This is a genomic window from Ruminococcus sp. 1001136sp1, assembly GCF_039841815.1.
GTDB lineage: Bacteria > Bacillota > Clostridia > Lachnospirales > Lachnospiraceae > Blautia_A > Blautia_A faecis.
Genome location: NZ_JBDPGY010000007.1, coordinates 1 through 213214 on the forward strand (window position 1 = coordinate 1; position 213214 = coordinate 213214).

Sequence of the window (213214 nt, forward strand, 5' to 3'; positions counted from 1 at the left end):
TCCTAAATAACCTCAGTTCCAGCCGACACACAGCATTTGGGCAATGTGTATTACTCCAGCGAGCCATTTCAGGCGCGTTCTTAGCGCAGATGAAATCCAGCGCTTACGAAGACTTATGCGTGAGGGCTCTCCCGAACGCATTAGTCGCAGTTAGCGATTAGTTCATCGGAGCGTTGCGCCGGCGAGTGAGTAATACACATTGTCCAAATGCGTCCGCCTTGAAGAACTTTTAATCCACTAAATAGCAATTCTCAATATACCTAATATTAGCAAATGTGCCGGATAAAAAATGTAGAAGAACCACTTAGAAAAGGTTCGATGTTTTTTTGAGCGCTTTCCGTTGTAGAGATAGATGATGCAAAGTGCTGAGAGCGGAATTCCGGCGGTGGCGCCGAGGGACTGGATAACAGCCCTGGCAGGAGTGGTCTGCTCCATGTTTTCTACAAGGTTTAACAGACCAAAGAACAGCATTGCCTTTCTGAAAACCTTCCATAAAAGTTTTTTTCGTTCAGAATTCTGGCCGCCAGCCAGATGGCTTTTCTGATCAGCATTCCGGCCGCCGGCTGGCAACATTTTCCCCTGTGCATCCCGGAGGCCACAGCTTGCGAACCAATAGGTGAAGATAGGGGCAAGAAAGGCCCAGTCGCTGTAGGCGGAGGCAAATACCAGGCCCAAGATGCAGAGTGTCTGCCGGGTTCCTGAAGGGATTTTTTCCATTGCATAGAGAATTAGGAAGCACAGGAAAAGAGTGAATAGCATGTTCATGCTTACGAAACTGATGGTTCCTTCTTCTGTAAACGCAAGACAGAAGGGGATTTCGGAAATCAGGGCAAACAGCAGAAGCCGTTTGCCGTATTTCTCTTTGGAGCGGGTGTAGCCGTAACCTTCTACCAGGAAGTAGCACATGGTGATAGCGGTAAAATACCCCACGTCCACCATCACCTCAAAAAGGAAGGTACCTGGTTCCAGGAAAACGTTTGCAATATGGTTTAATAGCATGGTAAACATGGCTACGTATTTGATCTGATCCCGGTTCATGCCTCAAAAATCCTCACCAACATATCTGCCATACCCACGGAGTATCCAGCTGCTGCAAAGATACCCTGGCATTGGCCCTCGGTAATGGTCATAAGCGGCAGCTTCCCGGAATCTACGTACATGCGGCGGGCGGTCATTTCCTTGTCCTTGCCGAAATCGTGGAAGTACACCTGAATTTCAGGGAGCAGTTCCAGACATTTCACCAGAGTAGCATTCTTTAAAGATTCTTCGCTGCGAAGGATAAATATAATCTGTTTTTGTATTTTTTCATATTTTTCTTTCAATTCCATTATTTCATTAAGAATGTGCACAGTAGGCTCACGGTCTTCTTCCAGCCAGAAGAGGATGCCTCGTTCAGCTATGCCATTCTCACATTTGGCAGCGTCTCCGCTTATTTTTCCCGTCAATTTGGACACCAGCACCTGATTTCCAGCCCGATCGGTCAGCTTGGAATCCGGAATGGAATGACGGTTGAACATTTCCTCCAGACAATACTCCCGAAGCTCCAGTTCCACCCGCTTCGTCTCATCTTTTTCAATATGAAAATCGTATCTTTTTCCCAGAATGTTTCCATTTGGCAGACGGTTTCCAGTCAGGATCCGGTAATCTCCCGGCATAATATCCAATTCCAGTTTTCCAGCTTCCCACTTGCGGTCGCTGAAATCCAGGGTAAGGTATCCTCTTCCGTCTGTCACCGCAATGGTCCAGTTCTGGAAATAATTCCAGTCCCCTTTTTCCCCGGCGAAGACTGTAAGATGGGATTCCTTCCGGCTCTCTTCCAATACTGCTACAAACCTCATTCCATCCCAATATTCAATAGCTCCATCAGCAGGATTCAGACGTGCCGGGATTCCCAGAGTTCTGGCGATTGCCACGAAAAGCACCTTGTGGGATTTCTCTCCGGCAATTCCAAGCTCCAGTGCTGCACCAGGAGTGGTGTATGCAGTCAGGCGCTCTTTGTCATTGCGGACTGAAATGTTCTCTTCGATCCAGGTCCAGATGCTCTTGGGATCTGCTTCAAAGGCATCCCTCTGCCCCTTGTCAAAATAGCCCAGGATCTTCTTTCTCCACCTGGTAAGAACCTCATTTTCCACGCGGGGATTCCATACATATGGAATGTAAATCTCATCTGGATTAAATTCGCGATAAACCGAGGCCTCCTGATAATGGCCCTCCAGCACTTCTGGAAAAGCATCCCTTCTGTCTTTCTCAGACAAAACAGCCATCATAGGCTCCACTTCCTTCATGGTATGTCCAAAAAGGCAGCGCTTCCACAGCGGCTGGAATTTCTCAATCTTACGTCGACAGTGTTCTGCCTCAGCGGCAATCCGGCGATTATTCTCTTCTTCCTGTTCTTGGGTAATATTCCAGCTTATTCTGCCGGTATCCTCCGGTGCATTCATGTCAAAATCCACCCAAAGCTCATCTTCATATTCCTCACCAAGAGTACAGGTAAAATGGTCGTCCTCTCTTGTGTCGATTACCTTTTCCCCGTAAGCACCATCATAAACAGCACAGATCAGCAGGCTTCCAAAACCGGTTTCAAAAGAAATACAGCCATTTTTGTCTGCTTCCATTATTGCAATCGGGGAAAATTCCCCATAGTTCATTACCTCAGCCCGTACTTTTGCCCCAGCTGCCGGAGTTCCATCCAGATCTTCCACTGTAATAGTGATCCACCTGGTTTTGGCATATTTACCAAGAAGATTAATGATCCGGTTCATTCCGTCTTTTCCGATCACTTCTTCATCTGGCATAGCGCGGTCATACCATCTGGAGCCGATCATCATGGCCCTGGATGCTGCATTGGTAAACCAGCTCTTGTCCAGAACAGCTTCTGGCTCGCAAGCTCCCAGATAATGCCAGTCGCCATCGCACCAGACCTCTACCCAGGCGTGGTTGTCATCACAATGGGACCATCTTGGCACATACACCGGTCTTGCAGGGATTCCGGCGCTTCGCATTACATTTACCACAAAGACGGCTTCCTCACCACAGCGGCCTACACCGCTTCTGTAAATTTCCAGTGCGGAGCCGGTACGCATGTCCGTTCCCTGGTACATCACTTCTCCCGCACACCAGTGATTGATTTCCAGTGCAGCTTCCACCATGGTCTTCCCCTGGACCTTATCCTTTATTTTTTCCCAGAAATAGGTACGGCATGGTTTGATTTCTTCATCATTTGTCCGATGAAAAAGCACGTAATTCAGGAAATAAAGCTCTGGATAATTCTTTACATAAGGGGAATTTTCCCAGAGATAGATTCCCTGCTGCACATAATCCAGATAAGTGTCAAAGGTATAGTTTCCCACATCGCTGTAGGGCATATTGCTGTACAGATATTTCATTCCGATCACAATATCAGGACTTAGTGCTTCCATTCTCTTCTTTATTTCTTCCGCTTTTCCTGGCAGTTCCCTGGAAAAATCTTCAAAGTCTTTTTCTATCCGGTCTCTGTTTTTTTCAAGAAACATCTTATAATCTCCTCATCATTTTAAGCGTGATCACAATTTCACTCTAAACGGACATGCCGCCTGTCGGCGACATCTCCATATAGGAAAGTCAGCTGTTCCACGCCTATGGCGCTCCCACTTGGCAAAAATACTTTTGGGAGCAGACTTAATAAAATCGCAGTATTTCATATATCACAAGAGATTCTATTTTATATCAAGCATATTTATAATATTTCCATATCCTGCATCTTCTGCCAGCTGCTGGATCCCATCCCTTATTTCCTCCAGGGAATAGTTGTGCGCTTCCAGAAATTCATCCCCTTTGGATGCAGCATATTCGTAGAAAAACATAGCTTCTGCCAGAGCTTCTTTGTCAGCGTAATCGATCCGGTCAAGAAGTTCGTTCTCTGCCTCGTTGATCTCGCCTCTGTCCACCATGGTTTTCATATGGTAAAGCTTGTCTCCGGAAATCTGGTATTTGGATTCTACCGGCAATTCCACCTGGACATATTTTTTCCCAAGCATGACACTGGCAAGGACACGGGCAATCTCTTTGATCATACGCATAATGTAGTCTTTTTCGTCATCAGTGAACATAAATTTTCCTCCTGGATAAATGAGAGTTCGTGGCTTTAGGGTAGCACCTTCCCAACATCAGAACTATTTCTGACTACTCTTACTGACTACGGTCACAAAAACCACAAAGGTTCCGCCCTGACACCTGTATGCGTCCTGGCAGAACCTTTTGTCATTAAGCTTATTATTTCATTTTTGATATCCTTTTGTCAATATAGGATGAAAGAAATTCAACGCTTCCCTCCACGCCAAGAGTGCTGCTGTTCAGACTCAGATCATAGACGTGCGGCTCAGACCATTTGGTCTTGCAGTGGCTGTCATGATATTTCTTTCTCTTTCTGTCTTTCTCTTTGATGAAACGCTCAGCTTCTTTATCGGTTTTTCCGTAAAGACGGGCTACACGGGCAATTTTCTGATCCATATCTCCAATAATGAAGATGGAAATCAGGCCCTCATAATCCTTCAGGATTGTCTCAGAGCAACGTCCTACGACTACAAAGGATTCTCCTTTTTCAGCCTTTTCCCGAAGAAAATTGAACTGCATCATAGCTACGTTGTCTGCCGGAGAACTGCTCATTCCTTTCACTGTACGGTAAAGAAATTTGTTGTGCTTCATCTCATCAAAGATTTCCAGTTCTTCTGGATTTACGTTATGGCTGTCTGCCACCTCGCGTAAAAGATTGTGATCGTATAAAGAAAGTCCATAGCGCTTGGCGATTCGCTCTGCAATTTCATGGCCTGCGCTTCCGAACTCTCGTCCGATGGAAATGATCACCTGTTTTTGTGTTTTCATGGTATCCTCCCTTCTAACCAGAGAAATCCGCCCTTGTTTCACGGATTTTTCCGGATAAAATGCCGTTAAAAGCGGGCAAGACCAACTGTCATTTATTCATAGCATGCCAGATCCCTGGCACTACCTTCTCTCCGATAATTGACAGTTCTGCATTTCCCTCTTATGGCATTATAAATATCTTGCATAAATCATCAGCATGGAAACGAGGACAACCAGGATCGTGGCAGGTGCCATTGCCTTGCAGTATTTTCCCCATTTGATCATGTGACCGCTCTTGGCTGCTGTTGCGATACCGACTACGTTTGCAGAAGCTCCGATCGGGGTTGCGCTTCCACCGATGTCAGTACCCATTGCAAGAGCCCATGCCAGAATGGAAATATCAATTCCCTGTGCGGCTGCCAGACTGTCAATAACCGGGATCATGGTAGCTGCAAACGGAATATTATCAATAAATGCACTTGCGACAGCAGATACCCAGATAATAATGGCGATCATTACCTTCAGGTTGCCACCGCTGACCTTGCCAATAAATCCGGCCAGGATGGTAAGGATTCCAGTCTGCTCCAGACCACCAACAACTACGAAAAGTCCTACGAAGAACAGCAGTGTCTTGTAATCAACCTTTTTCAGAAGATCCAAAGCATCTTTTCCGGAAGTGATCAGTGTCACTGCTGCGATAAATACACCGATACAGGATACGGTAAGTCCTGTCTGGGAATGTGTTACCAGAAGGACAACAGCGCAGAGGAAGATCACACAGCTGATGGTGAAGCCCTTCTTGCTTACAATTGCTTCTTCCGGATCCGGCAAAGTAGACGGATCAATTTTTCCCGCATTTTCAGTAAGCTCTTTGCGGAAAATAAAGTAGAAATAGATCACAACCAGTACCAGTGCGACCACTGCGATCAGGCCTGTGTTTGTCACGAAATCCGCAAAGGAAAATCCAAGTGATGTTCCAATGATAATGTTCGGCGGATCTCCGCACATGGTTGCAGATCCACCAAGGTTGGCGCAGAAAATCTCTGCAAGGATCATTGGTACCGGATTAAATTTCAGCAGCTGTGACAGTTCTACGGTAACCGCTGCAAGGAACAGGATTACGGTGATACTATCGATAAACATAGCAAGTACAAAGGACAGGAGCATAAATGTGATAAAGATCGGGATGATCTGGTATTTAACCAATTTCGCGATCTTCATGCATAACCAGCGGAAAAATCCGGAGTTTGCCATGCCTTCTACCATGATCATCATACCAGCGATGAACACGATAGTTTCCCAGTTGATTCCAGCAGAAGCTTCGCTTGCTTCACCTGCTGTGTGCCAGAATCCCGGTGAAAAAATACTATGTATGTTCAGTGTTTCAATAATTGCTGAGGGGCTGTGCATACAGATTCCAAATACAAGAATCAATGTAAGGAGCGCACATCCCAGCGTAACAATATGTCTTTCCCATACTTCTGTGATGATCAGAATGAACATCGCCAGGAAAATTACTACTGCAAAAATCTGTGCTATCATTTCTTTCCTCCATGACTGTCAAACCATGCCATCCAGATACCGACAGCAATGGCTGCAACAATCATTACTCCTATAAAAATATTAAGTAACATATAGTGCAATACCTCCAATCATATACGTTTGTTTACATGGAAAATAATTGCTCTCCACTGCAATGCTTTACTCATAATGAAAACAATTGCAGCAATCAGCAATATGAAACAATGGTATATGATCTTCAGTGCTTCTGTCCGTCCTGATGATGGATGTAACAGATGATAAACCGTCTGCCGTCAGCATCATTTCTGGTCAGCAGATGTTTCTTTGCTTTATAAAATACGGTATTCGCCAGCAGAACTGCCAGCATGATGAGCACCTGGGTTTCCACGCCTGACCTGTGGCGAAGGCGCTGGTCCGCCTCCAGCCTTACAGACACCTGCCGAAGTCCTGTCAATTCTTCTGCACTTGTCTGGGTGCTTCTGGAAAGCTCTGGTGAAATCAAAGAAGCTGAGGCCGGTTTCAGATCGTAAACATGCATAATGCTCTTCGCTTCCATGCCTGCAAAAAGCACACACAAAACCGCAACTGCCACACTGAAAAACAGGCAGACAAACCGGTTCGCACATTCGTTTTTTTTCACTTGGCCTCACCTCGATACCTAAAAAATTCGTTTTTATAATAGCAGATTTTATAAGGTTTTTCAACTGTTTTTGCAGAGGGCTGCAGGTCACCCTTTTCCATAATTATGTGCTGTTCTATATATTGGACACTTCTTTTTTTACAGGCAAAAATCGGACTGAAATGTATCTTTTCCAATGCATTTCAATCCGATTTATAATCACTCTCTTAATAAAATCCTGTTTAATTTTTACAGATTATTCAGCGTCTGTCTCCTCAGCTGCCTCGTCTGCTGTGTCAGCTTCTGCATCTGCGCTCTCGTCAGCATCTGCTGCTTCTGTGTCCTCAGCCTCTGCGTCATCGCTATCCTCGAATGGGATAACGGCTCCGTCATATTTCTCGTTGATGAAGTCTTTGATCTCGTCAGATTTTAATACATCTACAAGAGCTTTGATCTTGTCGCTGTTCTCGTTTCCTTCTTTTACTGCGATTACGTTTACATATGTTTTGGCAGCTTCGGAATCAGAGGTCTCATATGCAAGTGCATCTTTGGATACAGAATAACCAGCCTGAAGTGCATAGTTTCCGTTAAGGACAATGTAAGAAGTCTCTTCTGCAACACGTGCTACCTGCTCAGCTGCAAGCTCAACGATTTCTACGTTGTATGGGTTCTCCTCAATATCGTTTACAGTTGCCTCAAGGCCAGCACCGTCTTTCAGTTTGATAATTCCGTTGTCCTGGAGAAGAAGAAGTGCTCTTGCCTCGTTTGTGGTATCGTTCGGTACTGCGATTGTGTCGCCATCTGCGATATCATCAAGGCTGGATTTTGTTCCAGGATAAATTCCAAAGGGCTCGTAGTGGATTCCGCCTGCATTTACAAGGTGAGTTCCTTTTTCCTCGTTGAAGCTGTTCAGATATGGAATGTGCTGGAAGTAGTTTGCATCGAAATCGCCGCTCTCTACAACTTCGTTTGGCTGTACATAATCATCAAATACCGTTACCTCAAGGTCGTATCCCTCTTCCTCAAGGATCGGTTTTGCTGCTTCAAGGATCTCGGAATGTGGTGTCTCGGATGCTGCTACTGTAATGGTTTTGTCATCATCTGCTGCGAAAACAACGGATGTTCCAACGGTTCCAAGTACTAATGCTCCTGTGAGTGCTGCTGCGATTAATTTTTTCATAATAAAGTTCCTCCTCTTTTTTTAAAAATATATTTAGTTTCTACATTACAATCATTTTTTGATTTATTTTCTTTTATCCAGCTTGTTGGCGATCAACATACCAATAGTCTGGAAAATCTGTACCAGTACTACCAGAAGGATAACTGTCACCAGCATAATGTCTGTCTGCCAGCGGTTGTATCCGTAACGGACTGCAATGTCTCCAAGTCCGCCTCCTCCTACAGTTCCTGCCATTGCGGAGTAACCAAGGATAGTTCCTGTTACAATGGTAGCTCCTGAGATCAGGGATGTTCTTGCTTCTACCAGCATTACCCTAAATACGATCTGAAGGTTGCTTGCTCCCATGGATCTTGCAGCCTCGATAACTCCCGGGTCTACCTCATTTAAGGAAGACTCTACCATTCGTCCGATAAAAGGGATTGCCGCAATGGTAAGGGGTACGATGGTGGCTGTGGTTCCATAGCTTTTTCCTACCAGAAATCTGGTGAATGGAATGAGCAGGATCAACAGGATCAGGAATGGGATGCTTCGGAAAATATTTGCGATCACATCCAGAATCTTATATAGTACTGCATTTGGCCGCAAGCCTTCTTTGTCGGATACTTTCAGCAGGATTCCAAGGGGCATTCCAAATACATATCCGAAGAAGGTGGAAAACAGGGTCATGTATAATGTTTCCCCTACACCTGCGATTATCATATCGGTTACTTGTTTCGTCCACATAATCAGTTCGCCTCCCCTATCTCAAGTCCACGTTCTGTAAGGAATTTCTTCATCTCCGGTACATTGGTGCTGTCACTCATGAACTGGAGGATCATTTCTCCTTTGGCTACACCGCCTACGTTTTTGGTGTTTGCCTTCAGAATGTTTACAGGTTCGTGGAAGGTTAATATAAGGTTTGCGATTACTGGTTCGAATGCGGAGTTCTCAGAGAATACGATTCGAACGATTTCGCCGTCCTGGATTTCGGACTGGGTAAGCTTTTTGCTTTCTACGTCGTTTCCAGAGTCCTTGCTGATCAGTTCTTTGGCAACCTGTGATTTCGGGTGGCTGAAGATTTCTTCTACAAGGCCTTGTTCTTTTACTTCACCGTCTTTCATAATTGCCACATGAGTACAAATCTCACGGACAACTGACATCTGGTGGGTAATGATCACGATGGTGATTCCAAATTTCTGGTTGATGTCCTGCAAAAGTTCAAGTATGGAGGATGTGGTCTGGGGATCCAGGGCGCTTGTGGCTTCGTCGCAAAGTAAGATCTGCGGATCGGAGGCCAGGGCTCTGGCGATTGCCACTCTTTGTTTCTGTCCACCGGAGAGCTGTGCGGGATAGGCTTTCGCTCTGTCTGCCAGTCCTACGATTTCCAGAAGCTCCAGGGCTTTTGCTCTTGCTTCGGCTTTTTTCTTCCCCTGAATGTACAGTGGGAAGCAGACGTTTTCCAGTACGTTTTTCTGCATGAGCAGGTTGAAATGCTGGAAAATCATTCCTATTTTCTCTCGCTCTTTGCGGAGTTCTTTGGGGGAAAATTCGCTGAGGGATTTTCCGTCTATCAAAACTTTTCCTTCGGATGGTACTTCAAGAAAGTTCATACATCGTACCAGGGTACTTTTTCCTGCACCGGACATTCCGATGATTCCGTAGATATCTCCGGTTTCAATGGAGAGACTTACGTGGTTCAGGGCTTGTACGGAACCGTCTTTGGTTTCGAAGGTTTTGCTCACATCTTGGATTAATATTGAAGACATGTCTTTCCTCTTTCCTTTAAGTGGTGTTTCATCGTCGATATGGTTACTATAACACAATTGGAGTAAAAGTGTTAATTCATAAAAGTTAGGGCTAGTTATAGGGTAAAGCTATAGCTGAAGTGGACGCCAGCGGGGGAGGGATAAATCACGCTCGCCGTCGCAACGTTCTGGTGAGCTAATGACTAACTGCGACTAATGCGCTCGGGAGAGCCCTCTCGCATAAGTCTCCGTAAGTCATGGATCTCACCGCCACTAAGGGCGCTCCTTAAATGGCTCGCTTAGATTTATCCCTCCCCCACTGGCTGTGTACTGGGTGTTGGGCAGTTGAGCGCAGCGGACGTTTGGGCGGGAAGGCGCTGCGCTGTTTCCGTCCAAACTGAAAGTGGGGGGTGTAGTGGGTGGTTAGGTTCAGCTTTAGTTCCAAATGGAAGTTTATGTAAGTGTGTGGATTATCGTAATGCTTTGTCTTTGTATTTGGCAATTTCTTCCAGGTACTTCTGTCCTAACTTACTGATCGTGGTGCCTTTTCTTGCAAGGTAGCCGATGGTCATGACCTCGTCGGAGTCTAGCTTCACGGCGCAGTAGTCGGAGCCGTTTAGTTCTTCGCAGATGATTCCGGAGCAGAGGGTGTAGCCGTTGAGGCCTACCATCAGGTTCAGGAGGGTGGCGCGGTCGTTGGCTTTGATAAGGCGTTTGTATTCGTAGGTGCTCAGGACTTCTTCGGCGAAGTAGAAGGAGTTGTAGGTGCCTTGCTCGAAGGAGAGGCAGGGGTACTCGCGAAGGTCTTCCAGGGTGATCAGGTCGCGGTCGGCAAGGGGATGGCCTTTCCACATGTAGACATAGATGCTGCATTCCAGAATTGGGTGGAATTCCAAATTGAACTCGTGGAAAAGTTTCTCAAGGACTTTGTGGTTAAAGTCGTTCAGGTAAAGGATGCCGATCTCGCTTTTGAAGTCTTTTACGTCGGTGATGATGTCGTAGGTGCGGGTTTCGTGGACGGCGAATTCGTATTCGTCCATTCCGAACTGCTTCACCATTTCCACGAAAGCATTTACTGCGAAGGTGTAGTGCTGCATGGAAACACTGAATTTCTTCTTGGTATGTTCCTTGGAAACGTATTTGGATTCGATCAGCTCGTACTGCTCTACCACCTGGCGGGCGTAGCCTAAGAATTCCTCGCCTTCAGGGGTTACGGAAATTCCACGGTTGGTCCTGCGAAAAAGCTCCACTCCGATTTCCTCCTCCAGTTCACGGATTGCTGAGGACAAACTGGGCTGTGATATAAAAAGATTCCGGGCAGCTTCATTCATAGAATTGGAATTCGCCACCGTAATCGCGTAACGAAGTTGTGCCAGAGTCATATGGATTCCTCTTTTCTGTATTGTTCTATTTTACAGGTATGCACCTGTGTTTTCTTATCATAATTAATTCCGACTAACAGCAAGTTTCCCTTGTATTCTTCCAGACTGCGACAGTATTCTTTCTCCTTAATTTGCTGGATTGCACCTTCTGCGTTTTTATCCCATTTTAATTCAACTACCAATGCTGGTTTATCTAAGAAGCGCTTTCTTGGAACATAAACAATATCTGCAAAGCCTTTTCCCCCTGAGAGTTCCCGGTGTACTGTGTAAAAATTACGTGCTGCATAAAGTGCAAGCGAAATGGTATAGCTAAGCGCATTTTCGTCATTATATTGGAGATGAGATGTTTCAAAGTGCGCCTGCCTAATGCCCTCTGCGACCTGCTCTTCTCTTCCCTGCCATATGGCTTGCAATGTATCTGCTGAATTTTTTAATGCTTTAGAAACTTCACCCCAATCAGACACAGCAATAGCGCTTACATATTCGGAACGAATCTCCTCATTTGGAATAAAAACTGTTTTATCTGCATAACGATACCCCAGATAGCCCAAGTGAATCAACAGTGTAAGTACATCATCCTCTGTTCTGAAAGTTGTCATATCATTTGTAAAGCTTCTGGTGTTCACTGGTACTGTTTCTCCGGCAATCATACTTAATATATCATCCCGGAGTCCTTCAAAATTCATATCAATATAAATCTGCAATGCCTCAAAAGTCTCTGTCTGATTCCAATAATTTCCCAGTTTTCCAAGGCGCATGCAGCTCACAACCGACTTCGGGCTGTATACAGATTCTACTTCTTCAAAAGAATAACCATCATACCAGTTTTTGATCTCATTAATATCCATCTGATACTTCTGGCAAAGTGCTTCTACTTCTTTTTCTGTAAAACCTACATATTCAGCCAAGGGGCCCGGATCAATCATTGAAAATTCATCGAACATATTCAGTGCACTGTGGGTTCCGTATTTCTTTATTGGCAAAATTCCCGTCATATAGGCAAGATAAATGTATTCTTTATCCTTAAGCAGATCACGCAGAAAATCAAGGTAAATCTCCTGCGCAGCCTTATCATGTTTGAACTCCCGGAAAATACAATCCCACTCGTCAATAATAACTATAAAAGGGCACTCACTTTCTGCAAAAATATCCTGCATAGTTTCCGCCAGATCATTTTCGTCATATAATTCCACATCAGGGTACTGTTTCTTCAATTCGCGGATTACTTTGCCTTCTACTCTCTCCAACAATTCCTTCACATTTGAACTTCTGCTCAAAAATTCCTGCATGTTCAGAAAAATGGTATCGTATTTATTCAAATGTTCCTCAAAGCTTTCATCCTTGGCAATTTCCAAACCGGAAAAGAGTTCTCTGGAATCACAGCCCTTACTGTAATAAGCCGTAAGCATATCTGCTGCCATAGACTTTCCAAAACGCCTTGGTCTGCTGACACATACACAGGACTGCAGCGTATCGACAATACTATTTGTATATTTTATTAATCCTGTTTTATCCACGTAAATATCCGAATTCACCGCTCTTTTGAATTTATTATTCCCCGGATTCAGGTAGATTCCCATAAGACAGCCGTCCTTTCTGCGATTTTGCGTTACCAATAAACAATAACAATTTTCTTCTATATTAACACAGCACTGCGATTTATTCCACTGAGGATTTTTGCCAGTCTTTAATACGAAAAAAGGGTGTATGACTAAAAAAGCCAAACACCACATTTCCATAGCCCGAGAATGGTACACAGCCTGACACCTTTTTGAAAAAGCTTTCAGCCGCATCCCTCCTCTTATTCTGTATAACTATTCCCATTCTCATCCGTCCAGGTTCCGTCGCCGTTGTCAATATAACCAGTACCATTATCATCCATATAGTAATAATCTCCATTAGTTGTTTCTGTAACTGTCACACCGTTTCCATTGGCATCTTGTAATACATGCTGCTCTAACTCGGCACCAAAATAATGGGTACTGTCATTTAAGGACTGGTAGGTCTTTCCATTTTCATCTGTAAAATAAACATCGTCATCGGTGCTGTATTCCATACCGTCAGCATCTACATATTCGCAGTCATAATTTTTGTAAATTGTTCTTTCTACAGAAACTGTATTTCCATCACTATCATACAGGGTGATTGTTGTGGTGGAAAGAATATCGGATGTAGCATCTGTTGTGGCAGTTGTGGTATTACTTGTCGTACCAGCTGTGGCATTACCTGCTGTACTGGCTGTGGTATTCCCTGCCGCACCACCTGTGGTATTACCTGCTGTGCCAGCTGTGGTATTACCTGCTGTACTGGCTATGGTATTCCCTGCCGCGCCACCTGTAGTATTACCTGCTGTGCTATTTGCAGTATTACCTGCTGCACCACTTGCAGTATTACCTGCCGTACCAATGGAACTTACAGTATTTGATCCCTTCGTGGATGAAGAAGCCTTTTTATTTGAAGATACTATATTTGCAGCAGAATCAGAGGCAGAATTTCCGGTATTTTCTAAAGTTCCAGCTGAACAACCACTTAATGTCACCGCCGCCATAAGTGCTATCATTTTAACCAGTTTCATTTTCATAGTAAAATCCCCTTTCATTTTCTACTTTTGTAGAAGTTGGTTATATACTACATCTGTAGAAATTAAATGTCAATCACTTTTTCTACAATCGTAGAATTATTTAGGTTTTACTTCTGATATTCTTAATTCCAGATTACGCCCCAAAATCATTCCCACAATTTGCATGCCCCCATTATGAAACCCTCATCCAGGCAAAAACAGGAAGGATGCAACTCGCCAAGAATTGCATCCTTCCTGTTTTAAAACTATTTGTTTTACAACTATTTCTTTTACAACAAGCCTTTTATATTTCATATTCGGCAAAAAAATTTTATCACAACCAAGAATATTACTCAAACTCTTCCTCGGATTCCTCACTGCTCTCCCCGCCCATCCGCACACGGATTCCGTTGATCTCTACGTCTTCCATAGGAATCACCAGACACTTGCGGCCGTCAATGATCCTGGTCTCCACCAGTTCCACTTTATCTGGTTCAACATGGATCACTACATCCGGAGTTTTGATCTCGAATTTACGGGTATTGGTAATATTAGAGGCTACCATGGTGGCTTTTTCACCGGCTACAGCCTCATACTGGTTATCAAAAGTTTCCAGTTTCTCGTCTTCTACACCGCAGTCCTCAAAGAGACGTTTCACCTCAGACTGAGTGAGCACAACCGGGTCTGGGGAATCTTTCTGTGCTTCAATGATCTCGTTCAATTTCTCATGGATTCCAATAACGGTGTCATACTGACAGTCGTCACCAAGGGTTTCCTCAACCAGCATGTTGAAAGAATCACGCTGTCCGCCTGCAGAAAGCGGAGCAGTACAGCCAAACACTTCATCCACAAAAATATCGTGAAGCTGCTCTGCATTCTTAGAATAGTAGAGCATGCCGTGGATGTCTGTGCTTCTGTCATTAAATAACGGGAAAAGGAAGCCGTTCTCTGGCATTTCCACGATCCAGTCACGGATACGGTCCTGGATCAAATTTGCCTCCGCATTGTAGCAAAGACCTGCCTTAGACAGCTTCACTGGACAGATACTGCAAAGAAGGTGCTCATAAATCTCTTCAGAAGCATCATCCATATCGATTCCATCTGAAGTTCTTCCCGGGATATCGTACACAGCGTGTACCAGGATTATGTAGTAATTTTCCGGATAATCGTAATTTTCAATAATTTTGTCATAAAAGCTCTCGATTAAAGCGTCATCCTTCAGTTTACTGGCGCGGAGCTTCATGAGAAATTCGTGTTTGCCGCCCTCTTTTTCCTCTGCCAGTGGGAATTCCATATTCATCAGGTTCTTTCCAAGAGTACCAGAAAGGGTTTTCTTGAATATTTCAAAATATTTGAACATTTCTTCCTCCGAAAGGGAAAGGAATGCTTCTTTCAGTTCTGTTTTTTTATTCTTTTCAGCATCCACATAGCATCCACAAATTCTGGTAATGTTGCAGTTGGCTGGTGTCAGCTGTTTCTTGATTTCAGAAATTTCTTTTTTGTTCATTTATATATGTCCTCCAGTATTCCAGAAAATATGTTTTCAAAACCGATATCCCATCTCTGATATGAATTTGAGTCTGTTGCCTTGCTCTCCATTCATAAAGATTCTCTGAAAGTATTATCAGCTCTATGATTTCAGCTTTTTTATTTTAGCTTAACACTCCAGAAAATTTCAAGACTTACTTACAGAAACAATAAATCATGATTAATGGTCGTATAAAATAACTCCTTAAACTTCTCCATATCCCGTGTCTGTCCCAGCGCCCACATCATTTTCGTCACAGACGCCTCCAGCGTCATATCATAAGACTCCAGCACCGGGAACCGTTCCTTGATGACTTTTCCAACCTGGTAAACTTCCATGTCACTTCCCTCATGGGTAACCTGGGTCGCCATACACACAGGCTTGCCAGCTTCAATCCAATGCGCGATCGCATCTATAAAATTATCATTTTCGTAATGAGGCAGACCGCCTACACCGAAGGATTCAATGATCAGTCCGGAATAAGATGGAAAAAGAGCATCCAATACTTTCCCGTCAATCCCTGGAATCAGTTTGAGCAGAAAAATCTTCTGATTCATCTCATGATAAAACACCAGTGGCTTGGTGGACTGGTCTTTGTCATCAATATAAAAAATGATCTTCTGATCGTGAATGGATGCAATATCCGGATAATTAATGCTGGAAAATGCATTGTAGCTTTTGGAAAATTCCTTCTTTGCTCTGGTTCCTGCGATCACTTTTCCCCCAAACACAATGGAAATTCCATGAGCGCGGTCGTGAGAGGCAAAGCGGAGACTGTCCAGAAGATTGGAACGTGCATCTGTAATTGCCAGGTCAATAGGTTTCTGTGCACCGGTAATCACGATAGGTCTGCGGTTATTCTGGATCAGATAAGACAAAGCAGCAGCCGTATATGCCATAGTGTCCGTTCCATGGCAAAGCACAAAGCCATCATAAAATTCATATTTGGATTCGATCAGTCTGGCCAGCTTCAGCCAATGGTCTGCGCACACATTGGTACTGTCCAGGGCAAAAGGCTGAACGGTATCAATGGTGCAGAATTCCCGGGCTTCAGGAATATATTCCAACAGCTCATCTGCAGAAATCTGCGGTGCCAGCCCCTCTGCTGTATATTTGGAAGCAATGGTCCCCCCGGTTGCAATAAGAAGTATCTTTTTCATGTTGTCCCCCTGTGTAATTGTTATCCACATGTTCAATCTGCTGTACCTGCATTTTCTCAAACCTTACTTTGTAGCGAAAAGCTTTTTTTCATAAGTATTTTACTTTGTATAGACAAAGGGCCCGCCCGAATCACCCCAGGCAGGCTCTTTTATCATTTTCTCCACTTTATATAATCTCAATTCTTTCAGAAAACATTTTGCAATACATACGATATAACAAGTTTCGGTCTTTATCTCACTTTTAGTTCTCCTCAGTTGTCTCTTCTGCAGTATCCTCTGCGTTCTCCTCAGAATCAGCGCTCTCGCTGCTGTCCTCGGCCTTGCTGTCTGCACTGTTCGCTTCTGCAGTCTCGTCTGTACTGTCAGCGCTGTCTGTAGTATCAGCTTCCTCTGCGCTGTCGCTCTTTGCAGCATCTGTCTCAGCAGTATCAGCATCATCGCTCTCATCTGCTGCCTCGACATCCTCAGAAGCAGTATCCTCAGTAGCATCTGTTGTATCTGCTGCATCTTCACTTGTATCCGCTGTAGTCTCTTTAATTGTGAAACTGTGCTCATCTGTAATTGTCAAAGTAGAAAGCACCTTATCATTTACAGTAATATCAGCATCATCCAGCCATTTCTGAGTTGTCTCGGAATAGTATTCGCTGCGCTTGGTGTTCTCAAGGGACTCTTTCTTGGAAGCGGTTGCATCCTCGTCATTTACTTTGTCCATCCGAAGCACGTATACGCTGCTATCAGTCTCAACCAGCTCGCCGTAAACTTCGCCGTCCTTCAGAGTTCTCAGCGCTTCTACAACAGCGTCATCATAAGAATTGGAAATATCCTCATCATCACTGTCATTTGTGAAAATAGTTCCGGTCAGTCCGCTGTAAGTATCATCAACAGCCTTGGCTGTCTCGCCCATGTCTGCTGTCGGATCCTCTTTCATCTTATCCAGGATCTCCTGTGCCTGCTCCTTGCGGGTAGCAATATCATCATCGGTAAGGTCATCTCCACTGATGGAAATACTTACATAGCTGAAAGAAGACTGCTGTGCCTCCTCATCCGTTATGTTAACCTCAGCCTCATTGCGGATCGGATCGTAAATTCTCTGACGATAAGTCTCAAGCTCCAGAAGAGTCTTAACTTGGTCTTCGGAAACAGCAAGCTCCTTCAGAGTGTCCTCGTCATTGTCCTGCATAAACTGTGCTGCTGCATCTGCAATAGCAGTCTCATCATCAGAAGTAACCTCAACACCGTAATCAGCTGCCTTCTCCTTCATGATGTACATCAGCTCAACCTGCTCCAGGAACTGTCCTACAGCCTGCTCACCGTATGTAGTACCAGCATCCTCATCTACTACCTGGCTCCAGATATTTCCTGCACTTCCCATAAAGCTCTTATACATAGCAACCGTCTGTGCCTGTGACTCACGTGCATACAGACTTACAACACCCATAGGAATGTCTGTGCCATCTACAGTTGCAACAGTCTTCTCTCCATCTATAGACTTACTTCCACATCCGGAAAGCATTCCAATTGCCATTACGCCACTTAATGCCACTACGGTTGTGTTCTTCACGATTTTCTTCATATTGATCACCAATTACCCTTTCACTGATGTGCCGCTTAGTCACCACGCACAGCCAGCATGATTTCCCAATGCGGACACGCTAATAAGAGTATAAAACTTTTTTCCCATGAGGGCAAGTAGAAAGGGGAAAATCTGATAGAATTCACACAATTTTCGCGAATTTCCATCGGATCTTTCCCACCCAGAGACTACTTTAAATCAAAATATCCGAAAGCATTCAACAGCCCAGCCGTCTACTACTTTTCGCTCTTTCCTTCCTCTTCCACCAATTCCATCAGTTCCTTTGCAAACACCGTCAGCGCCTGCACAATATCCCCCACTGGTGCAAACAGGAACTTCGGCTCTTTATCCGGTTTAAACTGCAGCTGTCTGCGGTACTTGGCAACCAGCGGCGGAATTCCTTCCGGGTTCAGATGTGCATTTTCGTAAAGGGTGATCCTGATCTCACGCTGCATCTGCTTGATTTCCGTAATGTAGCCCTGATGTGCCAGTGCTTTCAGTCTTGCAATAGCTAGCAGATTCAGCACTGCTTTCGGCGGCTCCCCAAACCGGTCGATCAGTTCTTCCAGCATATCATCATACTCCTGCTGGGACTCAATCCCTGCAATGCGCTTATAAATATCCAGCTTCTGGAATTCATTGCTGATGTAGGTGTCCGGAATAAAAGCATCCATATTCAGATCAATGGTAGTCTCGAAGTCTTCCATAGTATGAATACCCTTTGCCTCTTTGACCGCCTCGCTAAGCATTTTACAGTAAAGATCATAGCCCACTGCGTTCATATGCCCATGCTGCTGTGCTCCCAGCAGATTTCCCGCGCCACGAAGCTCCAGGTCACGCATGGCGATCTTGAATCCACTTCCCAAATCTGTAAACTCACGGATAGCAGAAAGTCGTTTTTCCGCCACCTCCCGAAGCATGGTGTTCCTTCGGTACATCAGAAACGCATACGCCGTCCTGTTGGAACGTCCGATCCTGCCTCGCAGCTGATAAAGCTGGGAAAGTCCGTACTTGTCAGAATCATGGATGATCATGGTATTCACATTGGAAATATCCAGTCCTGTCTCGATAATAGTAGTGGAAACCAGCACATCAATGTCCCCATTGATAAAATCGTACATAACCCGTTCCAGTTCTCTCTCGCTCATCTGTCCATGGGCAAAATCCACTCTTGCGTCCGGCACCAGTTTGGAAATCCGCAGGGCAACCTCATCAATATCTGTAACCCGGTTATAAACATAATAAACCTGGCCGCCTCTTCGCAGCTCTCTTCCGATAGCTTCCCTGACAGTCTCCTCATCATACTCCATTACATAAGTCTGGATCGGCATACGATCCATAGGCGGCTCCTCCAGCACACTCATGTCACGGATTCCGATCATACTCATATGAAGGGTTCGTGGAATGGGAGTCGCAGTCAGAGTCAGAACATCAATATCCTTTTTCAGCTGCTTGATTTTCTCCTTGTGGGTAACACCGAAACGCTGTTCCTCGTCAACGATCAGAAGCCCCAGATTCTTATACTCCACATCCTTAGAAAGAACTCTGTGAGTACCGATCACAACGTCTACCTGTCCTTTTTTCAGATCCTGCAAAGTCTTTTTCTGCTGGGCAGGTGTACGGAATCGGCAAAGCAGATCCACGCGCACCGGAAACTCCTTCATTCTCTGGACAAAGGTGTTGTACACCTGCTGCGCCAGAATGGTAGTTGGTGCAAGGTAAACAACCTGCCGGCTCTCTTGCACCTCTTTAAACGCTGCGCGAAGAGCAACCTCCGTCTTACCATATCCAACATCTCCGCACACCAGACGATCCATGATCTTGGTGCTCTCCATATCCCGCTTGGTATCCTCAATGGCGTTCAGCTGATCCTCTGTCTCCTCATATGGGAACATTTCCTCAAATTCCTTTTGCCACACTGTATCCGGGCCGCACACATAACCTTCTTTTTCCTGACGCACAGCGTAAAGCTCCACCAGCTCTTTGGCGATATTTTTGACAGCGCCCTTTACCTTGGACTTCGTGCGATTCCACTCCTGGGTTCCCAGCTTGTTTAGCTTCGGCGCCTTGGCTGTATCTGCGCCAGAATATTTCTGCAGCGCATCCAGCTGCGTCGCCAGAATATACAGATTGCTTCCGTCACGGTATTCAATCTTGATATAGTCTTTTAAGACCTTATCTACTTCAACTTTCTCAATTCCACGGTAAATTCCCAGTCCATGCTTTTCATGAACCACATAATCCCCGATAGACAGCTCTGCAAAATCCTGGATCCGCTTGCCGTTGTAGACTTTTTTCTTTTTCTTTTTTTTCTGCTCCTGTCCGAAAATATCAGACTCTGTGATCACCGCAAATTTGATCAACGGATACTCAAAGCCTTTCCGGGCGTGTCCATAGAGGACCATAATTTCCCCTGGATTGATCACGCGGTCATAATCAGAACCGTAAAAAGCATTCAGCTCATGCTCCTGCAGATCCTTCGCCAGACGCTCCGCCCTTGTCCTGGAACCGGAAAGCAAGGCAATCTGGTAGCCTTTTTTCTTATACTTTTTCAGATCCTCCACCAGAAGCTCAAAGCTGCTGTTATAAGAAGTTACACTCTGCACCGTCAGATTGTATTTCTCCGAGGCAAAATTCCACTCCACGCCTCTTGGCTCCAATGCCGACAACGACACTGCACGAAGTTTATTCAGTTCTTTCTGAACCTTGGAAAATTCACAAAGCCACTGAACCGGAAGGTTCTTTTCCCCTTTTTCTTCGCGATGTGTGCGGCTGGCGGCATACTCTTCCTCCACGCCCAGTCCGTTTTCCAGAATACGGTTGGGTTCATCCAGAAACAGAAGCATTTTTTCTTTGGGAAAATAATCCACAAAAGATACCATCTTTTTGCCGTCATTCCACTCCACAGCTGGATAAATGGCAATCTCATCCAGATTTTCCAGAGAGCGCTGACTCTCTGCGTCAAAGCTTCGGATAGAATCCACTTCATCTCCCCACAGCTCAATTCTCCATGGATTCTCTTCTGTAAGGGAATAAATATCTACTATACCACCACGCACAGAAAACTGTCCCGGCATTTCCACCTGTCCTACGCGTTCATATCCAAGCTGCACAAGGGTATTTTTCAGCACATCCATGTTGATCACGCTGTCAGAATAGAAATGAAGCACCTTTTTCCCAATTTCTTCCAGAGGCATCAAATAATCCATACAGCCGTCAATGCTGGTAACCACCGTCAGTTCTTTCTGCTCCAGAAGTGCCTTTATCACACACATTCTCTGGCGGATCAACAGATTTCCCTGAATATCTGCCTGGAAAAAGAGAAGATCCTTCGCCGGGTAAAACATGGTATTTTTGTCATAAAAGCGCAAGTCCTCGAAGATTTCCTTAGCCTGGCGCTCATCTCCTGCGATCACAAGGCGCATAGGTGTTTTGCCGGAAAGCCCATGGATCAGATGTGCCTTCTGGGATTCCAGGCAGCCTGTGATCTGCACAATGCCCTGATTTTTCTCAAGGCTTTTCTCTATTTCTTCAAATTCTGCCATCCCCTTCAGGGGCTGGGTAAATGAAAGCATGGCTTTCCTCCTTTTCTCAAAAGCCGCACCTCAGGGCCCACCCAAAACATGAAACCATTCCTGCAAGCTATCTGCACGTCATAATTTTCACAAAGCTTTTGGGGGACGCTCCAGGGGCAAAAGAAGCCCAGCTTGTTGCTGGACTTCCTTTGTTACTCAGTAACCCTCTTTCGGTTGTATTCATTCATCGCCGCATCCGGACCATCTGTTATGATTTTTTCTACAGCGTCTGCTGCAAACTCAATTGCTTCATCCACGAGCTTGCGGTCCCCGGATGAAAAACGGCCAAGCACATGGTCTGCCAGATCCCATCCTTTTGGTTTGGCTCCTACACCAATTTTTACACGCATGAATTTCTGTGTGCCAAGTCTGCCAATAATGTCCTTCAGACCATTATGGCCGCCTGCACTGCCCTGCTTCCGGATACGAAGCTGTCCCGGCTCCAGATCAATATCGTCCTGAATAATGATCAACTCACTCTCCGGATCGATTTTGAAATAAGCAGCCATCTCCTGTACCGGACCACCGCTTAAATTCATAAAGGACAAAGGTTTCATAAAGATTACCTTCTCTCCTCCGATGAATCCGGAACCGTACATAGCATTAAATTTTACGCCGCCCTGCGGAATCTTATGACGTTCCACAAGCACATCGATCGTATCAAAACCCATATTGTGGCGGGTCGCCTCATACTGCTTCCCGGGGTTTCCCAGTCCAACAACTAAATACATAATCTTATTTTCCTTATTCTACTACGAAAGTCCTCCACAGCAATTCCAAAGCTCTGGTCAGCCACAGCCCCGTAATCACTGCCGCAACCGGCTTAACCAATAGCATAAAACAGATGACTTTCATTTATTATCGAATGATATGAGTGTCAAAAGGTCTTTTGACACTCATTTGATACCCGGATTGCTACGCAGCTACGCTGCTCCCGCAATCCTCCAAATATTCGAAATCCGCTGATTTACTGCGTAAATCGCTACTTTCTCATATTTGGCGTGTCCCAAGTTCAAAAGCCTTATCGTGCAAGCACGAACAGCTTTTTGACCTTTTGACACTGGTATCATCAAATTAGTTGAAATAAACCATCTCATCAGCCAGAGGTTCGCACGGGGTCACATTCTCTGCATAAAGAACAATTCCCTCGCCCTGGTACTCAGAACGGTTTTCAAAGGCAACCTTGGCAGTCACCTCAACCCACTCGCCGGGCTTCAGCTTCGGTGCATATGCACTTTTACAGATATATCCCAGGAATGAAGTATCATCTGCACAGCAGGTCATGGCAGTACGTCCCGGAATGAAGAACTTGCTGCCCATACCTCTCGGACGTCTTGCACGAGCCTTAAAGCGAAGAGTTTTTCCCACATAGCGATCCGGATGATCCATAGCATCTACAAACCAGATTCCGTAATCTTCAGGCGGAATATCTACAATCTCTGCATCCAGGTCAAATGGCATCTGATCTGCGAAAATATCCGTCATCTCGCCTTCTTCGTCCTCAAAAATAACCTCTGCACTTGGGTTTACAACCTTAATGCTTCTGCGGAAGTTTGCAAGAGGATATTCTTTCTTGCTGCGGTTAAACACAACCATATCCGCATTACGAACCATATCCATAAAAATGGATTTCATATTCTGCATATATACCTGGAATGTGCTTGCATCTACACAGGTAATGTGCTGTTCAATTCCCCAGCCTGCCGGGAGCTTCATCTCCTCAAATTTGCTTACCAGCCACATTCCATTATATTCCATAACCACACGCTCCGGCTGATGGATAATATCCAGTGCCTGAAGGCGCTCCGGTGTAAAATCTTCTTCTTTCTCAATAACCTCAACTACAACATTATCTTTTGCAAGAGCCTCTTCATCGTACTCTTCCTCTCCCTCTTCGCAGAGAATGAGAAGTGTCTTTCCCTCTGTACGGAAGTAATCCTGCTGGAGGGTAAAGCTAAGGAAAGAGGTCTTGCCGCTTTCCAGGAAGCCGGTTATGAGATAAATCGGTACTGTAATTTCATCCATTTACAGAAACCTCCCTGTATTTTTCTTAATTAAAAGCAGTACGTTCGCATATATCGCTTATAAACAGCAACAAATAAGCTTACCAAAAGTCTTTTATCCCGTTTATATGTCAATCATTAAGCTACGCCGAACAGCTTGACCAGTTTCTCTTCATTTAACTTGGAACCAATTACGCAAAGACGTCCGGTGTACTCCGGTGAACCTTCACGGATCTCAGTTTCTTCTGGAACCATATCGAAGTAGATCCATGTTCCGTCCTCTGCCGGAAGCATTCCCTTAGCACGAAGGATCACGCCATACTCTTCAGAAGCGGAAAGGCTCTCCAGCATTTTCTCAAGCCCTTCTCTTGTAAACTTCTTAATAGTCTCACGTCCCCAGCTGGTAAATACTTCGTCTGCGTGATGATGGTGATGATCATGATGATGTCCGCAGCCACATTCGTCATCATGGTCGTGATGATGATGCTCATGATCGTGGTCATGTCCGCAGCCACACTCGTCATGGTCGTGATGATGATGCTCATGATCGTGGTCATGTCCGCAGCTGCACTCCTCATCATGGTCGTGATGATGATGCTCATGATCGTGGTCATGTCCGCAGTTGCACTCCTCATCATGGTCGTGATGATGATGCTCGTGATCGTGGTCATGTCCACAGTCACACTCGTCGTCATGATCGTGATGGTGATGATGCTCATGCTCCTCTTTCAGCAGCTCATCCGCCAGAGATACCGGATGCTCCATAACCTCCAGGATTTTCTTTCCATCCAGCTTCTCAATCGGAGTGGTAATAATAGCTGCCTTCTCATTGATAGAACGAAGAAGCTCCATAGACTCCATTGCTTTCTTCTCGTCTACAATATCGGTACGGCTCATGATAATCGCGCCTGCATACTGAACCTGATTGTCAAAGAACTCGCCGAAGTTTCTCATATACATTTTGCATTTCTTGGCATCAACAACTGTAGTGTAGCTGTTCAGCTGAATATCAACATCCTCTTCCACACCCTGTACAGCCTTGATAACGTCGGAAAGCTTACCAACACCTGATGGCTCGATCAGGATACGGTCCGGATGATACTTCTCTACAACTTCCTTCAGGGAAGCACCAAAATCTCCAACCAGAGAACAGCAGATACATCCGGAGTTCATCTCACGGATCTCGATTCCGGCATCTTTCAGGAATCCCCCGTCAATACCAATCTCACCGAACTCATTCTCGATCAAAACTACCTGCTCACCTTCAAATGCTTCTTTCAGCAGTTTCTTAATAAGAGTTGTCTTACCAGCTCCAAGGAAACCGGAGATAATGTCAATCTTTACCATTTTGTATTCCCCTTTCTATTATGCCAGAAAAAGGGGACATGACCAAGTCACATCCCCTAATATATTTATCCCAATTTCACAGTTTTATGCAAATCAGCCGTTGATCATGAAGTGCATAAGCTTATCAATGTCTTCTTTCTCATATGCAACGATCTCAAGCTCCGGAATCTCACCGTTAGAGAAGATGTTTGCAAGAGATACATACTGTGATAATTTAGATTTCAGGTTCAGTCTGTCACCTTCGCCAGTTACAAGCTCTACTTTACCAGCGCAGCTGTCTACTACATCAAAAAATTTCTGAATGTCTTTAATATTAGATACCTTCATGTCAATATTCTCCTTTCAACATGTACAACTTTTTCCATTTCTTTTTGTTCGGGCTCATTATATCTCAACTTTTTCCAAATAGCAACAGGTTTTTCACCTTCTGGGAAAAAATCCCCAACAGTCACAAACAAAACCCGAATTTGCCCCATTCTTTGGGTATTTTTAATACTAAATTATCACAGCAATCTGAAAATTGTCTGTGAGAATTGTTCCTTGCGGAATTTGGCAGCTTCTAATACTGGAACACAGCAACCCCGTAAGCTGGCAGCGGATAAGCAAAGGAGAACGGACGATTGTCACAATCCTGCTTTTCTGCCTTAAATACCTTCTTCGCAGTCTGTCCGTTTTCATCCAGAACCAGTGTGTATTGTTTCTTCTTCGGCACACCAACACGGTAATCCGGACGTTCTACAGGAGTGAAATTGCATACTACCAGAAGGTTATTTCTTTTTGTAGGGGATTTCCTTACGAAGCTGTAAATACTTCTGTCCCCGTCATCTGCATTGATCCACTCAAAGCCAGACGGATCCGTATCCGTTCCATAGAGCGCAGGATATTTGCGATACATCTTCAGCAATGTCTGCACAAAATCCTTCAAATCCCGATGCTTCTCTTCCCCAAGAAGGAACCAGTCAAGTTCTCTCTCCTCGCTCCACTCTCGAAGTTGACCGAATTCCTGCCCCATAAACAAAAGCTTCTTGCCCGGATGGCAGAACATAAATGTATAAGCAGCCTTCAGATTCTTAAACTTATCATCTAGCTCACCTGGCATTTTCTCCAGCATAGACTTCTTCAGATGAACCACCTCATCATGGGAGATTACCAACACATATTTCTCACTGTAAGCATATGTCATGGAGAAAGTCATCTTATTATGGTTAAACTTACGGAAATAGGGGTCCAGCTTCATATATTCCAGGAAGTCATTCATCCAGCCCATGTTCCATTTCAGGGAAAATCCAAGGCCGTCATCCTCTGCCTTACCTGTAACCTTCGGCCATGCGGTAGACTCCTCTGCAATCATCACAGTACCATGGTTTCTTCCAAGAACCACTGTATTCAGATGCTTAAAAAACTCAATTGCTTCCAGATTCTGATTTCCGCCATATTTATTGGCTACCCACTGACCATCATTCTTTCCATAATCCAGATACAGCATGGATGCAACGGCATCCACACGAAGACCGTCCACATGACACTCCTCGATCCAGAACAGGGCATTTGCGATCAGGAAGTTCTTTACCTCCGGTCTGCCATAATTGTAGATCTTGGTTCCCCAGTCCGGATGCTCTCCCTGTCTGGGATCTGCATGCTCATAAACTGCAGTTCCGTCAAAATTCGCCAGTCCATGGGCATCCTTGGGAAAATGTGCCGGCACCCAGTCCAGAATAACCCCGATTTTCTGTCTGTGAAGATAATCTACCAGATATTTGAAATCCTGGGGTGTTCCATAGCGGGAAGTAGGCGCATAATAACCGGTGACCTGATATCCCCAGGAACCGTCAAAGGGATGCTCTGCAATCCCCATCAGCTCCACATGTGTATAGCCCATATCCTTCACATACTGGGCAAGCTTCACCGCCAGTTCCCTGTAATTGAAAAAGCCTTTCTCATTCTCCTCTGTAGCCGGATGCTTCATCCAGGAGCCAGGATGTACCTCATAGATCGCCATGGCATCCTTAGTCTCGTCAAATTTCTGACGATTCTTCATCCAGGTGGTATCTTTCCATTTGTAATCCCCGATATCCGTGATTCTGGATGCCGTTCCCGGTCTTAATTCTGCCTCATTTGCATAAGGGTCAGCTTTATAAATATGCTCCCCGTTCATTCCTACAATAAAAAACTTATACAGCTGTCCAATCTTCGCTCCAGGGACAAATGTCTCAAATACACCGATCGGACCTGCCTTTTTCATTGGAGCAGCCTGTTCATTCCAGTCATTAAACTCTCCAATTACAGAAACAGCTTGCGCATTAGGTGCCCATACTGCAAAATAAACACCTTCTTTTTTCCCTTGTTTCACAGGATGTGCGCCAAGCTTTCTGTAAACATCATAATGGGTTCCCTGACCAAAGAGATACTGGTCAAGCTCTGTAAACTGTAATTTCTCTCCCATCAGAAAGTTACCTCCCTAAACTTTCAAATTCTTATGCACATTATAGCATACTCTTTTCCTCCATGCCACCAAAAACTTGTCTATTATTCATAAAAAATCTACATCAAAATTCATTTTTACTGTAAAAAAATACGCCTGTACTTTGACATTTTTCTCATAAGTACAAGCGTATACTATCATTCACACTATACAGCATCTGCGATTTCCGGAAGTCCCGAAGCTTAACACATATGCCAGACAGGCTCTAGAGCCTCTTATTTTCTCCGTTATTCGCCTGAGTCGCTGCTAAAATCCCCTTCGCTATTCTCACTGCCGTCTGTGTATCCGTCACTTTCACTGCCGTCTGTGTATCCGTCACTTTCACTGCCGTCGCTTCCATCACCGGAACCATCACTGAAGTCGCTCTCATCTCCATTACTGCTGTCATCTGAACTGCCATCAGAAGTTCCATCTGTGGAAGAGTCCTCAGAAGAGCCATTTCCATTATATCCAGGCACATAACCTGCATCAAGGGCGCTCTGCCAGAACTCTGCATATTTTGCTGGCTGAAGGGTAACATTCTTCGCCGCTGCCATCTCACTTACCGTTACCAGTTTATATCCCTGTGCAATAAGATCTGGAATCAGTCTGAGTGCCGCATCAACTGAAGGACCATGAATATCATGCATCAGAATAACGGCTCCGTCTCCCAGATTGCTGTCATTCATAATGCCATTGTAATCCAGATCTGCATCCAGATATTTCCAGTCCAGACTGTCAATAGACCACAAAATAAAAGGTTTCCCAACTGCCGAAATAATTTCATCATTGCAGTCTCCATAAGGCGGACGAATTACCGTGGACTCCTGTCCACAGGCATCGATCAATGCCTGATCGGTATCGCCGAATTCCTTTATAACATCATCAATACTCAGATTCAGCATATCCTGATGATCCCAGGAATGGTTTCCGATCTCACAGCCAAGTTCCACCATTCTCTTCACTTCGTCCGGATACTGTCCAACCAGCTGTCCCAACATAAAGAAGGTAGCATGTGCATTGTTCTCCTCCAGACAGTCCAGAAGCTTGTCTGTATACTGTCCCGGACCATCATCAAAGGTAAGTGCGATCAAAGGGCGTTTCTTCTCAGCATTGTAAGAACCATCCTCATTAAAATAATAATCGTTTACCCCCTTGGTCACCCAGCCGGTCTGCATGTATCCATTGGAATCAAATGCATATTTCACTCCGTCAATCTCTGCAAAACCATTGGTATAATATGTACCATCTGCATTCTGATACCAGCGTCCGCTGGAATCCTCATGCCAGCCTGGAGTCAGTGAAGAAACCTTGGTCACATCGCTCTGTCCTTTCAGAGGCTGTCTCAGAGCATCTGTAGAATTGGAATCCGCATTCGAAGCAGCTCCGTCACCTGCATCCGCCTGCACGCTCTGTGATTTTCCAGTACTCTTTCCTCCCACACGACTTACGATTGGAAAAATCACTCCTCTTATTACAAAAATCACAGCCAGCACCATTGCCACAACATAGGTAACCAGCTTAATGATCTTCCTTCGTCTTATCTGGCGCTGTTTCCTGCGCATTCTTTCGCGCAAAACCCTTCTATCCATTCATATTCCCTCTTTATCTCTCGTTACATAGTGGAAAAAATTTTCCGCAAAAAAGTTCTGTCATAGCACTTCTCTCAGCTCCAGATCATCTGTTACAAGAAGAATATCCGCTTTCTTTCCAACAGAAAGGGAACCAACTTCATCATAAATACCAATACTCTTTGCCGGATTTCGTGTTGCTGCAAAAATCGCTTCTTCAAGGGGAACACCAAAAGAAACAGCCTTGCGCATACAATCATACAGGTTCGTAGCAGAACCGGCAATCGTACCGTCCTTCAAAGTTGCCTTACAGTCCTTCATCGTTACTTCCTGTCCACCCAGCTGGTAGGTTCCGTTCTCCATTCCAGTAGCCATCATAGAGTCACTGATCAGTACAATCCTCTCTGGTCCAAACATCTTAAATGTAGCGCGGATCACAGCGGGATGAATGTGAATGCCATCACAGATCATCTCTGCCATACACTGCCCATCATCACAGGCAGCTCCGATCAGTCCTGGTTCTCTGTGCGCCAGTGGCTGCATGGCATTATAAAGATGTGTCACATGGTGTGCACCTCTTCTCATGGCCTCCGCTGCTGTATCGTAATCAGCTGCTGTATGACCAAGGGAAATGCACACCTCATTATGTACCTCATCAATGAATTCCATAGCACCATCCACATTCGGTGCCAGAGTTACCAGCTTCACCATATTTCCGGAATATTCATTCAGTTCACGGAAAAATCCGGCATCTGGTTTGCGGATATAGCCCTCCACATGGGCGCCTTTTTTCTTCGCATCCAGAAATGGGCCTTCCATATTGATTCCCCGGACAGCAGCTCCGTCTTTCATTTCTCCCACAGTCTTAATAGTAGCAAAAATTTCCTTCAGTTCTTCTGCCGGCAATGTCATGGAAGTAGGACAATAGGAAGTAATTCCGTGACTCTTTTCGTATTTCAGAATAATCTTAAGTCCTTCCGGATCAGCATCAGAAAAATCATGTCCAAATGCACCGTGACTGTGAATATCCACCAGCCCCGGAAGCACCCTGAGCCCAGCCGCGTCTACAATCGTCTTGTCCGTAACCTCATCCTCTGAAGCCACGATTCTATGATTCTCCACATACAGATCCTGTAATCTGAAGCTTCCATCCTCCTGAAAAACTTCTCCATTTTTAATAATCATAACTCCATTCCCTCCTGAGATTCATTGGCTGCTGTTTCTGTTATAAGCGGCAACCGTCAATTCTCCGTACTGTCATCCTGTGTATCTGTTGAAGCATCCGCTGCTGTGCCTGTATCTGCGGTTGCACCAGCTTCCTGCTCTTCTGCTGTATCCCCGCCATCAGTGCTCTGTCCGTCAGTCGTACTGCCATCTGCATGATCTGCTGCTTCTGTTCCCTCAGCAGCCTGTGTATCCTCACCTTCAGCAGATGTATCCGCTGCTGTCTGATCATAATTAGCATTTGCAATAATGAAATCCTGAACTCTCATAAGTCCGATACTCTCATCCACTGCAACCTGACCGTAAGTATCGATAAGAACTGCAAGATCGCCAGAAGCATACTGCTCTACCAGCTGATTCTGGATTGCAAGACTTTCCTCATCCTCCAGAGTCATTCCCTCTGCGTCCATGATTCCCTGAATAAGCAGATTCTGTTTTACCTTGGCCTGGGCATACTGCTGGCACTGGGCTTCGAAATCATCCATGGAAACGCCCTGAGACTCTACAAATTCTTCAAGCTCCATATTTCCCTGCTTCGCGTATGCTTCTGCCTGTTTCTTAAATGTCTTCACTGCCTCTTCTACGTCTTTCTCTGGATATTCCACAACCTCAGAATTGGTGTAAACAGTATTCCATGCAGTGCTGCGCAGACTGCTGTCGGCCTGATCCTGTGCTTCCTGCTCCAGCTGTGCGCGAACAGAAGCCTTATATTCATCAATTGTCTTGTAATCGGTATTCGCTGCAACCCAATCATCGGTCAGTTCCGGTGGTCTCTTAAAGCTCTGCACGGTAATCTGGAATACTGCATCCTGTCCAGCCAGTTCACTGTTGCGGTAGCTCTCCGGGAAGGTTACCGATACGTCTTTCGTCTCACCCTTCTTCATTCCCACGATTCCTTCTTCAAATCCGGGAATCATTGTGCCGCTTCCGATCACAAGGTCATAATTATTACCAGTTCCACCTTCAAAAGCTTCCCCGTCTTTTGTACCTACGAAATTAATAGTAGCGGTATCACCATTCTGGATGACAGCGTTCTCATCTGTCACTTCCACTGAATTATCTTTCAAATTCTCTGCGATACGATTCTCAATATCCTCATCTGTCACTTCTGGTACAGAATTATCAAGAGTTATCCCCTTATAGTCTGCAATTGTAACGTATTTCTCCACATTATCCACTGAAACCAGGCGTGTCGCACCGGTAGAATCTGTATAAGGTTCCTGTACCTCTTCTTCCTCTGCCGAATCCTCTGCCTGCTGCTCTGTGGCAGTGCTCTCACTCTCTGTACTGGTAGTTTCTTTATCACTTCCGCAGCCATTTACAGCAAGTGCCATACACATTACTAACGCTGCCAAATATAGTTTTCTTTTCATTTCATACTCCCTTCAGTTACTCTTTTATAAAATTATCACATTTTCTATTAAAAAGGAAGCCCACTGAGGCAATCATTTTTATTTTATCTCCGCCGCGTTACTGTTCACTGGTAACGTTCCGCGAGGTGTTTTATGTGAACAAAGTTCACATAAAACCCGAGAATCTCAGCGCAAAATCATGCGAATCCATGCCCTCTTTGCAGCTGGTCTTATCAGCCCCCATTCATAGGCGGTACAGGAGTGGGTCTGGATGGGTCAAATACCTGGCTTACGTCAAACAGATCTGCCAGCATGTCCGGATTGTAATACATTCGGTATCCATCCACGTTTCTTCTTCCCATCCGGAAATATTCATCTGTCATCTGTACAAAATATTGATTAGAATCCACGTTGCAATAATAATCATATCCCTGGGATTTCAGATATTCAAATTTCTCATTGCCAGTATACTCTCCGCCGTTATTAATATCTGCTCCGAAAGCAAAGATAATAATATCTGTTCCGCCAATAAGAGGGTCAATGTTCTCTTTGAAATTCTGTGTATCTGTTTCAAGGCGTTCCATGGAAACTGTGGACATGTTTTTATGTCCCCATGTATGGCTGGCAAAAGTCCAGCCCTCCGCCTTCATAGCATCTGCAACCTTTTTCGCTTCTGCCCGCTCTATATCCAGATCAAAATCAGGATGCGCGTCAAGCCACGCCTTTTTATCATCATTCAGATCATCTGGTCTTGTCTGATAGCTGATATCTGTGCGGTAACCCAGGATTCCATTATAGCCTGTAAGCGCTACAATTCCCTTATGTCCATGATATGCAAAATCAGGATGTTCCTCCACAAACCGGTCGATCAGCGGTACAACATCATAGTCACCTACAACTGTGCTTCCATCATCCTGTACATATTCGTTGCGAACCTTCCCCTCTTCGTCTATAACAAGCTTAGTGGCAATTCCATCTCCATCCTGGGAATGGTAATAACATACATCGTCCTGCGAAAGGATAAACGGTGTTTTTCCCTTAGGAAGATAAACCTGCTTTGCCTGCATTTTCCCATTTTCATCAATGTCTGCCAGATCATAAAGGTTTACCATTACATATCCCTCGTCATACATGATCTGGGTTATCTTATTAAACTCATCCATAGTGGTCATAACCTGATTATAACCATCTGTCTTGTAATCTCCATCAAACGCCTTGGAAGTATCCACGATCAGGGAATGGTAAAAAATGTGAGTTACCTGTTCTGGAGACCAGGCTACACATTTATCTTTTTTCTTCTGGAACTTCTCTGCAGCATTCTGAAAATGGACATTTCTCACATATGCATTGTCCTTCTGCAAAAGGCTGATTGCACCGTCATAATCATACTGGGCTGCTTTCTCCTTAGCTGTGGTCAGTACTTTCTTCTCGTGACGGATCTGCCTCCTGATGATACCTGTGCCGGCAGCTGCTGCCTGTGGCATAACCCCATTTAAATTTATGGCTGCTGTCTGGGCTGCTTCCTGCTCTGGCTGATTTGCAGAATCTGAAGAATTATCTTCTGTTTTCTCTTTATCGGACATATTCCCGGATTTATCCTGTGCAGTATCCTCTGAATTGTCATCTGTATTTCCAGTTGTCTCATCACTGTCATCTGCCGTGCCTTCACCAGATTCCGGTTGTATATCTGTACTGTCTGAGCTGTCAGCAGCTTCCTCTGTATTAATATCGGGGTTTTCGGTACTTTCGGGGTTTTCGATGCTTTCGGTGCTTTGGTCAGCCTTTGCCAGTTCTTCTGCTGCCTTGCTCTCTTTACCGGAATTCTTATCAGGAACCAAATCCCTTACCTTGGCTACCAGCGTTTCCATGCCGTCTTTTAACCCTGTCTGCTCTCTATAAAAGTATCCCACACCGCCCAACACTGCCAGAGCAGTAATAATAAGAGCCAGATTACGATTCCGTATCTGCCTCTTCTTTCTCTTCAGATTGCGCTCATGTCTCTCGCGCCGTCGTTCTTCGTAATATATCTCTTCCTGGTGTTCCTTCTCTGCCAGTTCCTGTAATTCTCTGTCAAGCTCCCGCTTGGACTGGCTGTCGGGAACTTTATTCTCTTCCAGACCAGGCTGTTCCTGTTCTGTATCCGATTTCTTCATAATGTATAACTCCTAACTATACTGTAAGCCCCCCTCAAAACACCTTCTTCCCGCAAGACCAGTTAATAAAGAAAACCTACAAAGCTTCCTATTAATCCTGAACGGAATCTGTAATCTGGCATTTATTATAACCATACCAGATAAATCTATCCATTCTGTAACCAGTAGATTTCTATTATACATGATATTCAAAATAATTACCACCTCTTCTCAGTAAATATCCTTGCATTCTATTGCCATATATTGTTAAAATAAAAAACACATGATAAAATATGTTTTAACCTCAAATATCAAAAATATTAAGCTCTATATCATTCACTCTAAAGGAGGAAAATATGAACAGATCAGATATTATGCGCATCAGCGCACTATTTGAAATAGCCCTGGGTTCTGCTTCTTTGATCGCAGCCCGCTTCTGGATCGGAACCACTAATATTGTGGGCAGACATGTAAGCCATGGTGATACTACAGAGGCTTTTGCACTTACTTATGCATTTACACTTCTTCAGATTGCAATTGGAATTATAGGCGTGATGAATGCAGAAAAAGGAAGAATGAGCACCGTTATCTTTGGAATTTTGGCCTTTATTCCCCAGATTGCCCACTTCTTTCATATTAAGGGAAGTATTATACTGATTCTTATGAATCTTGCAGCATTTGCGGTACCGGTTTTATATACTTTCACGGCGTATAAGCTTTTTAAAGGAGATAACAAAACAATTGCCTTTTCCAAAAAATGATGTTAAAATATAGTTTATGTGAAACAAGAATGTAACTGTTCAGTTTCTTCACGGTCACACGCTTTGCGGAACCGTGCAGGCTGAATAGTTATTAAGAAACTTTATAATATAGTAGGAGGATAAGTATGCATCCAGTAACAATCGTCCTTCTGGTGATTCTTGTAATCCTCATCGGATTACTGGTTGGTTTATATTTCTTTGGCAAGAAGACCCAGAAGAAGCAGGAAGAACAGCAGGCACAGATCGAGGCAAGTAAACAGACCGTTTCCATGCTCGTTATTGATAAGAAGAGAATGCCACTTAAGGAATCAGGTCTCCCACAGATGGTCATCGACCAGACTCCGAAGCTTCTCCGCCGCTCCAAGATGCCGATCGTTAAGGCTAAAGTCGGACCGAAGATTTCCATTCTTATCGCAGACGAGAAAGTATTCGACCTTATCCCTGTGAAGAAAGAGATCAAAGCTGAAGTAAGTGGACTTTACATAGTAGGTGTAAAAGGCATCCGCGGTAACCTGGACGCTCCGGTTAAGAAGAAAAAAGGATTTTTCGCACGTTTTAAGAAATCTGCTGAGGAAGCTCAGGCAGCCCAGAATGAGACTAAGAAATCCAAAAAGAATAAAAAGAAATGATTATTTTAGCCCTGCCATTATGATGGCAGGGCTATTTTAATGCTCCTTTCCCCATATTGTAATGCCAGACATTATTTCCTGCGTGTTGCATTTTATCAAGAATCTTTCTCTCATTTCAAAAAGGATCCTGCATTTCTGCAAGATCCTCATTCTCAATCTTATTTCTCATTATCCATATAAAATTTTCTAAGAAAATACGTCGGCGTACAGCTCCATGCGTGACAGTAGCTGTTAACCATGCTGGAGCCATAAGGGGATTCTTCCCGGTTGTATGGATTGTACAGTTCCCAGAAGGTGTCGGCGCCGTCGCGGATCATCTCGCCCCAGTAACGCTTCATTTCTTCCAGTGCAAGCTCTTTCTCATCACAGCGGATAAGCGCATCAATATAGTGATGATACATATATGGAGTTACCATGCGGATTCTTGGATTCACTTCCATTACATGATGGATCAATTTACAGTTTGTCTCTTTGTCAAAGACACGTGCCAGGATCATCCAGATCTGGGTTGCCCAGGAAGCCTGACGGTCCGGACCGCTTACGAACATTCCAAGCGCTTCATCCCAGAACTCTTTCACTGCTGCCTCTTTCAGCATGGCCTGCTTCTCTTCCAGCCAGCTGATATCCTCCTGTTTATCCAGAATCTTTGCAAGGCGGATTCCATAACGGATACAGTAAATCAGAACTGCTGTAGCTCCGGCCTGCTTATTCAGACCATCTCCCCAGTCCAGGAAGCACCAGAATGCATCACCTAAATCCTCCACAACATTTTTCTCATTTAACTGCGTCATAGCAATGCGGATCTGATCAATTGCCACATCATAAAGATCCCTGAGTGTTTCCAGATCACCGGTTGCCTCATAATAATCCAGAAGCACAGATGAGAAAAACAATGCATAGTCCAGAAGGTAAGTATCATCTGGCTCCATCTCCGGTTCTGTGAATACACAGGCGCTTAGCTTTCCCTCATTAAAAAGCAGTCCTGCAAAAATATACATACAGCGTTTGGCAAGATCATAATTCTTAAAGGTGTAATAATTGGCTCTCGCCTGAAGTCTCAGATCTCCCAGCCACATTCTGCGGTCACGCTTCGGTCCATCCTCAAAAACATCCTGCATGCATTCTTTCAGGGTTTTTCGGCTTACCAGATCAATCTGATTCAGAAGCGGATCTCCGAAATCCACCGGCTTTACAGACTCCATGTCTACAGCAGAAACCGTATCACAGGAAATACCATCGATTTTCAGCTGGAACTTGGCAGAAGTATCAATTACACGAAGCTCCATATAACGGAAAGAATATCTTCTTGGCAGCTTCACCTTCGCCGGAAGTACGTCCACATGAATATACTCCTCCTGAATCCAGCCACGGCTGAGCCAGCCGTCATAATCAGCAGTTTTGTCCGTCATTTCCTCCAGACGCTCACCGAATTTCAGGTAAAAATAAACCGGTGCATCCTGATGGCTTCCTGTTTTACTAAGCTCCAAAGTCACATAACCTACAGCATGATCCCCGAAATCCACAAATACTGTATCATCTCTTTTTAAATATTTTGCATACAGATTTTCAATCGGGTGCTCTTCTGTAATAACCGTTCTCATCTGGCGGTCTTTTCCCACCATAATTTCCTTTTCAGCCTTAATTTCTTTATGCAAAAGCTCCGGCTTCAGGGCCTCTGCAATTTCCAGAAAACGATTATTTTTATGTACTTCGAAATTCTCAATTATACTATATGATGGCATTATTTTTCCTCCTAAAAATCGTCTAATGTTTCATCGGAATCAGTATCTTCAGCTCAAACCAGTTATTCGCCTTGCCCGCCATAACTGAACCGCCATACTTCTCTACAATTTTTTTCATACTCTTCATTCCATATCCATGGAACCGTTTGTCTTTCTTGGTGGTGATCGGGATTCCATCCTGGAACTGAACGTTCTCCTCGCAGTAATTCTCTGTGCGAATACGAATAAACTGTTTATCCTGAATCACATGCAGGGAAATCAGACGTTTCTGACGGTCTTTGATCTTCACCACACTTTCAATAGCATTATCCAGCATATTTCCGAAAAGAGCACTGATATCCATATCCTCCATAAAATTCAGCAGCTGCCCCTCACCCATAAATTTCAGCTCAATACCATGTCTCTGACAATGCATGCTTTTACTGGTAAGAATGGTATCAAGGACCTTATTTCCCGTTTTATTCTGTGTCTCATAAATCTTGATCTCACGCTCCATCTGTTCCAGGTATTCCCCTGCTTTTTCAGAATCTGCGCCGCTTTTTAAAAGATTGATCTGATGCTTCAGATCATGGTATTTCTGATTTACAATGTCGATACTCTCCTTGGAAAGCTTGTAATTTTTGTACTGCATATCCATAATATTCCGAAGCGTATCCTTCTCAAAACGCATCTGGATCTCTTTTACCTGAATGTGATAAGCATAAAGCACCGCCATACCGCTAAGATCCGCCAGTGTGCGGATAATAAACACATCCATAGCTGTTCCTGCACTGAAAATACTTTTTACATCCACATAGCTTACATTGCTGATACAATACACCATAATCAGCACAAAATATACAACCAGTAATTCTCTGCGGGTGATCTGCAATTCTTCAATATCCTTTTTCAGATAACGTTCGATCAGATAAATCAGAATGTATAATACTGCATAAATAACTACCATATGCAGCACTCTCCATAACATCTGCTCTGGTGTCCCCTTCTCCTGACCGCTGAAATCACCTGTATAAAAATAATGAATCTGCCAGCACAAAGAGGCTGCAAATTCTGCGTTGATAAATGCCTTCGCACAGAAAAATCCGGTTTCACGCCATGGAAGCTCTCCTGCCATCCTGATGTACAAAAGCATCAGCAAAAACACACAAACCATAAGAGGCATGAAAAACATCTGCTTTATTCCATCTGTAAAAAACATAACGGTAAAAATACTGATAAAGCTCAACACCCCATACACATATTTCCACACATCTTTTTTCCCGCATCCATGCACAAGAATCATTACCAGTGCAGAAAGCCAGTAGGAAATGGCATAATAATATCCGGGAGTGTTGACTACTGTGCCTCTCATTTTTCCACCTCATTCATATATTCATTCAGGGCATCCAGGAAGGGCTTCCGCCTGCTTCTGCTCACCTGGATCGTATCGCCGTTTACCATAATATCACTGCCCTGATAAGTCTCTACAAATTCCAGATTTACCAGATAACAGCGGTTACACCGAAAATATTTCTTCGGATCAAACTGATTATCTGTATCCCTCATAGTGCCCTTTGTCTCAAAATCCCCATCCAGAGTGTGGTAGATCAGCACATGGTCCTGAACCTCCACGTAACAAATCCGCGCCACATCCAGCTTCTTTTTACCTCCCTTCAGAACAATGGTAATGTACTCCTTCTCCGGTGTCTTCACCTTTGCCAGAGCCCTTACCATACTCTCTGAAAATGAAAAATAGGAAATTGGCTTCAAAATATAATCCAGCGCATTTACTTTATATCCCTGAATGGCATACTGAGGCATATTTGTAATAAAAATAATAATTACATTTGTATCAAGCTCGCGGATTTTTTCTGCTGCTTTCATTCCATTGAGAAAAGCCATCTCAATATCCAGAATAATAAGGTCATAGCTGGCTGTATAATCGGTTACAATGTCCTCTCCGTCCTGAAATTCTGTTACGGAAAATTTCATCTGGTTCTCTTTTTCATAACGATTCAGGCATTTCTTCAACGCCTCCCGGTCATGCCTGTCATCCTCTACAATTGCAATTCTTATCATAATTATTTCTCACCTATCCTATTCAATCAAACGGATACTCCAATCCGCTTTGCTGCCTTCTCATAATCGAATAGCTTCTTCGCAGCTTATTCGGCTAAAACGGCTCCCTGGCACAGTGACACTGCACCAGGGAGCCGGAATCACTTGTGTTAACTAAGAATAGTATAACAGGAAACAGGTTCTGAAACAATTAATTATTAGCTGCTTTCTTCTGATTTTCTTTTATCTTTTTCTGATCCTCTTCAATGTGTTTTTCCACATCCAGACGGCTCATGAGAATGATAACAACTGCATAGGTGATCACATCTGCCGCCAGAAATGCAAATGCAAGCACCTGCTCCACGCCGCCCATCTGACGGTAAACGATCTGCCCTGTATAGTTTGCCACATTTTCAATGATTTCCAGAGTCTGCGGATTGCAGGCAATGCCGGTATTGCTGTAGCCTGCAAAGGTAAGAAGACTGTTCAGCACACCGATACAGAGTCCGCTAAGACCTACCATAATGGAGCTATAAACAGACATTGTAAATCCATCGCTTCGGAAACCATTTTTCGCTTCCAGGTGATCCAGCACATCAGAAAGAAGCGCCATCGTCACATACATTGCCGGAATACTTCCGATTCCTTTCAGTACCATACTTGCAGCAACCATTCCGAAGCTGTGTACATTCAGGAAACAGACAAGGCCGCCTACAACGGAGAAGCAAAGTCCTGTAACAACAGCTCTCTTTTTGCCCAGCTTACGGGCAATTGGCCATGCCACTACCATACCAACGGCAGTAGGAATTCCACCAACCAAACCAAGTGTTGACATTAATGCACCGGAAGTCTGCTCCGGATTTGCAGAATTAATTACACTGTCAAACATCCATCTTACATAGAAGCTCATGGAACTGTTTTTGATCAGCTGGCCAAACTGGAAAATCAGGAAATAGAGAATGATGATCCACCAGTATTTGTTGTGGATACAGCCTTCCAGCTGTTTTTTCAGAGGAAGCTTCTCTTCCTTCACATTCAGATTGATGGTTTCCTCTGTAATACGCTCTCTGGTAAAATAATATTCCAGCATACAGCCAAATGCACTTACCAGGCAAAGCACGATGGAAATAATTCTCCAGTGTGAATAGCTTGCATCCACATCAATTCCGCCGTCCTTTGTCACAAACAGAAAACTCTGCAAAAGAATCGGCACTACAATGCTGGCTCCAACTCCTGCGGAAGCAACCATTGCTGCATTTGACAGTGTTGCAAGAAGCCCGCGGCTCTCAGAATTTCTGGTAGAAAGAGAAACCATGGAGCTATGTGCACAGTAAAAACATGGATATGCAAGTGCATAGTACAGGTTATAGGACACTGCGATCCAGATCATCTGCACTGCATTATTGCCCTTAGTTGGTGTCATAAACATAAGAATAATGGCTATGATCAGCATTGGTGCTGCAATGATCATATAAGGTCTTGCTTTTCCCTGTGTACTTCTGGTGTTGTCGATCCACTGCCCGATCATCAGATTTCCGAGAACTACGAAAATCACAGATACGATTGGCAGAAGTGTGGCAAATGCTCCGAATTTCGTCCAGCCAAGTACATCCACATAATAACGGTTCAGATAGGCACCGAAAATGGCATTGGCAAACATGGCGCAAAAGGGCGCCAGAAAATATCCAATGGCAATTTCCGGAAGCTTCACCTGATCGGATTTGATTCTTGTTTTAAAAACCGGCTTTTCTGCAAGTTTTTTTGCAAAATTAGTAATGTTCAAATATTTCGCCTCCTGGGTTTATTTGACTCTTAAGATAAACTCTTTTTCCCTTTATTTAAGCTCTGTCTTCCATTTGCAGGCAGAATATTTCCTGCACATTTAATGGAATCTTACTTCAGATCAAAAGACATAAAATTAAATGCGCCAGTTCCCTTGTAACTGAAGTACAGTGCCTCTTTCTCACCGAGTCCGTTTACATCAGCTGCAAAACCGTGCTGTTCCTTGCAAGGTTTTACCTGAATCTTTGCCACTGGCTTGCCGCCTTCCTCTGTGGATACATAAACAACTCCAGTTGCTTTTCCCTTAATATTAATACGAACCTTAGAAGTCTCACGCAGGTCAAAATATTTGAAACCTGCAACTGCTCCGTCACACATATTGGCAATATACTGATCTGACCCCTGCTCACGATCCTTTCCTTCCTGAGTCAGATATGGATGACCGGACTTTGGATGTTTGATCATACTTAAGAAACGGGTTCCTTTTTTGCCATATACGTTGCAGGCAATGTAGGAAGGATAGTTTCCTTTTCCCTTAAGCGGTCCGTCATTCAGACCACAGGAGGTCATCTCTGCCTGATAGAATTTGCCATTCTCGAAGCGGATGCGCTCTGCACAGGCCTGACGGGAAGACTGCTTACGGTTACTGTGTCTGTGATAGAAAACATAATAGCTTCCATTAATCTCGATCAGGCTTCCGTGAGTGTTTCCGGTGCAGTTTCTTGCATTTTTTACATCTGTGATTCCAGGAAGGCCGATGTCCCCGTTGCTGACCAGAACACCGCCAAACTCAAAGCCCTCTGTAGGGTTATCGCTTGTTGCATAGCAAAGCTCATGGCTGTTCAGGGAACTGTAGATGAAGTAATAGGTTCCATTGAATTTACGCATGGAGCTTGCCTCCAGGAAGGGATGTCCCTCATAAGAACTTCCCGGTGCTTCTTTCTCACTGGCAATTCCAATGTATTTCGGTCCCATTTTTACAGTAAGCATATCTGCCGGGTCCAGCTCGAAGCACATTGCACCGTGCTCAGTCGGCTTGGATCCATCAAGCAGAAGGGGATTTCCCTGAAGGGCAAAGCCTGTATAAAGATACAGCTTTCCATCATCATCCATAAAAACGCCCGGGTCAAACTGCAGCGGCTCCTCTTTCTTTCCAATAGGAGTGCCGTCTGCATATTTTACATAACCATAGAATTCATATTTGCCTGCCGGCTTGTCACAGACAGCCACAGAGATCATCTTGGTGCCGCCCATGAAATAATAAAGATAAAATCTTCCGTCCGGTCCCTGGATCATATCCGGTGCTGCCAGACCATTTGTAAGACGGATCTTCGGTGCTGCCGGATCCTGCTCTCTTTTGAAAATAACACCCTCATAACGCCAGTTGCCCAGATCGTCTACCGGCGCTGACCAGCATACATAATCTCCCAGACAGAAATTCAAGCCGTTAAAAAGATCATGAGAACCATATATGTATACACGTCCATCTACAATATGCGGCTCCGCATCCGGCACATATTCCCAGCTTGGCAGGTACGGATTTACAGCCTGCTTTGTTTTCATACCTTCATCCTCCATCGATTATTTTACATAATTCATAATATGGATTTATTATAACACCCTGCAATTTCTGTACCTGTTTTTTACGTAAAGTGTAAGAAATCCATCGCAAATAGCACATCTTCAAAATCCAGAAGTTGAATCTCAATGAAAAAAAGCCGTCTAGTCACAGACAGCTTTCTTCCTTTGCACCATTTCCTTACCTGATTCACTTTATTCCAAGACATCTGCCATTGGAAGCACTCCTAGGGAGATTCGAACTCTCGACACCGCGCTTCGTAGACGCGTGCTCTATCCAGCTGAGCTACAGGAGTATACTCGGCCATGAGGGAATCGAACCCACTCGTGTTATGATAACAGCGGATTTACAGTCCGCTCCGCCTCCTTAGCGGGATAATGACCGATATGATTTCTTGCATGTTTTATATTACCAGAAGAACTACATATTCTGCAATAAACCACTAGTTTAATATAACCAAGGAACATAAGTAAAGTTACTGTTCACTCCGTTCACAGTAACTAAGTAAAACTGCATTCTGACTTATAAAAAATTCCCATTACCATTTCTTAGTCCATCTTATATATCGATTTTCTTATTGCATTTTCCAATTTATCTGGTATAATAATCATTCGGTAAACAATTTAATAACAAATCAGCTCTGGTATAAAATTGGAAACGACACAAGTGCATGCTTGATAACGAACAACACATGTGTCTTTTTTGTACCCATTTTTAGAAAAAGGAGAACAATTTTATGCCAAAAACAAAATTCCAAAACGTTATTTTTACCCTGATGATGTCCTTTCTTATGGTTTACGCCATGATCTGCTACAATATTTCCCTGAATATCGGCGGAATGAGTAACCAGGTATTCTTAATGGCTTTCGGTGAAATGAGAATCATGTGGCCGGTTGCATTTATCCTTGAATTCTTCCTTGTAGATAGCCTTGCTCACAAGCTTGCATTCCGCATGGTTACACCACAGGACAGACCGATCGTTATCACACTTGCGATTTCCATTATGATCATCTGCATCATGTGCCCGATCATGAGCCTGATTGCTACAATTTTATTTAAAAATGCAGGTTCCCAGTTCGTTGCTGTATGGTTCCAGACCACTTTCATGAACTTCCCGGTTGCTTTCTTTTGGCAGCTCATGTACTGTGGACCGCTGATTCGTTTTATCTTTGGAAAGATGTTTCCGGAGAAAGAGAACGCATAAATAGTTTCATTAGTGGAATATAATATAAATATTTTAAAAGGCATTGCAAGATATAGCCTCTCCCTAGAGCGTGTTTGACTCCAAAATCAAAACCTTTACAGACGCCATATGATTTCTTGCAATGCCTTTTCTCGTTAAACTTTCTCAGCTACTATTCTGTAATTTCTAATCCAAATCAAGAAGTATGTACTGGCATTGTTGTATTCTCGATAAACCCTTCACACATTTTCTGTACTTTTTTAAGCGGCAGCTCGGAAATTGCCGCAATTTCTTTCTGTGAATACCCCCGAGAAAACATGTTAAAAACGGTCCTGCGATCTTTTTCTCTGGCCTGTCTTCTCATTTCTTTTTTCATCTCTTTCTTCATTTCTTTCCGCGTTGCTGCTCTCGCTTCATCTGCATACATTTGCATTGCGCCATCCCATGCCTTACACATATCCTTCACCTCCACAACCTCTTCATCAACAAATTCATATTGCTCCAGTAATATCGCCAGAAGCCATCTGGTTTCTTGACTTAGCTTTCGTATTTCTTCGGTACTCTCTTCTACGTATTTTCTCAATTCGTCTTTTTTACGGCTGTGCTTCATAAGCTGGAAAATATCTTTCCATTCCGTGTGAAACAACTCAGGATTCTGTTCATGAATATCTATCATACAAATATCATAATCAGGAAGCCTGTCTGAAAAACTCATCACATTTTCCGGGATGTCCATCATTTCCTGTAATTTTAACTTACTCTTCCACCTTTTCTCTCCCAGGTATAATACCTGATGAAATACCGGAAGCAATGGACGACGGATTCGGCGCCGTTTTTTCCCACGTTTTCCTCTTCCCCAAAACATTTGCTGGGATTTTCTTTTCCACTCTTTTAGCTGATCTGTATATTCTATGCTGTCATATGTAAAACATCTCACAGGCATCTCATAATTTGCCCCAGATTCAACTTCACATGCCAACAAAAATCTACAGCCTGGCTTATCGTGGAGACGAAGGAAATCGCGCTCTCTTTCCAGATACATGAGCTTCGCGCTGTCATCCCCGAATTCTCCCTCTTCAAAAACACCTTTTTCCCTGGCAATTTCCTCTTCGCCGTATTTTTCAGAACTGTTTTTCTTTTGTATATTTTTTGCCATAATCGACTGTTTATATGATACTCTCTTCTTCCTTTGTACTTCCTTAAGATAACATGGATCCACAATCTGCTTTCCTGCAAATAAGGTACCATTCACAAAATCTGCAAAGCGTTCGTTATCTTTCAGATACTCCTGTAGTCCCTGGTCTTTTACACCCAAGTTTCACCACCTTCTTTATTACGCTTATTTCACAGGAATACTTCACCGAATGGCAATGAATAGACTGCTGTTCATGAGCTGAACCGCCTACGAATAGTACATAGAGTTCCTGAGATGTGAATTCAGCGTAACATAAAATATAATGTACTGCAAGGAGTTTATATTTTTTTAAGAATCATTCCTCGTTAATATTATACCATTTGTATTTATTTTATACAATATTATTTTTATAAAATATATACTTAAATAAAAAAAGGCATTGTAGAACATGCCGCCCAAAAGTCAGACATTAAAATCTAACTTTTAGTACGCGGTATAATATCCTTGCAATGCCTTTAATTCATAACGATCTATAAATACGCCCTACATGTTTTTTCACTTTTTGGTTTCCTAAACCTTTATTCTTCCTCTTTCAAATGCACATCAAAAAATTCCAATCCAACTGTCTCCGCATAGTCTCTTCCCTCTTCAAAGTTCATCTCGAAACCATGGGTAGATTTTTTTCCATAAATGGGAATCAGAACAGAACCTTCCCCTGTATACGCTTCCTCAATTGCCTTTTCAGAATAGCTGTATGGCACCAGGCTGTCATTGATTCCGTGAATGATCATCACGTCTCCGTCATATGCGCTGATAGTGCCATAAACATCCAGATCATAAACTGTTTTCACATACTCAGAACCCACAGTTCCTACCGGCATCTCAGCTCTGTCTTCCGGAATATCATATGCGGAATCATACATTTCCCGGGCATTATCCGCAATACAAAACGCCGGATAAATCAGGATCATAGCAGCCACATCATCTTTTCTGTCTGCAGCAGTCAGAGCACTTACAAGTCCTCCCTGGCTCTGTCCCAGAAGGAAAAGATGATCCTGATCCACATAATCCTTTGTTTTCACAAAGTCCATAACAGCACTTAAATCTTCTTTCTCAGTCATCACTGTCATATCCATGAAATCTACGTCACTGTTTCCGTTAAGGGAACCGCCGCAGAAGTCAAATGTATAAACCACATATCCATCCTGAGCCGCCTTTTCCGGCCATTTTGCACGCTCTACCATCTGGGAAGTAGAACCGATTCCGTGGCTCATAATGATTACTGGATAAGTCTTTGTTTCGTCAAAATCTTCCGGATAATAGAACTGTCCGTAAATATTATTGTCTCCATTTTTGCACCAGGAAACCACCTTTGTGCAGCCTTCTAGTTCTGTAGTGTATCCCTCTTCAATCTCCGGATTGTCAGACTCTTCTAAATCAGCATCTTCCTCTCCTTCAGAATTAGAACTGTCCTCTGCTTCCTCTGTCTGCTCTTCTGCGTTTTCCTCAGCCCAGACAGTCACACTTACACAGCTCACACTCAATACTGCTGCCACCCCTAAAGCAATTAACATCTTTTTCTTTAACATCTTTATTGCTCCACTTACTTTTTTCTCAATCAATCACATCATTCTGAAATCTGGACAAATGCTCATAAGGCAGAATCAATCTGCCTCGGAACAATCCACAGCCATCGTTGATCAGACTGTTATTTACCGCAGAAAACATATTCACGTCAAGATCTGCTAATTCCAGGGAAAGCAGCTTCATCCCCCGCTCATAAGCCTCATCAAAGTAAACACATTCCCCTTCCGGGATCACATCTCTTCTGGCTCGCTCGTCCTGCTGGCGTTTCTCATAGCCCAGATGATTGGCCGGTCCGATTTCCGCAGTATCATCCATTTTCTGGGTGCGGAGCTGTACCTCCATGTAGGATCTGGAGCTGTTATCATAGAACGTAATATGTAAAGACTGATACCCATATTCACTGGTACCACAAATATAATCTCTGTAATAAGGCTTTACATCATCATTTAGTTGATCAGAAGTACTCAATTTCACTCCCTGAGCCGATTCTGCTGTAAAGCCTCTCTCTTCCAGAAATCCTGGCAGCACATTTGCAATCTCATAAAGATAGCGGATAGACGCCTGCTCCTGGTCTTCCCCTGGCTTCAAATGACATCTTGGCATACAGACCACGATCCTGTAAGCAATAAAATCACGGAAGCAGCTCAGCTTGTTTTTCAACTCTGCAACCGACGGATAGGTACCATTTTCCCTGTAATAATCATAAATATATTCCACTACATATCCATTAAATTTCTCTTCTGCCCGGATCAGGGACTTGATCCTGCCTTTAAATGTAAAGGCAAGAAACGGATATTCATGGGCCATATATTTGTAAAATTCCCGGATCTTCTGGGACTGGGCCGTAAGGAAATCATTATGCTCCAGAAGTTCCGTGATCTGGAGCAGAAAGTTGCTGTGCACCAAATCGACTTCGTTATGGTTCTTCTTCGCTTCCTTACGCAGATCCTCTGTATATTTCTGTAAAATTTTTAAAACCGTATCTCCGGAATATAAATAATCATTCAGTGTAATCATAGCGGTCACCTCGTTTGTGAACGTTCTTTCTGACTGTGTTTGTTACAACTATTCTAGCAAACTTTTACGATTTAGCAAGAAAAAGTTTTATTAACATTTTCCCATTTTAAAAGGGACCTCCGAAGAAGTCCCTTTATTGTATTCCTATTCTTTTGAATATTTTATATTAATAGCTTTATTTCTTTTTCTTCCGGCATTACTCTGAGCGCACCTTTTCTTGTTGTAATAATTGAGGCAGCTGCATTGGCAAATGTTAACATTTCAGCCAGATTTTCCTCTTTTAGTCCATTAATTCCATGTTCACAGACATAGTGCAATACACAGCCGCAGAAGGTATCTCCTGCTCCGGTTGTCTCGATGGTATTATCCTGTAAAAACGGCTTTACTTCCACCATCATTTCATTATAATAAGCACGACTTCCTTCTCTTCCCATAGACACAAGAATCAGCGGAATCTGATAACGTTCTCTAATCCAGTTTACGCCATCACTATAATCTTCTTCTCCTGTCAGCCACTGAATTTCATTATCTGAAATTTTCAGTATCTGACAATGACCAAGACCATATAATACCTGCTTTCTCGCCTCTTCCATAGACTCCCAGAGCGGTGGACGTAAGTTGGGATCAAATGAAATAATAGCGCCAGCTTCTTCTGCAATATGAATTGCTTCTTTCGTTGCCTCCCGCACCCCTTCATGTGTCATAGACAATGTACCAAAATGAAAAATTTTCGTATTTTTGAGAATATCTTCACAAATTTCAGCTTTATTCAGCATCATGTCTGCACCTGGATTACGGTAAAAAGAGAAATCCCTGTCTCCATCGGGATATGTATGTACCATAGCAAGGGTTGTATGGATCTTTTCGTCTGTACATAATCCAGTGTCATCAATTCCAACTTCTTTTATTGCAGCCCTCAACTGTTCTCCGAAGAAATCATTTCCTACCTTTCCGATAAATGCCGTGTTATGCCCTAACTTTGCTAACATTGCAAGCACATTACAAGGTGCTCCTCCGGGATTTGCTTCAAAAAGTGGATTTCCCTGACTGCTTTTTCCGTTTTCAGTAAAATCAATCAATAATTCGCCTAGTGCCGTTACATCATATTTCTTCATACGTCGCTCCCAATTCTTGTATTTTTACTTTACTCATTCATTACAAGCGTCTGGAACTTTCATACCAAATCATATTTCACTACATCGATCTTAGCCGCACCGTCAACAAAGAAAGAAATTCCTTTTGCATCCTGCTCTGTAAGAATAACAGCAGACATAACCTGCTCGCCGTCATTGATAAATATTTCCGCGCTGAATCTGTCCAGAATTACTCGTAATTTCAATTCATTACAGTCACCATTTACCAGACATTCTCTCTGATGAACCACTGCACGTTCGCTTCCGGAGAAGCTTCTGTCGATTTTCAAAACTGATTCATCTGGACGGAATCGTAAAGTGGAATGATATTTTTCATTCTCTGCAAAACAGAGTTCGAATTTTTTATAAAGCTTATCTTTATCTACCGGTCGTATTACAAGCTCCAGATCTACGGTACGTCCTTCAATCTGGTCAAGTGTGATTCTGGTGTCTTTAATCACAACATCCCTGTACTCGACTTTATTTGCACGCATGGAATCCAGTTCTCTGACCGGAACCTGATACAATCTTCCGTTTTTCACAGACACTTCTCTCGGAAGGCTCATTTGTGCAAACCATTTAGATTCATTTCTGCGATAAGCAAGAGTATCCCAGTTCTGCATCCAGGCAATCATAATTCTTCTTCCATCTGGAGCAAGCAATGTCTGCATTGCATAACAGTCAATTCCATAATCCACACTCTGATAAGACTGTTCCTTCAAAGTATGTGTCTCAGAATCCAGATCTCCTATGATACATAATGTTCCATTTCCATTATGATATTCCATTCCTTCCGGAATCATGTCCTGTGGGCTTGTCAGAAGCACATATTTGCCGTCCAGTTCAAAGAAATCCGGACATTCCCACATCTTTCCATAGCGGTTTTTATTCTCTGCCAAAGTACTTACAAATTCCCATTCAAAACCATTTTTACTTCTGTAAAGAAGAATTTGTCCGCTTCCATCAGCAGGACGACTTCCTATAACACAATAAAAGTTTCCATCTTTTTCTTTCCAGATTTTTGGGTCACGGAAATCAACTCTGCTTGCACCTTCCGGCAGATCTTTAAAGGTCAGGACCGGATTTTTGTCATACTTCACGTAATCTTTTCCATCTCCCACAGCCACCGCCTGTGTCTGAACATCCCTTGCGGTTCCGTCCTCCAGTATTTCCCGGTCCACAGCAGTATACATAAGCAGCTGTCTGCCGTCCTCCAGCTCTATGGCACTTCCGGAAAAGCAGCCCACTTTATCGTAATCCTGGTCTGGTGCCAATGCTGCCGGGAGATAGTCCCAATGCAGCAGATCCTTACTTACCACATGCCCCCAGTGCATGCTGTCCCAATGTGTGTTATATGGATTGTACTGATAAAACAAATGGTATTCTCCCTTATAGCAGGAAAATCCATTGGGATCATTCATCCATCCAACATAAGGAGTTATATGAAAAGCCGGTCTGTCTTCCGCTTTAATCTGCTGTCCCTGTGTAAATTCATATTTTCTTGCCTTTTCTAACATTTCGCTCATGAAAAATCTCCTGTCAAAGTCGTTGTTCAGTTCTTACATCTTTTGTTACTTTTCCGCGCTTAAGGATTCCTGATACTGGTCAAAATATTTCTGCTTAATTGAAAGATAATCTGAAAGCCCGTACTTCTCCATCTTTTCCAGATAGGAATCCCACTCTTCCTCAATTCCTCCGTTCAGGATCCAGTCTGCCTTCTTCTGCTCTGCGTATTTCTTAATATCGGTATCATACTGTGATACTTTATTCGTATCATCAATACTCATAAATACATTCGGATAAACATATTTGCTGTTCATATCCTGTAAATATGTCTCATGCATATTATCCAGACGCCATTTCGCATCTTCCGGCTGTGTCACATATACATCATAATATTCATTCAGCACAGCCAGAGGGCCATTTACAGATTGCGCCTCACGCACTTCCACTGGAGACTGCTCTCCCAAATCCATATGTTTTAACATTTCGCCGCCGTCTTTGTTTGTAGACAGTTCAAAAATGTTAAAGGAATCCTCTTCGCCATAAGTACCCCAGTTATTCTGCGGAGACTGGAGGGGTGCATACATCTGATCAATCCATGCAGCAGCAAGTGCTGTATTACGACAACTGGATGTAAGAACACATCTTCCACGGTCAAATCCACTGGTTTCACTGTTGTTCTGTCTGGTAATATTTCTCATGCCATCTGGCCCGGTCAGTGCCGGAAGCATCACATAATCTGTATTGTTATCTATATTCGCAATATCCCATGTGAAGCAGAGTCCATAACGGTGATTCTTTCCTTTTGCAACATAAGTAGACCACTCCTGTGTAAAGGCTTCCGGATCTACAAGGTCTTCTGTCACCAGTTTATGAAGCCATTCAATTCCTTCCTTGTAGCCTTCCTGAACAGTTGTATAAATTACTTTTCCTTCATCCGTTACCGCGAAATGATCTCCTGTGTCTCCGTAACCCTCTCCAAATCCGTTTATTAAAATCGCCGGATCCTGATCTCCGTTATTGATAATAAAGGACATTGGAATTACATCACCTTCAATGGAAAATTCTTTCTCCAGTTCTTCTGCATGATCGCGGAACTGAATCAGTACCTGTTCCAGTTCGTCTGTTGTTGTAGGAATCTCAAGTCCAAGGTAGTCAAGCCATTTTTTATTAATATATGGAATATCTCCAATCGCCTGAATTGCTTCTTTTCCTGCACCAAGCTGTTCAATCCACGGGAAAGAATAGATATGTCCATCCGGTGCTGTGCACATAGTCCTGTACTCTGGGTATTTTTCAAACACAGCCTGAAGATTCGGCATATATTTGTCAATCAGATTTTCCAGTGGAATGATAATTCCCTGCTTGGCATAACGCAGCAGGTCATAATCACTCATACCTGCATTAAACAGACCATCCGGCAGATTTCCAAACTGAGCCAATGCCAGATTCTTTTTATCTGAAAACTGATCTGATACAAAACAGGTCCAGTCAATATGAACATTTGTCTGTTCTTCCAGTCGCTGGAAAATCACTCTTTCATTGGGATCCTGTGTGGAAGTAGCCGGTGCACTTGTAATAAAAGAAAGCTCCTCTGTTTCCTTTAATGGAAACTGTACCTCAGATACTGGTGTGTCCGGGTTGATCTCCGCATTAAGCTGCTGCTCTTTTCCACACCCTGCCGTACTTATCATCATCGTCAAAGAAAGTCCAAGTGCAAGTAAACCTTTTACTCTGTTTTTCTTCATATCTGTATCGTTCCTTTCTTATCAGCCTTTTACTGATCCGACCATAATTCCCTGATCAAAATACTTCTGGAAGAATGGGTACATTACTAAAAGCGGTAAGCTTGATACTACAATGGTTGCATATTTCAGCTGTTCCGCTACCTTTGCCATTTCAGCAGTACTCTGAATATCTGCAATCATACCTGGCTGCGGAGTATTCTGTACCAGAATGGAACGAAGTACTAACTGCAGGGGCTGAAGATTTGCATCATTCAGATAAATCATTGCATCAAAATAGCTGTTCCACATTCCTACGAATGACCACAGTGCAAGTACTGCAATGATCGGCTTACATACCGGCATCATGATTTTGAAGAAATGCTGGATCTCATTGGCTCCATCAATTGCAGAGGCTTCTCTTAATTCTGCCGGGATCGACTGGTAGTATGTTCTTGCAAGGATCATATTCCAGACATTAAATGCTCCAGGAATTAAAACTGCCCAGACTGTATTTACCATATGCAGCTGATTGATTAAAATAAAAGTCGGGATCATTCCACCGCCAAAGAACATTGTGATCAGAAAAATGAGATTGAAAAATTTTCTTCCCACAAATTCCTTCTTGGACAATGGATACGCTGCCAGCAATGTTATAAAAACAGAAATAGCTGTAAATGCAAGTGAATACAGAAAAGAATTCAGGAATCCACGCCAGATCATCTCATTTTCCAGTACTCTGCGATATGCATCCAAAGTCCAGTCCTTAATATGAAAACTCAGTCCCTGATTATTCAAAACTGTAGGATCCATAAAAGAGGCCAGCACTACATACACGATTGGAATTGCAATAGAAAGTACAAACAGTCCAAGAATCAGGAATCCAATTCCAAGGATCAGACAGTCTGTCTTCGAATATTTTTTCTTTATTTTCTCCATCTTCGCTTCCTCCTATAATCCTTCTCCGTCGTTCAGCTTCTTTACCACCCAGTTTACAAAAACTAACAGAATTACATTTACTACTGAATTAAACAGACCAACAGCCGTCGAATAACCATAATCGCCGTTCAAAAGACCAATACGGTATACATATGTTGATAAAATTTCTGATGCCGGCAGGTTCATATCTGTCTGTAATGCATAGGCTTTCTCAAATCCAATACTCATAATATTTCCAGCCTGCAGAATAAACTGAATTACAATAATATTCTTGATTGCAGGAAGCTCCACATACCAGATCTGCTGCAGAAGATTTGCGCCATCCATAATAGCTGCTTCTTCCAGTTCTTTGCTTGCATTGGATAAAGCAGCCGTATACATAATAGAGGCCCAGCCTGCTGTCTGCCAGATTCCACTTGCTATGTAAATGGTGCGGAAAGCAGATGGCATTGTCATCCAGTTTGTACTGATTCCTAACAGTTTATTCAGAGGTCCGACTGGAGAAAGCAGCATTCGTACCATACCGCAAAGTACAATTACAGATATAAAGTTCGGCATATAGACCAGAAGCTGTACTTTCTTCTTAACTCCGGTTCTGCGGATACGATTTAAAAGCAATGCCAGAATGATCGGAACCGGAAAGCCCCACAACAGTCCATAAATACTCAGTTTTAACGTATTCAACAGGTAGTTCATAAAATCCGGTGAAGATAAAAACCGCCTGAAATATTCAAGTCCAACCCATGGACTTCCAAGCACTCCCTTGATTACGTTGTAATCCTCAAATGCAATCAGAAGTCCCCCCATAGGAAGATACTTAAAAATGATTGTCAGTAAAAGTCCTGGCATTAAGAAAAAAAGATATAACTGCCAGTTTTTCTTCACATATGTAGCCTTATCTCTCCACGTTTGCTTTTTCACGGGCATTGTTTGGTTCTGCATTCTTTTCATGCACTTCTCCTCCATTCCTTTCCCTTTTCGTTCTCGGAACCGGTTAAGTAACCGGTTACTTTATAGTTCGATGTTACTACATCCAAGTTCATATGTCAACACTTTTTCAAGCTAAAATAACCGGTTACGTAATCGGTTATTTTAGCATTGCCTTTTTTTTAAATAATTGCTATACTAAAAAAATAATATAATCCCAGTAATTAAAAGATTCCCCAATATTATTCTCATTTATTTATAAGGAGATTAAATTTTTATGGCAAAAAAACAGGTGACATTTGCAGATATTGCAGAATATACTCATTTTTCAAAAACTACAATATCACGGTATTTCAATCATCCCGATTCTCTTACGCTTGAAAATCAGGAAAAGATTTCACAGGCCCTTGATACCCTTGGCTATAAAAAAAATAAACTTGCAAAAGTTCTGGCAAATGGTAAAAGTGAGTTTATCGGAATTATTGTTCCAAATCTCTACTTGCATTACTACTCTGAAATGCTGACACAGCTTCTTTCAAGCTATAGTAACTACCATTACAAATTTCTTGTTTTTTCCAGTGAACACGGTGCCGAAGAGGAACAACAGTATATTGAAGAGCTTCTTTCCTATCAGATTGAGGGGCTTATTGTTTTAAGCCATACACTGTCATCCCAAAAACTGGCTTCCTATCAGATTCCTGTCATTGCCATTGAGCGAGAGGCAGAATATATCAGCAGCATTACCACTGACAATTATATGGGTTCCCTTCAGGCTACCTCCCTGTTAATTCGTGATAAATGTGATATATTGATTCATATCAATGTCAATGTTGAAAAAACAGTCCCGGCTTATGATCGTATACGTGCATTTGAGGAAACATGTAAAGAATATCAGGTTCCTTATGACATTGATCTAAGCGTAAGCGGCAATTCTTATCAAGAGATTTTAAATGTGATAAGACGTATCTTTACAAGAATTGAAGAAAAGTATCCGAATCAAAAAAAAGGTATCTTTCTTGCGAATGATACCTATGCCAATATGTTTCTCAATTTAATTTTCCAGAAATATGGTAAATTACCACCTACTTACGAAATTATAGGTTTTGATAATTCTCCAATTGCCAGTGAATCAATCCTTCCGATCACAACTGTCGGTCAGCAAATTGACGTTATTGCACAGACTGCCATGGAGCTTCTGGTGCAGCAGATGGAAGAGCAAAAAAAGCGAGCGCCTAAACCACTGGAAAAGCCAATTCACAAACAGATCGCTCCGGTGCTGATTCGCCGGAATACTACCAGTTAACTTATTGCTGTCGTATATTAGTAAAGCGGACATTCCAGGTCCGCTTCGCTACTTGCTCATGAACGCAGTCGCTTCGTGATCTGTCAGTAGGAGCTGAAGGCTCCCACTGACAGAAGCATCCCCCCTCACCTGCCGCTTAGTGCTCCGCGCACTTGAAGCGGGAGAATACTTATCTGCGTTCAAAAAAAGGCACCTCCCCAGTTTGAAAAAGGCTCTAATCTAGAACTGGAAAAATAATATCTACACTAAAAATCTTTTCTTCCAAATTCGCCACAAGATTTCCGCCATATTTTTCCACCACATATTGAATACTTTTCATGCCAAATCCATGATAATTATCATCTCCTTTGGTACTCACTGGAAGCCCATTACGAAATTCCAGTTCATCCTCGCAATAATTCTCAATATGAATCCCCATCACATCCTGTCTCGCATATCCGATGAGGCTGATAATTCTCTTTTCAACTGGCAGCTCCGCTGCACATTCAATAGCGTTATCTAAAGCATTTCCAAATATGGCAGCGATATCTCCCGATTTAATACCAGTAAGCTTCTCTCCATCAATCATATATGAAAACTTAATTTGATATTTTTCACAAAGAAGATTCTTTTCTGAAAGAATAATATCCAATGGCTGGCAGCCTGTTTTCGCAAGCCCGTCATAAATATCTACTGCTTTACGTATTTCTTCCAGCTGGCCATGATCTGCATTTCCGGCTTGTTCCAATTCCAGAATCCGGTGCTTAAGATCATGACATTTCATGTTAATGATTTCAACTGTTTTCTTTGACAACTCATACTGTTTTGCATTTTCCTTTATTAACTGCTCAAGAGCCAGATTTTCTTCATTGAGCCGGGACTGCTCCAGAAGCCCAAACTGCATAAAAAGAGATAAAATACAGCAGAATGCAAATGGAACACGGCACACCATAACCATATCCAACTTTTCACTGATCAGCCAGCTTTGAAGGAGCCAGCAGACACATAAGGAAATAATGGCTACCCAAAGTACACGGACTCTGTTCTGGCTGATATTCGGAAAATTTTTTATTTTTGCTGCACAAGTGAGATAGCAAATAATATATACAATGGTAAATCCAATGACCATTTCCGTGGAAAGCATCTTGAAAGAAGTTTTGGTCACGATACAAATCAGCACCTGAATATTGCTTCCAAGATTCTGTACAGTAAAAGCTCCAATTGTACAAAATAAAATATCCAAAAAAGAACGCCTGAAGCAAAACCACATGTAAAGCTGCATAAAAACAAGCACAATAAAGGTTCGAATTCCGCTTATATATTGACCAATTATAATTGGAAGGGTAACTCCCAAAAGCAGACAGGCAGTTCCCCCTACAAGCAGGCGTAACCAGAAGCGTTTCCTTTTTTTTAGATGGAAAAAGAACATAGCTTCCGCTATAAAAAGCTGGATGATAAAACAGGTAATTCCCTGTATTTCACTTGTAGATGAAGCTAATATTTCATAAATTGCCACGTCAGTTTCCTCCCCGGTTAATGTACATTGTCATTTGATCTATAAAAGTTTTTTTATAAGAACGGGAAATCGATAATTCCTTTCCATTTACAAACACGCTGTTTCCCTGATAGCGGGAAATCCATTCCAGATTTACACAAAAGGATTTACTGCAACAGGAGAAGCGACCTGTCGGAAGCTGTGCTATAAAATCTCCCATTGTGCTTCGCAGGCGAAAGGTCTCTTTCGAAGTATGAAGATAAAGATAATGCTTTGCACTTTCAATATAAATCAGATCTGCAATATCAATTTTAACAGTTCCCTGTTCAGAAGGAACATATATCTGATAACCATGAAGCTTTTTACAGATTCGGATCGCTTTGTCCAGTTTCAGCGAAAAGTTGAAATATTCAATAGGCTTTACCATAAAATCAAGAGCCTGCACTTCATATCCGTTAATGGCATATTGCGCCATATTGGTAATAAAAATAAGAGGAATCTGGCTATCAAATTCCCGCAGTTTTCTGGCGGTGTCAAGACCATTCATATGAGGCATTTCAATATCCATAAGAGCAATGTCGCAGCTGGCTTTATAATCGCTGATAAAATTTAATCCGTTTTCAAAGCATTCTACAGCTAACGGTTCCTGTTTTTCTTCTGAATAGCGTAATATATAGTCTTGAAGAATTTTTGCACTTTTCTTATCATCTTCCACAATAGCAATGGTAATCATAGTTATCCTCCATGGTATACAGCAAAAGCCGGAGTCCTTTTGGGCATTCCGGCTTTTTCATTATACCATGTAAATATTAATTTGTGCCATATTTTACAGCAGATAAATCAAGCTTTTGTCTCATCCTTACAAGTGCATTTCTGAAATCCAGAATAAGAGGAAACAATATATGCAATCATGGAAAGTGCCATAAGTACGGCTGAAATTATGAATTTCTTTATGGTTGCAAACTCATAAAGTCCTGATACCACATATCCAATAAAATCAACTTGTGTATAAAAACTGTTAACAAGTGCTGCTGCAGTCAGAATTGCATTTGCAGTAAGCAGAAGGCTTGTCCACTTAAAATCAGGTGCCACCTTCAAAACGATCATCGCAAGAATCTGCAGAACCACTGTTACAAGCAGCAGAACCTCAATATAAGATTCTGTATGTCCTGACTGGCGGTACATTACAAAGCCGATCAGCGCAAGGATTGCAGCCACAAAGCTTAAGTAAAAACCAAATGTTTTATTTTTCAGATATCCCATATTACTTGTCCTCCTTCACGTAAACTGTCTTTTTGCGAAGTGAATTTCGAAGGTACATAACTGCAAACAAAAGTGTCAGAAGTCCAAATACCACCTCTGCTGCCATAAAGGCAATCTGCCACCATGTAAGAACGTGAATATATTTAGTGGAGGTTGTAATTGTATTCATATCATTACTTGCAACTGTATTATATACGAAATATTTAATTGTTTCTTTCATCTTTTTCTGGAAAGCAGAGTCCTTTGCAATCAGCTTCAGGTTCTCGGTTGAAGTCATGGAACCAATATTAGCGCTTTCATATGCAGAAGTTGTAAGACATCCGCCACCGCCGCCAAATACAATATCTCTCCAGTTCATGTAATCAGCACCGTTGATCATATCTGTTACGATCCAGCCTTCAAAGCCCCACTCGTTACGTGCAACCTGCACCTGTGAAGCTTTGGAAGCTCCTGAATATACAGTTCCAAGACGGTTGAAGCCTGTCATGATTCCCTGCGCATAGTTATTTTCCATAGCTCCCTGGAATGCGCGGAGTTCATTTTCCCTTGCAGCCTGCTCTGTGAAGAATGTGGAAACACCGGAACGGTTTAACTCCTGATGATTCATGATATAGTGTTTCGGCATCATCATAAGACCTTTGGATTTTCCGCCTTTGCAGACAGCCTGTCCCAACAGGTTGGTAAGCATGGCATCTTCTGAATAATATTCATGATTTCTGGAGCAGTAAGGTGCACGGTGAATGTTAAGACCAGGTGCTGCAATGGAGTTGGCATTGGACCACAATCCATCTTCACCAAAGAGCTCTCCTTCTCTCTCTACAAGTTCTTTATTGAACGTTGCTGCAACTACAGGTTCTGTAGGCATGGAGCTCATAGAGTAGGAAGCATATTCGTTGTCTGAAGAAACATAAGTCGGCTCGGAAGAGTTGGATTCATTCCAGCGGGTTGCATATCCTGCAATCTGGTCGTAGCTGTAACCGATTGGTCCGTCATACCAGATTGCTTCTGGCAGGAAAATAGAATCCAGCTTCTCAAAGTTTTTATCTCCTGCTTTTTCAATAAAGTTGGCAGCCTCTTCCAAAGTCAGCTGATCCATAAGCTGATCCCATTTTTCATCAGACAGAGGAAGTGCACCTGCGAAAGTTCCATCCTCATTAAACTGGAGGAAATCAACGGTGCTTAATCCGTTGTCAGCTCCCCAGACAACTTCTTCGTCATTGTTCTCAGTAAGTTCATAAGCGGAGTTTGTAAGACCTTTCATCATTTCCTCTATTGGAGTAATGCTTTCCACTTCTTTCCAGCCCTTGCTCCAGTCAGAACGTGTAGTGTATTCAGCAGTATCCGGGATCAGATTGTTAATATCGCAATCTTGGAATGCATTCTCTACGTTTTCAGAATAAGTCTCTTTATCTTCACCAAGAGAAACTGTCACTACATTTTCCGGCTCAATTGTTTCATCGTCTGTAATTGTGATCAGATCGTCTGTGGAATCTGTTTTTACCGCCAAGACATTGTTTAATGCTTCATGCGCACCGTTTCCGATTGTGAAATAATAATCACCGGAATCCAGCACCCATGCGCCCTCTGTTCCATCTTCTTTTACAGCTTTTTCATCATAACTTGCCATATATTCCGGAGCGAACTCAATTTCCAGAGTCTGTGATTCGCCAGGCTCAAGAACCTCTGTTTTTCCAAAATCAAGAAGCTGAATAGAAGCTTTCTCCAGTCCGCCCTCTATATATGGTGTCTGTACATAAAGCTGGACAACATCTTTTCCGGCAACGTCACCGGTATTGGTTACCTTCACTTTTGCAAGTCCCTTTTCCCCAGATATTACATCTACACTTTCCAGCTCCTGAGTAAAGGTTGTATAAGATAAACCATATCCAAACGGATAAGTTACTTCATCTACATAGTTCCATGCTTTGCCAGTAGAAGAGCCTTCTGTGGTGGTTGCATTTCCCTGATCCAGAACAGTATCCTCGTAACGGGTTTCATAATATTTATAACCAATATAGATACCTTCTGTTTCTACTACATACCAGTCACCCTTGTCTGCTTCTGTAAGTTCTGCACCAGATTCTGCATTGGAAGCATTAGTATAAGTATAAAGACCAAAGTTGGTCATTGCCGGAGCAGAAACAGAACTTGTGGCATAAGTATCAGAAATATGACCGGATGGATTCACATCGCCAGAAAGTACATCACATACTCCAAGGAATCCATTCATTCCCGGAAGTCCAGTCCAAAGAATTGCTCCAATCTCCGGATCATCCTTCAGTTCCTGGATTTCCATAGGAACGTCAGAATTGATCAAAACGATCACCTTGCCATTGCTATTTTCCTTTGCAAGCTGGATCATCTCTTTTTCGTAAGCTGAGATAGACATCGGGGTGTCGAAGCTGTCCCCATTAGGATCCTTCATATTTGTGCTGTAGTCAGACGCCTCTGAACTGTCTCTGGAAAGAACAACAATTGCTGTTGTATCCTTAGCAGATTCCAGAATATCATCTGTGTAAAGTTCAGCAGGTGCCTCACCTACTGTATATGTATCTGCTTCATTATAAGAAGCGGAAAAAGCAGGTACAAGGCTATGGCCCGGAACTTCATTTCCAAAGAAAGAAGCTTTTCTGTAATATGGCGCGCAGGTTTCACTTGCATAAAAGCCTTTCATGGTTTCATTTACTGTGAAGCCTCTTTCATCCATAGCTTCTTCAATACCATAAGCGATCTGACCATCCTCTGAATCAGCCACAACAGAGGAACCAATTAATCCGCCGGTTCCCGGAAGATGGCTGTTTAAGCCCCAGAGGGTAACAGCTTCTTTGGATTTGTCAAGTGGAAGAGTCTGATCTGTATTTTTGAATAAAACGGAACCTTCTGAAGAAATTTCAGCAGCCAGCTGTTCTTTAGCCTTTACCAGATCCTCTACATTGTCAAATTCAGATTCATAATAAATGCCATCAGAGTCAGAATCTCCCTGCTCGATTTTGTAGCTTGAGGTTCCAAGTGTCGCATTAATGAAATCCACTCTTGCATTTGCAATTGAGCTTCCGCCCAGTGTGATTGTGAGAAGTGAGGCTGTAGTTGTTGCCAAACCACGCCAGATTTTCCCGGTATGCTTTTTCATATTTCCTTTCCTCCTAGTAAATTTCCTTTGACAGATAAACACATACTTTTCAGATAGTTACTCTGTCCTTTCAGTTCTGTTTGAACCGCTGGATTTACTATAGCAAAAGGAATGGGATTTGTGAAAAATTCGGCAAATTTGGAACCGTTTCTGGCAAAACTGGTAAGCATATGAAATTTAAATCAATCTAATATTTCAATCTCTGTCTCTGCATTTCCAAGCTCAGATTCAGCTTTCACAACTACTTTACCAGCTCCAGCCTGTGGACGGATAATCGCCAGTGCTTCTCCATAATAAGTATCTGTCTCATTGCTCTGGTAGCTTTCCGGATAGTATGGGCAGGCACTTCCAAATGCCAGAAGCTCGCCACCTTTTACAGCAAGCTTGATTCTGCCTCTTGCCAACGGTTTTGTCTGGCCGTTTTCGTCTGTGTAGCGCATTCTTACGTAGCAAAGATCGGTGTTTGCATTCACACAGGTAAGCTCTGGTTCTGCCTGGAGGATTGTTTCTTTTCCCGCGGTTGTCAAGGTTTTCTCTTCAATTATATTGTCATCTGCATCATAGGCAACAGCCTTGATTTCTCCATTCTGATAGGTTGTATCAAAGAATACCTTGCAGTCGTTTTTCGGCTTCTTAGTGCCTACACACTTGCCGTTTATATACAACTTCACATGATCTGCACGAGTGTAAACTTCCACTTTTGCTGCATTCCCATCACAGCCATTCCATGACCAGCTTTCCATTGCATTTGTCATTTTCCATGCAGAAGGAGAATGGGCATCCTTTGTGTGATCAACCGGCATAACTGCAATTGCCAGATCCTCCAGTTCAAAGGCAACTCTGGTATATGCCATCTCGCCAAGAGGCTTTCCTGTGAGATCAATTCGGCCTGAACCGGCACTTACCCAGCCACAGCCGCCATCAAAACGAGGTGCATAATCCTTATATTCCCATGCGCCGATTCCAACCTCACCCAGATAATCCTGAGCTGCCCAGACGAAGTCACCAATGATACGCTTATCACGTTTTGCTTCCTGCATAAATCTGTAAGCATCTGCACAGAATGTTTCACTTCCAAGAATAATTCGCTTGGAATACTTCTTTAAGTCATGACGGTAACGCTTGATTCCATAGTTATATCCTGCTACATCCATATTGGCATATGCATCCCTTGTTTTCACATCACATGGATAAAGAGTTGCTCCTGTTTTCATAAATTCGGCACCAAAAATTCCGGCTACTGTGTTATAAAATTCACTTCCCACAGCCTTTTTCTTCTTGGCATTCTCAGCAGCTTCATCTGCTTTTTTATCGCTGTAAACACCAAATCCCATAGAGCTTAAGAAGTTAAAGAAGATGTTGATTCCGCAGCTTACAGGGCGGGTGGAATCCATCTCATGAAGTCTGTCTGTAAGGGATTTTGTAAGGGCAATTCCCTTTTTCTGCGCAGTCTCAGATACTTCATTTCCTGTAGAATACATGATCACAGATGGATGATTATAGTCCTTATCCACCATATCTTTTAAGTCTTTTCTGTAATTTTCCAGAATCTCATCTGCATAGTCATACTTTGTTTTATGGATATACCAGCCATCAATATATTCGTCCATTACAAGCATTCCCATCTCGTCACAGGCGCGAAGAAGTGCTTTGGAGCATGGGTTATGTGCAGAACGGATTGCATTATAGCCAGCGTCCAGAAGGATGCGGATTTTACGGCGTTCTGCAAATTCATACGCACAGGCACCAAGAAGGCCGTTATCGTGATGGATACAGCCACCTTTTAACAGGACACGTTTTCCATTGATACAGAAGCCCTCTTCCGGAGTACAGCTTACTACACGGATTCCAAAGGTTTCTTCCTGAATATCCTCGCCGAAGGTTACGCGACAGGTGTAAAGATTCGGTGCTTCCGGACTCCAAAGGTTTGCTCCCGGAAGAGCAATTTCTCTAGAAAATTTACCATCTGCCTGGAGAATTTCCAAGGCGATGATCTTATCTGATGCTTTGTCAGAATTTTGAACGGTTGGTTGTACTGCATTTTCGTCAATACACTGCTCTATGGTCTCGTCTGTCTGGTCTGCACTTTCGCCAGCCACAGCTTTTCTGGTAACAATCTGTTTCTCCATAATTTCCACTTTCACCTCACCGGCAGCATTCGGCCATGCCTCCACGCGGATTTTCGGCTCCTTATAATCCAGTGTAGTGATCTTCACGCTGTCAAATCTTAAATGTTTCTTCGGCACGATATACAGCCACACCGGACGGTAAATTCCGGTACCGGAATACCAGCGGCTATTAGGCTGATCGTGATTGATCACTTCCACCCGGATCACATTTTCTTCCCCGAATTTTACATATTTTGTTGCATCTACATAGAAACCAAGATAGCCATAAGAATGATATGCAACTTTTTCGCCGTTGAGATATACAGTTGCCTTACGGTAAACGCCCTCAAATTCCAGGATCACTTTCTCGTCTTTCGCTTTCTCTGGAAGGATAAATGTTTTCTCGTAAGTGTAATCCTGTGCCTCATACCATCCTGTATTCACACCGCCGGCACTTGTCTCGCTTCTCTCATCCAGCTGCATGGCATCATGCGGAAGAGTTACTGCAAATGCATTTTCTTTATCTCCTGTTTTGTAGCAAATCCAGTTTTCGTTAAATGACTGCTTCATGATTTCCTCCTGAAATTTTCTATAATTTTCTTTTAATGTCAAGCGGATATTCCAGGTCCGCTTCGCTACTTACTCATAACCGAATGCTGCTTCTCAGCTTAATTCTACCAAATAAAAAGCAGGCTGCGCTATTCCAAACGCAACCTGCCAAAAAACACGCGCCAACTGTGCAAAAAGCGCATTGCTGTTCTCCTGTTCGCAGCAACAGGCTCTAAAGCCTGTTTGAAAAATCATTCCCGCAATCTGCACGCCCCACTTTGCGGTATATTTCACCCGAATTCGGTTGCCGTAGTCCGCTACGGTGCCCTCATCCGAGCGAAATCTCCCACAAATTGTGACGCACATCTTGCAGAAAGCCTTTTTCAAACACGCTCTAGAAAATCTTCTGTAAAAAATTATACAGCGCCAGATGCCAGTTTCCCATAGAATGATACCGCATTGGAAATACATCAAAACAGGTATTTACACCAGACCGCAATCTGGGTTCTATATCCAGCAGTGCCTGGTAATCCTGTACCTGTCCCGGCAGGGCAAAATCAAAGTTGCCGCTTGCCACATACAGATAATGAATTGGCAGTTCTGCAAAATCGCCTGTCTGAATGGTATCTTCAAATGCAGTCCTGTCTGTCCTGCTTCCGCTGAATGCCCCGAACCAGGAAAAATAATCCAGTCTCTGACACAACGCAGAATGATACATCGTTACCGCCCCTCTTGACAAACCGGCAAAGGCTCTGTGATCCCGGCTCTTGGAAAATCCCGCATCATCTGTCGATTTTGCATATGTAGAATAAGAGGATTCAATCTCAGGCATCAGATCATTTCGCAGCTCTTTTGCAAAAGAATAGGTCAGCTGATCCAGATCATCTGCACAGTCATCTTCCACATAAAAAGTCGGTGTCACCACAATCAAAGGCTCAATATCTCCATCTGCAATCATATTATCCAGCATGGTTTTGTTATACGGATTTGTTTTCAGCCAGTATTTTTCATCATCACCTGTACCATGCATCAGATACAGAATATTATACTCTTTTTCCTTACTGTAACCATATGGAAGATATACATAAGCTGACTTTTTCACGCTTCTTCCATCAGTGGCATAAGCCCTGGTATCGTATACAACTTCTTCCACGGTTCCAGCCTGTTCTGGTTCTTCCCCATCATATTTTGCAGGGACTGCCCACAGTTCATCTCTTGCCAGTCCCTGCGCTTCATGTCCTGCATCATACCTTACTTTCCAAAATCCCAGAAATCCTGCCAGTATCAGAACTGCTGCCGCAAGCGGTAAAACTGCCACACGCCCCATAGGGATTTTTTTCCAGATCATCACCGTTGTCCCCAGGCTTCCTCCCAGCGTGGCTACAATAGCCTCTGCCAGAAATAACCAGTTAAAATAATATGTACTGGTAGAAAAATTGGTATTAAAATACAGAATGAAAGCTGCCGCTGCAATCAGCAGATATAAAAATGGCATTCTGCTTTTCCATGCCATATACGCCACCAGCATAAAAACCACCGCGATCATACTGAATGTAATAAATGCTGTCTTATCTCCCAAAATTGCAAACCGGACAATATCGATTCCGGAAAGCAGCACCAGAACAACTGCGGGAATCTGGCTGATCCGGTTCCACATTTTTTCATCTGCTGTCATCTCAATTTTATGCCTCATTATTTTCCCACTCCTACATTTTCTCCAGATACTTTACCACATTTCATGGATCATTTCCTGAAAAATCCGCAATTTGCAGCTCAGAAACCGCAGACTGCATACAATAAAATTCTTCACAGATAAAGATAACAGATTTCTTCTTATTTTTCAGCATTCTGGCAAATGTAGGCACCTTTTAGGCAAAAAAATACCGGAAACAGCTCTCCAAATCCTAACATTCAAAGAACCATTCCCGGTTTAGAAGGAATTTCAATTATAATTTGCAGCCTCGCTGCGCGCCCCAGATCATTCTTTCACCGCACCGGAAGTCATACCGCCCACAATATATTTCTGTCCGATCATATACACGATTACAACCGGAATACAGGTAAGTACAATATCAGCAAAAATGTAATTCCAGTAGCTTTTATTTTTTCCAAAGAACTGATAAACAGCCATAGTCATCGGGAACATTTTACTCTTGCTTGACAGATACAATGGAGTCAGGAAATCGCTCCACACACCCATGAACTGCAGGATAAAACAGGTCACCATAGTTGGCTTCAGAAGAGGCATGATAATCTTAAAAAACAGGCTGATAGGACCTGCGCCATCAATGACTGCTGCCTCATCCAGTTCCACCGGAACAGAAACCACAAAGTTGCGGATAGTAAACACACAGAACGGAATCATGGCGCTTGTAAACACCATAATAATTCCCTGTCGCGTATCGTTCAGATGAAGAGTGCTTAATACTCTCACCAATGTTACATAGTTAACCGGGAAAAACAGTCCGCAAAGTACGAAATAATATAAAAATACATTTAATCTGGTACGCTTGCGGCACATTACAAAGGCAGCCATTGCACAGAGCACAACCCCAAAAGTAGTTGCAACCAGTGCGTAAAGCAAACTGTTTGAAAATCCCTGGATCAGGTTTCCTTTGTCAATAACCTCGGTATAATTGGAAAACAGCCATTCTTTCGGCAGGGCAAGACTCATTCGGGAAGCCTCGCCTTTACTCTTGAAAGAGTTTATAACTACCATATAAAAAGGCAGGATAACGGTCAGGCACAGCAGGATGCAGACCAGATGCTTCAGCAGATTCTGAACTTTTTTCTTTGTCATTGCTGTACCTCCTGTTTTCCTAACGTTTTAACAATTACAACACCAGCAATTGCTGTGATCAGAAGCAGAATACTGTTCAAAGCAGAAGACATACCGTACTGACCTCTGGAATAAAGCTGGAATGCATAGGTGGTAAGAACCTCTGTTGCATGTCCAGGGCCGCCGTTTGTGAGAACATAAACAATATCAAATACCTTCAGACCATAGGTAATACCAAATACCAGGTTGATCATAATGGCGCCGCTGAGCATTGGAAGTGTCACATAGCGAAGCCTCTGCCAGAAGTTTGCCCCATCGATCTCAGCTGCCTCATAGTAGGATCTCGGAATGGTATTAAGACCGGCAAGGAAAATCGTCATTACATAACCAATACCTCTCCATGCATCCACACCATAAATGGATTTCCACACAACGCCAAGATCCGAAAGCCATTTCTGTTTCAGGATTCCAAGATGCAGACCATCCAGAATTGCATTTAAAAGACCATTGTTATAGTTGAGAATGGACTTGAAAACAAGACCAATGATAACAAAAGGAAGGATAGACGGCAGATACAAAAGTGTTCTGTAAAGTCCCTTTCCTTTCAGTCCTTCCTGAAGCATGATGGCAATCAGAAGTGCCGGAATCAGCTTCACAATATTGGAAATAATGGTAAATTTCAATGTATTTCCAATACCGCTTAAGTAATCTTTGTTTGATGTGAAAATCTCTTTAAAATTGTCAAGTCCGACAAAATGAATACCATTTAATACACTTCTTGAATTCCAGTCAGTGAATGAATATGCAACACCCATTATACTGGGAAGCAGGAAAAAGATAATGTACAAAGCCAGCGGCAGTATCAGAAACCACTGTGGATAAATTTTCTTCTTATTCAAAGGCGATACCTCCCCTTTATCAAACAGTGCGAAGGAATCACTCCTTCGCACTGAAGATATACCCTTATTAAATATCTTATGCTTAAATAATTATGTCAATTTCTTACCGAAAAACTTTATTTAGTTCCAGTTTGCATCGCCAACTGTCTTGGCAGCCTCTGCACGGTTGGTGTCCATATTTGCAAGAACGTCATTTGCTTCCATTTCGCCCTGGCAGAACGCAACCATATCCTGACCGAACTGCATCCAGTAGTCGTTTGTATATTTGGTACCAGTCTGAAGAACAGATACGCTCTTCTTGCTGTCATCTACTGTTGCAAGGAACTCTTCTTCCTCTGGCAGCCAGTGCTGCTCAATTGCATCATCGTTCATATCAACGTTTGTGTATGCAGGAGAGTTGTCAAGGATTTCCTGAAGACTCTCTGTGGTTGTAACAAAATTGAAGAATTCTTTTACAAGATCCTCATGCTCTGTTCCCTTGTAACCAAACATGGTAGGTCCAGCCGGGTTGGTCGGATACCAGGTGTTATCGCCAAGTGGGATCAGGAACATACCAAACTCATCCTCTGTGCCTGTGTCATCTTTGATCTGCTGAATGTAACTGGAGTTTGCCATAGCCATTGCAATGTTTCTGTCGCCAAATTCATTTGTCAGGTTGGTGCTGTCAGTTCCAATCCAGTCCTCTCCGAAATATCCTGCATCGGAAAGCTCTTTGAACTCGTTCAGAACCTCAAGCATTTTCTCATTGTCAGCAAATGTAGCCTGATTTGTATTCAAAGCATCGTAAAGTCCTGGTGTAGCTTCTTCGTAAACACCACCGATCTGGAAGAATGCCAGCTGATGCTGCCATCCATCTGCACCTGGCATAAACCATGGAGTAATTCCCTGTTCTGCGATCTTAGCGCAAAGGTCTTTCAGCTCTGCATAAGTAGATGGTATCTCCCAACCATTCTCTTCGAACAATGTTTTGTTATAAACCATTACATATTCTGGTGAATTGTGCCAGATCTGAAGTCCGTATAATTTATCATTGTATACACAGGATGTTTTTCTTGCTTCCGGCATAAGATCTTCCCAGGAAGCTCCTGTGAAATCAATACAGTATTTCTCTGGATCAACGATTGTAGACTCGATTGCAAATGGGTTGGACTGAATCCAGAAAATATCTGCACAGGAATCAGTAGCTAATTTTGACTGAAGAAGATCAGAATACTGGTCAGCCGGAATAGTCTGAAGGTCAACTGTTACACCATAAGTATCTTCAAAACGCTCGATTGTTGCATCATATCTGTTATCCATCCAGCCTGCTGATACCAGAATACTCAGCTCCTCACCGGAAAAATCTGCAGTCTCCTCTGCAAATACGGTAAGTCCGCTTGTCATGGACGCGATCATTGCTGCTGCACAAGCCACTGCCACAAAACTCTTTCTTTTCATTTACATATCCTCCTTTTAATAAAATGGCATTTACCTCATTCAGGAATCTCCGCTGATTCCTCTGTTCTTTTGATGATATTATTTTATCAGCCAGATGCTTTTTAATCCATGGATATTCTTACTTTCAATTTGTACTTTTTTCACCACATATTATACTTTTTTCACATAAGCTTATGTTTCTTCGAAAAGTCACCCGAAATTCTTATATATATTTTCTCTGTTTTCGAGCATTTATTTGTACTTTTTAAACAAATATGATATACTGATTTTTAATGTTTCACACATGGATTTCTGCATCTGCTTTCATAATATAGTCAGCAGCGCGGGCAAAACAATTACAGGAGGTATCGCCAGATGAAATCACGCAGTTTACAATCCAAGCTTTTTTTTGCCTATATCAGTCTGGCCTGCCTGATTCTTTTTTCTTTTGCTGTTTTTTTCTATGCTTTTGTTTCCAGACAGCTCAAGCAAAGTCAGATCAGTGCCATGAACACTCTCAATTCCAGCTTTCAGACTCAGGTAGATTCCGCGATCCGCAATCTGGATGCAGTATCTGTAAACATTAACTACAGCAATCAATCCAAAACCATTCTGGACAATTCCTTCAACTTAAACATTTCCAGCGATATGCTTTCTGCCATGTCAGATTTGTTTATTTCCCTTTCCGGAACCGAGCTGAAGGCAGATCAGGTAAATCTCTATGATTTTTCCGGATATGTTCTGGAAGCCGGCATCTCAACTATAGTCAAAAAGACGGATGGCTCAAAGGATGAGTGGATTGAGGCCGCCCGTGAACTGGAGGGAAAAAAAGTCCTTACTCCACCCTACTGTACCAGAGAATATACAAAAACAGCCACCTATGACCAGTGGTTTATTTCCCTGTACCGATCCTTTAATAATCAATATAAACGTGGCGTGGGTGTGATTGAAACAGCCAAGCAGTGCAAATCTGTTTTTAAAAGTATCATCACTTATAAAAAAAAGAACCATGAAGATGCTGCCAGCATCTATGTTTTTGACAGCAATGGCGATCTGATCTATCCCTACGATATTTCCCAGGAATACAAAGCAGCACTTCAGCCCTACTATGAACTTACCAAGGTCGATGATTCAGCTCTCACTCTTACCAGCCCGCTTACAGGCAGGACAGAGTATGCCGCAGAGTGCGTATCCGCCTATACCGGCTATACCTATCTTACCATTCAGCCGGAATCTGTAGTTCTGGCTCCGGTTTACAATCTGCTTCGTATTCTTGCAGCAATTGTTGCGCTGTTTCTGACAGTCTCCATCTTTATTTCCTACCGGCTTTCCCGTTCAGTCGTAAAACCGGTAAAGCATCTGAAGCATATTATTCAGCGCATGGAGCTTGATACACTTGGACAGGAAAAGGTAACTGCATATCCGGTTTCCGTTAATGAACTGGAAGAGCTCTACCAGGCCTTTCAGCTGATGAGCGATAATCTGAAAGATTCCATGGAGCAGCTGAATCAGGCTAAGGAGCAGGAAATGAAAGCCAGAAGCATGGCTTTGCAGACACAGATCAATCCTCATTTTTACTACAATACCTTGTCCAGCATTATAGTTCTGGCAGAGAACGGAGATTCTGAGACCGTGGTAAAAATGTGCCGGAATCTTTCCCGGATCATGCGTTATATTACCAATACCGCGGAGACAACGGTCACTTTAAAGGATGAACTGGATTATGTACAGAAATATCTGTATTGTATGAAGGTCCGTTATCAGTCCAGCTTGAATTACAGTATCCATGTAGATGAAAGCCTTCTTTCCCAACCAGTCCCCAAGCTGATCATCCAGCCTATTGTGGAAAATGCCATTCGCTATGGTTCGAACTGTGCACCGCCATGGAACATTTCGATCACCAGCGTGGTCACGAAAGGAAGCTGGCAAATTGAAGTGACGGATTCCGGTCCTGGCTTTACAGAGGAAGCCAAAGAGAGGATCACTGCCAACATTATGAAAGCCATTCAGAATCCGGGACTTCCGGAACTGAAGATAAACGGTCTGGGAACTATAAATGTATATCTCAGATGGAAAATATTCTGTAAAGGAGACATTATTTTCAGATATGGAAATACCGCTGAGGGGCACGGAATCGTGTCTATTGGACGGTATTTTTCCAAGACAGACAAATCAGCAGATGAAGCTGACTGCATAAGTGAATAAGCAAGGAGGAATCAAAATAGCATGACGTACACTGTCATCGTTGCGGAGGATGAAGAACTTCTGCTCACAAATCTTGTCCAGAAAATCCAGAAAGCGGATCCGGATTTTCAGGTGGCAGGAACTGCACAAACAGGCGATCAGGCTCTGGCTCTGGTAGAAAAGCTAAGCCCTGATCTTGTAGTTACGGATATCCGTATGCCTGTGATGGATGGAATCACCCTGCTCACAAAAGTAAGGGAGCAGTTTCCATTTACTAAATTTATTATCACCAGTGGATTTTCAGATTTCGAATATGCAAAAAAGGCCATCACTTTAAAGGTTTCTGATTATCTGCTGAAGCCAGTTGATTCAGAGGAGCTTAAAGAAGCTCTCTCCAAGATCAAACAGGAATTTCAGATTGCCGGAAATGATTACGAAGAGGTGTTTAATGCCCGGACTGCTGCCATGAAACCAACTCAGATCGCCACATTACTGAAAGATTTCATTGTAAAAAACTACAGCGAGGACATTAATCTGAACCTGATCGCAGATAACATGAACTACAGTCCCAGCTACCTGACCAAAATTTTCTGCCAAGTCTATGGCTGTACCCCTTCCAAATATCTGATCAACCTGCGCATGAGCCATGCCCAGCATCTTCTGGTCCATGAGCCTGGGCTGTCCGTGAAACAGATCGGGGAAATGTGCGGCTATCATGATCAGGGATATTTCAGCAGAATTTTTAAGAAACATACAGGTAAAAGCCCGTTGGAATTCCGGGGGTAAAGCTTTGAAGGCCGGCAGGGATTGTTCCCTGCCGGCCTTCTGACACGCTCTAGAGCGTGTTTGAAAAAGGCTTTCTGCAAGATGTGCGTCACAATTTGTGGGAGATTTCGCCCGGATGAGGGCGCCGTAGCGGGCTACAGCAACCAAATTCGGGTGAAATATACCGCAAAGCGGGGCGTACAGATTGCGGGAATGATTTTTCAAACAGGCTCTAGATCCGGAATAATTCTGCATGCTCTTCTTTATACAGCTCTATATTTAAGTACTCTCCAAAGTGCACTTCATCCGGTCTTCCGTATTCATAAGAAACCTTCACAGATTTTCCTGGCCATGGGTTTTCCACTCTGCATGGGTGTCCTTTGTGGCTGAGTATGCTAACCCGCCCTACCTCACCGTCTTTCAAAGCAGCGCTTACCTCAAGCCCTCCCCAGGCACGGAAATTCCGGAAAAAGGCGTTTGGATGCTCAGCTCTCGGCCATACTGGGAAAATGCGGATCATGCCCTCGCAGCTTTGCAGCATCATCTCCTGGATGGCATCCGGGATGGTGTTCAGCTGCTCGATTCCATGAGGATTTTCCTTCAGAAAACCGTTTGGGATTCCCCGGTTCAGGATCATATCGCGCATTTCTTTCCAGATGATTTCCGGAGCGTAGCCTACACGTACTGCGGCAGTGAAAAACAGACAGCTTAGGTTAGAGGCATTAAAAGCACCAGCCTTGTAGAAATGAGGATTTTTTACTCCACCAGATTCCATTCCATTGCTGTAAGCTTCGCCATTTTCTAATTCACCATTGCTATTGAACAGCAAGTTATTTGCATTATCTTTATCTGCAAATTCTGCTTCTTCAAGTGCCTTCCTGTATTCCAGCTCTCCCAGCGCATTCTCCACCAGTGCATGTATCTGCACTGTATTTCGCGCCACTTCCAGCTCTTCCGGGGCACTTCCAAGCCCAATTGCATTGCCCGGATATATCTGCATCACATTTCCCGGAAAATGGAAAGACCATTTGCCACCGATACCTTCATCATAATAAATCTCTTTGTCCAGCATTTCTTCCGGAAGCAGATCCTCCAGCTTCACATCCACCTCTTTCCAAAGAGTTGGATTCTCCTGAATCTCCCGAATTGTCCCCTTTGGATAAGGTGCCAGGTTTTCTGCGATTTCCAGCCATTTTTCTCTCTTTTTCTCATCCAGATCAAGTGCCTCACTGATTCTCGGCATCCAGGTAAAGAAGGTTTTCAGATAACCTAATGTATTCACCGGATCTTCCGGAACGCCATTGTCACGGATGTTCCCATCTGTGCGCTCGTGCATGCCATCTCCAACTACATGGTAAACGCCATCTCTGCACACCAGATCCTTTTCCCAGAAATCTGCCACACCGCGAAGATAGGGGTAAACCTTCTGTGCATACGTCTCATCCTCCGTGATTCCATAACGATAGATCATATTCAAAGCACCGTGAATGGCTGGGGATTTCATATGCAAAAGCAGAGCCTCACTTACCAGGCCGTGAGGTCCCAGACCCAGAGGATAATAAAGTCCCTCATGGTGAAGCAGCCGCTTACACATCTCATCTGAAATTTCCATCAGTTTCAGATAAGGCGCATCGTGAGGATCGGACTGCTGGAAATGTCCGGAGACCATCAGATTCAGATAGGGAGACTGATGGTTATAATTAATCTTATAATTTCCATTCCATGCCGGACGGTCAAAAGTACTGATTCCCAGAATATTGGGCGGATATTCCGGATCCCGGGATACACTTGCCAGCATATATTTTGACAGATAATATCTCTGCTCGATCACCGGATCATCCAGGGAAATTTCGGAAACACTCCAAAACTTTTTCCACCATACCAGGTGCCGTTCATGAAGAGTTTCCACATCTTCTTCCGTTATCCACCTTGCCCTGGAAAAGGCATACTCATAAGGTCTGCTGCACTTCGCCCAGGAGCGCACTGGCAGAACGAAGGTTGCCCGCTCACCGGCTTTTATTTTTCTGTGAGTGCTTCTGTCACTTAGCTTCCCTGTATTTCCAAATGCTTTAACTGCCTCAACATTCTTTAAAATACCGTTTCCCGCCGAAGGTTCTGTAAATACCGCTTTATTTGATTTATTCCCACTTTCCTCAGTGGATATAATAGATTCTTTCTTTAAAGAACCCAAACTTTCAACGCCGCCAATTACTTTCGTTTCCTTCAGAAAGCCCCCAGCAAAACCAACCTTAGTTGGAATATCCACATGATCTGAAAACTGCCGGTATCCACTTACAATCCCACCGCCGGTTTTCTTTACCTGCAGCGGACGTCCCGTCACCAGTCCAGCGAACATTCCGTTCTGGATATTCTCCAACTCACCGCTTCCCCAGACATCTACAGCTTTTTCGCAGCCTTTTCCTATTTCATCCGGAAAATAAAAATCAAATTCCACATCCAGATCTGTCTCACTCTCAAACTCTACCACAAGAATGTTCTCATCTGCAGCCACCCAGCTTTTCAGAGAACATTTCTCTCCGGCGGAATTTGTCAATATTGTTATAGTTTCTCCCGTGGCAAACTTCTGCTCCGTATACCACCTGGCACCCTCCATAGCAGGAATATCAAACACCATACGCCCTACCGGTCTGGGGCTTCCGCCGCTTACCGCCGGATCACATTTGGCAGAACTGTTATCATGAAAGAATTCCCAGTTCGCCGCACTTTCCATTTGCCAGAAGTCATTGGTCGTAAACCAGAACTGTGGATACCTCCCATCCCCGGCCACTGCCGCCAGCAAATCTCCATTTCCCAAAATCGGCGCGTCAATCTTCGTCCCCGCATTCTGCCAGATTTTCCATCGTCCGCCCCCTGAAACATCCACATTTCCATCTGGCACAGCCGTCGGAGCCTCAGTAAATACAGCCCTATTTCTCTCTACAACCATATATCTTTCCTTCTTTCCACTTTCGCTTCCCGCACCGCAGTATCCTACTTTATAATCACCGTCTCATAAACCGCTTCCCTCATTCCCGGGAAGCTGCCCTCTCTACGCCCATTCACCAGCTGTCCTGCCGCATCCTTCCACTGGAATCTGGTCGTCGCATACGCCCCATTCTCAAAGTTATAGTTATTTCCTTCATCCTCATACAGCACAAACTCTCCGTCTGCCCCAGGATAAACGATAATCTGTACCGGCTTCTCTGGCTCCTGCTCTGCATAAACCAGCCCATCAGCCACCGGAATGATCGCACCCGCCTTCACGAAAATCGGGATCCGGTCAATAGGTGTCTCCACCTTCACATACTGGCCGCCCTCATATTTCTCATTTGTCCAGTAATCGTACCAGATCGTACCAGCCGGCAGATAACACTCCCATGTCTTTTCCCTGTTAAGCACGGTACTTTCCGGACCATAATACATAGGCTCCGTAACTGCACAGATCAGCAGGGATGGTCCAAACATAAACTCATTCTCCACCTTTCGCGCCTCTCTGTCCTCCGGGAAATCAAACAACAGGCTTCGCATAATGGTATAATCCTCAAAATGTACTGCCCCTGCCAGCGAATAAATATAAGGCATAAAATGATATCTCAGCTTGATAAATTTCTCGATAGCATCATAGAACATAGTGCCCTTTTCCCCGAAATTCCAGATTTCTCTCGGCGTATCTGTACCATGAGACCGGAACATAGGAAGAAATGTTCCCATCTGAAGCCAGCGTGTATAAAGCTCACAATATCCCTTATCTTTCACACCCTCATTATATTTTCCTTGCCAGAACCACTTGGTCTCCGGATCCGTGTTGCATCCGCATCCACGGTTCTGCCACTTATCTGCAACTGTGAAAAAGGCTCCGATATCCAAGGTCCAATAGGGATAACCGCTCAGTCCCATATTCAAACCTTCTACGATCTGGATCTTCAGATTCTTCCAGTCCGCGCAGGTATCTCCAGACCACAGCATAGCTGCATACTTCTGACCAGATGCATAACCGGAACGTGTCAAATTCAGTACACGCATATCCTCCCGAGCCTTTCTCTGGTTCTCATAAATTCCCTTTGCATGCTCCAGGGCAAAAGCGTTGGCCACAGCAGGATCCAGGTATTTCTTGTGCTCACCTCCAACCAGCTGGAAACGCTCCCAGGGCTCTCTTTTCACCGCACCGCCCCAGTCCGGACCGGAAAACGGCTCTGTGGAGTCACACCACCAGGAATCAAAGCCCTGGTCAAACAGCCCCTCCTTCGCCTGTTTCCAGTACATTTCTCTTGCTTTTTCATTAAAAGCATCATAGGTTGCATAATCATACAGAAGATATCCGGCATCAAAAAATTCCTGATGATTTTTTCCTCCGGCATTCATATTCGGCCATACAGAGACCATGCTGTGGGCATGCATCTCATGAATCCGCTCCATGCACTCCTTGTTATCCCCATAACGGGACTGATCCAGAATCTTCTCCCCCCAGTTGCCCGGATCCCAGGTATTCCAGTCCTGAACCACACAATCCAGCGGAACCCCGATTTCTCTGTAATGGCGTACAATTTCCTCTAATTCTTTGGAAGTATAATATTGCTCCTTGGACTGGATATAACCATAAGCCCACTTCGGCAGCATCTGCGCCTTGCCTGTCAAATAGCGATAAGCATGGATAATTCCATCCATGGTATTGCCGCCCATGAAATAATAATCGATCTGATCCACTGTATCCAAAAACAGGTAAGACTCCCTTCCCTCATCATTAAAAGTCATCAAAGAACAGCAGTCAAACAGCACTCCATATCCTTCTGTAGAAACAAACAGAGGCATTGGAATCCTCATATTGTGCTGGTAAAGATACTGATTGTGTCCGCGATAATTGTAAATTCCTTCCTCCGCCTGGCCAAGACCGTGAATCTCTTCCTCCTCTTTCCAGTCGAAAAATACCCTTGCACGATAACCGTCGCGCACCTTCTCCGGCTTCAGATTCTGAATAAAGTTACGCTCACCGTCAACTGTTTTTACACGGTTGATAACCGGCTTCTCACCTCCAGTTGTATACCGCACTACATCAATTTTTGTTAAATCTGCCTTATCCTGTATGCACCACCTGGTTCCGTCCGCGTGCTTCCACTCTATTTTTCCAGATGAAAGTTCCAGAGAGGCCAGAACTTTTCCAGTCTTTAGTTCCAGCTTTTCTTCGTTTTCCTCTGCTGCAAACTCAACTGCCGGATATTCCTTTTTTTCAATAATAAGAGAGTCGTTTCCCTTAATCTCCTCTTTTCCAATTACACAGCGGATAATTTCCTCTGTAACCGGAATCAGCCGGTATAACATTCCTGCCGCTTCCGTCTGTACATACCTGTCTGTTTTTATCATTTTCCATTCCCTCCGTTTTTCAATCCCCTTTTTTTTACGTTGTCTGTCTGAAAGAGCCTCTTGCGTGATAATAAATTCCAACGAAATTTTCCATTACATAAAAAGCTGGCACATCAGGACAAAGCTTCCTGCTTTTATCCTAACATGCCAGCCTGAAAAAGGTCTATGTCTTATCTGCTCCTGAATTTTAATTATTTTTACTCTTCTCATATCCGGGAGTTTTTCCCATATGCTTCTTATATAATCTGTAAAAATTGGAAATATTATTGAACCCACATGCCAGGGCAATCTCAGTCACATTTGCCCCATCCTCCCGAAGCAGCTCCCGGGCCCGGTTCACACGCAGACGTGTCACATAATCACTGAAGCTGATGTTGGTGAACTTACGGAAATAGGAGGAGAAATAGTTGGAGCTCATATAAACAGACGCTGCAACCTCCTCCAGTGTAATCTTCTCACAATAATGAGCGTTTATGTAAGTAAAAGCCTGCTCCAGACGTTTCATGGCATTTTTCTTTTCCCGAAGCATTTCACCGGACTTGGTCTCATCCTGATAAGCCCGGATCAGCATGGTCAGAATCCGCAGAACATTCGCCTTAATCATAAGCGGATAGCCCTCCTTGCGCTCCTGCCATTCCTGGTAAATCTCCTGTATGCTGGTACGGATCTCCGTATTCACCGGTTCTTCATGGCCCACTCTGTTCTTAAAATTAGTTCCACGCTCAACAAAGGGCCGCAGATATTCCGTATCAAAAGTACTGATCTTCTCTGCTACAAACTCCGGCGAAAAGATCATAACCAAAAGCTTCATTCTGCCTCCCAGAAGCTTCCAGCCATGCGGCTCTACATTATTAAAAATGATAATATCATTCTCTTCCATGGTATATTCCTGTCCATTGACGAAATAGTTTCCCTTTCCTTCCAGAACCCAGGTGATCTCAAAATAGCTGTGCCAGTGCCAGGTTCCCGGATGACTGTTGGAAGGGTTAAGCTCCACTTCTGATATCTGAAAAGGAAATTCTTTATCAAGAGGAATGCTGTCTCGTTCCAGTCTCATACTCTGCCCCCTGTAATAATCTCATGAGCACAGTATAGCAGACTTGTGTTCTGCATGCAATCAGCCTTAAAGATTATGTTATTGTTCATTCCGTGAACAGGAACACGGAGTAAGCAGTAACTTATTCTTTTTTTTGACCGGAATACAAAAATTCTTCTAACCTTTGCAGCTCATCCTCATGCTTCCCATGAACTGCAATTCTGAAATAATCTTTTCCCTGCACTCCCTTTATCATATAATAATCATTTTCTATTTTGAAAAAAGGCTCTTTCAGCATATCCAGATACACAAAACTTCCCAGAGGTCTCAGACTTAATATAAAAGCTCTGTCTATAGGCGCATCCAGAAGGTAATCCGTTGCGAACCAGCCTGATTCTGCACACTTTTCTCTTGACGGCTGTTTTCCAAGAATTTTCATTTAATCGGCTCCTCTCAATGATACTGCAATCTGGCCTGCTGCCTCCAGAAATGCAAGGATTTCCTCTTCTTTCGTAAACCAGGAAACGCTCACTCTCACAGTTCCACTATTTTTTGTTCCCATTGCCTCATGAATCAGGGGGGAACAATGAAGTCCGGCGCGCACTGTAATTTCATAACCATTTTCCAGGATATATGCCGCATCCGAAGCCTTCAGCCCCTGAAAATTCAGGCTCATAACAGGTCCCTTACATTCCGCAAAGCTGCCATATACCTGTACCCCCGGAATTTTCCCAAGCCCTTCATACAAAAGCTTCATCATCCTTTCTTCTTTTTTCTTTATCCTGTCCACGCCGTTTTCCAGCACGAATTCCACACCGGCAAGAAGTGCCCTGATCCCCGGCAGATTCTGAGTGCCGACCTCATACTCATAATCACCGTCTTCATAAGTAAGCTGTTGACTGTTCCGCCCTGTGCCGCCATACTTCAATGGCTTCAGTTCCAGCCCCTTTCTTATGAAAAAGCCCCCGGTGCCTTGTATTCCCAAAAGACTTTTATGCCCTGTAAAAATAACCCCATCTGCCCTCCAGCTGTCTGCATCCACCGGAATACAGCCTGCACTTTGCGATACATCAACAATCAGAAGCAGATTATTTTCTCTTACAAAATTTCCAATCAGCTTCATATCCTGCACATATCCGGTCACATTGGAACAGTGATTTACAATAAGAGCTGACGGATTTTTTCCTGTGTTTTCCATAGCTTCTTTCAGACCTCTTTCCAGTGCATTCCGGGTAACTGCTCCGTTTTCCAGGCAGGAAATGATTGTTACCGGATGCTTCTTTAATACCGGCTGATTCATAAGCGGGCGCAATACACTATTGTGTTCTGTCTGGGTTGCCAGGATTCCACACCCCTCTTCTCCGTAATCCAATCCACACAGCACTGTGTTCAGGCTTTCCGTAGCACCTGAGGTAAAAAAGATCCGGTCACGAGCATGGATGCCCAGCAGCTTTCCAAGCTTTTCCCTGCACCTTTCTTCTGTATCTTTTTTCAAAATTTCGCTTCCTCCCCGGAATTGCGAAGCAGGCGTGTCCATAAGACACGCCTGTACAGCTTCACATACAGAGGAAGGCTTGGGCCAGGAAGTGGCCGCATTGTTCAGATAGATCATCTAACTCATCCTTCCAGGATATTGAAATCCATAACCTTTGCAATTTTTTTGATCAGCCTGGTATAATCACCAAAAATCAGAACCTGATGATGTCCAAAGCCAGCCAGATTGTGCATAAACTCCCTTGCATCATCCATCTGGATATAGTAATACGGGCTGCAATAGGTCTCGACATATTCCGAACGGATTACTTTTCCTTTCTTAATGCACATGGTATCACCTGCCGGATTGAAACGACCAAGTGTAATATAATCGTCTTCGTTCTGTGTAAAATCAACCTGAAGCTTACCGCCGAAGCCCTGTCCGGTAAATGCCCACAGCTTGTATTCCAGCGGTTTTGTTCCGTATCCGTTCATACAAAGGGCCGGAACTGCATGATGGATCCTGAGCAGCTCATCTGTCTCATGATTTGGATTTCCCATAAAGGCCGGACGGTTTGCAGCGTATTGCATGATCAGCATTGCCATAAGTGCATTCAAGTCTTCCTCGCATCCGCTTGGAATTCCCTCATCCTTCATAATTGAATGACACATGCATGGTGTAAATTTACGGTTCTGTGGAATTTCCGTCGTACAAAGCTCATGACAGGCTGTGGAAAATGCATTGCAGTCATAAATATCCATCATTTTCTTTGCTGCAAGATAATATTTAATGTCATTGATAAACCAGTCGGTATTTACCTGAGTATCTGTAGAACCAGCAATCAGCTTATCCGCAATTGGCTTTGCCTCTTCATCCGTAATCTCATCCATATATTTGAAAATAGATGTGAATGGAAGCTTGATCACTTCAAATCCATAACGCTGACGAAGAACCTCCGGATCACGGATAAGGCTCTGAATTCCAAATGTAGGCTGGGAACCTGCGGTCAGCACAAGTGCTCTTGTATTGCGAACTGCTTTTCTTACCCAGAGAATATGTGCAATCTCATTTACATCCTGAAGATCCATTGCCACATATGCTTCCACGCCAATTGAGCGGCAATATGCTGCAAAATCAATGCCCTCATTTCCATTCTGCCAGATAATGACCGGTTTTCTGTAGCGTTCCAGCTTCGGAATTCTCCATCCCATGCAAAGGAAGCAGTCAATTTCATCTACATCTTCACCGATCTTGTCGAACATTTCTTTTTCTACAACAAAGGATTCATTATATCTTACATCCAATGCCTCTTTAAATTCAACCTCGCTAATCACGTCCTTCAGGGCCTCTACAGAGCTTTTGAAGGTTTCATCAGCAACCTTTGTCTCTGCCTCTACAGTCATGTCTTCTTTTCGTCCGGCACGGCACGGTCCCTCCCAGAAATGAGTATGTGTCAGACAACCGATCAATGGTCTTACAACAAGTTTTACATCCATAGCTTTCTGTTTCATAGTTTGAAATACCTCTTTTCCCCATTCAATTTTTGTGTTTCCCCCGCGTATTAATTTCAATTATATCTTTTAAAAAAACTTTTTCTTCTATTTTCTTCCTGTTACTTTATACTTTCTTATTGTTTTTTGTACTAATTGCACAAATATTATAATTATTCCTATTAGTTTTATATGAATTATTGCACGTTGTATATCTCATACAGACAACGCAAAGCGCCGACAGATTTACCTGCCGGCGCTTTGTGGTTTTTATTATGGAGTTAACAAAATAAACTTAATTTGAATATGAGTTTGCTTCCGTCAATAGGATTGCATATGTTTCAGCGTCCCAGAGACTCTACAAAAGTTCCCTTCACATCGCTCCAGTTGCGGTCCGCATAATCCAGAAGATAAGCAGCCTGCTCCATGGACATTTCAGGGAAAAGAAGGAAAAGGCTGTGGGAACCGTATTTATTTACAATTCGGTCTACGTTGCGGATCCAGTCTTCAAACTCACCGGAATATACCTTTACCCAGATGGATTTGCCTGCTGCAATTGCTTTATCATAGATCACATCCCAATCCGGAAGGGTTCCGTCCGGACCGGCATCACCGCTGGTCCACTGAAGAGCATCAATTCCCTCAATTTCCATAAGCGCATCCATGTGCTTAATTGCAGCCGGACCATCCAGATGATAAAGTACATGATCCACATTTTCAGACTGACTGCGTAAGGACGGCTGGATATATTTACGGAAATCTTCCGGTGACATCATTGCTGAGAAATCGCACTGAAGCTTCACCGTTCTGCCTGGTCCCCAGATCTGGAATACGGTGTATGCATTTCCGCCTTCTTCATCTTTGATAACATCATAAAAACGGTCATAATATTCATAATAAATGTCCGTTACCTCCTGGATTCTTTCCCCGATCATTTCCGGCTCATCCAGAAGATCAAACAGAATATCCTGCGCTCCGCGAAGAGAGGCAAGAACATCAATGTTTTCCATAAGATCCGGCATATCCACATAGAAGTCATCTCCGGCAAGTGCCTGACAATCCTTTGCAAGCTGAAGATGTTTCTTAAACCATTTATTCTCCGGATCAAAGGTCAGCTTCGGCACACCGTCCCAGCCGTCCAGACATTTGTTAAACCATACTGTATCTTCTTTAAACCCAATTTCAGAACCAAGATAAGAAGCAAGTGAGCCTGGTCCAAAATCAATATTCAGATTCGGAAAGCTCTCTCCAAGGAATGCATGTGTCTGGCAGAAGTAACGATAGCGGTCAACAATTCTCTGAGGGTTCTGGTATTTGTCCTCCATATCTTTCCACTTCAGTTCTTCCGGCATATTATAGTATTTTCCCTGACAGATCTGATCCAGATAACCGCCCTCTACAGGTGTTCCGTCGGAGTACTGCTCCACCTCAGGTCTTCTTGCGATTACGCACATAAGCGGTCTTCCCGTGTTCTTATGCGCCCAGTAGTTGCGGAATTTCTCTTTGGCAGCTTCCATATTTACTTTGTAGCCTTCACCAGGTTTTGGAAGCTGAATTTTGCTCAGATCCACTTTATCCTTCACAAAATGAGGTGCCTCATGAAGCGGTCTGCGTACCCAGGTACCATTGGTTTCGGATGTTTCGTAGGAATCATCTTCCGGAGTTTCTTCTGCATCCGGCTCTGACTTTGTCTGCACATCAGTCATCGCAATATTTTTCTCTTTGTCTTCCGCACCTGCAGTTACGCTTTCCTCGCCCTTTACTGAAACCTGGTCAAATTCCCCGGCTGCTGCCTTTGCACAGAATCCGGATTCCGCATATTTTTTTGCACACTCTGCCGCAGAAGCTGCATCCTCTGTGTATGCGTCTGCTCCGATCTCATCTGCAAACTCCTGGCTGATCGGCGCACCGCCAACCATGATCTTAATCCTGCTTCTGAATGGCTGTTCCAGAAGTGCTGCTACTGTGTCACGAAGTGACGGCATTGTAGTGGTAAGAAGAGCGGAAAGTGCTACAATGCTTGCTTCTTTGTGCTTATTTACCTCATCAATAAAAGTCTGGATCGGCACATCAACACCAAGGTCAATTACTTCGAAGCCTGCACTTTCGAACATCATTCCAACCAGGTTTTTACCAATGTCATGAAGATCTCCGGCAACCGTTCCAAGAATGATGGTTCCTGCGCTTCCGGCCTCTCCAGTTGCAAGATATGGCTTCAGTACTTCCACACCAGCCTTCATGGCTCTGGCTGCAGCCAGCATCTGTGGTACAAAAATAATCTCTTTCTTAAAGTTATCGCCAACAACTGCCATGGCGCCGATCATGGCGTCGTTGAGGATTGCAGTTGGATCACATCCTGCATCAAGTGCCTCCTGGACAGCCTGTCCGATTTCTTTATTTTTTCCATCCTGGGTTAATTTGAAAACCTTCTGCATTTTCTCATCAAGCGGAGATGCAGGAGCCGGCTGAGCGGCTTCCTCGGATGCTTTGTTTCCGAATTTATCAATATACTGCAGGCAGTATTCATCACGCTCCAGAAGTGCGTTTGTTGCATAGATCATACCAATCATGTTTTTGTTGGTCGGATCTACGATGGCACTGTCCATACCAGCATTCATAGCAAGAACCATAAATGCCTGGTTAATATTTTTTCTCACCGGAAGTCCGAAGGAAATATTAGAAAGTCCGCTTGTAATGTGGATCTCCGGATATTCGTATTTGATTCTTCTGCAGCAGTCTGCAAATACAGTCAGCGCAGTCTGGTCTGTTCCCAGGGTTACAACCAGTGGGTCAATATGTAAACGGCTTGGTGCAATGCCGTACTGTTTCGCTTTTTCCATAATTCCAAAGAAAATTTTCATACGACGCTCTACGGAATCCGGAATTCCATCGTTATCGCAGAGAAGGGCTACGCACTCCCAGTCTGTGTCTGCGATCACTGGAAAAATCGTGTCAATTTTGTCTCCTTCAAGGGAAACAGAGTTAATAAGTCCCGGTCTTTTACAAAATGGAATGGCTGCAACGCAGGATCTGGCACTTGGACTGTCCACACAGATTGGTGTATCTGTCACTTCCTGTACAAGGTCGATCATCCATTTCAAGGTTTCTACTTCTACAGCCTCTTCTACTGAGGCACATACGTCCAGAAATGTGGCTCCCGCTTCTGCCTGCATTCTGGCTCTTTCTCTGATCAGGTCCGCATCCTTCTCAGCAATGGCTTTTGCAACTGACGGAATGGATCCGTTCAGCTTCTCACCAATAATAATCATGGCATTTTCCCTCCAATATGAAATTGTAATTGCTACTGTTCACTCCGTGACCAGTAACTTGTAATTTTCTGTCACAATCTTCTCCGCAAGCTGTAACAGTTTCGTTCTCTCCGCTGCAAGTCCTCCGCTAAAAGGACTTGCTTTTTACAAATTCATTTTATATCAATTGGGGGAAATTCCTCTTCTGTTATTTTCTCATTCGATTATACTATCTTACTGTGAATAATTTCACAGCTTAATGCATATGCAGGATTTCAGAGCAAAGCATCGTAAAATACTATATAAACTTTCATTTCTTTGTGCTTACACTCCTTCACTTGACACATATACAACTTTTCTTTGCGAAATATCTAACCACCTGCATTTCATCTTCTCAGTTTCACTTTAATAAATAACAGCTGGTATACGCAATCTTTCTAGGACCATAATAATAGTCAAGGTGGTTTGCCTGACAAACCTGCATGACCAGCATTCCATAGGCTTCCATTGAGGAAAAGGCCTGGTCCGGAAAGCGGCAGGGAGCGTCCGGACAGGTACAGGTTTTGCATTTTGTGCAGCAGCCTGCGCCCATTGGAAGCATATTCGGGTAAAATTTCCGCAGATCTTTTTCCAGGCTGTAAAAGGAGGCTTTGTGCATAGCTTCTGTGCGCATCATACCTTCCCCATCCATGGAATCCTCCAGCTGTCCCACTGTCTGTACCAAGATTCCAAGTTTATACTTTCTTACTCTTTGTTCGCATTCCTCCAAGGTTCCGCAGCCGGGCGGACAACTCCAGCATTTGTTGTATTTGTGACAGGAATCGGAGGCGCACATCTGGCGTACTTCTGGCTTTAGTTCAATGGTATCGCAAGCCAGGGGTACCACGTTGGTGAAACCGTGGGACAGGCATAGTTGTTTTAAGTCTTTGAAATTCATGTCTCTAATCCTTTTTAAATCATTATTATCCACAGATAACAATATGCAAAAACATTTTATAATTCTCTGTCTTCTATTTTTATATCTTGTTCCTATTTTATATCTTGCTTCTATTTTTATAAAATCAGCACAAAATTTCCCGTAATAAACACGGAAATCTCTTTACCTTTCAAATCCCAGCTCATCTACGAAACAATCCTGAAATTCCGGGCAGGCCGCCAGTTCCAGAAATTCCATGTTTCGCACTGCATTTTCAATCTCGTGACGCTCATTCTTATTTAGCAATGCAATCTTAGCACCTTCCCCGGCGATATTTCCCACACATTGTACTTTCTTCACAAAGCTTTCCGGGATCAGACCAATCCGGGCTGCGTTTTCTGCACTCATATAATTGCCGAATCCACCTGCCAGATACACGGTCTGGATCTGGGATTCTTCTATGCTTCTTTTCTTTAATAAAAGCTGGATTCCAGCGGCAATGGCTGCTTTGGCAAGTTGAACCTCGCCAATGTCTTTCTGGGTAAGACAGACTCCGCAATCATTCTCAAAACGCGACTGCCCACTCCCATTTTTTTCGTTTCTCTGTAGGCACTCCGTTTTCTCACTTTGCGCATCCTCTGACATATTCTGCTCACATTGGGCAAAAACAGTTTCTTGTGGTGGCACAAGCATAAACGTGTCTGATCTTTCCTGCCCACTGTGAAGAATTCCATTTTCCTCTAACAGACCTGCACGCAGAAGCTCTGCCACCAGATCAATCAGCCCGGAACCGCATAGGCCTACAGGCTTCTCACCGCCAATTGTGGTATACTGCCATTTTCCATCTTCATATTTTACATGATCAATAGCTCCCGGAAGCCCCCGCATTCCGCACTGGATCTTCGCCCCTTCAAAGGCTGGGCCAGATGCCGCGGAGCAGGCTGCCAGGCCATATTTATTTCCAAGGATCATCTCTGTGTTAGTTCCGATATCCAGCATTAAAGTTATTTCATCCTTCAGATCCTGTCGAAGAGCCAGAAGACAGCCACTGGTGTCTGCGCCTATGTATCCGGCGATATTCGGAAGAAGGAGCAACTGGCCTTTTGGGTGGATGTGAATACCATAATCGGCTGCGCGCAAAGTAAGGGACTGACTGATTGCAGGCGTATATGGCGCATGTACCAAAGAAGCCGGGGAAATTCCAAGAAACAGGTGGTGCATACAGGTGTTTCCAACAAGACTTACCTGATAGATATCTTCCACTCCAGGCATCCATTCAGCGCTTTTCGTCTTGCCATTGACAGTTTGATCATTCACTTTTTTCCTTCCACTTGCTATTTTGGGAGCTTTTTGAGTTTTTACAATAAGACTTTCCAGTATTTTATTTATTGTCTTCTGCACGCACTTGCTCAGCGTTTCTGTGCCATGTTCCAGCGCATAATTGGCTCTTTGAATTACGTCTCCGCCATACTGCATCTGAGGATTCATTCTACTTTCTACTGCCAAGTTTTCCCCAGTTCTACCATCCAGAAGATACCCCACAATTGTAGTCGTTCCAAGGTCGATTGCCGCAGTAAAAATCCCATCACCTTTTTCACCACTACTATTCACTCCATGGACAGAATCTTCATGGACGCCAACAATTGGTCTTAAATCAAGGATTTCTTCATCTGTATAGGCTACTTGCCACTCTGGATTGAAGCTTCGTTTTTCATAGAGACTTCCGGCAAGTTTTACATCTGTTTTTATACACCCATAATCTACATCTGACGTTCTTTTATTGTCTGAGATTCCATATACGTCTTCCACCAGCCGCTCCCACTCTGACTTTTTTTCCCCAGTCTCCGGCTTCTCCAGCCACACTGTTTTCACCTGCAATTCTGGCTGGAAATTCACCTTTCTGGAAAATCCTTCGCTCAAAATTTTACCTCTATTTTTCTTCCCGGGAATCTCCACCTGACAGTCCTTTTCCACCTTCGTCTGACATGCCAGCACAGGCTTTCCATCTACCTTCACCAGACATTTCCCACAGGTTCCCTGCCCTCCGCAAGGCACATCCGGCGCAAGCCCCGCCTGAATCTCCGCCTCCAGAACGCTGGTTCCAACCGGAATCTCTATACTAATCTCTTCCCTCACAAAATACACCTTAGCCATAACCCAAACTCCCTAAAAACAACCGACCGGGCATGCCCCGGTCGATGTATTATTCTTTCAGCAATTTTTCAACAGCCTTTTTGAAATCATATAATTTATCAATATACACATGAACAATTGTCCCGCAATGTTCTTTCACAATCACTCCATCATAGTCGTGTGCAAGCTGATTTCTTACTTTCAGCATATCCATCCACTCATCACCAGTAATCAGATTCGCCTGAAATGATTCTCTGAGAACTTCTCTTGGTGAGCCAGTGACAAATCCAGTTATTGCATAATACTGTACCAGAATATCTTTCATAACCTTCCACGCCAAGTCAAATGTAATACTGAATTTAGCACTGGTTCCACTAAGTACAAAAGAATCTGACAAATCACGCTGTTTCGCCTCCGCCAGAGAGTCCAGTGAATTTCTAAACGACTCAAATCTTCTTATAAATTTCTCGTCCATATTGTTTTATATCCTCCAACAACAGCTGATTCTGACAAGTATCAAGATCAACCAGATCAATTGTGTACAATGTTGGAATCTCTTCTAAATTCTCCTGCAAATCAAGAATTTCGTGTGAAGCGACTCCAGACACTGCAATGTCAATATCGCTCCGCTCTGTCGCAGTTCCCTTTGCCCGGGATCCATACAGAATTATCTTCTGTGCCCCATACAATCTGCACCGTTGTATAATTTCTGTCATGACCTCATCAACGCGCATAGTTTCCCCCATTTCACTCATAAAACTAATTTCATTATAGGTTAAATCCCACGCAACGTCAATTTGCAAAATCTATCTAATTTATTGCCATCAACATCCAGTATCAAATTATCTCTATCATTTTTTCCATTTTCTCACTCATTTCCTAACTGCTTATCACTGATATTTTTTCAAGTTTTTAAAATGTATTTTTAAAACTTTTGTATTTTACATTTTTTTAATTTTATGTGCTGTAGCAGATTATTTTATACACACATAAAAAGAATCCGGCACAAAGCATTTTTATACACTTTGTACCGGATTTCTCTTATTTTTCTTGTACAAATTTTCTCACAAACTCTTCATACCCACAAGGCTTCCCCCAGAAATATCCCTGTGTGAATTCCGGGCACAGCTTTCGGATTTTGAGCCATTCCTGGGCACTTTCTATACCTTCGATACAAATCTTCATATCCAGATTATGAATCATGGTGCAAAACTGATTCAGAAGATAATATTCCTGCTCATCTGCAACTGCTTTCGCAGTGAAAGAACGGTCGATCTTAATGATCTCTGGTTTCAGCTCGCTGAGATAATGGAAGTTCGAGTAGCCGGTTCCAAAGTCATCCAGCGCCAGACTGATTCCCATTCGCTTCAGTTCTGTGAGAAAATGCTTCTCATTTATATTTTGTTCCAGAAGATCGCTCTCTGTCAATTCCACGATCACCGCTTCCAGCGGCAGCCCTGTCCTTTTCATTTCTGCACTGATATCCTGAATCACATCAGACTTAGAGGCCTGTACCTGGGAAATATTAATACTCATCCGGAACCCTGAAAGTATCTTCCTGATCTCACTGCATTTTCCCATAGCCTCTTTCATCATCCAGCGGCCAGCAGGAATAATCAGACCTGTTTCTTCCAGAATGGGAATGAACTCCGCCGGTGAAATCATTCCGAATTTTTCAGAGGTAAAACGCATTAAAGCTTCTGCTCCATAAGGCACTTTTTTGTCTTCAGCAAATACAGGCTGGTAAAAAGCTGTAAAGCCCTGAAATCCATTAATTACAGCTTCCCGCAGTTCCTGGGTGATCTCCCTTTTCCGAAGAAATTTTCTGTAGGTTTCCCCATTAAATATATAACAACGGTTTCTTCCCAGCTTCTTCGCCTCATTCAGGGCAAAATCCGTCAGCTTCAATGCTTCTGAACACTGATTTCCCTTTAATGCCGCAAATGGTACAATTCCTCCTGAAACCGTATACATGACTTTAAATTCATTGGTTTCAATAAATCTGTCTATTGCCTCTCTCACTTTATCATAAAGCTTATCCGCATCCTTCGCTTCGTCAGAAGCAACATCCAGAATCAGAAATTCATCTGCCACAAGCTTGTACACCTTCTGTCCTTCTGATGTACAGCCTGAAATACACTCCGCCGTTTTCTTAAGTACAAAGTCACCGTACTCCTGTCCGAAGTTATCATTGATTTCCTTAAAATGATCGATTCCTATACGAAGCAGATATCCTGTCTCCAAAGGAGTATCCAGCTGGTTCATATACTCCCGGAAACCAGACTCTCCCAATAGTCCGCTTACATTATCTGCCTTCTGTCTCTTTCCAATTTCGTTCACACAACCAATCATGTAAAGAGGTTTCATGTTATCGTCACGGACCAGATACCCTTTGCAATGAATCCAGATCGGCTTTTTTTTCAGATCCAGCCAACGATATTCCATGCTATGGGTGCAGCGGTCTGTTTCCAGAAGATCATCAAATTCCGCTTTCAGTTTTTCATAATCCGGTGCATATACAAATTCCTTATGCTTCGAAATTACATTATGAAAACCATTTTGGGGAATACAGAAGCGTTCAAGAGCCTGATTTGCTATGTAATAAAAATCCGACCGAAAGTCAACCACATATGGGTAATTATCTGTAGTCGGACTAAGAAGATCGATCACACTGCAAAGCTCATCCACAGACATGCTCTGAAACTTTTTCTCCTGCAGGATCACCTCATCTGTGATCTCCTCTGTCGACTGCTTACTCATACGGGAGAGCAGATTGTCCAGACCTGCTGACCGTGCCACCTTCTTTCTGCGCTTCTGACGGTACAGCATGGTATCACTTCGTCTTACAATATCTTTAAAGTCAAAATCTATATCAGGCTGATAATAAGCATATCCGGCTGACATGCTGAGTGGATACTCCAGCTTGTTCGTTTCCGCTGTTTTTTTCAAAATCAGCTCCAGCGCCTTCAGCCGTTCCGGAATCATATCCTTCTCATCGCTATGATATACATATGCAAACTCATCGCCGCCAATCCGAAAACAGTTCTTTACATTCTGAAATGCCTGACTGATACCCTGATAGCATAGCTTCAGCGCTTCGTCTCCCTTTTCATGCCCAAAATTGTCATTGATCACTTTCAGATTATCCAGATCAAACAGAACTACACCTGTTGTACGAAGTTTAATATCACTTTCCTCCAGATATTTCACCATGTCCTCGTAAGCGTTTCGGTTCATGGCCTCTGTGAGCATATCCATGTTGGCTATTTTCTGCAGATAGATCACCTTTTGTTTCTGGATGTATTGATCGTAATATTGGGAAACCTGGATCCAGATCAGCATAATGATAAACAGCAGGGTTCCTATGGGAAGCAAAATGGATGTCTGTTGAAATTTCCTCAAATAATAAAGGAACATTTCTGCCATTCCGAATACTATGAGCACACACATAGGATACTGGAATTTCTTGGCTTCATCGTTGCCTTCTTTTCTGGCCTCGTAAAGAATGAGGGCAACTGTGTAAACTGCATTGGCAACCATAATAACATGGGTTGCGGGAAGCAGCCGGAATATATCAATAATTCCCGTACACTGAAGCAGAACGTCAGCTGCCATATTCGCAAGATAAAGAATGGGAAAAATCAATGCACCTTTGTGGTATCTGCTTTTGCAGGTATCATATAGCAGAAAATTAAAGGGTACCGGGAAAAGGAAGAATGAAAAATAATCTACAAAATACAAAGTTCTTCCATCCGGAATCAAAAACTGCAGGAATCCACATTGTGCCAGTGTCCATACTGCAATCAGCAATGAGAAAAATCCAAGGTTTAAAAAGACCTCTATCTTCGTTTCTGTCTTGTCTCTTCTTTTTCTTCGCACTGCTCCCAAATAAAGCAGCAGGCAGATGATACTTGCAAACAGAATCCCGCAGCTGAGTAACAGGGTTTTAAAGCTGTCCATTAAAATTTTCAGAACGCAATTGCCTCGTGTTCCGTATACAATGCTGACTTCATTTCCATAATAGTTGTCATATACTGGAATAATTCTGACCTCAAGACTTTTACCAGCGCTGTCTTCCGGAATATTCACAATGTGCCAGCAGCTTCCCGGTGACTTCATAAAGCTGGGAGCATCTTCTTCATTTCCGTATTCGTATATTTTTTCTCCGTCCAGCCACACTTCTGCAATGGTGTGTGTGGTTTTAAATAAGATTGATCTGGGATCATCGAAGTCTTCGGGCAGAGCAATATTCTCTGATTTGATTTCTCCATCTGTCAGTTTTTTTGTTTCAAACCTAATCGTATTATCCCAGAGCAATTTTTCCCTGGCTGTACTCTGACTGAATATCCAACCTGAAAAACCAATTGCAAACAATCCAAATACGAACAGGGTGATCCATAGTTTTTTTTCTATTTTCATAGTTTCTCCCTACTACATAAAATAGCACTGCTCACTAAGTGCACAATGATCACCTTGTGCTGCAATTCTGTGCAAAATTTACCCGCACAGAATATTACCTGTAAACAATGACTTACAACTCATCAAAAGATATACATAGACAGCATATCAAACCCATTTAGCTTTTTCAAGGTTTTGACAGATTTTGTTAAAACCTTTTTATTTGAGGGCAAAAAAATATCTGACGGGGCAATTCTGCCCTGTGCCAGATATTTTCTTCGTTTCTGTCAGCTTATGTGTCTGCCGATTCTCCGGTAATCACGCTCATATTAATGTATGCGACTTCCCTTATGCAAATTTCTCATCCAGATATTCTTTCAGGATTCCCAGATTTTCATCACTATACAGCTGATCTGCCGCATGCTTATAATTATGAAAAAGCTTAAATTCCACCTTATCTGCCCCAACGGTTCTTGTCAGCAGCGCATTCAGTCTCTCAGACTGCAGATACGGAACATTTAAATCCGCATCACCATGCCAGATCAATATATCCGGGCTGTTTTCCTTCGTAAGATTTTTCTCAATATAATACAATGGACTATAGTTGTTTTTCTCATCCTCAGTAAGAGCTTTTACATCCTTGCGCATCCAATAAGATTCCACATCCTCGTAGCCGGTATCTTTAATTGCCCCCTGAAGCCACAGGCTGGCCGCCCAGCGGACAATTTTTGGAATCCTCAGCTCCCTGTAATCATCTTCCATAGTTCCGAATTCCATACAGCCGTAATAGTCCAGAATCACCTGAACTTCACTGGAAACAGGATGGTTCTCATCTTCTCCGATAAATGGAACACTATTAAATTCCTCATCATTGGAAGCGCCACAGATCACTGATAAATACCCCCCAGCTGACTCTCCCCAGATTGCGAAACGCTCCGGATCGTATCCATATTTCTCTGCATTTGCACGAAGAAAACGGATCGCTGATTTCACATCTTCCACTCCTGCCGGAAAGGCTGCTTCCTGGGCAAGACGATAGTTAACGGATGCACATGCATATCCATGATCGCGGAAATAGTGGTACATCAGCTGCGCCTGACGGGACTGGCTGTCATTGTATACGAAGCCGCCCCCATGTACCAATATGATCAACGGCATAGGTTCTTCACTGTCTGGCACATACAGATCCAGATAATCATTTTCGGAAGCCTCAGAATATGGCAGCTTCTCATAAGCTTTTCCACCATTCCATTTGGAAGAATCATCTAATTTCACTGATGGAGAGTATACATTATGAAAAACCACACGAACAGCTTCATGATTGTAACCGAGAATACCAACTATAGCAGCAAGACAGATTCCACCTATGATAAAACCTTTTTTCTTCATTTTTTCAACCTCTTTTCCACCTTAAATCATAGGTCTTTCACTTCATTCACATGGAATTTCCACCACATAAAACCGTTCTTCATCTGCCACGGTAACCTTCACCGGTCCGTTTCCATCTGCCTGTACAACTGCCATTGCCTCACCATAATAAGTCGCCACAGTATGGTCAGTATAATTCCCTTTTACATAAGGAGCCGGGCTTCCGAGTCCCTTCAGGACACCATTTTCTACTGTTACTTTTATGTTATGTTTCTCCATTGGTTTCCAGATTCCCTTGCTATCTGTGTATTGCAGTTGAATAAATGCAAGGCCCTCCGGTTTCACGGTTTTCTCCTCTGGGCGCACCTGAAGAACCGTTTCTTTTCCTGCTGTATGTAATGAATAACGGTTGATTTCTCTTCCGTTTTCATCGTAAGAAACCGCCGTTATCTCCCCATTCTGATAGGTGATATTAAAGTTTGCACGGCATTTTTTCACTTTCTTTTTACCAGCACTTTTGCCATTGATAAACAACTCAACCTGTGCAGCCCTTGCATAAACTTCTACCTTCGCCGGTTCTCCGTTACAGCCATCCCATGCCCAGCTTTCCAGAGCCTTTGTCAGCTGCCAGCCGGTAAGACGAAGCTTCTCTTTCTGGTAAACAGGATCAACTGCAATAAACGGACCTGTCTCTCTTTCAAAAGCAACTCGGGTATATGCAGCCTCTGCACGCGGCTTTCCATTCAGGTCAATTCGCCCGTTTCCACCTGTCATTCTCGTGGCTGGATCTTCAAATTTATAGTCAGAATACTCTGCTGCACCATCCCCGACTTCTCCGATATAATCCCATCCTGCCCACACAAAATCACCGATAATCCGTTTGTTTTTTTTGGCAATTTCCCAAAAACTATACGCATCCTTACAGAAGGTTTCACTTCCCAGAATCAGACGGTTCGGGTACTTTTTCAGGTCATGTTTGTAGCGGAAAATACCGTAATTATAACCTGCGATATCCATGTTTGCGTAGGCATCCTTCGTCCTTAAATCGCATGGATAAAGGGTGGCACCACACTTCATAAAGTAGTCTCCAACCAGACAGGCAAGAGTATTATAGAACTCGCTTCCTACCGGCTTTTTCTTCTTTTCCGGCTTGGAAGCAGCTGTCTTTTCTGCCTTGTCATCACTGTAAACGCCAAGTCCTATGGAGCTTAAGAAATTGAAGAAAATGTTGATTCCGCAGGTAACAGGACGGGTGGAATCCAAGCTGTGAAGGTAGTTTGTCATATCGCCGGTGAGGGCAATTCCCTTCTTCTGGGCGGTCTCTGCAACCTCATTTCCTGTGGAGTACATAATCACACTTGGATGGTTGTAATCCTTGTCAACCATGTCTTTTAAATCCTGTTTCCACCAGTCCGCAAGCTGTCCGGCATAGTCATATTTAGTCTTATGAATGTACCACACATCTACATATTCATCCATCATCAGCATTCCCACACGGTCACAGGCATCCAGAAGTGCCTTAGAGCAAGGATAATGTGCAGAGCGGACTGCATTGTATCCATTTTCTTTGAGAATACGCATTTTACGTTCTTCTGCTTCCGGATACGTACATGCACCAAGCACGCCATTATCGTGATGAAAGCATGCACCGCGAAGAATCACACGCTCTCCGTTAATGGTCATTCCTACCTGCGGATTCCAGATCAATTCACGGATTCCGAAAGTTTCAGTTACTTCGTCTTCACCGAAAATTGCTTTACAGGTATAGAGATTCGGGTGCTCTGTATCCCAGAGCTTTGCGTTTGGAATATCCAGCTGGAAGATGGCCTGGTATGCTGCTTCCTGATTATTTTTTTCCGCTTCCACCTGCGCCAATTCACTCTTCTGACCATTTTTTCCAGTCTGTACTGATTCATTTGGCTGCATGTTTTTATTATCTGATGATATTATTTTGTCATTGTTTACATTTCCTATTTTTGTACTTTCACCAATTACTCTAAGTACTTTAGAGCCCTCAAACTCAATCTTCAGGGAAACCTCTCCCGGCGAAGAAGTTTTCACAACGACCTCAATTCTCGCCGGATCATAGCTTAAAGTACGGATTTTCACACCGTTTACCGGAATATGTTTTTCTTCCCCAACATACAGATAAGCCGGACGGTAAATACCGGTTCCTGAATACCAGCGGCTGTTTGGCTGGTCAGCATTGCGCGCAATGACTTTAATCTCATTCTCTTTTCCATACTGGAAAAAGCCCTCTGTATCCACATAAAAATTGGTATAACCATAAGGACGGTAAGCCGCCTTTTTCCCATTTATGTAAACTTCACCATTGTGGTAAATCCCCTCAAATTCAATGAGGACTTTCTTATCTTTATACTCCTCTGGCACAAAGAAATTCTTGGTATATTCGTAATCCCCACCAATATACCATCCAATATTTCCCTCGCCGGTACTCTCCTGAGTACGCGGCTCACTCAGCATTGCATCATGTGGCAAAGTCACCGGATAAGCAGCCTCATCCCGGGTAAGACACCTGCATATCCAATCCTTGTTAAAATCAATTTTCTGCATACAGTAAACTGCTCCTTTCTGAAATCTCTGTCCTTAAACCAACTACTTTTTCGGCATTCTCAAACTGTTAACAGTTTACTGCTTTTTCCTATCTCTGTGGAAGAATTAGCGTGAACAGTCCTTTTTTTAACGCTAATAACAGCCCACAGAACTTTATAAATCAAGTCTGTGAGCTGTCTTCTCCACCTTCAGCTCGTTTCCATCCCACACAATATGTACCTGTCCCTCAGCAACAGGCAATGTACAATCAAAGCTGTCAAAAAACTCAGTATGCGGTTCTACCACAAACTCTTTTCCACCAACTCCGGTAAATTTCAGCCCCATGAAATACTTCGCCAGGAAATAGATCGGGCTGGCAGCCCAGGCATGGCAGAGGCTTTTTCCGAAGCGGTCACCGTACATGTCGTACTGGGTTTCTACTGGTGCCTCCGGGTCAAATTCTTCCCAGAAGGTAACTGCACCGCGATCCAGCATACCGCCCCAGTAATTGCGAATCTTATTTAGTACAAATTCCAGATTTCCGGTCTGGCAGAGCATATCCAGTTCAAAGAAGTTGAAATATGGAGTTGTAATTGCCGGAATTGCATTATTCTTAATTACATTTGCCAGAATTTTCTCCTGCTCTTCTTGTGTTGCAATGTGAAAAAGAATTGCAAAAATATTGGCATGACGGGTCACATTTCTCTTACCGGATTCAAAGGAATTAATAAATGCGCCTTTCTCCTGATCCCAGTAGAATTTACGGATCTGCCCGATCAGTTTTTCATATTTCTCCATGTATTCCGGATTTTCTTCTCCAAGAGCCGCACTCACTTTCGCCATGGTCTGCCAGCATGCTGCGAACAGCATCTGCTCTGCACAAAGGGCGCCAGTCTTATCCATATCAGCCCAGTCAATGTAGATCCAGTCATTTTCACGACCTACAAGAAATCCGTTTTCATCCAGCTGACCCTCACAGAACTCCATAAGGGAGCACATTTTCGGATAAACCTGGCGGACAAATTCCAGGTCACCATATGCCTCATAATGATAAAGCACGCCCAGGATCCAGAACAGAGAATAGTCCATGATGGTATTGATATGTCTTGTCATAGGATCATTTCCACGAAGTGCCAGAAGAGTTCTCTGGTCAATATCAGGATCTGCCAGCAGATACTGATTTACAAAAAAGCTCTGGTAGGCGTCTCCGGACCAGATCCATTTGTCACGTTTCACCCCATCCAGGAAAAAGATACCGCTGCAAAGACGGAAGGTATGCTCCGCCACCTCCCAGATTTTATTTAGTTTCTCATCATTACACTTAAAGGAAGCGCGTTTCGGGAAATCTACATACTGATAGAATGCTGTGATTTCCACATCTTCGGCTTTGCAATTCGGAATGAATGCAAAACGGACTGCACAGCATGGGCATCGATTTGTAACCGGATTCGGCTGCCAGCTGTAGTAGCAGTGCTCAAGGTCAAGAGCTTCGTCCTCAGATTCACCGCAAAAAACCTCTAAATCCTCATCTTCGCTTGTACTGTCAACACAATTACTGCGTTTACTTTTCACATAAACCGCCGCCGTCAGTTCCGTCTCAAACTCTGCCAGCACGCCACCGTTTATCTCGCTGATTTTCACCGGCTTGCACTCTTTTTCTGTATATTCCCACACAGTAGGATTCTGTCCCGGCTTGGTAAAATACTTACACACTCCAACCGGCACTAATGGCTGGGAATAATCCTCTGCCTTCCATGTTTTATCAGAATGGATCACCTCACCCTGCACATAAGCGCAAGGAAATGCCTCCACACAGCCTGCATGAATAGAGATCCGCACCTTTCCAGGTGCTACTGTAATCTTCTTTCCAAATGGATATTTCTTCTCCCCATTCTCCCTGGTTACAAGCACATGACCAATCGCATTGGAAAATACAGTAAAACTGGTCTCCTGCTCCAATTCATAAGTCCGGCGGAAAGCCACACGGTTGCGGAAGCCCTCACTCTTCCAAAATGCCGGCCATCCAAAACCTCTCTCCACACGGCTGAAATTCTGCTTCATGGCATGATATAATTCAAAATCTCCCGGATACCAGATCCAAAATGTATTTTCCATTTCCGTTTTCCTCCCGTAAATTATTGCTGTTCACAATCTTTGAACAATAACCAATTCTCATTTCTTGTAAATCTACTCATAATTTAACTATAGTATAAAATGAATTTTCCCAATAGTCCACAACATCCCACGTTTAAAAAGCTACAGATTACGCTTTCGTATCACTCAAAAAGCTTGTCTGAATATTATTCCCTTATTTGTGATATAATATTAAGGGAATTTTTCCTTATTTTATTGTTCTTTCCCTTATTTTATGGTATTATTTAAGGGAAAAAGATAGGAGGTGCGAAATGAGAATCTTTAATTACTCCTCACTCAAAGAGCAAAAATGGGATTCAGACATCCTCGGGCTCGTTGCTGCAATATATAAAGAAGCTGGTAAACAGGAATTATACCTGAAACAACGCCCCGAAGAACTTGAAAAGCTTGTAGAAATCGCTAAAGTTCAAAGCACAGAAGCATCAAATGCCATTGAAGGCATAGTCACTACAAATACACGAATCCGCCAACTCGTCGAAGAAAAGACAACCCCCAAAAATCGTGATGAGCAGGAAATAGCTGGATATCGTGACGTGTTAAATATTATACATGAAAGTTTTGATGCTATTCCGATCACCCAGAATTATATCCTGCAGCTTCACAAAATACTTTATAGTCACATGAACAATCCAATTGCCGGTCACACAAAAACTGTACAAAACTACATTAGTGCCACATACCCAGACGGTCATGTTGAAACATTGTTTACACCACTTTCCCCATATGAGACACCAGAAGCTCTGGATAAAATCTGTGAAGAGTATAACCGGATAATCGGAAATATGGAAGTAGAACCACTAATCGCAATTCCAGTCTTTATCCATGACTTCCTTTGTATCCATCCCTTCAACGATGGAAATGGAAGAATGAGCAGATTGCTGACCACGTTACTCTTGTATCGAAATGGATTCTATGTTGGCAAATATATTTCTCTTGAATCTAAGATTGCCCAAAATAAAGATCTCTACTATCATGCCCTTGCAGAATCACAAACCGGATGGCATGAAGGGACGGAAAATGTCTTGCCTTTTATCAAATATATTCTTGGAACAATCCTGGCAGCATATAAAGACTTTGAAGACCGTGTAGCGCTTGTGGAAACCAAACTTTCTTCCCTTGAAATGGTACGGCGTGCCAGCAAAAATAAAATCGGACGTTTTACCAAACAGGATATTCGCGAATTCTGTCCTACACTCAGTGACAGTTCCATCGAAAGTGCCTTACGCAAGCTGGTTACGGCTGGTGAATTAAAAAAAGAAGGGCGCGGAAAAAGCACGTGCTATTTCAGGTTAAATTAATCTACCACGCGCAGAACGTTCTGATTTTTATACAAACAAAGAAGGCGCAGCTTAAAAACAAACTTTTAAGTCGCACCTTTTTTGTTTACATCATTACATAAAAAATGAAAACCATATATTGCCAGAAACATGGGATTACCATAACCAGCGTCATCGATGGAACCCTTTTCAAATTCATGAATGCCGTGCATGTCAGCGCCAGTGACCACTGGTTTCATCTGAAAATATTGATTCCAATACCAGATTCGTCCACTGCTACCGATTCAAATAACAATAAAAAAAACAGCAGGAGTTCATTCTAACAAACGAACGCCTGCTGTCTTCTTGTTAAAATTAATTTCTGTAATGCTTCTACCCAACAGTTCCTACAACACAAACCCAGTTGTATTCTTCCCCTGCGCCTGAATATCCAGACAGCAATCTGCCACATGCTCCTGATTCAGGTCTAGAGAATAATTCACTTTCATGGCAATTTGCCCGTCACTTTCTTCCAATTCCAGATTCGTCGCTGAAATTCCCATTTCAAGAGTTCCGAATGGGGTGGTATAAAATGCCATATTACGCTTTCCCTGCTCGAAAACCATATGTGTATTTACCTGTCCTTTTTTTCGGACTTCCATTCCCCTGGAGGATATCTTGATATAATTTACAGTAGGATCTCCCTGCTCATCCAGCATTTCTTCATAGCGAAGATAATGACTACCGTTGCGGAAATAATACTCTCCCGGAACCACAATCTCGATTGGCTCATCACCTTCTGGTGTGTCCATCATATGTAAACCTTTTACGTGAATTAAAACTTCTTTTTCCATTGTTTTTCCATTTCTTTCTCTTTTTCAATATTTCTCAATATCAATCTTCTGCGTTTTCTCCACATCAAATGGCAGAATCGAATTGGCAAAGCCCTTGAATTTCTCTGCCAGATCGCTCACATAGAAACGATATGGGAAATCAGACTGTCCCTGTCCGGTGCTCTGCATATCCTGCTCTTTCAGAAGTCTGCCAAGCTCCAGTGCCGTCTCGTACGCCGGGTTCACCAAAGTAACCCCCTCTCCCATGATCTGTCCGATGGTAGAACGGAGCAGTGGATAATGGGTACAGCCAAGGATCAGTGTATCAATATCTTTTTCCTGTAGTTCCCTCAGATATCTGCTTGCAACTTCCACTGTCACCGGATCATGAGTCCAGCCTTCCTCTACCAACGGTACAAATAAGGGACATGGCTTTCCAATCACTGTAATCTCCGGATCGATCTTTTTCAGAACCTCCGCGTGGATTCCACTTCCAACAGTACCTTCTGTACCGATGATTCCCACCCGTTTATTTCTGGTAACCTGCGCAGCTACCTTGGCACCGGCTTCAATCACTCCAAGAATGGGAATGTCAAATTCTTCCTGAACTGCCTCCAGGGCAAACGCACTGGCTGTATTACAGGCCACCACAATCGCCTTCACCTTCTGCTCTTTCAGGAAACGGATTATCTGACGGGAATATCCTATAATAGTCTCTCTGGATTTGCTGCCATATGGAACTCTGGCAGTATCGCCGAAATACACGATTTTCTCTGCTGGAAGATTCCGCATAATCTCCCTTGCCACAGTAAGTCCGCCAATACCGGAATCAAACACACCAACAGGCGCATCTCTGTCTATTTTCATTTATCTATCTCCAAATTCATAGTCAAGCGATATTTGCAATCTGTATTTCATTTTAACACCAAAGGAGCGGCGGTGCAAGTGCTTGTACTACATCAAAGCGTTAAGTGCTTGTACTACATCAAAGCGTTAAGTGTATCCACAATCCAGAAATGAAATCTTGGCTCTGCTTTCTGACCGTTCTCCGTCCTCGGTGCTTCCATAAAACAGAACTGGGGATAAATAGTTCCCCACCATGCAAGAAGGTTGGAAGTTTTATTAAAATTTTCACTGCATGGGCAAAGTAATACAGCTGTCAGAAGTGCTGCCGCTATATGATATTTGTTTTTTCTCAGACAAAGCATAAAAGTACCTCCCATATTTTTCTTAACAAAAGTATTCCCTGTCCCAGCCTGGAATAATCACATTCATACCCACTAGTTGCTTATTGCTTTTCATAGCCGCTCTGGAGCCTGTTTGAAAAATCATTCCCGCAATCTGCACGCCCTGGTACTTACCTGATTCGGCTAAAATTTCACTTCCAATTCCTTTCCATAAATTTTCAGTTCTGGCAATTCAGACAAAGCACCACGTTCATAAAACTCATGATAAACCTCACGAAGCGTTACTGCCTGTCCCGGGCTTCCATTTGGATTATTTTCCAGCAGCCCAAGAAGATACTCTCCCAGAGAAACGTCCTGAGGGCTTACCCAGGCTACTGCTTCAGATGCCGCAGCACAGCGAAACACATAAACATTTTCACCTATAGTCGGCTCCTGCTTCAGATACTCAAGAACCTGCTCCCAACGCCCTCCATCCAACAGACTCTCTCCAAGAACCAGAATTTCCAGATGTCCCATATCCAGATATTTTTCCTGTGTCCGGCTGTATATATTTTCAATCTCACGGAAAGTTTCTCCCTGAATCGACGGAGCAGCATTCCCCTGGTCTTCCCCGTCTTTTTCCTGTCCTGTAGATTTTGGAAGATCCGGAATTCCGTAAGTCAGCAGATATTTCCCCTCTGTAATATCGGCTCCAAGTGCAAGCGGATACATGCGTTTCTCCGGTTCCACACCACCACAGCCGGCTAACAGAAACAATGCACTGACACACGCTACGGCAAGCTTCTTTTTCCACTTCTTTTTGCCTGTCATAAAAAAAATAATCTGAAGCACCAGCATTCCGGGCACAAAAATATATTTCAAATATAATGGAAAACTATTCCGGATTCCCCATCTTTCAATATCCCACACGGCTCCGGCAAAAACCAGAATAGATATCCACAGCTTTCCAGTTCCCATATCTGCTTTTTCCACAATTAAATGACCATAATGCAGAAAACTTCCAATAGAAAATAAAAGGCTGTATAAAAGAAATCCCATCCAGAGGACATCAAATCTTGCCAATACATTCCCTGGAAGCTCCGCACCTGCCAGAAGCGGCAAAATCGGGCAGCTTTCATATTTCAGGCGCCCCCATCCAAATACTGAAGGAAGCAGCAATTCCGTCAGAATAAGCAAAATTCCCAGGGTAAAAACGGCAAAACTTACAGTTTTCCCTGTATCTTTACTGTTTCCTACACTGTCCAATGCAAAGGGAAGCAGCCCCAATCCGGAAAATGCACATATCACATCATATCCACTTTCCATAATTTTTCTTCCTGAGAAAGAGGAATTCCATACCATTTCCTGAAAATACTCCCATTTTCCCTGTCCCACAGCCAGGACTAACATAAGCATAACCGCTGCAAGTACCACGCCTCCTGACACTTCTCCCATTCTGCCTCGTCTCTGAATCCCCTTTTGCGTGCCCAGACTGCAAACCAGCAATGTGATCAGACATAGCCATTTTTTTCCTATACCTGTTCCCAGACTAACTGCAACAATTTCTCCCAGAAGGTTCAAAAGAAATGCGGCTCCAAAAATACAGTATATAAGAAAAAACAACGCTGTCAGCCGTCCCCACACCACACCGGCTGTTTTGCAGGGCCTGGCAAAAGCATAACGAAGACGGATGAGGAAAATCACATAAAACAGCACAGCTGCAAGGGCTGCTGCAGTCCCTGCCAGCCCACCAAGCCCCAGAGTTTTTCTGTTTTCGAAAAGGCATAATATTAATGGTGCAATAAACGCAATCACAATCTGCCTGTAGAGCTGCCGCTGGGAGATTCGATTATTTTCTGCAAATTTCATTTACTTCGGTTACCTTTCCTTCCTGTTCTTATTGCGGATTTTTTGCAGTCTCACTCGCTCATTTTTTCTGGCATATGGAGAGCGCCTCCATCTCTTTTTAAATGGCACTCTCACAATTTTGCTTCCAGTCCCATTATCCGTACTTTGTTTGACAAAGGGCGACAGGTATGGAACTCCAAAGCTGAGAAGTCCTGCCAGATGTGATACTGTCAGATATACTCCTGTCACAATTCCAAAAATCCCCAGATATCCTCCCAAAAACAAAAAGAAATATTTAAGCATCCGAAATGCCGAGGCAAATTCTTCATTTGGGATTGCAAGAGAACCAAGTGCCGTGATTGCCACAACCATGACCACGATCGGGCTTACAAGATTCGCTTCCACAGCAGCAGATCCCACGATCAGTCCTCCCACAATTCCCATAGCATTTCCCAGCGCTCCCGGAATCCGTACACCAGCCTCCCGAATCAGTTCAAAGGATAACTCCAGCAGAACAAGCTCCGCAATGCTGGAAAATGGCACGCCTTCTCTTGCCTGGGCAAAGGACAGAAGCATGTTCGTGGGAAGAATCTGCGTGTGAAACCGGATCACTGCAAGATAAAGTCCCGGCAGCAATGTAGCAGCTGCCAGTGCCACATAGCGCAGTATTCGAAGAAATGATGCCATTTCAAATCGGTTATACCAGTCCTCGCTGCTTTCCATAAAGCTGTGAAAAATCCCTGGCAAAATAAGCGCTGACGGAGAATTGTCACAGAGAAGCACTGCTTTTCCATTTAAAATTTCCTGCGCTGCACGATCTGGTCTTTCCGTAGTCTGATACTGCGGAAAAGGGGATAACCAGGAATCCTCCGTCAGCTGTTCCAGCATTCCACTGTCCAGGATTCCATCTATTCGAAACTCTCCAAGCCGCTCTTTCACCTGCTCCAGAAATTCCTCCTGCACCAGATCTTCCATATACACCATCTGGACCAGTGTATGTGATCTCTCCCCAATATAAAATTCCACTACCTTTAATCTGGTATCCCGAAGCCGCTTCCGGATCAACGCGGAATTTATTTTCACAGAATCAGAGAAGCCTTCCCTGGAACCTCTCAGAACCTTCTCCATCTCCACTTCTGTTACGCCCATGCTTGGATAACCGGCACTGGAAATTTTCATGGCCTGGTCAAATCCGTCCATAAAGAAAACCGCATTTCCGGCAAGCAGCCCTGCGAACACCTGCTCCATGTCAGTCAGCTTCTTTACATCCGCAATTCCCAGACTGTTATACTCCACAAATTCCTGCATTTCCCCAGGTGAAATCTCCCAGAAATGCCCCACCATTTTTCCAATGGCAGAGTCTTCCAGCATCATATTGGAAGTCGCTACCTCAATATAGACCATCAGGCAGTCAACCTTCCGCTCATCCCCCAGCCGCATCTTCCGGATCTGAATATCTCCACAATCTGCCAGGCGTTCTCTTATATACCGTTCATTTGCTCGAATATCCTTTGAAATCATAACAATATTATCATTTTTATCCAACACTGCTCCTCTTTTCCATTTTCAGGCAACAAAAGAAAATCCTGCCCGGTAGGGCTTTTTGTGTAATAGGGAATTCCAATGAAATTTCCTATTACACAAAAAAAGACACTGGTTATCTCTCCCAGTATCTCCCATAAAAACAATTATATTCATTTTCTCTCAACTTCCCAAAAAGAGGAACGCGGGCAGGATGTGCCCGCTCCGCTCCCAGAAAACCACTCAGTTTACTCTTCTGCCCGAATCGCCTGAATAATTCCCATCCGCTGATTTTCCAGATGTTCAAAAGACAGCTCCTGTGCCGCTTTCACGTCCCGTTCCTTAATCGCCCTGGTAATTTTCTCATGCTCTTTCACCAGACGGTTTCTGGACTCATCCTCTTTCAAATATTCTACACGATATCTGTAGATCTGCTCGCGAAGATTATTCAGAACCTGCATCAGTCTTTTATTATCAGCAGCTTCATAAATTACCTCATGGAAATTCACATCCGCCTCAGCCATCTTTACCAGGTCGCCTTCCGCCGTACTGGTCTGGAAAACCTCAGCCGCCTGCTCCAGCTTCCGGATATCCGCATCTGTCATATTAGCACAGGCCTTCTCAATGGCCATATTTTCCAGAGTGATCCTGACCTCCAGAACGTCATTCAGATCCTTCTCTGTAATATTGGCAACCTGGGCTCCACGTCTCGGGATCATCACAACCAGCCCTTCCAGTTCCAGCTTACGCATGGCCTCCCGGATAGGAGTTCTGCTCACCCCAAGCTTCTCCGCAAGGGCAATCTCCATAAGTCTTTCGCCCGGCTTCAGTTCTCCCTTCAGGATTGCCTGACGCAATGTGTTAAAAACGACCTCCCTAAGTGGAAGATACTCATCCATATGCACTGTAAAATCACTTGTCATTTGTATTTTCCTCCGCTAAAAAACATCTGTGGCAAAAACAGTCTTCGCAAGTCTGCTCTCCCTGAGAACAGCTGCTGCCCGATCCATTTTCTCCTTATCATCAAAAATGCCAAATACAGTAGGACCACTTCCGCTCATCATGGCCTTACGTGCTCCGTTGCTCTCCATCAGATCTTTGATTTCCTGGATCACAGGATATTTGCTGATAATTCCCGGTTCAAATACATTTCCCATTCTGGAAATCATTCCATCAAGATCACCATTTCTGACAGCTGTCACCATACCATCGATATCCGGATGAACCACAGCAGGATCGTCCAGTTTCAGGTTCTCATAAGCAGTCTTGGTTGAAACATTTACTCCTGGTTTTCCCACCAGAACATAGCAGTGAGGTACTCTGGGAAGTCTGGTCAGCTTCTCCCCGATTCCCTCTGCAAGAGCAGTTCCGCGCATCACACAATAAGGAACATCAGCTCCAACCTTCACAGCACGCTTCATCAGCTCTTCCTCAGAAAGTCCCAGTCCAAACAGGCGGTTCACTCCAACAAAAGCAGCTGCCGCATCAGAGCTTCCACCAGCCATGCCGGCTGCTACCGGGATAAACTTCTCCAGATTCATGGTAAGCCCCTCTTTTATATCAAACTCATCCATTAACATTTTCGCCGCTTTATATACAAGATTCCGCTCGTCAGTAGGAACGTAAGGAATGTTCGTGGTAAGGACAATTCCCGGCTCCTTTTTTTTCTCAATTTCAAGCACGTCATACATCTGTATGGTCTGCATGATCATACGGACTTCGTGATATCCGTCATCACGTTTTCCAACCACGTCAAGTCCCAGATTTATCTTTGCAAGTGCACGTAAACGCATAATTTCCTCCGCTTGTAGCTGCCGCTCACATAAAACCTCTGGCAGGCTCTAAGAGCAGCAGTTTCTTTGTACTTTGTATACAATTTTATCAATGCTTTTATTGTAAAATATTTTTGTATTTTTTTCAATACATTTATGCGAGGAAATTTCTCATTCTATATATATCGTTACTGTCCACAACGTGACCAGAGCATGTTTGAAAAGGTTTTCTCCAAATATATGCAGTAAACAGAAAGCAGCCTTACCCTTCCACCTTCTTCACCAACAGCAGCGGCATTCCAGGCACAACTCTGTCCTCTTCCAGTTCATTCAGCTCACAGATTTCCTCCACTGTAGTATAAAATCTTTTCGCAATATCCCACATAGAATCCCCATTTTTCACCACATACACCGTGATTCCCGGCATTGCCTGGATTTTCTCCATATCAAGGGGACGCTCCTCCACTTTGCTTATGATCATCCGGTTTTCACACTGAAGCACCAGCACATTGAGACTGATCACAGCCTTCACCTCAATCTCATTGCTGTCGATCATAGACGTTGACAGCTGTTCCAGATCTGCCTGCAGAAAAAAGATACTGTCCTCGTTGATCCCGTTTGCCTCAATTATATGGGAAAAAGGGATCATTCCATCAACAGAATAGAATGGCATTTCATCATTTCCTGTAATATACAGAATTTTCATAAATACAATTCCATCAGCCTGGATTCCATTTTCTACAATTTTCGTTTTCTCAACCTTTACACGTCCCTGGCTGTGACAGATCTGCAGGATTTTCCCCTGGCTTTCCTTCAGTTCAATACGGTCAGATACGCGGCATTTGGAGTCATTCCGTACCAGGAGGCTTTCCAGACACATCTCTTTTCCCTGAGGAATGCATTCTTTCAAAGGCGAGTACACATCCAGAATCAGGTCATGCTCTTCTTCGCGGTAAAGCTTCATGTCCAGTTCCAGCACCGTGTCTACACTCATTACCCGTTCTTCCCCATCGGAATCCGGTTTTACTTCAATGCTCTGATGCATAACGGAAAAGCCAATATTTGGAATCATCTCTCCCATACAACCAGTACACTCCACTTCCGTATTAAACGGAAGCACATACTCTGCCCACTGAAGCGGATTTTCCTCATCTTCTCCCGAATACAGGACAAAAACTGACAGCTCCCCTCTTGCCTTCACCACATTATCCTCTGGACGCAGATCCATTCCACGGACATCGATGGTATACCACAAAAGCTGTTCAATGTTCGGTTTATTGGACACTAAAGTCACTTCATCCTTAATCCGCATAGTGTCCTTTTTATGTACCATAAGACTCATTAAACGGACTTTCTTCCTTTTTACTGAAATTCCCTCCTCACTGATTTCCACCGGAAGCTGAATCCCTGCCATTTCATCTACCACTGCATAAAAGGTGACAATTGCTTTTATGTTTAGTTTTCGGGAATGAATCATGTGCACGCTGAGATCCTCAATCTCCCACTTCAGGCACATTTTATCCCCACTTGCAATCCCTTCCAGGTTCAAAGTCTCATCAAAAGGCAGTTTTGCCCCCAGACTGCTCACCTTCTGGTTTTCTTCCCCCACATAGAGAATATCCACGTTCAGGTTTCCGCTGATAAATGCCTTTCCTTCGCTAAGACGCACTTCATCCATGGAAACGTCACCCTTGTTCTGGATCAGTCGGCCCACATCCGGCTTTGCATCTGGTACATTATAATCTGTATCAAACGTTACCTGGCTGGCTGCACGGCTTTTTATCTGAAGCATCTGCACACTTTCTTTTCTTAATTCCACGATTTTCCACTCCTTTTTTCACCAGACTGCTATATTGCATCATTTTCGCTTTTTTCAGTAAAGCGTTCAAAAATCACAGGTTCTTTTCGGTATTCCGTCTTCACCACGATGTAAGGATAGGAAGGCGGACTGATCGTTATTTTCTCGTCTGATGGCCCCAGCAGCATTGTCCGGAAAAAAACAGCCTGGGAAGTCCACCCCAGTTCTTCCACGGAAATACTGTAACCTCCGCTCATTTGCTCCCCGTATCCTTTTACAAGAAACAGGTCTTTTTCACATTGATAGGTCAGCTGAAATTCATTCTTCTTTTTCTCCTGTATCAGGGCAGCCAGTTCTGCCGGTATCTCTTCATTTTTTACAATGGAATACTCCAGAGGCTTCCGCGGCTCTTCCTCAATGCGGATAAAATTGCATCCACTGATCAAAAGCAGTGACCACAAAATTACTCCCAGAAGAACTGCTTTTGTTTTTTTCATTCTGCCACCTCAGATGTCTCGTTGCTGTTCATCTGATGCTCAGCCTTTAAACACAGCAAACAGCAATCTCCATTTATTTTATTGTATGAGGAATAAAAAAGATTTATTGCAAGAATTTTTCAAATTACATATAATAGACATAAACAATATGCCAAAACATGCTTCCTACGCATGAGGCACAGATCAAAGAAAGGAAAATCATATGATTCGTTTTATTTTATGCGTGATCGTAGTGGTTGGATTCCTGATTTTATCCATTCCCATTCTCTTTGTAGAATGGATCATCGGCAAATTCAATCCTATGGCAAAGGAAATCAGCTCTCTTCGGATCGTTCAGGCAGTATTTCGTTTTATCCTATGGATATCCGGTGTGAAGCTGACTGTTATCGGAGAGGAAAATGTACCAACTGATGTGCCGGTTCTTTATATCGGAAATCACAGAAGCTTTTTTGATGTACCGCTCACTTATCCACGCTGCCCCATCCGTACCGGCTATATCGCAAAAAAAGAGATGGAAAAGGTTCCTCTGCTTTCTACCTGGATGAAACGTCTTCACTGCCTGTTTCTTGACCGTAATGACCTGAAGCAGGGACTGAAAACCATTCTCACTGCTATTGAGAAAGTGAAATCCGGCATTTCCATCTGCATTTTCCCAGAGGGTACACGAAACAAAAATGAAGATGAACTGGACATGCTTCCATTCCATGAGGGCAGCTTCAAAATTGCCGCAAAGACAAACTGTCCGATCATCCCGATGGCGATCAGCGGCTCCGCTGATATCTGGGAAAACCATTTTCCAAGAGTTAAGAAAACCCACGTTATCCTGGAATATGGCAAACCAATCTACATAGACCAGCTGGAAAAAGAGGACAAAAAACATCTGGGTGCTTATACACAGAATATCATTCATGAAATGCTGGTAAAAAATAAAGCGCAGTTATAATGCGTCAGCTTCCAACAAGCAGAACAGACCTTCAGGCTGTCCTGCTTGTTATTTTCAGAACCCTCCGGAAAAATCATTCCTGCTTTTTTCCCAGCTGTTTTCTCCTTACTTCCTTCGGCGATTCCCCATAATCCTCCTTGAATTTTCGCAAAAAACCTTTGTAATTGGTAATCCCGTTTTTATCCAGAAGAAATGTTATATTTTTATCTGTCTCCAGAAGATCTGTGTGGAAATGCTCCATGCGGATCTGATTTACATAAGCCAGGAAGGTCTGTCCTGTATATTTGCGAAAAAGGCGACAGAAATGCTCTGGTGTAATGGCCAAAAGCCCTGCAGCATCGGCAAGGGAAATTCTTTCCCCATAATGTTCCCGGACAAATTCCATGCATAACTTCATCCGCTCCAAGTCTCGCAGAGTGCCGTGAGCGGTTTCTGTATCTTCCTCACTCCTGATTCCTTCTGTATAAAGAAAATAAAGTAAACGGTAAACAGCAGAAAGCACCAGAAGATGATAGCCTTCTTTTTTTTCTTCATAAAAGCCTGCAATTTTCCGAAATACGTCTCTCAACTGATCATACAGATCATCAGCCCGATTTGTAGACTTTCGATTCTCCCTCATCTCCACAAGTCCCTTTCCCTGCACATTCTCCAGTTGTTCTCCCTGAACACATGCGTCAGCTGATTTCGACCTTATAAGCTCCTGAAATTTCAGTCCCTTCCACTTTGCAGAAATTCTTTCCAGATGAACCGGCGGGATCTGTAAAAGATAATACCTGGCATCCTCATGCGTGTAGGTATAATGGATATCATTGGAATTTACCAGAAAAATATCCCCTTTTTCCAACTCATAACTCACATCATTAATAGATGCTGTAATCTCGCCGCCAAGCACATAAATAATTTCCAAATGCTCATGCCAGTGCGCCGGTAACAGTTCATCCCAGGTATTTACATATGTAAAGTGGATTTTCCCCAAATGATCATCCAGCACGTTTTCATATTCCGCTCTCATAGTATGCCTCACCTTCTTTTTTCACTCAAATTTCCCGACTTCCATAATACGCAACACTTATGCTGCAGGTTTAAAATCAAAATACAACATTTATGCTACAGGTTCAAAATCAAAATATACCATTTATTCTTTATGATAATATATAATATTTCATCTATAATATCAAGAAAGACCTATAAAAGAAGCAATAAACCATCTAGTACACCACCGCTTTTTCCAGTACAATAGCAATATCAAGGCAACTACACGAAAAAAACTTTCTAATTATAAATTTATCTACAGGAGGACATCCCACAATGAACAAATGGACCAGAGTTAAATTCCAGCCAAACCTTCCCCTTAAGGAAAGCGGCCGTGTTACCGCAAGCAAAGAACATATCCTTCTTTCCAAAGAAGCCGCCAAGGAAGGTATGGTTCTTTTAAAAAATGAGAATTATCTGCTTCCTCTTGCTGAGGGCACACGCATCGCCCTTTTCGGCAAGGGCAGCTTCGATTATGTAAAAGGAGGCGGCGGAAGCGGCGATGTTATGGTTTCTTATGTACACAACCTTTACGACGGGCTGAAAATGCAGGAAGGCGCCGTTCAGATCTATGAGCCATTATCCGCATTTTACCGCACCGATATCCAGCACCAGTATGAAAAGGGTGCCGCACCAGGAATGACGATAGAGCCAGAGCTTTCCCCAGAACTTGCTGACGGCGCAAAAGCATTTGCTGACGTTGCTGTTGTTGTGATCAGCCGTTTCTCCGGCGAAGGCTGGGACCGTTCCAGTATTGAATGCAACAACGAATTTAATCCATGGGATACGGAAACCACCATGCCGAAAATTTCCGGCGAAATTTTCCCGGATGGCGACTTCTATCTCACTGCCCGTGAGAAAGAAATGCTTTCCATGGTAAAAGAACGCTTCGATGATATCGTGGTAGTTCTCAACATCGGCGGAATCATGGATCTTTCCTGGGTAAAAAATGACGACCGGATTTCCTCCGCTCTTCTTGGATGGCAAGGAGGCATGGAAGGCGGACTTGCCATGGCGGAGCTTCTCACCGGCAAAGGAAATCCTTCCGGTAAGCTGGCTGACACTTTTGCCGCAGACGTAAATGATTATCCATCCACTGCCAACTTCCATGAGTCTTTTGATTATGTAAACTATACGGAAGATATTTATGTAGGCTACCGCTATTTTGAAACTCTTCCAGGGGCACAAAAAAAAGTAATCTATCCATTTGGATATGGACTTTCCTACACCACCTTTGGCCTGGACACCATCGCTATGTGGGAAACAGAGGATCAGATTTTCGCTGAGGTTCAGGTAACCAACACCGGTAACCTGGCTGGAAAAGAAGTTGTCCAGATTTATTTCGAAGCTCCACAGGGACTTCTGAAAAAACCAGCCCGCCAGCTTGCCGCTTTTGCAAAAACCCGTCTTCTTCAGCCGGGCGAGACACAGCAGATCCGCCTTTCCTTTGCAAAGGCTGACATGGCTTCCTACGATGACCTTGGAAAAATCAAGAAATCCGCATATATTCTGGAAAAAGGTACTTATAAGTTCTATATTGGAACTTCTGTGCGCGACACTAAGGAGAGCATCCTGACAATGGAACTGGCTGAAAATGTAATCACAAAGCAGCTGACAGCTCATCTTGTTCCAACCAGCCTGAAAGAGCGTATGCTCTCTGACGGCAGTTTTGAGGAGCTTCCACAGTCTGCATGCAATGACATGAACGAATGCGTATTTGAGAAAATGGAGCCGGGCACTGAGGAAGGTATTACCCCTGCAGTCCGCTGCTGTGCACGTGGCACACTTTTCGACAACTTTGGCAGAAAGCAGTTTATTGATGTAGCAGAAGGCAGGCTTTCCCTGGATGATTTTATGGCACAGTTAAGCGATGACGATCTGATTCATCTTCTTGGAGGACAGCCAAACGTAGGTGTTTCCAATACCTTCGGTTTTGGAAATCTTCCGGATTACGGCGTTCCATCCATTATGACAGCAGACGGTCCAGCCGGACTTCGTATCAGCGGGGAATGCAGCATGAACACAACAGCATGGCCTTGCGCGACACTTCTTGCATGCACCTGGAACCCGGCTCTTGTTCAGCAGGTTGGACAGGCTGGTGCCGAAGAAGTGAAGGAGAACAATCTTGCTGTATGGCTTACCCCAGCAGTAAATATCCACAGAAATCCTCTTTGCGGAAGAAACTTCGAGTACTATTCCGAGGATCCGCTGATTGCCGGAAAGATGGGCGCAGCTATGGTAAAAGGTATCCAGTCCCAGCACATTGCAGCTTCTGTGAAGCATTTCGCAGCAAATAACAAAGAGACCAACAGAAAGCACAGCGATTCCCGTGTTTCCGAGCGTGCACTTCGTGAGATCTATCTGAAAGGTTTCGAGATCATTGTAAAAGAGGCACAGCCATGGACCATCATGTCCTCCTACAATGCAATCAATGGTCACCGCGCTTCTGAGAATCGCGAGCTTCTGGAAGATGTTCTCCGCGGCGAGTGGGGCTTCAAGGGCATGGTTACAACCGACTGGTGGACAAGAGCTGAACATTACAAAGAAATCAAGGCCGGAAATGACGTAAAAATGGGAACCGGTTTCCCCGAGCGTGTGAAAAAGGCCATGGAAATGGGACAGCTTGGCCGCCCGGAATTAGAGCACTGTGCAAGACGGGTGCTGGAGCTGATTCTGAAGATTGACTGATATAAGATGATACCAGTGCCAAAAGACCTTTTGATACTCATTTCATAAGATTACACATATTCATATTCACAAAAACAGGACCCTGCTTTCATGCAGGATCCTGTTTTTTGTGAATATGAATATGTGTAATACCTCCGATTATTTTCGGATGGAATCAACCAGTTTTCGTGCTTCTGCTGTCAGGTCTCTGATCTTGTCAAATTCTCCGTTTTTTACAAGCTCTCCTTTTACCATCCAGCTTCCGCCGCAGCATATAATTTTGTCGAAAGAAAGATAATCTTCCAGATTTTTTGCATTGATACCGCCAGTGGGCATAAACTTAATTCCCACATAAGGTGCGGCCATAGCCTTGATCATGGCAACTCCGCCGGCCGGTTCTGCAGGGAAAAATTTTACAACCTTAAGGCCTCTTTTTACTGCCTGTGCGACCTCAGACGGTGTGATGCAGCCTGGAAAAACAGGAATTTCTTTTTCCAGACAGTAATCTACGATCTCCGGATCAAATCCAGGGCTTACAATAAACTTCGCACCGGCTGCAACAGCTGCATCTATCTGCTCTCTGGTAAGAACGGTTCCTGCTCCTACAAGCATCTCCGGAAACTGTTCTGTCATCAGACGGATTGATTCTTCTGCTGCTTCTGTACGAAATGTAACTTCTGCACATGGAAGTCCACCTTCAACAAGTGCCTTTGCAAGGGGTACTGCATCTTTTGTATCTTCCAGCACAACTACCGGAACAACACCAAGCTTCTGAAACTTCTCTGCTATATCCATCATTTGAATTTCCTTTCGTTATCTTTTTATATCAAAATTCATTTCCATCACATGTCTGATCAGGGAAACCTCATCTGTAATATTTCCGTCACCATGAATGGTATGCTTCACTGCACTGGCTGCAACACCAAAATTCACAATATCCTCCGGTGTATATTCATTCATCAGTGCATAAATAATACCGCTTACAAATGCATCTCCACCTCCAACACGGTCAAGAATATGGAAGGTAAGCCGTTTGCTTTCATAAATCTTTCCGTTTAACCAGAGATAAGCCATAAGGCTGTTCTCACTGCAGCTGTGTGCAAAACGCACATGTCTTGCAATGCATTTGATATTCGGATATCTCTCTGCAAAGGCCCTGAAGACTTTTTCCTGCTGTTCACAATCTGGCTGGAAGGGAACACCATCCTTTACATCACCTGCTGTATGATCTTCTTCATTTTTCCAGATATGGTAAGGCTCAATTCCAAAGAGAACATCTACGTATGGAAGGCAGAGGGTACAGAAATCTCTTGCTTCCTCCCAGTTCCACAATGTACTTCTGAAATTTCCGTCAAAGCTGACGGTCATGCCATTCTCCTTTGCTGTTTTCAGGCAGGTCAGGATCAGTTCACTGCAGCTTTTTCCAAGTGCCGGAGTGATTCCGCTCAGATGAAGCCAGGTGTATCCTTCCAGAAGTTTCTTCACATCTGTTTTGCTGAAATCATACTCTGAAAAAGCACTGTGTTTTCTGTCATAAACGACTTTACTCGGGCGGATTCCGTAACCCGTCTCCAGATAATAGGTTCCAAGCCGATGTGTCGGTGTCTCTTCTTCTGTTGAATAAACTACGCTGTCGCAATTTACGTCATTGCTTCGCAGCATACGTACAGCACTTTTTCCAAGACTGTTTCCCGGAACTACTGTAAAGAATGAGGCATCTACTCCAAGATTTGCAAGGGAGAGGGCCACATTGGCCTCACTTCCCCCATATCTTGCCTCAAAAGATGTTGCTGTTCTGATTTTTTCATAATCCGGCGGAGTCAGGCGAAGCATGATCTCGCCGATGGTAATAAATTTATGCTTCATAATTAATACTCCAGATAGGCTCCCTTCATCGGACTTGCAGCATGCTGGCTGAAAAGTCTCAGGACACCCTTTTTGTATTTCATTTCACGTGGTTTCCAGTTTTTACGTCTTTCTGCAAGAATCTGGTCAATTTCCTCCATAGACTTACGTTCTCCTGCAATTCCGATGATGTTTAGTTTTCTTTCCATAACATCGATTTCGATAAGATCGCCTTCTTCCACAAGTGCGATCGGGCCGCCATCAACAGCCTCCGGGCTGCAGTGTCCGATAACCGGACCGGTAGATGCACCGGAGAAACGTCCGTCTGTGATCAGGGCAATGCTCTTTCCAAGTTCCTTATCACTGCTGATTGCCTCAGAAGTATAGAACATTTCCGGCATTCCGCTTCCCTTTGGTCCCTCGTAACGGATGAAGACTGCATCACCCTTCTGAACCTTATGTTTCAGAACTGCATCCAGACATTCTTCTTCGCTGTCAAATGGTCTTGCGCGGAGAACAGATTTAAACATTTCCTTCGGGCATGCAGTGTGTTTGATCACGGCACCTTCCGGAGCAAGGTTTCCACGAAGGACTGCAATGCTTCCATCTGTTCCGATTGCTTTGTCATATGGACGGATGATGTCTTCCTTCGTAACATTTACATTGTAACGTTTGTTAAACTCCTGAAGCCATCTATCACATTTTTCATAGAATCCGTTGTTCTTCAGTTCTTCCAAGTTTTCTCCTAATGTCTTTCCTGTAACAGTCATGACATCCAGGTGAAGATGCTCTTTGATCTCTTCCATGATTGCCGGTACACCACCTGCATAATAGAAGCACTCTGCAGGCCAGCGACCTGCCGGACGTACATCCAGAAGATATCTTGCATTTCTGTGCAGCTTGTCAAATGTATCACCAGTGATCTCAATGCCAAATTCATGAGCGATTGCCGGAATATGAAGCAGGCAGTTGGTGCTTCCTGAAATTGCAGCATGGACAAGGATTGCATTCTCAAAGCTGTTCATAGTTACAATGTCAGAAGGACGCATGTTTTCCATCTGAGCAATTCTCACTGCCTGTCTTCCTGCCTCTCTTGCAAAGTCAAGAAGGTCAGGGCTGGTTGCAGGCATCAGGGCTGTGCCTGGAAGTGCAAGTCCTAGTGCCTCTGCCATAATCTGCATGGTAGATGCAGTTCCGATAAAGGAACATGCGCCACAGCTTGGGCACGCATTGCATTTTGCCCAGTCAAGCTTCTCTTCATCAATTTCGCCACGCTCAAATTTTGCGCTGTACATTCCAAGCTGCTCCAGGGTCAGCATTTCCGGTCCGGCATTCATGGTTCCACCTGGAACAAATACGGAAGGAATGTTTACTCTGGCAAGTCCCATCAGATTTCCCGGAACACCTTTGTCACAGCTTGAAAGGTATACACCTGCGTCAAAAGGAGTAGCATTTGCATGGATCTCGATCATATTGGCGATCATCTCACGGCTGGCCAGACTGTAGTTGATTCCATCTGTTCCCTGGCTTTCACCGTCGCAGATATCGGTACAGTTATAACGTGCTCCGAAACCGCCTTCTTCTGCGATTCCTTTGCGGACTTCTTCTACAAGGATATTCAGATGTCCGCTTCCCGGATGACTGTCACCATAGGTGCTTTCAACCATAACCTGAACCTTTCCCAGATCTTCTTTTGTCCATCCTGTTCCAATACGCAGCGGATCAAGCTCCGGTGCAAGTTTTCTCATTTCCTGACTTTTTAACTGCATGATTTTTTCCTCCATTTTTTATTCTCTGATAAGCTTTAAACTTTCCAGTGTTTTCCTGAGTTTCGCTTCGTCCTCTTCTTCTACTCCAAGTTCTACATCATCAAATGTGGGCAGACTGAACACCCCCAGCATTGATTTCGCATCTACAATATATCTTCCACAGATCAAATCTACATTTTTCTCACATCCTGATGCAGCCTGCACCAGATGCTTGGCATCACACATATCTCTTAAATAAACCGGTATCTTTATCATTACGTCCTGCCTCCTATGCAAAGATTGAAACAATAAAGCTTACAATAAGTGCCGCAACACCGATCAGTGTCTCCATGATCGTCCAGGATTTCAGGGTTGTCTTTTCGTCAATCTCAAGGAATGAGGTTACCAGCCAGAAGCCTGCATCATTCACATGGCTCAGTGCAGTTGCGCCACCACAGATTGCACAGCACATGGCAGCTCTGTAAATCATACTGGTATCCATTACTGCTGGCATAGTCGCCATGATTCCGGATGCCATTGTCATCGCTACAATCGAACTTCCCACAGAAGCTCTGACCAGAAGCGCAATGAGAAATGCGATCAGGATCAATGGAAGCCCACTCTTCTCCAGCACCGGTCCGATAATATTTCCAAGGCCGGAATCCTGAAGCATCCATCGGATCACTCCACCGCTGGCAATAACCAGAAGAATCATACCTACAGGTCTGAGTGAATGATCCAGGATTTTCTTTAACTGCGCACCGGTAAATCCCCGTTTGATTCCCAGGAAATACATAGATGCCAGTGTCGCAATGGTTAATGCAAGGAATGGTTTTCCTATGAATCCAAGAACATCCTTTACTCCCTCCGGAAGCGGCATATACTTAGATAAAGTACTGAGAAGGATGAGAACCAGTGGAATCAGGATTACCCCTAAGACCAGTCCAAAAGGCGGAAGGTCTTTTCCATCGTCTTTAATCTCTTCCACATTTGCCGGAAGCTCTGTGTAAATCTTATTGCCAACAAAGCTTCCCCAGAAAATTCCGGAAACCATCATGCAGATCAGTGCTGTCGGAACTCCTACCATGATCATGGTTCCAAGATTCACGCCAAGTGCATTTGCCACAAGTACCGAGCCAGCAGAAGGTGGAACAAAAGCGTAGCCACTTGCCAGACCGGAAAGAAGAGGAATCGCATAATACAGGGTGGATTTTCTGGTCTGTTTCGCAACGCTGAACACCAATGGGATCAATACCACAACACCAGCTTCAAAAAATACGGTGGTGCCAATTACAAGTCCTGTAAGTCCAAGTGCCCAACCGGCTTTTTTCTGGCCAAATTTACTGATCAATGTCTCTGCGATTCTCTGGGCTCCTCCGCTTACCTCCAGGATTCCACCAAACATGGAACCCAGGCCTACCAGAAGCGCAATTCCCTGTAGTGTCTTTCCAACACCTTTTTCTACCGTGTCCGAAATCATCGTAAGCGGCATTCCTGCTCCCGCTCCGATGATGATAGCGGAAATCATCATTGACAGAACCGGATGAAGCTTAAATTTGATGATCAGTACCAGCAGAACCACAATTCCCACCGCCGCCGCGATCATCAGTCTCATTGGATCCGCCGCAAAAGTTGTTTCTTCCATTTTTCTTTTTACCTCCTTGATTCATCTGATATTTTGCCTTCTTCCTATGAATTCGTCTGACCTATTTCGTCGTTTTTATGTTTTTTACGTTGTTTAATGTCTTTTTTCTTAGAATTCATCTGATGTATTTATCATATATTCAATTCACTAAAAATGCAATACTGGAATTTTATCTAAAATTATATATCTGTTTTTGTATATTTTATCATTTTGACATTGAATCAAAAAAACCTTATCATAAAAAGTAAGAATTATAACTATCAGAAACGGAGCAAATCATATGATGAATTTGTTATCAGAAGAAAAAAGCCTTCCCCAAAAAATATCAGAGGATATTATTGCATTTATTTTAGAAGAAAACTTACAGCCAGGAGATAAATTACCGAATGAAACCATTCTTTCTGAGCGTCTGAATGCAGGAAGAAGTTCTGTACGGGAAGCCATGAAGCTTCTCGCATCCCGAAATATTGTTACGATCCGCCAGGGCTCTGGTACCTATATTGCCTCTTCCCCCGGAATGGTGGATGACCCACTGGGCTTTACCTTTATTGGAAATAAGCAGAAGCTGATCAATGACCTTCTGGAAGTGCGCTTTCTCCTTGAACCCCCTATTGCTGCAATGGCAGCCACACGCGCCGATAAAAAAGACATAAAAAAAATCACCGCGCTTTGCGATGAAGTAGAAGACTTATTAAAAAAACATGAAGACCATACACAAAAGGATATAGATTTTCATGCAGCCATTGCTTTGAGCAGCAAAAACGTTGTGGTTCCAAGACTGGTTCCTGTGATTAACAGCTCAATCCCTCTGTTTGTAGAGACCACCAGAGGTACACTGCTGGAAGAAACCATCGAGACCCACCGTGAGATTGCGGATGCCATTGCCGCACATGACCCGCTCCGCGCACAGGATGCCATGTATCTGCATCTGGTTTATAACCGTAAGCGGATTCAGATGCGTTAATCGGATATTACAGATCCGCTTCGCTACTTACTTATAGCTGAATAACTGCTATCTTTGAAAAACCACAATCCACACCGCCGCCGCTATCTCATTTATGCTCTCGTTGTTTTTATAACAATATTAACATTTTTACATTATGCAAAATCCATAAAAATGGTATCATAAGATTTGAAGCTTATACCACATCTCTTATGATACCCTATGTCTTTTTTTATAAAATTATGCATCTGTTTAATGTAACCTAAAAAACTGCCTTTTTGTGACTTATCACTTCAGCCCTGTAGTCACCTTACAATTTGTAACCTTCAGGCTTCCCTCAGAAGCAAACAGGGATAAGCTTTCTCCCGGTCTCTTGAATGCACGTGCATTCAATGCCACACCATCCACATAAATGGTGGCAATTGTATCATCCACGATCATACGGATGTTATATTTCTTTCCCGGAATCAGATCAATTGGTCTTTCCAGTCCAATATTCTGATTTGCAGGCCATGGCCAGTTCGGTTTCTTCTCGAATACATAACGGTTCTCTGTAGTATTAAATACAAACTGATAGGATTCTGCTTTATCCTCGTCCTCATAAAATCTCACACCAAATGTTCTTGTTCCTTCTGAGAACTCCACATCTGCTTCAAATTTGAAAATGTCACCAGTATTTCTTCCAACAACTACTTCTGAACTCTTAGTTGATGTATCGATAACGAAATCGTCCTTAACAGAGTGGGCTAACTTTCAAAAACTTTGATTATCACAATTTTCTGCATTTTATAAAAATTAGCATTTACACAAAATTTACAATTTGCTGATTGACTATATATAGAGATACTTCTTCATGATAATTTTTTCTTATAAAATGGAATAATCTCTCCTTCCTTATAAATCCCCCATTCCTTTCCTGTACTGTAAAAGCATAAAAACTTTTCAACATTTGTTTTCGGATGAAATTCAATATTGTCCTTACACAAATCAAAGCGAAATCCACTAAGCGCAACCAAAAGTCCCCATGCAGCCATAGATCTTGCATAATGATTTCCACATTCATTTTCATTATAAGGACTTCGTCTTGTCCCATTATGCCGTTTCCGGATGGTATGAACAATCTCCATTGCTTCATCAATATAGCCTTCATAAATCAAATGTACTGCAACCTGATACTCTATTCCACTCCACACCTCATCACTATACACAAACGGCTGCTTCGGCCTTCCACCTTTTGGCCATGAACACAACACTAATCCTCCCTCATCTGGATATGCATAGGTTCTTTGAACACTTTCATGTTTCTCCAAAGATTTACAATAATTATTTTTATAAATTTCATAAACAGCTCTTCTCGCATGCTCTTCTGGTAAAATATAACCAATTCCATAAAGATGTGCCAATTCCTGTCCCAGCAACTGATCAGACAAACAGCCCATACCATACTGATATTTGTAAGTATCGATTTTCTCACTAAGCAACTGCTCATAATAGCTTCCGTTCCATAACAAAGCATCCATTTTACTACGTCCATGCAAGAATAACTCATGCCACGTTTTCGCTTTTTGTGCATCTCCCAAGTACTGCGCCATTTGGGATGCAGCTTCTAAAGTAGCATAGAAAATAGAATTTGTTAAAGAATTGATTCCATAAAATTCAATATCGTATGTATTATGCTGTTGTGCCTCCAACACTCCATCTTTGTCCTGATCCCAGATTTCAATAGAATGCTCCAGTGCCAGAACCACTTTATCCCAGATTTCTCTTAGGAAATTATCATCTCCTGAAAACTTCCATTCTCTATAAACTCTTAAAATGCTACCTAACTGCCCGTCTGTTGCCGGAAGCATATCCCATTTTTTCCCATCCAGTAATCTTTTTGCACGAAATGCCATATTCCCGGTTGAATCTGTTTCTTCCAAAAACTCTATTCTCCTTGCACTTCGTTCCAGATCAGGAAATAAAAATGCCATTGTCTGTGCATAATTCCATACATGCGTACAGGTTCCCGCACAGCTTCCAGCATGTTCAAAACAGCCTTCCCAGCCAAAGAAATGACCATTCGAAATTCTGAAACAGGTATTTGATCTTAATACCGTAATGGAAGAAACAAGAGATTCTATAATATCAGGATCTAAAGTTGTACTGTATAGTGCATTGGAAAATAAACTGCTAAAATGACACAATTCCTTTTCATTTTTAAAGAAATATTCCACAACATCCTTTGCACTTTTCCAAATGGTGCTGTAATAATTCTGCCATATTTTATTATGCTCCTTTTCTTCCGCCTCACGGCAATGCCCGTCAGGCCACCACCCATAACGGTTTGGAAAATACCAACCAAGGTAAAATACAAACTCTTTTGTTTCTCCAGGTATCAGTACTTCTGATGCACAAAGAGATCCTATTTTTCTAGGTGCATCCGATCCAATGACATTAGATCCAACCGCTTCCGACTTGACACACCTTGTTAATCTTCCTGTTTTTGAAAAGTTCTGCCAGAACTCTTCTGCTCCATCCCACCAACCGCCATCCTGCCAGTAGGGCTTAACTGTAATATTCTCATTTGATGAAAAAAGAGCAAGATTTCCATAATTCACACTTTTCTTATCAATTTCACTGCTTTCAAAATATAATCCGGACAACCCATCATTTTCTATAAAAGAATTAACCGGAATCCCATCCTGATACAAGCGGTCATAGCCATCATAAGATGTAAAACCTGTAAAATTATACATAGTTCCACACACGGATACGTTTACAGTCTGGTCTGAACGATTTGTAACCGAATATTTCATCTGTGCAACTGGCATCCCGGAATTTTGGCTGTCAAGGGGAATAAAAGGCGTATATGCCTGCAATTTCACTTCCAGCGGCAATTCTTCTTTTTCAAATTCATAAACAAAAAAAGGATAATTTGTTTTTATTTTACAGGATTCCATTCTGGGAAGTCCATATAAATACCCGGAAGGATACCCCAAGGCTTTGCAATACTTTTCCCTGGGTTCTGTTTCAAGTATACAACACTTCTTATTTTCCCCATTTTTTTCTGCATAATATAGGGAAAAAAATGTATATGGAATTTTAAGCCCTTTATCCGGATGATTCAACACTTCAAAATCATTAAAAGCGCCAGTATTATCTAATGAAATATTTCCAGTTCCAATGCCTCCGAGCAATGCCCGAAATGCTTCATGACGATTGGTATATATCTTTGTATTTTTTTCTATCTGTTTACTATTAAACATCTTTTCTCTCCTAAGCTTTTAAACCGGACATTACAGATGCTTGCATAATATATTTCTGCCCGAATAAATACAATAATGTTGGTACAAATAAAGACATTGTTACACCAGCAAGAACAACAGCCACGCTTCCCGTACCCATTGCTCCGCTTAATGTTTTAATTCCCAGCGGAATTGTCATTCTGTCATATTTTGAAATAAAAATAAGGGGATTGATAAAATCATTCCAAGAGTTTAAAAAAGTCAGCAATGCGGTCATGATAATAACCGACTTTGACATTGGCAAAAATATGCTGAAATAAATCCGAAATCTTCCTGCACCGTCAATATAAGCTGCATCTTCATAACTGTCCGGAATAGTTTTCATATACTGCCTTATAAAAAAGATATTTAAAGGGCTGATAATCGCTGGAAGTATCAAAGACATATGAGTTCCCACCAGTCCCATTTTGGACATTACAATATATGTTGGAATCAGCTTCGCCTGCACGGGAATCATCATTCCAGATAAAAGAATTATAAAAATAATATCTTTTCCTTTGAAATCGATTCTGGCAAATGCATACCCCGCCATGGTAGAGATAAATGTATTAAGAACAACAACTACCACCGCAATTTTTAAACTGTTAAACAACACCAACCCAAATGGAAAAATTTTAAATACCTCTTTGTAATTCTCTATATGAAAGCTTGTAGGAAAAAATGATGGCGGTAGTTTAAACGAATCCTTTGGCAATCTCAATGATGTGGAAATAATCCAGGCAAAGGGGGCCAGCATTAATATACACAGACAGATTAAAAAAACATATAATATAATCCTTGGTATCCTGCTTTTAATTTTTTTATTCATAATCATACACCACCCATTTATTCTGTCCGATATATTGAATAACCGTTATTACAAGTATGATAAGGAATAAAAGAAATGATATTGTACCACCATATCCTATATTCATATCCTGAAATGCAGTCTGATAAATTTTCAGTGCTATTGTTTTTGTTGCAGATCCGGGACCACCGTTAGTAAGCAAATAAGGCTCATCAAAAATCTGAAACACACTAACAATATTAGTAATCACAACAAAGAAAAGAGTCGGGCTCAAAAGGGGCAATGTTACATAGCGAAACTCCTGAGTTACATTCGCCCCATCAATTCTGGCAGCTTCATAATAACTTTCCGGAATATTCTGCATACCAATAAAATAGTACAAAAATGTTGTTCCAATAAATTTCCAAAAGCTGAAAATCGCTATTGTTACATAAACCATCACCTTGTCTGTCAGCCATGGTATATTGGTTCCACCCAGGAGCCGTATGAAATAATTAATGGCTCCTGTATCGGTGGAAAATAAATATCCCCAGGCAATGGCAACAGATGCAGTGGTAACAATCGTTGGAAAGTAAATTGCACTTCTGAAAAAATACTGAAGCTTTCTTGTTCTATACACACAGTATGCCAGTATCATTCCAAGCCCACAATGGATGGGACAAAGTATCAATAAGAACTTCACAGTATTTGCGAAAGATTTCTGAAGTCCCTTATCCCCAAACATCTTTCTGATATTGCTTAATCCAATAAATTTGGGCGCATTTACAAGATTGTAATCAAAAAATGATAAAACAGCAGCCAGAATGATAGGAATTCCAACAAATAAAACAAAACTTAGAATTGCTGGAAAGAGAAAACAATATGCCGCTATATTGTCTTTTCTCTTTTTCCTTATTTTATAGCTTCCTGTATTTTTCATAAGCATCCCTCGCGTTACTTGTTAGCTTCTAAAACCTCATTCATTTCCTCTGCGGCTGCATCAAGAGTTTCCTGAACATCACTTTGATTCACGCATATTTCAGAAATAGCTGTTAAAACAATATTGGAGCATTCTGTAAACTGCGGCGGTGCACTTACAGGTTTATAAATATCAGTATTGGAATCCACATAAAACAGTTTATTATTTTCCGGAATTCCAAGTTCAGAAATTTTTTGTTCTGCCAGAGAATGCAGTGCCGGGATATTTCCAACGGATAAATATTCTCCTTCAAATTCAGCCTGTGACATCCATGCCGCCAGATTCTTAGCTTCTTCAATGTGTTTGGAATTCTTTAAGGTGAAGATTCCATCAACACCACCAATCTGCTGATTTTCACTGAATGATGGCAAGTACTGTATGGTAACGTCAGAAAAATCATCTGCTACATAATTGGCTGTTGGCCATCTTCCATAAGAAGCCATTGCAACCTGGCCATTGATAATCTGCGCAATAGGACTTACATTTTCCTCTGGAATTGGTGCATATCCATATTTATAGATAAGATCCTGCCAAAGCTGAAAAACTTCTACAGATTCCGGTGAATTAATAGTACTTTCCGTAAAATCATCGTTCATATAAGAGGCACCATTATTATACAGCCACGCCTCTGCACAGAAATATTCTCCGTATGGTACTGCAACAGCATACTGTTTTACACCGTCTTTTTCAATGGTTAATTTCTCACAATAGGAAAGGAATTCATCTTTATCCCAATCCTCACCTGGAGCCTCCAGACCTGCTTCCTGTAAACGATCTGTATTGATATGCATAACTACATTATTAAAAGAAAATGGAAATGCATAAGTTTTTCCTTCATCATCCTTAAATACCTCCTGGAAGGAAGGGCTGGTATCATCTAAAATTTCTTTTGCAACATCCGGATTCGCTTCAATCCAGTCATCTATAGACTCTGCAATTCCCATATTTAAAAATTTGGACACACCCTCAATTGCCAGGATTGCACAGTCAACTTCGTCACCACCTCCAACCATAGTCTGAAGTTTCGTACAGTACTCTCCCCAATTTCCTGCGATAAACATGGTTTCTACTTTCACTCCAGTTTCTTCTGTATATTTTTCAAGTAGTTTATCCAAAGAAGCTTTTGTCGTACCATCTCCGCACATTGCCAATGTTAAAGTTACATCGGAATCAGCCATTACCGGCACCACGTAGCTGGAACTTACCAGACCTGCTGTCATACACATACATAATAAGGTTTTTACTACACGTTTTTTCATCTTCTTCCCTCCTGTGGTTTTCGTTTTCCAAACGGACATGCCGCCTGTCTGCGGCATCAGAATGAACGTATTTGAAAGGCCTTTGCATACTTCACTTGATGGATTTATCATATCTTCTTTATAACGAAAAGTAAATGTACTATTGTTTGTATGCTTGTAATATTATCGTCTTTTAAACTTATATTCTTTTTATTTTCTAATTAATCATGTATAATATCTTTAAAATAAGTTATTTCTTAGTGCGAGGTATAATATGAACAAATTTTCTATATATTCCATTCGTTTTAAATATTTTATTACAACTGCTTTTTTGATCATTATCTCAATTTGCACCTTTTTCTTTATTGCAAAACAAACTACATTAAACACTTCTCTGGAGCAGAAAAGAACCCAGGACTTATCTACTTTAAATAACTTTTCAGCCTCCGTACAGTCCTACATGTCTTCAATTGAAGCTATTGGACAAATAGTTTCTAAAGATTCTAATGTATGTACTTTTTTAGACACTGCCCTAAAAGAATCGGAATACAAAGGAAAAGAATTTTACAAACAGTTGGACAATCAGGCGCTTTTGGATTCTTACACTAATTCACTTAGTCCCATCCTTGCATTATCCGTAATGGATCCTGAATTTTTCTTTGTAGGGGAAAAAAAGCTTAACCTGGATCGTTTAAATTATTTTTTTAATTCAACTACTATGAAACCTGTTGCTATGAATCCAACAATGCTCTACTGGACAAAAACATTTTCATTGGAATTGTTAAAGGAGCACTCTGTTCACAAAGTATTTGCCCTGACAGTTCCAACATACGATTCTGATAATACTTTGCTTGGATACGTGGTATTATTTGTTGAAAACATCTTTCTTAATGACTTACTCCAAACATATACAAATGACATTTATGTTATCGAAGGTGACAACATTATTGGAGCAACAAAAGAGCTTCCTCTAAATGCAAATCTGTTTTCCGAAATGAAAATCAGCTATGCACGCCTCTTGGAGGACAGCAGTGTCATACTGCAGACTTCCGATGATTATACGATCATAACAACAAGATTTTTTTCACCCCTGGATATTCATTTGCTTCTGGTATCCTCTTATCAGGATCTGAAAAACAATCTGACAATTCATTTTCCCCCCATGATTACTTTTGTAATATATGGAATTCTGCTTGCTTTGCTGATTGCTTTTGTATTTTCCAGACTTCAGACCAAACATATTCTGGAACTAAAGAAAATCATGAATCTCAATAAACAAGGTAATCTTACAGTACGTTTTCAGCCAAAAACAAGAGATGAAATTGCAGAATTAGGTCTTACTTTTAACTCTCTTCTCGATCGCATCCAACAGCTTATGCTGGAACAAAAGCAACACCAAAGAAGTAAGAGAAGGCTTGAATTGCAAATGATCCAAGAACAGGTAAAGCCCCATTTTTTGTACAATGTTCTTGAGATGATCAACAGCATGATTCGCTGCAATATGCAACAGGAAGCTATGGCAACAGTTGAACATCTGGCCTGTTTTTACCGAATTTCACTTAGTCACGGTTCCGGCATTATTTCAATTCAGCAGGAATTTGATTTGATAGAAAATTATTTATGCCTGCAAAAATTAAGATATATTGAATTTATGGACTATGTCCTGGCTTTCAGCCCAAATATACGAAAATACAAAGTTCCAAAACTGACCCTGCAGCCTCTTATTGAAAACTCCATTTATCATGGAATAAAAGAAAAAGACGGAAAAGGAATCATTTGTGTCAGTGGCTATTTTGAAAATGGATTTATTATAATTGAGGTATTTGATACCGGAATTGGAATTTCACCAGAAAAATTAAAAGAACTTCGTCAGTCCTTATCAGAGTCAACGGATGACAGTGACTGCCATTTTGGCATTAGTAGTGTTATAAAACGTCTGAATCTGCACTATAATGGACAAGCCTCCATTACCATAGGCAGTCAGCAAAATCAATTTACCTGCGTTACTTTATCATTTCCCGCTATTGAATATTATGAAAAAGGAGAAACAGGAATATGCTGAAAATTTTTATAATTGATGATGAATATTTTGAAAGACAATCTTTAATACGCAATATAAACTGGAGTTCTCTGGACATAAAAGTTTCCGGAGAAGCTAATAATGGACTTTCTGCATTCGAAACCATCAGCAAAGAGGCTCCGGATATTGCAATTGTCGACATTAATATGCCAAAAATGAATGGATTGGATCTAATTTCCCTCTTAAATGAAAACAACATCTCCTGTAAATATATTATTCTTACAGGATACGATGAGTTTGAATATGCACAAAAAGCAATTAAACTTAATGTTTTTGACTACATTTTAAAACCAATTAATTACGAAAACCTTGAAAAATGTTTAAGAAATCTATCCGCACAAATTTATTCTGAAAGACAACAGACTTTGCAATACACAGCAATTCAAAATGAAAACAGACAGCTTCGACTTGAACGATACTATAATGATCTTATAAACTGTAATTTTAGTTCATCAGCTGAATCTGATCTTTATGCTATAGAAGCAGAAGCTTCTCCTTTGGCCATTTTTGCAAATTATCGGGTAGCTGTATGCGCGTTAACTGATTTTAACAGTATCGTACAATTAAATGCCCTGAAAGAACACCTTCAAAACTTATATACAAATCAATCTATTGTAATTTGCCAGGACTTGCAGCAACGCTTATTTTTTATTTTTTCGGATGATAACTTGCAAACAGATCTTTCTGCTTTTATTGATTCCTTTTATACCCTTATAAGTTCTCAAGGACTTCCTTGCATGTTTGGGATTGGATCTTCCTATTCACAAATCCAGAAGATTTATTTATCTTATAATGAAGCTTGTATTGCTTCACAAAACTGCATGATTCGCAATACAAATATTCTATTTTATAATGAAATACATCGTCCTTTGGTTCAGGTATTTGATGCCAAAAAGAAAAATATTATCTGCTCTCTCATTGGGAATCAAAGCCTCAATAAAATAGAGAACTTTTTTTCTTCTCTATACAATGATTTCTGCCATCAAAAGCTTCCATGGGATATTATCCTTTTACATACCATAGAACTGGTTAATATTCTCTCGGAAACTCTGAACAGACAAACGAAACTGTCTGTTTCATTTTTTCAAGAAGAAAATATTCTTAGTATGTTGAATCAGAAAAAAAATATAGCAGAATTACAGGACTGGATCACCAATTTGTACATAACTTCTATCAACCGTTTTCTTGCTTCTCCCCAATATTCCAACGTCACCCGTTGTGTAGAAGCATACATTGAAAAAAACTATTCTGATTCAGAATTATCCATTAACACAATATCAAAAGCATTATTTTTAAATTACAGTTATCTTTGCTATTGCTTTAAACGTGATAAAAATACTACCATTAATGAATATCTTACACAATTTCGAATCAATAAAGCAATTGAACTTCTGAAAAATAAAACAGAAAATATCACCTATGTTGCAGAAAAAACCGGGTTTACAAGTGCAAGTTATTTCAGCAAACAATTTAAAAAAATTACTGGTATCACCCCCAGTGAATATTCTAAGAAATCGCATTACTTAAAATAACCTAGAAATTCCCCACAATTTTACAAAGTACTCCATAATATCACCTTTTTTCATATTTCAAGCTTTTATATAATGATGTCAAAGTCAGAAAACTTTATCATTCACCAATATACAAAAGGAGGTTTTTATGAAGTATATCTCAAAGAAAGCATCTCAAATTTCTTTCCCTTTAGGTGGAATTGGAACAGGTTGTATTGGCCTTTCCGGTAACGGAAGCCTCATTGATGTAGAAATAAAAAATCGCCCTAACAAGAACTCAACTGCCGAATTTACCCATTTTGCAGTGAAGGCGGAAACTGAGCATGAAGTGCTGGATGCCCGCGTTTTGCAGGGAGATTATCCCAAAGATTACATCGGCTGCACGGAGAGACCTTTATATACTGGCTATGGTTTTGGACCGGACAGAGGTACTATGGCCGGTTTTCCTCATTTTGAAAAGGTAACTTTTAAAGGTGAATTTCCAATAGCACAGCTTCAGTTTAAACATGCCCATTTTCCCGGAGAAATTACCATGGAGGCCTTTAATCCTTTTATTCCAACTAATGAAGATGACAGTTCCATACCAGCTGCATTTTTTAAAGTACAGATAAAAAATACAACTGAAAAAGCTATTGATTATACCCTGGCACTTTCCTGCAATAATTATTATTGCCGTACCAATACATTACACTATTATGAAGAGCAAGATAGCATAAAACTTATTCATCTTTCAAACACCAATGACCGCAACACCACTGAATATGGGGATCTGACAATCGCTACTATCTGCCCCGATGTTAGTTATCAAAATTACTGGTTCCGAGGAAGATGGTTTGACAATTCTTCTGTCTTCTGGCAGGAATTTACTTCACCAGGGAAACTGCCTACACGTAATTATGAAAATTCCAGGCAAAATCCAGATTCCAATGATACTTCTGATATTGCCACACTTGCTGCACACATAAAAATACAGCCTTCCAAAATAGGTACAGTCTTCTTTGTGCTTTCCTGGTCTAATCCATATATAAATAATCACTGGAAAATCACTCATCTTGGTCTGACAGAAGAAGAAATTGAATTCAGAAGAAAGCAAAAATGGCTAAACTACTATGCTACAATTTTTAAGGACTCCAAAGAAAGTGCTATATATTCCCTAAAAAATTTTGACCGGCTTTACCAGAATACTCTTCTGTATAAAAAAGCATTGTTTTCCTCTTCCTTACCTGCCGTTGTAATTGACGCCATTTCTGCCAATATAGCTGTATTAAAATCCCCCACTTGTCTTCGGCTTAGTGACGGATCTTTCTACGCATTTGAAGGTGTTCATGCACATATGGGATCCTGTGAGGGAACCTGTACCCATGTATGGTCCTATGCATATGCGCTTGCTTTTCTCTTCCCACGGCTGGAACGTTCGGCGAGAACAAATGAATATAAATATTCCATGCAAAAGGACGGAGGAATGGGATTCCGGCTTCAGTTGCCGCTCGGAATTGGACCTACGAATCATCGTCCTGCTGCTGATGGACAATTTGGGACTATTTTACGCGTATATCGGGAATTTCTGATTTCAGGAGATTTAAACTGGCTGAAATCCATCTGGTCACAAGTAAAGCAGAGCCTGGAATTTGCCTGGAGTACGCAAAACACCGATTTGTGGGATCCAGATAAAACCGGTATTTTAACCGGCCGTCAGCACCATACTTTGGATATGGAACTTTTTGGACCTAACTCCTGGTTAAGCAGTATGTATCTAGCAGCCTTGAAAGCCTGTGTTGTCATGGCCGAAATTCTTGGCGAGCCAGAATGTGCAAAAGAATATAATAAAATATTTGAACGTGGAAAAAAAGAGTTGAATCAGACTTTATTTAATGGAGAATATTTCTGTCAGAATATTGACTTAACCCATAAAGAGCTTCTGGCCAGGTTTAACAGTGGATTTTCCGATCATGGGGCAGATGCTGTTGCCAGCTACTGGAATGACGAAATAGGTGAAATCAAATATCAGATTGGAAATGGCTGCTCTGTTGATCAGCTTCTTGGACAATGGCATGCTGATTTGCTACATCTGGGAGAAATCTTTGAGCCCTCAAAACTGGAATCTTCCCTCAAATCCATCTATAAATATAATTTTATTCCCAATCTGCGGGAACATGTAAATCCCTGTAGAATATATGGCTTAAATAGTGAACAAGGAACCATTATCTGTTCTTACCCGCCAAATCGTGCTAAGCCAAAAATTCCTGTTCCGTACGCAGAAGAAACTATGCATGGATACGAATATCAGGCAGCCAGCCATATGATCATGCACCGACATGAAAAAGAAGGTTTAACTTGTGTAGCGGCGGTAAGAAGCCGCTATGACGGAAAAAAGCGCAATCCATGGAACGAAATGGAATGCGGAAGCAACTATGCCCGTTCGCTGTCCAGCTACGCACTTCTTCTGGCTTACAGCGGATTTATTTTTGATCTGTACCATCATAAAATAGGATTCCATCCCCTAATTACAGAGAATTATTCCTTTTTCTGGTCGGTTGATTCCGGATTTGGAACCATTTCAAAGAAAAATGGCAAATTTCTATTAAAAGTACTCTATGGATATCTTGATTTAAAAGAACTTGAGCTTGATTTGTCGGAAATTAAAGAAATAAAATTAAATAAAAAGCTACTCGAATTTACTATTTCAAACGGAATAATCGTCTTGAGTAAAGTTATTCGCGTTGACGCGAACCATACATTAAGAATTAAAGAAACTTTCATAGAATGAGGAGCTGGCGCGCAACAGTCCCTTTCTTGCTATAAATATCCTTTATAAGTACTGGCTGAATTCAATCTTCTTTCTCTCCATTACATGTTATAATACAACACTTATATTGTGGATTTTGCGCAAAACTTCACACCCAAAAGGTATCATAAGATCAGACCGATACATAATAAACTTCATCCAAGTGAAAGCCTTAAATATATCGCATCATCTTATGATACCTCAAAAATTATTTTGCAAACGGACATGTTGCCTACTAGCAGCATCACCATATATGAGAAAGTCAGCTATTCCGCATCTGTAGAACTTCTACAGTTACCATCCGGTCTTTCATCGTAAACTATCACTTCAGCCCGGTAGTCACCTTACAATTTGTAACCTTCAGGCTTCCCTCAGATGCAAAAAGCGATAAGCTTTCCCCTGGTCTCTTGTATGCGCGTGCATTCAAAGCCACACCATCCACATAAATAGTAGCAATTGTATCATCCACGATCATACGAATGTTATATTTCTTTCCAGGGATCAGATCAATTGGTCTTTCCAGTCCGATGTTCTGATTTGCAGGCCATGGCCAGTTCGGTTTCTTCTCGAATACATAACGATTCTCTGTAGTATTAAATACAAACTGGTAAGATTCTGCTTTGTCCTCGTCCTCATAAAATCTCACGCCAAATGTTCTTGTGCCTTCAGAAAATTCCACATCTGCTTCGAATTTGAAAATGTCACCGGTATTTCTTCCAACAACTACTTCTGAACTCTTAGTTGGTGTATCGATAGCGAAATCATCCTTCTTTTCCTCTTTGTCAAAAGCATTCCATACTGTTTCCGGAATTCTTACACCAAGAGTGCCATCCTCTTTCTGGTATACCTCATGCGCCATGAAGGTTCCTGCCCAGATGAAGTTTTCGTCATCATCATCTTTGTCTTTCGTTGCAACCCATCCAAACAGAATTCTCTGTCCATTCAGTTCAAAAGTACGTCCTGCATAATAAGCTCTGCCGTCAAATGCATCATCCTTCGGTGCGATCCATGGACCATTCAGGCTCTTGCTCATACGGTAAACCATTTTGCTTCTGTCACTGTATTCTGTCACAATATGATACCACCAGTCACCGATTTTAAACAGGTCTGGCATTTCATGCATGGTATAAAGGTCCGGCGCCCAGAAATCGCCTTCGAACTTCCAGTTTTTCAGATCCTTGGAAGTAAATTTAACAGTTCTACCGGTCTGTCTTGTTTTCGGTCCCTGCAGTCTTGCTCCAAGAATCAGTAAGTACTGATCATTTTCCTCATCACGGATCACCCACGGATCTCTCCAGTCATCTGGATCATAACCTTCCTGTGGGGTAAAGGTAAGAGCATCCTGAGTTTTGTGCCAGGTAACCAGATCATCACTATATGCATGCATCAGTACCTGAGACGGTTTTCCAAGAGCTGGATAATCACGGTTGTAACCAGTGTAGAAAATATGATACTGTCCTTCTGCTTCAAAAACGCTTCCTGCGAAAATAAACTGATCCTGCTCTTCGTCAGTTCCTCTTGGAATTGCCACACCACAGTCTTCGTAGTGAACAAAATCCGAGGTTGTTGCTAAATCCCAGCCAAATGGCTCTCCAAATGGTCCCGGTTTTCTGGTATCTCTCTGATGATATAAATAGAATTTATCCCCATGTCCAAATGGCATACAATCGCCGAACCAGGTTTCCGGAAACTGATAGTATAATTTCTGCATAATAATATATTCTCCTTTTCTTTACAGGCATATATCTGCCCTTAATCTGCAAATTTTATTTAAATACTCATCCCTTCACAGCACCGGCTGTCATACCTGCAAGCATCTTCTTGCTGCTGAAGAAATAGAAAATAAATACTGGGAGTACTGTAACTGTTATTGCCGCAAAGGTTGCGCCCCAGTCAGTCAGTCCCATACTTCCCACGAAGTCATTCAGACCCAGTGTAATTGTTTTCATATCTGTTGATCTTGTAAATGTATAAGCATTGATATATTCATTCCAGCAGAAAACAGCCTGCATGGTAGCTACGGTAATGATAGAGTTCAAGGACATTGGAACTACCATTTTGAAAAAGCAGCCCATTGGAGAACATCCGTCAATAATAGCAGCTTCCAGCATTTCCTCAGGGAAGAACTTGTTAAAGGAATAAAACAGCTGGATAGAATAGGATAATGAAAATGCAATCTGAGGTATAATAATTGCCGGATATGTATTGATCAGTCCCATTTTATTAAAAATAGTGAACAAGGGAATCAAGGCAACCTGCATAGGAAGCATTAATCCAAGCAGGAAATAGTTCAGGATTACTTTTCTTCCTTTGAATTTAATTTTACTGAGTGCAAATCCAGCCATCAGTGCAAATAAAAGCAAAGGAACTAATACACCGATTAAAACGATAATACTGTTTTTAAAATAAGTGGGCATATGACTCTTGGTAAAAACATTAATAAAGTTTGTTAATACCCACTTAGATGGAAGTGCATATGCCGGAAGCTTTCTAAAATCATCTAGGGATTTAAAACTGGAGGTAAATACATAGAAGAAAGGGTACACCTGCATAATGACCAGGAGTAACGCAATGATCCATTTAATAATGCCCGGAATGGAAATTTTTTTCTTTTTCATTCGTCTTCCCCCTGTTCTGAAAATTTACGGAACAATAATCCTACTACCATACAAATGATTACGATCATAATGGCTACGGCACTTCCGTATCCATACTTCATACTGCTGAATGCCTGTTTGTACATGTAAGTTGTCATAAGCTCGGAAGCATTTCCAGGTCCGCCATGTGTCAGCAGGTATGAGAATTCAAAAGATCTTAAGGATCCATTTAATACCAGAAGGCAGTTGGCAATGATAACCGGCTTAATGTACGGAATTTTTACATACAGATATTCCTGCCATACTGCTGCTCCGTCAATCAGTGCTGCCTCGCCCAGTTCGTCCGGTACACCAATCAGTGCTGCATAGAAAATAACCATATACAGTCCAAGATATTTATAAGCCTCTACAAATGCTGCCACGTACAGAGAAACCTGAGGATTTGAGATCCATTCCATAAACTTAAATGAAGGATTCACAAATGATAAAATCTGATTCACGATTCCAATTGGAGTTACAGAAAACAGCTTTGTAAAAATCTGACAGATTGCAACGGATGAAATTACGACCGGGATGTAATATAAAGTCTGTAAAGCAACTCTGCCTTTTTTGATTCTGGAAAGAAGGATTGCAAACAACAAACCTCCAAATACCTGAATTGCCACATTGATAATGGTATAAATGATCGTATGCCATATCGTAGAACGGAACACCGTATCCTGTGTTAAAAGCTCTGCATAGTTTTTAAATCCCACATAGATTTTTTCACCTACACCACTCCAGTCAAAAAAGCTGTAATAGCCTGCCCATACAATGGACACAATAACAAATGCAGTATAGATAAGGAATGCAGGAAAAAGGAACATAAAAATTACTGATTTTTTTCCAAACGCTTTCTGCATGTGACTCCCTCCTTTCTTTAAAAGAGACTGACGATTAATCCGCCAGTCTCATTCCTGCATGTTCAAAATCCTTTATTTAACAAAAGAATCACAGGTTTCAATAAATTCATCTGGTGTAGTAATTCCCTGCGCCAGTTTCTGCTGCTCATCAACGATCTTAGTCAGCACATCAGAATCAAGTTTATCATCCCAGGAAGTCCATGCTGTTTCCGCATTTTCGAACATTGGCTGAACATCGTAGAATAACTGAGGAAGTCCTTCTGGAATTGTTTCATCACTAAATGGTGAAAAAATCTGTACCTGATTGTAGCATGCATCAGAATAATTCTCGCACATGTAGTCAAAGAATTCCTGCATGGTATCATCATATGTAGCCTTGTTGAATGCTTCTGCGAATCCTGCATGAATAGGCACGTTTGTAGACATATTGTCCATTCCTTCTGTATCCGGTACCGGGAAGAAACCAAGCTGACCATTATCATACATTTCTTCTGCCATGCTAAACTGTCCGGAACCAGTATAGAAAATCGCTCCTGTACCACCGAAGAACAGGTTACTTGCGGATGTGAAGTCTACGCTTGCAAATCCGGGCTCAAAATATCCTTTTGTTCCAAGATCAGAAAGAAGATTTACAGCATATTTCGCAGACTCGTTTTCACTAAAGGAATCTGTTCCTGCCTGATATCCCTGGATAAATTCAGGACCTGTTACTCTCCATGGAGAGAAGGAAAGATATCTCATAAGCTGCCATGCATCGGATCCTCCTACAATTACCGGAATCTCGCCCATATCTGCGATTTTCTGACAATCCTCTTCAAACTCTTTCCAGGTCGTTGGTGCTTCAGTAATTCCAGCATCTTCAAAGATGTCTTTTCTATACATAAAATACTCACAATAGAGTGCCTGTGGGAATAAATACAGATTTCCATCATCTGCATCGGTAAGGAAATCACGAAGTGCTCCGTTTAATTTATCCGCATATCCGTTTCTTTCCAGTTCCGCACCTACATCAACCAGTGCATCAATATCCTTGCAGGCTGCAGAAAGTGTTCCATTCGGGCATCCAAAGATATCCGGAAGTGTATCACTGTTGATGTACATCTGCAGTTTTGTGAAGTAATCCTGCTGATCGTTTACAAGCTCAATTTCGTAGTCCAGACCTTTCTCTTCGCAGAAGTTTTTTAGCAGATAATCAAAAGTCAGAAACTGCTCTGTCGATTCCGTTCCTTTTAACAGTGCAGTGATTTTTGTTCTCTCGCTGTCTGCTGAAGCTGTCATAGCTCCCATTCCTGTCATAAGACCAGCTGTCATAGCTGCTGTCAATGCAAGAGATACCATTTTTCTCATTTTTTTCATTTTCCTTTTCCTCCTTTTATTTTAGGTTTCCTCGCTTTTGATGATTTTATTTTACCTTCTGGTGCTTCTATAAACAATTGGAAATAAACGTAAAAATGGGAGATTTGTACACAGTTTCCTTTTGTGCACAAATCTCCCATTAGCTTTAGATATGCTTACGAAATTCATTTGGGGTGATACCATATCGCTTTTTAAATACCTTGATGTAGTATCCGAAATCCTTATATCCTATCATTTCTGCTATTTCATATTGCTTATAACGATCATCTGCGATTAACTGCTCCACATGCTTAAAACGAACATCTGTCAGATATTCCAGAAAGCTTTTTCCTGCATATTTCTTCAGAAGCCGGCTAATATAGGTTCGGCTGATATGAAACTTCTCTGTAAGATCATCCATTGAAATATCCTCAGCATAATTTTTCTCAATATACGATAAAATGCTCTGAACCAGCTTCCTGTTCCGCTCATCTGAGCCTTCGGTATTCTGCTTGATCAATGTTCCAAACAGATTAAACATACAAAACAGAACTTCTTCTGTAGTTTCACACTGAGAAATACGTTTTACTCCATCCTGCAAAACAGAAAAATTCCAGTTTTTATTATGTATTTCACTGTCTACTGCACAGGTGTATGGAAACTTCATGCATCCAAACAGCAGATCCATTGCTGCAAATTTAACAGCCGCTCCATCTTCCGGTGCTTCTGCAAAAATCTGACGCAATTCATCTTCCGCTTTTTCGAAGCTCTCCTGAAACAGAGTCATCATAAAATGCATTCTTTCTCCCGGCGTAATTACAAAATCCTTCTGTTCCTCATATTGCAGGTCTTCATATTTCAGAATAATGTTTGTGCCAAGATAAATACACTGTCTGCAGGCTTTCTGGGCTTTTCGGTATTGGGCATTTGCCTGGTACTCATCTTCTGAAATATCACTGATTCCAAAATTCATATATGCCTTCAGATACCGTTCCACTTCTTCCTGAATTTTTCCACAAGCCTGAAGTGCCCGTTCCATACATTTCTGATTTTCTTCCGCTTCTGCAAACAGAAGGATAAAATTATACTCAGCTGTAGCAGTGTTATAATCACTTAATACCTGTATGTTGTAATTATTGAAAATTTCTTCAAAAATATTGATACAGGCAAATTCTTCAATCCATTTATCACCTTCGTGAAGCCGTTTTTCCCCGACTATTTTTCTTCCAACACATACAATATATTTCTCAATGGTCAGTTTAAGGGATTTCGCCTGCTCCTGCACCACACCTTTTCCCTGGATCCTTCCATAGAGAAGATTCCCTGCAAATTTAGATCGCAGTTCCGGTACAGACTGATTAAAATATTTCTGTAAATCCCGAACCTCCTGCTGTTCATCTTTTTTTGCATGTATCTCTTCTGCAAGCCGGGCTGCCATATTTTTTAATTCCTCATAGTCAATTGGCTTCAGCAGATATTCCTTCACACCAATAGTGATTGCTTTTTGAGCATAGGCAAAGCTGTCGTAACCTGTCAGAATTACAATAACCGTATCCGGATACATCTCGTGAGCCCGCTCCGCAAAATCCAGTCCATCCATTCCGGGCATCCGAACATCTGTAAGAATCAGATCCGGTTTTATATGCTCCAGCTTTTCCAGTCCTTCCAGACCATTTTTTGCAGTAGCTGCTACCTGATATCCATAATCAGACCAGGGAAAAGAGCACAAGCCATCCAGAATAATATACTCATCATCCAATATCATTACCTGAAGTTCCATCTTCCATAATCTCCTTCGCTTTTTTCAACGGAATTTCCACCACTACCAGAGTTCCCTTTTCTTGTTCCGATGTGATTGTCATTTTAGCTTTTCCGTGATATACATATTCCAGACGTTTTTGTACTGCATAAATTCCCAAATTTGTATGTGTTCTTTCTGCCTTATGTTCTGGTTCTTCCTCCATTTTCATAAGGGCTTCCAGCTTTTCTGCCGACATTCCCACACCGTCATCCTTTACCTTGAATACAGCCATATCATCCTGGATTTCTCCTGAAATGTAGAGAAAACAATCCCAGGTAGCATTTTCAACTCCGTGAACAACTGCGTTTTCAACCAAAGTCTGAATCACCATCTTAGGAATTTCCAATTCATTCAGTGCTTCATCTACCTCCATATACGAAGTAAATTTATCTCCATATCTGGTTTCCTGAATAAAAAGATAATCTTCAATGTATTTCATTTCCTCTTTCACGCGTACCATACTTCGTTTGTTGCTGATACTTGCTCTCATAAGATTGCTGATTGCAGTTACCATCCGGCAGATATTTTCTTCCCCTTTTTTTCTTGCCATCCAGTTGATCGTATCCAGTACATTATAAAGAAAATGTGGATTGATCTGTGCCTGCAATGCCTGAAATTCCATATCTTTATTTACCATTTCCATCTCAACAATCTGCTTCAACAGCTTTTCAATCTTTTCAATGGTCTGGTTGAAAACAGAATTCATCTCTCCGATTTCATCAGTTCGCTCTTCCGGAAGACGCACTGAGAAATCTCCTTTGGCAAATTTTTTCATAGCATTACTGGTTTGTTCAATAGGTCCAGTAATTCCACGCGCCATAATGTTTGCAAGAAAAACACACAGTAGAATGCTGATTCCGATTAACAGCGCAGTGGTTTTTTCCAGTTCCCGCGCCGTTTTCTGCAAAAAACTGGTAGGAATCATTCCCACAACTGTAAGTCCCGTATCAGAGCTTGTCTGATAAACGAGGTTGTAAGCTTTCCCATCCAGATTAAGCCGGAGGTTTCCAGAATTTCCATTAATCTGATCCACCCATTTCTGATCCTTCAAATCTGTATTTTCCCCAGCACTTTCCAACAGAATATTTTTGTCCTGGCCCAGTAAAAATATATGGGCAGACAAGGACTCCTGTGCTGTAAGCGTCATTTTCTTCAGATAGCTGATTTTTATAGAAGCCCGCAAAACTCCAAGAGGCTCCATAGTCAATACATCTTTTATCTGCTTTGCCACATAGATTAGTTTTTCGTCCGCTGCATTATAGTAAACACAGCGTCCATTTGCATTTTCAGCCATTGTACAGGAAATCTCGGAGCTTTCTTCATTGATACCTCTGTCATTGGAAAGAAGATGGTTTGCACCATTGTATCCATACAGCTGAATATCATTTATATATATGCTTGTGTAGCCTTGCAACAGCAGCCTTCTAATCTGACCAGCCCTTGAATAATAAGAATATAGCTCGGAGCCATCAGATTTATATGGTTTATCTGACTCCAGTTCCTCCTGCACGATACTATTATTTGCGATATACTCAAATGAATTTTCCACCATATCGAAATAATGATCCAGATTAACAGACAGCTCATTAATCACTCCTGCCGACTGTTTCACAGTCTGCTCTGTTACGATTTCAGATGCAGACATAAACTGGAAAAAGCTGGCTGCCAAAAGCACAACCAATGTAATGCCTAGTGTACAATACAGATATTTTCTCTGAATCGAAAGATTCAGAAACCATTTTTTTAACTGTTTCATTTTTCCATCCACCTTATAAAAGCCGGTACATTGTTTCAGGCAATGTACCGGCTTCCTGTTATAAATATCCTTTATAAGTACTGACTGAATTCAACCTTCTCTTTGTTCGGACCTTCAATAGTGAAAAACTTTACTCCATTTTCCCAGAATGGTAAAAAATGAATACTGTCCTGTGTGGTATTCAAACCAGCCTGGTTAATGTACTGATAAATTTCTTCTATATCCTTAACATCGAGTGCAACATGATCAATTGCTCCAGCCCGAAGAACTGCTGCATGATTCTCATATGTTTCTACAATCAGAGTTCCAAGCTTCAGAAATACAACCTTCTCGTCCGCCTCTTCATTAACTGTTTCAAAAGCTGTTTCAAAACCCAGTTTATGGTAAAAATCTACAGTTTTATCAATATCGTTCGTTGGAATTCCAATGTGCTGGACACCTGTTGAATAGTTTTTCAAATCCATTTCAATCTCCTCCTTTGTAATGAACAAGCAACAGCTTTTTTACAATATACGCACAAGTTTTCTTGTTTATCAAGATTTACGCTTGTTCAAAATCCAAAATCCTCATAATCCTCTGGCAGAAATCTATGATAAATAAAGTGGAATCCCTCATCTTTAAAGCAGTAATAATACGCGTCATCTGCCTTACCCAGAAAACGGATATAGAAATCAAATTCTCCATTGTCCAGTTCCCGACACTCTGTTTTTTCCCAGTAAGAAGCAAACAGGTCAAGTAATTTCACTTTCGTACATTCATGCTTCTGAACCAGTTCAATGAGTACTTTAATAAATTCATTCTCTTTCATATTCTCATGTACATAGACACTTCCTGGCTCCGGTATATAAAAGCAGAATCTGTCCCCTTTATGAGACACCCTCACTTCTCCCAGTTTGGAAGTCAATTCTTCCGGCAGGTTCTGGAGACGGGCTGCCATTTCATCTGCGCTGTCCTGTGCCAGGAAGAAATGATTCAGGGAAGACAGCGGATAATATAAGTGAATCTTCTCCTCCTTAAAACCCAGCTTAGCCTGTTCTTCCTTTATTACATCTATTAAACTGTTTTCCAGCTTCTCAAATCCAGTCATAAATTCTCCTACTTCCACTTAAGATCAGCCTTACATCCCATTCTTTCTGCCGAATGCTTCCGCTGCTTTGTAAAGCGGACGCTCTAGATCCGCTTCGTTACTTGCTCATGAACGCAGTCGCTTCGCGATCTGTCAGTTAACAATTTTATTCTATTACGAGTATTTTCTTTTCTTTTTTATAACAAAAATCACAATTATACAATACTTCGTTTCAGCTTTTCATATTCTATCATACTTCCAGGTTCGCCGCAACTTACTTTTTCACTTTATAAACCACATACTCATGACTGAAATGATACCCCAGTTTCTCTGCCAGTCTTACTGACATTTTGTTGGCTGCATCCCAGTTTGGATAAAGCCCGCGTTTGTCACACTCCAGAAGCAGCCGCGCCGCTCCGATATATGCAAGACCTTTTCTCCGGTAGTCCTCACGGGTTACTACCTCAATTTCAATTCCACCATAACAGCCAAGATTCTCGTCACTTATTCTGCCATAACCAGAATAAGAGGAAATTCCGGCGACTACTTCCCCGTCCTTTAAAATACAAACGCCAAGTCCATACTCTCTGTATTGACTATAGCTTTCGTAATTTGCTGTCAGATCCTTACTCCACTGTGTATCTCTGCAAATTTCAAAAAGCTCCTGATCGATCAGTCTCATCTCATACTCTCCTGGCAAACTCTGTGCTACCTTCTGAAGCTGCTTTAAATCAAAAATCCCAGGTTCCTTTTTGATTGCATAACGAAGTGCTTTCTCTGCCTTCTCCCCGTAACACTCCACGATTATCCGCGCCCAGTCAGCATTTTGAGGCACCAGAATCACTTCCTCTGATGCACTGTTTGTCAAAGCTCCGGAAATGATCTCTGATTCCGGTTTTCCACTTAGGAAGCAGAAATCCCCAAGCATAACAACACCACTCTCCGGTTTTTCCAGAGAATCCACATATATTTTCCCCATCACTCCCTGCAATGCGGACCAGACCACACTATCCTGCCAGCCTGCAAAAAGAGCACTGGCTCTCCATGTTTCTTTTAATTCATAAATCATATTCATCCCCCTTACGTAAATCAGGCGAGAGACCTTTGCCCCTCGCCATTCTTGCTTAATTCAATTATCCAAACGAACATGTCGGTGACATCACCATATATGAAAGTCAGCTGTTCCACGCCTACCAAACGCTTTAGAGCGTGTTTGAAAAAAGCTCTACGGTTCTATATATTTATCATTTGAAAAAGTGTACCCATTCTTATATTTCACCGTTAAATAGAATGTTTCTTTTCCATCTGTAACCTTTACAAAACACACATTATTATCATCAAATTTGTCGGTAATGTCAATACTCTGATTGTGAAAATAAACCCATACGCTTCCATCATCTTTATATTCTACATCCGGGGAATTAATTTCTTCCATAAGTTCTTCCGCTGTAAGGGCGCGCTGAGTTCCGTCAGCATCAATAGATACTCCACCGCCACCGGTCTGCTGAAGTGTGCCATCCTCATTATAGTATTCCATGGTATAAGTACCGTCATTGGAAACATCTAAGGTCGCCTGCGTCTGATCGCCATGGAGCCATATCTGAACCGTGCGCTGGATACCTCCAACATTCGCTGCATATGCAGTACCTGTTCCTCCAAGGATAATACAGCCTACAATCACTGCAGCTGCAGTTTTCATTTTTGTTCTTTTCTGTAATTTTGCCATATTTTCAACCTCCTGTAATGAGCCCTTTGAAGTCTGCAATACGGAAAAAGCTTTTTTATATTTTTCACCATTCGTCATTTTCCCATTCCTCCTTTAAAGAATCCTTAAGCAAGGCTCTTCCCCTGGAAAGCCGAACCTTTACATTGCTTTCTGAAAGCTTCAGGATTTCGGCTATTTCCCTGACGAGATAATCTTCGTAATAAAACAAGTGAATCACAATGCGGTACTTGTCCGGAAGCTTCATTACCTCTTCAAACAAATCTCTTGACTGGGAATCTGGAAAAGAAAGAGTTTCCATATAATCCTCCAGAGAGCATTTATTTTTCTTCCAGAAAGTCCTGTTAATATTTTTCGCCTTATTGATAACCACACGAAGGAGCCATGCCCGGATGTGCTGCTCATTTTCAAATTCTTTTCTACTGGTGTAATACTGAACAAACGTCTCCTGAACAGCATCCTCCGCATCCATCTGATTCTGACAGATATTAAACGCTGCGGTGAAAAGATTGTTCTGGTAGAGCTGGATCAGCTGTTGAACTGGTTGTCTCATGAGAACTCCTCTGGCTGCTGATCAGTATGAAAAGCAGCGGTCTGTTATTTTCTTGTATCGGGTACCTTCACTAATTATACAAATAAAGAGGGAGAAAGGTTACAAAAAATTTTAACTTTTCACATCCAATGAATTATGCTAAAATACAGCCAAAACATACTTTAAGGGGGCTTTTTCATGGAATTTCAGACACTTATTGAGAACAGAAGATCTGTGCGTAAGTACAGTTCCCATACAAACGTTACCAAAGAGCAGATACAGCAGCTTGTACAGGTCGCTTTGGAAGCGCCATCATGGAAGAATACAGAAACCGGTCGTTATTACTGTGTTTTATCCGAGGATATGAGTCAGAAGCTTCGTAAAGAATGCCTGTGTTACGCGAATAACGATGTAAAAACTGAGCATGCAGCTTTGATTGTCACTACCTTCGTACATAACCGTGCCGGTTTCCAGACAGACGGCACTCCGGATAATGAGATTGGAAATGGATGGGGCTGTTATGACCTTGGTCTTCAGAATGAAAACCTGATTCTGAAAGCTACAGAGCTTGGTCTTTCCACTCTGATCATGGGACTTCGGGATGGGAATAAAATTCGCGAAATGCTTTCTATTCCGGAAAGTGAAACCATTGTTTCCGTTATCGCTGTAGGAAAAGCCGATGAGGAGCCCAACCGTCCGAGACGCAGAGAGTTGGAGGATGTATTGAAATTCTACTAATCTCTATTTTGACAGCTATATAATCCGACTTCACGAACCTAAAATGTCAGAAAACCCACGAGATTATCACTTTAATCTCTTTTTGGATTTTCTGACATTTTTACTTACATTTCTTTACTCTGTCACTTCAACTTTTTGAAACAAACCATCCTTAGACAAATCCATCCAATCCAGACAAATCTCTCTGAATGCACCTCTGTCCCAACCATCTACTCCTTCTGGAAGTGAATGGGAAAAGCGGTGATACGCAATCAGATATCTTCCCGTTTTCGGATCTTTTATCATGCCATGATGACCAGTCCCCAGAATATTTTTCTCAGTATTTTTATGTAAAATCGTTCCAAGAACCTTTACCGGACCTGTTGGTGAATCTGAAATTCCATAATTCACATGATAATCCTCACTTCTTGTATCATCGCATGACCATGTAAAATGGTACTTTCCCTGCTCATAAACTGCCATAAATGCCTCTCGGCAGTCAGCCTCTCCCTCATAAATAATATTTTTCATACTTCCTGAAACAATAGTGCGCATGTCATCTTCCAGTTCCATTACCGCTGGTGTTTTGGAATTTCCAAAGTAAAGATAGTTTCTGCCATCATGATCTGTTAAAACATACGGATCAATAACCTGATCCAAAGTTACTCCATTTTCCAGCTTTTCCATAGATAAAAACGGTTCTTCCACAGACAGATTTTCAAAAGGACCATATGGATGCTCTGCAACTGCTACACCTATATTTTTTTCAGCGCAATAATAAAGATAATATTTTCCGTTTTTATATCCCACTGTAGGTGCCCAAGCAAAGTCCTTTGCCCACTTTGAATTCCATGTTATATTAAAAATTTCTCCATGATCAGTCCAGTCCTTCAGATTATCTGAAGAAAAGCATTTAAAAGAAGCACCATGCCATTTATTTCCATCCGTAGTTGGATAAATATAATAACGTCCTTCAAAATAGCGAATATCTGGATCAGCATAATATCCTGAAATAATTGGATTACTCATATTTTCTCTCCTTTTAAAGCTCGATTTCATAGTTGCCGCCCTTCCAGACAGCTTTCTTTTCTCCATAGACAAAGTCTGCATTCGCGGCTCCCGGCAGTTCTGCACTAAATAAAACCTTATTTCCATTTTTCTTCCAATTTAATTTAATTTCCCCCCATACAGTCATATAAGTCATTTCTGCATGAGTCATATTCTTTGGAATAAATGGCTTAATTTCTAAATGCACACCGCCATCTTTCTTTGGCTCCACTTTTCTTAAGCCACAGATTCCTTTTATAAACCATGGTCCCAGCGAACAAAGTGCAGGATGATTATGTGAATTCATTTCATTATGTACCAAATACTGCCATCTTTCCCATATAGTAGTTGCGCCCTTGGAAAGCATAAATTTCAGAGACGGATAATCTTCACGGCAAAAGAACTGATAAACAATATCATCTTTTTCAAGATCAGACAAACACTGATTGAGAATTCCAGATGTAAGGATTCCGGTTGGATACTGCACGGATCCTTTTGATTCAACCACCTGAAAAAGCATCTCCCGAATCACCTTTTCCCGAAATTTTTCCGGTACAATGTCAAATTCCAAAGCCATAGCACTTGGAGCAACAGCTAAGGTATCGCAGGTTCCATAATATCCGGTACCAAGTGGATTATCCATGCATTTGCCATAATATTCACGGTTAATCGCATCTTTCAGATCTATCAGTCTGTTTTTATACAATTCTTTTCCCTGTGTATCTTCCAACACATCGGCAAACAGGATCAGTGACTTATAAAAATCAGCTAGAAATGAATTGGCGATCATTAAATTGTTTGCAAATTCCAAAGCCAACCAATCATTATAAAAATCGTAAGGCAAAAGTCCATTTACCAGTGTAGACTGAAGGTATGCCTCATACTTTTGCAGAGTTGGGTAATTCTCTTCTACAAGTTCTTTGTCTCCTGTATACAGATAGGCATTTCGCAATGTCATATGATAGCCAACTTTCCAGATAAATGTATCTCTTGGCCATCCAGGTGCACCAGCCAAAGGCATGGAACCGTCCTTTTCCTGAGTATCCCGGATGTCATGAAACCATTTACGATAGAAATTAGTCAAATCAAAATGGAGCATTCCAAATTCAGAAGCCATACCTGCATCTGCCATCCATCCCTGACGCTCATCTCTCTGACAGCAATCGGTTGGAATAGAGTGCATATTACTGCGCATTGTCCATACCATTGCCTTAAAAATATTGTTAAAAGCTTCATCCGAGCAGGAAAACTCAGATATTTCCTGATTATCTGTATGTACAACTCTTCCGATAATCTGCTCTTCTTTTAATTCACCAGAAAGGCCAGTAATTTCAGCATAACGGAAACCATGATATGTAAATCTCGGTTCGTAATATTCTCCGCCTCCCTTGCAGGTATAAATATCTGTAGCCTTTGCAAATCGGAGATTTTCTACATTTAATGATCCATCTGGATAGAGTACTTCACCATGACGAATTTTTATAACCGTTCCCTCTTTTTCCTGTATAGAAAGACGTATCCAACCTGTAAAATTCTGTCCGAAATCAATAAGCCAGCAATCTTTCTGTTTCCAGATTTTTACTGGTTTCAACTCCTCTACCACACGAATTGCAGGTGTATAAGAATAAACAAGTTCCCCTAACGGCTCCTTCGCCAAATATGCATTTTTCCAATCTGCTGCATCAAAACCAGGAAGATTCCAGCCATCTTGTTCCTTTCTGGCATCATAATGCTCTCCGTCAAATACACTTGACATTTCAACAGGTGACATGCTGGTTTTCCAGGTTTCATCTGTTCCTATAATCACTTTTTTACCATTTTTAAATGTAAGATGCATCTCTGCAAACCCAACACACCGACCACGGTAAAAAGCCTCGCTGTAAACATCTTTTGCTCGCAGTTTTTCATCTAAAGGCCAATGTCCTCCCACCCATAATCCAAGAACATTTTCTCCATTTTTCAGCTGTTCTGTAACATTAACTGCCGTGTACTCTACTGTCTTTTCGTACACTGTATAAGACGGGAAAAGTACTCTGTCAGTAATCTTTTTTCCATTTATATAGCTTTCTACATATCCCAGACCTGTAAAATACAGAATCGCTTTTTCCGGTAATTCCTCATCTAACGCAAAGCTTTTCCGAAATACAGTTCCTCCGGTAATATACTGTGCTTTAAAATGATCCTGATCACTGATTCCCGTGGAAAATACTGCCTTTTCTTCTCCTGTTTCGCCATTTTCCAGCGTCCATCTTAAAATCCAATGATACTCTGAATTTTCCTTAAGTGGTTGGGGTAAAATATATTTTCTTTTCATTCCAGATACGATTTCACTGTCAAAAACAATATCATTTTCTTGCAAAATCTGAATCTGAAAGCTTTTCTGTGCTTCCATTTCACCAACCATTTTCCAAGACAATTCTGGTTGCAGCCTGTCAATCCCCACTGGATTTACCAAACCCTCACAATACAGTTTTCTCGCCATATTCCTCTCCTTTTTTAGTTTATATATATTTTTACTCTATTACATATTCTTTTTTCTGTATTCTCCAGGTGACATTCCAAAATATTTACTGAATACCCTGCTGAAGTAACTGGTTTCTTCAAATCCAGCTCTTTTTGCTATATCATCTATTTTTTCTTTTGAATTACTAAGCATCATCTCAGCCGCTTCCATTCTCACCTTCAAAATATAATCACTGTAATTAATCTCAAACTGTTTTTTAAAAAGACGGCTAATTTGATACTTACTGATAAAAAAATGCTTAGACAATGTAGTCAAAGAAATATCCTTTTCATAATTAGTATCAATATAATGACGAATTTTTCTAACTACATCTTCATCCATCTGTACATCCTTAGGCGGCAGATCCAAGCGCATACTTAACATTAATCTCAAAAACATGTTCTTTACCCCAGCTGCATCTACAGAACGAAAAGAATCCATCACAGCATTGCTTCTCAGCTTTTTCAATGTTTCTACAAAATCAGAATTCAATTGAATCAAAAAACCATAGCAAAAATCCTGAACATAATTCGGATGCACGTTTCCTCTTTTAAAAATAAAAAATAGCTTTTCTACTGCTTGTTTCATTTCCTGTATATTTCCGGTTTCAAAGCTTTTCTTCAGCTGTTCTGACAATTTCTCTGCTTCTGTTCCCTGATAATGAGTAAGATAACCACTCTCATAATAATAGGTCCCCGGATTATAAAAGCTCTGTCGCAAAGCCTCTATACTTTCTATAAATGCCTGTTGGAACTGTTCTTTTCCCAAATGAAATAACCCAAATCCAATCCTCATGTCCACATTTTTGTCTTTCTGCGAGTCGTAAAAGCATTCCCATTCCTTTTGATTTTTCACCTCATAAATCCGGATTTCCAGATCCTCTACATCTGCACTGCTGAGAAACTTTACAGATTGATAGCTATTTTTCTCCTCACTTTCAAACATAAACTTTGGAATATTTCCACTTTCACAACACACAATTCCATATCCCATTCTCTCCAGTTCTTCCGGTACATATTCTGTACCATCTGCTGTATCATCCATATATTTCTGAAAAGTTTGATAAATGCTTTTCTTCCGTATTTCCAAAATCTCACTGATATTTTGACCTAACACTTTTTTCACTTCCCGAATATCAATAGGTTTCAGAAGATATTCCCTAACTCCAAACTGCATACATCTTTTTGCATATTCAAATTCACTAAATGCACTCAGAATCATAACCCGATGTTCAAAAGTAAATTCCTGGAGTTTTTCCAACAGCCCCAAACCATCTAATACGGGCATGCGAATATCCAAAAGCATTAGTTCTGGCCACTCTTCCTTTATAATTCCCAATGCTTCTTCACCATTTCCAGCATGAAATACCTGTGTGATTCCAAGCTCTTCATAATTCAGCATACGATCAAAAAACATATGTACAGAATTCTGGTCATCTGTGATTAAAAGCTTCATAGCACTTACTCACCTTCTTTAACATGTTTTTTAGCCTCTCTGATTTTCAGGTGTAAATATTCAGGAGTGATTAATCAATGGTAGCTTAAGTTCAAATTTGGTTCCATACCCTTCTTTGCTCTCTATACAAACCCCATATTTTTCTCCATATTTCATACGTATCCTCTGGTGTATATTTCGTATTCCAATCCTGCGGTTATCAATTTCCGATATATTCAGATCCTCAATGAGAATTGCAAGTTGTTCCTCAGTCATTCCGGCACCATTATCTTCTATGCAAAATAAGAATTCGTCTTTCTTTTTTTTCACAGAAAGTTTTATTAATGCACCATGAGGATTTTCTCCAAAAGCATGCATAATACAATTTTCCACAATAGGTTGAAGCAGCATTTTGAGCATATAATAACCTTCAATTTCCTCTGTTATCTCATATTTAACCTGAAGCTCTCCTTCATATTTTCTGGTAAATAGTTCAAGATAGCTCTGAATATATTGAAGTTCCATTCCAATAGGCACAATCTCCTCATAATTGTATAAACTGTATCGTAACATCTTGCTTAAATCCACTATAATGTCATTGGATTCTTCTACATTTCCATACACTATTTCTGTTTGCAGCTGCTGCAAAGTATTCATAAGAAAATGAGGATTTATCTGAGACTGCAGAGAATAAAGCCTGAATTTATTAATCAGAATCTGGGACTTATAATCCTTATCAATAAGAGAATTAAGTCGCTCTAAAAGTCCGTTAAATCTATTTGCAATCTGCTCCAGTTCTTTATAATGATATCCTTCTGTCTCCAGAATCAGCTTTTGCGAATCTACTTTTTGTATATTGTCCATCAGTTTCTGAATGGGTCTTTTTATAGAACCACTGACTCTAAATGTAATCAGAAGATTCAACACCAAGCTGCATAAAATAATCAATATCAAAAGCCAGATCATAGTACGAGTATGTCGGAAAATTTCAGACTGAGGAATGTAAGACACCAACTTTAATCCCATAGAGGTTGTCTGAAAGCTTACAAAATGTTCTTTTCCATCTACCTTAGTCCAAAAGCTTCCAGTTTTTTCCCTCTTCATGATCTCACGGTCTCTCTCTGACACCTTGAGCATACTTCCAATATCGGAATTATCACTTCTGCTCATGATAACTCCCTCTTCATTTAAAATTGCAACTTTTCCATTTTCTTCATAATTACTGGCACCCAAAACCTCTGCCAACTGTGTAATGTCAAAGTTATAGATCAATGCTCCTGATACTTTTCCTTTGGAATTTTGCAGCGCAAATGAAATAGAAAAAGTTTTGTTTTTGGCTGTAATTGCCCTTTTTTTACTATAAAAATCCTGATTATGAAGTCCTAAAATATGAACATATACATTCCCGGTTGTATCCTTCGCCTTCTGGTACCATTCCTTAGACCAGTAATCATAATTTGCAGCCAGACCGTCCTGACCTATTGTTGTAAAGTAATAGCCATTGTCTGAAATCACTAAAATATCCTGTACTACCGAATTAAAAAGATCTGTTTTTTTCAGAATGTTATTCAATTCTCTGTTTACATCCAATTTATCCTGAATGGACATATTGGATTTACTGAATTTGTTCCAAAGATCACGGTAACTGGAAAAGCTGACCATTTGAGATGCAATATCATTAAATGTCTTATCCAGAGTATACACTGCCTGCTCTGTGATCATTTCACTGCTATCTTCTACCTTATTAATCAAAACCCTGGTAGAAATTCCAAGCATACAAATTCCAAACACCAAAAGCAGTAATGTATTGCAGATCAGATAATAATTTTGTACTGCTCCAATTAAAGAAGAATCTTTTTTTCTTTTCTTAAACATCTTTCATCACCACTTTTAGTGTACCACAGATTTAATTTTTCAGAACAAAATCTTTTTAATATTAAAAATGATCTTATTTATCCCTTTACGGCCCCTGCTGTCAGCCCCTTAATGATATTTTTCTGCATCAGCAAATAGAACACAACCACTGGAAAAATAGCAACTACAGACAAGGTCATAAATCTTGGCCAATCCACACTAAACTGTCCCTTTGCCCTAAAAATCTCCAAAACAATGGTACCTTTAGAACGAGTACTAAGGAAGATATTCGGAGCAATAAAATCGTTCCAAATCCACATTGTATTAAAGATTACAGATGTTGAAGTAATTGGTTTCATCAGTGGAAATACAATTCTGAAAAATACCATTGGAATGCTGCAGCCATCTACAATTGCAGCTTCCTGAAGCTCTCTTGGAATACTCTTCATGTAACCCACTGCAAGAAAAACCGTAAGTGCCGAACCGTTACAGTAGAAAATAATCATTCCAGCAACAGAATCAATGAGATGTAGAGTTTGCATCACTTCAAATAAGGACAAAAGAATTGCCTGGAAAGGAACCAAAAAACCAATCATCAGATAAATAGTAAATGCTTTATCCAGCTTACTTGCACGAAAAGCCAAAGGATATGCTGCCATTTCACCGATTACTACAATGGCAAGTACGGAGCAAACTGTAATTACTGCTGTGATTCCAAATGCACGATAAATCTGAAGATTTGTCAGAATGTCTTTATAGTTATCCAAAAACAACTGTGTAGGAAAAGCCGTAGGACTGAAAGACATCTCAGACATTGTTTTAAAGGTATTAATTACCATATAATAAAATGGATACAGGAATATAATACAGATCGGCAATAAAACAAGATCTGACAGATAAAATTTTTTCTCACGAATTTTTTTCTTCTTTTTCATGATATGTCTTCCTCCCTCTTACTCATTGCCATATATTGAATACCGGCAATCAACGCAACAATAATAATGAAAATCGTTGCCAGTGCCGTGGAAGCTCCATACTGCTTTTCTGACAAACCACGCTGAATGATAACCTGTGTAACAGTATAGTTGGAATATCCAGGACCTCCCTTTGTCAACGCATAAGGAAGATCATAAACCTTCAGTCCATTTGTAAGAAGCAGAAGAGTATTTACTGTAAGTCCAGGTGCGAGCAAAGGAAATGTGATCTTTGTAAACTGTTGCCAGCGACTTGCACCATCAATTGCTGCCGCTTCATAATATTCGTTTGGAATTGCCTGAAGATAGGCAAGATAAATAGTCGCATACCATCCTGTGCTTGTCCATACTGCGACTAATATAATACTAATTTTTGCCCCCCATTCTGTTGCTGTAAAACCAATAGGTCCTGCTCCAAATACTGCAAGTAATGTATTAAGTGCACCTGTTTTCATTGGGGAGAGAATATAACCCCAGATATAACCAAGCAAAAGGCCACTGACAATGGATGGGAAAAAGAAAACTGCACGTTCTACAGATTTCATTTTTGTATTTCGGTCCAGAAATACTGCCAGTGGAATAGCAAGAAGATTGATCAGAATCATTGTACAAAATGTATAAAAAATAGTATTAAACAAAGAATGTCTCATCATCTGATCTTTAAAAACACCGATAAAATTTTTCAATCCCACAAAATTATACTCATGGCTGATTCCATTAAAGTCTGTCACGCTATACATAATTGTTTTTACCAGCGGAATAATTGTAAACAAAGTAAAAGCAATAAATGCCGGTAAAAGAAATATTTCGTACTGAATTGCTTTTTTTAACTTCTTATTTTTCATATTTCTCCTCCAATTAAAATCCCCACAGCCGCTACCAGGAACATTTTTACCTGGCAGCGAACCGTGGGGTGTTTTCAATACACTTATTCAGCAGAAACTTCTGCCAGTTTGTCATCCAGTCTGGATGCGGCCTCTTCTGGAGTAATTGTTCCGGCCATACAATCCTGTAAGCTCTGTACATATGTCAGTCTTAATGATTCTGTATAGGAAAGCCAGTCTGCCATTGGAATATAATATTTTCCTTCTTTAACGCCTTCTACAGCATCTGTAATCTGTGCAGGAAGATCTGGTGTATATCCTTCTGCAATTGTAAAACCTCCATAGCCCTGATACTGTTTTTCAAGTCCCTCAGGAGATGCAGCAAAATCAAGAAATGCTTTTGCCAACTCTATATTTTCACTTGCAGAGTTGATACAAAGCCCTACATTTACTGCACCACAATAGTAATCTTCAGATGTTCCTGGTACCGGAATGCATTTGTAGTTCATATCTGGATTAATAGAATTAATGGTATCAAGGTTCCAGGAACCACTAAGAATCATGCCAACCTGACCGGTTGCAAATGCCGTAACAATTTCATCACTTGTAGAGCCAAGAAGATCAGAGCTTAAATATCCTTTATCAACAAGTTCTTTCCACATTGTAATTGGCTCTGTCCAGGTATCTTTAAAAGTCGTTTTTCCATCATAAATATCCTGTACAACGGTAGGATTCTTAGAAACCACCTCTGATCCATATAACGGAGCAGTGAAGTTTACTGCTGCATCCTGACAGTTATCCATAATTGGAGTAATTCCTGCATCCTGCAGTTTCTGACAATCTTCCAGAAGTTCATCCCATGTAGTTGGATCACTTTCAATTCCAGCCTGTTCAAACAGATCCTGATTAACAAGGATTCCACCTACCCAGCAGTCAACTGCCAACGCATAGGCTTTTCCATCTTTTCCATATGTAGTTTTTACAGAATCTGGAATAGTTCCGTCTGTCATATAACTTTCATCAGAAAGATCAAGGCAATAACCACCTTTAATCAAGTCTTCTCTGTTCTCAAGAGCCATATAAAAGATATCCGGACCTGCCCCTGAATATAATAGAGTTGAAAGCTTCTCAACATAATCCTGAACTGGCGGTGAATACTGGAAATCTACGTTCACATTTGGATATTTCTCCTTAAATGCTTCCAGTACCGGTGCTGCTTTTGTCTCATCGTACCAGGATAAAATGGTAAGTGTTCCAGATAAATCGGAATCGGCCTCCGCTGCTGATACCGTCATTCCAGAGAATGCTGACATTACCATACTTGCAGCAAGTGCTGCAGCCCACATTTTTCTTTTCATTTTTTTAACCTCCCTTTTATTATTCTTCTTTGTTGGTATATTCAGAATACACTTTTCCTGAATATTTTTAAATGTATTTTCTTGCAAAGTACTTTAAATATGTTGCACTTTTTTCTAATTTACGAAAACAGCTTGACATTTAAAGAATCAAAAGAATAATATAGTGTTAAACATTCGTGTTGCCATTGGCGCTATCGACATATATATAAAACAGAGAAATGAGGAATTTTATGGAAAAATCAACAGTATATTTCACCGACTTCCGCTGCAAAGTCGGCACAAGCCAGCTGGACAAGCTGAAAAAACTGTGCATTGCAGCCGGAATCAAAAACATTGATATGGATGGTAAATTCGTGGCCATCAAAATGCATTTCGGCGAACTTGGAAATCTTGCTTTCCTGCGCCCCAATTATGCAAAAGTAGTAGCCGATCTTTGTAAGGAGCTTGGCGGAATGCCGTTTCTTACTGACTGTAACACCCTTTATCCGGGAAGCCGCAAAAATGCCCTGGAGCACATGGATTGTGCGAATCTGAATGGTTTTAACACCATCACTACAGGCTGCCAGATCATTATCGGTGACGGACTTCGCGGTACTGATGATGTAGAAGTTCCTGTAGAGAATGCAGAGTATTGTCCAACTGCCAGAATCGGCCGTGCTGTAATGGACGCTGACGTATTCATCAGTCTTACTCATTTCAAGGGACATGAAGCCACCGGTTTCGGCGGCGCAATCAAGAATATTGGTATGGGCTGCGGAAGCCGTGCAGGAAAAATGGCTCAGCACAATAGTGGTAAACCAGTTATCGAAACAGACCTTTGCCGCGGCTGCAAACGCTGTGCAAAGGAATGCGGAAGTGACGCTATTACATATCCTGAGAAAAAAGCGGTCATTGATTATGATAAATGTAAGGGCTGCGGTCGTTGTATCGGTGCCTGCAGCTTTGATGCAATTCACAACCCACACAGCAATTCCAATGAGCTTCTCTGCCGTAAGATGACAGAGTATGCACAGGCAGTCTGTCATGGACGCCCATGCTTCCATATCGCTCTGGTTCAGGACATCAGCCCTAACTGTGACTGCCACGGCGAAAATGATGCTCCTATCCTTCCGGATATTGGAATGTTCGCAAGCTTCGATCCCATTGCTCTTGATCAGGCCTGCGTAGATGCATGTCTTGCTGCGGAGCCAATCCGCAACAGCCAGCTTGGTGACAACCTTGCGAAACCGGAATGGCATTGCCACCACAACCACTTTATGGATTCCAATCCGAATGTAGAGTGGGAAGCAACTCTGGATCATGGTGAGAAGATTGGACTTGGAACAAGAAGCTATGAACTGAAGAGAATTTAATTAATAAACAGCTGCCACATTATCAAAACACTTTGAACAATGCGGCAGCCGTTTAACTTTAACCTTTTTTTGCCAGATACCTTTTAATCAAAAAGGAGCAGAAATATGGAAATGTATAAATGCCATTTTCTATTCCCACATTGCTGTCAGCCAGTTTTATTCCCCACTTAATATCGCTGTAACTTTCATTATCAATCAGTTTTCTTAAAGATTTTGAGCGATTTTTATTTGCCTTTACTTCAACCGGAACCAGTTCATCTTTTGTCCTGACAAAAAAATCTTCTTCCAAAGTTGCATTTTCTTTTTTGTAATAATATAATCCTAATCCTTGCTTCAGAAACGCCTCTGCAACGAAATTTTCATATAAAGCCCCCTTATAAACACCCATATTTTTATTTGCACGTAAATCTTCCTGCGCTTCTTCATCTAAAGAGGCAATTAGCAGGCCTGTGTCTGGATAGTACAGCTTAAACTTCAATTCATCATAATTTCCTTTTAACGGCAATTCCGGATATTCCAGACAGTAGCAGACAGAAACAACTCCCGCATCCTTAAGCCAGTCAATACAGCCCGAATACTCTCTGCTTCTTGCGTTTTTCTCAATTTTACTTAACTGGAATTTTTTATTCTCTTTTGCCAGCTGTACCGGAACGCTTCGATATACACTGGCAATCTTCGTTTGGTCTAACCCTTCTGCATATTTTCTGATATCTTCTTCATAATCTAATTGAATCTGATGCTGAATTTCCAAAGTATCAGAAAATGTATTCGTTTCTATATATTGTCTGATCACTGCTGGCATGCCCCCAAGCACGCAATATTCAAGAAACAGTTTTTTGTAAACAGACAGCTCCGTATCAGAAAATGCTTTCCCAGAACACATATGTTCCAGGATCTGTTCGATGTGTAAATCTGAGTAACCCTTTGCCCAGAGAAACTCCTCAAAATCCATGGAAAACATTTCGTAATCTGTTTTATAGCCAACGCTATTGCTGTGGATCTTTTTATAGTTAATTCCAAGCAGAGATCCACTGCAAATTACATCAAATCTTCCATCCAGCTTAAAAGCCTTCAAAGAAGTGGCAATATCCGGAAATTCCTGTAGTTCATCAAAAACGATCAAAGTTTTTCCTGCAATAAATTTTTTAGATGGGTCTATGAGGGATATATTTTTTATAATATTTTCCACGCTATATCCGTCACTTAATATAGTTTTATACTGCCCCTCCAGCACAAAATTTATAAAAACTATATTCTCATAATTTTCACTTGCAAAATGAACAATAGATTCCGTTTTCCCAATCTGTCTTGCACCTTTAATGATTAGCGGAAGCCTGTTTTCTTTATCCTTCCACTGTCTTAAATAACTATCTACCTTTCTCCTAAAATACATAGCCTCACCCCTTCTAAAAAATCTATCACGTTTTATAAGCTTTTATTCGCAATTTTCTCACGTTTTTCATTACTATTTTAACACAAAAATCACGTTTTATGTGTATTAAATTATTTAGATCTATATCCTCTTTCCTTGCAACCGCAATCAGACCAGGCAAAAAGCCGCAGAGAAACGTTGCAATCTATCAACATTTCCCTGATTTTCCTGGCGGCAGTCATTCCATCCATAAATTTCATCTAAATATCCATTAAAGTTAAAGGTTCCCAGATACCAGGCAAGAGGCACCGCAAGCATATAAACCAACACACGGACCAAACATGCTCTGGCTTGTAACTTATGAAAAATATAGTATAATTGAGATAACCATTTCGTTTATACTAATAAACTCAGACTGGAGTACCTGATATGAAAAATAATTTTTCTGCCAGTTCCAGCATTGTCAGTCTTTTTTCCTGGTCAGTGCGGCACTGGAAACAATTACTGGCGGCAATTGTAATACTAAGCGCGATTGTCTTTGCCGGACATAAGCTTTATCTTTTTTATCCTTACCTGAATCTGCCCCATGTAACTGCTGCCGATCTGGACATCCTTGATCTGGAGGATTGCGACAAGGTGATGTTTGTGGCGCACCCAGATGATGATTTGCTCTGGGGTGGACGGCACTTGATTGAAGACGATTATCTGGTAGTGTGTATGACCCGTGGAAATGATCCGGTTCGAAGCGCAGAATTTAAATCCGTAATGGAAGCTACCGGGGACAAATATCTGATTCTTTCCTACCCGGACAAAATCGGAAAAGATCGCAGCAGCTGGAACTACTGGAAAAAAGATATGGAAGCAGATATTACCACCGTTCTGAACTATAAAGATTGGAAACAGGTTGCCACTCACAACGCAGACGGCGAGTACGGCCATCACCACCACCAGATGACTCACCAGCTTGTAGCAGAAGCCTATAAAGAGACTGACTGCAATGCTGATTTCTATTCTTTTGGAACGTATTATGTAAACGACAAGGTTCCCTACGACCTTGAAGAAATGCCTAAAGATCTTTATATACAGAAGCGCAAGCTGGCAAAGCTCTATGTCAGTCAACGGACTACCGTAAGGAAAATGTATCATATGCTGCCCTATGAGCACTGGCAGAAAATTACGATTGAGAAATAAAGGATAGCACCAGAGCCTGTTTAAACGCAGATAAGCATTCCCTCGCTTCAAGTGCGCGGGGCACTAAGCTGCAGATGAGGGCGAATGCTTATCTGCGTTCAAATTTACTGCAACGGAAAAGCTGCATCCACACCAACCTTTTCAGGTTCTGGCATGGATACAGCTTTTATTATTTCTTATAATCTTTTTCGCAAAATAAATTTGCCCTTATTTATTTCTCAGCAGCCTCGCTCTTGGTTACAGTAACCTTATCCAGATGCCAGATATCATCTACATACTCCTGGATGGTTCTGTCAGAGGAGAATTTACCACTGCATGCAGTGTTCAGAAGCGCCATCTTCGCCCACTTCTTCTCATCCTTGTAAGCTGCCTCCACTCTCTTCTGAGCCTCAGCATAGGATCTGAAGTCTCCGAGAATGAAATACTGGTCTGCTCTGGAGCAGTTCTTAGTGTTCAGAAGAGAATCATAGATATCTCTGAACAGCTCTGTATCGCTGGAGAAGGTTCCATTGATCAGCTGCATCAGTACCTGACGGATCTCAGCATCTGTGTTGTAGATAAAGTCTGGATCGTATCCGCCATGGTTCTCATAGTTAATGATCTGGTCAGCGCTCATACCGAAGATGAATGCGTTCTCCTGACCAACTTCCTCAACGATCTCTACGTTTGCACCGTCCATGGTTCCAAGTGTAGGAGCACCGTTCAGCATGAACTTCATGTTACCTGTACCGGAAGCCTCTTTACTTGCAGTAGAAATCTGCTCGGAAACATCTGCTGCTGCAAAAATCAGCTCAGCATTGGATACTCTGTAGTTCTCAATAAATACAACTTTGATCTTGCCATTAATAGACGGATCGTTGTTTACAACATCTGCTACGCAGTTGATCAGTTTGATGATCTTTTTCGCACGCTCATATGCTGCAGAAGCTTTTGCGCCAAAGATGAAGGTTCTTGGATAGAATTCCATCTCCGGATGTAATTTAATCTGGTTGTACAGATAAATTACATGAAGGATATTGAGAAGCTGTCTCTTATACTCATGAAGTCTCTTAACCTGTACATCGAAAATGGAGTGAGGATCAACTTCAACACCATTGTGCTCCAGAATATATTTTGCAAGACGCTGTTTGTTCTGGAATTTAATATTCATAAACTCCTGAAGAGCCTTCTCATCGTCAGCATATACCTTCAGCTTGCTGATCTGGGAAAGATCTGTGATCCAGTCTGGTCCAATATGGTCTGTGATCCATGCAGCAAGATTCTGGTTTCCGTGAAGAAGGAAACGTCTCTGAGTGATACCGTTGGTTTTGTTATTAAATTTCTCTGGCATCATCTCATAGAAATCTTTTAACTCCTGATTCTTCAGGATTTCTGTATGAAGTCTTGCAACACCATTTACAGAGAAGCCTGCAACGATTGCAAGGTGAGCCATCTTAACCTGTCCGTCATAGATGATTGCCATCTTTTTGATTTTCTCATAGTTTCCAGGATATCTGTTCTGTACTTCAATGATGAAACGACGGTTGATCTCTTCGATGATCTGATATACACGTGGAAGAAGTCTGGAAAACAGCTCGATCGGCCATTTCTCAAGAGCTTCAGCCATAATGGTATGGTTGGTGTAAGCAACACATTTGGTAGTTACAGCCCAGGCATCGTCCCAGCCAAGACCTTCCTGATCCATAAGAAGACGCATAAGCTCTGCAACTGCCATAGTCGGATGAGTATCGTTCATCTGGAATACGACTTTCTCGTGGAGCTTCTTAATATCATTATGTGTTTTCTTATATTTCTCGATTGCAGCCTGAATACTTGCAGATACGAAGAAGTACTGCTGTTTCAGACGAAGCTCTTTACCGGACATTTTATTGTCGTTCGGATAAAGAACGTTTACGATATCCTTTGCGAGGTTCTCCTGCTCAACGGCTTTCTTGTAATCACCTTTGTCAAAGGAATCAAATCCAAATTCTTCGATAGCAGCTGCATCCCAGATACGAAGTGTATTTACTACATTGTTCTCGTATCCAACGATCGGCATATCGTATGGAATAGCCTTTACAGCCTGATATCCTTCATGGATGAATTTGTTCTGACCGGTTGCCTGGTCATATTCAACTCTTACATATCCGCCGAAGTGTACCTCTTTTGCGTACTCCGGACGACGAAGTTCAAATGGATAGCCTTCCTCAAGCCATGCATCCGGAACCTCAACCTGGTATCCGTCTCTGATTTCCTGTTTGAACATACCATAACGGTAACGGATTCCGCAGCCATATGCACTGTATCCAAGTGTTGCAAGGGAATCAAGGAAGCATGCTGCAAGTCTTCCAAGACCGCCGTTTCCAAGTGCTGGATCCGGCTCCTGATCCTCAAGTGCATTGATGTCGATTCCAAGCTCTTCAAGAGCTTCTTTCACTTCACCGTATGCGCCAAGGTTTAAAAGATTGTTTCCAAGGGCACGTCCCATAAGAAATTCCATAGACATATAATATACGATTTTCGGATCCTGCTCTTCATAAGCATTCTGTGTATCAAGCCAGTTATCGATGATTACATCCTTCACTGTGTAGCTTACTGCCTGGAAAAGCTGCTCCTGAGTTGCCTCTTCAAGCTTTCTGCGGTAAAGAAACTTAACGTTGTCTTTTACACTTTTCTTGAAGGTTTCTTTGTCAAACTGTTTGTCAATCATTTTGTTCCTCCTGTTGTATGTTTCATTAACATCTGCCCTGAAGCTCGCGGCAAATGCAGTGAACTGTAACATGATTTATCTGATACTGCGCAAAAGGTTCTGAAATTCAGAACCTTCCACGCAACACCTTGCTTATTATAAAGTAAAAATGTCGCAAAACATAAAACCAAAAGTGAAATTACTATTAAATCAGAGCTTTGTAACGCCAAGAGTTACATGCTCTTTATTAATATTCCACTCTTTTACATAACCCTCTTTCTCGCCATAAACGACTTCCTCAGCCAGAACTTCAGATTTGATCTCAGCCTCGTTTGCCTTCATGGTCTCGATAATCTTGTCATTATCTTTTACAGATACACGGATCTTATCCATAACCTCAAAGCCAGCCTCTTTACGCATGGTCTGTACTTTACTGATGATTTCGCGGACAAATCCCTCTTCGATCAGCTCAGGTGTCAGGTTGGTATCCAGAACAACTGCAGTCTCGCCTTCTGACTCTGTTACATAACCTTCTGTCTGTGCCGTCTCGATGAGCAGGTCTTCCTCTGTAAGCTCAACCTTGTTTCCATCGATATCAAGTACAAGTACACCGTTTGTTTTCAGCTCGTTCATAGCCTTGCTTCCGTTGATCTGGGCAAGTGCAGTACGGATTCCGCCAAGAAGCTTGCCGTATTTCGGGCCAACTGTACGAAGCTGTGGTTTGAAGCTGTAGGAAATGAAGGATTCCACATCATCTGCGAATTTCACTTCTTTTACATTCAGCTCGTCTGCAATAATGTCTGTGAAATATTTATCCATCACCTTCGGAGCTTTTACATACATGGTTCCGATTGGCTGACGGTTCTTGATGTTTGCTGTGTTACGGCATGCACGGCCAAGAACAACAACATCCAGAACTTCTTCCATGTTTTCTTCCAGATCTTTATTGATCCACTCTTCCTTTACTTCCGGGAAGTCGCAGAGATGAATACTCTCCGGAGCTGTTTTGTCCAAAGATCTTACCAGATTCTGGTAAATATCCTCTGTCATGAACGGGATCATCGGAGCTGCTGCCTTGGCAACTGTTACCAGTGCTGTGTAAAGAGTCATATAAGCATTGATCTTATCCTGCTCCATGCCCTTTGCCCAGAAACGCTCACGGCAACGTCTTACATACCAGTTACTCATTTCGTCTACAAAGCCCTGAAGTGCTCTTGCAGTCTCCGGAATCTTATAGTCGTTCAGATCCTCGTCAACAGTCTTTACAAGTGTATTCAACTTGGAAAGAAGCCACTTGTCCATAACCGGAAGCTTGTCGTAGTCAAGTGTATATTTGGTAGCATCGAAGTTATCAATATTTGCATAAAGTACAAAGAATGCATAGGTATTCCACAGTGTACCCATGAATTTACGCTGTCCTTCCTGAACAGCCTTGCCATGGAAACGGTTCGGCAGCCATGGTGCACTGTTAATGTAGAAATACCAGCGGATTGCATCTGCTCCGTAGGTTTCAAGTGCATCAAACGGATCGACTGCATTTCCTTTGGACTTACTCATCTTCTGTCCATTCTCATCCTGTACATGTCCCAGAACGATAACGTTCTTATATGGAGCCTTATTAAACAGAAGAGTAGACTCAGCAAGAAGAGAATAGAACCATCCTCTTGTCTGGTCAACAGCCTCGGAAATAAAGTTGGCCGGGAACTGCTGTTTGAACAGTTCCTGATTCTCAAATGGATAATGATGCTGTGCAAATGGCATTGCTCCGGAATCGAACCAGCAGTCAATAACCTCCGGTACACGGTGCATGATGCCGCCGCACTCCGGACACTTCATGGTAAGCTCGTCAATGTATGGGCGGTGAAGCTCTACTGTCTTGGCGCGCTCGTCACCAGTTTTCTCATAGAGATCCTGACGGCTTCCAACAGATTCCATATGACCGCAGCTGCACTCCCAGATATTCAGTGGAGTTCCCCAATAACGGTTACGGCTGATTCCCCAGTCCTGAACGTTCTCAAGCCAGTCGCCGAAACGTCCTTTACCGATGCTCTCCGGGATCCAGTTAATGGTGTTGTTATTGCGGATCAGGTCATCTTTAACAGCTGTCATTTTGATAAACCAGGATTCTCTTGCGTAGTAGATCAGTGGTGTATCACAACGCCAGCAGTGTGGGTAATCATGCTCAAATTTCGGAGCATCAAACAGCTTGCCTTCTTTTTCAAGATCAGCCAGTACCATTGGGTCTGCTTTCTTAACAAACACGCCGGCATATGGTGTCTCAGCAGTAAGATCACCCTTGCCATCTACAAACTGTACAAACGGAAGGTCATATTCACGTCCTACACGGCTGTCGTCTTCACCAAATGCAGGAGCGATATGAACGATACCGGTACCATCACTCATGGTAACGTAGTTATCACATACGAGATAATGCGCTTTCTTGCCCTTGGATGCTACATAGTCACCTGTGCATTTAAACAGTGGCTCATATTCCTTGTATTCCAGGTCTTTTCCTTTATAGGTTTCCAGAACCTCATATGCAGGCTCTTCTTCCTTTGCAAGCTTGCCAAGTACTTTGTCAAGAAGTGCTTCTGCCATATAATAAGTGTATCCGTCTGCTGCTTTTACTTTACAGTAAGTCTCATCCGGATTTACGCAAAGTGCAACGTTAGAAGGCAGTGTCCACGGTGTTGTGGTCCATGCCAGGAAATATGCATCCTCTCCAACCACTTTGAAACGTGCGATTGCAGAACGCTCTTTTACTAATTTATAGCCCTGGGAAACCTCCTGGGATGAAAGCGGGGTTCCGCAGCGTGGACAGTAAGGAACGATCTTGAAGCCTTTGTATAAGAGGCCTTTGTCCCAGATTTCTTTCAGTGCCCACCACTCGGACTCAATATAATTGTCCTCGTAAGTTACATATGGATGCTCCATGTCAGCCCAGAAACCAACTGTTGAGGAGAAATCCTCCCACATTCCTTTGTATTTCCAGACACTCTCTTTACACTGCTGGATGAACGGCTCCATACCGTATTCCTCGATCTGCTCTTTTCCATCCAGACCAAGCTTCTTCTCTACTTCAAGCTCTACCGGAAGACCATGGGTATCCCATCCAGCCTTACGCGGAACCATGTAACCCTTCATTGCGCGGTATCTTGGAATCATATCCTTGATAACACGCGTCAGCACATGGCCGATATGCGGCTTGCCGTTTGCAGTTGGCGGTCCGTCATAGAATGTGTAAGTCGGGCCTTCTTTACGGTTTTCCATACTTTTTTCGAAAATATGATTTTCTTTCCAGAATTCTTCTACTTTTTTCTCGCGATCTACGAAATTCAGATTCGTGTCTACTTTCTGGTACAAAGCTTTTTCCTCCTTTAAAATTATCAGTCGATTGCTGTTGGGATTTCCTGTTACATAAAGAATCCTGCCTGCAGGATTCTCCGTCTGCATAAAAAAAGCTCTCATCCTGCAAAAGGACGAAAGCTGTCAGCACTCGTTATACCACCTGTTACATTGTACAGGCTTGCACACGCAGCCGATACACGCTCCCTGTAACGGGGGAATTCCGTTATCTCCTACTTGTTCCTTCAGAGATAAAACTCCGGAGTGATCTTCGGCTGAATCTACTTGCGGCGGGCTTACACCATCCCCGTCTCGCTGAAAAGATTGCTGCTGTCTGTGTCTGCACAACCTTAAACGTTCAAAATCAGCTTACTGTCTCCATCACAGTCTTTAACTATTCTGTTTCCTGTCTATTATAAGGGTCTGAATTTCTATATGTCAAGTGTTTTTCCGCTGAAAAAATGGGGAGAATAGGGGAAAATAATGCTGAATTTGTGGATTTTCCGGGGTGCTGTGAACAATTCACACTCTTTTAATAGTTTTACATAAAGAAAAGTGGTATAATGCAATTACGTATTGGGAATTTTATGTACTATTTTAAGAAAGGATTTTATATGATCAGGAAAAATCTTCATATGAAAATAAAGCGGATTTTCTGTGGAATCCTGACAGCAGCAATGCTGCTTGGGCAGACGGGCGCTGTCTGGGCAGAAGCTACAGACACTGCCAGCGAATCTCCCACTCCTACTCCGGATCCGCATACCGAATATTATGCACAGGCAGCTGATACCGATTCCATTGAGGGTTGGCCGGAGGGTCCTAAGATTGAGGCGCAGTCAGCAGTTCTCATGGACTTAAATACAGAGGCGGTCCTGTATTCCAAGAATGCTAATACTCAGCTTTACCCGGCCAGTATTACCAAGCTTCTCACCTGTCTTCTTGGATGTGAGAACCTGGACGTGAACGCGCAGCTTACCCTTTCCCAGCAGGCGGCTTACGGAATTGAAGCGGGAAGCTCCACCATTTATGGTGATGCCGGAGAGGTTTTTACAGTTGAACAATGTCTTATGGCACTGATGCTGGAATCAGCCAATGAAATGGCACTTGGTATCGGAGAAGAGGTTTCCGGTTCTGTGAAGAAGTTTGTAGAACTGATGAACACCAGAGCCCAGCAGCTTGGATGCAAAAACACCCATTTTAATAACCCTAACGGACTTCCTGATGAGACTCATGTAACCACCGCAGGCGACATGGCAAAGATAGCCAAGGCTGCATGGCAGAATCCACTTTGCAGGAAATTTTTCACCACAGATCTTTATGAAATTCCGCCTACCAATATTTTTACAGAAACCCGCTATCTGCTCAATCATCACAAAATGATGGCTGGCAGGGATTACGCCTATGATGGTGTTCTGGGTGGAAAAACAGGCTACACAGATGCTGCCGGTGCTACTCTGATCACCTATGCCAAGCGTGGAAATATGACCCTGGTTGCAGTTGTGATGAATTCCGTAAATGGCGCCTGGGCTGACACAAAGAGCCTTCTGGATTACGGTTTCGACAATTTCGAATGTAAAAAAATGAAAATCAGCAAGAATCCTGTCCCGAAGAAAAATCTTCCAAGTGAACAGTATCTGCTGAATAATTGCGGAAATACTTATCCATTCTACTACACAAAAAATGTATACGTGACCGTCCCCACAGGAACAGACCTCAGTGTTCTTACCAAGAAACAGGCCATTCTTTCCAACGCTGTGGGACCATTGAGATTAAAGAGCAAGTATTATTTCAATGGCCAGATGGTTGGATGGGGAATGCAGTATGAACGGTCGATCATGACCAGTCTGCTGACAACACCGACTTTATAGAATAAGGGCTAAGAATGAAAACTGCATTACGCATTTTCGTTCTTAGCCCTGTATTATTGTAGTTCCTCTACTTTACACAATATTCTTTTATCTCTTTATTCGAAATGCTCCTATTACTACAATTTCATTTCTCAACTCTTATACCAGAATTTCAGACATTTCACCGTAATATTTGAAGGATCTGCTATTAGTTTTCCTATATTCAGCTTCATGGTTTTTGTCTTTCCCGGTTTTATATTGACCTTAAAGGTTTTGGTGCGGGTCATTTCTTCATTAATGGTCATGGTAAATTTCAGCTTCACTTTTGTGATGGTACTTTTGGATTTATTGGTGAAGCGGGTTGTGTAAATGGTTTTGCCGGAATCCGGATAATATTTATAGCCTTTCACTTTTACCTGAAGCTGTTTCAGTTTTGGCTTGGGGGCAGGCTTTTTGCCGACGATCACGGTTATGGTTCTCCGCTTGCCATTTACCAGGGCACTTACCTTGGCAGTGCCAGGCTTCTTTGCGATCAGGAATCCTCCGGCTGCATCAACGATCTTTTTATTGCTGGATTTCACTTTCTTGATGGTGATGCTTCCACCGCCGGTTTTGAAAACATAATTGGAAAACATGGTGGTATCCCCCACCTTCAGGGAGATGGAGCTGGAAACAGTTATGACTGTTTTCGCTACTGTGAAGGTCACCTTTTTCGTCTGATTTCCATATTTAAAAACGAAATCCGCCGAACCTGCTTTTGCAAAATATACGCTCACCTCAAAGCTGTCATTGGATTTTGGAGTAATGCCTGTAACCTGTGCCACTGATGAATCCGAAATACTTACAGAATATTTGGACGAATCCTTATTTGAATAAAAAACATAAGGATCGTCAACCGTTACCAGGAACATTCCTGTGGTTTTATCGTAATTGTTTTCCGGCGGATAAATGGCAATATCTGCGTTTTTGCGATTTTCCCGCACATTTACAGTGATGGAAAAATCTACGTTCTGCTCACTTGGAAAACTATCATAATTTACAAATATTTCCATCAATTCCATTTCATCAGATTTGGAGAACGTGGCTGAGCCCTGCAGCACCGTACCTCCGTTTGAATATAAGGGAATGCTGTCGTCATCCAGATACACGCTTGCCCTGCCTGGCGTCAGACTGGAGCTTTGAAAAGTCATAGTCACATCTACCTTGTAATCCATGGAGTCTTCATGAGGGATCTGATAGCCGATATAATAGCGGAATTCGTCTCCATCCCACACATTCATGCTGCCCATTCCGCTGAGTTTAAAACCATCCGAGGTAACTTCCTTGGTGATAGCCGCCTGCGCCCGCAGCGGACCAAAGAGAACCATCAGCAGTGTTACAAAGAAAAATGTCAGAATGTATTTCCCAAACCTGTAAAAATAATTTCTTAAACTCATAAAAACCCCTCCTTTTTTATACGCTGTTGTTGTATTACTTATAATCAGCATATGTGATTGGAGGGGATTTTTCTATTAACCAAATGTTAGTTTTTCATTCGTTACAAGAAGTAGTTTCACGGATTTACTGCTCTTCTTTCTTCAGTCTCCGTTTGGCACGATGCGCATCACGTTTCTGGCGGATTTCATCGGCTTCTTCATCGGTTACATTGGTGAGCTTCTTAATTACATAGTACTTATTGTCTTCCGTTCGGCGAATCCTGATTTTTCCCAGTACAAAGCCATGCTCCTGACAGAGGGACACACTGTAGTAAACCTTGGAATTATTCATAAACCAACGGATCTTACGCTTGGCAGGATTATGGCACAATGGACATTTCGTGCTGGTTACTTCCCGGTCCTTCATGGCTTTTTCGCGGGAATAGAACTCCCGGGATACATATTTATCATAGGTTGGATAGGATATGTGAATCTCTTCACGCTTGCTCTTGGGATTCTGATACACGTCCAGGGATGAGTTTGGAAAAATGTATTTATCTTCTATTTTCTGGAGAATACATGCAGTATAATAAGCATCTCCCAGAGCGCGGTGAAAATCCATTTTCTTCTCCACACCCATTTTATCAGCAGCAAATTCCAGAGCACGGCGCTCGTCATTTTCTTCATAACGAATAGCAAATAATTTCTGCACATCATAATAAGTCACCGGACCTTTGAGCAGGGAAAGTTTTCCATAATATTTCATGTTCCGCTGCAGTTCCATTACATCCTGATTTCCCCAGGTAAAGAAAATATATTCTTCGCCACACCATTCCAAAAATTCCGTGATGGCCTGTGGGAAAAGAGTTCCATTCTGCAGATCCTTATAATTCATGTGAATCACTTCATGAATGCTGTCATGAATCCAATTGTACACCTGGGGCTTGATCAGACGCTGAAAGCTATCCACAATTTCTTTCTCTTCATTTAGTTTTATGGCGCCGATTTCTATGATTTCAAAAGGCAGACGGCTGTTAGACCACCTTTTTCCCCCCGGACTCTGATTCCATTCCAGGTCAAATACAATGTAATTCATGGGTAAATTCCTTTTCTGAAAATGTTTTTGTTACTGTGAACAGGTAAGCAGTAACATGTTTTTGCCATCCACGATTACTGCAGCAACATCTTGTTTTCACGCTCTGGAGCCTGTTTGAAAAGGCTTTCTGCAAGATGTACATCATAATTTGTGGGAGATTTTTTGTTCTGTCCTTTGCAGTTATCAACAATTCCAGACAAGTATAGCAGACAGGTGAAATGATGTAAAGACATAAGAAAAAACCTGCCGGTGGGTAGCCGGCAGGAAATGAGGGGGTATGAAACAAAATCTATGTAAATTAGAAAATCGTCTTAAAATGAACACAATCTATATAAAAGAAGCTGTTTACCATTATTTCAATATTGCTGAATAATCCATACACTGCAAGCACATCAAACAAAACATGCTCTGCCGCCTTCACTCGTTACTTATGTAAGTCGGCAATATCAGCCGCCGCTTCTGATTTACGGCTAATGCACACTCTATATTATCTAATTCAATTATCTATTTCAATCGTCTATTTCAATTATTTATTTCATCGGCACGAAGCAGGTGAACTGCTCCGCGCCAGTTATTATCTGTTATCAGTTTCCCACGGGAATTCTTATCTGTTAAAACAGCTCTTTCCCCGGAAATCAGCCTTCAATAGAAATAAACTTCTTCTCTTCCGGCACTTTTTTCTTCGCTTCCTTCGGGAAAGTAACAGTCAGAACACCATTGTCATATTTCGCATGGATGTCCTCATGCTCCAGTTCCTTACCTACGTAAAAGCTTCTGGAGCACTGTCCGGTGTAACGCTCTCTGTGAACGTATTTGCCGTTATTGTCTTTCTCATCTTTATTCTCGGTTCTGGAAGCCTGAATGTTCAGATAGCCATCCTTCAGCTGAATCTTCACATCCTCTTTATGGAAGCCTGGAAGATCAATGCTCAGCTCATAATTTCCATCCACATCCTTAATATCTGTCTTCATCAATTCAGCAGCTCTGTAACCTCTGTGATTCTCTCTTTCTACAGGTAATCTCATCCAGTCATCAAATAAATCTTCTCCAAAAATACTAGGCATTAACATAATCCATTCCTCCTTATATTGTGAACACTTGCGTGTTTAATTAACATCGTTGTTGAAACTGGAAGATTTCTTTTTCTCTCTTCCTTTGTTCTGCATGTAATATAACACGCATTGTTAGCACTGTCAAGAGGAGAGTGCTAATTTCACATTTTTTTCACATTTTTCTTAAATGAAAAGCTAAATTTGTGCCCCTTTTCACATTTTCCTTTGTGAATCTCCAGAAATTCTGGTACAAACGGACTGCCTCTCCATTTTCCTCTACTGCATCTGTATTTCCAGTGATTGTATTGTAGATCATGGCAAATGCCAGATTCTCCGTTGCCCCGGCATATTACACTGGTTCCGAGGTAACTCCTGAAGTGACAATTACCCACAGTGGTAAAACCCTGGTAAAAGACAGGGATTTCACTGTAACATACCACAACAACATTGAACCAAGCAGTTATTACAATTCTCCGTGGGTTGGAATTGATGAAATTGGAAATTACCAGGGGTATGTAACCAAATCCTTTACTATAAACAGAGCTGACATCAGCAGCTGCACGGTTACGCTTTCCGATGAAAGCCTTACCTACACAGGCTCCTCTTTACGCCCAACCGCCACAGTAAAAAGCGGGGACAAGGAATTAACCCTGAACCAGGATTATTACGTTTCCTACAGAAACAACTGGGATGCAGGTACTGCTTCCGCAATCCTCACTGGAACTGGAAATTACACTGGTTCTGTTACGAAAGACTTTACCATTAAACCATTGGATATCAGCCGCTATTCCGCTTCCCTTTCCCAGTATTCCTACACCAGTGACGGAACAGAGAAATGCCCGGATGTTACCGTTACATACGGAGACAAGACACTTGCGGCAGGCACTGATTTCACAGTTTCTTATAAAGATAATGTGAAGGAAGGTACTGCTACTGTAACTATTACTGGAGCTGGAAATTACACCGGCATTATTAACACAACCTTTACGATCACAGCTGCTCCTGGCAAGGATGACTCGGACGCAGGAAAAGATAATCCTGGTAAAGATGATTCTGGTAAAGATGATTCTGGTAAAGACGATTCTGGTAAGGATGATTCCGGTAAAGATGACTCTGGTAAAGACGATTCTGGTAAAGATGACTCCGGTAAAGACGATTCCGGTAAAGATGATTCTGGTAAAGATAACTCTGGTAAAGACGATTCCGGTAAAGATAACTCCGGTAAAGATAACTCCGGTAAAGATGATTCCGATAAAGGCAACCAGAACAGCAGCATGAAAAAGGCGAAAACCCTTACCGTAAAAGGCTCTGCTACACGCGCAACCTTAAAGAAACTGGTTTCAAAGAAAAAATATTATGTACGGATCCGCACCTACAAAGTTGTAAGCGGCAAAAAATATTATTCCAAATGGAGTTCCAAAAAATCTGTAAAAATTAAATAATGTCAAATGCCAGGCCAGCGTCTTTAAACGACGCTGCCTGGCATTTTTTCATAAATCTTCCAAACCTACCTGAAGATTCTATATTCTCTGTGTAACTATTCAGCACCTTCACAGTTACAACCTCCGCAAAATAGTACATACCTACTGAATAGTTATTTTTCTGTTTAAGTTTTTCTCAACTCAGGAAATTCTCAATGATTACATTTTCTGCCTCAGCTTCCGTCATTCCAAGAGTTCTTAGCTTCAGAAGCTGCTCATCATTAATTCTTCCAATAGCGGCCTCGTGAACAATTGCAGCATCCACATGTTTCGCCTGGATTTCCGGGATGGAGCCCACCTCAGCATGATCCATAATAATGGAATCACACTGGATATGTGCGTGACATTTGTTCTTTCCAACAGCCTTCGGATGGAAAACCTGGGAAGAATTTCCCTTTCCAACAGAACGGGAAATAATCTGTGCAGAAGATCCTGCTCCGTTCATACAGACTTCAATATCAGACTCCGCTTTCTGCTCCCCATCTGTCATCAGACGTTCCAGAACAAACAGCTTGGAATCTGCATCCATTGACACATTTGTGGTACGGATTGTGGAGTCAACACCTTTGATCTGAACGGTATCCAACGTAAATACGGAGTTCTCTCCAAGCTCAATATTAGTTACCGGATTCAGCACTCTGCTTCCGGTTCCATTCCCCTCTCCATAGTGTTTTTCCTCGTAATGTACATTGGCATTTTTACCCACATGGAAGGTATGAATACCATCGTGACGACTGTCATTGCAGCCACTATTGTGGATTCCGCAGCCTGCAACAATGTCAACATCTGCACCGTCTGCCACATAAAAATCATTGTAAACCAGATCGGTCATTCCAGATACACTTACCACTACCGGGATGAAAACCTTCTCTCCCTTTGTCTCCCCATCAATGAAAATATCGATTCCCGGCTTGTCCTCTTTTTTCTTTATTTTGATATGTTCGCTGTCGCCGTGACAGATGGAAATACCATTCTGACGAAGATTAAAAGCACCTTTCTGTGCAAAGCCTTCGCTGATCTTATCAAGCACACCCTGGGTTGTTTCTTCTACTTTAACCATCAACATTTTCCTCCTTCATTCAGACATTTCTGACATTTTTCCTGCTGAAATAAGGTTGGGAAAACGTCTTCTTTGGTACCATATTTCTTTACTTCACCGTCTTCAATTACCATGATCTTATCTGCCATATTGATGATTTTTTCCTGATGGGAAATCAGGATCAGGCACTCCTTTTTCTCACGATGAATCTCCTCAAAGCGCTTGATCAGCATGGAAAAGCTCCACAGGTCGATTCCTGCTTCAGGTTCATCGAAAATGCTTACTTTATGAGATTTCGCCAAAACTGTGGCAATCTCAATTCGCTTCATCTCACCGCCGGAAAGGGTTCCATCCAGCTGACGGTTCAGGTAATCTTCGGAACAAAGTCCTACAGCGGAGAGAAGGTCACAGCTCTCTTTTTCCGTTAAATTCTTTCCTGCTGCAAGAGATAACATTCTTGCCACGGTCATACCTTTAAAGCGGGGTGGCTGCTGAAATGCATAGCCAATTCCCGCATTTGCACGATGATCAATATCGTATCCTGTAATGTTCTCATCATCCAGATAAATTTCTCCGCTGTCTGCTTTCTCAATGCCAGCCAGTACCTTGGCCAGGGTGGATTTTCCACCTCCATTTGGTCCGGTGATTACCAGCATTTCCCCATCATGAACATCAAAACTGATGTGATTTACCAGACAGCGCTTTTTCCCCTCTTCATTCACTTCAAAAGTCAGGTTCTTTACTTTCAGCATATTCGTACCTCTTCTGTTAATTTTACATTACTGCTCCAATTATGCCCGAAATTCCAGAAAAAAATTGCTTTTGAGCAGTAACGATTTTATCTCTTCTTGGACTGTACTCCAAATAAAAAAAATTGTCAACTAGTATTGAATTTTCTCTTCTTCTGGTTTATAATCGACATATGTCGAAAACAAGGAGGTGACATATATGCCCAGACCGCCCAGATGCCGCAGAATCTGCCAGGCACCCCAATATGAAACTTTTTCTCCTGAAGAATGTCCCAGAGAGTCGGAAGCTGTCACTCTGACTCTGGATGAATATGAAGTCATCCGTCTGGTAGATCTTGAGAAGAAAACTCACGAACAATGTGCTTCCCAGATGGACATTTCCCGGACAACTGTCACAGAAATTTATGAAACTGCCCGAAAAAAAATTGCCCGATGTATCGTCCTTGGACAGCGCCTTGTCATAGCCGGGGGAAATTACCGGCTCTGCGAAGGACGGGAGCATACGCGCTGCGGGAAATGCTGTTGCCGAAAGGAATCTAAACAGACTCCGCTTACCAGCTTAGACCTTTCACAGGAACTGCCAGCCGCTGACCGATTTAATAGTTCACTTCCCAAATCAAATTTACAAAATGAAGGAGATATCATTATGAAGATTGCAGTTACTTATGAAAATGGAGAAATTTTTCAGCACTTTGGACACACAGAAACATTCAAGATCTATGACATTGCAGATGGCAAGGTTGTAAGTGCCGAAGTAGTCGATACCAATGGAAGCGGTCACGGCGCACTGGCTGGATTCCTGGTTGCACATGGCGTAGATACCCTGATCTGCGGCGGTATTGGCGGCGGTGCCCAGAATGCACTTGCCCAGGCTGGAATCCGTCTTTTCGGTGGTGTCAGCGGCAACGCTGATGAAGCTGTAAACGCATTACTCGCAGGAAATCTTGGCTATAACCCCAATGTACATTGCGATCACCATGATCATGAAGCAGGTCACAGCTGTGGCGATCATGGCTGCGGAAGTCATTCCTGCCATTAATATCTGACACAGATTTAACCTAACGGTTAATCAGCTGTATTTATAAAAAAGACTGATATAACATACCGGACTCCAACAACCTCCTGAAGTACAGTATCATTTATATCAGTCTTTTTTATTATTTCTTCATGGCCACAAGCTCTCTTCGTGCAAACAATATCGCCAATGATAATGCCGCTGCATCTGCGATCGGTCCAGCATACATCACCCCGTCAATTCCCATTATTAATGAGAAAACAACGATCAATGGCAAAAGAAATAGCACCTGTCTGGTCAGGGACATGACGATTCCAAGCTTTGCTTTTCCGATAGATGTAAAAAATCCTGAGGACATTGGCTGAATTCCATTTGCAAAAGTCATAAACATAAATATCTTCAGATAGCGTTCTGCGAACTGGAAATAAAGGTCACTTCCGGTTCCGAAAATGCTTACAATCTGGTGGGGAAATAACTGGAAACAAAGGAAAAATACGGTTGCAATCGCAGTACATGCGATTACAGAATAACGGTATGCAAGCCTTACCCTGTCGTATTTTTTTGCTCCATAATTAAAGCCCCAGATTGGCTGACAGCCTTGGGAAATTCCAATACAAATTGCCATAAACACCTGATTTACTTTTGAAATAACTCCTACACATGCAATTGGAATATCACTTCCATAGACAGATAAACCGCCGTAATAACGTAAAATATTGTTTAGTACAATCTGAACAATTGCCATAGCGATCTGATTAATGCAGGATGCCATTCCGAGAGAAATAATGGCTTTCAGGCACTCTGAAGAAGGCTTTAACATGCTCATCTCCAGATACATTTTACGAAATTTTCCAAAATAAATAATCACCAAAATTCCGGAAACAACCTGTCCGATCACCGTTGCCCAGGCAGCACCCTTGATTCCCCAACCAAACCCAAAGATGAAAAGGGGATCCAGAATTGTGTTGATGATGGCACCTGTAAGAACACAGGTCATAGAATATGTGGGACTTCTGTCTGCACGGACAATATGATTTCCTCCAATGGATAATGCATAAAAAGGAAGTCCCACAGCTGTGATCCCAAGATAATCCACCGCATAAGGCATAACATCTGTCGTTGCACCAAATAAGCTTAGGAGCGGACGCAAAAACAGAAATACTGCCACTGCCAGAATCACACCTGTGATTACCAGTGTGGAAAGCGCCGTTCCGGCTATGGAGCTTGCCTTCTTCTCTCTTCCGGCGCCCATTTCCAGGTTATAGTTAGACGCACCTCCAATTCCCAGAAGCAGTGCCAACGCCGTTGCAATAGTTGTTACAGGAAACGCAACATTAGTAGCAGCATTTCCCAGCATCCCAACGCCTTGGCCAATAAAAATCTGATCCACTATATTGTACAAAGCACTGACCAGCATGCTGATAATAGCTGGAATTGCAAATTTCCCAATCAAACCACCTACCGGAGCCGTTCCCAATGGATTTTGCTCCTGACTGATGTTTGTTTCTTCCAAAAAATCTCCTCCCCTGTTTAAAAGTATTTCTGTTTATTTCTCATAAATTCTGATATGAATCATAACAAATTCTGAAAAACGATTCAAGAATTTTATGCTCAAAAAGCCCAGCTGCATACACAACTGGGCTTTTTGTATGAATATGGTTATTATTTCGCTATCTGCAGGCGCACCGCCATATACTCTTTCCCCGGCAGCTTTACTCGGAACTTTCCTTTATGAATTCCTCCATCTGTAACAGTCATTTCCCAGGTATCGATTATTTCCACCTGATACTCTGTAGTATCATCAAAGTAGAAGTCTCGGAAGCCCGGCCGCATAAAGGAATAATAGTAAATAAAATAATCTTTCCTTGCCGGGAAACCGGCAGCACGGCAGGCAACCTCATCCCATTTGCAGGGCATAGGTTCCACACCAAGTCCCGGTGTTTCTTCCATGATTTTTGCAAGAAATCTGATACGCTCCGGTGAGGTTCCGTGAAGAACGCCACCATGAGACCACCAGAGAATACGATCCGGACTGAGATAAGTTTCACCGTGTCCCGGATATCCTCCGCGGCAGAATGCCTCCCAGAATCTTCTTGTCATTTCCTCACCGCTGATATTTCCCCAGCCAAACTGAATGTTACCCTCATAGCAGATTTCATCCAGAATTACAGGCTTATGATATTTCTCACGCCACTCATTTACCAGCTCGGAGGAACGGTATGTCTCAGTTCTCTGGATACTGCAATGGGTGATCCAGGGCAGGTTATAATCATAATACGCTTTGCAGTTATGAATGGATCTGAGATGATGATAAGGATCCTTCTCACAGATAATGCCAGCATATCTTTCCCAGTCAGAAAGCGTTTTCTCATGCATCAGATCATATTCATTAGCCAGGGACCACCATACATTTCGATATGCGGAAAAACGTGCCAGCACATACTTCCAGTAGCGGTCATCATCCTCTGCTTTCATCATGGAGAATCCCCATCTGTCATACGGATGCATAACAATCAGATCTGCCTCGATTCCCAGATTCATAAGTGCCTGAATACACTTTTCAATATGTTGAAAATGGGCTGGATTGAATCTGGTAAAGTCCCAGTCATTGCCCGGAGCACAGCCATTATATTCCGCGAAATTATTCTCATTTAACACAGAACTGTCGCAGGGTGTTCCCTCATAAGGATAGGTAATCGGCTCATGAAGATTGTAGTCATAGTGCTTGGGGAAAATACAGAAACGAATTTTATTAAACGCATTTTCTTCCAGGGTTTTCAGTGTCTGTTTCTGCAATTCTTCGTTCTGCAGATTCCATACATAACAGGTAGTTCCGATGCAGTGATAGGGTGTTCCATCCTCATAGGAAAGATAATAGGTACCCGCAACACGAACCGGACCATGGTTGTCTGCTGAAGGAGAAGTTACAGTAAAACTACCAGTCATCATATTTCTGACAGCACATTTTTCTGCTTCCTTCCCACCATAAGCAATTCCAAGCTTATGTTCAGGCGCTTCTTCATCCGGCACTTCTTCCCCCGCGTTAATATCAAAGGAAGCCTCAATTTCAAAAGTATACTTGTCTGTAAAAGACGGCATAAATCTTACTTTATAAGCACCATCTCCATCATAAAAACCATCTACCGTTTTCTTCTCATTTTTACAGCAAAAAGTGCCTTTGATCCACTGATCACAAAATGGATTTCCCTCCTTTGGACCGCTTATGGTCACTTCAAAAATGCCCCATTTTTCTATTGTTTTTGCATAATTTAATTTCATTATTCTTGTCTCCTTCTCCATTTTAGATTTCTTATATTTTATATATCTCTCTTTCAAAACTCCAAATACGCGCTGCGGGTTTGTCTCGATATCACTCCGCATCTGACATCTTATGAAGACGCAGACTTTGATTTACTGCCCGTATAAATAAAAATCCCCCATGCTTTCTACTATCATAATACGTCAGAAAACATGGGGTTTGCAATGTTACTTTATTAAGAAAATGTATGAATTTTTTATCTGTCCAATGCGTGTTTGAAAAAGTCTCTAAATGCCGTTTTTATTGTTCTTTACGCGCTTTGAAAATCTCAAAATAATCAAAATCCGCATACCGTCTCACCCCTGTCATATCGTGACAGTACATTCCGAAGTGAGCTCCGGTGAATCCATCGCTCTGCTCGTCGGTGAGAATGTTGGTGGGGACTTCAGCCAGTTCCTGATAGTCTTTTCCATCCAGGGAGTAGAAGAATTTTGCGTAAAGTCCTTCCTGGGTGGTGGTCACGCGCAGGTATACGGGGCCTTCTTCCGGGATGGAGATTGCCGGAATCACATCTTCTACATCAAAGTGATTGCTCTTTATCAAGCGCAGCTTTGCAGGCTTTTTCAAATCGAGTGTCTGGGAGCCAAACTCTTCCTCTCTGGTCTTTACCAAAAGGTAGAAATTGCCAGTATCATACATATAGGCAAGTCCTGCCATCTGCTCTCTGCAGGTCGGGGCAAACTCTACACAGGTTTCCACCTGAACATAGCGGTCCTGCTGCCGCCGCGCCACCAGACTTACGTTATAGCAGGAATTCAGGGATTCCTGACCGTAGAGGCGGAGATAGCCAGGACGTTCTGTCAGGCTGGTGTAGCTGTCATAGGGCTGGCGCAGGGAAGTATAACGCACATCTAAAAGCGCAGAGGTCTTCTTCACTGGCATACTTAACTTTTTATCACATTCTTCGTCCACAGCATTCTTCTCATTCAGATACTCTTTTGTTTTCGAAAGAATTTCAGCAATGTCCGCATTCTTTGCAGTTTCATTATTTCCAGCACTGTCTGCAATTTCTAAATCAAAGTCTTCTTTTCCATAATCCTTCCCCTCTTCCTCTGGGAAAAGATACTCCTGAATTCCAGTTGGCTCCTCTGTCTCCCACTGTCCAAATCGTCCACCGCAGGCCAGCCTTAACCAGCCCTCTTCGTTCCATAACATCTTCTGAATTGCGGTTTCACGGCCAAGCACGCACTGTCTGCTGCCTTTCGGCGGTCTTGCACAAAGATGTACCATGTACCACTCCCCATTTTGAGTGCATACAAGATCTGCATGTCCGCATTTTTGCAGTTTCTCTGGATTATCCATATCAGAGGTAAGTACCGGATTGCCTGGATCTTCCTCGTATGGTCCCCAGATGGAACGGGATCTCGCCATAGTTACCATATGCTCATATCCGGTTCCGCCTTCTGCCATCAGCAGATAATAATATTCTCCAATATGGTAAATATGTGGACCTTCTGTATAGCCTCTTCCGGTTCCCGGAAAAACATTTTTCGCTTCCCCTACCAGGCGCTCCTGTACCGGATCGTACTCCTGCACCAGAATCCCCTTGAAATTATTGATCATATTCACAATGTACATTTTCCCATCTGTATCATGGAAAACAGATGGGTCAAAACCTGAGCTGTTCAGATAAACCGGCTCAGACCAGCCGCCACGGATGTCCTTTGATTTTACAAGATAATTATGGGTATTAAAAAGTCCTCCGGTACGGGTTTTCACGTCCGTATAAATCAGCCAGAAGTATTCCCCGTCCCAGGAAATATCCGGTGCCCATACGCCACAGGAATCACCCTCACCAACCATATTAAGCTGGCTCATTCTGTTCAGCGGCGATGGCAGTTGTTCATAATGCTTCAGATCTTTAGAATGATAGATTTTCACACCAGGCCACCATTCAAAGCTTGAATTCGCAATATAATAATCTTCTCCAACACGTATAATACTTGGATCCGGGCAAAATCCCGGAAGAATCGGGTTCTGAATCATGTTTTTGCTCCTTTATCTGTTTCATTTTACAAAATAAACTTAAAACACATTCTAAGTATAAGCTATTTAAATTTTTTTGTACACACTTTGTTTCAGAAAGATGTTTTTTACCGGTCAAACCAAAAAAGGACTGCAAAATTCCACGTATTCTGCAATCCTTTTCCTGTATTTACTTACCTCACAGCAGAAAAATCTTATTATAACGATTGCTTTTCTGCCTGTTTTTCCAGCAGCTCTGGCAGACACATTGGTTTCTTTCCTTCCAGCTCATCTGCCATATTCAATGCTAGTATATTCCAGTTAATAAAGCCACCATTCATAACTGGTTCTCCATTAAATGGATTGTAATACTCATGAAGACATCCTGTTTTCTCCAGGTCCTCTCCCAGAAGGCGCATGGTGCGCTTATACATAATTTCCGCCTCCATGCGGTATCCGTAGTTCAAAAGTCCGCGGAATACCACATAGTTTGCAACCAGCCAGATCGGGCCAAGCCAGTTGGACGGATTATTGGTAACAGACAGGTCAAACATTTTTTCATCCTTTGAAAGCGTGGTCAGACCAAAGTCAGAACCAAAGGTATCGGGATCAAAAATATGTTTCACCATATCTGCCGCCTGCTCTTTTGTGACAATTCCTGCATACATGGGAATAAAGCCAGACCATACACGTACTTTGATGGGCAATGTCTTCCAGAAGACTCCCAGTCCCTGGTGGAACCAGTCGTATTTCCTTGTCTTAATATCCACATCAACTGAGTAGAAGAAATGATCACGTTTGTCCCAGCATTCCTGCTGAATAGCACCGATCAGTGCCTCGCGCTTATCCAGAAGTCTCTTTGCCGCTTCCTCCTTGCCAAACTGTCTGTATAATCTGGCACCAGCTTCCAGTTCTACACACATAAAGCTGTTCAGATAAATATTGGCAGTGGAAAATGGCGGACGGCCAAAAGTAGCCGGATCATTGTCCATGCCGATCATAATATCATCCTGCCATACATACAGTCCGCTGTTTTCATGAAAATAATAGTGATCATAACATTCAAAATACTTCGCCACGCCTGAAAGAAATTCTTCCGTCCAGGCATAGTCACCAGTATAATCACTGATCAGGCACATCTGACTGCAAAGAAAGGGCTTATGCATATTCATAATCTTGCCTTCCTTATGCCTCATATTCAGATAAGGCTCCGGCCAGTCTGCCACCTCGATCATCATGGGAATATATCCATCTTCCAGCTGATGGTCGAAGAAATTGCGGATATTTCCCTGTGCATGCTCTATAATTCTTGGCTTCACAGACGGATCCTGATAGGAATCCGCCAGATTCAGAAAGCCATATACGGACCAGTAGGTATCCCAGTCCCATACATTTCCATCGTAAATAGAGCCCGGATCAATAAACGGGTAACGGATAAAGCTTCGCGGATTCTTAAGTACATCCTCCGTATGAGACATTACAAATTCTTTTAATTCCTGTCTATACTGCTCTGTCCTTTTATCTTCCATAAAATCAACCCTTTACAGCTCCGGCTGTCATACCTTCCATCAGTTTCTTATTCAGTGCCATGTACAGAATCAGAAGCGGGAATACACTCATGGATACAGAAGCGAAAATTGCACCCCAGTTCTTGGATCCAAACTCATCAGAGAAGTACAGAAGTCCTGTCTGAACAGTCTTCAGCGCAGAATCACTAATGAATGTCATGGAAAACAGAAGGTCGTTCCATTTAAAGAAGAACTGAAGAACCAGTACGGTTACAATAGAGTTCTTCATAAGTGGTGTTACAATATGCCACATCAGTCTGTAAATACCACAGCCATCAATAACGGCTGCCTCCATAATATCATCCGGGAAGGAACGAAGATATCCCTGAACCAGATAAATGGACAGCGACAGACCAAATGCTATGTACGTAATGATCAGACATGTTCTGGTATTTAACAGGTTTGATCTGCTGTAAATCTGGAACAGCGGGATCAAAGCAATTGCTACCGGAATCATGATACCGAAACGGAAATACTGTGCAACTGCATTTCTGAATTTCCATTTCATCTTTGTTACAGCAAATCCTACAGTTACTGAGAAAAATACAATAAATACAAGTGCTACTAATGTAGTGATCAAACTGTTCTTAAAGAAGGTGGACATATGTCCCCTTGTCCATGCATCAGAATAGTTCTGGAAATAAAAGCCATCATTTAACGCATAAGCTGGCTTCTCACTCCACTCAGCCTGTTTCTTGAAGGATGCAGTAAGCATCCAGAATAACGGATAGATCTCAATTACGCAAAGAAGGAAAATTACAATTCCTCGAAAAGCTGCTTTTACTTTTTTCATAATATTTCCTCCTTTCAGTCTTTCACATCAAATCTGTTGATAACAAGAGATCCAACTACACAGATCAGGAAGATCACGATTGCGATAACGCTGGCGTAACCAACCTTATTATAAGTAAATGCAACGTCATACATATACATGGACAGTGATTTTGTTGCACTTCCAGGTCCGCCCTTTGTAAGAGCCATAGCAGACTCGAACATTTTTACAGTTCCGGAGAAGCTGAATACGAGGCTGGTAATTACCATCGGACGAAGAAGCGGAAGAAGAATGTTTTTAAATAACTGCCATCCACCGCAGCCGTCGATTCTGGCTGCTTCCAGGATATCATCAGAGATATCAAGGAGTGCTCCATAGAAAATTACGGAATAGAATCCCATGGCTACCCAGATATCCATTACGCACAATGCCCAGAGAGCTGTGCTGGACTGGCCGATCCATGGCTGAACAAGGTTCGTAAAACCAAGAGAGTCAAGCAATGAGTTTAACAGACCATAATTTGGCTGAATCTCATAGATCTTTGCAAACAGCTGACCTACTGCAACAGTAGGAAGTACTACCGGGAAGAAAACCAGAGTTCTTACGATGGTTTTGCATCTTCTCAGCCAGAATTTAAACATCAGGGAAAGTAAAAGTCCCATTCCAACCTGGCCAACGGTTACTACTAATACATATTTACAGTTTACTGTTAATGCATTTAAGAAGTTCTTGTCTCTGAAAAGTCTTGCATAATTGTCAAATCCGGCAAATTCCCACTGAAGTCCCGGGCTGCCGCTGAAGAATGAATAATACAACGACCAGATAACCGGTACCATTACAATAATGGTGTAAATAATCAGTGCCGGAACTACGAAAAGGGATATCGCTTTCTTATTACCTAATACCTTGTTCATAAAATTCCTTCCTTTCTGTGTCAAAAACCATTAAAATTTCGAATTTTTTCAACAAAAACGGGAGTGTCTGCTGGCAAACACTCCCATTTGAAGTTCAAAGCTTATATTGCCAAAGCTGTTACTTACTGCATGTCATATACATCCTGAATGGACTGCATATATTCTTCGCCAGTCATTTCGCCGTTTAACAGAGGCTGTACATTTTCCTGAGCTGTCTTGGAGATTTCGCTAGGCATTTTTGCTTCCCACCATGCAAATCCTTCTGTGGATTTGTCAATCTCGTCAAGAACAAGCTTGGTGTAGTTATCCATATCATCTGCTGCAACATCATATGTGTAACCTTTAACAGTTCCCTGATCTTCCATAGCTACGTTTCCGATGTTCTCCATGAAGTATTTCAGGAACCAGCCAGTAGCCTCATCATATTTGTCATTGTCAAGTGCAAGAATGTTACCACAGTTCATAGAGTAAGAAGTAGCGGAGCTGATGGACTCATCTGCAACCGGAATGTTGAAGAATCCGATTCCGTCCTCGCCTGCCGGGTTCTGGGAATCATCAGTCAGGTTCTGTGTAAACCAGGAACCATTGTAGAAGATGGCTGCTTTTCCACTCATCAGCATGGAACCAGCTGTGTTCATATCAACTGTTGTGATACCTTCTCCGAAGTATCCTTTCTCTGCCCACTCTGCAATCTTATCAGCTGCTGCAACAAGTTTCTCATCTGTATAAGGAACTTCGCCGTCAGCTGCTTTTGTCATAATGTCGTTTCCTGCGGTTCTTACTGCGTATGCATTGATCAGACGGGTTGCACCCCATTTGTCAGATCCGCCGGTTGTAAGAGGCTGGATACCTGCATCGGAAAGTTTCTGAAGAACCTCTTCAAACTCATCCCATGTAGTAGGAACTTCGCATCCTGCCTGCTCGAACAGGGCTTTGTTGTACCAGAAGCCTTCTACGTTCAGTCCAAGAGGAAGATCATAAAGATCATCTGTTCCGGATAATCCTTTCAGAAGCTCAACAGCACCGCTGTTTAAATAATCTGCTGTTCCGATCTCGTCAACAGCTTCTGTAATATTTTTAACCTTTCCGGAATCGATGAGAACGCTGAGCGGAGCACCTGCTTCGTAAGCGAACAGATCCGGAAGATCATTGGATGCTGCAAGTGTAGCAATTTTCTGCTGAAGGTTGTCAGAAGCAACCATCTCATATTCCCATGTAAAATTCGGATTTACATTTTTCTGGTAATCTTCGCAGATTTTGTTTAACAGCATACCATTGTCATTATCTTCTGCCCAGATGGTAAGGATTTTGATGTTTTTCTCAAGCTGCGGATCCTCTCCTGAGTAATCTGCTGCAAATGTAGGAACTGCAAACATGGTACTTGCTGTTAATGCTGCCATTAAAATAGCTAATGCTCTCTTTTTCATTATAAATTCCTCCAGAATTTTCAAAATTATTGAACTTTGTTATAATTTACTCTTGATAGCCATTTACTTTTCGGTCATGTTTAATTTGTTTCTTTGTATCCCCGGGAAATATCTTATGGTTATATAATACCATTGTTCTGTTTTTTTACCAGTGCCTAATTTTTTTGGTAATGTACAGTTTTTTTAGACTGTTTTTTATAAAAAATTACGCTTGTCCAGGCGTTCAATTGTGCTAAATATATAAAATGCACATATTCAGCAATTTGAATATGTACATTTTTGCAAATCCTGTTTTTATCATTCTGCTTTCCACACGTTTCCCTTATACTCATTGGGAGTCATGCCCTCGTGTTTTTTAAAAATATCACAGAAATATCTGTAATTATTATATCCCACCATTTCACTGACTTCATTAACCTTATATCCATCCTGCAACAGCTTCTTCGCCTTTTTTATGCGAAGGTCCGTCAGATATTTCACATAAGATGTGCCAACCTCTGTTTTAAAAAGAACACTTAAGTAAGCCGTGCTCATTCCGGCTCTGTCTGCAAGCTCACTAAGTCCGATATCCTGATCATAATGCTCATCCAGATAAGTAAGAAGCTCCAGGATAACTCTGTGTTTGCTTCCGGTCTGGTCTGCGGTCAGATGCTTGCTGATATCAGACAGAACGCTTTCCCCATAGGCCTGTACTGCTTCTATGCTCTGACATTTTGCCATCTCCTGAAAAGAGACAAGGGACCCTCGTTCCACCTGCTTCTGACTTTCGATCAGTACATCGCTGAGCACACAGAGATGCTTGTAAAATTCCCTGCGAAAATCCTGCAACTCCGGGTAAAGTTCCTGCAGGCATCTGATTGCCTGCCGGCATTCTTCCCGAAATGCTGCAGCATCACAGTCTGTAATACATTTTACACTTCTCTCAAAAGTTCTTTCCAATTCCTGAAATTTCTCGCGATTAGCCTGTGCCTTACGATTATCCTCATGACGAGTCTTCGCCCATTCATCTTCAATTCTGGTAAGGGCTTTTTTCAGTTTGTCTGCTGTAACCGGCTTATCAATATAATCTTTTACGCCAAGAGTAAGCGCCCTCTGCGCATACACAAATTCAGAATAGCCACTGATCACAATAAAATATGTATCCGGACATTCTTCCTTCGCCGCCTCGATCACAGACAGACCATCCAGCCCCGGAATTCGGATATCCGTAATTACTACATCCGGTTTCTCACTTCGGATCACTTCCAGTCCCTGGATTCCGTCATAAGCAGCCCCTACTACCTCATAATCCAGCTTCAGGCGGGAAATTAAAGCCTTAATTCCCTGCACAACTATATATTCATCATCAATTACCACTAAGCGATACATGAAAATCCTCCTTGTATCTGCATTTCCCTATCCCTTATCTTACCGGAACCACAATCGTTACCTTCGTTCCATTGCCTGGACTGCTTTCAAATGTTACGCCGTATTTTTCCCCGTAATTCAACTTTATACGCTCTATTACATTGCGCACTCCATAACCGTTCTCCAGTCTGGACATATCGTCAATTCCCACACCATCATCTTCAATAGTGAAAATCATATTATTCTGCTCCTGCCAGCCGCGAAGGGAAATCTTTCCTTTTCCAATCTTCGGCTCCAGACCGTGATACATGGCATTTTCAATAAATGGCTGAAAAATAAAGGTAATCGTTTCACGCTGAAGAATTTCCCTTCTGATATCCACGAACAGTTCAAAACGATTATTGTAGCGCATATTCTGAAGCTTCATATAGCCCTGCATCCATTTCACAGAATCCGCAACTTTAATATATTTGCTTCCATTATTCAGCGCCAGCTTAAAGTTATCAGAAAGTGCTTCTACCATTTCTGCCATCTGGTCATCCCCATGCATGATTGCAACAAAGTACAGGGAATCCAGTGTATTATAAAGAAAATGGGGATTGATCTGGGACTGAAGCAAAAGTAGCTCTGCTTCCCGTTCATTCAGCTTCACCGCCATAAGATGCTCGGAAAGCTCCAGGTTCGTATTGACCATTTCCTTGAATTTCCGTCCGATCCGGCCAACTTCACTGTAGTCAAACTCTTCTGTAATGTGACGCTCTCCTTCCCCAACCTGTGCAATGGTATTTTCCAGCTGCTTCAGAGGATGGCTGATGGTTCTGGAAATGATTCGTGCCATGAGAAAGCCCACTACAAGAACACAGCCGGCTACCAGAAACGAGGTCAGACGGATATTTTTGCTCTCTTCACTGATCTCATTTTTCTCCACTACGTTTACAATATGCCAGCCTGTAGTAGAATTGGTGACAGAAGAAAACAGATACAGATGGTTCTCTCCCGGATTAGAATAGGATTGCATAATTGCATTCTCCCTTTCCTCATTTCCCACAAAATAAACCAGCTGATCATCCTCATCTACAACCATAAAGTTACTGGAATCAAAGCTTTCATTGCCCATAACAAAGGATTTTCCCAACAGCTTCTGGCTCAGTCCCACCACCATATAGCCCATTCCCTGTCCATCAGAGGGATTGATCATATATTTCGCATAAGAAAATCCTTTCTTTGTTCCTGCTTTTAAAATACTGTCACGGAAAAAAATTTCCTTTCCCTGCGCAGCCTTTGCCTGTTTCACCCAGCTTTCTTCCAGAATATCCTTATCACTATAATAATTATAGAAATCATAAGTACCCTGGTTCACATTGTTCAGCTGATACACATGACCATAAAGATCCGTAAATACTATATAATTCACCCACACCTGCTGACTTGCCATTTCATTTGCAATCACACGAAGCTTCACACGGTCTGTGGACGTAAACTTGCTGCCTCCGTATTCATTGCCTTTTTCCAAAATCTGCTGAAGAGCTTCATCATTCAGAAAGCTTCGCCCTACGTCTACAATGTTCTTCAGATTCATATCCATAACGCGGCTGGAATTCTTCAGTGTAGACTGATAAGATGCCCTGTAATTCTGTTCAATCGCATCAATAGAGGTTTTGTATACAATATTCATCAAAACGCCCACACCCAAAAGGGTGATAAGAAACATGGATAAAAAAATCTGATTCTGAATACTCAGCTGTCTCCACGCTTTCTGTATTCCTGAAGGTTCCTTTTTCTTTTCCATATTCTCATCACCCTTTCGCATTTTGCGTTATGATTACTGTTCAAATGCGATATGGTATGTACCGCTTCCCGCTTCGGCAGCCATATAGTCTGCTTCCCTGGTAAATGTCAGTCCATCGCTTTCCAGAACAGCTTTCGCCTTATCCAGACGGATCTCTGCTGTTGTATTTACCGGAATCTGAACAGTTAAAGTAATCTGTTTTCCCTGGACTTCCCATTTTACACCAACATCACCATAAATGCTATGATATTTTCCTGCAGTGTACTTCAGATTTCCACCAATGCGCGGATAGAGTATCGCATGTTTAAAGCCCGGATGTTCCGAATCCGCTTCAATTCCGGCCATTGCACGGTACATCCACTCACCAATAGCCCCATAAGCATAATGGTTAAAGGAGTTCATATCTGCACTCCACATGCTTCCGTCATCCTTCATGCCATCCCAGTGCTCCCAGATCGTAGTGGCACCTTTTTTCACCTGATACAGCCAGGATGGGAAGTCTTCCTTCAGAAGCAGGTCATAGGCTTCCTTCAGAGCGTGGTTCTGACTTAGTGCATGGCAGAAATACGGAGTTCCCACAAATCCGGTAACCAGATGACCGTTTTCTTTGTCCAGAAGGCGTTTCAGACCTTCTACCGTTTTTGTGATATATTTCTCAGGAGTCAGCTGGAAATACAGTGCCACAATATGTGCGGTCTGTGTCTGTGCTGTCATATTTCCTTCTGCGTCGAAGAAGGTCTCCTGGAATTTCTTTACGATCTTATGATAAAGCTCCTCATACTCTGCTGCCACATCCTCTTTTCCAAGGGCTTTCGCCATCTGGACAAAAAGTCCGGTAGAGTATGCATAATAGGCAGTACAGGTCAGATCATTTGGTGTGGCTCCAAAGTAGCTGCCTTCTTCTGCATCAAGAGCTACCCAATCGCCAAACTGCAGCTTATAGTTCCAGATATAATCAACAGCATGGGCACGCATGAAGTCAATCCATCCCTTCATGCTGTTGTACTGTTTTTTCAGAATATCTTTATCCCCATACATCAGATACATGGTCCATGGATTGATGATGGCCGCATCAGCCCAGGCTGCTGCAGAGTGAGGTCCCTGGCGGAGAAGCCAGTTTCCATCTGTACGGCCTTCCTCAATATTCGGAACAACATGTGGTACACCGCCCTCTGGTGTCTGATCAACCTCCAGATCATGGAGCCATTTCTTATAGAACGTATAGGTATTCATCAGATAAGTGGCTGTACGGCAGAAAATCTGCGCATCACCAGTCCAGCCCAGGCGCTCATCACGCTGCGGGCAGTCTGTAGGTACATCAAGGAAATTACTCTTCAGTCCCCACAGGAAATTGTGATGCAGCTGGTTCAGCAGCGGATTCGAACACTCCAGACTTCCGTTTGAAGCCATGTTGGAGTGAAGGGTGCAGGCTGTGAAATTCTCAGCTTTCGGCTCACCTGGATAGGAAACAATCAGCGCATACTGAAATCCCATGTACGTAAAGGTCGGATGCCAGGTAACTGTCTCTTCCCTTGCAAAAGTATATTTCATCGTTGCCTTGGCTGCACGAAGATTGTCCAGATATACATTTCCATCTTTATCCAGAACCTCGAAGCAGTGAAGCTCGATCACATCGCCCGGTTTTCCTGCTGCAGTTACTTCAATTCGTCCTGCCATATTCTGGGCAAAATCAATAACCGTATCTCCTGCCGGTGTTTTGAAAATACGTTTTGCAGGAATACGATCCATTACACGAACCTTTGCAGCGTACTGCGCGCGCATAACCTGTGTATCAAAGAATACAAGCTGAACCGGCTTCCAGTCGCCTTTTGTGGTTTCTGCCTTTGACCAGTCCGGAATCTCAAGGGCTGCATCATAAGTCTCACCATCATAGATTTCTGCAAATACCACCGGTGAATCGCAGCCTTTCCAGGATGGATCCGTATAAACAGATTCTGTTGTTCCATCGGTGTAGCGAATCAGAAGTTCCATGGTGAAAGCAGTCTGGTCGCCATAGTTGTTGCGGGCTTTTGTCAGGCCCATAACGCCTTTGTACCAGCCTGGAGCCAGCATTGCTCCGGCACCGTTAATGCCCTTCTGCAGATATTCCGTTACATCATAGGTCTGATAGAGGAGATGTCTTCTATAGGATGTCCAGCCCGGTGTCATCTCGTCCTCACCAACTTTTTTGCCATTCAGATAAAACTGATACAGGCCAAGGGCTGTGGTAAAGGCATAGGCTTCTTTTATATCTTTTTTGATTTCAAAGGTTCCTCTTACATAGGTTCCTTTGGAAACGTTCTTATAGGAATCGTCAGTTTCGGCGGATACAAAAGGAGCTTTCCATGCTGGTGCGCCTTCCTCCCACTCACCATTTTTTCCTGCAAGGGCAGTTACAAAGGATGCGGTTTCGCTCCAGTCCGTTTCTTCCTGACCATCACTGGCTTTTGCACGGACAAAATAGCGCTTGCCGCTCTCCAGAGAAGCACCTTCTGCATAAACATGTGCAGATTCCTCAGACTCTGTTTTTCCACTGTTATAGATCAGATCTGTAAAATCAGCGTCTTTTGCAATCTGAAGTTCGTAGGATTTCTGTTTTACATTTTTCTTATCGCTTACAAGCTCCCAGGCAAACTGGGGCATATGGGAAACACCAACCGGGGCTGTTTCATAATCCATATATATTTTCTTGATTGCCAACATTTGTTTTAACCCATCCTTTCTGACATATATTTCTTTGGTATATCGTAACTGTTCAGTACCTTCATGGTCACACACTTCGCAGAATAACATCTACTGAATAATTACGATCCAACACTTTATATTTTTAAATTGTATTTTAGCGTTTTCTCAGATTCAACATCTGTCTTGCCTCATCCGGAGTCGCTGGCTCCAGACCCATAGCGCGGATCAGATTTACCAGTTTCTCAACCACCTGCCAGTTGTACTCGGCCTCTACACCTTCTGCCAGATAGTGGCTGTCTTCAAAACCAACTCGTACTACCGTTGCTCCCATAGCAATTGCAGCGGCCAGGAATGTCCAGTTATCACGTCCAAAGTGGGTAACGCCCCAAAGTGCATCAGATGGAACAAAGGAACGGAAAGCTGCCAGCATCTCTGGAGTAGGCTGCATGCCGCCTTTGTGACCAAATACCAGATTAAACAGCATTGGATCTGCAAATGGCTGCTCAGATTTTACCACTGCCATGTTATGTAACATTCCAATATCAAAAACTTCTGTTTCCGGAAGGATTCCTCTCTTATAAACAGCGTCTGCGCAGTAGCGGATATCATCAAAAGAATTAACATAGACTGCTTCGCCAAGGTTTGTACTTCCGCCATTGAGAGATGCGCTCTCTACCTTGGGATAATCAAGCGGATTGCAGCGTTCCTGGATATTCATATCCGAAACACCGCCTGTAGACGCCTGAACTACCACATCTGTCCGTTTCAGAATCTCATCAAAACACTCAGACATATAAGAAATGTCAGGTGTAAGGCTTCCGTCTGGTTTACGGCAGTGAAGGTGACACATAGCAGCACCAAGTTTTACGCTTTTCTCTACATCCTCTGCAAGCTTTACTGCATCCACACTGGTTCCTGCCTGTACAGGTGCCAGGGATATAATTACTTTTCTCATTATGTAAACCTCCTATTTAAGCGAACCTCTTTCTAATAGACATCTTCCTAACATACAGAGTCTCCGTAAGCTGTTCAAAACAGACTAAAAATTTACTTGTTATGTCATTAAAACTCTTACGTAATTGAAATTTGCCACTCGCGTAAACGAAGACCTGCAATCATGCTATTTTTCAGATCAATTCCTCTACAATTTCCTTCAACGTACTTACTTCACCCACATTTCCCGGGAAAATAATGTATGGCATTCCAGGGAATTTGCTTTCTTCACCGGTCATCCATACCGGGATTCCCTTCTTCACCTGTCCCATAACACGGGCTTTCTTTACCCGAAGTGCTTTCGTTCCTACGTCAGATGAAGTGATTCCGCCTTTTGCAATGATAAATTTCGGCTTCACAGAAAGCTTTCCGATAATACTGGTCACTGCGTTGGAAATCTTTACAGAAATCTGCAGTTTCTCCTCCGGAGTCATATTCTCCGGCGCAAGAAGCTGTCTGCTTGTATAAATTACAACGGTTCGTCCAGACAGGATTTTCTCCTCTGCTGCCTTCACCGTTCTCTCTACCTCTTTCTCCAGACCATTTTCTTCGAATACGGTATTTACCTGAAATTCCATAAAATCAGCCTGTCCGTCCAGTTCTTTCAGACAGTTCAGCTGGTCTGTGGTCTTCTTTACATGGGAACCGATCAGAACGATTCCTCCGTTCTTCGTGTCACCCTCCAACTGCTCTCTTCCAAGAAGAGGCTGGTCAGAAATCCTTCCCATTACTTTGGTGAAAGCTGCTGCTGTTCTTGCCATGTAATGCTTTCCTTCTTTCATTGCAAGCACCAGTGCTGCGCAGAAAACTTTCAAATCTGCATAAGATACTGCATTGACGATAATTTTCGCCATATTCTGTGCGGACATCAGCTTCTCCTTGATTCCCTGCACATCCAGAGCATTCAGTTCGTCCAGAGAAATGGTGATACAGTCCTCTTTATGGTACTTTCCTTCTGTTTTTTCCTCTACGTATTCCGTAAGATCCGAGGATTTGTAGCCGAAGGTTTTGTCCCTGGCAAATTCCGTCATACCGGCTGGAACCAGGTTGTCCTGCTCTTTTACATAATGGATATTGTCCATTGTGTAGCGGCCACCTTCGGGAAAAAACGGGCAGATGATCTCACCGTCAACAGCTGTGCTCCCTGCAGAAGCTCCATTGTCTGCTGCCGTCTTCTCTGGTCCGGCTGTATTCCCGTCAGCCAGGCCTTCCGCCAGAAGCTGTGTTTCCAACGGATAATGACCTCTTAAAGTGGAATCTCCACGGGAAATGATCATGAAATCCTGTCCCAGTTCCCCTGCCACCTTTGCCACACGTGCGGCAATATCCTGGTGTACCTTTGTGGTCTCTTCCACAGAAAAGCTGCGGGAATTGGTGAGGATAAAAAACATGGATTCTTTTTCCTCAAAGCCCTTGCGGATGGATTCTTCCTCCCAGTCCGTATAAACAGACACATCATGAACCGTCTGCACACCAGTAGGATCATCATCCAGCACTACCAGTTTTTTATGAAAACCTTCCATTGCCTGGGAAAGAAGGGCTTCTGCTTTGTCAGCATCTGTTTTGCTTCTCTCCTCGACGGTATGGAAAGGAATTACTTTACATTCCATAATTTCTATAGCTCTCCATTCTGTTCGTTCAAAGTATAATAAGAAATTGAGTGACATTTGCTATTCCACCGCCATCGGATTCTGCACGGCAGGATTTTTTATATTCATATCCCAGGTTGTAATAACTCAATTGTTACTGTTCACTCCGTTCACAGTAACACGCTTCGCGATGCACAGAAGGACGAACCTTCTTGTGACAAGCACAAGAAGTAGCGTTTGCTGCGCAAACTTAACTCTCGGGTTTTCTGTGAACTTTGTTCACAAAAAACACCTCGCGGAATGTTACCAGTGAACAGTAACACTCAATTTGTTATACGGTATATGCGACAGGGAACCAGATCCTCATTTCTCCATAATCACGGTTATCCCATGCATAATACGGAATCAGACGTACATGCTTTCTGCTCATGCCATGATATTTCAACGGCTGATAAAGCGCATTTCTGTCAAATTCAGAACGGTCAATGGCATATTCCTCAGTTTCAAGAGCCATCATTCTTCTTCCCTGGATTTCAAACTCCACAGGAGTAAATTCTGCGTTCAGATCCAGGTAAACATCATCCAGATCTGCTGCATGGGTATCTACACTCTCACAGCAGTATACCAATGGTCCCCGCTCAATTGCAGCCTGTCCCACAGTTTCTTCCACCATATTGTTTGCAACAGTATAGCGAACCTTCATATCCAGACTCAGCTGCACATCCATATTCTGAGGATCTTCCACCAGAATATCAAGGTAAGTTCCAGCATCCTCTTTCGTCAGTTCACGGTCTGCACCAGCGCCCTTAATGGAACCGCCCGCTGACCATCCCGGAACACGAAGTCTTAAATGGACCGGGGCATTTATTTTCACATCTTTTGCTGTAAAGCGGATTGTTCCGTCAAATGGATAATCCGTAGACTGCACAAGTGTAAATTCTCCACCATTTTCCAGCTTCACCTGCGCCTCACTTGCACCGTACATACCAGTCCATACACTGTTATCCGATGTCAGATATGCATATTCACTGGACTGTGCAATGGTTCTTGCCAGGTTTGGCGGACAGCAGTAGCTGAGAATATATTCGCTTCTGGTAAGAGGCCAGATCAGCTTATAATCAAGCTCTTTGGCACGTCTTAACATATTTTCATAGAAGAATCTCTTACCATCCAGACTCAGTGCAGCCAGGTTGGTATTTAACATCATTCGTTCCAGAATATCAAAGTACTCTGCCTTTGGCTCCAGCTGGAACATGCGGTACGCCCAAAAAACACCGCCCAAAGATGCACAGGTCTCATTATATGCCGTGATATTCGGAAGCTGATATTCATAACCATAAGCCTGATGCACAAGCTGATGGTCAAAAAAGTAACCATATGGAGAAGCACCATTATATAACGCTCCACATCCGCCTGTGATATAAAGCTTTTTATCCACAAGACTTCTCCATACCTTGTGGAGAACCTCCATATAATCCGGATCTTCCTCTTCCAGGCAAAGGTCAGCCACACCTGCATAGAGATAGTTTGCACGTACAGCATGTCCCAGAATCTTTTCGTGCTGCTTCAGCGGAATCTTATCCTGGTTATCATCCATACCATTTTTTACACTGTCGCGAAGAGCGATTGCCTGCTTCGCCAGCTTCAGATATCGTTTATCACCAGTAGTACGGTACATTTCCACAAGTCCCATATAATGAGACGGGCAGACGGCAGTCTGAACTTCTCCGGTGCGCTCTGCTTCTTCGTAAAGATGCTCCAGATAATCTGCGGTTTTTGCCGCTATTGTAAGGAAATTATTCTTTCCGGTAATTCTCTTGTGCACACACGCTGCTGTAAACATATGACCGAAGTTATAAACCTCAAAATCATTGATATCGCCCATTCTTGAGACTCCGTTCCCGGTTCTCTCACCGATAATCTGCTTTGTGGAAAGATAACCGTCAGGCTGCTGTGCTCTGCCGATCAGGTCTATATAATTCTCAATTTCTTCCTTCAGCAGCTGATTGTCTGTCTGGTAAGCAGTATAGATGGCAGACTCCATCCATTTATAGAAATCTCCGTCTCCAAAAACGGTTCCATCAAAATCTCCCTCTGCATCGCCAGCACAGATCTTAAAATTCTCTACTACATGACTGATATCTTTACTGTCAAACATATGTTTTAGCTGAGGCACCGTGCTATTGGCACAGGTGTCAAAGCGTTCCTTCCAAAGACCGCCTGTCCATTTTACTTTCATTCCATCCAGGGCATGGACCTTCGCGTATGGGGATCCGGTTGTATCTGTCAGCATGATTATTCTCCTTCTGTAATTTCATATTCTGTTTTAACGGACATGTCGCCCATCAGCGACATCACCATATAGGAAAGTCAGCTGTTCCGCAATATTCCATATAGTATTCTTTATAAGCCTTTCGCTTTCAATGCTGCAGCAAGTGCCTGCGCTCCAAAGCGCGGGCTGGAAAGTACCGGTTTGCCGATTTTCTCGTGGATTGCGTCCTCTGCATAAGCCATAGAGCCCTGTGCCAGAAGAATTACGTCTACCTGGTCTGCGATCTCAGCAGCTTTTCCGCAAAGAAGTGCCTTAAACTTATCTTGGTCTGCACCAAAAGCATCTACCAGGCCATCCACCAGTTCTACATGGCGATTCATCTCTCTTGCCACACGGGAAACTGTATTCTTAGTTGGTTCCAGGGTGGTAGGCAATGTAGCCAGAACGCCCACTCTCTTGCCAAGGCGGGCTGCCTCGCGGCACATCTCCTCATCAATACGGACAATCGGAATACCTGTATAACGGCCAATATCCTGAGCCGAATCTGCAACCTCGCCAACAGAAGAGCAGCAGTTCAAAACCGCATCTGCGCCGTCAGAAACAGCCTGCATATACATTCCTACAAGACGGGCTGCTGCGCCTGCTGTTACATATCCATGCTCTCTTACTTCTGCCAGAATAGACGGATCCTGATAATTCAGGATCTCCGGTGCATCGCCAAGATTTTTTCTGATTTCTTCATTTACACACTCGATCAGCTCTGGTGTGGTACTTGTATAAACAATTCCTAATTTCATTTCCTTGTTCTCCTTCTCTTAACCAATATAGAGCCTTTTCAAATACGCTCTGCGTTTTCACAAAGCTCCGGAAGCTTTCTCCCAGGCTCTGTATTTTCACTTGTGAATTTTGCCCTATTAAAGTATCAAAACCCACTCCATCCTTTTATAGTTTATACAAAAATTTTACGATTACAGGGCCTCCACCGTCAAGTCCAATTTCTTTATTTAGTGTCACATTTATTTAGCGATGCAGCCACCATACAGACAAAAAGGGACGGCGTAGTTTCTAACCGCGCTGTCCCTCCTGCTTGTACCCTTAAATAAATTTATTTGTTTGTGATCACAGAAGCAACTGCTTTCTTCCATCCTGCATACTTCTGCTCACGTTTTTCCACTTCCATGTCCGGTTTATAGGACACGCGGTTTAATTTTCCAAAAATACTTTCATCCCAGACGCCAAGCTGCAATCCTGCCGCATAGGCCGGTCCAATAGCGGAAAGCTCCTCGGAATCCGGAACCAGAACTCCGGCATCTGCAATATTGCTCTGGAACTGCATCAGATAGTCGTTTCGGGTCGGACCGCCATCTACGCGAAGCTCCTTCACCGGAACACCAGCGTCCTCAGACATAGCCTGTACAACATCTGTAATCTGATAGGCAATACATTCAAGTGCCGCTCTTACAAACTCAGCCTTGCAGGTAGTACGGCTCATGCCTACAACAGAAGCTCTCGCCTCGCTGTCCCAGTAAGGAGCGCCAAGACCGCTGAATGCAGGAACCAGATACAGGCTGTCCTCCTGAATGGCTTCTTTCGCCAGTTTACCGGTTTCTCCAGGAGAAGAAATGATCTGAAGATCGTCCTTCAGCCAGGTAATAACAGCGCCTGTATAGTTCAGATTGCCTTCAAGCACATAGTTAACCTTGCCACCGATTTTCCACGCAAGAGAAGTAACAACCCCATGAGTACTGAGAATCGGCTTCTCCCCAATATTCATCATAATAGAAGAACCGGTTCCATAAGTGGATTTGATCATACCAGGCTGCAAACATCCCTGTCCAAAAAGAGAGCCGTGGGAATCGCCCATTACGCCATGGATTGGAATCTTATGAGGAAGAAGTCCCTCGAAATCCGTTTCGCCGAAGCAGGCGTCGGAATCTGTAACCTCTGCCATATTTGCCGGATCAATGCCAAATAATCCGCAGATTTCCTCATCCCATTTCAGGTCAAAAATATTGAAAAGCTGTGTTCTGGAAGCATTGGAATAATCGGTTCTGTATTCTTTGCCCTCTGTCAGCTTGTAAACCAGCCAGCTGTCAATCGTTCCATGGCAGATTTCGTGACGTTCTGCCGCCTCTTTTGCGCCCTCTTCATTTTCCAGAAGCCATGCGATCTTGGAAGCCGGGAAATATGGAGAAAGATTCATTCCGGTTTTCTGGCGGATCAGCTCTGCTGCGCCAGCCTTTTCCACACGGGCACAAATATCCACGGCACGGGCACACTGCCATACAACTGCATTTCCATAAGGCTTGCCAGTCACCTTGTTCCAGGCAAGGGAGGTCTCACGCTGGTTGCTGATACCAAGACCAACTACGTACTCCTTCTCAACGCCCTCCAGAAGCTCCTTTACTACTGCGAGAACATTGCTGTAAATTTCCTCCGGATCATGGGAAACCCAGCCCTTTTCATTGATGATCTGCCTGTGAGGGCGGTCGGTACGGCGCATAATGCTTCCTGTCTCATCGAAAAGGAGCGCCTTGGTACCCTGGGTACTCTGATCAATACTAATAATATATTTCGCCATGTTTACTATCCTCTTAAACTTTTCTATTCTCTAAAATCAACATCGCTGTACCTTAAGTCTGTTTTGTAATTAAATAATAAGCGTGCCTGACCGGATCTGCACTTTGCAGTCTGTCAGTCACGCTTAAATTTGTTTCTTATTTGATTTTTATTTCAGAGCTTCCACAGCCTTCTTCGCAATACCCTCAGCATTTAATCCATAGTAATCAAATACTTCCTGTGAGGTGCCTGTGATAACCGGAGCATCCGGAAGAGCCATGTTCAGCACTTTCTTCGGGCAGTTAGCACCAACAACCTGTGCAACCATAGAACCCAGTCCACCAAATGGAGCGTGCTCTTCTACAGTGATCACTGCCTTTGCATTCTGGGCAGCTTTGATAACACCTTCTGCATCAAGCGGTTTCACGCAGTACATATCCAGTACAGTTGCGGAAATGCCCTGCTCCTCCAGTAATTTGGCAGCTGCAAATGCCGGACGAACCATCTCGCCGCAGGCAATGATTGCCACGTCTGTTCCCTCTTTCAGAACAGTTGCCTTGTCCATTTCAAATGGGCAGTTATCTTCTGTATAAATATCCTCAACCGGATTTCTCCCAACACGGATATAAGATGGTTTCTCATCCTTCAACAGAGCCTCGATCAGATGCTTTGTCTGATGACGGTCACTTGGAAGGTAAACTCTCATATTCGGGATTGCGGACATAGCTGCGATATCCTGTGCAGAATGATGGCTCATTCCAAGTGCGCCGTAGCTGATGCCACCGCTGATACCGATAAGAGTAACATTTGTATTGGAGTATGCCACATCAACCTTGGCCTGCTCGTAGCTTCTTGTGGATAAGAAGCAGGCTGGTGAGCATGCAAATGGTTTCTTTCCACATTTTGCAAGACCTGCGGAAATACTTACCAGATTCTGCTCTGCAATACCGGTCTCAATAAACTGATCCGGGAAATTATCTGCAAATGGTGTCATGGAAGCGGATCCTCTGGAATCGCTGCAAAGCACCATAATATCTTTGTCTTCTTTTGCTTTATCCATCAAAACTTCACAGATGGCCTGTCTATTTGGAATCTTATTCATGAAGAGCGGCCTCCTTTCTTGCTGCAAAATCCGCGATGATCTGATCATATTCTTCCTGTGTTGGAACCTTGTGATGCCAGTTTGCCTTGTTTTCCATTACGGAAGAGCCACAGCCTTTTACAGTGTTGGCAATTACAGCGGTTGGTTTGCCTTTTACAGTTTTTGCTTCTTCAAAAGCAGCATTTAACTGGTCAATATCGTTTCCGTCTTTTACATCGATCACATGCCATCCGAAAGAACGGATACGCTCATGGAGATCATCATGTCCCATAACGTCCTCTGTATTTCCGGAAATCTGAAGACGGTTACGGTCAATTACTGCACAAAGGTTGTCCAATTTGTACTGATGTCCTGCCATGAAGCCTTCCCATACAGACCCCTCTGCCAGCTCACCGTCACCCATTACGGTGTAAACACGGTAATCTCTGTTGTCTTTTTTGCCTGCAAGAGCCATGCCTACGCATACAGGAAGTCCATGTCCCAGAGAACCGGAGTTCATCTCGATTCCAGGAAGCTTATTGTTCGGGTGTCCGATATATTTGGAGCCAAATTTTGAAAAATGTGCTTTAATATCTTCCAGGTCCAGAAAGCCCTTTGCTGCAAGTACAGCGTAGTAAGCCTCTACAGAATGACCTTTGCTGAGTACGAAACGGTCGCGATTCGGGTCATCCATGTTTTCCGGAGAAATGTTCATCTGGCAGAAATACAGGCTCATCAAAGTATCGATCACACTCATGTCGCCGCCGATATGACCGCCCTTTCCGGCAACAATAATATCTACAGTATCTTTTCTCAAGTCAAAAGATTTTGCCTTTAAATTTTCCATTCTCATTCACCTCTTAAATATGCTTTCACATCTTCTTCAATAGGATCATATAAATCAGGAGTGATTCCCATGTATTTGCATGCCTCGTAAAGTACCGGAACTACATCTTTATGGATACCTACACAGTGATGGATGTATGGTCCTTCTACAATCTTGGCTTCCAGACGTTTGATGTTCTCAACCTCAATCCAGAGATAAGTTCCCATACCTTTCGGTCCGTCAACGCCTTTTGCTTTTCCAAGGAGCATGGAGTATTCTCCGTTATCGCCGTCGAAACGTGCCAATGTCACTTCGCCATGCTTTGCTTCTGCTGTAATGCTTCCCGGATGGCTGAAGGCCAGCGGATAAGTAAGCTTCGGTGTCTCTCTTGCAACAGAGATCGGCCATGGTCCGCAGTGCTGAAGGAGCTCGCCGTTTTCAATGTCAGGATGGCGGATGGTCCAGTCTGCAAAGAAGCTTCTTGTGTCATCAAGTGCTGCTGCCTCAACAAGAAGAGCGGTAATTGCACCGTGAATATCTGTCTCACATACAACCGGAATTCCCTCTTCATTGAGAAGTGCGTTTGCTGCACATGGCATAATTCCGATCTCGCTCTGCAGCTGGTTCCAGCACTGGATAGCAGCTGCCTGACAGCCGTATTTCTTAATAAGATTTCCCATAGCAACCTTCAGAGCTGCTACATTCTCAAGCTCGTTGTCTTTTACACAGATTTCCATGTTCTGGCGGCAGTATTCTACAACCTTTGCAACCTCTGTTCCTTCTGCTTTTGCTTTCTTCATCTCATCTGTCAGCTCTGGCATTGGGATTGGGGTCAGCTGGATGTTGAATTTCTCAAGAAGTTCACCCTCGTTGCACATGGTGGACCAGAACTCGTATGGTCTTGTGGAAATCTGAAGAATTCTCATGTTGCGGAAGGTTTTTACTACATTACAGACAGCCATGAAATCACGAAGGCCACGCTCGAATACCGGATCATTCAGTCTGCAGTTTGTCATATATGTAAATGGAACGCGGAATCTTCTGAGGACTTTACCTGTTGCAAAAAGTCCGCACTGTGTATCACGAAGACGAACACCGTTCTCGTCTGGTCTCTCATCAAGAGGTCCCCACAGAAGAACCGGTACATTTAACTCTTTTGCAAGTCTTGCGCATTCAAACTCAGTTCCGAAATTGCAGTGCGGAAGGAAAAGTCCGTCGATTTTCTCTTTTTTGAATTTCTCTGCAATCTTGATGCGGCCTGCCTCGTCATAAAGAAGACCCTCGTCATTTACATCTGTGATGTCTACAAAATCGATTCCTAATTCTTTTAATCTGTCTGCAGTAAGTCCACGATACTTAACTGCGTCCGGTGCACTGAAAATGCTTCGTCTGGTTGGCGCGTAGCCGATTTTGATCTTTGCCATTCTGGTATTCCTCCTTGTTTATATTTATTATTTTCTTTTGTTTTTTCTTAGCTATAAAATCTTTTTTTATTACTTACCCAGATATTCTGTTTGCTTTTCTTTATAGCTCTAGTATAGGTCTCCTTCAGCTTTATTCCAATAAAAAATAAAGTATTTTTGACTTTATTTCCGCTTTATTTTTCACAAATATATTGTTTATTTTTCAATTAAGAAGTACAATATATACAACAGAAAAAATTTCTGCCAAAGAAATATGAACAGTTTCCACAGGAAATCCTTTTACGTCTAAAAACAGGTGAAGCTTTATCTTTTTGCTTTACAATTATTACTCTGGGAGGTGCCGCAAATGTCCATTACCGCAAAAGAACTGGCTGAAAAACTGAATCTTTCACAGACTGCCGTCTCCATGGCGCTGAACAATAAGCCCGGAGTCAGCACGGAAACCCGCCGGATGGTGGTAGAAGCTGCTGAAAAATACGGCTATGACTTTACCAGACTTTCTCTAAAGAAAAATAAAGCTGGAAGCATTTACGCGGTAAGCTATCGTTCCCATAATGCCATCATGTCCTATTCTCCTATTTTTGATGCTATGGTGGAGGGTATGGAATCCGTAGTGCAAAAGGATAATTATAAGCTGAAAGTAATCACATTTTATGAAAAGCGTGATAATCTGGAACATTATCTGGGGGATTTAAGAACTACTGACTGTGTGGGAATCATTTTGTTTGGTACTGAAATGCGGGAGGAAATGGTCCGTCCTTTCCTGAAGCTTCCTTTTCCGGTGGTGATTCTGGACGCTTATTTTGAAAACCTTGACTGCAATTATGTCGTTCCCAATAATCGTCAGGGAGCTTATCTTGCTACCGATTATCTGATCAGCCTGAGAATGAAACAGCCTGGATACCTGCAGTCTGCTTACCCTCTCCGCAACTTTTCAGAACGTCTGGAGGGATTTTATCATGCTGTCCATGATAACGGAATGTCCCGTTCCCGCTGTATCATCCACCAGCTTTCTCCAACCATTGATGGTGCAATGGCAGATATGCTTGCAATTATTGACAGAGGGGATGCTCTGGCAGACTGTTATTTTGCGGACAATGACCTGATTGCAATCGGAACTATCAAGGCCTTGCGGCTCAGAGGCTACAAGGTGCCGGAGCAGGTGGCAATTGTAGGCTTCGACAATATCTCTGAAGGACGTATTATCGACCCCTCCCTTACCAGTATCAGCATCCCCCGTCATTATATGGGACAGGTTGCCGCCAGAGAGCTTCTCTCTCAAATAAACGAACCCCGGCAGCATACCTGTAAAATTGAAGTTTCGGCAAATCTGGTAAAACGATTTTCAGTTTGACGCAAAAAAAGGTATCGCAACCTTTCACTTCCGGTTGTGATACCTTTTTAATTACTTATTGCAAAGACGTTTAATTCCAAAACCCCTGTCTTTTTACAGTATTTATGATATATTTATTTGTTTCAATTTTTTCGAAAATATCGTCTTTTATTGTGGAATTATCACAAAATTTACTTTTCAATTATAACATCCGTACATTTTTTCATCTGAAAAAACCGGATTTTCTGCGCTCTTTTCACCCAAAACAAATCACGATGCATACAGATCATGCAGCCTTATATTTTACCCAATTACACTGGTAAAATCTTTACGTTTATGGTATACTTATTTCATTATCTGCAGATAGCAATGTCAGAAATATAGTAACCTGACATTTTCTACCTTACACTAATAACCGGAGGGATATTTATATGGATGAAAAAATCATGAAATTTTTAAGGAAAAACAATATCCATATCAGTAATATCAAATATCTGCTCAGACAGGAGAATAAGACCTGCATTTATATGACCGATGGACGAGTTGTGAAAACTTTTATCACAGTCAAAGATTTATATGAAATTCTTATACCTTATGATTATATTTCCATAAATAAAGGCACCGTGGTTTCCAGAGGACAGATTGATCATATTGAGAACTGCACCTATCATATGAAGGATGGTGTACGTCTGGAAGGACGTAAGCGTGGCGCGGCCACTCACAAATTTCTGAACAAATCTTTGCATCAAGATCTTGCCAAGACTTTATCTCCAAATATTCGTACGCGTTTTTCTGTATTAGATGATATGCCCCTTGCTTTTTGTGTAATCGAGCTGATTTTTAATAAAAACGGAACTGGAATTGACTTCGTTTTCCGCTATTGCAATAAAGAAATGCTTCTTCTGGAAGGCATGGATGTGCAGGAAATACTTGACCAGTCTTTTTATCAGGTATTTCCCAACGGAGATAAGAAGCTCCTTGCCGCATATACAGATGTTGCCGTGAATGGCGGAAGCTGTCGTCTCAAGACTTACAGTGCCAGGATTCATCGTGAACTTATTATCAAATGTTTCCAGCCATTGGAAAACTTCTGCGCATGTATATTGATTCCTGCCTATGAAATAGAGAAATAAACATTTTCCAAATTTCCATATATACATGATATGAGAGTCAAAAGGTCTTTTGCCACTCATATTCTTATATTTATTGATAAAATATTGGGAGGGAAGCGACTATGCAAAATCCAGTTCCTGACGAAAGATATTCTGTGGCGGATGAAGCCATCCTGGGTGCTTTTTTTAAACTTCTAAAGAAAAAAACTCCTGATCAGATCACAGTATCCGATATCACTAAGACAGCTGGTATCGCGAGAAGCACTTTTTATAATCATTATCAAGACATTCCTTCTCTTGTATCCGCTGTTGAGGAAAAGACGATCCAGGATGTTTTTTCTATAATGGAAAAATTTCATCCTGAAAATGACCGCGATATCTGTCAGTCCTATTTTCTGACTATTTGCCGCTATACAATGGAAAATCCTTTCCTGTCCAGTCTTCTGAGCACACCCCATGGGAATGATCTCTTTGAAAAAATGCTGACTATGCTTCATCACTATGTCACCGCTACTACCTCCAGTGCCAGACCCGGCAGACACACAAAAGAGGAAATATCTTATGTGATCACCTGTGCGATCGGCAGCACGATCGGTGTTCTTCACAAATGGACCCGTGATCATTTTGATCTTGAACCAGAAGTCATTGCAGAGATTCTGACTCAGGTTTTCCTGACTGGAATGCTGCCTCTTTTATCCTGACGTGTTTGTAAAAGCATTCCCACAAAGTGGGGCGTGCAGATTGCGGGAATGCTCTTTCAAACAGGCATAAGAAAAACCCGTCTAAGCAATTCACTCAGACGGGTTTTTCTTATGCCTGTGGCTCATCAATCAGGACATCCTGTCTCCTGATTTTCTTTGTTGTACTGCGTATAAACGGATTTTTTCGGATCACCAGACCTGTAATACGACGGTAGGTCGGCTGATTTTTATTGTATTCATCCAGAAATGCCTGAAGCTGTAAACGAATCATCTCAGTATCCAGTGCCTTTGCCTCCACAACTGCCTGTTCCGGATAGATGCGTGCTGTCAGACCATTCTCTTCACCTGTCACAATCACTTCCGCAACAAGCGGGTTCAGCGCAAGCTTGTTCTCAAGTTCTTCCGGTGATACATTTTCCCCATTGGAGAGAATGATCAGATTTTTCACACGACCATTAATAAAGAGATATCCATCTTCATCCATATAGCCCTTGTCGCCTGTATGCAGCCAGCCATCCTTCAGTGTTTCCGCTGTCTCATCCGGCATCTGATAGTACCCTTTCATAACACTTGTACCCTTTACCAGAATCTCCCCGTTTTCAAACTTTATCTCCACATTCTCAAGTGGTCTTCCGATTGAACCCGGCTTATGATTTTCCGGTGTATTATTACTGATAACAGGAGAACATTCCGACATGCCATATCCTTCCAGTATCTGAACGCCATATTCTGCAAAACGGTCAATATAGTACGGATCCAGATGTGCCCCGCCGGTAAAAATCGTCTGCAGTTTTCCGCCGAATACTTTTTCTGCAAGAACCGCCTTCGGGATTTCCGGACCAGCTGCCGCCAGTCTCTTATAAATTGTCTCAATCATCATCGGAACCATGAGCATGATATCTGGTTTAAAAATGCTCATATTTCTGACCATATGAAGCAGGGAGTCATTGATACAGATAGTTGCCCCCTGAGAAAATCCTTTCAGCCAGTCCATGACAAGGCAGAATGCATGATGGATTGGAAGTACACTGAGCATGGCAGTTCCAGGCTCTGCTGAAATCTTAACTGCCTCAACGTTGGATGCCAGATTATTCTGTGTCAGCATAACCCCTTTGCTCTTTCCTGTGGTTCCGGAAGTAAAGATAATAGTCGCAATAGCTTCTGCATCCGGACAGGAAGCATCTTCTGCTGCGCTCTTTCCCATGGCTCTCAGCTCATTGATACTGTACACGCCTGAAGGCAGATCCTCCACCTCTTCCTGGAGCATCCATACTTTCTGAAGCTTGGGACAGTTTGCAAGAAATGCTTCCAGATATGGGCTGTGTTTCGGACTTAAGAAGAGTGCTTCGGAATCAGAGCGATTTATCAGGTCGATCAGTTCTCCACATGGGAGTGCAGCATCCAGCGGCACCGCTGTCGCGCATCCTGTAATAATCCCCAGATAGCTTTCGATCCATTCTACAGAACTGGTTCCGATTAATGCAATATGTTTTCCCTCAAACCCTTCTGCAAGAAGTCCTTTTCTGGTAGAAATCACGTTTTTCATCATTTCGCTGTAGCTTTTCTCCAGAACTTCTTTTCTGTTAAGCCATTTTACTGCTTTGACTTCGCCAAATTTCTGTACACTTTCTTCTAATATATTCCTGATCAGCATATTTTTCCTCCTTCACTGTTCAGTGAACTGACACTCTGTTAAGTCTTACTGTTCACTCCGGGAACAGTAACATTAAGTCCTACTGAAGCTCCTCAAGAAGCTTGAGTGCCTCCTCAAGAGTTGTAATTTTTGTCACTTCGTTTTCATCCAGTTCAATATCAAAGGTATCCTCAAGCTCACCCAGGAAAGACATAAAATCCAGGGACGTAAATCCCAGATTCTCGCGAAATCTCATCTCACCTGTCATCTCTTCCGGTTTCACTTTACTGTACTGCGCCACAATATTTTTAAATTCCATTTCCTGACTCATTCCATTTCCTCCTGATTTTTGATTTCTATAAAAACAATGCCGACAAGTTCTCGTTAACCACTCTTAACCTTTCAGGCTTTATGGGACCTGTTACTCTTTATACCTGTTCCATAATCTCTCCAATGCTCATATCCGGCTCTGCAATCCCTTTAAAAAGAATACGCATCATATAATAATACAACAGTTCCATGTCATGCTCCTCCAGATGAGCAGTCTGATAATGATAGGAGAAGTTCATTCCCCCATCCTCGGTGTGAGATACGGTCAGATACATCTTCTTGGTTGCAGCACCGTTTGCAAACCATTTGGCATGCTGGCGAATAGTTCCAAGCTTTTCATTCTCCACCTTCACCGGCATTGGCTGATAAGTCAGATAGCAGCTTTCATAGCTGGTATGCTCCGGTGTATGATATCTTTTTCTCATCTCATCCACAATAAATGCCGGATCATAATTGCTGTGCATATAAATTCGATTCTGCATATTCTGGATTTCATAAGCTGCCGAAAGAAAATCTGTCTCTGGTGAGATCACTGTTCTGCATGGAAACATAATGGTTCGGCTTCCTCCGGAAGTCCATTCGTCATGGGTAGAACGTCTGGATATAAAATTCTGGATTGTAATATCCTCCTGTCCATTATTTACTTTTGACAAATAAGTACGGATACCAAGCAGAAGCAGATTTGTCATAGAAAGCTGATGATTCATACAGAAATCCATCAGGTTCTGTGTTGCATACGGTTCCAGATGATAATCCTTTACTGCAACAAACAGCTCGTTCATCTCCATGTCAGAAGCACGAAGCTTCGGATTTCCATGGCGCTTTCTTGCTTCCTCCAATACAGACGGGCCCTGAATATCAGAATATAACGGCTCACCCAGTGCATCCAGCTGGTCATCCCAGAATTTTTTATCTTTTGCAAAACGCTTTTCATTGCCCGCCTTTGCCAGGTCTTTTTTCAGAACCGTTTCAAAATCTACCAGTTCCTGAGGGCAGGCGGTTCCATATCTGTAATGCGTATATAATTGGAACAGATCTTCGATCATAACTACAAGTCCACAGGAATCGATCAGTCTGTGATCCATATGTAAAAAGAAACCATTGTATCCTTCTGGAAGCTTCAGCATGGTAAATTCACACATGGGAATATTATTTCCGTCAAATGTTTCATATGCCCACTGCTGCATCAGCTCATCTGCCTTTGCCAGACTTTCCATTCCTGACAAATCCTTCAGCTCAATATCACGCGGGTCCTGTTTTTCGATATACTGTTTTACATTTCCCTCTTTATCCGGCTTTGTAAAACGGACTCTGGTACAACCGGAACGCTCTGTTTCCATCTGAATACATTTTTTTAATAATCCAAAATCCAGTTCTGCCTGTACAGAAGCCACAACGCTTACGCCAGATACCTGCTGTGTACCATAATCCAGGATCCAGTTGTGATGCATTTTCTGAGCTGCTGTCAAAGGATAATAATTTCTCATATAATAGATAACCTCCATTGTCCCGGTTTTCCTCTTTATCCGGAACAGAAAACATTGTATGTATGCTTCAGGTGAAAAAATATCATACCTTCTCAGGAAATACCAGTACCCTGAAGACTTAATGAACACTTTATAAAAAATTGACCGAGACTTATCATACATTTAACATAACAGTTCAAATGTGTATTTCCTGCTATGTACTATGTCTGATAAATCCCGGTCAGGATTTTTTCCGTTTAATCGTATTTTTCAAAAAATTCCATCATCTTATGCTGATACAGTTCCGGATCTGCATAGGCACTGCACAGATGCCGAGCGCCCGGTATGATCACCAGTTCTTTCTCTGCCCTGCAGAGCATATAATTCTGAAAAGAGTTATTGGGATACACATAGGTGTCCTTCTCTCCATGGAAAAAGAGAACCGGTCTTTTATTTTTTTTCATGGCTTCTGTAGTGTCTGCATCTTTCATATGAAATCCAGCCAGAAGAGAACAGAACCAGTCCAGTTCCATCAGAAGCAACGGAATATGATGCAGGTGAAACCAGTTAGCTGCCATATCACGCATCTGCCTTTCCATAGACTGAAAACCACAGTCCGCAATCAGGCCCTTTACCTCCGGTGGAAGAGTATGTCCTGATGCCATCAGCACAGATGCTGCACCCATGGACTGTCCGTACAGGTAAATCGGAAGCTTCTCTTTGTTTCGTTCAGCCATATATACGGCCCATTGCTGCACATCCCATTGTTCCTTTGCTCCAAAAGTAATATATTTCCCCTCGCTGTCACCGCAGCAGCGATGCTCGATAAACAGGACATCACACTGATGCTCATGCAGATATTTCGCCATAAACGACAACGTGCCAAACCGGCTGCCACGATATCCATGACTTAATATGACGATCCGTTTCGCAGCTTCTGCAGGCAGATATAATGCATGCAGTTTTAATCCGTCAATACTTTTGATATAACAGTCCTGCATGTTCTGTTCAAAGCACCATGCCTTACTCTCATTATATTCTCTGGCATAACCGTTCTGTGGATGATTTTCCCTGATATGCGACAGTTCAAACCATTTCTTTCTTTCCTTTTTCTGCTCTCCCCTTTTGCAGCAGACCACCATGTTAAAAAAGCGCCATCCCACCTCCAGGGATCCCAGAAAAACAGCCGCCAGTATTGCGAACAGCTTAATAATTTTTTTCTTCATCATGATTTCCTCCGCAGTTCACATTTTGAATAAGAATCCTGCCCGTAAAACTTCAGTTATATCAGATAGCTTTAAGGTCTTTCACCATAGACTCAGGTGGCAGATAAGGTATCCACCTTTCAAGCTGATAGCTCTCCGATGAAGATACTATTTTACCGGACCATCCCACGATGCAAATTGATCTGCATATGTATCCAGATCTGCCACACTTACCGTCAGTTTTCCGTCTGTATTCTTATAATCTATATACATAGGATTGCACCCGCCTGTAGTTTCACCTACACTGTCTGTCGTGAATACATTTCCACAATTCTGGCATACCAGTCTTCCGTTCTGTTCCTTAAAATACGCCCTTGGCGATGGATTGCATACCTGACATGTATTAAGTGATAAGCGCGGAGTTCCATCCGAGCCTTTTACAGCAATAAGCTGGATATTGGTTCCATTGGAATCGTAATTGATATACATTGGATTCGAAGTCAATGTATCTGCATTAATTGAAATTTCACCATTCTCTACGGCAGGAGTTTCATATACCACTGTTTCCTCTTTCTCCGCATCTGATTCCGTATTTTCAGCTTCTGACGTATCCAGACTTCCAAAACCAAGCATCAGAGGAACCGTTCCCAGACTGAACATCAGCATCGCAGCCGCACCTGAGACAGGATTTCCCGATCCAAGTGCTATAATCTGCATGGACTGCATGGGGCCACACGGCATCAGCCCATTCAACAGTCCGACAAAAAACGGTCTGTTCTCTCTTCTTTTCTTGTTTATTTTATCAGTCAGCCTTTGTGGAAATCTGATTTGGAACTTTCTTAATAATGTAATCCAGCCCAACATGTTTATTCCCATGATCACCATGAACAAACCCGCTATTATTTTCAATATCCCCTGCAGAAGCAGTGGAATTCCCATTCCGCCGCCTCCTGTTAACAGCATTCCCATTCCGCCCAGCAAAAAACCGATTACAGAATATGAAATCACACGTCCCGTATTATATAACAAGGATGGAAAGATTATCTTATTTTTCGGAGTTTTCCCATTGTCATCGTCTGCCACAGGAATGCACTGCGACAGATTAATCCCTCCACACATCGCTATACAATGAACAGATGTAAGAAGCCCTACTTCTTGAATTTATATCTTCCTTTTCCGTGACCGGATACCGGTTCAATAATGTCTGCCTTTACCAAATTGGAAAGAAGTTTTGAAGCACCTGAACCTTTTAGCTCAAGAAGCTCCATAACTGCACTTCTTCCAAACACCTCATCAAAACCAAATCTTTCAAAAAGTCTATGAATATGAATCGTCGTTTTTACTGAGAAATCACTACCTTTTCCGGAAAGCACACTTTCAATATCCACTTTTTTGTCTTGAATGTCCACTTTTTCATTCTCAATATCCACTTTCGAATCCCCAATGTCCACTTTTTCTTCGTTCAAAAGTCCACTTATATGAAGATTTCTATTATGAAGCTCATTTTTCTCGTTCAAAAGAAGATTTCTGAGAAATACTTCCAGATACTCTGTTGTTTCGTGAATACCTTTTTGCAGGTTCGTATAATTTGCACGGACAAGTGCATTTCTAAAATACCACGCATTTTCCGCAAAAATATCATTGGTTGCAGAAAAGCCCAGTGTCCTTAAATATTTGATAAAGAACACTGCCGTTGTTCTCGTATTGCCTTCTCCGAAGATATGGATTTGCCATAACCTTGAAACAAACACCGCAAGATGATGGATAATCTCGTCCATTGAAAGTCCTTTATAACTAAAATCTTTCTCCTGCGAAAAATCATATTCCAGTGTGGCTCTCAGTTCTGAAGCACTACCGTACATTACAGTTGCTCCATCAAGCACCCATTCTTTCTTTGTGATGTTGTAATCTCGAATCTTTCCGGCGTGTTTATAAATACCCCGAAAGAGTTTGCGGTGGATAGAGATATACTCATTTGGAGAAAATGAGAACGCTGTTTCAGAAAGAATTTCAGCAATACGGGACGAAACCTTATCAGCTTCTTCGGTACGCTCATCATCGGACAAATGCACAGGTCTTTCCTCATAGTAACTATCAATAAGGCTCTGTGCTTCTTTCATTGTGATTTTGCCTTCAATATTCTGAATGGCAGTATCAATCAAATATTTAGATGGTTTGAGTCCGTCCACTGCCTGAAGTCCGATTGCCGTACTCCAAGCATATCCCTTATGAGCTTTATCCGGTTCAGACTCCCTCAAATATTCCTTAAACGGGTCTTTTTCCATATCCACTACCTCGCTTCATAGTCTTATAATTCAATCTAATTTGTGCAGACTGTCTGCGCAAATTCAAATCTGCACTATTCGCTTTTCTGCATATCCTCATCAGCTTTTGCAATCATCTGTCTGTACTGTTCTTTCACACTTTCCGGTGCAAGTATCTGTACCTTGCCATTAATCCCCCAAGGGATACTGTTTCATTCTTATTTGATATTATACTATGAATAATCTATTTTTTTTCAAGATATGAGGATTCGTTCGCAACTTCTATTCGTCAAGGTGTTACTATTCACTCCGTTCACAGTAACGCGCTTCGCGATGCACAGAAATCATGCATTCGCATGATTTCGCGCCGCAATTCTCGGGTTTTCTGTGAACTTTGTTCACAAAAAACGCCTCGCGGAACGTTACCAGTGAACAGTAACGTCAAGGTGTCACTTTTTGATAACACCTGATACTACATTTTTGAGGATAAGAAAAAGAGAGGCCGAAGCACCTCAATTATGAATTGCAGACACAGCATGATAGATTCCGTAATATGCACGATTATTGGCACCACGAAACTCTTTCGCACCTAGAAGGATCTCTGCGGCTTTAATGTCACTTTGTGCCGTTTCAATTCTATACAGAACCAGATCCTTCTGTGTTCCTTTTTCATTAGGCTGCTTCAAATAGCTTTACCCCCTCTTTTTCCACGTTTGCATAAAATGGGTACGCATCAACCCAATTTTGAAAATGCTGTTGACTTTTAGCTATGGGCTTTATATCAAGATCGTGATCCATATTAAAATCAAAGGTTTCACCAGATAATTCATGCCGATACTGTTTTATATCCATATCAGATAAATCCAGAAGAATCATAATATCTATATCTGAATCATCCCTGTAATCACCTCTTGCATAAGAACCATACAAAATCACCTTTTTTAAATGTTTTCCATATATTTTCTGCAAAATTTCTGTGTACTGGTCCAATAAATTTCGTGTTGTTATCGGCATAGTCCCACCTCCTGCTGCTCATTACCAGTTTCAATGCCTCTCACGGCACCTTCTGTTCAAATATAGTAGATATCTTACTTTATTATAAGCGTACCACACTCGGTTATGCAATAAGTATTTTTCTCCAAATTTAGACAAACATCTCCCACTTAATAAGGAATAAAAGCAGCCACCCTATTATTTATAGAATAGCCGCTCAGTTAAAATTCCATATTCAGTTTTATTCTACAAATCTGACAGTGAAATTCGGTCGTATGCACCATTTTCTTATCTTCTGAGTGTGGCTCCAAACCGATAATTGTAATATCTTTCTGATCTGGACCGTAAACCCAGTACATTCTCATTGCGCCACTGGTTTTATTTTCCAGATATTAGTCTATAGCTCCATAGCTTATCTTTTGTTCCCTTTACATTTATTATAATCTTACTACCACTGCTTATGCAATAAGATTTTTTCGACAACGCCAGAAGAGAATCACGCATCCTTTTCCTGTCTGTTTTTCCATTCCTGCTTCTTTTCTTTCAGTTTTTTCTGGAAATCATCAAACTCTGCCTGTTTTAATTCTTTTGTTACTGTCGTATATATATCAAGTGTCACATCACTTCTGCTATGACCACACAGGTTCTGTATCACTTTAATATTTACTCCTGCTTCTACCAAGCGTGTTGTAAACGTATGTCTGAGTGAGTGGCAGGAGAAGTTTGGAAGTAACACGGGATTATTTTTTTCTTTCAGGAGCTGTTTGTCATTACAGTCTCTTATAATACGCCGTAAAGCCCTATTTAGGGTTCCCTGGTTCTGCACATTACCAAAGCGGTTTACAAAAATAAAGTTGTGGTACCCGTCAATAGTTACTTTGGACTGTATTCCTGCCAGATCCTGCATTTTTTTCTCTAACAGGAACGCATTCTTTACTTCCTCCGTCATAGGGATCTGACGCACTCCAGCTTTGGTCTTCGGAGAATGAATATCGAAATAACAGCCGTTCTCATCCCGATGTTTATAATAAACCAGCGTATGGTTCACGTCTATTATTCCAGACTTTAAGTCGATATCATTCCAACGTAACCCGGTAATTTCACCTACACGCATTCCAGTTCCCAGCATAACTGTAAAAATAGGAAGCCAATGATAATACTGTGAGTTCTCTTTGGACAAAAATTCCATAAACAGCTCCTGCTCTGGTAATGTCAAAGCGCGTCTATGTGAATCCTCATAATGATGAGAACTTTTTAATTCTTTCAGCAAATTATCTGAAATATTTCTTCTTATGTAATTGTCTTCAACAGCAAGCTGCAGAATCTGATGTATCACTGTATGAATATTATCTATTGTCGCAATCTTTAGGCCCCTTGCATTACTCTGGAGAGGGTTACGTACAAGAAAGCTGATTACTAAAGGCCTATGGATTTTTATAGATGAGTTCCAGAATCTTTCTTTGAAAGAGGATTCCGTTCTGTTAGAAATGCTGTGTGAAGCAAGAAAGTATCATGTGAATATTGTGCTGGCTACTCAGTCAATCGCTGGATACAGAAACGATATCAAAGCAGCACTGGATAAAACGGCAGTCCATTCGTGACCGCAAGCACCTTTCCACCATACTTTCTTATTCGAGCCGAAAGTTATACTGTCCGGTGTCAGTGGTAAATTCTTTTCTGACCACTCTGCAATCAATTCTGGATGTACTGCCGCTAAGCTGTTACTCATATCAAAACCTCCACTTCCTCTGTGATTAAAGTATATGAGGTTTCGGCTTTTTCTTGTAGTTTGCGAATATCCGTAAAAATAGAAAAAGCCCTTTGAGAAAAGATTTCTCCTCTCTCAAAGGGCTTGATAAATGGGAATTTTCAAATTAGTCTTTGCAAATAACCTTTGAACCTTCACCATCAATTACAATTCCCTGACGGTTGTTAATCGGGCATAGATTCAAATCCGAAAACTCAGTCATTATTTTCTCGGTAACTTTCTTAAATGGTGCTGTAAGATAATGCGG

General features: G+C 42.4%; 159 protein-coding genes, 2 tRNA genes and 4 pseudogenes. 24 read left to right on the forward strand and 141 right to left on the reverse strand.

Going from position 1 to position 213214, the window contains the following annotated elements; translation table 11 throughout:
* Window positions 1–237 precede the first annotated feature (237 nt).
* From ABHC48_RS07530 to ABHC48_RS07650, 25 genes are all read right to left on the reverse strand, one after another.
* Window positions 238–1038 carry a TraX family protein gene (locus ABHC48_RS07530; RefSeq protein WP_187565169.1) on the reverse strand — a complete coding sequence of 267 codons (801 nt, stop codon included), beginning with the start codon at window positions 1036–1038 and terminating at the stop codon, window positions 238–240.
* Window positions 1035–3512, reverse strand: coding sequence for a transglutaminase-like domain-containing protein (locus ABHC48_RS07535; protein ID WP_195699768.1), 2478 nt, complete (start codon window positions 3510–3512; stop codon window positions 1035–1037). Before ABHC48_RS07535 ends, ABHC48_RS07530 begins: the two co-directional genes overlap by 4 nt.
* A 183-nt stretch (window positions 3513–3695) precedes the next feature.
* Window positions 3696–4088, reverse strand: a complete 393-nt coding sequence (locus tag ABHC48_RS07540) for a DUF6483 family protein (protein ID WP_118583724.1) — start codon at window positions 4086–4088, stop codon at window positions 3696–3698.
* A gap of 163 nt (window positions 4089–4251) precedes the next feature.
* On the reverse strand, window positions 4252–4860 hold the full coding sequence (locus ABHC48_RS07545; RefSeq protein WP_195477275.1) for a cytidylate kinase-like family protein: 609 nt from the start codon (window positions 4858–4860) through the stop codon (window positions 4252–4254).
* Between the two features lie 168 nt (window positions 4861–5028).
* Window positions 5029–6381: an SLC13 family permease gene (locus ABHC48_RS07550; RefSeq protein WP_195699769.1), complete on the reverse strand. Its 1353-nt coding sequence runs from the start codon at window positions 6379–6381 to the stop codon at window positions 5029–5031.
* A 217-nt stretch (window positions 6382–6598) separates the two neighbouring features.
* Window positions 6599–7000, reverse strand: coding sequence for a hypothetical protein (locus ABHC48_RS07555; RefSeq protein WP_118583718.1), 402 nt, complete (start codon window positions 6998–7000; stop codon window positions 6599–6601).
* A gap of 235 nt (window positions 7001–7235) precedes the next feature.
* Window positions 7236–8159, reverse strand: coding sequence for a MetQ/NlpA family ABC transporter substrate-binding protein (locus tag ABHC48_RS07560; RefSeq protein ID WP_187565173.1), 924 nt, complete (start codon window positions 8157–8159; stop codon window positions 7236–7238).
* 63 nt (window positions 8160–8222) lie between these two features.
* Window positions 8223–8882: a methionine ABC transporter permease gene (locus tag ABHC48_RS07565; RefSeq protein WP_173715778.1), complete on the reverse strand. Its 660-nt coding sequence runs from the start codon at window positions 8880–8882 to the stop codon at window positions 8223–8225.
* A gap of 2 nt (window positions 8883–8884) precedes the next feature.
* Window positions 8885–9904 (reverse strand): methionine ABC transporter ATP-binding protein, encoded by a 1020-nt coding sequence (locus ABHC48_RS07570; protein ID WP_117849364.1) that lies wholly within the window; start codon window positions 9902–9904, stop codon window positions 8885–8887.
* Window positions 9905–10353: 449 nt separating this feature from the next.
* Window positions 10354–11265: a LysR family transcriptional regulator gene (locus ABHC48_RS07575; protein ID WP_118583712.1), complete on the reverse strand. Its 912-nt coding sequence runs from the start codon at window positions 11263–11265 to the stop codon at window positions 10354–10356.
* Complete coding sequence (locus tag ABHC48_RS07580) at window positions 11262–12845, reverse strand: AAA family ATPase (RefSeq protein WP_173734761.1); 1584 nt, start codon at window positions 12843–12845, stop codon at window positions 11262–11264. Before ABHC48_RS07580 ends, ABHC48_RS07575 begins: the two co-directional genes overlap by 4 nt.
* Window positions 12846–13066: 221 nt before the next feature.
* Window positions 13067–13846, reverse strand: coding sequence for a hypothetical protein (locus ABHC48_RS07585; RefSeq protein WP_195699770.1), 780 nt, complete (start codon window positions 13844–13846; stop codon window positions 13067–13069).
* A 328-nt stretch (window positions 13847–14174) separates the two neighbouring features.
* Window positions 14175–15332: a DUF4317 domain-containing protein gene (locus ABHC48_RS07590; RefSeq protein ID WP_118583706.1), complete on the reverse strand. Its 1158-nt coding sequence runs from the start codon at window positions 15330–15332 to the stop codon at window positions 14175–14177.
* A 179-nt stretch (window positions 15333–15511) separates the two neighbouring features.
* Window positions 15512–16513, reverse strand: coding sequence for an asparaginase (locus ABHC48_RS07595; protein WP_118583704.1), 1002 nt, complete (start codon window positions 16511–16513; stop codon window positions 15512–15514).
* A 241-nt stretch (window positions 16514–16754) separates the two neighbouring features.
* Window positions 16755–18086, reverse strand: coding sequence for an FKBP-type peptidylprolyl isomerase (locus tag ABHC48_RS07600; protein ID WP_195699771.1), 1332 nt, complete (start codon window positions 18084–18086; stop codon window positions 16755–16757).
* 236 nt (window positions 18087–18322) lie between these two features.
* Window positions 18323–21661 carry a transcription-repair coupling factor gene (gene mfd, locus ABHC48_RS07605; RefSeq protein WP_195699772.1) on the reverse strand — a complete coding sequence of 1113 codons (3339 nt, stop codon included), beginning with the start codon at window positions 21659–21661 and terminating at the stop codon, window positions 18323–18325.
* A gap of 152 nt (window positions 21662–21813) precedes the next feature.
* The gene (pth, locus tag ABHC48_RS07610; RefSeq protein WP_118583700.1) at window positions 21814–22392 is read right to left on the reverse strand and encodes an aminoacyl-tRNA hydrolase; all 579 of its coding nucleotides are present in this window, start codon (window positions 22390–22392) and stop codon (window positions 21814–21816) included.
* 343 nt (window positions 22393–22735) lie between these two features.
* Window positions 22736–23686 (reverse strand): GTP-binding protein, encoded by a 951-nt coding sequence (locus tag ABHC48_RS07615; protein WP_148461569.1) that lies wholly within the window; start codon window positions 23684–23686, stop codon window positions 22736–22738.
* Between the two features lie 116 nt (window positions 23687–23802).
* Entirely contained in the window at window positions 23803–25011 is a 1209-nt protein-coding gene (locus ABHC48_RS07620) for a CobW family GTP-binding protein (protein ID WP_195699773.1), read from the reverse strand.
* Between the two features lie 93 nt (window positions 25012–25104).
* On the reverse strand, window positions 25105–25338 hold the full coding sequence (locus ABHC48_RS07625) for a polya polymerase (RefSeq protein WP_118577545.1): 234 nt from the start codon (window positions 25336–25338) through the stop codon (window positions 25105–25107).
* A 232-nt stretch (window positions 25339–25570) separates the two neighbouring features.
* Window positions 25571–27454, reverse strand: coding sequence for a 1,4-alpha-glucan branching protein GlgB (gene glgB, locus ABHC48_RS07630; protein WP_173719231.1), 1884 nt, complete (start codon window positions 27452–27454; stop codon window positions 25571–25573).
* A 266-nt stretch (window positions 27455–27720) separates the two neighbouring features.
* A complete protein-coding gene (locus ABHC48_RS07635) occupies window positions 27721–29064 on the reverse strand; it encodes a polysaccharide deacetylase family protein (RefSeq protein WP_195699774.1) in 1344 nt (447 codons plus the stop codon).
* A gap of 60 nt (window positions 29065–29124) precedes the next feature.
* Entirely contained in the window at window positions 29125–30228 is a 1104-nt protein-coding gene (gene nagA, locus ABHC48_RS07640) for an N-acetylglucosamine-6-phosphate deacetylase (RefSeq protein ID WP_118577548.1), read from the reverse strand.
* Between the two features lie 56 nt (window positions 30229–30284).
* Complete coding sequence (gene tig / locus ABHC48_RS07645) at window positions 30285–31640, reverse strand: trigger factor (protein WP_195699775.1); 1356 nt, start codon at window positions 31638–31640, stop codon at window positions 30285–30287.
* 212 nt (window positions 31641–31852) lie between these two features.
* Complete coding sequence (locus ABHC48_RS07650) at window positions 31853–33772, reverse strand: polysaccharide deacetylase family protein (RefSeq protein WP_334285681.1); 1920 nt, start codon at window positions 33770–33772, stop codon at window positions 31853–31855.
* Window positions 33773–34107: 335 nt separating this feature from the next.
* On the opposite strand from ABHC48_RS07650, the gene ABHC48_RS07655 reads away from it, so the two are divergent.
* Window positions 34108–34512: a hypothetical protein gene (locus ABHC48_RS07655; RefSeq protein ID WP_195699776.1), complete on the forward strand. Its 405-nt coding sequence runs from the start codon at window positions 34108–34110 to the stop codon at window positions 34510–34512.
* Window positions 34513–34637: 125 nt separating this feature from the next.
* Entirely contained in the window at window positions 34638–35141 is a 504-nt protein-coding gene (locus ABHC48_RS07660) for a hypothetical protein (RefSeq protein ID WP_118577551.1), read from the forward strand.
* Window positions 35142–35299: 158 nt separating this feature from the next.
* Here ABHC48_RS07660 and ABHC48_RS07665 read toward each other — a convergent pair whose 3' ends face one another.
* The 7 genes from ABHC48_RS07665 to ABHC48_RS07695 all read right to left on the reverse strand — a co-directional run bounded on the left by ABHC48_RS07665 (window position 35300) and on the right by ABHC48_RS07695 (window position 42665).
* A complete protein-coding gene (locus ABHC48_RS07665; RefSeq protein WP_195699777.1) occupies window positions 35300–36883 on the reverse strand; it encodes a sugar hydrolase in 1584 nt (527 codons plus the stop codon).
* A gap of 22 nt (window positions 36884–36905) precedes the next feature.
* A complete protein-coding gene (locus ABHC48_RS07670) occupies window positions 36906–38234 on the reverse strand; it encodes an ATP-binding protein (RefSeq protein ID WP_118577553.1) in 1329 nt (442 codons plus the stop codon).
* Complete coding sequence (locus tag ABHC48_RS07675) at window positions 38231–38941, reverse strand: LytTR family DNA-binding domain-containing protein (protein ID WP_173769723.1); 711 nt, start codon at window positions 38939–38941, stop codon at window positions 38231–38233. Before ABHC48_RS07675 ends, ABHC48_RS07670 begins: the two co-directional genes overlap by 4 nt.
* 190 nt (window positions 38942–39131) lie before the next feature.
* A complete protein-coding gene (locus ABHC48_RS07680; RefSeq protein ID WP_207749331.1) occupies window positions 39132–40703 on the reverse strand; it encodes an MFS transporter in 1572 nt (523 codons plus the stop codon).
* 110 nt (window positions 40704–40813) lie between these two features.
* Window positions 40814–42265 carry a family 43 glycosylhydrolase gene (locus ABHC48_RS07685; RefSeq protein WP_195699778.1) on the reverse strand — a complete coding sequence of 484 codons (1452 nt, stop codon included), beginning with the start codon at window positions 42263–42265 and terminating at the stop codon, window positions 40814–40816.
* 237 nt (window positions 42266–42502) lie between these two features.
* Window positions 42503–42576 (reverse strand) — tRNA-Arg (locus tag ABHC48_RS07690).
* Window positions 42577–42580: 4 nt separating this feature from the next.
* Window positions 42581–42665: transfer RNA gene (locus ABHC48_RS07695), tRNA-Tyr, on the reverse strand.
* 352 nt (window positions 42666–43017) lie between these two features.
* Here ABHC48_RS07695 and ABHC48_RS07700 point away from each other — a divergent pair.
* Window positions 43018–43485 carry a DUF2798 domain-containing protein gene (locus ABHC48_RS07700; protein ID WP_195699779.1) on the forward strand — a complete coding sequence of 156 codons (468 nt, stop codon included), beginning with the start codon at window positions 43018–43020 and terminating at the stop codon, window positions 43483–43485.
* A 175-nt stretch (window positions 43486–43660) separates the two neighbouring features.
* Here the strand turns inward: ABHC48_RS07700 and ABHC48_RS07705 are convergent, their stop codons facing one another.
* From ABHC48_RS07705 to ABHC48_RS07740, 8 genes are all read right to left on the reverse strand, one after another.
* On the reverse strand, window positions 43661–44779 hold the full coding sequence (locus ABHC48_RS07705) for a hypothetical protein (protein ID WP_195699780.1): 1119 nt from the start codon (window positions 44777–44779) through the stop codon (window positions 43661–43663).
* A 398-nt stretch (window positions 44780–45177) separates the two neighbouring features.
* Complete coding sequence (locus ABHC48_RS07710) at window positions 45178–46188, reverse strand: alpha/beta fold hydrolase (RefSeq protein ID WP_195699781.1); 1011 nt, start codon at window positions 46186–46188, stop codon at window positions 45178–45180.
* 25 nt (window positions 46189–46213) lie between these two features.
* Window positions 46214–47203, reverse strand: a complete 990-nt coding sequence (locus ABHC48_RS07715; RefSeq protein ID WP_173770274.1) for a guanosine polyphosphate pyrophosphohydrolase — start codon at window positions 47201–47203, stop codon at window positions 46214–46216.
* A gap of 161 nt (window positions 47204–47364) precedes the next feature.
* On the reverse strand, window positions 47365–48318 hold the full coding sequence (locus ABHC48_RS07720; RefSeq protein ID WP_187565184.1) for a carbohydrate kinase: 954 nt from the start codon (window positions 48316–48318) through the stop codon (window positions 47365–47367).
* A 59-nt stretch (window positions 48319–48377) separates the two neighbouring features.
* Window positions 48378–49862 carry a glycoside hydrolase family 32 protein gene (locus ABHC48_RS07725; RefSeq protein ID WP_195699782.1) on the reverse strand — a complete coding sequence of 495 codons (1485 nt, stop codon included), beginning with the start codon at window positions 49860–49862 and terminating at the stop codon, window positions 48378–48380.
* A gap of 45 nt (window positions 49863–49907) precedes the next feature.
* The gene (locus tag ABHC48_RS07730; protein WP_173718077.1) at window positions 49908–51587 is read right to left on the reverse strand and encodes an ABC transporter substrate-binding protein; all 1680 of its coding nucleotides are present in this window, start codon (window positions 51585–51587) and stop codon (window positions 49908–49910) included.
* A gap of 21 nt (window positions 51588–51608) precedes the next feature.
* Entirely contained in the window at window positions 51609–52502 is an 894-nt protein-coding gene (locus ABHC48_RS07735; RefSeq protein WP_118577562.1) for a carbohydrate ABC transporter permease, read from the reverse strand.
* 12 nt (window positions 52503–52514) lie between these two features.
* Entirely contained in the window at window positions 52515–53453 is a 939-nt protein-coding gene (locus tag ABHC48_RS07740) for an ABC transporter permease subunit (RefSeq protein ID WP_118577563.1), read from the reverse strand.
* Window positions 53454–53706: 253 nt separating this feature from the next.
* Between ABHC48_RS07740 and ABHC48_RS07745 the strand changes: the two genes are divergently transcribed.
* The gene (locus ABHC48_RS07745; protein WP_195699783.1) at window positions 53707–54732 is read left to right on the forward strand and encodes a substrate-binding domain-containing protein; all 1026 of its coding nucleotides are present in this window, start codon (window positions 53707–53709) and stop codon (window positions 54730–54732) included.
* Window positions 54733–54946: 214 nt separating this feature from the next.
* On the opposite strand, the gene ABHC48_RS07750 is transcribed toward ABHC48_RS07745, so the two are convergent.
* The 6 genes from ABHC48_RS07750 to ABHC48_RS07775 all read right to left on the reverse strand — a co-directional run bounded on the left by ABHC48_RS07750 (window position 54947) and on the right by ABHC48_RS07775 (window position 63610).
* Window positions 54947–56227 carry an ATP-binding protein gene (locus tag ABHC48_RS07750; RefSeq protein ID WP_195699784.1) on the reverse strand — a complete coding sequence of 427 codons (1281 nt, stop codon included), beginning with the start codon at window positions 56225–56227 and terminating at the stop codon, window positions 54947–54949.
* Between the two features lies 1 nt (window position 56228).
* Window positions 56229–56939 (reverse strand): LytTR family DNA-binding domain-containing protein, encoded by a 711-nt coding sequence (locus ABHC48_RS07755; RefSeq protein WP_118577566.1) that lies wholly within the window; start codon window positions 56937–56939, stop codon window positions 56229–56231.
* 107 nt (window positions 56940–57046) lie between these two features.
* A complete protein-coding gene (locus tag ABHC48_RS07760; RefSeq protein WP_173715761.1) occupies window positions 57047–57469 on the reverse strand; it encodes a hypothetical protein in 423 nt (140 codons plus the stop codon).
* 1 nt (window position 57470) lies between these two features.
* Entirely contained in the window at window positions 57471–60599 is a 3129-nt protein-coding gene (locus ABHC48_RS07765) for a glycoside hydrolase family 3 C-terminal domain-containing protein (protein ID WP_195699785.1), read from the reverse strand.
* A gap of 182 nt (window positions 60600–60781) precedes the next feature.
* Entirely contained in the window at window positions 60782–63277 is a 2496-nt protein-coding gene (locus ABHC48_RS07770) for a glycoside hydrolase family 2 TIM barrel-domain containing protein (protein WP_207749332.1), read from the reverse strand.
* Between the two features lie 93 nt (window positions 63278–63370).
* Window positions 63371–63610 carry a DUF6783 domain-containing protein gene (locus tag ABHC48_RS07775; RefSeq protein WP_334285683.1) on the reverse strand — a complete coding sequence of 80 codons (240 nt, stop codon included), beginning with the start codon at window positions 63608–63610 and terminating at the stop codon, window positions 63371–63373.
* On the opposite strand from ABHC48_RS07775, the gene ABHC48_RS07780 reads away from it, so the two are divergent.
* Window positions 63542–63703 carry a DUF6783 domain-containing protein gene (locus ABHC48_RS07780; protein WP_334285684.1) on the forward strand — a complete coding sequence of 54 codons (162 nt, stop codon included), beginning with the start codon at window positions 63542–63544 and terminating at the stop codon, window positions 63701–63703. The two genes, ABHC48_RS07775 and ABHC48_RS07780, sit on opposite strands and share 69 nt — an antisense overlap.
* Here ABHC48_RS07780 and ABHC48_RS07785 read toward each other — a convergent pair.
* The 4 genes from ABHC48_RS07785 to ABHC48_RS07800 form a co-directional block, all read right to left on the reverse strand.
* On the reverse strand, window positions 63651–64949 hold the full coding sequence (locus ABHC48_RS07785; protein ID WP_195699786.1) for an alpha/beta hydrolase-fold protein: 1299 nt from the start codon (window positions 64947–64949) through the stop codon (window positions 63651–63653). The two genes, ABHC48_RS07780 and ABHC48_RS07785, sit on opposite strands and share 53 nt — an antisense overlap.
* A 285-nt stretch (window positions 64950–65234) precedes the next feature.
* Entirely contained in the window at window positions 65235–66056 is an 822-nt protein-coding gene (locus ABHC48_RS07790; protein ID WP_148461552.1) for a carbohydrate ABC transporter permease, read from the reverse strand.
* Window positions 66053–66934: a sugar ABC transporter permease gene (locus ABHC48_RS07795; protein ID WP_226854495.1), complete on the reverse strand. Its 882-nt coding sequence runs from the start codon at window positions 66932–66934 to the stop codon at window positions 66053–66055. The genes ABHC48_RS07790 and ABHC48_RS07795 overlap by 4 nt, the downstream gene beginning before the upstream one ends.
* Before the next feature lie 120 nt (window positions 66935–67054).
* A complete protein-coding gene (locus ABHC48_RS07800) occupies window positions 67055–68371 on the reverse strand; it encodes an ABC transporter substrate-binding protein (protein WP_118577574.1) in 1317 nt (438 codons plus the stop codon).
* 354 nt (window positions 68372–68725) lie between these two features.
* Here ABHC48_RS07800 and ABHC48_RS07805 point away from each other — a divergent pair, with 354 nt between their 5' ends.
* Window positions 68726–70555, forward strand: coding sequence for a histidine kinase (locus ABHC48_RS07805; protein ID WP_195699787.1), 1830 nt, complete (start codon window positions 68726–68728; stop codon window positions 70553–70555).
* A gap of 21 nt (window positions 70556–70576) precedes the next feature.
* Window positions 70577–71320 (forward strand): response regulator, encoded by a 744-nt coding sequence (locus ABHC48_RS07810; RefSeq protein ID WP_195699788.1) that lies wholly within the window; start codon window positions 70577–70579, stop codon window positions 71318–71320.
* A gap of 93 nt (window positions 71321–71413) precedes the next feature.
* Here ABHC48_RS07810 and ABHC48_RS07815 read toward each other — a convergent pair.
* Window positions 71414–71464, reverse strand: a pseudogene (locus ABHC48_RS07815) (DUF6783 domain-containing protein); the annotation flags it as partial.
* On the opposite strand from ABHC48_RS07815, the pseudogene ABHC48_RS07820 reads away from it, so the two are divergent.
* Window positions 71441–71689 (forward strand): annotated as a pseudogene (locus ABHC48_RS07820) (DUF6783 domain-containing protein); the annotation flags it as partial. The pseudogenes ABHC48_RS07815 and ABHC48_RS07820 sit on opposite strands and share 24 nt — an antisense overlap.
* 2601 nt (window positions 71690–74290) lie before the next feature.
* Here ABHC48_RS07820 and ABHC48_RS07825 read toward each other — a convergent pair.
* From ABHC48_RS07825 to ABHC48_RS07895, 15 genes and pseudogenes are all read right to left on the reverse strand, one after another.
* Window positions 74291–76657 carry a TIM-barrel domain-containing protein gene (locus ABHC48_RS07825; RefSeq protein ID WP_195699790.1) on the reverse strand — a complete coding sequence of 789 codons (2367 nt, stop codon included), beginning with the start codon at window positions 76655–76657 and terminating at the stop codon, window positions 74291–74293.
* A gap of 187 nt (window positions 76658–76844) precedes the next feature.
* Complete coding sequence (locus ABHC48_RS07830) at window positions 76845–77714, reverse strand: AraC family transcriptional regulator (RefSeq protein WP_148461547.1); 870 nt, start codon at window positions 77712–77714, stop codon at window positions 76845–76847.
* 121 nt (window positions 77715–77835) lie between these two features.
* On the reverse strand, window positions 77836–78132 hold the full coding sequence (locus ABHC48_RS07835) for a hypothetical protein (RefSeq protein ID WP_195391788.1): 297 nt from the start codon (window positions 78130–78132) through the stop codon (window positions 77836–77838).
* A complete protein-coding gene (locus tag ABHC48_RS07840) occupies window positions 78133–79305 on the reverse strand; it encodes an aminotransferase class V-fold PLP-dependent enzyme (protein WP_195699791.1) in 1173 nt (390 codons plus the stop codon).
* A 5-nt stretch (window positions 79306–79310) separates the two neighbouring features.
* Window positions 79311–80678, reverse strand: coding sequence for a hypothetical protein (locus tag ABHC48_RS07845; RefSeq protein WP_195699792.1), 1368 nt, complete (start codon window positions 80676–80678; stop codon window positions 79311–79313).
* A 320-nt stretch (window positions 80679–80998) separates the two neighbouring features.
* Window positions 80999–83092, reverse strand: a complete 2094-nt coding sequence (locus ABHC48_RS07850; RefSeq protein ID WP_243284540.1) for a corrinoid protein — start codon at window positions 83090–83092, stop codon at window positions 80999–81001.
* A gap of 54 nt (window positions 83093–83146) precedes the next feature.
* Window positions 83147–83926: pseudogene (locus tag ABHC48_RS07855) on the reverse strand (methyltetrahydrofolate cobalamin methyltransferase); the annotation flags it as partial.
* A gap of 379 nt (window positions 83927–84305) precedes the next feature.
* Window positions 84306–84842, reverse strand: a complete 537-nt coding sequence (locus ABHC48_RS07860) for a DUF2284 domain-containing protein (RefSeq protein ID WP_195409250.1) — start codon at window positions 84840–84842, stop codon at window positions 84306–84308.
* A 162-nt stretch (window positions 84843–85004) separates the two neighbouring features.
* Complete coding sequence (locus ABHC48_RS07865; RefSeq protein ID WP_243284536.1) at window positions 85005–86975, reverse strand: ASKHA domain-containing protein; 1971 nt, start codon at window positions 86973–86975, stop codon at window positions 85005–85007.
* A 49-nt stretch (window positions 86976–87024) separates the two neighbouring features.
* Complete coding sequence (locus ABHC48_RS07870) at window positions 87025–87429, reverse strand: HI0074 family nucleotidyltransferase substrate-binding subunit (RefSeq protein WP_118577587.1); 405 nt, start codon at window positions 87427–87429, stop codon at window positions 87025–87027.
* Window positions 87401–87709, reverse strand: a complete 309-nt coding sequence (locus tag ABHC48_RS07875) for a nucleotidyltransferase domain-containing protein (protein ID WP_226814871.1) — start codon at window positions 87707–87709, stop codon at window positions 87401–87403. The genes ABHC48_RS07870 and ABHC48_RS07875 overlap by 29 nt, the downstream gene beginning before the upstream one ends.
* Before the next feature lie 286 nt (window positions 87710–87995).
* Entirely contained in the window at window positions 87996–91373 is a 3378-nt protein-coding gene (locus tag ABHC48_RS07880) for an EAL domain-containing protein (RefSeq protein ID WP_195699793.1), read from the reverse strand.
* A 327-nt stretch (window positions 91374–91700) separates the two neighbouring features.
* Entirely contained in the window at window positions 91701–92741 is a 1041-nt protein-coding gene (locus ABHC48_RS07885; protein ID WP_195699794.1) for an alpha/beta hydrolase, read from the reverse strand.
* A 42-nt stretch (window positions 92742–92783) separates the two neighbouring features.
* Entirely contained in the window at window positions 92784–95294 is a 2511-nt protein-coding gene (locus tag ABHC48_RS07890; RefSeq protein WP_243284537.1) for a glycoside hydrolase family 2 TIM barrel-domain containing protein, read from the reverse strand.
* Window positions 95295–95447: 153 nt separating this feature from the next.
* Complete coding sequence (locus ABHC48_RS07895) at window positions 95448–97388, reverse strand: amylo-alpha-1,6-glucosidase (RefSeq protein WP_195699795.1); 1941 nt, start codon at window positions 97386–97388, stop codon at window positions 95448–95450.
* 290 nt (window positions 97389–97678) lie between these two features.
* Here ABHC48_RS07895 and ABHC48_RS07900 point away from each other — a divergent pair, with 290 nt between their 5' ends.
* Window positions 97679–98725, forward strand: coding sequence for a Fic family protein (locus ABHC48_RS07900; protein WP_187565225.1), 1047 nt, complete (start codon window positions 97679–97681; stop codon window positions 98723–98725).
* A gap of 365 nt (window positions 98726–99090) precedes the next feature.
* On the opposite strand, the gene ABHC48_RS07905 is transcribed toward ABHC48_RS07900, so the two are convergent.
* From ABHC48_RS07905 to ABHC48_RS07945, 9 genes are all read right to left on the reverse strand, one after another.
* Window positions 99091–99537, reverse strand: coding sequence for a DUF1934 domain-containing protein (locus ABHC48_RS07905; RefSeq protein ID WP_118577592.1), 447 nt, complete (start codon window positions 99535–99537; stop codon window positions 99091–99093).
* A 24-nt stretch (window positions 99538–99561) separates the two neighbouring features.
* The gene (murI, locus tag ABHC48_RS07910; RefSeq protein WP_118577593.1) at window positions 99562–100383 is read right to left on the reverse strand and encodes a glutamate racemase; all 822 of its coding nucleotides are present in this window, start codon (window positions 100381–100383) and stop codon (window positions 99562–99564) included.
* Between the two features lie 113 nt (window positions 100384–100496).
* Window positions 100497–100724 carry a hypothetical protein gene (locus tag ABHC48_RS07915; RefSeq protein ID WP_118577594.1) on the reverse strand — a complete coding sequence of 76 codons (228 nt, stop codon included), beginning with the start codon at window positions 100722–100724 and terminating at the stop codon, window positions 100497–100499.
* 162 nt (window positions 100725–100886) lie between these two features.
* Window positions 100887–102551 carry a GerAB/ArcD/ProY family transporter gene (locus tag ABHC48_RS07920; protein WP_195699796.1) on the reverse strand — a complete coding sequence of 555 codons (1665 nt, stop codon included), beginning with the start codon at window positions 102549–102551 and terminating at the stop codon, window positions 100887–100889.
* A gap of 9 nt (window positions 102552–102560) precedes the next feature.
* Entirely contained in the window at window positions 102561–104075 is a 1515-nt protein-coding gene (locus ABHC48_RS07925; protein WP_334285682.1) for a spore germination protein, read from the reverse strand.
* 224 nt (window positions 104076–104299) lie between these two features.
* Window positions 104300–104974 carry a GntR family transcriptional regulator gene (locus ABHC48_RS07930; RefSeq protein ID WP_118577596.1) on the reverse strand — a complete coding sequence of 225 codons (675 nt, stop codon included), beginning with the start codon at window positions 104972–104974 and terminating at the stop codon, window positions 104300–104302.
* Window positions 104975–104989: 15 nt separating this feature from the next.
* Window positions 104990–105844 carry a 4-(cytidine 5'-diphospho)-2-C-methyl-D-erythritol kinase gene (gene ispE, locus ABHC48_RS07935; protein WP_173734780.1) on the reverse strand — a complete coding sequence of 285 codons (855 nt, stop codon included), beginning with the start codon at window positions 105842–105844 and terminating at the stop codon, window positions 104990–104992.
* 241 nt (window positions 105845–106085) lie between these two features.
* Complete coding sequence (locus ABHC48_RS07940) at window positions 106086–107642, reverse strand: SPOCS domain-containing protein (protein ID WP_173734781.1); 1557 nt, start codon at window positions 107640–107642, stop codon at window positions 106086–106088.
* A 29-nt stretch (window positions 107643–107671) separates the two neighbouring features.
* Window positions 107672–108118, reverse strand: a complete 447-nt coding sequence (locus ABHC48_RS07945; RefSeq protein ID WP_118577599.1) for a protease complex subunit PrcB family protein — start codon at window positions 108116–108118, stop codon at window positions 107672–107674.
* A gap of 202 nt (window positions 108119–108320) precedes the next feature.
* Between ABHC48_RS07945 and ABHC48_RS07950 the strand changes: the two genes are divergently transcribed.
* Window positions 108321–109061 (forward strand): lysophospholipid acyltransferase family protein, encoded by a 741-nt coding sequence (locus tag ABHC48_RS07950; RefSeq protein ID WP_272066933.1) that lies wholly within the window; start codon window positions 108321–108323, stop codon window positions 109059–109061.
* Window positions 109062–109134: 73 nt separating this feature from the next.
* Here the strand turns inward: ABHC48_RS07950 and ABHC48_RS07955 are convergent, their stop codons facing one another.
* Window positions 109135–110073, reverse strand: a complete 939-nt coding sequence (locus tag ABHC48_RS07955) for an AraC family transcriptional regulator (protein ID WP_272066934.1) — start codon at window positions 110071–110073, stop codon at window positions 109135–109137.
* 296 nt (window positions 110074–110369) lie between these two features.
* Between ABHC48_RS07955 and ABHC48_RS07960 the strand changes: the two genes are divergently transcribed.
* A complete protein-coding gene (locus tag ABHC48_RS07960) occupies window positions 110370–112781 on the forward strand; it encodes a glycoside hydrolase family 3 protein (RefSeq protein WP_272066935.1) in 2412 nt (803 codons plus the stop codon).
* Between the two features lie 138 nt (window positions 112782–112919).
* Here ABHC48_RS07960 and ABHC48_RS07965 read toward each other — a convergent pair whose 3' ends face one another.
* From ABHC48_RS07965 to ABHC48_RS07985, 5 genes are read right to left on the reverse strand one after another with little or no spacing between them, the layout of a single operon-like run.
* The gene (locus ABHC48_RS07965; RefSeq protein ID WP_272066936.1) at window positions 112920–113558 is read right to left on the reverse strand and encodes a bifunctional 4-hydroxy-2-oxoglutarate aldolase/2-dehydro-3-deoxy-phosphogluconate aldolase; all 639 of its coding nucleotides are present in this window, start codon (window positions 113556–113558) and stop codon (window positions 112920–112922) included.
* A gap of 15 nt (window positions 113559–113573) precedes the next feature.
* Complete coding sequence (locus ABHC48_RS07970) at window positions 113574–114626, reverse strand: sugar kinase (protein ID WP_272066937.1); 1053 nt, start codon at window positions 114624–114626, stop codon at window positions 113574–113576.
* A gap of 2 nt (window positions 114627–114628) precedes the next feature.
* Window positions 114629–116374, reverse strand: a complete 1746-nt coding sequence (ilvD, locus tag ABHC48_RS07975; RefSeq protein WP_272066938.1) for a dihydroxy-acid dehydratase — start codon at window positions 116372–116374, stop codon at window positions 114629–114631.
* Window positions 116375–116392: 18 nt separating this feature from the next.
* Window positions 116393–116629 carry an HPr family phosphocarrier protein gene (locus ABHC48_RS07980; RefSeq protein WP_173769880.1) on the reverse strand — a complete coding sequence of 79 codons (237 nt, stop codon included), beginning with the start codon at window positions 116627–116629 and terminating at the stop codon, window positions 116393–116395.
* A 13-nt stretch (window positions 116630–116642) separates the two neighbouring features.
* Entirely contained in the window at window positions 116643–117998 is a 1356-nt protein-coding gene (locus tag ABHC48_RS07985) for a gluconate:H+ symporter (RefSeq protein ID WP_195699805.1), read from the reverse strand.
* Window positions 117999–118278: 280 nt separating this feature from the next.
* Between ABHC48_RS07985 and ABHC48_RS07990 the strand changes: the two genes are divergently transcribed.
* Window positions 118279–118962, forward strand: coding sequence for a FadR/GntR family transcriptional regulator (locus tag ABHC48_RS07990; RefSeq protein WP_272066939.1), 684 nt, complete (start codon window positions 118279–118281; stop codon window positions 118960–118962).
* A 267-nt stretch (window positions 118963–119229) separates the two neighbouring features.
* Here ABHC48_RS07990 and ABHC48_RS07995 read toward each other — a convergent pair whose 3' ends face one another.
* The 5 genes from ABHC48_RS07995 to ABHC48_RS08015 all read right to left on the reverse strand — a co-directional run bounded on the left by ABHC48_RS07995 (window position 119230) and on the right by ABHC48_RS08015 (window position 125232).
* Window positions 119230–119661, reverse strand: coding sequence for a GH32 C-terminal domain-containing protein (locus ABHC48_RS07995; protein WP_272066974.1), 432 nt, complete (start codon window positions 119659–119661; stop codon window positions 119230–119232).
* Window positions 119662–119792: 131 nt separating this feature from the next.
* Entirely contained in the window at window positions 119793–122189 is a 2397-nt protein-coding gene (locus ABHC48_RS08000; RefSeq protein WP_272066940.1) for a GH116 family glycosyl-hydrolase, read from the reverse strand.
* A gap of 10 nt (window positions 122190–122199) precedes the next feature.
* Entirely contained in the window at window positions 122200–123036 is an 837-nt protein-coding gene (locus ABHC48_RS08005; protein ID WP_226837416.1) for a carbohydrate ABC transporter permease, read from the reverse strand.
* The gene (locus tag ABHC48_RS08010; RefSeq protein ID WP_272066941.1) at window positions 123029–123934 is read right to left on the reverse strand and encodes a sugar ABC transporter permease; all 906 of its coding nucleotides are present in this window, start codon (window positions 123932–123934) and stop codon (window positions 123029–123031) included. Before ABHC48_RS08010 ends, ABHC48_RS08005 begins: the two co-directional genes overlap by 8 nt.
* A 14-nt stretch (window positions 123935–123948) precedes the next feature.
* On the reverse strand, window positions 123949–125232 hold the full coding sequence (locus ABHC48_RS08015) for a sugar ABC transporter substrate-binding protein (protein WP_272066943.1): 1284 nt from the start codon (window positions 125230–125232) through the stop codon (window positions 123949–123951).
* 253 nt (window positions 125233–125485) lie between these two features.
* Here ABHC48_RS08015 and ABHC48_RS08020 point away from each other — a divergent pair, with 253 nt between their 5' ends.
* The 3 genes from ABHC48_RS08020 to ABHC48_RS08030 all read left to right on the forward strand — a co-directional run bounded on the left by ABHC48_RS08020 (window position 125486) and on the right by ABHC48_RS08030 (window position 131569).
* Window positions 125486–127273, forward strand: a complete 1788-nt coding sequence (locus tag ABHC48_RS08020; RefSeq protein ID WP_272066944.1) for a sensor histidine kinase — start codon at window positions 125486–125488, stop codon at window positions 127271–127273.
* Window positions 127267–128823, forward strand: a complete 1557-nt coding sequence (locus ABHC48_RS08025) for a response regulator (protein WP_272066945.1) — start codon at window positions 127267–127269, stop codon at window positions 128821–128823. The genes ABHC48_RS08020 and ABHC48_RS08025 overlap by 7 nt, the downstream gene beginning before the upstream one ends.
* Before the next feature lie 127 nt (window positions 128824–128950).
* The gene (locus ABHC48_RS08030) at window positions 128951–131569 is read left to right on the forward strand and encodes a GH116 family glycosyl-hydrolase (protein ID WP_272066946.1); all 2619 of its coding nucleotides are present in this window, start codon (window positions 128951–128953) and stop codon (window positions 131567–131569) included.
* Between the two features lie 340 nt (window positions 131570–131909).
* Here ABHC48_RS08030 and ABHC48_RS08035 read toward each other — a convergent pair whose 3' ends face one another.
* The 11 genes from ABHC48_RS08035 to ABHC48_RS08085 form a co-directional block, all read right to left on the reverse strand.
* Window positions 131910–133298, reverse strand: coding sequence for a glycoside hydrolase family 32 protein (locus ABHC48_RS08035; protein ID WP_272066947.1), 1389 nt, complete (start codon window positions 133296–133298; stop codon window positions 131910–131912).
* 67 nt (window positions 133299–133365) lie between these two features.
* The gene (locus tag ABHC48_RS08040) at window positions 133366–134205 is read right to left on the reverse strand and encodes a carbohydrate ABC transporter permease (protein ID WP_226821386.1); all 840 of its coding nucleotides are present in this window, start codon (window positions 134203–134205) and stop codon (window positions 133366–133368) included.
* Window positions 134202–135086 (reverse strand): sugar ABC transporter permease, encoded by an 885-nt coding sequence (locus ABHC48_RS08045; protein ID WP_215660691.1) that lies wholly within the window; start codon window positions 135084–135086, stop codon window positions 134202–134204. Before ABHC48_RS08045 ends, ABHC48_RS08040 begins: the two co-directional genes overlap by 4 nt.
* 72 nt (window positions 135087–135158) lie before the next feature.
* Entirely contained in the window at window positions 135159–136442 is a 1284-nt protein-coding gene (locus ABHC48_RS08050) for an ABC transporter substrate-binding protein (RefSeq protein ID WP_272066950.1), read from the reverse strand.
* Window positions 136443–136587: 145 nt separating this feature from the next.
* On the reverse strand, window positions 136588–138201 hold the full coding sequence (locus ABHC48_RS08055; RefSeq protein WP_272066951.1) for a response regulator: 1614 nt from the start codon (window positions 138199–138201) through the stop codon (window positions 136588–136590).
* Window positions 138173–139978 (reverse strand): sensor histidine kinase, encoded by a 1806-nt coding sequence (locus tag ABHC48_RS08060; protein WP_272066952.1) that lies wholly within the window; start codon window positions 139976–139978, stop codon window positions 138173–138175. The genes ABHC48_RS08055 and ABHC48_RS08060 overlap by 29 nt, the downstream gene beginning before the upstream one ends.
* A gap of 71 nt (window positions 139979–140049) precedes the next feature.
* On the reverse strand, window positions 140050–140442 hold the full coding sequence (locus ABHC48_RS08065) for a VOC family protein (protein ID WP_195589321.1): 393 nt from the start codon (window positions 140440–140442) through the stop codon (window positions 140050–140052).
* Between the two features lie 86 nt (window positions 140443–140528).
* Window positions 140529–141065 (reverse strand): DUF3877 family protein, encoded by a 537-nt coding sequence (locus tag ABHC48_RS08070; RefSeq protein ID WP_272066954.1) that lies wholly within the window; start codon window positions 141063–141065, stop codon window positions 140529–140531.
* A 253-nt stretch (window positions 141066–141318) separates the two neighbouring features.
* Complete coding sequence (locus ABHC48_RS08075) at window positions 141319–142113, reverse strand: GNAT family N-acetyltransferase (RefSeq protein WP_272066955.1); 795 nt, start codon at window positions 142111–142113, stop codon at window positions 141319–141321.
* A gap of 156 nt (window positions 142114–142269) precedes the next feature.
* Complete coding sequence (locus ABHC48_RS08080; protein WP_272066956.1) at window positions 142270–142770, reverse strand: hypothetical protein; 501 nt, start codon at window positions 142768–142770, stop codon at window positions 142270–142272.
* 64 nt (window positions 142771–142834) lie between these two features.
* Window positions 142835–143320, reverse strand: a complete 486-nt coding sequence (locus ABHC48_RS08085; RefSeq protein ID WP_118577634.1) for a sigma-70 family RNA polymerase sigma factor — start codon at window positions 143318–143320, stop codon at window positions 142835–142837.
* Window positions 143321–143497: 177 nt separating this feature from the next.
* Between ABHC48_RS08085 and ABHC48_RS08090 the strand changes: the two genes are divergently transcribed.
* The gene (locus tag ABHC48_RS08090) at window positions 143498–144037 is read left to right on the forward strand and encodes a nitroreductase family protein (RefSeq protein ID WP_272066957.1); all 540 of its coding nucleotides are present in this window, start codon (window positions 143498–143500) and stop codon (window positions 144035–144037) included.
* A gap of 114 nt (window positions 144038–144151) precedes the next feature.
* Here ABHC48_RS08090 and ABHC48_RS08095 read toward each other — a convergent pair whose 3' ends face one another.
* The 7 genes from ABHC48_RS08095 to ABHC48_RS08125 all read right to left on the reverse strand — a co-directional run bounded on the left by ABHC48_RS08095 (window position 144152) and on the right by ABHC48_RS08125 (window position 154010).
* On the reverse strand, window positions 144152–145045 hold the full coding sequence (locus ABHC48_RS08095) for a family 43 glycosylhydrolase (RefSeq protein WP_187565246.1): 894 nt from the start codon (window positions 145043–145045) through the stop codon (window positions 144152–144154).
* Between the two features lie 13 nt (window positions 145046–145058).
* Window positions 145059–147545, reverse strand: a complete 2487-nt coding sequence (locus ABHC48_RS08100; RefSeq protein ID WP_272066958.1) for an alpha-L-rhamnosidase — start codon at window positions 147543–147545, stop codon at window positions 145059–145061.
* 39 nt (window positions 147546–147584) lie between these two features.
* Window positions 147585–149021, reverse strand: a complete 1437-nt coding sequence (locus tag ABHC48_RS08105; RefSeq protein ID WP_272066959.1) for a response regulator — start codon at window positions 149019–149021, stop codon at window positions 147585–147587.
* Between the two features lie 60 nt (window positions 149022–149081).
* Window positions 149082–150875: a sensor histidine kinase gene (locus tag ABHC48_RS08110; RefSeq protein ID WP_187565249.1), complete on the reverse strand. Its 1794-nt coding sequence runs from the start codon at window positions 150873–150875 to the stop codon at window positions 149082–149084.
* Between the two features lie 77 nt (window positions 150876–150952).
* On the reverse strand, window positions 150953–151789 hold the full coding sequence (locus tag ABHC48_RS08115; protein ID WP_187565250.1) for a carbohydrate ABC transporter permease: 837 nt from the start codon (window positions 151787–151789) through the stop codon (window positions 150953–150955).
* Window positions 151786–152673: a sugar ABC transporter permease gene (locus ABHC48_RS08120; protein ID WP_272066960.1), complete on the reverse strand. Its 888-nt coding sequence runs from the start codon at window positions 152671–152673 to the stop codon at window positions 151786–151788. Before ABHC48_RS08120 ends, ABHC48_RS08115 begins: the two co-directional genes overlap by 4 nt.
* Before the next feature lie 83 nt (window positions 152674–152756).
* Window positions 152757–154010 carry an extracellular solute-binding protein gene (locus ABHC48_RS08125; RefSeq protein WP_187565252.1) on the reverse strand — a complete coding sequence of 418 codons (1254 nt, stop codon included), beginning with the start codon at window positions 154008–154010 and terminating at the stop codon, window positions 152757–152759.
* 230 nt (window positions 154011–154240) lie between these two features.
* Between ABHC48_RS08125 and ABHC48_RS08130 the strand changes: the two genes are divergently transcribed.
* Window positions 154241–155362, forward strand: coding sequence for a DUF362 domain-containing protein (locus ABHC48_RS08130; protein ID WP_187565253.1), 1122 nt, complete (start codon window positions 154241–154243; stop codon window positions 155360–155362).
* 58 nt (window positions 155363–155420) lie between these two features.
* Here ABHC48_RS08130 and ABHC48_RS08135 read toward each other — a convergent pair whose 3' ends face one another.
* Window positions 155421–156755 carry a DUF4143 domain-containing protein gene (locus ABHC48_RS08135; RefSeq protein ID WP_272066961.1) on the reverse strand — a complete coding sequence of 445 codons (1335 nt, stop codon included), beginning with the start codon at window positions 156753–156755 and terminating at the stop codon, window positions 155421–155423.
* Window positions 156756–157163: 408 nt separating this feature from the next.
* Here ABHC48_RS08135 and ABHC48_RS08140 point away from each other — a divergent pair, with 408 nt between their 5' ends.
* Window positions 157164–157925, forward strand: a complete 762-nt coding sequence (locus tag ABHC48_RS08140) for a PIG-L family deacetylase (RefSeq protein WP_272066962.1) — start codon at window positions 157164–157166, stop codon at window positions 157923–157925.
* A 211-nt stretch (window positions 157926–158136) separates the two neighbouring features.
* Here ABHC48_RS08140 and ABHC48_RS08145 read toward each other — a convergent pair whose 3' ends face one another.
* Window positions 158137–160611, reverse strand: a complete 2475-nt coding sequence (locus tag ABHC48_RS08145) for a glycogen/starch/alpha-glucan phosphorylase (protein ID WP_334285685.1) — start codon at window positions 160609–160611, stop codon at window positions 158137–158139.
* A 192-nt stretch (window positions 160612–160803) separates the two neighbouring features.
* Window positions 160804–163956 (reverse strand): isoleucine--tRNA ligase, encoded by a 3153-nt coding sequence (gene ileS / locus ABHC48_RS08150; RefSeq protein WP_272066964.1) that lies wholly within the window; start codon window positions 163954–163956, stop codon window positions 160804–160806.
* Window positions 163957–164573: 617 nt separating this feature from the next.
* On the opposite strand from ileS, the gene ABHC48_RS08155 reads away from it, so the two are divergent.
* A complete protein-coding gene (locus ABHC48_RS08155; protein ID WP_227200623.1) occupies window positions 164574–165806 on the forward strand; it encodes a D-alanyl-D-alanine carboxypeptidase family protein in 1233 nt (410 codons plus the stop codon).
* A gap of 131 nt (window positions 165807–165937) precedes the next feature.
* Here the strand turns inward: ABHC48_RS08155 and ABHC48_RS08160 are convergent, their stop codons facing one another.
* The 3 genes from ABHC48_RS08160 to ABHC48_RS08170 all read right to left on the reverse strand — a co-directional run bounded on the left by ABHC48_RS08160 (window position 165938) and on the right by ABHC48_RS08170 (window position 169366).
* Window positions 165938–167221 carry a hypothetical protein gene (locus ABHC48_RS08160; RefSeq protein WP_204452502.1) on the reverse strand — a complete coding sequence of 428 codons (1284 nt, stop codon included), beginning with the start codon at window positions 167219–167221 and terminating at the stop codon, window positions 165938–165940.
* A 124-nt stretch (window positions 167222–167345) separates the two neighbouring features.
* Window positions 167346–168296, reverse strand: a complete 951-nt coding sequence (locus tag ABHC48_RS08165) for a 3'-5' exonuclease (protein ID WP_118577640.1) — start codon at window positions 168294–168296, stop codon at window positions 167346–167348.
* A gap of 635 nt (window positions 168297–168931) precedes the next feature.
* Window positions 168932–169366 (reverse strand): Hsp20/alpha crystallin family protein, encoded by a 435-nt coding sequence (locus ABHC48_RS08170; protein ID WP_173734793.1) that lies wholly within the window; start codon window positions 169364–169366, stop codon window positions 168932–168934.
* A gap of 296 nt (window positions 169367–169662) precedes the next feature.
* On the opposite strand from ABHC48_RS08170, the gene ABHC48_RS08175 reads away from it, so the two are divergent.
* Window positions 169663–170790: a hypothetical protein gene (locus tag ABHC48_RS08175; RefSeq protein ID WP_272066966.1), complete on the forward strand. Its 1128-nt coding sequence runs from the start codon at window positions 169663–169665 to the stop codon at window positions 170788–170790.
* A gap of 175 nt (window positions 170791–170965) precedes the next feature.
* On the opposite strand, the gene ABHC48_RS08180 is transcribed toward ABHC48_RS08175, so the two are convergent.
* Window positions 170966–171889: a SufD family Fe-S cluster assembly protein gene (locus ABHC48_RS08180; RefSeq protein ID WP_118577643.1), complete on the reverse strand. Its 924-nt coding sequence runs from the start codon at window positions 171887–171889 to the stop codon at window positions 170966–170968.
* Window positions 171889–172620, reverse strand: a complete 732-nt coding sequence (locus tag ABHC48_RS08185) for an ATP-binding cassette domain-containing protein (RefSeq protein WP_118577644.1) — start codon at window positions 172618–172620, stop codon at window positions 171889–171891. The genes ABHC48_RS08180 and ABHC48_RS08185 overlap by 1 nt, the downstream gene beginning before the upstream one ends.
* 196 nt (window positions 172621–172816) lie before the next feature.
* On the opposite strand from ABHC48_RS08185, the gene ABHC48_RS08190 reads away from it, so the two are divergent.
* Complete coding sequence (locus ABHC48_RS08190; protein WP_272066967.1) at window positions 172817–173656, forward strand: NifB/NifX family molybdenum-iron cluster-binding protein; 840 nt, start codon at window positions 172817–172819, stop codon at window positions 173654–173656.
* A gap of 118 nt (window positions 173657–173774) precedes the next feature.
* Here ABHC48_RS08190 and ABHC48_RS08195 read toward each other — a convergent pair whose 3' ends face one another.
* From ABHC48_RS08195 to ABHC48_RS08280, 18 genes are all read right to left on the reverse strand, one after another.
* Window positions 173775–175145 (reverse strand): MATE family efflux transporter, encoded by a 1371-nt coding sequence (locus ABHC48_RS08195; RefSeq protein WP_272066968.1) that lies wholly within the window; start codon window positions 175143–175145, stop codon window positions 173775–173777.
* 149 nt (window positions 175146–175294) lie between these two features.
* Entirely contained in the window at window positions 175295–176911 is a 1617-nt protein-coding gene (locus ABHC48_RS08200) for a DUF5605 domain-containing protein (protein ID WP_272066969.1), read from the reverse strand.
* Window positions 176912–177191: 280 nt separating this feature from the next.
* The gene (locus tag ABHC48_RS08205; RefSeq protein ID WP_272066970.1) at window positions 177192–178937 is read right to left on the reverse strand and encodes a glycoside hydrolase family 43 protein; all 1746 of its coding nucleotides are present in this window, start codon (window positions 178935–178937) and stop codon (window positions 177192–177194) included.
* Window positions 178938–179134: 197 nt separating this feature from the next.
* Window positions 179135–180445 (reverse strand): trehalase family glycosidase, encoded by a 1311-nt coding sequence (locus ABHC48_RS08210; RefSeq protein ID WP_270413009.1) that lies wholly within the window; start codon window positions 180443–180445, stop codon window positions 179135–179137.
* A gap of 4 nt (window positions 180446–180449) precedes the next feature.
* The gene (locus tag ABHC48_RS08215; protein ID WP_118577667.1) at window positions 180450–181277 is read right to left on the reverse strand and encodes a carbohydrate ABC transporter permease; all 828 of its coding nucleotides are present in this window, start codon (window positions 181275–181277) and stop codon (window positions 180450–180452) included.
* A gap of 14 nt (window positions 181278–181291) precedes the next feature.
* Window positions 181292–182170 (reverse strand): sugar ABC transporter permease, encoded by an 879-nt coding sequence (locus ABHC48_RS08220; protein ID WP_118577668.1) that lies wholly within the window; start codon window positions 182168–182170, stop codon window positions 181292–181294.
* A gap of 122 nt (window positions 182171–182292) precedes the next feature.
* On the reverse strand, window positions 182293–183597 hold the full coding sequence (locus tag ABHC48_RS08225) for an extracellular solute-binding protein (RefSeq protein WP_118577669.1): 1305 nt from the start codon (window positions 183595–183597) through the stop codon (window positions 182293–182295).
* A gap of 297 nt (window positions 183598–183894) precedes the next feature.
* A complete protein-coding gene (locus ABHC48_RS08230; protein ID WP_118577670.1) occupies window positions 183895–184965 on the reverse strand; it encodes a response regulator in 1071 nt (356 codons plus the stop codon).
* Between the two features lie 34 nt (window positions 184966–184999).
* A complete protein-coding gene (locus ABHC48_RS08235; protein WP_195700176.1) occupies window positions 185000–186733 on the reverse strand; it encodes a histidine kinase in 1734 nt (577 codons plus the stop codon).
* A gap of 33 nt (window positions 186734–186766) precedes the next feature.
* Window positions 186767–189412 (reverse strand): alpha-L-rhamnosidase, encoded by a 2646-nt coding sequence (locus ABHC48_RS08240; RefSeq protein ID WP_243284581.1) that lies wholly within the window; start codon window positions 189410–189412, stop codon window positions 186767–186769.
* A gap of 160 nt (window positions 189413–189572) precedes the next feature.
* A complete protein-coding gene (locus ABHC48_RS08245; RefSeq protein WP_195700174.1) occupies window positions 189573–190373 on the reverse strand; it encodes a 3-keto-5-aminohexanoate cleavage protein in 801 nt (266 codons plus the stop codon).
* A 172-nt stretch (window positions 190374–190545) separates the two neighbouring features.
* On the reverse strand, window positions 190546–192021 hold the full coding sequence (locus tag ABHC48_RS08250; protein ID WP_118577674.1) for a four-carbon acid sugar kinase family protein: 1476 nt from the start codon (window positions 192019–192021) through the stop codon (window positions 190546–190548).
* 310 nt (window positions 192022–192331) lie between these two features.
* Window positions 192332–194293, reverse strand: coding sequence for a beta-L-arabinofuranosidase domain-containing protein (locus ABHC48_RS08255; protein ID WP_195700173.1), 1962 nt, complete (start codon window positions 194291–194293; stop codon window positions 192332–192334).
* Between the two features lie 110 nt (window positions 194294–194403).
* Window positions 194404–195069, reverse strand: coding sequence for an aspartate/glutamate racemase family protein (locus tag ABHC48_RS08260; RefSeq protein ID WP_173773003.1), 666 nt, complete (start codon window positions 195067–195069; stop codon window positions 194404–194406).
* 308 nt (window positions 195070–195377) lie between these two features.
* Window positions 195378–196853, reverse strand: a complete 1476-nt coding sequence (locus ABHC48_RS08265) for a glycerol kinase (RefSeq protein ID WP_195700172.1) — start codon at window positions 196851–196853, stop codon at window positions 195378–195380.
* A 147-nt stretch (window positions 196854–197000) separates the two neighbouring features.
* On the reverse strand, window positions 197001–197933 hold the full coding sequence (locus tag ABHC48_RS08270) for a transketolase C-terminal domain-containing protein (protein WP_195700171.1): 933 nt from the start codon (window positions 197931–197933) through the stop codon (window positions 197001–197003).
* A complete protein-coding gene (locus ABHC48_RS08275) occupies window positions 197926–198759 on the reverse strand; it encodes a transketolase (RefSeq protein ID WP_173715704.1) in 834 nt (277 codons plus the stop codon). The genes ABHC48_RS08270 and ABHC48_RS08275 overlap by 8 nt, the downstream gene beginning before the upstream one ends.
* Window positions 198760–198761: 2 nt before the next feature.
* Complete coding sequence (locus ABHC48_RS08280; RefSeq protein ID WP_195700170.1) at window positions 198762–200162, reverse strand: L-fucose/L-arabinose isomerase family protein; 1401 nt, start codon at window positions 200160–200162, stop codon at window positions 198762–198764.
* Window positions 200163–200508: 346 nt separating this feature from the next.
* On the opposite strand from ABHC48_RS08280, the gene ABHC48_RS08285 reads away from it, so the two are divergent.
* From ABHC48_RS08285 to ABHC48_RS08295, 3 genes are all read left to right on the forward strand, one after another.
* Window positions 200509–201516, forward strand: a complete 1008-nt coding sequence (locus tag ABHC48_RS08285) for a LacI family DNA-binding transcriptional regulator (RefSeq protein WP_173770814.1) — start codon at window positions 200509–200511, stop codon at window positions 201514–201516.
* 410 nt (window positions 201517–201926) lie between these two features.
* Entirely contained in the window at window positions 201927–202628 is a 702-nt protein-coding gene (locus tag ABHC48_RS08290) for a hypothetical protein (protein WP_195700169.1), read from the forward strand.
* A 101-nt stretch (window positions 202629–202729) separates the two neighbouring features.
* The gene (locus tag ABHC48_RS08295) at window positions 202730–203308 is read left to right on the forward strand and encodes a TetR/AcrR family transcriptional regulator (protein WP_173770815.1); all 579 of its coding nucleotides are present in this window, start codon (window positions 202730–202732) and stop codon (window positions 203306–203308) included.
* Window positions 203309–203417: 109 nt separating this feature from the next.
* Here the strand turns inward: ABHC48_RS08295 and ABHC48_RS08300 are convergent, their stop codons facing one another.
* The 11 genes and pseudogenes from ABHC48_RS08300 to ABHC48_RS08350 all read right to left on the reverse strand — a co-directional run.
* A complete protein-coding gene (locus ABHC48_RS08300; protein WP_195700168.1) occupies window positions 203418–204962 on the reverse strand; it encodes an AMP-binding protein in 1545 nt (514 codons plus the stop codon).
* Between the two features lie 79 nt (window positions 204963–205041).
* Window positions 205042–205272 (reverse strand): acyl carrier protein, encoded by a 231-nt coding sequence (locus tag ABHC48_RS08305; RefSeq protein WP_195700167.1) that lies wholly within the window; start codon window positions 205270–205272, stop codon window positions 205042–205044.
* A gap of 97 nt (window positions 205273–205369) precedes the next feature.
* A complete protein-coding gene (locus tag ABHC48_RS08310; protein ID WP_195700166.1) occupies window positions 205370–206758 on the reverse strand; it encodes a condensation domain-containing protein in 1389 nt (462 codons plus the stop codon).
* A 236-nt stretch (window positions 206759–206994) separates the two neighbouring features.
* Window positions 206995–207966 (reverse strand): alpha/beta fold hydrolase, encoded by a 972-nt coding sequence (locus tag ABHC48_RS08315; protein WP_243284580.1) that lies wholly within the window; start codon window positions 207964–207966, stop codon window positions 206995–206997.
* A gap of 144 nt (window positions 207967–208110) precedes the next feature.
* Window positions 208111–209061: a Fe-S-containing protein gene (locus tag ABHC48_RS08320; RefSeq protein ID WP_195700165.1), complete on the reverse strand. Its 951-nt coding sequence runs from the start codon at window positions 209059–209061 to the stop codon at window positions 208111–208113.
* 29 nt (window positions 209062–209090) lie between these two features.
* The gene (locus tag ABHC48_RS08325; protein WP_173770820.1) at window positions 209091–210227 is read right to left on the reverse strand and encodes a Fic family protein; all 1137 of its coding nucleotides are present in this window, start codon (window positions 210225–210227) and stop codon (window positions 209091–209093) included.
* Between the two features lie 491 nt (window positions 210228–210718).
* Window positions 210719–210892: a hypothetical protein gene (locus ABHC48_RS08330; protein WP_226814914.1), complete on the reverse strand. Its 174-nt coding sequence runs from the start codon at window positions 210890–210892 to the stop codon at window positions 210719–210721.
* Window positions 210879–211220: a nucleotidyltransferase domain-containing protein gene (locus ABHC48_RS08335; RefSeq protein WP_173703807.1), complete on the reverse strand. Its 342-nt coding sequence runs from the start codon at window positions 211218–211220 to the stop codon at window positions 210879–210881. Before ABHC48_RS08335 ends, ABHC48_RS08330 begins: the two co-directional genes overlap by 14 nt.
* 475 nt (window positions 211221–211695) lie before the next feature.
* Window positions 211696–212535, reverse strand: coding sequence for a site-specific integrase (locus ABHC48_RS08340; protein WP_330382804.1), 840 nt, complete (start codon window positions 212533–212535; stop codon window positions 211696–211698).
* A 198-nt stretch (window positions 212536–212733) separates the two neighbouring features.
* A complete protein-coding gene (locus ABHC48_RS08345; RefSeq protein WP_202017096.1) occupies window positions 212734–212928 on the reverse strand; it encodes a zinc-ribbon domain-containing protein in 195 nt (64 codons plus the stop codon).
* A 145-nt stretch (window positions 212929–213073) separates the two neighbouring features.
* A pseudogene (locus ABHC48_RS08350) lies at window positions 213074–213214 on the reverse strand (peptidase S51); the annotation flags it as partial.

Bases quoted from the DNA above. Each gene is read 5' to 3' on its own strand.
- ABHC48_RS07530 (WP_187565169.1), bottom strand. From the start codon at position 1,038: ATGAACCGGGATCAGATCAAATACGTAGCCATGTTTACCATGCTATTA.
- ABHC48_RS07535 (WP_195699768.1), bottom strand. From the start codon at position 3,512: ATGTTTCTTGAAAAAAACAGAGACCGGATAGAAAAAGACTTTGAAGAT.
- ABHC48_RS07540 (WP_118583724.1), bottom strand. From the start codon at position 4,088: ATGTTCACTGATGACGAAAAAGACTACATTATGCGTATGATCAAAGAG.
- ABHC48_RS07545 (WP_195477275.1), bottom strand. From the start codon at position 4,860: ATGAAAACACAAAAACAGGTGATCATTTCCATCGGACGAGAGTTCGGA.
- ABHC48_RS07550 (WP_195699769.1), bottom strand. From the start codon at position 6,381: ATGATAGCACAGATTTTTGCAGTAGTAATTTTCCTGGCGATGTTCATT.
- ABHC48_RS07560 (WP_187565173.1), bottom strand. From the start codon at position 8,159: ATGAAAAAATTAATCGCAGCAGCACTCACAGGAGCATTAGTACTTGGA.
- ABHC48_RS07565 (WP_173715778.1), bottom strand. From the start codon at position 8,882: ATGTGGACGAAACAAGTAACCGATATGATAATCGCAGGTGTAGGGGAA.
- ABHC48_RS07570 (WP_117849364.1), bottom strand. From the start codon at position 9,904: ATGTCTTCAATATTAATCCAAGATGTGAGCAAAACCTTCGAAACCAAA.
- ABHC48_RS07575 (WP_118583712.1), bottom strand. From the start codon at position 11,265: ATGACTCTGGCACAACTTCGTTACGCGATTACGGTGGCGAATTCCAAT.
- ABHC48_RS07580 (WP_173734761.1), bottom strand. From the start codon at position 12,845: ATGGGAATCTACCTGAATCCGGGGAATAATAAATTCAAAAGAGCGGTG.
- ABHC48_RS07585 (WP_195699770.1), bottom strand. From the start codon at position 13,846: ATGAAAATGAAACTGGTTAAAATGATAGCACTTATGGCGGCGGTGACA.
- ABHC48_RS07590 (WP_118583706.1), bottom strand. From the start codon at position 15,332: ATGAACAAAAAAGAAATTTCTGAAATCAAGAAACAGCTGACACCAGCC.
- ABHC48_RS07595 (WP_118583704.1), bottom strand. From the start codon at position 16,513: ATGAAAAAGATACTTCTTATTGCAACCGGGGGGACCATTGCTTCCAAA.
- ABHC48_RS07600 (WP_195699771.1), bottom strand. From the start codon at position 18,086: ATGAAGAAAATCGTGAAGAACACAACCGTAGTGGCATTAAGTGGCGTA.
- mfd (WP_195699772.1), bottom strand. From the start codon at position 21,661: ATGCTTTCATTTACCCAGCCCCTGAAGGGGATGGCAGAATTTGAAGAA.
- pth (WP_118583700.1), bottom strand. From the start codon at position 22,392: ATGTATTTAGTTGTTGGACTGGGAAACCCCGGGAAGCAGTATGAGGCG.
- ABHC48_RS07615 (WP_148461569.1), bottom strand. From the start codon at position 23,686: ATGGATGAAATTACAGTACCGATTTATCTCATAACCGGCTTCCTGGAA.
- ABHC48_RS07620 (WP_195699773.1), bottom strand. From the start codon at position 25,011: ATGGTAAAGATTGACATTATCTCCGGTTTCCTTGGAGCTGGTAAGACA.
- ABHC48_RS07625 (WP_118577545.1), bottom strand. From the start codon at position 25,338: ATGAAGGTATCTAATATTAAAGACATTCAGAAATTTTTTGATGTAGTA.
- glgB (WP_173719231.1), bottom strand. From the start codon at position 27,454: ATGGGAGAGAAATTACAGTTTACAGAGCTTGACCAGTATCTCTTTGGT.
- ABHC48_RS07635 (WP_195699774.1), bottom strand. From the start codon at position 29,064: ATGGATAGAAGGGTTTTGCGCGAAAGAATGCGCAGGAAACAGCGCCAG.
- nagA (WP_118577548.1), bottom strand. From the start codon at position 30,228: ATGATTATTAAAAATGGAGAAGTTTTTCAGGAGGATGGAAGCTTCAGA.
- tig (WP_195699775.1), bottom strand. From the start codon at position 31,640: ATGAAAAGAAAACTATATTTGGCAGCGTTAGTAATGTGTATGGCACTT.
- ABHC48_RS07650 (WP_334285681.1), bottom strand. From the start codon at position 33,772: ATGAAGAAATCGGATACAGAACAGGAACAGCCTGGTCTGGAAGAGAAT.
- ABHC48_RS07655 (WP_195699776.1), top strand. From the start codon at position 34,108: ATGAACAGATCAGATATTATGCGCATCAGCGCACTATTTGAAATAGCC.
- ABHC48_RS07660 (WP_118577551.1), top strand. From the start codon at position 34,638: ATGCATCCAGTAACAATCGTCCTTCTGGTGATTCTTGTAATCCTCATC.
- ABHC48_RS07665 (WP_195699777.1), bottom strand. From the start codon at position 36,883: ATGCCATCATATAGTATAATTGAGAATTTCGAAGTACATAAAAATAAT.
- ABHC48_RS07670 (WP_118577553.1), bottom strand. From the start codon at position 38,234: ATGAGAGGCACAGTAGTCAACACTCCCGGATATTATTATGCCATTTCC.
- ABHC48_RS07675 (WP_173769723.1), bottom strand. From the start codon at position 38,941: ATGATAAGAATTGCAATTGTAGAGGATGACAGGCATGACCGGGAGGCG.
- ABHC48_RS07685 (WP_195699778.1), bottom strand. From the start codon at position 42,265: ATGAAAACAAAGCAGGCTGTAAATCCGTACCTGCCAAGCTGGGAATAT.
- ABHC48_RS07700 (WP_195699779.1), top strand. From the start codon at position 43,018: ATGCCAAAAACAAAATTCCAAAACGTTATTTTTACCCTGATGATGTCC.
- ABHC48_RS07710 (WP_195699781.1), bottom strand. From the start codon at position 46,188: ATGTTAAAGAAAAAGATGTTAATTGCTTTAGGGGTGGCAGCAGTATTG.
- ABHC48_RS07715 (WP_173770274.1), bottom strand. From the start codon at position 47,203: ATGATTACACTGAATGATTATTTATATTCCGGAGATACGGTTTTAAAA.
- ABHC48_RS07720 (WP_187565184.1), bottom strand. From the start codon at position 48,318: ATGAAGAAATATGATGTAACGGCACTAGGCGAATTATTGATTGATTTT.
- ABHC48_RS07725 (WP_195699782.1), bottom strand. From the start codon at position 49,862: ATGAGCGAAATGTTAGAAAAGGCAAGAAAATATGAATTTACACAGGGA.
- ABHC48_RS07730 (WP_173718077.1), bottom strand. From the start codon at position 51,587: ATGAAGAAAAACAGAGTAAAAGGTTTACTTGCACTTGGACTTTCTTTG.
- ABHC48_RS07735 (WP_118577562.1), bottom strand. From the start codon at position 52,502: ATGGAGAAAATAAAGAAAAAATATTCGAAGACAGACTGTCTGATCCTT.
- ABHC48_RS07740 (WP_118577563.1), bottom strand. From the start codon at position 53,453: ATGAAAAGAATGCAGAACCAAACAATGCCCGTGAAAAAGCAAACGTGG.
- ABHC48_RS07745 (WP_195699783.1), top strand. From the start codon at position 53,707: ATGGCAAAAAAACAGGTGACATTTGCAGATATTGCAGAATATACTCAT.
- ABHC48_RS07755 (WP_118577566.1), bottom strand. From the start codon at position 56,939: ATGATTACCATTGCTATTGTGGAAGATGATAAGAAAAGTGCAAAAATT.
- ABHC48_RS07760 (WP_173715761.1), bottom strand. From the start codon at position 57,469: ATGGGATATCTGAAAAATAAAACATTTGGTTTTTACTTAAGCTTTGTG.
- ABHC48_RS07765 (WP_195699785.1), bottom strand. From the start codon at position 60,599: ATGAAAAAGCATACCGGGAAAATCTGGCGTGGTTTGGCAACAACTACA.
- ABHC48_RS07770 (WP_207749332.1), bottom strand. From the start codon at position 63,277: ATGAAGCAGTCATTTAACGAAAACTGGATTTGCTACAAAACAGGAGAT.
- ABHC48_RS07785 (WP_195699786.1), bottom strand. From the start codon at position 64,949: ATGAGGCATAAAATTGAGATGACAGCAGATGAAAAAATGTGGAACCGG.
- ABHC48_RS07790 (WP_148461552.1), bottom strand. From the start codon at position 66,056: ATGACAAAGAAAAAAGTTCAGAATCTGCTGAAGCATCTGGTCTGCATC.
- ABHC48_RS07800 (WP_118577574.1), bottom strand. From the start codon at position 68,371: ATGAAAAGAAAGAGTTTTGTGGCAGTGGCTTGTGCAGCAGCAATGATC.
- ABHC48_RS07805 (WP_195699787.1), top strand. From the start codon at position 68,726: ATGAAATCACGCAGTTTACAATCCAAGCTTTTTTTTGCCTATATCAGT.
- ABHC48_RS07810 (WP_195699788.1), top strand. From the start codon at position 70,577: ATGACGTACACTGTCATCGTTGCGGAGGATGAAGAACTTCTGCTCACA.
- ABHC48_RS07825 (WP_195699790.1), bottom strand. From the start codon at position 76,657: ATGATAAAAACAGACAGGTATGTACAGACGGAAGCGGCAGGAATGTTA.
- ABHC48_RS07830 (WP_148461547.1), bottom strand. From the start codon at position 77,714: ATGAGACTGGAACGAGACAGCATTCCTCTTGATAAAGAATTTCCTTTT.
- ABHC48_RS07835 (WP_195391788.1), bottom strand. From the start codon at position 78,132: ATGAAAATTCTTGGAAAACAGCCGTCAAGAGAAAAGTGTGCAGAATCA.
- ABHC48_RS07840 (WP_195699791.1), bottom strand. From the start codon at position 79,305: ATGATCTATCTGAACAATGCGGCCACTTCCTGGCCCAAGCCTTCCTCT.
- ABHC48_RS07845 (WP_195699792.1), bottom strand. From the start codon at position 80,678: ATGAAACAGAAAGCTATGGATGTAAAACTTGTTGTAAGACCATTGATC.
- ABHC48_RS07850 (WP_243284540.1), bottom strand. From the start codon at position 83,092: ATGCAGAAGGTTTTCAAATTAACCCAGGATGGAAAAAATAAAGAAATC.
- ABHC48_RS07860 (WP_195409250.1), bottom strand. From the start codon at position 84,842: ATGAATTTCAAAGACTTAAAACAACTATGCCTGTCCCACGGTTTCACC.
- ABHC48_RS07865 (WP_243284536.1), bottom strand. From the start codon at position 86,975: ATGGCTAAGGTGTATTTTGTGAGGGAAGAGATTAGTATAGAGATTCCG.
- ABHC48_RS07870 (WP_118577587.1), bottom strand. From the start codon at position 87,429: ATGGACGAGAAATTTATAAGAAGATTTGAGTCGTTTAGAAATTCACTG.
- ABHC48_RS07875 (WP_226814871.1), bottom strand. From the start codon at position 87,709: ATGAGTGAAATGGGGGAAACTATGCGCGTTGATGAGGTCATGACAGAA.
- ABHC48_RS07880 (WP_195699793.1), bottom strand. From the start codon at position 91,373: ATGAAAATAGAAAAAAAACTATGGATCACCCTGTTCGTATTTGGATTG.
- ABHC48_RS07885 (WP_195699794.1), bottom strand. From the start codon at position 92,741: ATGAAGAAAAAAGGTTTTATCATAGGTGGAATCTGTCTTGCTGCTATA.
- ABHC48_RS07890 (WP_243284537.1), bottom strand. From the start codon at position 95,294: ATGCAGAAAATTGATTTTAACAAGGATTGGATATGCAGGTGTCTTACC.
- ABHC48_RS07895 (WP_195699795.1), bottom strand. From the start codon at position 97,388: ATGGAAAATACATTTTGGATCTGGTATCCGGGAGATTTTGAATTATAT.
- ABHC48_RS07900 (WP_187565225.1), top strand. From the start codon at position 97,679: ATGAGAATCTTTAATTACTCCTCACTCAAAGAGCAAAAATGGGATTCA.
- ABHC48_RS07905 (WP_118577592.1), bottom strand. From the start codon at position 99,537: ATGGAAAAAGAAGTTTTAATTCACGTAAAAGGTTTACATATGATGGAC.
- murI (WP_118577593.1), bottom strand. From the start codon at position 100,383: ATGAAAATAGACAGAGATGCGCCTGTTGGTGTGTTTGATTCCGGTATT.
- ABHC48_RS07915 (WP_118577594.1), bottom strand. From the start codon at position 100,724: ATGCTTTGTCTGAGAAAAAACAAATATCATATAGCGGCAGCACTTCTG.
- ABHC48_RS07920 (WP_195699796.1), bottom strand. From the start codon at position 102,551: ATGAAATTTGCAGAAAATAATCGAATCTCCCAGCGGCAGCTCTACAGG.
- ABHC48_RS07930 (WP_118577596.1), bottom strand. From the start codon at position 104,974: ATGACAAGTGATTTTACAGTGCATATGGATGAGTATCTTCCACTTAGG.
- ispE (WP_173734780.1), bottom strand. From the start codon at position 105,844: ATGCGTTTACGTGCACTTGCAAAGATAAATCTGGGACTTGACGTGGTT.
- ABHC48_RS07945 (WP_118577599.1), bottom strand. From the start codon at position 108,118: ATGAAAAAAACAAAAGCAGTTCTTCTGGGAGTAATTTTGTGGTCACTG.
- ABHC48_RS07950 (WP_272066933.1), top strand. From the start codon at position 108,321: ATGATTCGTTTTATTTTATGCGTGATCGTAGTGGTTGGATTCCTGATT.
- ABHC48_RS07955 (WP_272066934.1), bottom strand. From the start codon at position 110,073: ATGAGAGCGGAATATGAAAACGTGCTGGATGATCATTTGGGGAAAATC.
- ABHC48_RS07960 (WP_272066935.1), top strand. From the start codon at position 110,370: ATGAACAAATGGACCAGAGTTAAATTCCAGCCAAACCTTCCCCTTAAG.
- ABHC48_RS07965 (WP_272066936.1), bottom strand. From the start codon at position 113,558: ATGATGGATATAGCAGAGAAGTTTCAGAAGCTTGGTGTTGTTCCGGTA.
- ABHC48_RS07970 (WP_272066937.1), bottom strand. From the start codon at position 114,626: ATGAAGCATAAATTTATTACCATCGGCGAGATCATGCTTCGCCTGACT.
- ilvD (WP_272066938.1), bottom strand. From the start codon at position 116,374: ATGCAGTTAAAAAGTCAGGAAATGAGAAAACTTGCACCGGAGCTTGAT.
- ABHC48_RS07980 (WP_173769880.1), bottom strand. From the start codon at position 116,629: ATGATAAAGATACCGGTTTATTTAAGAGATATGTGTGATGCCAAGCAT.
- ABHC48_RS07985 (WP_195699805.1), bottom strand. From the start codon at position 117,998: ATGGAAGAAACAACTTTTGCGGCGGATCCAATGAGACTGATGATCGCG.
- ABHC48_RS07990 (WP_272066939.1), top strand. From the start codon at position 118,279: ATGATGAATTTGTTATCAGAAGAAAAAAGCCTTCCCCAAAAAATATCA.
- ABHC48_RS08000 (WP_272066940.1), bottom strand. From the start codon at position 122,189: ATGTTTAATAGTAAACAGATAGAAAAAAATACAAAGATATATACCAAT.
- ABHC48_RS08005 (WP_226837416.1), bottom strand. From the start codon at position 123,036: ATGAATAAAAAAATTAAAAGCAGGATACCAAGGATTATATTATATGTT.
- ABHC48_RS08010 (WP_272066941.1), bottom strand. From the start codon at position 123,934: ATGAAAAATACAGGAAGCTATAAAATAAGGAAAAAGAGAAAAGACAAT.
- ABHC48_RS08015 (WP_272066943.1), bottom strand. From the start codon at position 125,232: ATGAAAAAACGTGTAGTAAAAACCTTATTATGTATGTGTATGACAGCA.
- ABHC48_RS08020 (WP_272066944.1), top strand. From the start codon at position 125,486: ATGAACAAATTTTCTATATATTCCATTCGTTTTAAATATTTTATTACA.
- ABHC48_RS08025 (WP_272066945.1), top strand. From the start codon at position 127,267: ATGCTGAAAATTTTTATAATTGATGATGAATATTTTGAAAGACAATCT.
- ABHC48_RS08030 (WP_272066946.1), top strand. From the start codon at position 128,951: ATGAAGTATATCTCAAAGAAAGCATCTCAAATTTCTTTCCCTTTAGGT.
- ABHC48_RS08035 (WP_272066947.1), bottom strand. From the start codon at position 133,298: ATGCAGAAATTATACTATCAGTTTCCGGAAACCTGGTTCGGCGATTGT.
- ABHC48_RS08040 (WP_226821386.1), bottom strand. From the start codon at position 134,205: ATGAAAAAGAAAAAAATTTCCATTCCGGGCATTATTAAATGGATCATT.
- ABHC48_RS08045 (WP_215660691.1), bottom strand. From the start codon at position 135,086: ATGCAGAAAGCGTTTGGAAAAAAATCAGTAATTTTTATGTTCCTTTTT.
- ABHC48_RS08050 (WP_272066950.1), bottom strand. From the start codon at position 136,442: ATGAAAAAAATGAGAAAAATGGTATCTCTTGCATTGACAGCAGCTATG.
- ABHC48_RS08055 (WP_272066951.1), bottom strand. From the start codon at position 138,201: ATGGAACTTCAGGTAATGATATTGGATGATGAGTATATTATTCTGGAT.
- ABHC48_RS08060 (WP_272066952.1), bottom strand. From the start codon at position 139,978: ATGAAACAGTTAAAAAAATGGTTTCTGAATCTTTCGATTCAGAGAAAA.
- ABHC48_RS08065 (WP_195589321.1), bottom strand. From the start codon at position 140,442: ATGGATTTGAAAAACTATTCAACAGGTGTCCAGCACATTGGAATTCCA.
- ABHC48_RS08070 (WP_272066954.1), bottom strand. From the start codon at position 141,065: ATGACTGGATTTGAGAAGCTGGAAAACAGTTTAATAGATGTAATAAAG.
- ABHC48_RS08075 (WP_272066955.1), bottom strand. From the start codon at position 142,113: ATGATTTATGAATTAAAAGAAACATGGAGAGCCAGTGCTCTTTTTGCA.
- ABHC48_RS08080 (WP_272066956.1), bottom strand. From the start codon at position 142,770: ATGGCAAAATTACAGAAAAGAACAAAAATGAAAACTGCAGCTGCAGTG.
- ABHC48_RS08085 (WP_118577634.1), bottom strand. From the start codon at position 143,320: ATGAGACAACCAGTTCAACAGCTGATCCAGCTCTACCAGAACAATCTT.
- ABHC48_RS08090 (WP_272066957.1), top strand. From the start codon at position 143,498: ATGGAATTTCAGACACTTATTGAGAACAGAAGATCTGTGCGTAAGTAC.
- ABHC48_RS08095 (WP_187565246.1), bottom strand. From the start codon at position 145,045: ATGAGTAATCCAATTATTTCAGGATATTATGCTGATCCAGATATTCGC.
- ABHC48_RS08100 (WP_272066958.1), bottom strand. From the start codon at position 147,545: ATGGCGAGAAAACTGTATTGTGAGGGTTTGGTAAATCCAGTGGGGATT.
- ABHC48_RS08105 (WP_272066959.1), bottom strand. From the start codon at position 149,021: ATGAAGCTTTTAATCACAGATGACCAGAATTCTGTACATATGTTTTTT.
- ABHC48_RS08110 (WP_187565249.1), bottom strand. From the start codon at position 150,875: ATGTTTAAGAAAAGAAAAAAAGATTCTTCTTTAATTGGAGCAGTACAA.
- ABHC48_RS08115 (WP_187565250.1), bottom strand. From the start codon at position 151,789: ATGAAAAAGAAGAAAAAAATTCGTGAGAAAAAATTTTATCTGTCAGAT.
- ABHC48_RS08120 (WP_272066960.1), bottom strand. From the start codon at position 152,673: ATGAAAAATAAGAAGTTAAAAAAAGCAATTCAGTACGAAATATTTCTT.
- ABHC48_RS08125 (WP_187565252.1), bottom strand. From the start codon at position 154,010: ATGAAAAGAAAAATGTGGGCTGCAGCACTTGCTGCAAGTATGGTAATG.
- ABHC48_RS08130 (WP_187565253.1), top strand. From the start codon at position 154,241: ATGGAAAAATCAACAGTATATTTCACCGACTTCCGCTGCAAAGTCGGC.
- ABHC48_RS08135 (WP_272066961.1), bottom strand. From the start codon at position 156,755: ATGTATTTTAGGAGAAAGGTAGATAGTTATTTAAGACAGTGGAAGGAT.
- ABHC48_RS08140 (WP_272066962.1), top strand. From the start codon at position 157,164: ATGAAAAATAATTTTTCTGCCAGTTCCAGCATTGTCAGTCTTTTTTCC.
- ABHC48_RS08155 (WP_227200623.1), top strand. From the start codon at position 164,574: ATGAAAATAAAGCGGATTTTCTGTGGAATCCTGACAGCAGCAATGCTG.
- ABHC48_RS08160 (WP_204452502.1), bottom strand. From the start codon at position 167,221: ATGAGTTTAAGAAATTATTTTTACAGGTTTGGGAAATACATTCTGACA.
- ABHC48_RS08165 (WP_118577640.1), bottom strand. From the start codon at position 168,296: ATGAATTACATTGTATTTGACCTGGAATGGAATCAGAGTCCGGGGGGA.
- ABHC48_RS08170 (WP_173734793.1), bottom strand. From the start codon at position 169,366: ATGTTAATGCCTAGTATTTTTGGAGAAGATTTATTTGATGACTGGATG.
- ABHC48_RS08175 (WP_272066966.1), top strand. From the start codon at position 169,663: ATGGCAAATGCCAGATTCTCCGTTGCCCCGGCATATTACACTGGTTCC.
- ABHC48_RS08180 (WP_118577643.1), bottom strand. From the start codon at position 171,889: ATGGTTAAAGTAGAAGAAACAACCCAGGGTGTGCTTGATAAGATCAGC.
- ABHC48_RS08185 (WP_118577644.1), bottom strand. From the start codon at position 172,620: ATGCTGAAAGTAAAGAACCTGACTTTTGAAGTGAATGAAGAGGGGAAA.
- ABHC48_RS08190 (WP_272066967.1), top strand. From the start codon at position 172,817: ATGCCCAGACCGCCCAGATGCCGCAGAATCTGCCAGGCACCCCAATAT.
- ABHC48_RS08200 (WP_272066969.1), bottom strand. From the start codon at position 176,911: ATGAAATTAAATTATGCAAAAACAATAGAAAAATGGGGCATTTTTGAA.
- ABHC48_RS08205 (WP_272066970.1), bottom strand. From the start codon at position 178,937: ATGATTCAGAACCCGATTCTTCCGGGATTTTGCCCGGATCCAAGTATT.
- ABHC48_RS08210 (WP_270413009.1), bottom strand. From the start codon at position 180,445: ATGGAAGATAAAAGGACAGAGCAGTATAGACAGGAATTAAAAGAATTT.
- ABHC48_RS08215 (WP_118577667.1), bottom strand. From the start codon at position 181,277: ATGAAAAAAGTAAAAGCAGCTTTTCGAGGAATTGTAATTTTCCTTCTT.
- ABHC48_RS08220 (WP_118577668.1), bottom strand. From the start codon at position 182,170: ATGAACAAGGTATTAGGTAATAAGAAAGCGATATCCCTTTTCGTAGTT.
- ABHC48_RS08225 (WP_118577669.1), bottom strand. From the start codon at position 183,597: ATGAAAAAGAGAGCATTAGCTATTTTAATGGCAGCATTAACAGCAAGT.
- ABHC48_RS08230 (WP_118577670.1), bottom strand. From the start codon at position 184,965: ATGTATCGCTTAGTGGTAATTGATGATGAATATATAGTTGTGCAGGGA.
- ABHC48_RS08235 (WP_195700176.1), bottom strand. From the start codon at position 186,733: ATGGAAAAGAAAAAGGAACCTTCAGGAATACAGAAAGCGTGGAGACAG.
- ABHC48_RS08240 (WP_243284581.1), bottom strand. From the start codon at position 189,412: ATGGATTATGAAACAGCCCCGGTTGGTGTTTCCCATATGCCCCAGTTT.
- ABHC48_RS08245 (WP_195700174.1), bottom strand. From the start codon at position 190,373: ATGAGAAAAGTAATTATATCCCTGGCACCTGTACAGGCAGGAACCAGT.
- ABHC48_RS08250 (WP_118577674.1), bottom strand. From the start codon at position 192,021: ATGGAATGTAAAGTAATTCCTTTCCATACCGTCGAGGAGAGAAGCAAA.
- ABHC48_RS08255 (WP_195700173.1), bottom strand. From the start codon at position 194,293: ATGCTGACAGATACAACCGGATCCCCATACGCGAAGGTCCATGCCCTG.
- ABHC48_RS08260 (WP_173773003.1), bottom strand. From the start codon at position 195,069: ATGAAATTAGGAATTGTTTATACAAGTACCACACCAGAGCTGATCGAG.
- ABHC48_RS08265 (WP_195700172.1), bottom strand. From the start codon at position 196,853: ATGGCGAAATATATTATTAGTATTGATCAGAGTACCCAGGGTACCAAG.
- ABHC48_RS08270 (WP_195700171.1), bottom strand. From the start codon at position 197,933: ATGAATAAGATTCCAAATAGACAGGCCATCTGTGAAGTTTTGATGGAT.
- ABHC48_RS08275 (WP_173715704.1), bottom strand. From the start codon at position 198,759: ATGGAAAATTTAAAGGCAAAATCTTTTGACTTGAGAAAAGATACTGTA.
- ABHC48_RS08280 (WP_195700170.1), bottom strand. From the start codon at position 200,162: ATGGCAAAGATCAAAATCGGCTACGCGCCAACCAGACGAAGCATTTTC.
- ABHC48_RS08285 (WP_173770814.1), top strand. From the start codon at position 200,509: ATGTCCATTACCGCAAAAGAACTGGCTGAAAAACTGAATCTTTCACAG.
- ABHC48_RS08290 (WP_195700169.1), top strand. From the start codon at position 201,927: ATGGATGAAAAAATCATGAAATTTTTAAGGAAAAACAATATCCATATC.
- ABHC48_RS08295 (WP_173770815.1), top strand. From the start codon at position 202,730: ATGCAAAATCCAGTTCCTGACGAAAGATATTCTGTGGCGGATGAAGCC.
- ABHC48_RS08300 (WP_195700168.1), bottom strand. From the start codon at position 204,962: ATGCTGATCAGGAATATATTAGAAGAAAGTGTACAGAAATTTGGCGAA.
- ABHC48_RS08305 (WP_195700167.1), bottom strand. From the start codon at position 205,272: ATGAGTCAGGAAATGGAATTTAAAAATATTGTGGCGCAGTACAGTAAA.
- ABHC48_RS08310 (WP_195700166.1), bottom strand. From the start codon at position 206,758: ATGAGAAATTATTATCCTTTGACAGCAGCTCAGAAAATGCATCACAAC.
- ABHC48_RS08315 (WP_243284580.1), bottom strand. From the start codon at position 207,966: ATGATGAAGAAAAAAATTATTAAGCTGTTCGCAATACTGGCGGCTGTT.
- ABHC48_RS08320 (WP_195700165.1), bottom strand. From the start codon at position 209,061: ATGTGTGGAGGGATTAATCTGTCGCAGTGCATTCCTGTGGCAGACGAT.
- ABHC48_RS08325 (WP_173770820.1), bottom strand. From the start codon at position 210,227: ATGGAAAAAGACCCGTTTAAGGAATATTTGAGGGAGTCTGAACCGGAT.
- ABHC48_RS08335 (WP_173703807.1), bottom strand. From the start codon at position 211,220: ATGCCGATAACAACACGAAATTTATTGGACCAGTACACAGAAATTTTG.
- ABHC48_RS08345 (WP_202017096.1), bottom strand. From the start codon at position 212,928: ATGAGTAACAGCTTAGCGGCAGTACATCCAGAATTGATTGCAGAGTGG.